The sequence below is a fragment of the Nocardia puris genome, from assembly GCF_036051655.1.
GTDB classification, from domain to species: domain Bacteria; phylum Actinomycetota; class Actinomycetes; order Mycobacteriales; family Mycobacteriaceae; genus Nocardia; species Nocardia puris.
This window is the reverse complement of the sequence record NZ_CP107943.1, coordinates 4,231,637-4,461,011: the sequence shown is the minus strand read 5'-3', so window position 1 is coordinate 4,461,011 and position 229,375 is coordinate 4,231,637. Positions and strand designations below refer to the sequence as shown.

At 68.4% G+C, this 229,375-nt stretch carries 218 protein-coding genes, 3 tRNA genes and 2 pseudogenes (1 of these 223 only partly in view); 80 read left to right on the top strand and 143 right to left on the bottom strand.

Annotated features, from left to right (window positions below; genetic code table 11):
* A protein-coding gene (locus OHB21_RS20585; protein ID WP_195125785.1) for a ribokinase crosses the window boundary here: on the top strand, positions 1-372 show its end. Its footprint begins 501 nt before the window's first position; 372 of the gene's 873 nt are visible here — the last part of the coding sequence; its start codon lies off the left edge, out of view; it ends in the stop codon at positions 370-372.
* A 496-nt stretch (positions 373-868) separates the two neighbouring features.
* Here OHB21_RS20585 and OHB21_RS20580 read toward each other — a convergent pair whose 3' ends face one another.
* Positions 869-1,072 (bottom strand): DUF397 domain-containing protein, encoded by a 204-nt coding sequence (locus OHB21_RS20580; RefSeq protein WP_067511608.1) that lies wholly within the window; start codon positions 1,070-1,072, stop codon positions 869-871.
* Positions 1,072-1,962, bottom strand: coding sequence for a helix-turn-helix domain-containing protein (locus OHB21_RS20575; protein ID WP_195125786.1), 891 nt, complete (start codon positions 1,960-1,962; stop codon positions 1,072-1,074). The genes OHB21_RS20580 and OHB21_RS20575 overlap by 1 nt, the downstream gene beginning before the upstream one ends.
* A 244-nt stretch (positions 1,963-2,206) precedes the next feature.
* On the opposite strand from OHB21_RS20575, the gene OHB21_RS20570 reads away from it, so the two are divergent.
* The 3 genes from OHB21_RS20570 to OHB21_RS20560 all read left to right on the top strand — a co-directional run bounded on the left by OHB21_RS20570 (position 2,207) and on the right by OHB21_RS20560 (position 3,901).
* Positions 2,207-2,662 (top strand): hypothetical protein, encoded by a 456-nt coding sequence (locus OHB21_RS20570; RefSeq protein WP_147265873.1) that lies wholly within the window; start codon positions 2,207-2,209, stop codon positions 2,660-2,662.
* Positions 2,663-2,834: 172 nt separating this feature from the next.
* Positions 2,835-3,260, top strand: coding sequence for a DUF4254 domain-containing protein (locus OHB21_RS20565; RefSeq protein ID WP_067511604.1), 426 nt, complete (start codon positions 2,835-2,837; stop codon positions 3,258-3,260).
* 158 nt (positions 3,261-3,418) lie between these two features.
* Positions 3,419-3,901, top strand: a complete 483-nt coding sequence (locus tag OHB21_RS20560) for a hypothetical protein (RefSeq protein WP_067511602.1) — start codon at positions 3,419-3,421, stop codon at positions 3,899-3,901.
* 43 nt (positions 3,902-3,944) lie between these two features.
* Here the strand turns inward: OHB21_RS20560 and OHB21_RS20555 are convergent, their stop codons facing one another.
* Positions 3,945-5,168 carry an RtcB family protein gene (locus OHB21_RS20555; protein WP_195125787.1) on the bottom strand — a complete coding sequence of 408 codons (1,224 nt, stop codon included), beginning with the start codon at positions 5,166-5,168 and terminating at the stop codon, positions 3,945-3,947.
* A gap of 115 nt (positions 5,169-5,283) precedes the next feature.
* Here OHB21_RS20555 and OHB21_RS20550 point away from each other — a divergent pair, with 115 nt between their 5' ends.
* Both OHB21_RS20550 and ligD read left to right on the top strand, forming a co-directional pair.
* Positions 5,284-7,392, top strand: a complete 2,109-nt coding sequence (locus OHB21_RS20550) for a RecQ family ATP-dependent DNA helicase (protein ID WP_113975250.1) — start codon at positions 5,284-5,286, stop codon at positions 7,390-7,392.
* A gap of 73 nt (positions 7,393-7,465) precedes the next feature.
* Positions 7,466-8,422: a non-homologous end-joining DNA ligase gene (ligD, locus tag OHB21_RS20545; RefSeq protein WP_067511597.1), complete on the top strand. Its 957-nt coding sequence runs from the start codon at positions 7,466-7,468 to the stop codon at positions 8,420-8,422.
* Between the two features lie 139 nt (positions 8,423-8,561).
* Here ligD and OHB21_RS20540 read toward each other — a convergent pair whose 3' ends face one another.
* Positions 8,562-9,458 (bottom strand): D-isomer specific 2-hydroxyacid dehydrogenase family protein, encoded by an 897-nt coding sequence (locus OHB21_RS20540; protein ID WP_067511676.1) that lies wholly within the window; start codon positions 9,456-9,458, stop codon positions 8,562-8,564.
* Between the two features lie 420 nt (positions 9,459-9,878).
* Between OHB21_RS20540 and OHB21_RS20535 the strand changes: the two genes are divergently transcribed.
* From OHB21_RS20535 to OHB21_RS20520, 4 genes are all read left to right on the top strand, one after another.
* Entirely contained in the window at positions 9,879-10,781 is a 903-nt protein-coding gene (locus tag OHB21_RS20535) for an SDR family NAD(P)-dependent oxidoreductase (RefSeq protein ID WP_067511596.1), read from the top strand.
* A gap of 10 nt (positions 10,782-10,791) precedes the next feature.
* Positions 10,792-11,712, top strand: a complete 921-nt coding sequence (locus tag OHB21_RS20530; protein WP_067511674.1) for a ferritin family protein — start codon at positions 10,792-10,794, stop codon at positions 11,710-11,712.
* 11 nt (positions 11,713-11,723) lie between these two features.
* Entirely contained in the window at positions 11,724-13,208 is a 1,485-nt protein-coding gene (locus OHB21_RS20525) for a flavin-containing monooxygenase (RefSeq protein ID WP_067511593.1), read from the top strand.
* Between the two features lie 68 nt (positions 13,209-13,276).
* Positions 13,277-14,050, top strand: coding sequence for a MerR family transcriptional regulator (locus tag OHB21_RS20520; protein WP_232331841.1), 774 nt, complete (start codon positions 13,277-13,279; stop codon positions 14,048-14,050).
* Between the two features lie 5 nt (positions 14,051-14,055).
* Here OHB21_RS20520 and OHB21_RS20515 read toward each other — a convergent pair whose 3' ends face one another.
* A complete protein-coding gene (locus OHB21_RS20515; protein ID WP_232331840.1) occupies positions 14,056-14,790 on the bottom strand; it encodes an ABC transporter permease in 735 nt (244 codons plus the stop codon).
* A gap of 190 nt (positions 14,791-14,980) precedes the next feature.
* Entirely contained in the window at positions 14,981-16,261 is a 1,281-nt protein-coding gene (locus OHB21_RS20510; RefSeq protein ID WP_067511589.1) for a glycosyltransferase, read from the bottom strand.
* Between the two features lie 65 nt (positions 16,262-16,326).
* Between OHB21_RS20510 and OHB21_RS20505 the strand changes: the two genes are divergently transcribed.
* Together OHB21_RS20505 and OHB21_RS20500 are read left to right on the top strand one after the other, a co-directional pair.
* Positions 16,327-18,954, top strand: a complete 2,628-nt coding sequence (locus OHB21_RS20505) for a cytochrome P450 (RefSeq protein WP_195125789.1) — start codon at positions 16,327-16,329, stop codon at positions 18,952-18,954.
* Between the two features lie 100 nt (positions 18,955-19,054).
* Entirely contained in the window at positions 19,055-20,149 is a 1,095-nt protein-coding gene (locus OHB21_RS20500; protein ID WP_067511668.1) for a methyltransferase, read from the top strand.
* Between the two features lie 10 nt (positions 20,150-20,159).
* On the opposite strand, the gene OHB21_RS20495 is transcribed toward OHB21_RS20500, so the two are convergent.
* The 8 genes from OHB21_RS20495 to OHB21_RS20460 form a co-directional block, all read right to left on the bottom strand.
* Positions 20,160-21,089, bottom strand: coding sequence for a UbiA prenyltransferase family protein (locus OHB21_RS20495; protein ID WP_067511586.1), 930 nt, complete (start codon positions 21,087-21,089; stop codon positions 20,160-20,162).
* Positions 21,086-21,700, bottom strand: a complete 615-nt coding sequence (locus tag OHB21_RS20490; protein WP_067511584.1) for a nitroreductase family protein — start codon at positions 21,698-21,700, stop codon at positions 21,086-21,088. Before OHB21_RS20490 ends, OHB21_RS20495 begins: the two co-directional genes overlap by 4 nt.
* On the bottom strand, positions 21,697-22,683 hold the full coding sequence (locus tag OHB21_RS20485) for a ScbA/BarX family gamma-butyrolactone biosynthesis protein (protein WP_232331839.1): 987 nt from the start codon (positions 22,681-22,683) through the stop codon (positions 21,697-21,699). The genes OHB21_RS20490 and OHB21_RS20485 overlap by 4 nt, the downstream gene beginning before the upstream one ends.
* Positions 22,680-23,600, bottom strand: coding sequence for a nucleoside-diphosphate kinase (locus OHB21_RS20480; RefSeq protein WP_195125791.1), 921 nt, complete (start codon positions 23,598-23,600; stop codon positions 22,680-22,682). Before OHB21_RS20480 ends, OHB21_RS20485 begins: the two co-directional genes overlap by 4 nt.
* A complete protein-coding gene (locus OHB21_RS20475; protein ID WP_067511579.1) occupies positions 23,597-24,688 on the bottom strand; it encodes an SDR family oxidoreductase in 1,092 nt (363 codons plus the stop codon). The genes OHB21_RS20480 and OHB21_RS20475 overlap by 4 nt, the downstream gene beginning before the upstream one ends.
* A 196-nt stretch (positions 24,689-24,884) precedes the next feature.
* Complete coding sequence (locus tag OHB21_RS20470) at positions 24,885-25,154, bottom strand: acyl carrier protein (protein WP_067511577.1); 270 nt, start codon at positions 25,152-25,154, stop codon at positions 24,885-24,887.
* Positions 25,151-28,885 carry an AMP-binding protein gene (locus OHB21_RS20465; RefSeq protein ID WP_228791328.1) on the bottom strand — a complete coding sequence of 1,245 codons (3,735 nt, stop codon included), beginning with the start codon at positions 28,883-28,885 and terminating at the stop codon, positions 25,151-25,153. The genes OHB21_RS20470 and OHB21_RS20465 overlap by 4 nt, the downstream gene beginning before the upstream one ends.
* Positions 28,875-31,592 carry a phosphoenolpyruvate synthase gene (locus OHB21_RS20460; RefSeq protein WP_195125792.1) on the bottom strand — a complete coding sequence of 906 codons (2,718 nt, stop codon included), beginning with the start codon at positions 31,590-31,592 and terminating at the stop codon, positions 28,875-28,877. Before OHB21_RS20460 ends, OHB21_RS20465 begins: the two co-directional genes overlap by 11 nt.
* Before the next feature lie 205 nt (positions 31,593-31,797).
* Here OHB21_RS20460 and OHB21_RS20455 point away from each other — a divergent pair, with 205 nt between their 5' ends.
* Complete coding sequence (locus OHB21_RS20455) at positions 31,798-32,505, top strand: ESX secretion-associated protein EspG (RefSeq protein ID WP_067511576.1); 708 nt, start codon at positions 31,798-31,800, stop codon at positions 32,503-32,505.
* Positions 32,506-32,664: 159 nt separating this feature from the next.
* Positions 32,665-33,696 carry a polyprenyl synthetase family protein gene (locus OHB21_RS20450; RefSeq protein WP_084537946.1) on the top strand — a complete coding sequence of 344 codons (1,032 nt, stop codon included), beginning with the start codon at positions 32,665-32,667 and terminating at the stop codon, positions 33,694-33,696.
* Between the two features lie 13 nt (positions 33,697-33,709).
* Here OHB21_RS20450 and OHB21_RS20445 read toward each other — a convergent pair whose 3' ends face one another.
* The 3 genes from OHB21_RS20445 to OHB21_RS20435 are packed head-to-tail and all read right to left on the bottom strand — an operon-like array spanning position 33,710 to position 36,834.
* Positions 33,710-34,564 (bottom strand): prolipoprotein diacylglyceryl transferase family protein, encoded by an 855-nt coding sequence (locus OHB21_RS20445; RefSeq protein ID WP_170160785.1) that lies wholly within the window; start codon positions 34,562-34,564, stop codon positions 33,710-33,712.
* Positions 34,530-35,507, bottom strand: a complete 978-nt coding sequence (locus OHB21_RS20440; RefSeq protein ID WP_067511573.1) for a 1-aminocyclopropane-1-carboxylate deaminase/D-cysteine desulfhydrase — start codon at positions 35,505-35,507, stop codon at positions 34,530-34,532. The genes OHB21_RS20445 and OHB21_RS20440 overlap by 35 nt, the downstream gene beginning before the upstream one ends.
* Complete coding sequence (locus OHB21_RS20435) at positions 35,500-36,834, bottom strand: FAD-dependent oxidoreductase (RefSeq protein WP_324192041.1); 1,335 nt, start codon at positions 36,832-36,834, stop codon at positions 35,500-35,502. The genes OHB21_RS20440 and OHB21_RS20435 overlap by 8 nt, the downstream gene beginning before the upstream one ends.
* A gap of 517 nt (positions 36,835-37,351) precedes the next feature.
* On the opposite strand from OHB21_RS20435, the gene OHB21_RS20430 reads away from it, so the two are divergent.
* Together OHB21_RS20430 and OHB21_RS20425 are read left to right on the top strand one after the other, a co-directional pair.
* Positions 37,352-37,726, top strand: a complete 375-nt coding sequence (locus OHB21_RS20430) for a hypothetical protein (protein ID WP_067511571.1) — start codon at positions 37,352-37,354, stop codon at positions 37,724-37,726.
* Positions 37,723-38,982, top strand: coding sequence for a hypothetical protein (locus OHB21_RS20425; RefSeq protein WP_195125796.1), 1,260 nt, complete (start codon positions 37,723-37,725; stop codon positions 38,980-38,982). The genes OHB21_RS20430 and OHB21_RS20425 overlap by 4 nt, the downstream gene beginning before the upstream one ends.
* Before the next feature lie 347 nt (positions 38,983-39,329).
* Here the strand turns inward: OHB21_RS20425 and proB are convergent, their stop codons facing one another.
* From proB to OHB21_RS20375, 10 genes are all read right to left on the bottom strand, one after another.
* Positions 39,330-40,430, bottom strand: coding sequence for a glutamate 5-kinase (gene proB, locus OHB21_RS20420; protein WP_067511664.1), 1,101 nt, complete (start codon positions 40,428-40,430; stop codon positions 39,330-39,332).
* An 88-nt stretch (positions 40,431-40,518) separates the two neighbouring features.
* A complete protein-coding gene (gene obgE / locus OHB21_RS20415; protein WP_067511663.1) occupies positions 40,519-41,976 on the bottom strand; it encodes a GTPase ObgE in 1,458 nt (485 codons plus the stop codon).
* A gap of 124 nt (positions 41,977-42,100) precedes the next feature.
* Positions 42,101-42,364: a 50S ribosomal protein L27 gene (rpmA, locus tag OHB21_RS20410; RefSeq protein WP_067511569.1), complete on the bottom strand. Its 264-nt coding sequence runs from the start codon at positions 42,362-42,364 to the stop codon at positions 42,101-42,103.
* Positions 42,365-42,386: 22 nt separating this feature from the next.
* Positions 42,387-42,698, bottom strand: a complete 312-nt coding sequence (rplU, locus tag OHB21_RS20405; protein ID WP_067511568.1) for a 50S ribosomal protein L21 — start codon at positions 42,696-42,698, stop codon at positions 42,387-42,389.
* A 297-nt stretch (positions 42,699-42,995) separates the two neighbouring features.
* Entirely contained in the window at positions 42,996-46,157 is a 3,162-nt protein-coding gene (locus OHB21_RS20400) for a translation initiation factor IF-2 N-terminal domain-containing protein (protein WP_195125797.1), read from the bottom strand.
* Between the two features lie 519 nt (positions 46,158-46,676).
* On the bottom strand, positions 46,677-47,093 hold the full coding sequence (ndk, locus tag OHB21_RS20395) for a nucleoside-diphosphate kinase (RefSeq protein WP_067512376.1): 417 nt from the start codon (positions 47,091-47,093) through the stop codon (positions 46,677-46,679).
* A 57-nt stretch (positions 47,094-47,150) separates the two neighbouring features.
* Positions 47,151-48,035, bottom strand: a complete 885-nt coding sequence (locus OHB21_RS20390) for an N-acetyltransferase (RefSeq protein ID WP_195125798.1) — start codon at positions 48,033-48,035, stop codon at positions 47,151-47,153.
* 91 nt (positions 48,036-48,126) lie between these two features.
* Positions 48,127-48,525, bottom strand: a complete 399-nt coding sequence (locus OHB21_RS20385) for a DUF4233 domain-containing protein (RefSeq protein ID WP_067512380.1) — start codon at positions 48,523-48,525, stop codon at positions 48,127-48,129.
* 9 nt (positions 48,526-48,534) lie between these two features.
* Positions 48,535-50,016, bottom strand: coding sequence for a bifunctional tetrahydrofolate synthase/dihydrofolate synthase (folC, locus tag OHB21_RS20380; RefSeq protein ID WP_407674986.1), 1,482 nt, complete (start codon positions 50,014-50,016; stop codon positions 48,535-48,537).
* On the bottom strand, positions 50,013-52,691 hold the full coding sequence (locus OHB21_RS20375; protein ID WP_195125799.1) for a valine--tRNA ligase: 2,679 nt from the start codon (positions 52,689-52,691) through the stop codon (positions 50,013-50,015). The genes folC and OHB21_RS20375 overlap by 4 nt, the downstream gene beginning before the upstream one ends.
* A gap of 316 nt (positions 52,692-53,007) precedes the next feature.
* Here OHB21_RS20375 and OHB21_RS20370 point away from each other — a divergent pair, with 316 nt between their 5' ends.
* Entirely contained in the window at positions 53,008-53,721 is a 714-nt protein-coding gene (locus OHB21_RS20370; RefSeq protein WP_232331856.1) for an ATP-binding protein, read from the top strand.
* 151 nt (positions 53,722-53,872) lie between these two features.
* Here OHB21_RS20370 and OHB21_RS20365 read toward each other — a convergent pair whose 3' ends face one another.
* Both OHB21_RS20365 and OHB21_RS20360 read right to left on the bottom strand, forming a co-directional pair.
* Positions 53,873-54,826 (bottom strand): diacylglycerol kinase family protein, encoded by a 954-nt coding sequence (locus OHB21_RS20365; RefSeq protein ID WP_067512385.1) that lies wholly within the window; start codon positions 54,824-54,826, stop codon positions 53,873-53,875.
* Positions 54,826-56,400, bottom strand: coding sequence for an FAD-binding oxidoreductase (locus OHB21_RS20360; RefSeq protein WP_195126498.1), 1,575 nt, complete (start codon positions 56,398-56,400; stop codon positions 54,826-54,828). The genes OHB21_RS20365 and OHB21_RS20360 overlap by 1 nt, the downstream gene beginning before the upstream one ends.
* A gap of 135 nt (positions 56,401-56,535) precedes the next feature.
* On the opposite strand from OHB21_RS20360, the gene OHB21_RS20355 reads away from it, so the two are divergent.
* Positions 56,536-57,138 carry a TetR/AcrR family transcriptional regulator gene (locus OHB21_RS20355; RefSeq protein ID WP_067512387.1) on the top strand — a complete coding sequence of 201 codons (603 nt, stop codon included), beginning with the start codon at positions 56,536-56,538 and terminating at the stop codon, positions 57,136-57,138.
* A 31-nt stretch (positions 57,139-57,169) separates the two neighbouring features.
* On the top strand, positions 57,170-58,717 hold the full coding sequence (locus tag OHB21_RS20350) for a glycerol-3-phosphate dehydrogenase/oxidase (RefSeq protein ID WP_195125800.1): 1,548 nt from the start codon (positions 57,170-57,172) through the stop codon (positions 58,715-58,717).
* A gap of 45 nt (positions 58,718-58,762) precedes the next feature.
* Here OHB21_RS20350 and OHB21_RS20345 read toward each other — a convergent pair whose 3' ends face one another.
* The gene (locus OHB21_RS20345; protein WP_067512470.1) at positions 58,763-59,137 is read right to left on the bottom strand and encodes a MerR family transcriptional regulator; all 375 of its coding nucleotides are present in this window, start codon (positions 59,135-59,137) and stop codon (positions 58,763-58,765) included.
* A 67-nt stretch (positions 59,138-59,204) separates the two neighbouring features.
* Here OHB21_RS20345 and OHB21_RS20340 point away from each other — a divergent pair, with 67 nt between their 5' ends.
* Positions 59,205-60,275 (top strand): alkene reductase, encoded by a 1,071-nt coding sequence (locus OHB21_RS20340; RefSeq protein WP_067512391.1) that lies wholly within the window; start codon positions 59,205-59,207, stop codon positions 60,273-60,275.
* 142 nt (positions 60,276-60,417) lie between these two features.
* On the opposite strand, the gene OHB21_RS20335 is transcribed toward OHB21_RS20340, so the two are convergent.
* The 3 genes from OHB21_RS20335 to OHB21_RS20325 form a co-directional block, all read right to left on the bottom strand.
* Positions 60,418-60,990: a GNAT family N-acetyltransferase gene (locus OHB21_RS20335; RefSeq protein ID WP_067512393.1), complete on the bottom strand. Its 573-nt coding sequence runs from the start codon at positions 60,988-60,990 to the stop codon at positions 60,418-60,420.
* Positions 60,991-61,037: 47 nt separating this feature from the next.
* Positions 61,038-61,262, bottom strand: a complete 225-nt coding sequence (locus tag OHB21_RS20330; RefSeq protein WP_113975242.1) for a hypothetical protein — start codon at positions 61,260-61,262, stop codon at positions 61,038-61,040.
* Positions 61,263-61,333: 71 nt separating this feature from the next.
* Complete coding sequence (locus OHB21_RS20325) at positions 61,334-61,936, bottom strand: TetR family transcriptional regulator (RefSeq protein ID WP_438944312.1); 603 nt, start codon at positions 61,934-61,936, stop codon at positions 61,334-61,336.
* Positions 61,937-62,118: 182 nt separating this feature from the next.
* Here OHB21_RS20325 and OHB21_RS37570 point away from each other — a divergent pair.
* The 5 genes and pseudogenes from OHB21_RS37570 to OHB21_RS20300 all read left to right on the top strand — a co-directional run.
* A pseudogene (locus OHB21_RS37570) lies at positions 62,119-62,503 on the top strand (sterol desaturase family protein); the annotation flags it as partial.
* A gap of 809 nt (positions 62,504-63,312) precedes the next feature.
* The gene (locus OHB21_RS20315; RefSeq protein WP_228791416.1) at positions 63,313-63,798 is read left to right on the top strand and encodes an FHA domain-containing protein; all 486 of its coding nucleotides are present in this window, start codon (positions 63,313-63,315) and stop codon (positions 63,796-63,798) included.
* Between the two features lie 44 nt (positions 63,799-63,842).
* On the top strand, positions 63,843-66,149 hold the full coding sequence (locus OHB21_RS20310) for an FdhF/YdeP family oxidoreductase (RefSeq protein ID WP_067512401.1): 2,307 nt from the start codon (positions 63,843-63,845) through the stop codon (positions 66,147-66,149).
* Entirely contained in the window at positions 66,146-66,982 is an 837-nt protein-coding gene (gene fdhD / locus OHB21_RS20305; protein ID WP_067512403.1) for a formate dehydrogenase accessory sulfurtransferase FdhD, read from the top strand. The genes OHB21_RS20310 and fdhD overlap by 4 nt, the downstream gene beginning before the upstream one ends.
* A gap of 127 nt (positions 66,983-67,109) precedes the next feature.
* On the top strand, positions 67,110-67,643 hold the full coding sequence (locus OHB21_RS20300; protein ID WP_067512405.1) for a hypothetical protein: 534 nt from the start codon (positions 67,110-67,112) through the stop codon (positions 67,641-67,643).
* 66 nt (positions 67,644-67,709) lie between these two features.
* Here OHB21_RS20300 and mihF read toward each other — a convergent pair whose 3' ends face one another.
* Entirely contained in the window at positions 67,710-68,024 is a 315-nt protein-coding gene (mihF, locus tag OHB21_RS20295) for an integration host factor, actinobacterial type (protein ID WP_067512407.1), read from the bottom strand.
* 183 nt (positions 68,025-68,207) lie between these two features.
* On the opposite strand from mihF, the gene OHB21_RS20290 reads away from it, so the two are divergent.
* Positions 68,208-68,816 carry a dihydrofolate reductase family protein gene (locus tag OHB21_RS20290; protein WP_195125801.1) on the top strand — a complete coding sequence of 203 codons (609 nt, stop codon included), beginning with the start codon at positions 68,208-68,210 and terminating at the stop codon, positions 68,814-68,816.
* Between the two features lie 195 nt (positions 68,817-69,011).
* Complete coding sequence (locus tag OHB21_RS20285; RefSeq protein ID WP_195125802.1) at positions 69,012-69,389, top strand: nuclear transport factor 2 family protein; 378 nt, start codon at positions 69,012-69,014, stop codon at positions 69,387-69,389.
* Between the two features lie 73 nt (positions 69,390-69,462).
* Here OHB21_RS20285 and OHB21_RS20280 read toward each other — a convergent pair whose 3' ends face one another.
* The 6 genes from OHB21_RS20280 to OHB21_RS20255 form a co-directional block, all read right to left on the bottom strand.
* Positions 69,463-69,690, bottom strand: coding sequence for a hypothetical protein (locus OHB21_RS20280; RefSeq protein WP_113975243.1), 228 nt, complete (start codon positions 69,688-69,690; stop codon positions 69,463-69,465).
* A 105-nt stretch (positions 69,691-69,795) separates the two neighbouring features.
* Complete coding sequence (gene clpX / locus OHB21_RS20275; RefSeq protein ID WP_067512414.1) at positions 69,796-71,076, bottom strand: ATP-dependent Clp protease ATP-binding subunit ClpX; 1,281 nt, start codon at positions 71,074-71,076, stop codon at positions 69,796-69,798.
* Positions 71,077-71,516: 440 nt separating this feature from the next.
* A complete protein-coding gene (locus OHB21_RS20270; RefSeq protein WP_067512416.1) occupies positions 71,517-72,185 on the bottom strand; it encodes an ATP-dependent Clp protease proteolytic subunit in 669 nt (222 codons plus the stop codon).
* Between the two features lie 55 nt (positions 72,186-72,240).
* Positions 72,241-72,834, bottom strand: coding sequence for an ATP-dependent Clp protease proteolytic subunit (locus OHB21_RS20265; RefSeq protein WP_067512418.1), 594 nt, complete (start codon positions 72,832-72,834; stop codon positions 72,241-72,243).
* Between the two features lie 250 nt (positions 72,835-73,084).
* A complete protein-coding gene (gene tig / locus OHB21_RS20260) occupies positions 73,085-74,449 on the bottom strand; it encodes a trigger factor (RefSeq protein WP_067512472.1) in 1,365 nt (454 codons plus the stop codon).
* Positions 74,450-74,609: 160 nt separating this feature from the next.
* Positions 74,610-75,167: an FKBP-type peptidyl-prolyl cis-trans isomerase gene (locus OHB21_RS20255; protein ID WP_067512420.1), complete on the bottom strand. Its 558-nt coding sequence runs from the start codon at positions 75,165-75,167 to the stop codon at positions 74,610-74,612.
* A 213-nt stretch (positions 75,168-75,380) separates the two neighbouring features.
* Between OHB21_RS20255 and OHB21_RS20250 the strand changes: the two genes are divergently transcribed.
* Genes OHB21_RS20250 through OHB21_RS20240 form a run of 3 tightly spaced genes read left to right on the top strand, consistent with a single transcriptional unit; the run spans position 75,381 to position 82,165 of the window.
* Positions 75,381-77,849 (top strand): phosphoketolase family protein, encoded by a 2,469-nt coding sequence (locus OHB21_RS20250; RefSeq protein WP_195125803.1) that lies wholly within the window; start codon positions 75,381-75,383, stop codon positions 77,847-77,849.
* A gap of 48 nt (positions 77,850-77,897) precedes the next feature.
* Positions 77,898-79,568, top strand: a complete 1,671-nt coding sequence (locus tag OHB21_RS20245; RefSeq protein ID WP_067512422.1) for a 3' terminal RNA ribose 2'-O-methyltransferase Hen1 — start codon at positions 77,898-77,900, stop codon at positions 79,566-79,568.
* Entirely contained in the window at positions 79,565-82,165 is a 2,601-nt protein-coding gene (locus OHB21_RS20240) for a polynucleotide kinase-phosphatase (protein WP_324192040.1), read from the top strand. Before OHB21_RS20245 ends, OHB21_RS20240 begins: the two co-directional genes overlap by 4 nt.
* Positions 82,166-82,514: 349 nt before the next feature.
* On the opposite strand, the gene OHB21_RS20235 is transcribed toward OHB21_RS20240, so the two are convergent.
* Positions 82,515-82,922: a DUF1801 domain-containing protein gene (locus tag OHB21_RS20235; protein ID WP_195125804.1), complete on the bottom strand. Its 408-nt coding sequence runs from the start codon at positions 82,920-82,922 to the stop codon at positions 82,515-82,517.
* Positions 82,923-83,058: 136 nt separating this feature from the next.
* Here OHB21_RS20235 and OHB21_RS20230 point away from each other — a divergent pair.
* From OHB21_RS20230 to OHB21_RS20220, 3 genes are all read left to right on the top strand, one after another.
* Positions 83,059-83,129, top strand: a tRNA-Gly gene (locus OHB21_RS20230).
* 43 nt (positions 83,130-83,172) lie between these two features.
* Positions 83,173-83,249: transfer RNA gene (locus OHB21_RS20225), tRNA-Pro, on the top strand.
* Positions 83,250-83,556: 307 nt separating this feature from the next.
* Positions 83,557-83,835: a hypothetical protein gene (locus OHB21_RS20220; protein ID WP_147265876.1), complete on the top strand. Its 279-nt coding sequence runs from the start codon at positions 83,557-83,559 to the stop codon at positions 83,833-83,835.
* 24 nt (positions 83,836-83,859) lie between these two features.
* Here the strand turns inward: OHB21_RS20220 and OHB21_RS37565 are convergent.
* From OHB21_RS37565 to OHB21_RS20150, 15 genes and pseudogenes are all read right to left on the bottom strand, one after another.
* Positions 83,860-84,966: pseudogene (locus OHB21_RS37565) on the bottom strand (recombinase family protein); the annotation flags it as partial.
* Positions 84,963-85,415, bottom strand: coding sequence for a recombinase family protein (locus OHB21_RS20215; protein ID WP_084538009.1), 453 nt, complete (start codon positions 85,413-85,415; stop codon positions 84,963-84,965). The gene OHB21_RS20215 and the pseudogene OHB21_RS37565, both read right to left, overlap by 4 nt.
* Positions 85,412-86,062, bottom strand: a complete 651-nt coding sequence (locus OHB21_RS20210) for an ImmA/IrrE family metallo-endopeptidase (protein ID WP_084538010.1) — start codon at positions 86,060-86,062, stop codon at positions 85,412-85,414. The genes OHB21_RS20215 and OHB21_RS20210 overlap by 4 nt, the downstream gene beginning before the upstream one ends.
* A gap of 50 nt (positions 86,063-86,112) precedes the next feature.
* Positions 86,113-86,499 (bottom strand): helix-turn-helix domain-containing protein, encoded by a 387-nt coding sequence (locus tag OHB21_RS20205; RefSeq protein ID WP_084538011.1) that lies wholly within the window; start codon positions 86,497-86,499, stop codon positions 86,113-86,115.
* A 117-nt stretch (positions 86,500-86,616) separates the two neighbouring features.
* Positions 86,617-87,252 (bottom strand): antirestriction protein ArdA, encoded by a 636-nt coding sequence (locus tag OHB21_RS20200; protein ID WP_147265877.1) that lies wholly within the window; start codon positions 87,250-87,252, stop codon positions 86,617-86,619.
* The gene (locus OHB21_RS20195) at positions 87,245-87,682 is read right to left on the bottom strand and encodes a hypothetical protein (RefSeq protein ID WP_147265878.1); all 438 of its coding nucleotides are present in this window, start codon (positions 87,680-87,682) and stop codon (positions 87,245-87,247) included. Before OHB21_RS20195 ends, OHB21_RS20200 begins: the two co-directional genes overlap by 8 nt.
* A 106-nt stretch (positions 87,683-87,788) precedes the next feature.
* Entirely contained in the window at positions 87,789-88,157 is a 369-nt protein-coding gene (locus OHB21_RS20190) for a hypothetical protein (RefSeq protein WP_067512435.1), read from the bottom strand.
* A 113-nt stretch (positions 88,158-88,270) separates the two neighbouring features.
* The gene (locus OHB21_RS20185) at positions 88,271-88,858 is read right to left on the bottom strand and encodes an MT-A70 family methyltransferase (RefSeq protein WP_067512437.1); all 588 of its coding nucleotides are present in this window, start codon (positions 88,856-88,858) and stop codon (positions 88,271-88,273) included.
* Entirely contained in the window at positions 88,848-89,855 is a 1,008-nt protein-coding gene (locus tag OHB21_RS20180; RefSeq protein WP_084538012.1) for a replication-relaxation family protein, read from the bottom strand. Before OHB21_RS20180 ends, OHB21_RS20185 begins: the two co-directional genes overlap by 11 nt.
* Positions 89,852-92,044: a type IV secretory system conjugative DNA transfer family protein gene (locus tag OHB21_RS20175; RefSeq protein ID WP_067512439.1), complete on the bottom strand. Its 2,193-nt coding sequence runs from the start codon at positions 92,042-92,044 to the stop codon at positions 89,852-89,854. Before OHB21_RS20175 ends, OHB21_RS20180 begins: the two co-directional genes overlap by 4 nt.
* Positions 92,041-92,256, bottom strand: coding sequence for a hypothetical protein (locus OHB21_RS20170; protein WP_067512441.1), 216 nt, complete (start codon positions 92,254-92,256; stop codon positions 92,041-92,043). The genes OHB21_RS20175 and OHB21_RS20170 overlap by 4 nt, the downstream gene beginning before the upstream one ends.
* Before the next feature lie 243 nt (positions 92,257-92,499).
* A complete protein-coding gene (locus tag OHB21_RS20165) occupies positions 92,500-92,706 on the bottom strand; it encodes a hypothetical protein (RefSeq protein WP_067512443.1) in 207 nt (68 codons plus the stop codon).
* Positions 92,707-92,708: 2 nt separating this feature from the next.
* Positions 92,709-94,100, bottom strand: coding sequence for a hypothetical protein (locus tag OHB21_RS20160; protein ID WP_067512446.1), 1,392 nt, complete (start codon positions 94,098-94,100; stop codon positions 92,709-92,711).
* A 113-nt stretch (positions 94,101-94,213) separates the two neighbouring features.
* Positions 94,214-95,419: an OmpA family protein gene (locus OHB21_RS20155; RefSeq protein ID WP_170160788.1), complete on the bottom strand. Its 1,206-nt coding sequence runs from the start codon at positions 95,417-95,419 to the stop codon at positions 94,214-94,216.
* Between the two features lie 44 nt (positions 95,420-95,463).
* A complete protein-coding gene (locus OHB21_RS20150) occupies positions 95,464-96,042 on the bottom strand; it encodes a hypothetical protein (RefSeq protein ID WP_147265879.1) in 579 nt (192 codons plus the stop codon).
* A gap of 103 nt (positions 96,043-96,145) precedes the next feature.
* On the opposite strand from OHB21_RS20150, the gene OHB21_RS20145 reads away from it, so the two are divergent.
* Positions 96,146-97,270: a hypothetical protein gene (locus OHB21_RS20145; protein WP_147265880.1), complete on the top strand. Its 1,125-nt coding sequence runs from the start codon at positions 96,146-96,148 to the stop codon at positions 97,268-97,270.
* A 254-nt stretch (positions 97,271-97,524) separates the two neighbouring features.
* Here the strand turns inward: OHB21_RS20145 and OHB21_RS20140 are convergent, their stop codons facing one another.
* The gene (locus tag OHB21_RS20140; protein ID WP_067512452.1) at positions 97,525-97,902 is read right to left on the bottom strand and encodes a phosphotransferase family protein; all 378 of its coding nucleotides are present in this window, start codon (positions 97,900-97,902) and stop codon (positions 97,525-97,527) included.
* 94 nt (positions 97,903-97,996) lie between these two features.
* On the opposite strand from OHB21_RS20140, the gene OHB21_RS20135 reads away from it, so the two are divergent.
* The gene (locus tag OHB21_RS20135) at positions 97,997-98,200 is read left to right on the top strand and encodes a hypothetical protein (RefSeq protein WP_067512454.1); all 204 of its coding nucleotides are present in this window, start codon (positions 97,997-97,999) and stop codon (positions 98,198-98,200) included.
* Between the two features lie 43 nt (positions 98,201-98,243).
* Here OHB21_RS20135 and OHB21_RS37560 read toward each other — a convergent pair whose 3' ends face one another.
* The 9 genes from OHB21_RS37560 to OHB21_RS20090 all read right to left on the bottom strand — a co-directional run bounded on the left by OHB21_RS37560 (position 98,244) and on the right by OHB21_RS20090 (position 107,437).
* Positions 98,244-98,798, bottom strand: a complete 555-nt coding sequence (locus tag OHB21_RS37560; protein WP_407675253.1) for an L-threonylcarbamoyladenylate synthase — start codon at positions 98,796-98,798, stop codon at positions 98,244-98,246.
* 86 nt (positions 98,799-98,884) lie between these two features.
* Positions 98,885-99,874, bottom strand: coding sequence for a hypothetical protein (locus tag OHB21_RS20125; RefSeq protein ID WP_147265881.1), 990 nt, complete (start codon positions 99,872-99,874; stop codon positions 98,885-98,887).
* Positions 99,875-100,039: 165 nt separating this feature from the next.
* The gene (locus tag OHB21_RS20120; RefSeq protein ID WP_084538016.1) at positions 100,040-100,792 is read right to left on the bottom strand and encodes a phytanoyl-CoA dioxygenase family protein; all 753 of its coding nucleotides are present in this window, start codon (positions 100,790-100,792) and stop codon (positions 100,040-100,042) included.
* A gap of 15 nt (positions 100,793-100,807) precedes the next feature.
* A complete protein-coding gene (locus OHB21_RS20115) occupies positions 100,808-101,593 on the bottom strand; it encodes a creatininase family protein (protein ID WP_084538017.1) in 786 nt (261 codons plus the stop codon).
* A complete protein-coding gene (locus OHB21_RS20110) occupies positions 101,590-102,384 on the bottom strand; it encodes a class I SAM-dependent methyltransferase (RefSeq protein WP_067512459.1) in 795 nt (264 codons plus the stop codon). Before OHB21_RS20110 ends, OHB21_RS20115 begins: the two co-directional genes overlap by 4 nt.
* Positions 102,381-103,454 carry an HAD family hydrolase gene (locus tag OHB21_RS20105; protein WP_170160789.1) on the bottom strand — a complete coding sequence of 358 codons (1,074 nt, stop codon included), beginning with the start codon at positions 103,452-103,454 and terminating at the stop codon, positions 102,381-102,383. Before OHB21_RS20105 ends, OHB21_RS20110 begins: the two co-directional genes overlap by 4 nt.
* The gene (locus tag OHB21_RS20100; RefSeq protein WP_170160790.1) at positions 103,435-104,493 is read right to left on the bottom strand and encodes an enolase C-terminal domain-like protein; all 1,059 of its coding nucleotides are present in this window, start codon (positions 104,491-104,493) and stop codon (positions 103,435-103,437) included. Before OHB21_RS20100 ends, OHB21_RS20105 begins: the two co-directional genes overlap by 20 nt.
* The gene (locus tag OHB21_RS20095) at positions 104,490-106,538 is read right to left on the bottom strand and encodes a phosphoketolase family protein (protein ID WP_084538020.1); all 2,049 of its coding nucleotides are present in this window, start codon (positions 106,536-106,538) and stop codon (positions 104,490-104,492) included. Before OHB21_RS20095 ends, OHB21_RS20100 begins: the two co-directional genes overlap by 4 nt.
* Before the next feature lie 2 nt (positions 106,539-106,540).
* Positions 106,541-107,437 carry a radical SAM protein gene (locus tag OHB21_RS20090; RefSeq protein WP_198161853.1) on the bottom strand — a complete coding sequence of 299 codons (897 nt, stop codon included), beginning with the start codon at positions 107,435-107,437 and terminating at the stop codon, positions 106,541-106,543.
* Between the two features lie 659 nt (positions 107,438-108,096).
* On the opposite strand from OHB21_RS20090, the gene OHB21_RS20085 reads away from it, so the two are divergent.
* A complete protein-coding gene (locus tag OHB21_RS20085; protein WP_147265882.1) occupies positions 108,097-108,795 on the top strand; it encodes a hypothetical protein in 699 nt (232 codons plus the stop codon).
* A 145-nt stretch (positions 108,796-108,940) separates the two neighbouring features.
* Here the strand turns inward: OHB21_RS20085 and OHB21_RS20080 are convergent, their stop codons facing one another.
* Both OHB21_RS20080 and OHB21_RS20075 read right to left on the bottom strand, forming a co-directional pair.
* Positions 108,941-109,270: a hypothetical protein gene (locus OHB21_RS20080; RefSeq protein ID WP_157115918.1), complete on the bottom strand. Its 330-nt coding sequence runs from the start codon at positions 109,268-109,270 to the stop codon at positions 108,941-108,943.
* A 95-nt stretch (positions 109,271-109,365) separates the two neighbouring features.
* Positions 109,366-110,508 (bottom strand): hypothetical protein, encoded by a 1,143-nt coding sequence (locus OHB21_RS20075; RefSeq protein WP_067514721.1) that lies wholly within the window; start codon positions 110,506-110,508, stop codon positions 109,366-109,368.
* Between the two features lie 332 nt (positions 110,509-110,840).
* Here OHB21_RS20075 and OHB21_RS20070 point away from each other — a divergent pair, with 332 nt between their 5' ends.
* Positions 110,841-111,116 (top strand): helix-turn-helix domain-containing protein, encoded by a 276-nt coding sequence (locus OHB21_RS20070; RefSeq protein ID WP_067514719.1) that lies wholly within the window; start codon positions 110,841-110,843, stop codon positions 111,114-111,116.
* A gap of 33 nt (positions 111,117-111,149) precedes the next feature.
* On the opposite strand, the gene OHB21_RS20065 is transcribed toward OHB21_RS20070, so the two are convergent.
* Positions 111,150-111,701: a hypothetical protein gene (locus tag OHB21_RS20065; protein WP_067514717.1), complete on the bottom strand. Its 552-nt coding sequence runs from the start codon at positions 111,699-111,701 to the stop codon at positions 111,150-111,152.
* Positions 111,702-111,994: 293 nt separating this feature from the next.
* Positions 111,995-112,852, bottom strand: coding sequence for a PASTA domain-containing protein (locus OHB21_RS20060; RefSeq protein WP_170160859.1), 858 nt, complete (start codon positions 112,850-112,852; stop codon positions 111,995-111,997).
* Between the two features lie 624 nt (positions 112,853-113,476).
* On the opposite strand from OHB21_RS20060, the gene OHB21_RS20055 reads away from it, so the two are divergent.
* A complete protein-coding gene (locus OHB21_RS20055; protein ID WP_067514713.1) occupies positions 113,477-113,863 on the top strand; it encodes a hypothetical protein in 387 nt (128 codons plus the stop codon).
* 79 nt (positions 113,864-113,942) lie between these two features.
* Here the strand turns inward: OHB21_RS20055 and OHB21_RS20050 are convergent, their stop codons facing one another.
* Positions 113,943-114,284 (bottom strand): histone-like nucleoid-structuring protein Lsr2, encoded by a 342-nt coding sequence (locus tag OHB21_RS20050; RefSeq protein ID WP_067514711.1) that lies wholly within the window; start codon positions 114,282-114,284, stop codon positions 113,943-113,945.
* Positions 114,285-114,642: 358 nt separating this feature from the next.
* Here OHB21_RS20050 and OHB21_RS20045 point away from each other — a divergent pair, with 358 nt between their 5' ends.
* From OHB21_RS20045 to OHB21_RS20025, 5 genes are all read left to right on the top strand, one after another.
* Positions 114,643-114,948, top strand: a complete 306-nt coding sequence (locus OHB21_RS20045) for a transposase (RefSeq protein ID WP_040723173.1) — start codon at positions 114,643-114,645, stop codon at positions 114,946-114,948.
* A 2-nt stretch (positions 114,949-114,950) separates the two neighbouring features.
* A complete protein-coding gene (locus OHB21_RS20040) occupies positions 114,951-115,838 on the top strand; it encodes an IS3 family transposase (protein ID WP_067514723.1) in 888 nt (295 codons plus the stop codon).
* A 252-nt stretch (positions 115,839-116,090) separates the two neighbouring features.
* Entirely contained in the window at positions 116,091-117,539 is a 1,449-nt protein-coding gene (locus tag OHB21_RS20035) for a DUF6119 family protein (RefSeq protein WP_170160860.1), read from the top strand.
* A gap of 194 nt (positions 117,540-117,733) precedes the next feature.
* Complete coding sequence (locus OHB21_RS20030; protein WP_147266045.1) at positions 117,734-117,994, top strand: hypothetical protein; 261 nt, start codon at positions 117,734-117,736, stop codon at positions 117,992-117,994.
* A gap of 844 nt (positions 117,995-118,838) precedes the next feature.
* Positions 118,839-120,860: an ATP-binding protein gene (locus OHB21_RS20025; protein ID WP_170160835.1), complete on the top strand. Its 2,022-nt coding sequence runs from the start codon at positions 118,839-118,841 to the stop codon at positions 120,858-120,860.
* 490 nt (positions 120,861-121,350) lie between these two features.
* Here the strand turns inward: OHB21_RS20025 and OHB21_RS20020 are convergent, their stop codons facing one another.
* The 4 genes from OHB21_RS20020 to OHB21_RS20005 form a co-directional block, all read right to left on the bottom strand.
* Positions 121,351-123,543, bottom strand: a complete 2,193-nt coding sequence (locus OHB21_RS20020) for a hypothetical protein (RefSeq protein WP_067511517.1) — start codon at positions 123,541-123,543, stop codon at positions 121,351-121,353.
* Entirely contained in the window at positions 123,540-124,250 is a 711-nt protein-coding gene (locus tag OHB21_RS20015; protein ID WP_147266004.1) for a hypothetical protein, read from the bottom strand. The genes OHB21_RS20020 and OHB21_RS20015 overlap by 4 nt, the downstream gene beginning before the upstream one ends.
* A 10-nt stretch (positions 124,251-124,260) precedes the next feature.
* Positions 124,261-125,139 (bottom strand): hypothetical protein, encoded by an 879-nt coding sequence (locus tag OHB21_RS20010; protein ID WP_067511519.1) that lies wholly within the window; start codon positions 125,137-125,139, stop codon positions 124,261-124,263.
* A 127-nt stretch (positions 125,140-125,266) separates the two neighbouring features.
* Positions 125,267-125,884, bottom strand: coding sequence for a hypothetical protein (locus OHB21_RS20005; RefSeq protein ID WP_147266005.1), 618 nt, complete (start codon positions 125,882-125,884; stop codon positions 125,267-125,269).
* A 205-nt stretch (positions 125,885-126,089) separates the two neighbouring features.
* Here OHB21_RS20005 and OHB21_RS20000 point away from each other — a divergent pair, with 205 nt between their 5' ends.
* Positions 126,090-127,076 carry a restriction endonuclease gene (locus OHB21_RS20000; protein WP_147266006.1) on the top strand — a complete coding sequence of 329 codons (987 nt, stop codon included), beginning with the start codon at positions 126,090-126,092 and terminating at the stop codon, positions 127,074-127,076.
* 770 nt (positions 127,077-127,846) lie between these two features.
* On the top strand, positions 127,847-128,593 hold the full coding sequence (locus OHB21_RS19995; RefSeq protein WP_067511521.1) for a TIGR02391 family protein: 747 nt from the start codon (positions 127,847-127,849) through the stop codon (positions 128,591-128,593).
* Between the two features lie 109 nt (positions 128,594-128,702).
* Here the strand turns inward: OHB21_RS19995 and OHB21_RS19990 are convergent, their stop codons facing one another.
* From OHB21_RS19990 to OHB21_RS19970, 5 genes are all read right to left on the bottom strand, one after another.
* Positions 128,703-130,322: an ADP-ribosylglycohydrolase family protein gene (locus OHB21_RS19990; protein ID WP_084537943.1), complete on the bottom strand. Its 1,620-nt coding sequence runs from the start codon at positions 130,320-130,322 to the stop codon at positions 128,703-128,705.
* A gap of 38 nt (positions 130,323-130,360) precedes the next feature.
* The gene (locus tag OHB21_RS19985; RefSeq protein WP_084537937.1) at positions 130,361-131,002 is read right to left on the bottom strand and encodes a DarT ssDNA thymidine ADP-ribosyltransferase family protein; all 642 of its coding nucleotides are present in this window, start codon (positions 131,000-131,002) and stop codon (positions 130,361-130,363) included.
* Positions 130,999-132,387: a 3'-5' exonuclease gene (locus OHB21_RS19980; protein WP_067511522.1), complete on the bottom strand. Its 1,389-nt coding sequence runs from the start codon at positions 132,385-132,387 to the stop codon at positions 130,999-131,001. Before OHB21_RS19980 ends, OHB21_RS19985 begins: the two co-directional genes overlap by 4 nt.
* 332 nt (positions 132,388-132,719) lie before the next feature.
* Positions 132,720-133,418 (bottom strand): hypothetical protein, encoded by a 699-nt coding sequence (locus tag OHB21_RS19975; RefSeq protein ID WP_328435554.1) that lies wholly within the window; start codon positions 133,416-133,418, stop codon positions 132,720-132,722.
* A 957-nt stretch (positions 133,419-134,375) separates the two neighbouring features.
* Positions 134,376-134,864: an FBP domain-containing protein gene (locus tag OHB21_RS19970; RefSeq protein WP_067511524.1), complete on the bottom strand. Its 489-nt coding sequence runs from the start codon at positions 134,862-134,864 to the stop codon at positions 134,376-134,378.
* Between the two features lie 123 nt (positions 134,865-134,987).
* Here OHB21_RS19970 and OHB21_RS19965 point away from each other — a divergent pair, with 123 nt between their 5' ends.
* Positions 134,988-135,629 carry a peptide deformylase gene (locus OHB21_RS19965; protein WP_228791332.1) on the top strand — a complete coding sequence of 214 codons (642 nt, stop codon included), beginning with the start codon at positions 134,988-134,990 and terminating at the stop codon, positions 135,627-135,629.
* An 83-nt stretch (positions 135,630-135,712) separates the two neighbouring features.
* On the opposite strand, the gene OHB21_RS19960 is transcribed toward OHB21_RS19965, so the two are convergent.
* The 3 genes from OHB21_RS19960 to OHB21_RS19950 are packed head-to-tail and all read right to left on the bottom strand — an operon-like array spanning position 135,713 to position 137,378.
* Positions 135,713-136,429: an ESX secretion-associated protein EspG gene (locus tag OHB21_RS19960; protein ID WP_195125807.1), complete on the bottom strand. Its 717-nt coding sequence runs from the start codon at positions 136,427-136,429 to the stop codon at positions 135,713-135,715.
* Positions 136,426-137,001, bottom strand: coding sequence for a hypothetical protein (locus tag OHB21_RS19955; RefSeq protein WP_067511527.1), 576 nt, complete (start codon positions 136,999-137,001; stop codon positions 136,426-136,428). Before OHB21_RS19955 ends, OHB21_RS19960 begins: the two co-directional genes overlap by 4 nt.
* Entirely contained in the window at positions 136,998-137,378 is a 381-nt protein-coding gene (locus OHB21_RS19950) for a hypothetical protein (RefSeq protein ID WP_067511528.1), read from the bottom strand. Before OHB21_RS19950 ends, OHB21_RS19955 begins: the two co-directional genes overlap by 4 nt.
* A 471-nt stretch (positions 137,379-137,849) precedes the next feature.
* On the opposite strand from OHB21_RS19950, the gene OHB21_RS19945 reads away from it, so the two are divergent.
* On the top strand, positions 137,850-138,806 hold the full coding sequence (locus tag OHB21_RS19945; RefSeq protein ID WP_067511557.1) for a GGDEF domain-containing protein: 957 nt from the start codon (positions 137,850-137,852) through the stop codon (positions 138,804-138,806).
* A gap of 28 nt (positions 138,807-138,834) precedes the next feature.
* Here the strand turns inward: OHB21_RS19945 and OHB21_RS19940 are convergent, their stop codons facing one another.
* On the bottom strand, positions 138,835-139,635 hold the full coding sequence (locus OHB21_RS19940) for an Fpg/Nei family DNA glycosylase (RefSeq protein WP_195125808.1): 801 nt from the start codon (positions 139,633-139,635) through the stop codon (positions 138,835-138,837).
* A gap of 9 nt (positions 139,636-139,644) precedes the next feature.
* Positions 139,645-140,118: a ribose-5-phosphate isomerase gene (locus tag OHB21_RS19935; protein WP_195125809.1), complete on the bottom strand. Its 474-nt coding sequence runs from the start codon at positions 140,116-140,118 to the stop codon at positions 139,645-139,647.
* Positions 140,119-140,391: 273 nt separating this feature from the next.
* On the opposite strand from OHB21_RS19935, the gene OHB21_RS19930 reads away from it, so the two are divergent.
* Positions 140,392-141,291 carry a M48 family metallopeptidase gene (locus OHB21_RS19930; RefSeq protein ID WP_113975375.1) on the top strand — a complete coding sequence of 300 codons (900 nt, stop codon included), beginning with the start codon at positions 140,392-140,394 and terminating at the stop codon, positions 141,289-141,291.
* A gap of 4 nt (positions 141,292-141,295) precedes the next feature.
* Here OHB21_RS19930 and OHB21_RS19925 read toward each other — a convergent pair whose 3' ends face one another.
* A complete protein-coding gene (locus OHB21_RS19925) occupies positions 141,296-141,958 on the bottom strand; it encodes a mycothiol-dependent nitroreductase Rv2466c family protein (protein ID WP_067511531.1) in 663 nt (220 codons plus the stop codon).
* Positions 141,959-142,106: 148 nt separating this feature from the next.
* On the opposite strand from OHB21_RS19925, the gene OHB21_RS19920 reads away from it, so the two are divergent.
* The 4 genes from OHB21_RS19920 to OHB21_RS19905 all read left to right on the top strand — a co-directional run bounded on the left by OHB21_RS19920 (position 142,107) and on the right by OHB21_RS19905 (position 145,533).
* Entirely contained in the window at positions 142,107-143,327 is a 1,221-nt protein-coding gene (locus OHB21_RS19920; RefSeq protein ID WP_067511532.1) for an NAD(P)/FAD-dependent oxidoreductase, read from the top strand.
* Positions 143,328-143,433: 106 nt separating this feature from the next.
* Positions 143,434-143,829 carry a YciI family protein gene (locus OHB21_RS19915; RefSeq protein WP_195125810.1) on the top strand — a complete coding sequence of 132 codons (396 nt, stop codon included), beginning with the start codon at positions 143,434-143,436 and terminating at the stop codon, positions 143,827-143,829.
* Positions 143,826-145,052 carry an RNA polymerase sigma factor gene (locus tag OHB21_RS19910; protein ID WP_198161821.1) on the top strand — a complete coding sequence of 409 codons (1,227 nt, stop codon included), beginning with the start codon at positions 143,826-143,828 and terminating at the stop codon, positions 145,050-145,052. The genes OHB21_RS19915 and OHB21_RS19910 overlap by 4 nt, the downstream gene beginning before the upstream one ends.
* Before the next feature lie 7 nt (positions 145,053-145,059).
* Positions 145,060-145,533: an NUDIX domain-containing protein gene (locus OHB21_RS19905; RefSeq protein WP_067511559.1), complete on the top strand. Its 474-nt coding sequence runs from the start codon at positions 145,060-145,062 to the stop codon at positions 145,531-145,533.
* A gap of 2 nt (positions 145,534-145,535) precedes the next feature.
* Here the strand turns inward: OHB21_RS19905 and OHB21_RS19900 are convergent, their stop codons facing one another.
* Complete coding sequence (locus tag OHB21_RS19900) at positions 145,536-146,363, bottom strand: phosphoribosylaminoimidazolesuccinocarboxamide synthase (protein ID WP_067511533.1); 828 nt, start codon at positions 146,361-146,363, stop codon at positions 145,536-145,538.
* 520 nt (positions 146,364-146,883) lie between these two features.
* On the opposite strand from OHB21_RS19900, the gene pepN reads away from it, so the two are divergent.
* The 3 genes from pepN (at position 146,884) to OHB21_RS19885 (ending at position 150,852) form a co-directional block, all read left to right on the top strand.
* Positions 146,884-149,472, top strand: coding sequence for an aminopeptidase N (pepN, locus tag OHB21_RS19895; RefSeq protein WP_067511534.1), 2,589 nt, complete (start codon positions 146,884-146,886; stop codon positions 149,470-149,472).
* Between the two features lie 151 nt (positions 149,473-149,623).
* Complete coding sequence (locus OHB21_RS19890; RefSeq protein WP_067511535.1) at positions 149,624-150,229, top strand: ClpP family protease; 606 nt, start codon at positions 149,624-149,626, stop codon at positions 150,227-150,229.
* 29 nt (positions 150,230-150,258) lie between these two features.
* Positions 150,259-150,852, top strand: a complete 594-nt coding sequence (locus OHB21_RS19885) for a ClpP family protease (protein ID WP_067511536.1) — start codon at positions 150,259-150,261, stop codon at positions 150,850-150,852.
* A 546-nt stretch (positions 150,853-151,398) separates the two neighbouring features.
* Here the strand turns inward: OHB21_RS19885 and OHB21_RS19880 are convergent.
* The 6 genes from OHB21_RS19880 to ctaJ form a co-directional block, all read right to left on the bottom strand.
* On the bottom strand, positions 151,399-151,779 hold the full coding sequence (locus OHB21_RS19880; protein ID WP_084537938.1) for a helix-turn-helix domain-containing protein: 381 nt from the start codon (positions 151,777-151,779) through the stop codon (positions 151,399-151,401).
* A 61-nt stretch (positions 151,780-151,840) separates the two neighbouring features.
* Positions 151,841-152,041: a DUF6186 family protein gene (locus OHB21_RS19875; RefSeq protein WP_067511537.1), complete on the bottom strand. Its 201-nt coding sequence runs from the start codon at positions 152,039-152,041 to the stop codon at positions 151,841-151,843.
* Positions 152,023-152,625 (bottom strand): hypothetical protein, encoded by a 603-nt coding sequence (locus OHB21_RS19870; protein ID WP_328435542.1) that lies wholly within the window; start codon positions 152,623-152,625, stop codon positions 152,023-152,025. The genes OHB21_RS19875 and OHB21_RS19870 overlap by 19 nt, the downstream gene beginning before the upstream one ends.
* A gap of 179 nt (positions 152,626-152,804) precedes the next feature.
* A complete protein-coding gene (locus tag OHB21_RS19865; RefSeq protein ID WP_195142136.1) occupies positions 152,805-153,608 on the bottom strand; it encodes an NAD(P)H-binding protein in 804 nt (267 codons plus the stop codon).
* A gap of 180 nt (positions 153,609-153,788) precedes the next feature.
* A complete protein-coding gene (locus tag OHB21_RS19860) occupies positions 153,789-154,253 on the bottom strand; it encodes a DUF5130 domain-containing protein (protein WP_067511540.1) in 465 nt (154 codons plus the stop codon).
* Complete coding sequence (gene ctaJ / locus OHB21_RS19855) at positions 154,240-154,515, bottom strand: aa3-type cytochrome oxidase subunit CtaJ (protein WP_067511541.1); 276 nt, start codon at positions 154,513-154,515, stop codon at positions 154,240-154,242. Before ctaJ ends, OHB21_RS19860 begins: the two co-directional genes overlap by 14 nt.
* A 203-nt stretch (positions 154,516-154,718) precedes the next feature.
* On the opposite strand from ctaJ, the gene OHB21_RS19850 reads away from it, so the two are divergent.
* A complete protein-coding gene (locus OHB21_RS19850; RefSeq protein WP_084537940.1) occupies positions 154,719-155,489 on the top strand; it encodes an alpha/beta fold hydrolase in 771 nt (256 codons plus the stop codon).
* An 18-nt stretch (positions 155,490-155,507) separates the two neighbouring features.
* Here the strand turns inward: OHB21_RS19850 and OHB21_RS19845 are convergent, their stop codons facing one another.
* Positions 155,508-157,112 carry a glycoside hydrolase family 13 protein gene (locus OHB21_RS19845; protein WP_067511543.1) on the bottom strand — a complete coding sequence of 535 codons (1,605 nt, stop codon included), beginning with the start codon at positions 157,110-157,112 and terminating at the stop codon, positions 155,508-155,510.
* Between the two features lie 121 nt (positions 157,113-157,233).
* Positions 157,234-157,638 (bottom strand): globin, encoded by a 405-nt coding sequence (locus OHB21_RS19840; protein ID WP_067511544.1) that lies wholly within the window; start codon positions 157,636-157,638, stop codon positions 157,234-157,236.
* A gap of 325 nt (positions 157,639-157,963) precedes the next feature.
* On the opposite strand from OHB21_RS19840, the gene OHB21_RS19835 reads away from it, so the two are divergent.
* Positions 157,964-158,578 (top strand): HNH endonuclease, encoded by a 615-nt coding sequence (locus tag OHB21_RS19835; protein ID WP_407674981.1) that lies wholly within the window; start codon positions 157,964-157,966, stop codon positions 158,576-158,578.
* A gap of 48 nt (positions 158,579-158,626) precedes the next feature.
* On the opposite strand, the gene OHB21_RS19830 is transcribed toward OHB21_RS19835, so the two are convergent.
* Positions 158,627-159,196 carry a helix-turn-helix domain-containing protein gene (locus OHB21_RS19830; protein WP_067511545.1) on the bottom strand — a complete coding sequence of 190 codons (570 nt, stop codon included), beginning with the start codon at positions 159,194-159,196 and terminating at the stop codon, positions 158,627-158,629.
* 81 nt (positions 159,197-159,277) lie between these two features.
* Between OHB21_RS19830 and OHB21_RS19825 the strand changes: the two genes are divergently transcribed.
* Together OHB21_RS19825 and OHB21_RS19820 are read left to right on the top strand one after the other, a co-directional pair.
* Positions 159,278-160,051: an AzlC family ABC transporter permease gene (locus OHB21_RS19825; RefSeq protein WP_067511546.1), complete on the top strand. Its 774-nt coding sequence runs from the start codon at positions 159,278-159,280 to the stop codon at positions 160,049-160,051.
* Entirely contained in the window at positions 160,048-160,359 is a 312-nt protein-coding gene (locus OHB21_RS19820) for an AzlD domain-containing protein (RefSeq protein ID WP_067511547.1), read from the top strand. Before OHB21_RS19825 ends, OHB21_RS19820 begins: the two co-directional genes overlap by 4 nt.
* A 44-nt stretch (positions 160,360-160,403) precedes the next feature.
* Here OHB21_RS19820 and OHB21_RS19815 read toward each other — a convergent pair whose 3' ends face one another.
* The 7 genes from OHB21_RS19815 to OHB21_RS19785 all read right to left on the bottom strand — a co-directional run bounded on the left by OHB21_RS19815 (position 160,404) and on the right by OHB21_RS19785 (position 172,682).
* Positions 160,404-161,072, bottom strand: coding sequence for a hypothetical protein (locus tag OHB21_RS19815; RefSeq protein WP_232331834.1), 669 nt, complete (start codon positions 161,070-161,072; stop codon positions 160,404-160,406).
* Positions 161,073-161,085: 13 nt separating this feature from the next.
* A complete protein-coding gene (locus tag OHB21_RS19810; RefSeq protein WP_067511565.1) occupies positions 161,086-161,544 on the bottom strand; it encodes an acyl-CoA thioesterase in 459 nt (152 codons plus the stop codon).
* A 265-nt stretch (positions 161,545-161,809) separates the two neighbouring features.
* Positions 161,810-166,741 carry an NAD-glutamate dehydrogenase gene (locus OHB21_RS19805; RefSeq protein WP_067511548.1) on the bottom strand — a complete coding sequence of 1,644 codons (4,932 nt, stop codon included), beginning with the start codon at positions 166,739-166,741 and terminating at the stop codon, positions 161,810-161,812.
* Positions 166,742-167,124: 383 nt separating this feature from the next.
* Entirely contained in the window at positions 167,125-168,801 is a 1,677-nt protein-coding gene (gene ettA / locus OHB21_RS19800; protein ID WP_067511549.1) for an energy-dependent translational throttle protein EttA, read from the bottom strand.
* Positions 168,802-168,956: 155 nt separating this feature from the next.
* Positions 168,957-169,472, bottom strand: a complete 516-nt coding sequence (gene ssb / locus OHB21_RS19795) for a single-stranded DNA-binding protein (RefSeq protein WP_195125813.1) — start codon at positions 169,470-169,472, stop codon at positions 168,957-168,959.
* A 185-nt stretch (positions 169,473-169,657) separates the two neighbouring features.
* A complete protein-coding gene (locus tag OHB21_RS19790) occupies positions 169,658-170,626 on the bottom strand; it encodes a serine/threonine dehydratase (RefSeq protein ID WP_084537942.1) in 969 nt (322 codons plus the stop codon).
* A gap of 13 nt (positions 170,627-170,639) precedes the next feature.
* Positions 170,640-172,682 carry a cytochrome c oxidase assembly protein gene (locus tag OHB21_RS19785; protein ID WP_067511551.1) on the bottom strand — a complete coding sequence of 681 codons (2,043 nt, stop codon included), beginning with the start codon at positions 172,680-172,682 and terminating at the stop codon, positions 170,640-170,642.
* 137 nt (positions 172,683-172,819) lie between these two features.
* On the opposite strand from OHB21_RS19785, the gene OHB21_RS19780 reads away from it, so the two are divergent.
* From OHB21_RS19780 to OHB21_RS19770, 3 genes are all read left to right on the top strand, one after another.
* Positions 172,820-173,194, top strand: coding sequence for a DUF4345 family protein (locus tag OHB21_RS19780; RefSeq protein WP_067511552.1), 375 nt, complete (start codon positions 172,820-172,822; stop codon positions 173,192-173,194).
* Positions 173,195-173,299: 105 nt separating this feature from the next.
* Positions 173,300-173,373, top strand: a tRNA-Arg gene (locus tag OHB21_RS19775).
* Positions 173,374-173,471: 98 nt separating this feature from the next.
* Positions 173,472-174,401 (top strand): site-specific integrase, encoded by a 930-nt coding sequence (locus OHB21_RS19770; protein ID WP_328435533.1) that lies wholly within the window; start codon positions 173,472-173,474, stop codon positions 174,399-174,401.
* A gap of 18 nt (positions 174,402-174,419) precedes the next feature.
* Here OHB21_RS19770 and OHB21_RS19765 read toward each other — a convergent pair whose 3' ends face one another.
* The 20 genes from OHB21_RS19765 to OHB21_RS19670 form a co-directional block, all read right to left on the bottom strand.
* Entirely contained in the window at positions 174,420-174,797 is a 378-nt protein-coding gene (locus tag OHB21_RS19765) for a hypothetical protein (RefSeq protein WP_328435531.1), read from the bottom strand.
* Entirely contained in the window at positions 174,794-175,066 is a 273-nt protein-coding gene (locus OHB21_RS19760) for a hypothetical protein (RefSeq protein ID WP_328435529.1), read from the bottom strand. Before OHB21_RS19760 ends, OHB21_RS19765 begins: the two co-directional genes overlap by 4 nt.
* A 641-nt stretch (positions 175,067-175,707) precedes the next feature.
* Positions 175,708-176,064, bottom strand: coding sequence for an ASCH domain-containing protein (locus OHB21_RS19755; RefSeq protein ID WP_328435528.1), 357 nt, complete (start codon positions 176,062-176,064; stop codon positions 175,708-175,710).
* A 27-nt stretch (positions 176,065-176,091) separates the two neighbouring features.
* Entirely contained in the window at positions 176,092-177,432 is a 1,341-nt protein-coding gene (locus OHB21_RS19750) for a DNA cytosine methyltransferase (RefSeq protein WP_328435527.1), read from the bottom strand.
* Between the two features lie 27 nt (positions 177,433-177,459).
* Positions 177,460-178,203: a DUF2637 domain-containing protein gene (locus tag OHB21_RS19745; RefSeq protein ID WP_328435526.1), complete on the bottom strand. Its 744-nt coding sequence runs from the start codon at positions 178,201-178,203 to the stop codon at positions 177,460-177,462.
* A 248-nt stretch (positions 178,204-178,451) separates the two neighbouring features.
* Positions 178,452-178,847 (bottom strand): hypothetical protein, encoded by a 396-nt coding sequence (locus OHB21_RS19740; RefSeq protein WP_328435524.1) that lies wholly within the window; start codon positions 178,845-178,847, stop codon positions 178,452-178,454.
* 42 nt (positions 178,848-178,889) lie between these two features.
* Positions 178,890-179,885, bottom strand: a complete 996-nt coding sequence (locus OHB21_RS19735) for a toprim domain-containing protein (RefSeq protein WP_328435523.1) — start codon at positions 179,883-179,885, stop codon at positions 178,890-178,892.
* A 65-nt stretch (positions 179,886-179,950) separates the two neighbouring features.
* A complete protein-coding gene (locus OHB21_RS19730) occupies positions 179,951-180,412 on the bottom strand; it encodes a hypothetical protein (RefSeq protein ID WP_328435522.1) in 462 nt (153 codons plus the stop codon).
* Between the two features lie 2 nt (positions 180,413-180,414).
* Positions 180,415-181,944, bottom strand: coding sequence for a hypothetical protein (locus OHB21_RS19725; protein WP_328435521.1), 1,530 nt, complete (start codon positions 181,942-181,944; stop codon positions 180,415-180,417).
* Between the two features lie 24 nt (positions 181,945-181,968).
* Positions 181,969-182,385 carry a hypothetical protein gene (locus OHB21_RS19720; protein WP_328435520.1) on the bottom strand — a complete coding sequence of 139 codons (417 nt, stop codon included), beginning with the start codon at positions 182,383-182,385 and terminating at the stop codon, positions 181,969-181,971.
* A 29-nt stretch (positions 182,386-182,414) separates the two neighbouring features.
* A complete protein-coding gene (locus OHB21_RS19715; RefSeq protein WP_328435519.1) occupies positions 182,415-183,029 on the bottom strand; it encodes a hypothetical protein in 615 nt (204 codons plus the stop codon).
* Between the two features lie 21 nt (positions 183,030-183,050).
* Positions 183,051-185,027, bottom strand: coding sequence for a type IV secretory system conjugative DNA transfer family protein (locus OHB21_RS19710; protein WP_328435518.1), 1,977 nt, complete (start codon positions 185,025-185,027; stop codon positions 183,051-183,053).
* The gene (locus OHB21_RS19705; protein ID WP_328435517.1) at positions 185,024-186,061 is read right to left on the bottom strand and encodes a hypothetical protein; all 1,038 of its coding nucleotides are present in this window, start codon (positions 186,059-186,061) and stop codon (positions 185,024-185,026) included. Before OHB21_RS19705 ends, OHB21_RS19710 begins: the two co-directional genes overlap by 4 nt.
* Positions 186,058-186,468 (bottom strand): RRQRL motif-containing zinc-binding protein, encoded by a 411-nt coding sequence (locus OHB21_RS19700; protein WP_328435515.1) that lies wholly within the window; start codon positions 186,466-186,468, stop codon positions 186,058-186,060. Before OHB21_RS19700 ends, OHB21_RS19705 begins: the two co-directional genes overlap by 4 nt.
* On the bottom strand, positions 186,465-186,737 hold the full coding sequence (locus tag OHB21_RS19695; protein WP_328435513.1) for a hypothetical protein: 273 nt from the start codon (positions 186,735-186,737) through the stop codon (positions 186,465-186,467). Before OHB21_RS19695 ends, OHB21_RS19700 begins: the two co-directional genes overlap by 4 nt.
* Entirely contained in the window at positions 186,737-187,039 is a 303-nt protein-coding gene (locus OHB21_RS19690) for a hypothetical protein (RefSeq protein WP_328435512.1), read from the bottom strand. Before OHB21_RS19690 ends, OHB21_RS19695 begins: the two co-directional genes overlap by 1 nt.
* Before the next feature lie 53 nt (positions 187,040-187,092).
* The gene (locus OHB21_RS19685; RefSeq protein WP_328435510.1) at positions 187,093-187,461 is read right to left on the bottom strand and encodes a hypothetical protein; all 369 of its coding nucleotides are present in this window, start codon (positions 187,459-187,461) and stop codon (positions 187,093-187,095) included.
* On the bottom strand, positions 187,458-187,589 hold the full coding sequence (locus OHB21_RS19680) for a hypothetical protein (RefSeq protein ID WP_328435508.1): 132 nt from the start codon (positions 187,587-187,589) through the stop codon (positions 187,458-187,460). The genes OHB21_RS19685 and OHB21_RS19680 overlap by 4 nt, the downstream gene beginning before the upstream one ends.
* 21 nt (positions 187,590-187,610) lie before the next feature.
* A complete protein-coding gene (locus OHB21_RS19675; protein ID WP_328435506.1) occupies positions 187,611-187,883 on the bottom strand; it encodes a hypothetical protein in 273 nt (90 codons plus the stop codon).
* Positions 187,880-188,056, bottom strand: a complete 177-nt coding sequence (locus OHB21_RS19670; RefSeq protein WP_328435505.1) for a helix-turn-helix domain-containing protein — start codon at positions 188,054-188,056, stop codon at positions 187,880-187,882. The genes OHB21_RS19675 and OHB21_RS19670 overlap by 4 nt, the downstream gene beginning before the upstream one ends.
* 187 nt (positions 188,057-188,243) lie before the next feature.
* On the opposite strand from OHB21_RS19670, the gene OHB21_RS19665 reads away from it, so the two are divergent.
* Genes OHB21_RS19665 through OHB21_RS19655 form a run of 3 tightly spaced genes read left to right on the top strand, consistent with a single transcriptional unit; the run spans position 188,244 to position 191,002 of the window.
* Positions 188,244-189,089 carry a GntR family transcriptional regulator gene (locus OHB21_RS19665; RefSeq protein ID WP_328435504.1) on the top strand — a complete coding sequence of 282 codons (846 nt, stop codon included), beginning with the start codon at positions 188,244-188,246 and terminating at the stop codon, positions 189,087-189,089.
* 10 nt (positions 189,090-189,099) lie between these two features.
* Entirely contained in the window at positions 189,100-190,041 is a 942-nt protein-coding gene (locus OHB21_RS19660) for a glycosyltransferase family 2 protein (protein ID WP_328435503.1), read from the top strand.
* Between the two features lies 1 nt (position 190,042).
* Entirely contained in the window at positions 190,043-191,002 is a 960-nt protein-coding gene (locus tag OHB21_RS19655) for an aminoglycoside phosphotransferase family protein (protein WP_328435502.1), read from the top strand.
* An 894-nt stretch (positions 191,003-191,896) separates the two neighbouring features.
* On the opposite strand, the gene OHB21_RS19650 is transcribed toward OHB21_RS19655, so the two are convergent.
* The 6 genes from OHB21_RS19650 to OHB21_RS19625 all read right to left on the bottom strand — a co-directional run bounded on the left by OHB21_RS19650 (position 191,897) and on the right by OHB21_RS19625 (position 195,807).
* Positions 191,897-192,307: an arsenate reductase ArsC gene (locus OHB21_RS19650; protein WP_067514405.1), complete on the bottom strand. Its 411-nt coding sequence runs from the start codon at positions 192,305-192,307 to the stop codon at positions 191,897-191,899.
* 15 nt (positions 192,308-192,322) lie between these two features.
* Entirely contained in the window at positions 192,323-192,991 is a 669-nt protein-coding gene (locus OHB21_RS19645; RefSeq protein WP_113975412.1) for an arsenate reductase ArsC, read from the bottom strand.
* Positions 192,988-193,422: an arsenate-mycothiol transferase ArsC gene (locus OHB21_RS19640; protein ID WP_084538278.1), complete on the bottom strand. Its 435-nt coding sequence runs from the start codon at positions 193,420-193,422 to the stop codon at positions 192,988-192,990. The genes OHB21_RS19645 and OHB21_RS19640 overlap by 4 nt, the downstream gene beginning before the upstream one ends.
* Positions 193,419-194,492 (bottom strand): ACR3 family arsenite efflux transporter, encoded by a 1,074-nt coding sequence (gene arsB / locus OHB21_RS19635; RefSeq protein ID WP_195142198.1) that lies wholly within the window; start codon positions 194,490-194,492, stop codon positions 193,419-193,421. The genes OHB21_RS19640 and arsB overlap by 4 nt, the downstream gene beginning before the upstream one ends.
* Before the next feature lie 29 nt (positions 194,493-194,521).
* Complete coding sequence (locus tag OHB21_RS19630) at positions 194,522-194,899, bottom strand: ArsR/SmtB family transcription factor (protein ID WP_195142135.1); 378 nt, start codon at positions 194,897-194,899, stop codon at positions 194,522-194,524.
* A 68-nt stretch (positions 194,900-194,967) separates the two neighbouring features.
* Positions 194,968-195,807 carry a helix-turn-helix domain-containing GNAT family N-acetyltransferase gene (locus tag OHB21_RS19625; protein WP_228815381.1) on the bottom strand — a complete coding sequence of 280 codons (840 nt, stop codon included), beginning with the start codon at positions 195,805-195,807 and terminating at the stop codon, positions 194,968-194,970.
* Between the two features lie 100 nt (positions 195,808-195,907).
* On the opposite strand from OHB21_RS19625, the gene OHB21_RS19620 reads away from it, so the two are divergent.
* From OHB21_RS19620 to OHB21_RS19605, 4 genes are all read left to right on the top strand, one after another.
* Complete coding sequence (locus OHB21_RS19620) at positions 195,908-197,278, top strand: FAD-dependent oxidoreductase (RefSeq protein WP_195126483.1); 1,371 nt, start codon at positions 195,908-195,910, stop codon at positions 197,276-197,278.
* A 62-nt stretch (positions 197,279-197,340) separates the two neighbouring features.
* Positions 197,341-198,492 carry an MFS transporter gene (locus OHB21_RS19615; protein WP_407674979.1) on the top strand — a complete coding sequence of 384 codons (1,152 nt, stop codon included), beginning with the start codon at positions 197,341-197,343 and terminating at the stop codon, positions 198,490-198,492.
* A gap of 17 nt (positions 198,493-198,509) precedes the next feature.
* The gene (locus OHB21_RS37555) at positions 198,510-198,845 is read left to right on the top strand and encodes an NAD(P)-binding protein (protein ID WP_407674978.1); all 336 of its coding nucleotides are present in this window, start codon (positions 198,510-198,512) and stop codon (positions 198,843-198,845) included.
* Positions 198,846-199,184: 339 nt separating this feature from the next.
* A complete protein-coding gene (locus OHB21_RS19605) occupies positions 199,185-199,421 on the top strand; it encodes a hypothetical protein (RefSeq protein WP_195126481.1) in 237 nt (78 codons plus the stop codon).
* A 257-nt stretch (positions 199,422-199,678) separates the two neighbouring features.
* Here OHB21_RS19605 and OHB21_RS19600 read toward each other — a convergent pair whose 3' ends face one another.
* The 3 genes from OHB21_RS19600 to OHB21_RS19590 are packed head-to-tail and all read right to left on the bottom strand — an operon-like array spanning position 199,679 to position 201,832.
* Complete coding sequence (locus OHB21_RS19600) at positions 199,679-200,296, bottom strand: GntR family transcriptional regulator (RefSeq protein ID WP_195126496.1); 618 nt, start codon at positions 200,294-200,296, stop codon at positions 199,679-199,681.
* A gap of 34 nt (positions 200,297-200,330) precedes the next feature.
* Positions 200,331-201,077: a maleate cis-trans isomerase family protein gene (locus tag OHB21_RS19595; RefSeq protein ID WP_195126480.1), complete on the bottom strand. Its 747-nt coding sequence runs from the start codon at positions 201,075-201,077 to the stop codon at positions 200,331-200,333.
* A 14-nt stretch (positions 201,078-201,091) separates the two neighbouring features.
* Positions 201,092-201,832: a maleate cis-trans isomerase family protein gene (locus OHB21_RS19590; RefSeq protein ID WP_067511235.1), complete on the bottom strand. Its 741-nt coding sequence runs from the start codon at positions 201,830-201,832 to the stop codon at positions 201,092-201,094.
* Between the two features lie 146 nt (positions 201,833-201,978).
* Between OHB21_RS19590 and OHB21_RS19585 the strand changes: the two genes are divergently transcribed.
* Together OHB21_RS19585 and OHB21_RS19580 are read left to right on the top strand one after the other, a co-directional pair.
* Complete coding sequence (locus OHB21_RS19585; RefSeq protein WP_228801592.1) at positions 201,979-202,884, top strand: D-2-hydroxyacid dehydrogenase; 906 nt, start codon at positions 201,979-201,981, stop codon at positions 202,882-202,884.
* A gap of 12 nt (positions 202,885-202,896) precedes the next feature.
* Positions 202,897-204,297: an amidase gene (locus OHB21_RS19580; protein WP_198161797.1), complete on the top strand. Its 1,401-nt coding sequence runs from the start codon at positions 202,897-202,899 to the stop codon at positions 204,295-204,297.
* A 66-nt stretch (positions 204,298-204,363) separates the two neighbouring features.
* Here OHB21_RS19580 and OHB21_RS19575 read toward each other — a convergent pair whose 3' ends face one another.
* Both OHB21_RS19575 and OHB21_RS19570 read right to left on the bottom strand, forming a co-directional pair.
* The gene (locus OHB21_RS19575) at positions 204,364-204,858 is read right to left on the bottom strand and encodes a DUF3830 family protein (RefSeq protein ID WP_067511237.1); all 495 of its coding nucleotides are present in this window, start codon (positions 204,856-204,858) and stop codon (positions 204,364-204,366) included.
* A gap of 31 nt (positions 204,859-204,889) precedes the next feature.
* Positions 204,890-206,131, bottom strand: coding sequence for an aspartate aminotransferase family protein (locus OHB21_RS19570; protein WP_067511238.1), 1,242 nt, complete (start codon positions 206,129-206,131; stop codon positions 204,890-204,892).
* Positions 206,132-206,278: 147 nt separating this feature from the next.
* Here OHB21_RS19570 and OHB21_RS19565 point away from each other — a divergent pair, with 147 nt between their 5' ends.
* Entirely contained in the window at positions 206,279-207,751 is a 1,473-nt protein-coding gene (locus OHB21_RS19565; protein WP_195126478.1) for an NAD-dependent succinate-semialdehyde dehydrogenase, read from the top strand.
* Entirely contained in the window at positions 207,748-208,824 is a 1,077-nt protein-coding gene (locus tag OHB21_RS19560; protein WP_067511240.1) for a tartrate dehydrogenase, read from the top strand. Before OHB21_RS19565 ends, OHB21_RS19560 begins: the two co-directional genes overlap by 4 nt.
* 38 nt (positions 208,825-208,862) lie before the next feature.
* Here the strand turns inward: OHB21_RS19560 and OHB21_RS19555 are convergent, their stop codons facing one another.
* Positions 208,863-209,258: a RidA family protein gene (locus tag OHB21_RS19555; protein WP_067511241.1), complete on the bottom strand. Its 396-nt coding sequence runs from the start codon at positions 209,256-209,258 to the stop codon at positions 208,863-208,865.
* Positions 209,259-209,350: 92 nt separating this feature from the next.
* Between OHB21_RS19555 and OHB21_RS19550 the strand changes: the two genes are divergently transcribed.
* Positions 209,351-211,138: a neutral/alkaline non-lysosomal ceramidase N-terminal domain-containing protein gene (locus tag OHB21_RS19550; RefSeq protein WP_195126477.1), complete on the top strand. Its 1,788-nt coding sequence runs from the start codon at positions 209,351-209,353 to the stop codon at positions 211,136-211,138.
* Positions 211,139-211,142: 4 nt separating this feature from the next.
* On the opposite strand, the gene OHB21_RS19545 is transcribed toward OHB21_RS19550, so the two are convergent.
* Positions 211,143-211,826: a type 1 glutamine amidotransferase domain-containing protein gene (locus OHB21_RS19545; protein WP_067511243.1), complete on the bottom strand. Its 684-nt coding sequence runs from the start codon at positions 211,824-211,826 to the stop codon at positions 211,143-211,145.
* A 162-nt stretch (positions 211,827-211,988) separates the two neighbouring features.
* A complete protein-coding gene (locus tag OHB21_RS19540; RefSeq protein ID WP_195126495.1) occupies positions 211,989-213,011 on the bottom strand; it encodes a fused (3R)-hydroxyacyl-ACP dehydratase subunits HadA/HadB in 1,023 nt (340 codons plus the stop codon).
* Positions 213,012-213,414: 403 nt separating this feature from the next.
* Here OHB21_RS19540 and OHB21_RS19535 point away from each other — a divergent pair, with 403 nt between their 5' ends.
* Positions 213,415-213,585, top strand: a complete 171-nt coding sequence (locus tag OHB21_RS19535; protein ID WP_324192039.1) for a RidA family protein — start codon at positions 213,415-213,417, stop codon at positions 213,583-213,585.
* Between the two features lie 223 nt (positions 213,586-213,808).
* Positions 213,809-215,254 (top strand): metallophosphoesterase, encoded by a 1,446-nt coding sequence (locus OHB21_RS19530; protein WP_232331821.1) that lies wholly within the window; start codon positions 213,809-213,811, stop codon positions 215,252-215,254.
* Between the two features lie 227 nt (positions 215,255-215,481).
* On the opposite strand, the gene OHB21_RS19525 is transcribed toward OHB21_RS19530, so the two are convergent.
* Positions 215,482-216,807, bottom strand: a complete 1,326-nt coding sequence (locus OHB21_RS19525; RefSeq protein ID WP_195126476.1) for an MFS transporter — start codon at positions 216,805-216,807, stop codon at positions 215,482-215,484.
* Positions 216,808-216,837: 30 nt separating this feature from the next.
* Entirely contained in the window at positions 216,838-217,785 is a 948-nt protein-coding gene (locus OHB21_RS19520; RefSeq protein ID WP_195126475.1) for a quinone oxidoreductase family protein, read from the bottom strand.
* Positions 217,786-217,814: 29 nt separating this feature from the next.
* On the opposite strand from OHB21_RS19520, the gene OHB21_RS19515 reads away from it, so the two are divergent.
* Positions 217,815-218,489 (top strand): TetR/AcrR family transcriptional regulator, encoded by a 675-nt coding sequence (locus OHB21_RS19515; protein ID WP_324192038.1) that lies wholly within the window; start codon positions 217,815-217,817, stop codon positions 218,487-218,489.
* A gap of 43 nt (positions 218,490-218,532) precedes the next feature.
* Here the strand turns inward: OHB21_RS19515 and OHB21_RS19510 are convergent, their stop codons facing one another.
* Both OHB21_RS19510 and OHB21_RS19505 read right to left on the bottom strand, forming a co-directional pair.
* Positions 218,533-220,257 carry an ABC transporter ATP-binding protein gene (locus OHB21_RS19510; RefSeq protein ID WP_195126473.1) on the bottom strand — a complete coding sequence of 575 codons (1,725 nt, stop codon included), beginning with the start codon at positions 220,255-220,257 and terminating at the stop codon, positions 218,533-218,535.
* The gene (locus OHB21_RS19505) at positions 220,254-222,011 is read right to left on the bottom strand and encodes an ABC transporter ATP-binding protein (protein ID WP_195126472.1); all 1,758 of its coding nucleotides are present in this window, start codon (positions 222,009-222,011) and stop codon (positions 220,254-220,256) included. Before OHB21_RS19505 ends, OHB21_RS19510 begins: the two co-directional genes overlap by 4 nt.
* 241 nt (positions 222,012-222,252) lie before the next feature.
* Here OHB21_RS19505 and OHB21_RS19500 point away from each other — a divergent pair, with 241 nt between their 5' ends.
* Positions 222,253-222,942, top strand: a complete 690-nt coding sequence (locus OHB21_RS19500) for a TetR/AcrR family transcriptional regulator (RefSeq protein WP_195142131.1) — start codon at positions 222,253-222,255, stop codon at positions 222,940-222,942.
* Here OHB21_RS19500 and OHB21_RS19495 read toward each other — a convergent pair whose 3' ends face one another.
* Positions 222,943-223,338 carry an NUDIX hydrolase gene (locus OHB21_RS19495; protein WP_067511247.1) on the bottom strand — a complete coding sequence of 132 codons (396 nt, stop codon included), beginning with the start codon at positions 223,336-223,338 and terminating at the stop codon, positions 222,943-222,945.
* Between the two features lie 156 nt (positions 223,339-223,494).
* A complete protein-coding gene (locus OHB21_RS19490; RefSeq protein WP_195126471.1) occupies positions 223,495-226,869 on the bottom strand; it encodes a BTAD domain-containing putative transcriptional regulator in 3,375 nt (1,124 codons plus the stop codon).
* A 103-nt stretch (positions 226,870-226,972) separates the two neighbouring features.
* Between OHB21_RS19490 and OHB21_RS19485 the strand changes: the two genes are divergently transcribed.
* Positions 226,973-227,578, top strand: coding sequence for an NADPH-dependent FMN reductase (locus OHB21_RS19485; RefSeq protein WP_067511249.1), 606 nt, complete (start codon positions 226,973-226,975; stop codon positions 227,576-227,578).
* A complete protein-coding gene (locus OHB21_RS19480; protein ID WP_067511250.1) occupies positions 227,575-229,152 on the top strand; it encodes an MFS transporter in 1,578 nt (525 codons plus the stop codon). The genes OHB21_RS19485 and OHB21_RS19480 overlap by 4 nt, the downstream gene beginning before the upstream one ends.
* The last annotated feature ends 223 nt before the right edge of the window (positions 229,153-229,375 follow it).

Below are 229,375 nucleotides of genomic sequence, written 5' to 3'. Positions count from 1 at the left end.
CAGGCGCTGCCCGCGGACCTGGTGGCGAATCTCGATGTCGTCGTGGTCAACTCGACCGAGGCGCTCGCCTACGGGTCGGCCCTCAACCCCGTGCCCCACCTCGTGATCACCCGCGGCGGCTCCGGGGCCACCTGGTTCGGGCCGCGCGAGGCCGAACTCACCGTCCCGGCCTTTCCCGTCGACGTCGTGGACACGACCGGCGCGGGTGACTCCTTCGCCGGCGCGCTGGCCGCCACGTGGCATCTCGGACCAGCCACCGCCCTCCAATGGGCCAGCGCGGCGGGCGCGTTGGCCACCACGAACCTCGGCGCCACCGCCGCGATTCCGGAACGGCCCGCCATTCAAGCGCTGCTCCGCGATCACGGGCTGTAGGGGCCCTTTCTTCGACGGCCGCCATTACCGAGCGGCAAGCAGCAACTCACCCACGGCAATGCGACCCGAGCGTCGATTCGCTCGGCGCGTTCCTTCCGGTCGGCGTGCCCCTGTTCAGCTCATGACGCATCCGCCGGACGCCGTTCTGTTGGGCGATACCTTTCGATAGGTGCGGGGAAACGCGCGAACCGTTCACCGCTCGGAGACAAGTCCCGGCCGACGCGGTTGGCATTCGGTCGCACGACAATTGGCTTTCATTCTGAAAATTGCCCACTGCAAACGGGAATGACATTGTCACCGATCGACCGGAACAACACCGCGACCACGATGAGAACGCCGTGTCCTGCACGCGATCGCCGAGTTCCACACGGCCATTCTCATTTCGAGAATGCCGCGGGAAACGCGATCACGCTCACCACATCGAAGCCCACATCGAAGCCCACGCCGGAACCCCTCGGGTTCCGCGCGGGACACCGATGTCGAAATGTTCTCCCGCTCAGGGATGGAACGTTCCGGCGCGGGCGCCGGAGACGAACGCGTCCCATTCGGCGGGCGCGAAGATCAGCGCCGCACCACCGGGATTCTTGGAGTCGCGCACGCCGACGCTCCCCGCGGCCAAGTGCGCGACCTCCACGCACTCCTTGCCCGCCGAGCTACGGGTGCTCTTGAACCAGTTCGCTTGGGACAGATCGAGATTCATCACCGGAACTCCCTTGCCATGTGCCGGAACATCTGCCTGCTGGTCGCTTCATCGTACGCCGCCGCGCGGATCACCGCGGCCGCTCGGCGATGTGCCCGCACATCGATATCGTCCTCCAGGTACATGTCGCCGGCCAGCGACGACTCGGTGTACACGATCGTCGGGGTGGCGCTGACGCCCCGCGGCTCCGGCGCGAAGTCCAGGACGGTGAACGGACCGACCTGCGCGCCGGTCGGAAATCCCGCGCTGTAGGGCAGGATTCGCAGACGAACGTTGGGCAGCGTGCTCACGTCGGCGAGGTGTCGCATCTCGCCCTCCATGGTCGCCGCGCCGCCCACCACCGTGCGCAGGGCGCTCTCGTGGAACACGGCGTCCACGGTGACCTGGCGCAACTTCGTGGTGAGTATCGCCTGCCGCTGCAGCCGCACCTGCACGCGCCCCGCCCGCCCCTCCTCGGATTCGTCCGGGAAGTAGATATCGTCCAGCGCGCGTGCGTAATCCGGCGTCTGGAACAGCCCGGAGACGATGTCCGGGCGGAAGATCTCGAGCCGGCACGCTTCGTTCTCCAAACTGATGTAGACGTTGAAGCCCGCCGGGATCAGGTGCCCGCATCGATTCCACCAACTCTTCTGTGCCACTTGACGAGCCAGGTCGATCAGCACGTCGGTCTTCTCCCGGCTCAGGCCGAGGATGCTGGCGAGCAGTTCGAGGTCGCGGTCGTACAGCTTTCCGGTGTGCCCCTGTTCGAGGCGGCAGATCTTGCTCACGCTCCACTGCATCTTCTCGGCGACGTCGGTCTGGCGGAGGTTCGCGGCGAGCCTGGCGTCACGGACGTAGTGACCGAGCAGGCGGTGTGGGAGCGGAATGTGTTGTGGATAGGCAGTGTTCACCAATGCTCCTGGAGTTCTCAGGACGTGTCGGGCGTTTTCAAACGAAAAATCGCTCTGGGGGTTTGCAGCACTTTTGGCGAATCCGCGGATCGATGACACCGAATCGCGCGAATCGTGGTGTGCTACTGAAGCGCCCGGCAAGGAGATCGCCAGATATCTCCACCCCGGTTCCGTGTCCCCACACGCACTGCCCCGACCGGGGGCCGGGCGCTTCCGAATCCAGAGGCTACCAGGGGGTTTCGAAATGTCCACATCGGTTGTACCCGCCGAAATACTCGGTGGTTGCCATTACCTCCGCACGGTTGGGAACCTGCCGGTGCATATCGATCGCCAAAACCGTCTCGCGGTGGCGATCGGCGGAAGTATTCGTGCGATCTCGATGCCGGAGCATTGGGGGTACAGGACCAAGGAAGAGCTTCGGAAGTTCAGTATCACGGGGCCGATCGTGTGGCACCCGTTCCATAGGCTCACATTCCTGACCCGGGCGCTCGACCCCCGTGACCGGGACGTGAACGCCGAATACGTTCTGCGATACACCGACTCGGTAATCATCGAACCGGGGCGTTCGGTGGTCCTGCCGACCCCCGGTCTCTCGGGGCGGGGTTGGGACACACCTATCCGCGATCACTTCCGCCCCGCGATGTCCAGTGTGCTGGCCGCGCTCATCGGGTGCGCCGATGCCGAACGCGGGGTGAAGTGACCGCCACTGCCTATGCAGATGACGAACCGCACCGGCGCTGCTACCCCGTCGCCCGGTTCCGTGATCGCACAGACCATTACATGCACGGGCCCCGGATTGTTTGTCCCATAGAACTGTCCGGCCCGTCCGAGTCAGATGACATAGGGATGCGCCCGTGGAATGCAGGCAACCTATGACCGCACCGCTGCCCACTCGCGACCAACTGTTACGTGCCTGCCGGGGCGAGGACACCGCCACACACCCGCTCGCCCCGCACGCCCGTGAACTCGCCGATCTCCACAAAAGCAGGCTCACCGCGGAAAGGGAGGCCGTACCGGACATCGACGCGCACCGCACCCGCCTGGTCCGGGACATCGATCGGTGGACGGCGACGCACCTGCCGAGCGCACCCGGCGGCGCGTACCTGCACACCGAGGGGCTCGGCGCGATCGTCGACCGGCTGGCGCAGCTGACCGCGCTCGCCTACAACGCGCTGGCCACGGTCGACGGCTGGGACCTCTGGAACGCGTGGGAACGGCTCGCCGAGCTGTCCCTCGCCTACGAGGACCTCGCCGGCGAACTCACCGCCGGCCGTCGGCGACTCCCCACACCCGACTGAGCCGCCCGCCGACCCCCGCCTCCGAGAACCCCCCGTCGCGCCGATCCGCCACCGGAAGGACGCGCACGCGAGATCATCGTGAGACCGCATGGTCGCGCGAAACGCTTGCGGCCGGGCGACAATGGAGTTCCACGGCGGGATCGCGCAGGAGGCGAACGATGTCCTACCAGTACCAGCCGCCCCCGGACTGGACGCCGCCCGGCGCGCAGTTCCGCTCGGGCGGCACCCTGGGCCGCACCGCGATCGGTGTGCTGATCGGACTGGTGGTCACGCCGATCGGTCTCGCGCTCGCCGCGCACGGCGCCGCCACCACCCGCCAGTGGGTGATCATGGGCGACGCCGCGAACCGCTGGGGCTCCACCTTCCAGATCATCGCGGGCGCGGCGCTGCTGCTGTTGGTGGCGGCGCTCGCGGCGTATTCGCCCGCGGGCACGATCCTCGCGGGCATGGTGTGGGGGATCTTCCCGGGGATCGTCTACTTCCTGTTCCCCGACGACACGTTCCGCCTCATCGACGACCTCCCGCTGTTGTCCGACGAGACCCGGCTCGCCGTGCACGCGTGGGTGATCAACGGCAGCGTGTTCCTCGCGGGCGTGCTGCTGGTGGGCGCGGGGGTCGCGGCCACGTTGCGCAGGCGCTGATCGCGGCGCGGCGGTCGAACGGACCGCCGCGCCGTGCTCGGGTTCACCCCTTCACGCACAGCACCTGACGCAAGGTGGCGACGACGTCGACCAGGTCGCGCTGCGCCTCGATGACCTCGTCGATGTCCTTGTACGCGGCCGGGATCTCGTCCACCACGCCGGCGTCCTTGCGGGACTCGACGCCCTCGGTCTGGGCGACGAGATCGGCGACGGTGAACTGCTTCTTGGCCTTGGTGCGGCTCATCCGGCGGCCCGCGCCGTGCGACGCGGACTGGAACGAGGCCGGATTTCCCTTGCCCCGCACCACGTACGAGCGCGTGCCCATCGACCCGGGGATCAGCGCGAGGTCGCCCTCGCCCGCCCGGACCGCGCCCTTGCGGGTGATGAGCATAGGCATGCCGTCCACCATCTCCTCCGCCACATAGTTGTGGTGGCAGGAGATCGGCGTCTCGAAAAGCACCTCGCGCCCGGCGAATTCGTCACGCACCGCCCGGCACACCAGCGAGAGCATCACCGCGCGGTTGCGCGCGGCGTACTCCTGCGCCCAGGTGAGGTCGCGGCGGTAGGCGTCCATTTCCGGTGTGCCGGAGAGGAACACGGCCAGATCACGGTCGGGCAGGTCGCGGTTGTGCGGCAGGGTCCGCGCGACGGCCATGTGCCGCTCGGCGAGTTCCTTGCCGATATTGCGGCTGCCCGAGTGCAGCAGGATCCACACGCGCTCGTGCTCGTCCAGGCACACCTCGATGAAGTGGTTACCCCCGCCGAGGGACCCCATCTGCTTGTGCGCCTTGCTCTCCAGCGCCCCCACGCCGGGGTCCAGGTCACCGAAGGCGCCCCAGAAGCGGTCCCAGCCGCGCGCCTTCCGCGCCGCGTCCCCGTGCGAGCCCGCGAACTCCGCACCAAGCCGCGCGACGTTCACCGCCTCCTTGTGCGCCTGGAACCCGACCGGCACCGCGGCCTCGATGCGGGCACGCAGCCCGCGCAGATCGTCGGGCAGGTCGGCGGCGGTGAGGTCGGTGCGCACGCTCTCCATCCCGCAGCCGATGTCGACGCCGACCGCGGCCGGGGCGACGGCGTCGCGCATGGCGATGACCGAGCCGACCGTCGCGCCCTTGCCGAGGTGCACGTCGGGCATGACGCGCACCCCGTACACCCATTCCAGTTGCGCGATGTTTCGCAGCTGCCGCACGGCGGCGGGCTCGATCTCGTGCTCGTGGGCCCACAGGAGCGTCTGCGCCTTGGTGCCGCGCAGCTCGACGGGAAACATCGGACTCACCTTTCGTGGATTACTCGACTCCTCTCACCGTAAAGAGCCGTTGACCGGGGCGCACTCGAATTACGCCGCGACCGCACTGCGCGGACTGTCGGTGGGGTGGGGCACCATGGAGCGCGTGACCACCGCCGCGATCGACCTCGCCGCGCCCGACCTTCGCGATCGGGCCGAGGAACTGCTGCGTGACCTGGCCGGGCCCGGCGCCCGGCTCCGCGAGGACCAGTGGACGGCCATCGAGGCGCTGGCCGTGCACCGCCGCCGCGCGCTGGTCGTGCAGCGCACCGGGTGGGGCAAGTCGGCCGTGTACTTCATCGCCGCCAAGCTGCTGCGCCGCGCCGGGCGCGGGCCCACGGTGATCGTGTCGCCGCTGCTGGCGCTGATGCGCAACCAGGTGGCCGCCGCCGAGCGCGCGGGCGTGGTCGCGGCGACGATCAACTCCGGCAATGTCACCGAATGGGACGAGATCCACGAGCGGGTGGCGCGCGGCGAGGTCGACGTGCTGCTGGTGAGCCCGGAACGGTTGAACAACCCCGACTTTCGCGATCAGGTGCTGCCGAAGCTGGCGGCCGACGCCGGACTGGTCGTGGTGGACGAAGCGCACTGCGTATCGGACTGGGGGCACGATTTCCGCCCCGACTACCGCCGCATCCGCACCCTCATCGCCGATCTCGGCGCCGACGTGCCGGTGCTGGCCACCACCGCCACCGCGAACGACCGGGTGGTCACCGACGTCGCCACCCAGATCGGCACCGACACCCTGGTGCTGCGCGGCACCCTGGACCGCGAGTCGCTGCACCTGTCGGTGGTCCGGTTCGACGACGCGGTGCAGCGCACCGCCTGGCTGAGCGAACACCTGCACCGGCTGCCCGGCTCGGGCATCGTCTACACGCTCACCGTCGCCGCCGCGCACGACCTGGCCGACGTGCTGTCCACGCACGGGCACCGCGTCGCCGCCTACACCGGACAGACCGATCCGGCCGAGCGGGAGGCGCTGGAGGCGGCGCTGCTCGGCAACGAGGTGAAGGCGCTGATCGCCACCTCCGCGCTCGGCATGGGATTCGACAAGCCGGATCTCGGGTTCGTCGTGCACGTGGGCGCGCCGTCCTCCCCGATCGCCTACTACCAGCAGGTGGGTCGCGCGGGGCGCGGGACCGATCGCGCCGAAGTGATCCTGCTGCCCGGTCCGGAGGACACGCGGATCTGGACCTACTTCGCCTCGGTGGCCTTCCCGCGCGAGCACATCGTGCGCACGGTGCTGGCCGAGCTGGACGCCGAGCGGCCGCTGTCGACGGCGGCGCTGGAACCGCTGGTGGAACTGAACCGCTCGCGCCTGGAGATGGTGCTGAAGGTACTGGACGTGGACGGCGCGGTGCGGCGGGTGCGCGGCGGCTGGATCTCCACCGGACAGCCGTGGGTGTACGACACCGAACGCTACGAGCGCTTGGCGGCGGCCCGCGAGGTGGAACAGCAGGCGATGCTGGATTACCAAACCACCTCCGGCTGCCGGATGACGTTCCTGCGCGCCCAGCTCGACGACCCTGGACTCGCGGGCGCCCCCGACTGCGGGCGCTGCGACAACTGCACCGGCACACGTCCGGATGTCAGCGTCGCGGCCGACGCGGTGGCCGCGACTCGCGCCCGGCTGGACCGTCCCGGTCTGGACCTCGCACCCCGCAAGCAGTGGCCGACCGGAATGGCGAAACTGGGAATTCCGTTGTCCGGCAAGATCACCGAGGGCGCGGAGACCGGGCGGGCGCTCGGACGGCTCACCGACCTCGGCTGGGGTCAACGGCTGCGCGCGCTGTTGGACGCCCCCGACGATCCGGTGCCCGACGCCGTGTTCGACGCGTGCATCGCGGTGCTGCGCGAATGGGATTGGGAACGCAGGCCGACGTCGGTGATGGCGCTGGCGCCACCGCGCCATCCGGTGCTCACCGCCACGCTGGCCGCGCGCCTGGCCGAGGTGGGCCGCCTGCGGGATCTCGGCACGCTGCCGGTGCGGCCCGACCGGCCGCCGGTGTCGGCCGCCAACTCGGCGCACCGCGTCGCCGGGCTGCACGACTCGTGGGAGGTGCCCGACCTGTCCGGCCTCGACGGTCCGGTCCTGCTGGTCGACGCCCTCACCGACACCGGGTGGACCCTCACCCTCGCCGCCCACGCCCTGCGCCGCGCGGGGGCCCCGGCCGTCCTCCCCTTCGCCCTGGCCACGGTGAGCTGAGCGGGCGGGCCGGCGCCGCGACCCGCTGGGGCGATGGTCGGCGGGAGTCGCCCACGCCGGGTTAGGGTCGGGTGTGGCCAGCAAGTCGGTGGGGGACGCCGTCGAACTCGACGTCGGGGAACGGCGGGTCCGGGTGTCGAGCCCGGACCGGGTGTACTTCCCCGACCTCGGGCTCACCAAGCTCGACCTGGTGCAGTACTACCTGAGCGTCGGCGACGGGATCGTCAACGCGCTGCGGGACCGGCCCTGCATGCTGCACCGGTTCCCGAAAGGGTTGCCGGGCGGCAAGGTGCACCAGAAGCGGCTGCCCGCCGGTGCGCCGGACTGGATTCCGACGGTGCGCGTGTACTTCCCGCGCTACGGCCGCCACGCCGACGAACTGTGCGTGCGCGAACTCGCGGACGTCGTATGGGCCGTGCAGATGTCCACCGTGGAGTTCCATCCGTGGAACTCGCGGCGCGCCGACACCGAACGCCCCGACGAATGGCGTATCGACCTGGACCCGATGCCCGATTGCCCGTGGTCGCGAGTGCAGCGGGTGGCGGGGGTCGTGCGCGAGGTGCTGGACGAACTCGGGGCCGTCGGATGGCCGAAGACCTCCGGCGGCAAAGGTCTGCACGTGTACGTCCGAATCGCACCGGAGTGGGGCTTCACCGAAGTACGCCGCGCCGCATTGGCTTTCGCGCACGAGGTCGAGCGCCGCGCCCCCGACGACGTCACCACGACCTGGTGGCGAAAAGACCGCGATCCGAAGCTGCTTTTCGTCGACTACAACCAGAACGCCCGCGACCACACCATCGCCGCCGCCTACTCGGTGCGCGGCAATGCGCAGGCCACGGTCTCCGCTCCCGTCGGCTGGGACGAGATCCCCGATATCGATCCGCGCGACTTCACCGTCCGCACCGTGCCCGCCCGCTACGCCGAACTGGGCGACCTGCACGCCGGGATCGACGACGCCGTGTTCCGCATCGAGGAACTGCTCGCCTGGGCCGACCGCGACCAGCTCGAGGACCCGCCCGACGAGGAGTAGATCCTCACTCGGACTCCGGCCGGAGAGAACCGTGCTTCAGATCGTCGCCCGGCAAAGCCGAGGAGGAACCGATCCCGGACTGTCTCGGTGAGGACGACAACGCGGCGATCCGAGCCGCAGAGGGACACAGAGCCCGTGCTCAGTACCCCCGCTGCGGATCGATCGGAGCGAGGAGTTCGCGCCCCGCCACGAACCGGACGACGTTCGCCGCCACGTGGTCGGCGAAGGCCGCGAACCGCAACTGCGGCGGATTCGAATCATGCGGCGTCACAATGGCGTTCGGCAGCACCCAGAGCGGGTGGCCGTCGGGCAGCGGTTCCGGGTCGGTCACGTCGAGCCCCGCGCCGCCGATCGCGCCGGAGGCCAGCGCCGAGACCAGGGCGTCGGTGTGGATCAGGCTGCCGCGCGCCACGTTGATCACCCAGGACGAGGGCTTGAGGCGGGCCAGCACGTCGGCGTCGATCAGGTGCCGGGTGTCGGGCGTGGCGGGCGCGGCGACCACCACGTGGTCGGTGCGCTGCCACACCTTGCCCAGTTGATCGGCGGGCACCGTCTCCACGTCGTCGGGGATGCCGGGCCCGGTGACCGGGCGGCCGGAGCGGTTCACCGCGACGACGTGCGCGCCCAGCGGCGTGAGCATCGGAATGAGCGCGCGGCCGATGCCGCCCGCGCCGACGATGGTGACGGTCTTGCCGCGCAGCGTGCCGACGTGCGGGAAAAAATCCTGCTGACGCCAACTGCCCGCGCGCAGGTGCTCGGGGAGGTAACGCACGCCGGCGAGCAGCATCATCAGGGCGTGTTCGGCGACGCTGGCGGAGAAAGCGCCCGCGGCGGAGGTGAACCGGACCTGCGGATGGCGCGCGATGATCCCGGCGTTGAACCAGTCCTCGACGCCGGCGGCGGGCAGCTGGACCCATTCGACGGAGTCGGGCAGTTGTTCCGGGAATTCGCCGGGGCCGCCGTTCCAGATCAGCGCCCGCGCGCCGGCCAGCTCGCTGAGCACCGCACCGCCCTCGGCGACGGCCTTCGCGAGCATGGTCGGCACGGGTGTGGTGGGGCCGATCGCCACGGGAACCGCCGTCTCGCTCACCCGCGAACCTCCTTCGGACGTACCGGCCGCGGCCCACCGCGGACCGCACGCTTCGCCTCCGCGACGGTAGCACCACGCGGCCCGAACGGCCGTCTACCAGCCGCGACCACCCCGAGACGCGGCTGCAACAAATGAGCCATTGACAACTGGCACATTGAAGGATGATTCTGAATGACATGACAGGGTCAACGACGACCTCGGTCCCCCGCGTTCCGGCCGCACCCCGTGTGCGCTCCGGGACAACGGCCGCCGAGCACCGACGGCGGTCGCGCCCGCGCGTCGCCGAATCCGACACCCGGCCCGTGGTGAGCCACGTAGCGGCCGATTCCCACGCGCACAGTCGCGATCAGAAGTGGGTGAGCTGACATGTTCGGACTGGAGAACCTGATCCCCCTGAGCCTGCGCAACCGGCGCAGCCACCACGCCCGCGCCGTCGTGACGGGCGCGGGCAGCGGCATCGGGCGGGCGTTCGCCCTCGAAATCGCCGCGCGCGGTGGACGAGTCGTGTGCGCCGACATCGATGAGGCGCGCGCCGACGAGACGGTCGCGCTCATCGAACGCGCCCATCCCGGCGCGGCCCACGCGTTCCGCTGCGACGTGTCGCGCCGGGAGGACGTGGAGGTGCTGGCCCGGTTCGCCGAGACCGTCTTCGACGCTCCCGTCTCGCTCGTGATCAATAACGCGGGCGTGGGCATCGGCGGAAAACACGTGGGCGACATAGGTTTCGCCGACTGGGAGTGGGCGCTCGGGATCAACCTGTGGGGCGTGGTGCACGGCTGCGAGATCTTCACGCCGCTGCTGCGCGCCGGCGGTGGCGGCGGCATCGTGAACGTGGCCTCGGCCGCCGGCTTCGCCGCGGCGCCCTCCATGGCGGTGTACAACACGTCCAAGGCGGCGGTGCTCTCGCTGTCGGAGACCATGTCCGCCGAACTCTCCGGCACCGGGATCGCGGTCACCGTGCTGTGCCCGACCTTCGTCAAGACCAACGTCGCGCGCGACGGGCGCATCACCGACGGCTCGCAGCGGCTGGCCGAAACCCTCATGCGCTGGACCGGTTTCACGCCCGAGCGGGTCGCGCGCACCACCCTCGACGCCAACGATCGCGGCCGCCTCTACGTGCTGCCGCAGCTGGACGCGCACCTCGTCTGGCGGCTCAAGCGCTACTTCCCCACCCAGTACACCCAGGTGCTCGGCCTGCTGGACCGGCTGCTGCCGCAGGACGCCCCGAGCACCGACCGCCCCGCGGTCACCGACCGGACAGGAGTCTGAGATGGCCGGCATCACTATGGATTTCGACGACATGCTGCGCAAGATCAAGGATCGCCAGTGGGCGCTGGCCGATATCGACTGGGACGCACCGGGAGCCGAGACCATCTCCCCCGAATTGCACGCCAAACTCAAGCCTTTCATGGCCGACCTGATGTGGATCGAGAACGTGGGCGCGCGCGGGTTCGCGGCGATGGCCAAGAAGGCGCCCACCGAGACGCTGCGCGAGATCTACCGGTACTTCCACGCCGAGGAGCAGAAACACGCCAACGCCGAACTGGCGCTCATGCGGCGCTGGGGCATGCTCGACGGTGACGAGATCCCGCAGCCGAACGTGAACGTCAAGCTCGTGATCGACTTCCTGGACAAGTACTCCGACGACATGTCGCTGTCGTTCCTGGGCACGGTGATCCCGATGCTGGAGGTGGCGCTGGACGGGGCGCTGGTCAAGTTCATCATGGACGAGATCGAGGACCCGGTGTGCCAGGAGGCGTTCCGGCGCATCAACGCCGACGAATCCCGCCATCTGGCCGTCGATTTCGCGGTCATGGACCTGCTGGGCCACGCGGAGATGCGCAAGCTGCTGATCGAGTTGGTGGGCGGCTGGGTCAAGCCCACGTTCCTGATCGGCGTGCTCAGCTACGTGCCGCTGCTGAACAAGATGCGCGACAACATCGTCGAGATGGGCGTGGACGAGCAGAAGCTCTACACCGCGCTCAAGCGCTACGCCAATGTCGGGGAGCGCAGCCGGTTCGCGCGCAGGCTGCCGATGTATCAGATCGTGAAGATGCACGGCGGCTGGGTGATCAACCGCGGTCATCCCTACCACCTGCTGGCCGACGCGCTGGTGAAGATCACCGGGCACCTGCCGAACGCGGTGTTGCGCCGGGATCCGTCCTGGGCCAAGGAAATCACCTACGATCCGGCAGCCTGAGAGGTAGGCGCATGAACATCCTCGACGTGGCCGTGATCGGTGGCGGGTTCGCAGGTCTGGGCACCGCGATCCGCCTGAAACAGCGCGGTATCGACAATTTCGTCATCCTGGAGCGCGACACCGCCCTCGGTGGCACCTGGCGCGACAACACGTATCCCGGTGCGGCATGCGACATTCCGTCGCGGCTGTACTCCTACAGTTTCGCGCCGAATCCGGACTGGTCGCGCACGTACTCGGGCAGCGCCGAGATCCTCGCCTACATCGAGGACATGGTGCGGCGATTCGGGCTGGCCCCGCACGTGCGCTACGGGTACGAGGTCACCGGCCTGGCGTTCGACGAGGACGCGGGCCGGTGGGAGGTGTCGATCGCCGGGCGCGCACCGCTGTTCGCGCGCACGGTGGTGCTGGCCTCGGGCCCGCTGTCCAACGCGAGCCTGCCCGATATCCGAGGCATCGAGACCTTCGAGGGACACAAGATCCACAGTGCCCGGTGGGACCACGACTACGACTTCACCGGCAAGCGCGTCGCGGTGGTCGGCACGGGAGCGAGCGCCGTGCAGATCGTGCCCGAGCTCGTCCGGAAAGCGGCCTCGGTCAAGGTCTTCCAGCGCACGCCGGGGTGGGTGCTGCCGCGCGTGAACCGGCGCACCGGGCCGCTGGCCAAACAGCTCTACCGGCACGTGCCCGGCGCCGAATCGCTGGCCCGCGGCGCCTGGTTCTACGGGCACGAGTCGGTGGCGCTGGGCGTGGTGTGGAACACACCGCTCACCAGGGTGGTCGAGCTGGTCGGGAAGGCGCAGCTGCGCAGGCAGGTGCGCGACCCGTGGCTGCGCCGCCAGCTCACGCCCGATTTCCGGGCCGGCTGCAAGCGACTGCTGATGACCGACGATTTCTACCCGGCGTTGCAGCGGCCGAACTGCAAGCTCATCACCTGGCCGATCGCGCGGATCGCACCGCGGGGCATCCGCACGGCCGAAGGCATTGAGCACCAAGTGGATTGCATCGTCTTCGCGACCGGGTTCGACGTCTCCAAGGCGGGGACGCCGGTCCCGATCACCGGGCGCGGCGGACGGGTGCTGGCCGAGGAGTGGTCGCGCGGGGCGTACGCGTACAAGAGCGTGGCGGTGTCGGGGTACCCGAATCTGTTCGTCACGTTCGGGCCGAATTCCGGGCCGGGGCACAATTCGGCGCTGGTGTACATGGAAGCGCAGATCGACTACCTGGTCGAGGCGATCGGCACCATTCTGGCGCGGGATCTGCGCCTGCTCGACGTGCGCCGCGAGGTGCAGGATCGCTACAACGCGTCCCTGCAGCGCAGGCTGGCCGCCACCACGTGGAATTCCGGCTGCCGCAGCTGGTACCTCACCGACGAGGGGTTCAACGCCACCATGTTCCCCGGTTTCGCGACGCAGTACGTGCACCAGTTGCGCAGGCTCCGGCTGGCGGACTACGAAGCGATCCCCGCCGGGGCCCGGTCCGAGGTGGGGGTCGGGTAGGGGCCGGGCGCGGCTCCGGCACGGCGCCGCGCCCGCATCGCTAGACTCGTTCCCTCCAGGAACGTGACGTGAGGAAGGTGACCGCGGTGCCGGAGTACCGGATCGACGATCTGGCCCGTGCGGCCGGCACCACCACTCGCAACGTGCGCGCCTATCAGGAGCGCGGCCTGCTGCCGCCGCCGATCGGCAAGGACGGGCGCGCCAGCCTGTACGGTGACCGGCACCTGGAACGGCTGCGGCTCATCGACGCGCTGCTCCAGCGCGGCTTCACCACCGCGCACATCGCCGATTTCATCACCAGCTGGGAGACCGGCAAGGACATCACCGAAGTGCTGGGGCTCGAGCGCGCGGTCACCACGCCGTGGTCGCACGCCGAGACCTTCGAGGTCTCGCGGGAGCTGATCGACTCGTTCCTCGGGCCCGAATCCGCCGATCTGGTGGAGCGGCTGACCAGGCTGAAGCTCGCCGAGCTGGACGGTGAGACGGTGGTGTTCACCGACACCCAGCTGCTGGCCGCGTTCGCCGAACTGCACGAGTACGGCATCGAGTTGCGCACGCTCATCGAGATCTACGCCGGAGTGGCCGAGCGGATCGACGAGATCACCCAGATCATGATCAGCGCCGCCAAGCAGCACATCGTGGACGAGCACGGTCCCGGCTGGCTGCCGGAGACCAACGCCGAGATCACCGAGACCACCACGATGCTCACCAAGATGCGCGGGCTGGCCACGGCCTCGGTGCACTCGACGCTGGCGCGGTCGCTCGACCTCACCCTGCGCCGCGAACTGGCCGACTACATCGCCATCGCCGCCGAACGGTCGGACAGCCGCAAGGACTCGTAGACGGTTCAGCGCCGCGCGTAAAGGATTGCGGCGCAGATGTATCCGGCTACAGTCAGGCCGCAGCACCAGAGCACCGCGGCGACCACCTGTCCGCCAGGGCCGATGTCGAGGTACCCGCGGATCGCGCCGACGACCGGCGTGGCGGGCTGACGGTCGGCGAACGGGTGCAGCCACCCGGGCATGGTGTGCACCGGGACGAACGCGCTGCTGATGTAGGGGATGAACATCACCGCGTACGTGAAACCGCCCGCGGCTTCGGGTGATCGGGCGAGCAGGCCCAGCGCGAGGGCGATCCACGTGACGGCGTGGGCGAACAGCACCAGCACACCCAGCGCCGCCAGCCACGCGAGAACGCCCGCGCCCGTGCGGAATCCGAGCGCGAACGCCACCGCGAACACCACGCCACCGGCCGCGAGATTGCGGAGCGTCCCCTCGGCCGCGTGCCCGGCGAGCAGCGCCTGACGGAAGCAGGGCAGCGTGCGGAAGCGCTCGACCGCGCCCGAGCGCACATCCGTCGCGACCGCTGTCGCGGTGATCGAGGCGCCGAAACCCGTGCACAGCAACAGGATTCCGGGAATCACGTAGTCGAGGTAGGGCATGCCGACCTCGATCGCGCCGCCGAACACGTAGACGAACAGCAGCATGATCAGGATCGGCAGCAGCAGCGAGATGACGAGCGTGTCGCGCCCGCGGATCGTTCGGCGCGCGGCGCGCCGGAACATGACCGCGGAGTCGGTCACCGCCGCCACCGCGCGGTTCATGCGTCGCGGAGGACCGCTCGGGGGTGCGCGGCCCGCGGCACCCGTGCGGTGCCGCGACACGGCTCGTCCGAGCCGAGCCCCGGCTCGGAGCCGACGGCACGTTGACCGCCGGTCCGGGCTTCCCGGCCGCACGCGGACCCGCGTGATCGCCTCGCGCGAGCCGCGTCGCTCATTCGGCCGCCCGCTCGACGATGTCGGCGGTGCGCTGGGTGGCGTCCGCGTTCGAATGCAGCTCCGCCGACAGCGTTTTCGCACGCTGCGCGGTCTCGGGAGCCAGCAGCGTGCGCACGCCCTCGGCGAGGCGGTCGGCGTTCAGCTTCTGGAACGGCAGGTGCGCGCCGACGCCGAGGCGCTCGACCTGACCACCCCACATCGGCTGATCGAACGACACCGAGCACACCAGCGTCGGCAGGCCGGCGCGCAGGCTCTCGAACGTGGTGCCGATGCCCCCGTGGTGCACGGCCGCCGCGCACAGCGGGAACACGATGTCGTGCGCGAGCGGGCCGACCACCCGCACCGACGCACCGGTTTCGGCGTTCGCGGCGTCCAGATCGCTCCAGCCCGCGCTCACCAGACCGCGCCTGCCCAGGCGCGCGCACACCTGCTCGACGATGGCCAGCACGGCGTGGGTGTCGCGAATCGGCATGCTGCCGAAGCCGAAATACACCGGCGGCTCGCCCTCGCCGATCCAGGCGAGCACCTCGCCGTGGTCGACGGCCAGCTCGCCGATGGCTTCGCGCGCGGACCGCTCCAGCGGCAGGAAGCCGACCAGCGGCCTGCGCTCGCCCCACTCCTCGGCCAGGCCGGGTACCAGCGCGCGGTCGTAGATCTGCACCTCGGGCACACCGCGCTTGCCGAGCACCGCCGCCGGGCTCGCCGCCGACTTGGGCAGACCGAGTTCGCCGCGCAACTGGTTGAGATAGCGCAGGAACACCACGCGGCGCAGGTTCTCGCCGATCGACCAGGTGGCGCGGTTCACCCAGCCCGGTGGGCGCCAGTGCGGCGGCAGCGTGCCGGGGAAAGGGTACGCGCTGTTCTTGCGGCCGGGGAAGCCGTGCATGGTCACCTGCGGCACGCCCATGGCCTCGGCCACCGACATGGCCCGGTCCTCGGTGAGCAGCGTGGAGACGATCACGTCGGCGTCGCGGCACACCTCGATGACCTCGCGGTTCATCCGGGCGGCGTACTCGGCCATCTGCTTGCCGACCAGCTGCATGAGCCGGAAGCTGCTGCCCGCGGCCAGCGCCCGCTGTCCCTCGTCGGAGGAGTAGAGCTGCTGCACGTCCGGGCCGCAGGGCAGGGCGGTGAGACCGGTGCGGGTGGTGAAGTCGACCAGGTTGGGCGGCGCGCCGACGACCACGTCGTGGCCGCGGCGGCGCAGTTCGAGGCCGAGCGCCACCGCGGGCTGCACATCGCCCCTGGTGCCGGTCAGCGGGATCGCCACCCTCATGCCGCCCCATTCCGCTCGGCGCGTTCTTCCCTCATCGGTCCTCCTGCGTCCGTACGGTGGTGACCATGCACGTTGCGCTGTTCACCGATTTCCACCCGACCACCGTCGGCGGGATCCAGACATCGGTGAACGCCCTGCGGCGGGGCCTGGAACGGGCCGGTCACCAGGTCACGATCTTCGCCGCGCCCACGCGCGAATCTACCGAATACGACCCCGACCTCGTGGTCCTTTCCGCACTCGCGGGCGTTTCGGTGAACGGATTCGCCGCCGTGCTGCCCACCGCCGAGAACAACAAGCGCATCGACGCCGCGTTCGCGGTGCGCGGACCGGTCGACGTGGTGCATCTGCACACCACCTACGGCGTGGCCGTCGCGGGATTGCGGGCCGCGCGCAGGCACGGAATTCCCGTGGTGCAGACCGTGCACAGCCGCGACGACGCGTTCATCCAGCACACCTCCCCCACCCCGTACCTGTCGGCGCTCACCATGCGCGCCCTGCACGGCCGTTTCGTCCCGCACGGCGACCCGCTGCCGCCGCTGCCGGAATCCCGTGCGGCCCATCATGCTTGGCGCACGATGGTCGGTCACGCGCGCAACGCCGACCACGTCGTGGTGCCCACCGAGCACTTCGCCCGCCGCTTCCGCGACCACGGACTGGAGCGCCCGATCACGGTGATCTCCAACGGAATCGACGACGACCTGCTGGACGCGGCGCGCGCGGCGGTGGATTCGGGCGTGGCCGGGTCACCCGCGCAGGTCGCGAATTCCCTGGCCGCCGAGGATCTCACAACGCGAGTAACTACCGGGTCCGACATTGAGCGCACATCCCTGCGTGTCGTGTGGTGCGCGCGGCTGTCCGCCGAGAAGCGGTTGCTCGAGGCGATCGAGGCCGTGCGGCTGGCGCCGGAGTGCACGCTCGACATCTATGGGAGCGGCGATCAGGAGGGGGCCGCGCGGGAGGCCGTCACGGCGGCGGGGATCGAGGAGCGGGTGCGGCTGCACGGGGCGGTGCCGCAGGGCGAGTGCCTGGCGGCGATGGCGCGCCACGATGTGCTGCTGTTCCCGTCGATGGGGTTCGACACGCAAGGGATGGCGCTGCTGGAAGCGGTCGCGATGGGCTTGCCGGTGGTCTACTGCGACCCCGACATGGACGAGACCGTGCCGAAGGGCGGTGGGGCACGCACGGCCGACCCGTCGCCCAGCGCAATCGCGCGGACCCTGCGGGAGCTGGCCGCCGACCCGTCGCGGCTGGAGTCGATGCGGTACGCGCTGGCCGGGCACACCGATTCCACCCGCCAGTCCACGCTCACCGGCGCGATGGTCGCGGTCTATGAGTCCGTGGCGAAAGAGGTTTCCGTTCAGCGCCTTTCGGACGTGCCGACCGCCCCGGGAGGGCTCCCGCTGCTCGGGCACAGCCTGGTCGCGCTGCGCGGCGGGCTCGATTTCGTCACCTCGCTCACCGACCTCGGCCCGATCGTGCGCATCTACCTCGGCCCGCGACCGGCCTACGTGCTCACCACGCCGGAGCTGATCCGCGAGGTCGGCTTCGGCACGGCCGGCGCGTTCCACCGCGAGGAGATGCGCGAGGCCGTGCACGACGTGCTGCGCGGCGCGTCCAACGTGCTCAGCGGCACACCCCACGAACTGCGCCGCCGCATGATCGCGCCCGCGCTGCGACAGCGCAGGCTCGCCGAATACGCCACCGTCGCCGCCGGACTCGCCGACGAGTGGGCGCGCTCGCTGCCCGCCGACCGCCCGCTGAACCTGGTGGCGGAAGCGCACCGGCTGGTGCTCGACGTCATCACCGCCACGCTGTTCACCGCCGATTTCGGCGCCGACGCCAAAAGTGAAGTGCGCCAGAATATTCCGTGGCTGCTGAGCCACGTGGTGCAGCGGGCCGCGCTGCCGCCGCCGGTGCGCAGGATGCGCGTGGTGGCCAATCACCGGTTCAAGACCAAGGCCGCCGCGCTGCGCCGCGAGATCGGCGCCGTGGTGGCCGAATACCGGCGTGCCGACCGGGATTTCCACGATGTGCTCTCCGCGCTGGTGCGCCACACCGACGACGAGACGGGCGCGACGCTGTCCGACGAGGAGATCGTGGACGAGCTGATCCTCATGCTGGCGGCCGGCGTCGGCTCGACCGCCTCGATCATGGCGTGGGTGTGGCACGAGGCCGCGCGCGATCCCGGGATCGGCGACGAGCTGCGGCGCGAGCTCGACGACTTCGTGGGTCGCGAACCGGTGCGGCCCGAGCACGTCACCTCGCTGCCCTACCTGCGGAGCGTGGTGCTGGAGACGCTGCGGTTCTGGGGGCCGTGGGTGAGCACGCAGACCGCCGACGGACCGGTCACGCTCGGCGGCGTCACCCTGCCCGACGGGGCGATGGTGGTGTACAGCCCGTACCTCGTGCACCACACCGAGCGCTACTACCCGGCGCCGGAGACCTTCGACCCGGACCGGTGGTTCCCCGGACGGGTCGAGGAGATCGACAAGAAGGCGATCCTGCCGTTCGGCGTCGGCGCCCGGCACTGCCCCGGCAACACCTTCGCGATCCTCACCGTCACGCTGGCCACGGCGGCGCTGTTCGCCCGCTGGCGGGTCGACCCCGACCCCGGGCACACGGTGCGCGCGAACACCACGGACTTCGTGCCCTCCCCCGACCGGCTGCCGGTGACGCTGCGCCCGCGCTGGTGAAGACCATAGGCACTTCACCTGCGGTTTCCCTCTTCTCGTGGGCACGCGGCGGTAGGCTCGACCCGGCGTGTGCCGACCACCCGAGGGAATGGAATCCGTCATGGCCCCAGGACGCAACACGATGCCACCGCTGCCGCTGGTGCGGGCGGTCGAGCGGTTCCGGGCGGGACTGGTCTTCCTGCACCGCAAGCTCGTGCCGAGCGAGATCGCGGTGCTGGAGATGATGACCGCGGGCTGGCTGGCCCAGGCCATCGCCGCGGCCGCCGAACTGCGCATCGCCGACGAACTCGCCAAGGGGCCCCGCTCCGCCGCCGATCTGGCGACCGCCGTCGGCGCCGATGAGGACGCGTTGCGGCGCCTGCTGCGGCTGCTGATCAGTCACGGCTTCTTCGCCGAGGACCGCGACGGCCGCTACCGGCTCAACAAGACCGCCCAGGTGCTGCGCGGCGACTCGCCCGTGACGCTGCGGGACATGGCGCTGTTCGTCGGATCGAAGCTGCACCGGGAACGCTGGTCGCAGCTCACCGACGCGGTGCGCACCGGACGCCCGATCGCCTCGGGCGGCGCCGAGTTCTTCGAACTCGCGCAGACCGATCGCGAAGTGGGCGAATTGTTCGACAGGGCGATGGCCAGCGTCAACAGCATCGGCCGCGAAGCCCTGCTCAACGCCTACGATTTCAGCCGCTACGGGGTGATCGTGGATGTCGGCGGCGGCACCGGAATGCTGCTCTCCGAGATCCTGCGCCGCACCCCGGGTGCGCGAGGCGTCCTGCTCGATCTGCCGCAGGTGGTGGCCGACGTGCCCGACCGGCTCGCGGAAGACGGCCTCGCGCAGCGGTGCGAGGTGGTGGGCGGCTCGTTCTTCGAGTCGGTGCCCGAGGGTGGTGACGCCTACATCCTCCAGCACATCGTGCACGACTGGCCGGAGGCCGATCTCGCGCGCATTCTCGGGGCCGTGCGCGCGGCGATGAAGTCCCACTCCCGGCTGCTGCTCATCGAGATCGTGCTGCCCGAACACGATCGGCCCCACCCCGGCAAGTACATCGACCTCGAGATGCTGGTGAACGTCGGCGGGCGGGAGCGCACGGTGGCGGAGTACCGGGACCTGCTGGCGCGCAACGGTTTCACGCTGGAACAGGTGGTCCCCACCGTATCGCCGGAGAATATCCTGGTCGCGCGCCAGGCCGACGGGTAGTCCGCCGTTGTCAGGTGGGGGTGAGCACCACCGCTTGCGCGATCAGCGTGAGATACAGGGCGAACACGAAGCCCACGGCGGGCAGGATCGGGTAGTCCGGCTTCGTCCCGCGCCGGAACGCGACCGCGCCCGCCACCGGAATCACCAACAGCGCCAGGGGAATCCACGCGAGCGCGGCCTCCGCTCCGGTGTAGCCCCACGACCGCACCAGCAGGATGTCCACCACCGAGGCCAGCGCGGCGAACACGACGATCGCGACGGTGCCGCCCGTCACCCCGAGGGCATTCGAGTACAGGTGCTCCCCCGCGCGGTGCTCACGAGAGGTCTTGCGGGCGAACTCGAATTGCAGGAACGCGCCCGCGAACAGCACCGCCACGGCGAACAGGCGCGGCGTCGCCGACACCTCACCCGTGTCGATCGCCGAGACGAGCACATACGCCGTGAGCACCAGCTGCACCGGGTAGGTGACCAGCAGGTTGAGCAGGATGCCCTCGCGCACCGCCACCGACCGCCGCTCCACGGCCCACAGGAACAGCCCGTAGCCCAGCGTGGCGGCCATCGCCAGCGCCGAGCCCACCGACAACGCCAGGCTCGCGCCGACGGTGACGACCGCGATCACGGCCATGGCCGCCCGCAACTCCCCCGCGCTCACCGCGCCGGTCACCAGCGGCCGGTCGGGATTGTGGATGCGGTCGTACTCCAGGTCCTTCTGCTCGTCCACCATGCGCAGGTACAGCAGCACCGCGGCGACGACGGCGATCCGCACCACCGTCGCCCAGCCGGGCCGCCACGCCGTATCCGGTTGCGACACAAGGGCGGCCGTGCCCTCCACCGCCAGCACCCAGACGATGCCGTAGAGCAGGTAGTGCGGTTTGTACATGACGGCGGTGAACCGCCAGACGCGCGCGATCGATGCGAGCGCGCCGGGGGCATCGCTCACGCGTTCCACCGATCCCAATAGGTGACCTCGTCGGCTGGCGCGCGGCGCGGCGCGGGCGACGCGGACCCCGGGCGCAGGTGCGCCACCGGCAGCAGCGCCACCTGGGTGACCTCGTCGAACGGGATCGACAGCAGGTCGGCGATCTCGCGCTCGTAGACCAGGTGGGCGGTGGTCATGGTGGCGCCCATGCCCCGATCATGCAGGGCGAGAAGGAAATTCCACACCGCCGGATAGATCGAGCCGTAGAAACTGGCCAGGCGGTGGGCGTTGCCGTCGGCGGGCGGGCGGCCCAGCGAGCAGACCAGGACCAGCGCGGGCACCTCGTGCAGATGGTCGGCGAGGTAGCGGCCGGACTCCAGGTCACCGAGTTGGTCCGGGCGCGGCGTGCGCGCGGAGAGGTAGGCGGAGAACGCCTTTCGATAGTACTCGGCGATGGCCTGACGGGTGTCGGCGTCCTGGACGATCACGAAGCGCCACGGCTGCCGGTTGGTGCCGCTCGGCGCGTGCACCGCGATGTCCAGGCATTCCAATAGATCTCGGCGCGCCACCGGGCGGGTCAGATCCAGCCGCTTGCGGAACGCGCGCGTGGTGCGCAGCAGTTCGGAACTCATGCGCCGTCCACGATCGGTTCGGCGTCCAGCGCGTCCCCGGCGAACTCGACGTCGACGCGCGCCGCCACGGCCCCCGCCTGCCGGATCTCGCCGCGCACCACAGCGGTGCCCGCACCGGATTCGATGATCTCGCCGACGCATTCGGCCGGCAGATCCAGTTCCACGAATCGCTCGAAGGTGCTGGCCACGCTCACCGGGCGCGGCAGCTCCGGCAGCACCAGGCTCAGCCCGATCTGCCGGCACGCCTCGATGAGCAGGCTGCCGGGCACATGGTCGAGCTGGTGGTCGAACAGGAACGGGTGCGACAGGTCCGAGACCAGGTCGGCACGCGCGATATCGCCGTCGCGTTCGGGCGGGCCGATCACCACGTTGCGTTTGCTGCCCCGGCCCACCGACGCCGCGTCGGCCCGCTCCCCGATCGGCGCCGCACCGCGGAAAGGCCCGAGCCCCAAGCTCTTCCGGAATCCGTCGCGCAGGGCGGTCCAGTGGCTCGCGGTGGTCCAGGAGAACGACCCGTCGACGGTGAACATCGGTTCGCCGTCCGCGAAGATCTCCAGCACCATATCCAGGCCGTGCAGCACGTCGCCGCGCCGGTGATGATTCGGCGCCCGCACCCGCATCACCAGATCGCTCGGCGCCACACCGGTTTCCCAGGCGCGGGTGTCGGCGCCGGTGCCGTTGAAGGTGCGCACCACGAACGCGCGGTCGGTGGGCACGCCGTAGAACTCGTGGGTGAGCGCGATGGCCGCCTGCCGCGCCGCCTCCATCACCAGCAGCGGATCATGGCGCAGCCCTTGGGATCCCGCGTGATCGCCGTAGTAGGCGTGCATGCGCGGCAGCTGGGCGCCGACCAGGAAGGAATCCGGGCCGAGGGTGTCGAGGGAGGTGACGAACACCTCCGACACGGCGCACCGGTGCGCCAGCTGCCGTGGGATGGTGCTGATGTGCGTCGCCGCCTTCTCGGCGGCCGCGTGTGTCGTCACGATCGTCCCTCCATCCATTCTCGGGCGGTGACGGGCGGCAGGGTCTGCGACTGCGTTCCGACCCGCATCGGCAGCACGTAGGAACCGAGCACCAGCGTCGACCACGGATCCGGGCGCACCCCGGCCGCCCACGCCGCGTACAGCAGATCCGCGCCGTCGCCCTCGGCGGCGATACCGGCCCTGGCCAGGTCGTCCCGGACGACGCGCAGCGCCTCCTCGCGCTCGAAACTGCGGGCGGGCACGGTGCCGTACAGGTTGGCGGCGGCCGCGGCGGCGTCGGCGGAGCGGTCCGCGCCCGCCAGCGCCTCGGCCAGCACCTCGGCCCTGGTGTCCTCGTCGAAATAGATCGCCAGCTCGCGCAGGACGTCGGCGGGATCGTCGGGCGTGTGCACCAGGTTCAGCAGGAAGTTGTGGCGGCCCAGCGCGTAGCGCAGTTCGCCGGGCTTGCGGCGGCGCGGATCGGTGGGGCCCTTCGCCTCGGTGAGCCGGATCGGCACGGGCAGTTCGCCGTCGGGGGCGCGCACCACCAGAACCAGCACGTCGGAGATGCCGACCAGCAGGTCCGCCAACCGCCTGCGCTCGCGGGAGGCGATGTTCCAGGCGAAATACCACAGCGCGCGCACCAGGTGCGGGTTCACCGTCAGGCGACGCGCGGCGACGACGCGGAAACCGTTGGCGGGCAACCACTCCAGCGTCGGTTCTACGGAGCGGGCAACGATGGCGTCGGGCTTGAGCAGCAGCAGGGAGTGCCGGCGGGCGAAGGCGACCGGGTCGATCTCGAGGCGCTCGAGCTGTTCGGCGGTTTCCCGCACGTAGGTGTCGCCGACGTAGGCCGTGACCTTGTCCGGAGAGGGCGTGAGCCGGGTGAGGACGGCGCGCAGGCGGTCCTCGACGGTGTGCTGCGGTGCGGTGGTCATCGGCCGCTCCCGTCGAATCCGTTGGCGGCCAGGATCGCTTCGATCGAGGGCAGCGGAACCCCCAGGTAGCCGGACTCCAGGCAGTGGTCCAGCAGCAGCCGCAGGTAGTCCTTGCCGGTCGCGGGTGAGGGTCTGCCGAGCAGGATCTCCGCGCGGGTGGTCTCGAAGTCGAGGCGGCGCCGGAAGTACGTGGTGTACAGGGATCCGATGCGGCGGTAGTACTCCCGCTCCACCGGCTCGAGATCGTCTTCGGCGAAGGAGGATTCGGGGACGAACGTGGCCACCTCGAACGAGGGGTACTCGGCCAGCACGTCGGAGACGTCGCGCAGGGAGAGCGTGTCGCGGCCCAGGGCGTGCAGGGTGCGGCCGTGCGCGGAGTCGAAATCCAGCGCGGCGGCGGCGATCACGTCGGCCACGTGATCCACCGGGGCCAGCGAGAGGGTCGCGTCGTAGCGGCCGGGCAAAGTGCGCAGTTTGCCCTCGACCATCAGTTTCACGACGGTGTAGAGGTTCTTGTAGTCGCGGATCTCGCCGCCGCCGGTCGCGCCGGTGACGATGCCGGGGCGCACCACCGCCCACTGCAAGCCCCGCTCCCCCGCCTCTCGCACCAGCTGTTCGGCGCGGAACTTGCTGCGCTCGTAGCCGTTTCCGAAGGTCTGCCCCGCCTCGAGCTCGTCCTCGGTGACGGTGCCGCCGCGCATCCCGCACACGTAGGCGGTGCTCACGTGCACCAGCGGCACGTCCCAGCGCAGCGCGAGGTCGATGGCGTGGCGCGCGCCCCGCACGTTGAGTTCGTCGTAGACGGCCTCGGTGGCGTCGAACGCGGTGGTGGCCGCGCAATGCACCACCAGCCCGACCCGTTCGGCGAGATCGGCCTCGTCGCGCGCGGAGAGCCCCAAACCCGGGCGCCGGATGTCGCCCGCGACGGGCATGCCCGCCTCCAGCAGCGTGCCGTCATTGCGCACGATGTCGGCCGCGCTGTGCAGCACCGCCGCCACCGGCCTGCTCGCCGCCGACAGCCGCGCCACCACCTCGGCACCGACCAGTCCGGTCGCGCCGGTCACCAGGACTGTTTCGCGATCGCTCATGCCTGCCCCTCCCCGACGTAGTAGGCCGCGCTGCGCCGCACGGTCCGGACGGCTCGGGCGGGGCGGGATTCGGCGGTCGCGCGCGGACCGGACGCCGGTCGGGTGGTCGCTCCGGCGGCAGTCCCGCCGCACGCCGACATTGCGCCTTGGGTCCGAGGTGCGCTCCGCCTCAGCTCGGTCAACCGGTGCGCGGGGCTCATGAGGGCACCTCGCTGGTGGGGCGGGCGGCGCTCGCGCGGTCGACCAGGGTGATGACCTGGCCGACGCGCAGGACGCCGGCCAGGTCCTCGGGGCGTTGTCTGGGGAGGTCGAAGGCGCGTTCGAGGACGACCGTGAGTTCCATGAGGCGCAGCGAGTCGAAGCCGAGGTCCTCGATGAGGCGGTGGTCGTCGGCGAGTTCGGCCGGCGGTTCGGGGGCCATGGCCAGGACCAGGCGGCGTACGGCGGTGGCGGTGTCGGCGGTCATGTCGCCTCGCTTTCACGCAGGTGAGGCTGTTGGCCGCCGCTGGTGAGCAGGTCGCGGGCCTCGTCGAGGGGCAGGTCGGTGTTCAGGTAGGAGGCCAGGCGCAGCCAGTCGTAGCCGATGGCCAGGGTGCGCCGCCACTGGTCGCGCGAATCGAACGAGGCCGGGAACACGACGGCGGCGTCGGCCCCGCCCGCCACCCGGCGCACCAGCGCCACGAAATCGTCCAGCGTGGCCAGCGCCGAGGACGTGTCACCACCGGCGGCGAGCAGGTGCGAGAACCGCACGCGCCGTGCCGAATCCAGCAGTGCCAGCACCTCCGCGCGACCGGACGCGTGCGGAGGCAGCAGGCGCGCTACGGTTGCGGCCGGGGACACGTCGGCGGGCAGCGGGTGAATACCGAAGGCGGACAGCAGGACTCGCACCGCCATGGCGACCAGCCGGTGCGCGGAGATGTCGGCGACACCGCCCTGGGCGTCCTTGACCGCGCCCGCCAGATCCTCCCTGGCGTTCTCCAGCACGATATTCGACCACACCAGATTCAGTGCGCACTCGGTGAACCGGCGCGCGGGCAGCGGGCAGAGCGTCGCGACGGCCGCGTCGTCGCGGGCCGCGCCGGTGAGCCCGAGCGCGGGCGCGTACGCGCCGGGGACGGGCGTGCAGGGCGCGGCGACCTTGCACATGGCGAGCGCCGGGCGGATCACTTCCGCACCGCGCCATTGCAGGCCGACCAGGCCCAGACGCACGAATTCGCCCAGGTCGGGCGCGATATCGCGCGGGGCGCGGGCGAGCACGTCGCGCACGGAGTGCTTGAAGACCACCGAGCGCCACGCGGTGACAGCCTCGGCGGAGAGTACGAACACCTCGGCGTCGTCGCGCAGGACGTGCACGCGCCCGCCGATGGTCCACGTCGTCACGCCGGGACGGCGCGCGAACAGCACCCGGTGCGGATCGTCGGCGACGTCGGTGATGCCGAGATCGGCCACCAGCGACCAGAATTCGTCCCAAGTGGTGTTCGCGGCGAGGGCGCGTGCCTTGGCCGCGCCGAGGATGCCGGAACCGCCCTGCGGATCACGGCGGCCGTCGGAACCCTCCTCGCCGTCGCGTCGACCGTCGGAATGCTCCTCGCCGTCGCGCCGGTCGACAGAACCCCCGCCGTCCGCGCGCCGGCCGTCGGAGCTCTCGCCGCCCACGCGTCGGCTGTCGGCGAACCGATCCACACCCGACGGCAGATCACCCAGGTCTCGATCGTCCACCGTCCAGGCGGCCGGGTCGCTCAGGTCCCGGTACCGGTCGGCGAACGGGCCACCGAGCCGATCCAGTTGGCGCGGCAGCCATTTCGTCTCGACATAGGTCTCGCCCTGCCGGGCCGCCCACGCCTTCACCGCCTGGGTGAGTCCGTCGCGGGCCCATTCGATCGCCTCGTCCTCGGCGCGCAGCGCCCGCAGCGCGACGGCGTAGCGCAGGGCCTGGGTGGCGCGCGCCGCCCACCAGTCGGCGACGACATCGCGGAACACCCGGTGCGGCAGGATCTCCCGCAGTCCCGCGAGGTCCACCGCGCCGGATCGGACCACGGTGGCGTGCAGGAAGCGCTGACAGCGGTTGAGCAGGTCCTCGTCCAGCGCGGACGGGTCCGCCTGGGCCGCGCGCTCCAGTTGGCCGCGCAGCTGCGCGAGCGACCGGGTGCGCACCTCCACCCGGCGGCCATCGATGAACAGCACCGTCGGCAGCGTCGGCAACTGCTCGTCGCCGGGGGCCACCACCAGGAAGTCCACGTCGGAGCCCTCGTTGCCGAACCCCTCCGCGAGCGAGCCCTCGAACAGCACGGCCGAATCAGCCGGTACGACAACGCTTTCCAGCGCACCGTCGAGCAGCTGCTCGATCCGCTCGCGCGGCAAGGCGGGGGTGGGCAGGTCGTCGGCGGACCCGGATTCGCTGTGCGCCCCGGCCGCCGTGCCGCCCGGCGCATCGCTGGACACGCCGATCACAATCGAATCTCGTTGTGCCGAGGTGGCTTTCGCGTCTGCCGGATGCGTCAGCGCCGAGGTCCCGTCGGCCTCGTGCACCTCCACACCGGTGAGCCCACCGTCGCGGAACAGCTGCCACAGGTGACGGCGGCGCGGCTTCCCGCTGGACGTGCGGCGGATGGTGCCGCGCGGACCGGTGACGATCGTGATGGCGGCCGCCGGACCGAGCTCGCCGCGAATGATCTTGCGGACCTTGCCGATCCACTCGCCCGAGGGCGCCTCGGCGAACAGCGCGATGCCGGGCGCGCCCACGTCGGTGAGCGCGACGGCCGCCAATTTGCCTTTGGTGATGCCGGTTTCGCGGGCGACGCGCGATTCCACGTCCTCCATGAACACCGAACGGCCGCGCACCTTCAGGCTGGTGCCCATGCGGCCGAGCACGAACACCTCACCGCGGTGCAGGAATCCGGCGTCGCCGGAGTAGAGCCTGCCGTCCGCGAGGCGGGTGGCGGCGGTCGCCGAATCGCCCGTGTAGCCCATCGCCACCGAATCGCCGACGACGACCAGTTCGCCCAGCACACCGTCGGGCAGCTCGCGCCCGTCCTCATCGACGGCGAGCACAGTCGACTCCGGCGTGGAGTAGCCGAGACCGGTGATCCAGCCCGCGCCCTCCACCCGGCGTCGGTCGTCGAGGAATTCCTCGGCCAGCACGCCGACCGGCTCCCCGAAACGCAGAGTGGGCGTGTCCAGCCGCAGGGCGGTGATCGGCCGGTTCCGCGCCGACGAGGTCACCATGAGCGTGGCCTCCGCCAAGCCGTAAGCCAGGGTGTAGGCCGACATCGAGAACCCGCGCGGGCCGGTGAGCGCGGCGAAGGACTGGAGGTCGGCCACCTCGACCGGTTCGGAGCCGACGGCCAGCGTGCGCCAGCCCGACAGGTCCAGTTCCTCGATCTCCTCCGGCCGGACCCGGTGCGCGACGTAGCCGAGCGCGAACGACGGCGAGGGCGAGTGCTGGGCGTGCGCCATGGCGCGCAGCCAGCGCGCCGGGTCGCGGACGAACTGGTCGGGCCGCATCAGGTACAGGTCGCCCTGGTTGGTGACGGTGGTCAGGAACGCGCCCACCAATCCCATGTCGTGGTACAGCGGCAGCCACGACACCATCGCCTCGCCCGGCCGCCAGTCGATGAGGCGGGAGATCATCGCGATGTTATTGGCCAGGTTGTGCCAGCTCACCCGTACGCCGCGCGGCGTGCCCGTGGAGCCGGAGGTGAATTGCAGCAGTGCGCACTCGTCCGGCTCACCGAGCACCCGGTCGGCGGGCGGGTCGGGCAGGTCCGGGCCGATCACCAGCGGTTCGTCGGTGCGTCCCGCCGCCGTCGCCGCACGGCGCACCAGGTCCTCGAACTCCGGCGAGGTGACCACCAGTTGCGGTTCGGCGACCGCCAGGATGGACGCGATGTGCGCGATGATCTGCTCGAGATCGCCGAACATCGGCGGCGCGATCGGGGTGAACACCCCGCCGCACGCCCACACCGCGTAGAACGCGGCGGTACAGGCGAAGCCGGTGGGCATGATGACGCAGGCGCCACCCCCGCTGTCGAGTCCGTGCGCGCGCATGAGCGCGGCGATCGACCACGCCTGGTCCGCCAATTCGGGATAACCGCGGAATGCCCAGCCGTCGGCTTCGTCGGCCAGATGCACACCGGTGTCGGCGGCCGGATGCAGCAACCAATCCCGAACGGCCGCAACGTCTTTGTCAGGTGCCATCGCCGTGATCTCCTTCGGACAGCACAGTAACCGTTCCCGCGGTCCCGTCGACCCGAATCCGCATACTGGTCCGTATCTTTCTCGTGACGTCGCGGACCTGCACGACCGTCGGGACGCCCAGTTCGCGCGCCACGATCGCGACGTGGGTGAGCGGGCTGCCGCGCTCGATCACCAGCGCCGACGCCGAGGGCAGCGCCGCCACCCACCCGGGATCGGTGCGGTAGGCCACCAGGATGCCGCCCGCGACGTCACTCGGCTCGTCCACCACCACCGCCGCGCCCTCCACGACGCCCGCCGCCGAAGGGGTGCCCTCCAGCACGGTGCCCGCGGTCGCGGCCGGGGTGTCGGTGATCGGCACCCAACCCTGCTCGGCCAGTTCGGCCCGGCCGAAGGCGTCGCCGTGGGTGACGAAACGGGCGGGCGCGACCAGTTCGGCGTCCGGACCGCGCCGCGCCTTGCGGGCCGCGACCAGACCGCGCAGCGCGGCGGTGTCCGCGCCCTCGTAGCAGCCGCGCAGTTCGTGCACGGTGAGGTAGAAGACGTCGCCGAACTCGTCGAGCACGTCGCGCGCCACCAGATCGCGGCCCATGGCGCGGATCATCCGCTTGACCATGCCGAACGCCCTGGTGCGGCAGAAGCGCAGCCGTTCGCGGTGGGCGGCGCACCGCGACACCTTGGCGCGCAACCGCTCGTAGACGCGGCGCCGGACGCCGCCCAGGTGCGCGTTCAGGTAGTCCTCGGCGTCGCCGCGCCGGTCGTCGGGCGCGGCCTCGCCCACCCGGCCGAGCGCGCTGCGCAGCATGATGAACAGCCCGGACGGGTCCTCGCGCAGATCGGGGGTCTCGAGCTTGAGTTCGTCCAGGCTGCGGTAGCCGTAGCGATCGAGATAGGCGTCGACCTCGGCGCGGAAGGCGGGATAGTCGTCCAGCTTCGCCCACATCTCGCCGGGCGGGGTGGTGCGCACCAGCTCGGCGAGCGCCGGATCGGCGTGCACCGAGCGGGCCAGCGCGGTCATGGCGCGGGCGGGTTCGGCCGACTCCACGTCGGCGCCCGGACCCACCACCGCGTACAGGAACCACTCCGGGGCCTTGGGCAGGAAGAGCTTGGTGAGGATGTAGAGCGCGCCGGTGCAGGTGAGCAGAATCGCGTCCAGCACCATCAGCGGGCCCCAGCGTCGCACCAGGTCGCGATCCACCTCGCGGTAGGCCGTGTAGGCCCGCTCGCCGGAGAGGTTCGCGTAGTCGAGGGCGTCGTAGCGGTCGTACACGCGGTAGAACTCGTCGAGGAACCGCTCCACCAGCGCGTCGATGCCGAACAGGCGGCGCAGGTAGGTCACCGTGGTCACCGCCCGCGAGCGCGCCTTGGCGATCGGGTTGCGGAAAGTGAAGGGCCGCAACGTCTTCGCGATCTCATCGGGCAGCGGTTCGTCGACGCCGAGCGCCGCCTCGAGCACCTTGCGGTTGAGCGGATAGCCGGGCGCGATGCCGACCATGCGATACCAGTGCAGCAGGTTGTAGTAGACCCGGCCGTGAAAGTAGCCGAGCAGCACGGGAGTCCACGCCTCGGTCTGGCGCACCTGCGCGGGTGGTACCCGCAAAGACTCGGCGTAGCCGCGATATACGCGGCCGTAGATGTCGGCCGCCGTGGTGTAGGTGAGCGGAGACGTGATGCCGCTGAAGCTTTCGATGATGTTGGAGTTGTCCCAGATGCGCATCTCCCCGGGCGCCAGCGTTTCACCCGCGCCGCGCAACAGCGCCGCCGCGCGCCGGGCGGGCGCGAGCGGGGTGGTGATCGGGCGGGACTGGAGCACCCAGACCCCCACGTCGTCGATCGCCCACTCCACGTCCTGCGGTGCGCCGCAGACGATTTCGATCTTACGGCCCAGCTCCACCAGTTCGGCGAGCTCCGCGTCGGTGAGCGCGGCGGCACCGCGCGCGGCGGCGTCGACGTCAGCGATCGCGCAGCCCTGCTCCGCCCCGGGTGTGTAGCTGCGCTCCTTGTCGCCGACCACGGTGTCGAGCACGACGCCCGAATCCTTGTCCACCACCGTGGTGTCCGCGTCGACCGCGCCGGACACCAGACCCTCCCCGAGCCCGTACACCGCGCTGACGACCATCTCGTCGGACGCGCCGGTGCTCGGGTTCGCGGTGAACAACACGCCGCTCACCCGCGCCGACACCAGCCGCTGCACCACCACCGCGGGCGCTCCGCCGCGCGGCAGGTCGCGCGCGAACGCGTAGCGGGTGGACCGTTCCGAGAACGCCGACGCCCAACAGTCACGCACCCGGTCGGCCACCGCGTCGGCGCCGTTCACGTTGAGGAACGAGTCGAACTGTCCCGCGTAGGAGTGGGCGTCGCCGTCCTCGGCCACCGTGGACGAGCGCACCGCCACCGGGCCGCCGCCGAGGTCGGCGTACGCGCGGTCGATCAACTCCCGCAACGCGGCGGGCAGCGGTGCGGCGGTGATCGCGGCACGCAGCTCCGCGGACGCGGCGACCGCGCGGTCCTGGTCCTCGATCCGCGCGAACTCGGCGATCGCGGCGTCCACCCCGCTCTCGGCGGCGAAGGCCGCGAACACGTCGGTGCCGAGCGCCACCCATTCGGGCACCCGGAAACCGCCGTTGTGCACCCTGTGCAGTCCGCGCGCCTTGCCGCCCGCCAGCGGGCCGATCGTCGAGCTGTCGTTCCACGAACCGAGTACCTGCACGCATCTCTCCCGTCGACCCTGCTCAGCGCGCCGGAACGGGATACTCACCGCGCGCGGGAAATCAGGGCTTGTCTGGATATATCCGAGATTTGGCCGTGACGTTAGCCGTCAAACATGTGGTACCAGTTCACAGACAGTTCGTCGCGCGGCGCGCGGCACCGTTATGCTGCGGTCAGTTCGTGGGTTCGGTAAGGAGTGATTCGGCGTGGGTTGGACGTTCACCCCGGACGAGTTCGCCCATGTCTGGCGGGAGACCGAGGTGGATCGCCACCCGTTCCCGCTGCGCATCCTGGAGACGCCGCGCACCGAGCACGACGCCGAGGCCCTGCGCAGGCAGCTCGCCGAGCGACTGCCCCTCGGCGGCGACCCCGACCTGTCCGCGTGCCTGCGCATCCTCGCCGCACCGCACACCAGGATCGTCGTCATCGGCGGCGGGCACACGCCGGGCAGCGAACTGCGACTGCTGGCTTGCGCCGTCTACGACCGCGCCGTGCTGGCCGTGCAGGAACCCGGGAAGCGACCCGATTTCGGCGGGGGCATCCACCTGTCCATCGGGCACGTCGGCAAGCTGGGCCACCGGATCGCCGCGCTGCTGCCCACCGCCCCCGCGGGCCGCGAACCCGCCCGCGCCGCCGACTCGGCCGCCGTGCGCGACACCGAGGCCGTCAGCCGCAACGGCGCCACCTCCATTCGCAGGCTGCTGCTCAAACCGCACACCGCCGAAGGGCACATCCGCATCGAACCGCGGCTGGACCGCGACGAGCCGCCCACGCCCGTCCACTACACCTGGATCGACGTTCGCGACGACGGGCGCTACCTGATCAAGGCGGATGACACCGTGCGCGTGGTGCCCGCCTCACCCGACCAGATCGCCGCTCAGCTGCAGAAACGCATTCCGGCGCAAGCCCGCTGATACCGCGGAGCCGCTCGTCTCCGCCGGACCGAACGCGAATAATTCATCCGAATTGTCGCGTACCTCACGAAATTCCGCCGGACCCCGGTCGCCGCCGTGCGGACCATATGATCCGCCCTTAGACTGCGAATGATTTCGTGCGGATGGTAAGGCGGTATCGTGCAGAATTCTCCGAATCTCGTTTCCGCGGACAGACCGACTGCCGACTCGGTCCTCGGCGAGGCGCGGAGCCTGTTCGAGCCCGTTTACCGCACCGTGGTCGAAACCCTGCCGAGCGCACTGGCGGAAATTGTCGGACAGCACCGCGGATGGCATACGGCCGGCGCCTCGAAAACCGGTGGGCGGGCTATCCGTCCCGCGTTGGTCATCGCCTCCGCGCGCACCGTACCCGGCTGTTCCGGCCACACCGACGCGGTGCTCGCCGCCGCGGTTTCGGTTGAACTCGCTCACGATTTCACGCTCATTCACGACGACGTCATGGACGCCGACGAAATGCGCCGCGGCCGGCCCGCCGTCTGGGCGGAATTCGGGGTAGGCCCGGCGATTCTCGCGGGCGACGCACTGTTCGCGCTCGCGGTCGACCTCCTCGCCGAACGCGCACCAGCGGCCACTTCGACATTGACCCGCGCGCTGCGCACCCTCTGCGAAGGCCAATCCGCCGACCTCACCTTCGAGCAGCAATCGGATGTGGACATCGAAGCGTGCCTGCGCATGGCCGCCGGCAAGACCGGCGCCCTGCTCGAAGCCGCGTGTGCGCTGGGCGGCCGGACCGCGGGCGGCACCGAGCGCCAGGTCGACATCCTGCGCCGGTTCGGCGCCCACGTCGGCCTCGCCTACCAGATCGCCGACGATCTGCGCGGGATCTGGGCGCATCCGGCCGCCACCGGCAAGCGCGCGCACACCGATCTGGTTCGCCGGAAGAAGACCGTGCCGGTGGTGGCGGCGTTGTGCTCCGACACCGCAGCGGGTCGGGAGCTCCGCAGAAGGTACGCGACCCCGTCTGCCGCCTGCATCGAAGAGACCGTGGATCTGGCGGACCTGGTCGAGCGCGCCGGTGGCCGCCGTCACGCCGAGGCGCTGTTGCGCCAGCACTGCGACAGCGCACGCGACCTGCTGGTACGGCTCGGCTCGCCCCCGGACCGACTGGGCGACCTGCGAGCCCTGGTGACCCTGATCGAGCGGTGGCACTGAGCGCCACGTCGCGTCACACGTGAGCGAAGGACCACAGCAGCCCCGCCGAGGCCGCGACCACGGCGAGGCACACCACCTGCGCGTGACTCAGGTATCCGAGCCGCGTCGTGTGCCGGTGCCCGCGATACCGCTCCAGTACGAAGCGCACCGTCGCGTACCCCGACAAGTAGGCGGGCAGCGCCTCAGGAGTGGGCTCCGCGCGCACAACGACCCATGCCGAGATCGCTAGAAGCAGGGCGAGATTGGTGAGAATGTCCCAGACCTGGACGGCGTGCACCGGGGTCGTGGCCGACTCTCCGACGCTCACCTTTCGCCACCATTGGTCGGCCGGTCGCTGCGTCTCCCGCCGATACCGCACAATGAGCGGCCCCCGCCGACCCGGCGCAGGGCGGCCGTAGCAACAGCCGCTCAGCAGGCAGCCAGTGCGCGCGAAGCATGCCGCCAGCGGAAAGCAGAGGCCCAGAAAAGTAACCGCGACACGCCACGGTACGCCGGTGGCGACGACGAGCGCGAGAAAAATCGGCGTGAGCACCACCACCATATCGGTCAAGTAGGACCGCGCCGCCAGCCCCCAATAACGCTCCTTCGCCCAGAGCAGAATCGGGTACACGGGAAAATAGAACACGGCGACCGCGAGAATCGGTAAGCGCCATCGGTGATCATCCAGCCATAACGCACCCATACCGAAGGCGAGCAGCGCGCAGACCGCGGCCCCGATATCGTTGAGCGCGAAATAGGGGTGATATCGGGTACCCGTGATCTCGTGAGCCCGCCGGATGACAGTTTCGAGGCGGTTCTCCGGCTGAGCGGAGGTATCCAGCATCGTCGCTCCCTCAGTCTCCGGGGAAGAACTCGGCGGCACGCGCATCGAAGGTGTTCCAAAAGAGCACATTCGCCTCGCCGGCCAACTCGCGCGCCGCGGCGAACGCTTTGCCCGAGCACACCGGGTCCAACGACACACCGTCATCACCGGCCGCGCGGGCCACGGCGGCCGTCCCCGACGCGGTCGGATGCCCGTATCCCGCTCCCAGCCACTCGTCCCTGAGTTCCACGTGCGGCGTCCCCTCCGGCATTCCGACGCCGTGAGCGCGCAGGAACCGGTGACACTGCACCAGCAACCGGCGAAGCCGCCGCTCGTCACAACGGGGTCGATCGTTGATGATCACGCCCATGACCGTGGCGGACAGCCCGCCCAGGTGCAGGCCGGTCGCCAGGCCCGCGGCGGTGCCGCCGGTTCCGACGGGCAGGACCACGCGGTCCGGGCAGGGCAACGCGCCCGCCCGGACCTGTTCGGCCAGCTCCAACCCCGCTTCGACGTACCCGAGCATTCCCCGGACCGAGGAGCCGCCCGCCGGAATGATCCGTGGCCTGCTCCGGTGCCGGCTCGCCGCCGCCGCGAAGATCGCGGGCGCGGCCAGATACGTCCGGCGCACAGTGCGTGTGTGGTGCACGGTGGCGACGCGCCGGAGTCGCGCCATCTGCTCGTCGACCTCCGGACTCGGCGGCTGGTCCACCACCGCGACGTGGGTGGTGATGCCCACCCGCCGCGCGGCGGCCGCAGTGGCCAAGCCGTGGGCCGCTCCCGCTGCCGACGCCGTGCACAACACCCGCGCACCACCGCGCGCCGCGGCCGGCAGCAGCCATTCGAGCTTGCGCAGCTTGTTTCCACCGTAGTAGCAGCCGTAGACGCCGTCGTCCTTCAGCCATAGACCGTCCCCCGACAGCCGCCGGACCGGCGTAGGACTCCCGGCGTCCGCCCGAACGATTTCCGGGGACAGGCCGCAACGGCTGTGCAAGCGCGAGTCAGTCATCACCGTCGTCCTTCAGGATGCGCGGACGCGGGATCGCGGGAATCCGCCTCGGCAGCGCGCGAAGCACCCGCGGCCCGAACAAGGCGGACGGCGAACCACAGAGCGTGAGCAGATCCAGGGCGGCCGCTTGGGCTCCCGCGTCGACGCGACCGAGGTTCATCACGCGCTGCAGATACCGCCCACGCAAGTCCGGACGGTGCGCGTCGCCGGCCAACAGCCCCTGGTCGACACCCGTCGCGGTGAGCCAGGCGACTTCACCCGCCGAGGTGACCCGGGCCTGTAGGGCGCGCCCGCTGCCCGGGCCGAGCCCAGCGCGCAGGATCATGTCGCGCAGACTCAGCGCTGTCTGCGCCGCGACCGTCATGCCTTGGGCGTATACGGGATTGAAGTGACATGCGGCGTCCCCGACGACAACGAAACCATCCGGCCACACCGGGAGAGCATCGAACTCGAAACGGCGGTTGCCGGTGGGACGGAAGCCTGCCACCTCGATCGGGTCCACTGCTTCGAGCACACGGCCGAGCACAGGGTCGGCCAAGCCCGCACTGAACTCGCGGACGCCCTCGAAGTCGGCGGGCGGGCGATCGCCCAGACATCCGACGACAGTGAGCAACCATTCACCGTTCTCGATCGGAAGCATTTGGCCGCGCCTGCTGGTATGTGGCGCCGATTGCAGAACTATTCCCCGCCAGGGATCGGCCAATGCCAACGGCCCGTGGAACCGGACGCTGGTGTGGCCCGATCCGATGTCGACGACTGTTGATTCCGGCTCCCCGATGCCGAGTTCCTTCAACCAGGTGACGCCGCGGGCGTGCCGGCCGGTGGCATCGACCACCAGGTCCGCCCCGGTGAGCTCGCCGCCGTCGGCGGTGCGGACACCGTGCACTCGCGCGTCCCCCCGGGCGAGCAGACCCGTCACCCGAGTGTGGTATCGGAATTCGACATTCGGCAATGCGGCGACGATTCGACGGATGCGCCATTCCAGCAACGGCCGCGAGCAGGAGAGCAACCTGTGCGCATTGTCGAGGCGGTGGGCCCAGCCGTGATAAGTCCACCAAGCGAGATCGGCGGACATGGACAGTGGCACCACACCGTCCTCGGCGAGGTCGCCGAGGAAGTCACCGAACAACTCGGAGAAGGCGCGCAGTCCGCCCTCCATCAGCGTGTGGGTCAGGGCCGCGTGCGGCACTCCCGGGCGGCGACGAGGGCCTTCGGGCTCGGCGTCACGCTCGACGACGATGACCTCGCCCGCATGCGGAGACATTGCCGCTGCCAGCGACAACCCCGCGATACCGCTCCCGACGACAAAGACTTTTCCGATACGCATCGTCTCTCCGAGCTGACATGCCCCCGGGAGGACGCCCGGGCGGACGGGTGTGTGCTGACAAAATGTCACAGCCGGTCTTCCGCGGCCAGCCGGGTGGGCGATCTATGACCGAGATAACCATCGGCCGACGCAACGCACCACCGACATGAATTGCCCTGCGACACAGCGCGTTACCACTGAACTGTGATCTCGCCGTTAATCGTGGGCAACAGTGTGGCGAACACGCGGAAGTTCCCATCCCGCATATCCGGTTGCCAGGAAGCAACATTCGCGCTATCGGACCTGGCGCTCCAGTCGAGGAGCGCCCGAACACTATGCGAACCAGTGCCTTCGACCACCATGCACCGGCTCACGAGCCTTCATGAGCCAGAGCCCCCTCTTGCTCGGCGAGCGCATGTCGACTGCCGACCCCCGTGAACGCGACGCCCGCCGGACGCAGTGTGGCCGCGACTGCCACCCACCGGTGTCGCCGGCACCGGTTAATCTGGGTCGGACCGACCGAGCCCCGGGGGTGCGCATGACGATCGAGAACAGCCGAGCCGATATCGCGCGGTTCAAGCAGCAAGCGCAGGCAGGCACCGTCACGTTCGATCCCGAGGCGGCGCGGCGCTGCGCCGCGATGTACGAGCATCAGGCCGACCGGCTGATCCATTTGCAGCAGCGGCTGGAATCGGTGTCAGAACTGCGCGGCTTCGGCGGATTCGTCTCCGCCCAGCAGTTGCAGGCCGGGTACGGGCACAAGGCGCGCGACGCCGCCGCCCTGCTCGACCACTACATCGAGGCCGCCTACCGGATGAAGGAGGCGTTCCTGATCAGCGCGGGACTCTACGAGGAGGCCGATGCCGCGAGCGCGGCGGCGCTGCGCGCCGTCGAGGCGAGGTTGCCGCGATGACCGGCACCGATCCCGTCTACATCAACTCGATGGAGCACTTCGAGTCGATGCCGCACGAGGAGATCCACGCCAAGACCCAGCAGATCGACGCCGGCGAGATCCTGCGCGCCTCCACCGCCTGGCTCGAGGTGGCGGCCACGCTGGCCACCTCCATGCCGCTCACCCGCACCAGCGCCGACCGCGTGATGAACGGGATGGCGTGGGAGGGCGCGGCCGCCGAGGCCGCCTACGCCAGCACCCGCAGCTTCGCCGCCGCCGTCGAGGAACTGAGCGCGGTGATGGGCGAGGTGGGCGCGCGGCTCGGCGGTGTGGCCGCCGCCGCGGAGGCGGTGAAACTGGCCGTGGTGCCGCCCGGCGGGTCGGGGCCGATCGGGGCCATCGCCCAGCTGCTGGAGGCGGCGAACGTCATCGACGCGCAGATGGCGCAGGAGGCGCTGCGGCAAGAGGCCGTGCTCGCCATGAACATGATCTACAAACCCGCCTACACCCTGGCGGGGACCGGTGTGCCCGCGCTGCCGGAGCCGCCCGCGGTGGCCGATCTGGGCACCGTGCCGCCGCCGGACTACGCGCCGCAGCCGGAGGCGCCGGATGCGGAATACGTTCCGGTGCCGCAGGATTCGCCGTCGTCGCCCGGTGCGAATGGGCAGACGCCGGAGGCTCCCGGCGAGAACGGTCAAGCGCCCGGTGAGGGCGGGCGGACGCCGGAGGAAGGACAGGCGCCGACTCAGCAAACGCCGCCCTCGTCCGGGGACACGCCGCCCGAGGAGGGAACGCCCGCTCCGCAGGAGAGTCCGGCACCGCCGACGCAGCAGGCTCCCACCGAATCTCCCGCGCCGTCTCCCTCGGAGACACCGGCGCCCACGCAGGAAGCTCCCGCACCGAGCGAGGCACCGGCGCCCACCGAGGAGAGTCCGGCACCGCCCACGCAGGAGGCTCCCGCGCCCACGGAGGAGGCCCCCGTACCAAGCGAGGTACCGGAAACTCCGGCCCCTACGGAGGAGCCCCCGGCACCGCCGACCCAGCAGGCCCCCGCACCCACCGACGCACCGGCACCACCGGAACCTCCGGCACCCACCGAGGAGGCCCCGGCGCCCGAACCCGCCCCACCCCCGGACCAGCAGTCCCCACCGTCGGGCGAAACCCACCCCCTCGACCCGGGCGGCCAACCCGGCGTCACCGGCCCGATCCCCGGCACCGCCGAGGGCTCCTCCCACACCGACCAACCGGGCGTCATCCCACAACCCGGCACGGTGTGACGCACGCGGACGCCCCGGCGTCGTAGCGCGCCGCAGACCGAACCTCTGGGTCGAGAGCGCGAAACGGTCACGGGTGGTCGGACTGCGGCGCGACAATCACGGTGATCGTCGCCTGCGCTGACCGCCGGACAGTTCGTGCGATAGTGCTCGGCGCGCATCTCAGGCCGGTCGAGGCCGACCTCGGTGAGCAGGTCGTCGTCCTTCCTCCGCGCGCGCCGCCAGGCACTGCGCCGATGCACGATCAGCGCCCCGCCGTTGTAGGCGACGCGCGCCAAGGATCGCCTCACCGGGGCGTCGGCCACATCCGCTCCGAGCGGAACCCGTTGCCCGGCAACAGGTTCCGTGCCTCAGACCTTGACGAGGTCGTCGGCGTGGATGACGGGGCGCTGCATGGTGTCGGGGAGTTCGGTGGTGGAGCGGCCGAGCATGGTGGACAGCTCGGTGCTGTCGTACTCGACGACGCCGCGCGCCACCAGGCGGTGGTCGGCGGCGAGCAGATCCACCACGTCGCCGCCGTAGAAGCGGCCCTTGACGCCGATGATGCCCGCCGCGAGCAGCGAGCGGCGGCGGTGGGCGACGGCCTGCACCGCGCCCTCGTCGAGCACCAGCGCGCCCCGGCTGTCGGCGGCGTGGCGGACCCAGAACTTGCGGGCCGACAGGCGGACCGGGCGGGCGGCGAACGCGGTGCCCACCGTGCCCGACGACAGCGCGGTCGCGGCCTGTTCGGCGGCGGCCAGCAGCACCGGCACGCCCGCGTCGGCCGCGAGCCGCGCGGCCGACAGCTTCGACGCCATGCCGCCGGTGCCGAGCGCGCCGCCGCTGCCAGCGATCACACCGTCCAGATCGGCGCTGGTGCGCACCTCGGGAATGAAATTCGCCGCACCCTTGCGGGGGTCGCCGTCGTAGAGCCCCTCCACATCGGAGAGCAGGAACAGCGCGTCCGCGCCCACCAGGTGGGCGACCAGGGCGGCGAGCCGGTCGTTGTCGCCGAAACGGATCTCCTCGGTGGCCACCGTGTCGTTCTCGTTGACCACGGCCACCGCGCCGAGCGATCGCAGCCGGTCCAGGGTGCGCTGGGCGTTGCGGTGGTGCTCGCGGCGCGCGAAATCGTCGGCGCTCAACAGCACCTGGCCGACGGTGCGCCCGTAGCGGGTGAAGGAGGTGCCCCAGGCGTGCGCCAGGGCCAGCTGACCCACGCTGGCCGCAGCCTGCTTTGTCGCCAGGTCCCTTGGCCTGCTGGACAATCCGAGCGGCGCGATCCCGGCGCCGATGGCGCCCGAGGACACCACCACCACGTCCGAACCGGCCCGCATGCGCGCCTCCACGGCGTCGGCCAGCCGGTCCAGGCGCTCGGTGTCCAGACCGCCCTTCAAACTGGTCAGCGCCGACGACCCGATCTTGACCACCACGCGGCGCGCCGCCGCGATCGCCTGGCGCGCCTCGCTCAGCCCCTCGGGCGAAACAGCTCGCGCCAGTGCGGAATCGACCTCCGTCACAACGAAACTCCCCGTAACACCGCGGTTCGCACCGCGTCCTTCACGAATCCCCGTCCTCGGTGACCAGTCCGCGCCGCACCCGCGACGCGTGCTTGCGCTCGGCGGCGCTCACCCGGTCGGTCTGCTCCAGGCGCACGTCGGTGCCGCGGCCGGTGGGCACCATGTCCACACCCGCCGAGATCTGCGGCTCCCAGTCGAACGTGACGTCGCCGATGGTCACCGGCGCACCGGGTTCGGCGCCGAGGCGCACCAGTTCGTCCTCCACGCCGAGGCGGGCCAGGCGGTCGGCGAGGTAGCCGACGGCCTCGTCGTTGTCGAACTGGGTCTGGCGCACCCAGCGTTCGGGCCGGGTGCCGCGCACGATGAAACCGCCCGGCTCGTCGGGATCGGCGATGACACTGAATCCGGTCTCGTCCACCGCGATCGGGCGGATCACCGGACGCTTGGGCGCCGCCTTCGGGTGGGCCTCGCGGTACTCGCGCACCAGATCGGCCAGCGCGAAGGTCAACGGGCGCAACCCGGCCCGGCTCACCGCCGAGATCTCGAACACCGGCCAGCCGCGCTCGGCGAACTCGGGGGTGACCATCTCGGCCAGCTCGGCGGCGTCGGGCACGTCGATCTTGTTGAGGATCACCACGCGCGGGCGGTCGGCCAGATCGCCGAGGCCGGCGTCGGCGGAGAGCGCGGGCTTGTAGGCGGCCAGCTCGGCCTCCAGGGCGTCCACGTCGGACACCGGGTCGCGACCGGGCTCTAGGGTGGCGCAGTCCACCACGTGCGCGAGCACCGCGCAGCGCTCCAGGTGGCGCAGGAAGTCCAGCCCGAGCCCGCGGCCCTCGCTCGCACCCGGAATGAGACCCGGCACGTCGGCGACGGTGAAAGTGGTGTCGCCGCTGGCGACCACGCCCAGGTTCGGCACCAGCGTGGTGAACGGGTAGTCGGCGATCTTCGGCTTGGCCGCCGAGAGCACCGACACCAGCGAGGACTTGCCCGCCGAGGGGAAGCCGACCAGGCCGACATCGGCCACCGACTTGAGTTCGAGGACGAGGTCGCGCTCCTCCCCCTCCTCGCCGAGCAGGGCGAAGCCGGGGGCCTTGCGCGCCTTGGAGGCCAGCGCGGCGTTGCCGAGCCCGCCGCGCCCGCCGCGAGCGGCGATGTACCGGTTGCCCGCACCGACCAGATCGGCCACGATCTCGCCGTCCTGGCCCAGCACGACCGTGCCGTCGGGCACCTTGAGCAGCAGGTCGCCGCCGGTCTTGCCGTCGCGGTTGCCGCCCTCGCCCGGTTTGCCGTTGCCCGCTTTGGCGTGCGGGTGGAAGTGGAAGTCCAGCAGGGTGTGGACGTTCGGGTCCACCTCGAGGATCACATCGCCGCCGTTGCCGCCGTTGCCGCCGTCGGGACCGCCGAGCGGCTTGAACTTCTCGCGGTGCACCGAGGCGCATCCGTGACCGCCCTTTCCGGCACGTACGTGCAACACGACGCGATCGATGAACTTCGACATGGTCGAATCATCCTCCTTCTGGGCTGGTCGTTCGTCGGCGGCGCGCGGCGCCACGAGAACGCGAAAGCGGGTCAGGGCGTCTACCCTGACCCGCTCGGCTGTGTCCGGAGTGGCTACCTGGCGGTCAGGCCACCGGCTCCGGGACGACGATGTTGATGGTCTTGCGACCGCGCTTGCTGCCGAACTGCACCGAGCCCGCCGCCAGGGCGAACAGGGTGTCGTCGCCGCCGCGACCGACGTTCACGCCGGGGTGGAAGTGGGTGCCACGCTGACGGACGAGGATCTCGCCCGCCTTGACGACCTGGCCGCCGAAACGCTTGACGCCGAGTCGCTGGGCGTTGGAGTCACGTCCGTTCCGGGAGCTGGACGCGCCCTTCTTGTGTGCCATAGCTGTTTCTCCTCGGGATGTCTTACTTGATGCCGGTGACCTTCAGGACCGTCAGCGGCTGACGGTGACCCTGGCGCTTGTGGTAGCCGGTCTTGTTCTTGAACTTGTGGATGCGGATCTTCGGGCCCTTGGTCTGCTCGACGAGTTCCGCGGTCACCGAACGCTTGGCCAGCGCGGCCGCGTCGGTGGTCAGTTCGGCGCCGTCCACGACGAGGACGGGCGAGAGCTCGACGGAAGCGCCCGCCTCACCCTCGATCTTCTCGACCTTCACCAGGTCACCGACCGCGACCTTGTACTGCTTTCCGCCGGTCTTGACGATCGCGTACGTTGCCATCGGTCGGCTTCCTCCACTCGAATGTCTACTCGTGCTTACTCACGCCACAGTGGTGTGGCGCGACTGGCTTGGCTGGTTGCTGCACGGGGGCGCTTACCTTGCTGCTCAGCAGCATCGGGCGCATCGCCAGGCAGCGACCGACCAAGGCTACCAGACCCCCGCTCCCCGACCCAATTCGGTCCGGATGCGGTCCCTCCGGGCCACCGGAACGTCCTCCGGCGGGCACGGTGGACCCGCGCGCCGGAAGACGGGTCCGGCCGGTCCCCCGCGGAGACCGGCCGGACCTCGGGAACTTCCTCAGTCCTCGGATTCCGCGGGCGGCGGCCCGGCCGGGCGGCCGACGGCACGACGCCGCGGACGCTCCCGCCTGGGCACCTCCACCGGCTCGAGCGCGGCGAGCTCGGCCACCGGGGTGGCGGGCGGCTCGGAGCCCGAGAGGACGAACACCGCACCGGCGCTGTCGGCGGCGGGAGCCGACGCCGAGCGCGCCACACGGCGGCGACGCGGCGGCGGGGACGCGGAGACACCGTTGGCGGCGTGACCGGCCGCGGCGGGAGCCGGCTCGCTGGGAGCCTGCGTCGCCGGGGCGGGCTCAGCGGGAGCCTGTGCGGGCTCGTCGGGAGCCTGTGTCGCGGCAGCGGACCCGTGCCTGCTTACGGCCGGCTCGTCGACCTTCACCGCACTCGCGGGTTCGGACGCCGCGGCGACCGCGGCCTCGGCGGCCTCCACCTCGGCGCGCACGGGAACGGGTTCGGGCGCGAGCTCGGGGGCGTCGGCCTCGGTGACCGGGACGATCCCGCCGGCGGTCTCCACCGCCACGACGGCCTCGGCACGTTCCTCGGCCCCGTCCGGCGCCGTGGCGACATCCGTCTCGTCCTCGGCGGTGACGACCTCCACACCTTCCTCGTCCTCCGAGTGGTGCGCGGCCATCGCCAGCGCCACCGGATGCGCCCGCTTGACGGCCGCCTCCTCCTCGGGCGACTCCACCGGCTGCGCCGCCGGTGCCGGAGTCGCCGCGGCGGCGGGCGCGGGCGCGGTCTTGTCCTTGCCGCGACGACGGCGCGAACCGCTCTCGCGACGACCGGGCGCGTCCTCGGCGGGCGAGGGCTCCACCGGGTAGGTGTGCACGATGATGCCGCGCCCGTGGCAGTGCTCGCAGGTGCTGGAGAACGCCTCGACCAGGCCCGTGCCCAGCTTCTTGCGCGTCATCTGGACCAGGCCCAGCGAGGTCACCTCGGACACCTGGTGGCGGGTGCGGTCGCGGCCCAGCGCCTCGGTGAGACGGCGCAGCACCAGGTCCCGGTTGGACTCGAGCACCATGTCGATGAAGTCGACGACGATCATGCCGCCGATGTCGCGCAGCCGCATCTGGCGCACGATCTCCTCAGCCGCCTCCAGGTTGTTCCTGGTGACCGTCTCCTCCAGGTTGCTGCCGCCGGAACCGGTGAACTTGCCGGTGTTGACGTCGATGACGGTCATCGCCTCGGTGCGGTCGATCACCAGGGTGCCGCCCGAGGGCAGCCACACCTTGCGGTCCAGCGCCTTGGCCAGCTGCTCGTCGATGCGGTAGGTCTCGAAGACGTCCACGCCGTTGTTCTCGTGCCGCGCGACGCGCGCCAGCAGGTCGGGCGCGACGGTGCGGATGTAGCTCTCGACGGTGTTCCAGGCGCGGTCGCCCTCGATGACCAGCTTGGAGAAGTCCTCGTTGAACAGGTCGCGGATGACCTTGACCAGCAGGTCGGGCTCCTCGTAGAGCGTCTTGGGCGCGCCGCTCTTCTCCTTGGCGGCCTGCTCCTCGATGCTGCGCCAGGTGGCCTGCAACCGTTCCACATCGCGGGCCAGCTCGGCCTCGGCGACGCCCTCGGAGGCGGTGCGGATGATCACACCCGCGTCGGCGGGGACGATCTCGCGCAGGATCTCCTTGAGGCGCTTGCGCTCGGTGTCGGGCAGCTTGCGGCTGATGCCGGTGGAGGTGCCGCCCGGGACGTACACCAGGAAGCGGCCCGCCAGGCTGATCTGCGTGGTGAGCCGGGCGCCCTTGTGCCCGACCGGGTCCTTCGAGACCTGGACCAGCACCTGGTCACCGGGCTTGAGGGCCTGCTCGATCTTGCGCTCCTTGCCGCCCAGACCGGCGGCCTCCCAGTTCACCTCACCCGCGTACAGCACGCCGTTGCGGCCGCGGCCGATGTCGACGAACGCCGCCTCCATGCTGGGCAGCACGTTCTGCACCTTGCCGAGGTACACGTTGCCCACCATGGACGCCTGGCCGGTGTTGGTGACGAAGTGCTCGACGAGGATGTTGTCCTCGAGCACCGCCACCTGGGTGGCGGTCGGGTGGTTGGCGAAGGACTTCTCGCGCACCACCATCACCCGATCCACCGCCTCACGGCGGGCCAGGAACTCCGATTCGGTGAGGATCGGCGGGCGGCGGCGCCCGGCCTCGCGCCCGTCGCGGCGGCGCTGGCGCTTGGCCTCGAGGCGGGTGGAGCCGGTGATGCCCTGCACCTCGTCGGCGTTGGCCCGGCCGCGCGACTTGTTGCGCGGCTCGCGCTCGTGCACGACGGTGTTCGGCGGGTCGTCCTCGGCCGGCGTCTCCTCGGCGCCCTCGCCGCCCACCTTGCGGCGGCGGCGACGGCGGCGACGGCGGCTGGACCCCTCGGGCAGCGCGTCGTCGTCGGATTCGTCGTCGGACTGGTCCCCGGTGTCGGTCGCGGCGGCCTCGGCCGGGGTGGTGTCCTCGGCCTCGGATTCGGCGTCCTCGTCGTCGGTGTCCGACTCGTTGTCGGACTGCTGCTCACCGCGGCCGCGCCCGCGACCCCGGCGGCCGCGCCGCCTGCGCCGCGGCTGACCGTCCTCGCCCTGGGCGTCGCCGGTGTCGGTGTCGTCCTCGGCGGTGGTGTCGGGCTCGTCGTCGGTCTCGGCGACGGGCGGCTCCTCGCGCTTGGGCGCTTCCCGCTCGGCGCGGCGGCGCTTGCGCGTCTGCTCCACGGCGGTGGCGTCGGGCGGGAGGAACAGCGGCGCGGCCACGGCGGGCGCCTCGAAGACCGGCGGGGCCGGCGGCTCGTCCTGCGCGGAGTGGGTGAACAGCTGCGGCGCGGCGGCCGCGGGCGTGTACACCGTCTCCTGCGCGAAGACCGGATCCGGCGCGGAGAACAGCGGCCCGGCGCCCACGGCGGGCGCGGGGGTCTCGGCGGGGGGTTCGGCGGCGGGGGTCTCGGTGGTCGGCGCGTCCGCTTCGGCGGGCTGTTCGGGGGCGGCGAGCGCGTCGCGCACCGATTCCGCGACGGCCCGGTCGACGTTGGATTGCGCGCTGCGTGCGTCGGCGCCCAGTTCGGCGAGCTTGGCCAGAATGCGCTTGCTCGTCACCCCCAGCCGCTTCGCGAGTGCGTGAACTCGGATTCGCTCCGGCAATTGATCGGCATCCTGTGATGTTGTTTCCAGCGGCTCTTGATCGGCCACGAAGTCTCCTCGGGCCCCCGGGCGCGTCCCTGTCGGTAATTCAGTGACGCGGCCAACGCGGGGGCGCTGTCCGTACACCTCGCGCCGTCGACGCGAGGTCCTGTGGTCTCGCACCGCGTGCCCGGTCGGTACCTGTTCGTTCGTCGGTCGGGCTAACTGGTCACGCGGCGCCTGGCTGTTGGCTGAACTCCACGGAACGCACGTTCATCCAGCGTGCCGACGCGGAGCGCCGCGCCCTCGGCAATTCGGGCGTGACTCTCCGTAGCAGCGATGATCGGCATCGAACCGCGGTGTCATCCGGTCGCCCCCGTCACCCACCGTTCGCGTACCTGCGCGAACCGTCGGTATCGATGACGACCACTGTCAGTATCCCACACCGTGTGTGCCCGGCTCGCCATCGGCGCGTGAGCGGCGCGATGCCAGGGGGTTGCTGGGGTGGGTGTGTTGCCGGCACGGGGTGCCGATAGTGCACTCGCCGCGCCGGAACCTTCCGGCGCGGCGAGTGGAGTCGGGGTGCGCTCAGGCGGGGAACTCGGGGAACCAGAGCGCGATCTCACGCTTGGCCGACTCGGGCGAATCCGAGCCGTGGACGAGGTTGTACTGGGTCTCCAGGCCGAAGTCGCCGCGGATGCTGCCCGGGGCGGCCTTCTCGACCGGGTCGGTGCCGCCCGCCAGCTGGCGGAACGCGGCGATGGCGCGCGGGCCCTCGAGCACGGCGGCCACGACCGGTCCGGAGGTGATGAACTCGATCAGCGACCCGAAGAACGGCTTCTCGGCGTGCTCGGCGTAGTGCTCGCGCGCCACCTCGTCGGATACGTTCTTCAGCTCGAGGGCCGCGATCGTCAGGCCCTTGCGCTCGATCCGGGCCAGCACCTCGCCGACCAGTCCGCGCGACACGCCGTCCGGCTTGATGAGTACCAACGTCTGCTCAGTCACGGGCCACAGCGTAACGGCCCCCCGTTACAGACCACGAGCGAGTGCCCTCGACCGGTCTCAGCCCGGGTGCCGCCAGCCGCGCTCGATTCTGGTGAGTTCGGTGAATCCGCACTCGAGCAGCAGCGGGAGACCGGGCTCGCCGGGGTAGCGGTAGTCCAGCAGGCGGTCGATCGCGCCGAGGCGCAACCAGTCGGCGACCCGGCCGAACAACCAGCGCAGCACGTCGGGTTCGCCGTCGGCGTCGCACACGTCGGCCCAGCCGCCGCCGCGCGAGATCCGTTCGGGCGGGGTCAGATCGGTGTCGATCTCGAGCGCGCCGACCCGGGTGTCGCCGCGGCAGGCCGTGAAGACGGTGCCGAGTTCCCCCATCGACCGCCGCACCGTCAGGTCGGTGCGGTCGGGGTGGTGCAGATCGCGGGTGGCGGCCACCAGCACGATCTCGGTGACCGGGTCCTCCACCCGCACCCACCCGGTGCGGTCGAGCAGGGCGCGCAGGTGCGGCCACTGGTCGGGTAACCCGTAGACGGCCGGCGCGGGCAGCTTGCCGTCGTACCAGCGGTGTGCCGAGCGCCAGCGCGCGAACTGGGCGAGGCAGGCGGTCATCACACCGTCGGCCGCGGCTTGTTCGTCGGCGCCGACGGGAGCGAGGAACCATTCGATCGCCGCGGCGTCGCGGTAATCGCCCGAGACGCGGGCGTCATCGCCGTAGCGCAGCAGGTGCGCGGCGGCCACGATCACCCCGCGCTGTTCGGCGACCAAGGTCATCCGTTCGATCACCCACGGGTCGAGGATCGTCTCCTCCGGCCGCCGCTCGATGCGGCTGAGCACGGTGTTGACCGAGACGGAGGCGCCGGGATTCACGGCGGCGATGTGCCGGTCGACCAGGCGGGTGAGGTGATCGCGGTCGTCGCGGCGGAAAGGACGAATCACGAAGTCGGACATGGCGAATCTCCGGAGAAGTCGGCCGAGCACGCTCGGCGCGGGGATCCGCCAGGGGGACGGTACCGCCGGAACTCTAGCAGTACCGTCGCCCTCAGCGGCCCATGCGCTGGCTGGGCAGCATTCCTTTGTCCATGCGGCGTTTCACGTCGGTGCGCAGCACCAGGATGAACGCCCAGACCGCGACGAACAGCAGGCCGATGATGCCGATCGACAGGTGGATGAACGCGCCGAGCAGCAACAGCACTTGCAGGCCGAGATTGAACGACAACGCCCACGGGCGGCGCTGCAGACCGGCGCCGAGGATCATCAGCACCGCCAGCACCACCAGGTAGGTGCCGGAGAACCAGGTGACGCCGCCGCCGACGTCGGCCACCACGGGCAGGGCCAGCAGCACCACGATCGATTCGAGCACCAAGGTGCCCGCCATCACGCCGCGCAGGCCCTTCCAGGGATCGGGCGGGGCGGGCGCCGTGCCCTCGGGCTCACTCATGCTCACACCTCACGCCGGGTCCTTTCCGAACAGGGCGCGCGCCGCGCCCGCCGTCACCACCGAACCGGTGACGATCACACCCGCGCCCGACACCGCCTCGCCCGGATCGCCGACCTCCTCGGCCAGCGCGATCGCGGTCTCCAACGCGTCGGGCAGGGTGTCGGCGGTGACGACGCGCTCGTCTCCGAAGCGCTGCACCGCCAGATTCGCCAGGCCGTCGACATCCAGCGCGCGCGGCGAGCCGTTGGTGGTGACGACGATCTCGTCGAGCACCGGCTCCAGCGCCTCCAGGATGCCGGCGGCGTCCTTGTCGCCGAGCACCGCGACCACGCCGACCAGTTTGCGGAAGTCGAACTCGCCGGTGAGCGTCGCCGCCAGCGCCCGCGCGCCCGCCGGATTGTGGGCGGCGTCGATGAAAATGGTGGGCGCGCTGCGCATCCGCTCCAGCCGGCCGGGGCTGGCGACCGACGCGAAACCGGCGCGCACCGCGTCGATGTCGAGTTGACGTTGCGCGCCCGCGCCGAAGAACGCCTCCACCGCCGCGAGCGCCAGCACCGCGTTGCGCGCCTGGTGTTCGCCGTGCAGCGGCAGGAAGATCTCGTCGTACACACCGCCGAGCCCCTGGAGTTCCAGTTGCTGGCCGCCCACCGCGATGCGGCGGCCGACCACCCGGAACTCCGAACCCTCGCGCGCGACGGCGGCGTCCACTTCCACGGCGCGGCGCAGCAGCACCTCCATGGCCTCGGGCTCCTGCTCCGCGATCACCGCGACGGTGTCGCGCGGGATCAGGCTCTCCGGGGCGCGCTTGATGATCCCGGCCTTCTCCCCCGCGATGGAGGTGAGGTCGGGGCCGAGGTAGTCGGTGTGGTCGAGGCCTATCGGGGTGATCACCGCGACCTGCCCGTCGACGACGTTCGTCGCGTCCCAGGTGCCGCCCAGTCCGGTCTCCACCACCGCCACGTCCACCGGCGCCTCCGCGAACGCCGCGAACGCCATCCCGGTGAGCACCTCGAACTTGCTCATGGCGGGTCCGCCCGCCGCGGCCGACTGCGCATCGATCATCTCGACGTAGGGCTGGACCTCCCGGTAGGTCTCCACGTAGCGGGCCGGGCTGATCGGCGCGTTGTCGATGCTGATGCGCTCGGTGGCCAGTTGCAAGTGCGGGCTGGTGATGCGCCCGGTGCGCCGGTGCAGCGCGGTGAGCAGCGCGTCGATCATCCTGGTCACCGAGGTCTTGCCGTTGGTGCCCGCGATATGGATCGCCGGGTAGCTCTGCTGCGGCGAGCCGAGCAGATCCATCAGGGTGGCGATGCGGGTGAGCGAGGGCTCGATCTTGGTCTCGGGCCAGCGCCGGTCCAGTTCGGCCTCGACCAGAGCCATCTCGGCCAGGTCGACGGGCGAGGGCCCGGCGCCGAGCCGGGTGCCCCCGGAGTCGCCGCGGTATTGGCGCTCCGGCTCCGGGTTCTCGACCCCGTGCTCGTCGTCGGTCACTTGGCGCTCAGCTCCGCGAGGCGGGCCCGGATGCGCTCGACTTCGGCGGCGGCCACATCGCGGCGGGTCCGGATCTTGGCGACCACCGGTTCGGGCGCCTTGGCCAGGAACGCCTCGTTGCCGAGTTTGCCCTCGGTGCCGGTGAGTTCCTTCTCGGCGGCGGCCAGGTCCTTCTCCAGGCGGCGGCGTTCGGCGTCGAGGTCGATCGCGCCGGAGGTGTCGAGTTCGACGGTCACCGTGGCGCCCGACAGGCGCACCTCGACCGACGCCGTGGCGGTGAAATCCGGGCCCGGTTCGGTGAGGCGGGCCAGGTTCGCCACCGACGGGGCGAGCGCGGTGAGATCGGCGGCGTCGATGCCGAGGAGCTTGGCGGCCACCTTCTGCTTGTCGGCCAGGCCCTGGTCGCTGCGGAAGCGGCGGATCTCGGTGATCAGGCGCTGGGCGTCCGCGATGCGTTGCGCGGCGGTCTCGTCCGCAGTCACGCCCGAATCGGTGGGCCACGCCGCGACCACCACCGACTCACCGCCGGTGAGCGCCTGCCACAGCGATTCGGTGACGAACGGCATCGCCGGGTGCAGCAGCCGCAGCACCGCGTCGAGCACGGTGCCGAGCACCACCCTGGTCGAGGCCGCGCGCTCCTCGGCGCCGGAGAACTGCACCTTGGCCAATTCGAGGTACCAGTCGCACAGTTCGTCCCAGGCGAAGTGGTACAGCGCCTCGCACGCCTTGCCGAACTCGTAGCGGTCGAAGGCCGCGTCCACCTCGGCGCGCACCGCGTCGAGCCGGTCCAGGATCCAGCGGTCGGCGTCGGTGAGGGTGTCGCGCGCGGGCAGCTCGCCCGGGGCCGCGCCGTTCAGCAGCGCGAACTTGGTGGCGTTGAACAGCTTGGTGACGAAGTTGCGCGAGGCCTGCACGTGCGGCGGCCCGACGGACAGGTCGCTGCCGGGCTGCGCGCCGCGCGCGAGGGTGAAGCGGGTCGCGTCGGCGCCGTACTCCTCGATCCAGACCAGCGGGTCGACGCCGATGCCCTTGGACTTGGAGTACTTGCGGCCGAACTCGTCGCGGATCAGGCCGTGCAGGAACACGTCGTGGAACGGGACCTGCTTGCGCGCCGGGTTCTTGCCCGCGGTGATCGCCGGGTCCTCCGACACGAACATGCCGAACATCATCATCCGCGCCACCCAGAAGAACAGGATGTCGTAGCCGGTGACGAGAACGCTGGTGGGATAGAACTTCTCGAGCTCGGCCGACGACTCCGGCCAGCCCATGGTGGAGAACGGCCACAGGCCCGAGGAGAACCAGGTGTCGAGGACGTCGGGGTCCTGCACGTAGCCCTCGGGCGCGGTCTCGCCGGGGCCCACGCACACGATCTCGCCCTCGGGGCCGTACCAGATCGGGATGCGGTGGCCCCACCACAGCTGGCGCGAGATGGTCCAGTCGTGCATGTTGTCGACCCATTCGAACCACCGCGGCTCCTGGCTGGCCGGGTGGATCTTCACGTCCCCGTTGCGCACCGCGTCGCCCGCGGCCTTGGCCAGCGATTCGACCTTCACCCACCACTGCATGGACAGGCGGGGTTCGATGGGCTCGCCGGAGCGCTCGGAGTGGCCGACGCTGTGCACGTACGGGCGCTTGTGGGCGACGACGCGCCCCTCCTGCTCGAGCCGCTCGCGGATCGCGACGCGCGCCTCGAACCGGTCCATGCCGTCGAATTCGGTTCCGCTGTCGGCGATCCGGCCGGTCTCGTCCATGATCGTCGGCATCGGCAGATTGTGGCGCAGGCCGATCTCGAAGTCGTTCGGATCGTGGGCGGGCGTGATCTTCACCGCGCCGGAACCGAATTCGGGATCCACGTAGTCGTCGGCCACGATGGGGATCTGACGACCGGTGATCGGGTGGTAGACCGTGGTGCCGATCAGATCCTTGTAGCGCTCATCGTCGGGATGCACCGCGACGGCCGTATCGCCGAGCATCGTCTCGACGCGCGTGGTCGCCACGATCACGTGCGGTTCGTCGTCGCTGAGCGAGCCGTAGCGCAGCGAGACCAGCTCACCTTCCACGTCCTCGTATTTGACCTCGACATCGGAGATCGCGGTCTGGAGCACCGGCGACCAGTTCACCAGGCGCTCGGCCCGATAGATCAGGCCCGCGTCGTAGAGGCGTTTGAAGATGGTCTGCACGGCGTTGGAGAGGCCGTCGTCCATGGTGAAGCGGTCGCGGCTCCAGTCGACGCCGTCGCCGAGACGGCGCATCTGGCCCTGGATCTGGCCGCCGGACTCGCGTTTCCAGTCCCAGACCTTGTCGATGAACAGCGCGCGGCCGAAGTCCTCTTTGGTCTTGCCGTCCACGGCGAGCTGCTTCTCCACCACGGACTGGGTGGCGATGCCCGCGTGATCCATGCCCGGCAGCCACAGCACCTCGTACCCCTGCATGCGCTTGCGGCGGGTGAGCAGGTCCATGAGGGTGTGGTCGTAGGCGTGACCCATGTGCAGGTTGCCGGTGACGTTCGGCGGCGGCAGCACGATCGAGTAGGGCGGCTTGTCGCTGCTCGCGTCGGCGGTGAAGTACCCGGCCGCTACCCAGCGCTCGTACATCTCGGCCTCCACGCTGGGGTCCCAGCTCTTGGGGAGGGCATCGGCACGATTAGGCGAGTTGTCAGGGGCTGCGCTGGTCACTCCGTGATTCTAGGAGGTGGTCCCCGGCACGCCGCCGCCCCCCGCCCGCACGGCGCGGACCGGGGTGCGGACAGAAAAGAAGGCGGAGCCTTCGGTGGATGAGGGACACCGAACACTCCGCCTTACACCTGACAGCTTACCGCCGTTCACCGGCGCGGCCCCGAATCCACAACTAATTCTCAGACTCGGCCGTCTCACTTGTGACACGTCACCGCGCCGTGGCGGCCCCGCACGTGTCATGGGTGGCCGATGATCGCCAGTTCCTCGGGCGCTCAGCGGATTTCAGGGTTTCCCCGGGTTGCCGAAACGGACAAACGTGAGGAATCTGGAAGGGGTGAATCCCCCGCTCGACGCCGCTCCCCTGCGCTCACCGGAGCAACGCGCGCCGCTACCCGGCGCGACGGTGCTGGTCCCGACCGGTGTGCACGACCTACGCGGCCAGGCCGTGGACGAATTGCGCTACCCCGCGAGCGCGGCCGTGATCTTCGCCGGCGTGCCCGGCGCGGGCAAGAGCACCGCGCTGCGCATGTTCTTCGGCGCGACCGCGCAGGCCGAGGCGCCGCCCACCGGTCCGTTCGGCTCGATCGTGCTGGACTCGCACCAGGCGCGGGTGCGCTGGCGGCGGCGCCTGGGCTGGTTGCCCTACCCGCTGTGGCGCCCGCTGGTGCACCTGGCGCACTACGCGGGCATCCGCGCCGCGCTGCGCGACGCGCACGGGCCGGTGGTGATCCACGACTGCGGCACCTTCGGCTGGAGCCGCCGCATGATCGCGCGCTGGGCGGGCGGCCACGACCGCGACCTGCACGTCATCATGCTCGACGTGCCGCCCCCGGTCGCGGTGGCGGGCCAGCACGCGCGCGGGCGCCGCGTCAACGGCTTCTTCTTCACCCTGCACTGCCGCCGATGGGACCGGCTGATCACCGCCCTCCACGCACCCGAGCGGCCGCCGGGGCTCGGTTCGTCGTCGGTGGTGATCGCCGACCGCGACACCGTGAACCGGTTGTCGCGCATCGCGTTCCAGAGTTGGTAAGGGGCGCGCCGCCCGCATCGCGCCTCGGCCGGCGGCTCCCGGGCGATACTGCGCGTTCGGCAATCGACGCCCCAGCACGGCACCTTCGCATCGACCGCCGGTGTGACAGCACCCGCGCCGCGGTCACCGAGTGACAGTGCGCCACAGCGGATCAGGGCACCAGCACCGTCAACGCCGAGGGGACCGCGCGCACGGTGATCGGCAGCGTGCCCGCCGGTTCGCCGTCGGCGGTGGCCGGGGTGTTCGGCGCGCTGAGCGTCACCGCCGACGCGCGGTACCTGGTCACGGCCCGGTGCTCCACCCGTCGTCCCGAGGACAGGGCGGGCAGCAGGCGCAGCATCTCCCGCCGCGACACCGCGCCCACCACGGTCAGATCGAGCAGGCCGTCGTCCATCTCGGCGTCCGGGCACACCAGCATGCCGCCGCCGTAGGTGCGGGTGTTGCCGAGGGCGATCAGCACCGCCCGCGTCTCGATCGGGCCACCGCGCTCCGGATTGTCCTGCACGCCGTGCGGGGCGCCGGACAGCTCGATCCGGTAGGGCACGGTGAAGTTGCCGGTGATCTCGGCGAGCGCGGCGAAGGTGTAGCGCAACCGTCCCTTGGGCCAGCGCATCTCGTTGGCGCGCAAGGTGACTCGCGCGTCGAACCCGGTGCCGGTGATGGTCGCGAAGTACATGGGCTCAGCCCCACGGGACTCGATGCGGCCCAGATCCATCACGCGGGTGCGCCCACCCAGCACCACGCCGACGGCCGCCGCGGTGTCGTCGGTGGGCACGCCGAGCGCCCTGGCCAGATCGTTGCCGGTGCCGCTGGGCACCAGGCCGAGCGGCATTCCGGTGTGAGCGAGGGCGGCCAGCATTACGTTGATCAGTCCGTCGCCGCCCACGCACACCACCGCGTCGGGGCGCAACGCCGGATCGAGCGCGGCCAGCGAATCCCGCACGAGCAGCACGGTTTCCGCGGCCGAGGGCGCGCGGATCTCGGTGACGTCCACCCCGCGCGCGGCGAGTTCGGCGACGGCGGCCGACGCCGTGTCGTGCCCCTTGCCCCCGCCGGAGAGCCGATTGGTCACCACCAGCACGGAACGGATCTCGCGCGACGCCATCAGATCAGCTTCCCGGGATTGAGGATGCCGGCCGGGTCCAGCTCCGCCTTCACCGCGCGCAGCACCCGGATGCCGAGATCGCCGACCTCGGCGGGCAGCCACGGGCGGTGATCGGCGCCCACCGCGTGGTGGTGCGTGATGGTGCCGCCGGCCGCGATGATCGCGTCGCCCACAGCGTTTTTCGCGATACCCCACTGCGTGAGCGGGTCGTCGAGCTGCTTGGCGACGACGGTGAAGTACAGCGACGCGCCGGTCGGGTAGGTGTGCGAGATGTGGCACATCACCAGCGGCGGCGTGCCCTGGGCGCCCAGCGAATCCGTCAGCGCCGCAGTCACTTTCGCCTTGAGTTCGGCGATGTTGGACCAGGTGGTCGCGGTCTCCAGTGTCTCGCACAGCACGCCGGCGTCGAGCAGCGAGTCGCGCAGGTACGGCGCCCCGAAACGGCCGTGTTCCCATTCGCGGGCGGGGTCCTCGCCCAGCGCGGTGCCGCCCGCGGCCGCGAGCAGTTCGTGCGCCTCGGCGCTGCGCGCGGCCACGTGCGCGGCCGTGCCCTCGAAGGTCGTGATGGCCAGGCAGCCGGTGACGGGCGCGCCGCCGATGTCGCCCGCCCGCGCGAGGTTCATCCCGGTCTCCACCTCGTCGGACAGGCGCAGCACCGTCGGGGCCGCCCCGGCCTGCACGACGGCGCGCAAGGCCGCGGCGCCGGTGGCGAAGTCGGGGAACGACCACGCCTGGTAGGCGGTGGTCTCCGGCACCGGGTGCACGCGCACGGTGACCTCGGTGATCACGCCGAGCGTGCCTTCGGACCCGACGAACAGTTCCCGCAGATCCGGCCCGGCCGCCGAGGCGGGCGCGCGGCCCAGGTCGAGGGTGCCGCTCGGAGTGGCCACCTTGAGCCGCTGCACCATGTCGTCGAAGCGGCCGTAGCCGGCCGACGCCTGACCCGAGGAACGGGTCGCCGCGAACCCGCCGATGCTGGCGAACTCGAAGCTCTGCGGGAAGTGCCCCAGCGAAAGACCGTGCGCGGCGAGCAGTTCCTCGGCGCGCGGGCCGGTGAGCCCGGCCCCGAGCGTGGCGGTGCCGCTGACCGGATCGATCTCGGAGACCGTGTCGAGGCGGCGCAGATCGAGCGCGACGACGGCGTCGAACGCGCCGCGCACCGGGTCGACACCCCCCACGACGCTGGTGCCGCCGCCGAACGGCACCACGGCGATGCCGTGCGCGGCACAGTGGGCGAGCACGGCGAGCACCTGCTCGTGATCGGCGGGGAAGACGACGGCGTCGGGGGCGTCCTGCGGCCCCTCGGCGCGGCGGCGCAGCAGATCGGGCGTGCTCTTTCCGCCCGCGTGCCGGAGGCGGTCGCGGTGGTCGGCCGACACGTTGTCCGCGCCGACCACCTCGACCAATCCGTCCCGTTGCGCCGGCGTCAACGCCGACGGCCGCAGTGGCACGTCACCCTCATCGCGGCGCGCCACCGGGTCGCCGGACACCCCGAAAACCTGCGTCAGCAGGCCGCGGATCGTCGCCGACAACGGTTTCTGTCCGGCCGGGACACCCCAGGCGTCCCACACCATACTCGCTGCCCGCTCCGGCGCGTCGGGGTTTGCGGCGGGGATCGGGGCCCCGTCCGTGTGCTTCGTGTCGACCATGCGTTACAGTTTGACATAGACTGTCAAGCAGTAACGAACCCGATCTTCCGGTGGTGACCAGTGACCGACGCCGAGCCCTCGGCCATCGACCTCGCGATCTTCGACGCGGCTCGCGCCTGCGTGCAGGAATTCGGCGTGCGCCGCACGACCCTCACCGAGGTGGCGCGCCGGGCGGGAGTCAGCAGGCCGACGGTGTACCGGCGCTGGCCCGACACCGGCTCGCTGGTGGCCGAGCTGCTGGTGCGCGAACTGCGCGCCATCCTCACCGCCGCCATGCCGACGGCGGGCGCCGCGCGCACCCGGCTGGTCACGGGCGTGGTCACCGGCGCGGAGATGGTGCGCTCGAATCCCTTGTTCGGCAAGATCTTCCGCACCGACACCGACCTGATGCTCACCTACGTGTTCGGCAGGCTCGGCCGCAACCAGCGCACCCTGATCGACCTGTTCGCGGCGGGTATCGCCGAAGGGCAGCGCGACGGGTCGATCCGCGCGGGCGAGCCCGTGCACCTCGCGACAATGCTGCTGCTCATGGTGCAGTCCGCCGTCCAGTCCGCGGGCACGGTCGAGCCGCTGCTGCCCGGCCCGGCACTGGACGCCGAACTGGCCCGCGCCATCGACGGTTACCTCACCCCGGACCTCCCCGCGACGAGGAGGGGGCGGTGAGGTTGCCACCGCACACCCGAAAGGCCCTGCGATGACCTCTGATTCGATCGCGCGCGGCGATTCCGCGCTGAACGCCGCCCGGCGCGACCGCGAACTGCGCGCGCTCGGCGACGCACCCGAGATCGACGTGCTGGTGATCGGCGGCGGCGTCACGGGCGCGGGCGCGGCGCTGGACGCCGCCGCGCGCGGCCTGCGCACGGTGCTGGTGGAACGGCACGACCTCGCATTCGGCACCAGCCGGTGGAGTTCGAAGCTGGTGCACGGCGGATTGCGCTACCTGGCGAGCGGACAGGTCGGCATCGCGCACGAGAGCGCGGTCGAGCGCGGCATCCTGCTGTCCACCACCGCGCCGCACCTGGTGCGGCCGCTGCCCCAGCTGGTGCCGCTGCTGCCGAGTATCGGTGGGGCGCAACGGTCCTTGATCCGCGCCGGCTTCCTGGCCGGGGACGCGCTGCGACGCGGCGCGGGCACCTCGGCGGACCTGCTCCCCCGGTCGCGGCACGTCGCCGCAGCCGAGGCACTGCGCCTCGCGCCGACCGTACGCCGGTCGGGACTGCGCGGGGGTCTGACGGCGTGGGACGGGCAGCTCGTGGACGACGCCCGCCTGGTCGTCGCCATCGCCCGCACCGCGGCCGCCCACGGGGCGAGCGTGCTGACGCGGGTGGAGGCGCTGGATGTCACCGGTGAGTCCGCGACCCTGCGCGACACCCGGACGGGGGAAACACTGTCCGTGCGAGCTCGTTCCGTGGTCAACGCCACCGGCGTGTGGGCCGATCAGGTGGATCCGAGCATCGAGCTGCGGCCGAGTCGCGGTGCGCACCTGGTGTTCTCGGCCGAATCCTTCGGGGGGCTGACCGCCTCGCTGACGGTGCCGGTGCCGGGCAGCACCAGCCGGTTCGTCTTCGCGTTCCCCGCCGCGCACGACCGCGTCTATCTCGGCCTCACCGACGAGGACGCGCCCGGCCCCGTCCCCGACGAGCCGGAGCCCACCGACGCCGAGATCGACTTCCTGCTCGACACCATCAACACCGCCCTGCGGGAACCCTTGACCCGCAACGACATCCGCGGCCGCTTCGCCGGGCTGCGACCCCTGTTGCGCACCGGCGACGGCAGCACCTCCGACATCTCCCGCAAGCACGCTGTGCTGCGCGCCCCCAATGGCGTCCTCACCGTCGTCGGCGGCAAGCTCACCACCTACCGGCGCATGGCCGAGGACGCGATCGACGCGGCGGTCGCCCACGCCGGGCTCGCCGCCGCGCCCTGCCGCACGACCCGCCTTCCGCTGATCGGCGCGGTGGCCGGTTCGGCGCGCGACCGCGTCGCCGCTCCCCCACTGCTGGTGGACCGCTACGGCAGCGAGGCGCGCGCTGTTCTCGCGCTCGCCGAACGCGATCCGGTCCTCGCCGCACCCGTCGCCCCCGGAATCGACGTCACCGCCGCGGAATTCACGTTCGCCCGCACCCACGAAGCCGCCCTGGACCCGAGCGACCTGCTGGACCGCCGCACCCGCATCGGCCTCGTCCCCGAAGACCGGGCCGCCGCCCTGCCCGCGGCGGAGTCTGCCTTCGCCACCGCCTGAGCGGAGTCCGGGCGGCACCGCCCGCGTCGGGTCCCTTCCACCGGCTCAGGCCGAACGTGCGCTTTCCTCGGCGTGGTACCGGCGGTTGATCGCGATCAGCTCGTCGAGCCGGGCCCGGGTGTCGACGAGTTCGGCGATGTGCGCGTCGAGCTTGGCCCGCTCCTCGACCATCCGCTCCCAGGCCGCTTCGGTGGCCTGGGAGCTGGGCGAATCCACGCACGGCAGCACCTCGGCGATGGTGCGGCTGGACAGCCCGGCCGCGAGCATGCGACGCAGGAACTGCACCCGCGACACGTCGCTCTCGGCGTACTGCCGCTGCCCGCTGGCGCTGCGCGAGCTGATCAGCAGCCCCTGCTCCTCGTAGTACCGCAGCGAGCGCACGCTCGCGCCGCTGCGCTGGGAAAGCTCCCCGATCCGCATGTGATCCTCCGAGATCCGCGTCACAACACTTGCCTCTGACGTCAGTGTCAGCTTTTAGCGTAGCGCCATGACGACACTCTTCGACGCGTACACCGCAGGTTCGCTCACCCTGCCGAACCGTATCGTGATGGCCCCGATGACCCGGGTCCGCTCCGACGCCGACGGCCTCGCCAACGCCTCGATGGCCCGCTACTACGCACAGCGCGCCACGGCGGGCCTGCTGATCAGCGAGGGCGTGCAGCCCAGCAAGCTCGGCCAGTCCAACCCGTTCACCCCCGGCCTGCACACCGACGCGCAGGCCGAGTCGTGGCGGCAGGTCACCGACGCGGTCCACATCAACGGCGGCCGCATCTTCGCCCAGATCATGCACGGCGGCCGCATCAGCCATCCGACCACCTCGGGACTCCAGCCGGTCGGCCCGTCGGCGGTCGCCGCCCGCGACGTGCTGGTGTTCGCCCCCGCAGGGCGGCTGCCCGCCCCGGTGCCCCGGGAGCTGACGCTCGCCGAAGTGCCGCAGGAGGCCCACTCGTACGCCGCGGCCGCGGTGCGCGCCAGCGCCGCGGGGTTCGACGGCGTCGAATTGCACGGCGCGAACGGCTATCTCATCGCGCAGTTCCTCTCCAGCAACGCCAACCTGCGCACCGACCGCTACGGCGGCTCGATCGCGGGGCGCATCCGGTTCGCCGTCGAGGCGGCCGAGGCCGCCGCCGACGCCATCGGCGCCGACCGCGTCGGCATCCGCCTGTCCCCGGGCGCCGGCATCTGGGACGCCCACGAGACCGACATCCCCGAGTTGTACGGCGCGCTGCTGGCCGAGCTGGCCCGGCTGGACCTCGCCTACCTCCACCTCGAGGCGTCCACCGACGAGCAAACCCTGGTCGGCCTGCGCCGCGCCTGGCCCGGCACGCTCATCGTCAATCCCACCCACCCGGCGGGCGCCGAAACGGCCGGGCGCAAGCACGCCGACCACTGGCTGGGCCTCGGCGCGGACCTCATCTCGTTCGGCCGCGCCTTCCTCGCCAACCCCGATCTGGTCGAGCGGCTGCGCGCCGACCTGCCCCTGGCCGAGGCCGACGAGGAGACGTACTTCCAGGGCGGCGACAAGGGATACCTGACCTACCCGCACTACCAGCACTGAGCCGGCGGGGCACACGGGCCGACATCGTGATGACCACCGCCCCGGCAGAGCTGACGGACGGTCAGGTTCGACGGAATCGAGTCGTAGCCACCGGAGTTCACGACGTTCGCACCGGTCGCTCGGCGCGAGCCCGCTCGCGTGATCAGGGCTGCGGAGTCGACACCTGCGCATCCGGCTCGGTGCCGTCCGGCTCGAACTCCCACCCGGCGAGATCCGCGCGCATCGCGGCGCGCGGCCAGTGGTCCAGTCCGTGCGCCGATTCGGCCGCGCGCACCGCCAGCAGTTCCGGCGTCTCGTCGGTGGGCAGCACGTAGCGGAAGCCGAGCCGCTCGTAATACGGCCCGTTCCACGGGACTTCGACGAACGTGGTGAGCGTGATCGCGGACAGTCCCTCGGCCCGCGCCCACCGGATCGTGTGGTCGATGAGGCGCTTGCCCAGGCGCCGCCCGGCGTAGGCGGGCAGCACCGAGACCTGGTCGATGTGCGCGTTGCCGTCGACCAGGCCGGCCACCAGGTAGGCGACGGGCTCGTCCGCGGCGTCCGCGTACACCCAGGCCCGTCCGGCGCGCTGGAACTCGCGCAGCGTTTCGAGAGAGGGTGGCTCGTCGTCGGCGACGGTCCGCATTCCGATCTCGGCGAAGGGAGCGCCCGCCGCGCGCTCTATCTCACGCAAGGCGGGCAGGTCGGCCTCGGTGGCCGGGCGCAGGATCAGCATCCCCGCAGTATGGACCCCGCGGGCCGAACCGGTCGCGCGAGTATCCGCTAGGACGACCCGCGCGCCGATCCGGTGAACAGGTTGCTCAGGAAATCGGTGAACGGCACGCACACCGCCGCGCCACCGCTCAGCGACGGCGGAAAGCAGGTCACAGCCGACACTTCCGCGGCCCGCTCCGCCGGCGCGCTCGCCTGCGCGGTGCCGCCGAGGCCCGCCACACCGAGGGCGACGCCGACCGCCGCCGTTCCCAGTATCCGAGATGTGAGTCGCATGACACTGTCCTTTCCGGCATCCTCCCGCGCCGACGGTAACGCCGTGCGCGCGGCTCCGGCGGCCCCGAGTTCTAGGTGCGCACGGCCGCCAGCGCCGCGACCAGGCGGTGGCTGCGGGCGGTCATGTCCTCGGCGCTCTCCTGCGGGTGCCGCAGCCACCAGTTGACCAGCGCCGTCACCGCGCCCATCCACACGTCGGTGAGCGCGGACGCGTCGTCGGGATCGTCCAGTCCCGCGGCCTCCAGCACCGCACGCACCCCGCGCGCGGCCTGGTCGGCGATGCGGTGCCGGGCCCGCTTCACGGCGTCGGCCGCCGGGCCGTCGGCGGGATGGGAGCGGTCGAACAGCACGTTCCAGTCCTGCGGCCGCGGGGCCAGCGCGTGGAACACCGCGCTCAGCACCTCCCGCGCCATATCGATCGAGCCGGGCCCCGCGATCGCCGCCTCGATGGCATCGCCGAGCACCGCGGCCGCCCGCTCCACGCACGCGACGTACAACCCGTCCTTGGTCTGGAAATAGGCGTAGACCAGCGGCTTCGAGACACCCGCCCGCGTCGCGACCTCGGCGATCGACAGTCCCGCGTAGCCCACGCGCCCGATCTCGTCGACCGCGATATCGAGGATCTGCGCCTCGCGCTCGGCGCGCGGCACCCCTTTGGTTCCCGCTGTGCTCACGCTGTTCATCCAACCATTCGCCCGGCACCGCCCTGGCGCGGCTACTTCGCGATCGACACCAGGACCAGCCTGAGCATGGGCGCCGGCGCCCTCGGTTTCATGCTGCTGTTCAAGACGCTCACGCTGGTGCTGTTCGTCTTCCTCTGGGCGGTGGTCGCGCCGTGGCAGCTGCCCACCGACGCCTGGTGGTCCAGTTCTTCGTCCACACCGAGACCGTCGGCACGCTGGCCCGGCCGATCGAGTTCCTGTTCAACACCCCGTCGCACCACCGCGAGCACCACGGCAGCGACCCCGAATACCTGGACAAGAACTACGGCGGCATCCTCATCCTCTGGGACCGCCTGTTCGGGAGGTTTCAGCCGGAGCTGCACCGCCCGACCTACGGGCTCACCGAGCCGGTCGACTCCTACAACCTGCTCCACCTGCAACATCACGAGTACGGCAACATCCTGCGCGACGTGCGCGGCCACCCGCTGGCGCGACAAGCTCGGCTACCTGTTCGGCCCGCCCGGCTGGGAACCGAAACCGGAGCTGTCCGCGGCCCGGATCGCGGAGCCGTCGGTGTAGCCGAAGCCCCACGTCGCCCCGCCCTCCGTCAACCCCCGCGAACACGCCTCGGGAATCCGGCCACGCGTGCGCGAACCGCCTGGCGACGACCGGTGCGGGGCCGCCCACCTCGGCGCGGTCCCGTTCGGACGGGCGCTGCCCGGAACGCGCACCCCTTATGCTGGACGCCGAAAGTGCGCGGGAAGGAGGCGCGGGTGCGCAAGAACCCTGCGACCGTTGGGATCGCGCCGGGTGACGGACTGATCGCCCGATTCGGCGCGGTGGTGGTGTATCTCGCGGGTGAAACCGCGTCCACCGACCGGATTCTGGGGGCGATCGAGGCCGTCGCGTCCGGGGACCATCCGGGTGCGGCGATCGCCCACCGGCTGGCCGCGGTGGTGTTCGGCACCGGGTCCGAGCCGCCGCCCTTCGGCGTGGTCGCACCCACCGGCGACGGCACCGTGATCCTGCTGCGCGGTCCGGTCACCGCCGAGATTCAGGGCGCCGAAGGCGTGCGCAAGCTGTCCGGCGCGCGGGCCTTCACCTGGGTCGACGAGATCGTGCGCGAACCCGTGCGCCGCATCGCCATCAGCGGCAACGACGCTCCGGCGCATCCGCGCAGCGACCTGCGCGGCGGTGTGGTGCCCGGCGGCGGCTTCGAATGGCGCGTGGGCGTGCGCCGCGCCGGCGATGCCGACAAGCCCGCCCGCCCGTCCACCACCGCGACGCCGGTACCGGGGGAGCCGCCCGCCACCGCGCCCGCCGGACTCGAGGCGCTGGCCGACGAGTCCGAGACGCGCCCCGCCGGCGAACCCCGAGGCACCCAGGCCATGCCGCTGGCCTGGTCGCAGACCGGTCTCGACCGCGCCGCCGAACCGATTGCCCTGCAAAAGAATCCGCCCACCCGCGGCGCCCGCATCCCGCCCCCGCGCCGGGCCGAGGGAGCCGAAACCCCCACGGGCGCACTGGTCTACGAGGACTCCGTCTACCCGCTGGACCGCCCCTACGTGATCGGCCGCAACCCCGACGCCGACGACTCGGTGCGCAACGCCATCGCCTCGCCGCTGGCCGTGCCGCGCGACCGGCACGTCTCCCGCGTGCACGCCTACGTCTCCCTCGATCGAGGCAAGGTGTTCGTGCGCGACGCCGCCACTCCCGCGGGCACCTTCATCGCCGCGCCCGGCGTCGAGCAGTGGACGCGGGTCGGCACCGCCCCCGTGGAACTGCCGCCGGGCTGGAGCATCCGCATCGGCGAGAAGGTGCTCACCCACCGCAACGGCGAACGGCACCCGGCGGCGCAGACCCGCCGCGCGTGACACCGGTCACCCCTCGGCCACAGCGCCGGGAGCACAATGGCGGTATGCGTCGCCACGGCCCCACCCAGGACATCGATGAATCCGCGTTGACGGTCACCCCGCCGAAGCGGCAGGCCGCGGGCGTGACGGCGGTCGCGGTGGCCCTGGCGCGCTCGGTGGAGGAGATGGGCGTGGTGCGCACCGCTCGCTCGCTGGCGCGGGTCAACCAGGCGCACGGCTTCGACTGCCCCGGCTGCGCGTGGCCCGAGCCCACCGGCCACCGCCGCCCCGCCGAATTCTGCGAGAACGGCGCGAAGGCCGTCGCGGAGGAGGCCACGCTGCGCACGGTCACCCCGGAGTTCTTCGCCGCGCACTCCGTCGCCGAGCTGGCGGAGAAATCCGGCTACTGGCTCGGGCAGCAGGGCAGGCTCACCCACCCGATGGTGCTGCGCCCCGGCGACACCCACTACTCGCCGATCTCCTGGGACGAGGCCTACCAGCTGATCGCCGGCGAACTGCGCGCCCTGGACTCCCCCGACGAGGCCGTCTTCTACACCTCCGGCCGCACCGCCAACGAAACCGCCTTCCTGTACCAGCTGCTGGTGCGCAGTTTCGGGACCAACAACCTGCCCGACTGCTCGAACATGTGCCACGAGTCCTCGGGCACGGCGCTCACCGGCTCCATCGGCATCGGCAAGGGATCGGTGTCGATCGACGATTTCGCCGAGGCCGATCTGATCATCGTCGCGGGCCAGAACCCCGGCACCAACCACCCGCGCATGCTCAGCGCCCTGGCGGGTGCGAAGGCGGCGGGCGCGCGCGTGGTCGCGGTGAACCCGCTGCCCGAGACCGGTTTGCTCGGCTTCCGCGACCCGCAGACCGTCCGGGGCGTCACCACCGGGGTCCCCATTGCCGACGACTTCCTCCAGATCCGGCTCGGCGGCGATATGGCGCTGTTCCAGGGGCTGGGCAGGCTGCTGTTCGAGGCCGAGGACCGCGCGCCGGGCACGGTGATCGACCGCGCGTTCGTCGACGCGCACTGCGCCGGTTTCGCGGAGTACGAAAAGCAGTGCCGCGACGTCGATCTCGACGTGGTGGAGCGGGCCACCGGACTCACCCGCGCCGAACTGGACCGCACGGCCGATCTGCTGGCCGGCGCGCGCAACGTCATCATCTGCTGGGCGATGGGACTCACCCAGCACACGCACGGCGTCGCCACCATCGAGGAGGCGACCAATCTGCTGTTGCTGCGCGGCATGATCGGCAAACCGGGCGCGGGCGTGTGCCCGGTGCGCGGGCACTCCAACGTGCAGGGCGACCGCACCATGGGCATCTGGGAGAAGATGCCCGACACCTTCCTCGACGCGCTGGACCGCGAGTTCGGCATCACCAGCCCGCGCGCCCACGGCTACGACACCGTCCACGCGATCCGCGCCATGCGCGAGGGCCGGGCGCGCGTATTCTTCGGCATGGGCGGCAATTTCGTCGCCGCGACACCCGACACCGAGGTCACGGAGGCGGCGCTGCGCGGCTGTTCGCTCACCGTGCAGGTGTCCACAAAACTCAACCGCAGCCACCTGGTGCACGGACGCACCGCGCTCATCCTGCCCACCCTGGGCCGCACCGACAAGGATCTGCGCGGCGGGGTGAAACAGCAGGTGTCGGTGGAGGATTCGATGTCGATGGTGCACCTGTCCACCGGGCGTCTGGACCCGGTCAGCGAGCACCTGCGCAGCGAGGTCGCCATCGTGTGTGAGCTGGCGCGGACACTGTTCGGGCCGGAACATCCGGTGCCGTGGGCGCGCTTCGCCGACGACTACGACGCCATCCGCGACGCGATCTCCCGGGTGGTGCCCGGCTGCGCCGACTACAACCGCCGGGTCCGCGCGCGCAACGGTTTCGTACTGCCGCATCCCCCGCGCGACAGCCGGGAGTTCCGAACCACCACGGGCCGAGCGAATTTCGCCGTCAACGAACTCACCTGGCTGCCCGTCCCCGAGGGCAGGCTGATCCTGCAGACACTGCGCAGCCACGACCAGTACAACACCACCATCTACGGCCTCGACGACCGCTACCGAGGCGTGCACGGCGGACGCAAAGTGGTGCTCGTCAATCCCGACGACCTCGCCGAATTCGGTTTCGCGGACGGGGAATTGGTCGACGTGGTGTCGGAATGGACCGACGGCGTCGAGCGGCGCGTGCGCGGATTCCGTCTCGTCGGCTACCCCACACCGCGCGGCAACGCCGCCGCCTACTACCCCGAGACCAACCCCCTGGTACCGCTGGATCACGTTGCCGCGCGGTCGAATACGCCGGTCTCGAAGGCCGTGGTGATCCGGCTGGAACGCCACGAGCACGAGGTGCGCGCATGAGTCGCGTCACCGCCCGCCGCCGCACCGTGCGCCTGTCGGCGTCGGGCGAGACACGCAGGCCCGACACGCTCGCGGTGGAGGAACCCCTGGAGATCCGCCTCGGGGGTCGCTCGCTCACCGTCACCATGCGCACCCCCGGTTCGGACATCGATCTCGTACACGGATTCCTGGTGAGCGAGAACATCATCGGCGCCCCCGGCGACGTCGTGAGCGCCCGGTACTGCGCGGGCACCGACGACGAGGGCCGCAACACCTACAACGTGCTCGACATCGCCCTGCGCAACCCCGGCCCGGTGCCCACCCGCGCCTTCCTCACCACCGGCGCGTGCGGGCTCTGCGGCAAGACCGCGCTCGACGAGGTCCGCACCCGCACCCGCTTTCCCCTGCCGCGCGACTCCTTCACCGTCGACACCGATGTCCTGGCCGGGATGCCGGAAACGTTGCGCGACAAGCAATCCGTGTTCGACGCCACCGGCGGGCTGCACGCGGCGGGGCTGTTCGCGCCCGACGGCACGGTGCTCGCGGTGCGCGAGGACATCGGCAGGCACAACGCCGTGGACAAGGTGATCGGCTGGGCGTTGCGCGAAAACCGGGTCCCCGCACACGATCTGGTGCTCATCGTGAGCGGCCGGGCCTCCTTCGAGCTCGTGCAGAAGGCGCTGATGGCGGGCATCCCGATGCTGGGCGCGGTGTCGGCGCCGAGCTCACTGGCCGTCGATCTGGCCGACGAATCGGGTATGACGCTGGTGGGTTTCCTGCGCGGCGACACCATGAACGTCTACGCGGGCGCGCGACGCCTGCGCCATCGCCCGCTGGCGCGGCCCGCGAGCTGACGGTATTGCCCACGGCGCGGGGCCGTTCTACGGTGACATCACCCGGTCGTCACCCGGAGCGTGCCCGGCGACGCCGTGTCACGGTCTCCGGCCGGACGGACCTGCCTCAGCGCGAACGGAGACCCTCATGCGCTTCTCGGTGGACAACAAACGCGGCGGCGTCCGCGTGCGAATGAACTTCGAACAGCATCGCCACCGCTGGCTCGCCGTCCGAATCATGCTGGGAATCCTGGCTTTTCAGGGCATCGTGATCGGCCTGTGGGCGGTGTTCGCGCCGCACTCCTGGTACACCAGCTTCCCCGGGTTCGGGATGCGGTGGATCTCGGCGGACGGCCCGTTCAACCATCACCTGGCCGGGGATGTCGGCGCGTTCTTCCTCGCGCTCGGCGCGATCAGCGCGTTCGCGCTGTGGCGCGGCGGCAGCGCATTGGCCCAGGCCGCCGGGCTGGGCTGGCTGGTCTTCGCCGTACCGCACTTCATCTATCACGCCTCGCACAAACCCGAGGCGCTGGGCGCGGCGAGCTTCACGATCAGCCTGCTGGCGGCGGCCGCGCTGGTGGCACTGGGCCTGGCCGTCCTGCTGATCACCCCGCGCGGGGCGCAGGTACCCGACCCGAAACCGATCGAGTTCCGTCTCCCGCGCCGCCGCGGCACGCGCTGAGCGCGGACAGGCGCGTTGCGGCGTCGGCCGACGGGCCGACGCCGAGCGCCTCGAAGCAGGCCGCGCTCAGGCGTCGAGCGCCTTGAGCAGCGCCTCGCGCTGACGGGCGCCGAGTCCGCCGATGCGACGGTCCTCCGGGATCTCGGCCTGATCCATGAGCTTGGCCGCCTTGACCGGGCCGACTCCGGGCAGCGCCTTGATGACGGCGGCGACCTTGGTCTTCTTCACCAGATCGTCGGACTCCGCCTTCTTCAGCAGGTCGGCGACCGAGACCTTGCCTTCCTTCACCTTGCCGATCAGCTCCGAGCGCGCCTTGCGCACCGCGGCCGCTTTGGCCAACGCTTCGGTGCGCTGTTCCGCGGTCATCGTGGGCAGTGCCATGTCTCCTCCGCTTTCACTCGTCACTCGAACATCTGGTTGACCGCACCGAGTAAACAGCACGGCACCGTAGACGCTACGCCGACACACCGGTCGGCGTAGCCGATGAGTTTTCCCGCGCATCGCCGTCTGAACGGGTGAGCGACCCGCGTGAACCGGGTCGCAGCGACGAAAGGAAGCATCGCCATGGAACTGTCCCTGACCCAGTTCATCTCCCTCGACGGCGTCTACCAGGCCCCCGGCGGGCCCGAGGAGGATCCCTCGGACGGTTTCACGCAGGGCGGCTGGACGGCCCCGTTCGTCGATGAAGGCTTCGGCTCGTTCGTCGATTCGGCCTTCGCGCGGGCCGACGCGTTCCTGTTCGGCAGGCGCACCTACGACATCTTCGCCTCGTACTGGCCGAAGGTGGGCGACGAAGAGCCGGTCGCCAAGGCGTTCAACGCGCTGCCGAAATACGTCGCCTCCCGCACGCTCGACCGCGCGGACTGGGCCGGCACCGAGATACTGGGCGGCGACGTGGTCGAGCAGGTCGAGGCGCTGAAGCAGCGTCCGGGGCGCGAACTCCAGATGCACGGCAGCGGCGGCCTGGCGCAGACGCTGCTGGCCGCCGGGCTGATCGACACGCTGTACCTGCTCACCTTCCCGGTGGTGCTGGGCAACGGCAGGCGTCTGTTCCCCGCGGGCGCCGCGCCGACCCGATTCCGGCTCGCCGAATCACGGACCACCGGCACCGGAGTCGTGCTCGGCACCTACCGCGCCGACGGCGCACCGGAGTACGGCCTGATCGGCGAGTGACCTGCGTAACACCCGGCCCCACTCCGACGACAGCATGTACGACAGCTTCACCACGGGATCGAGGTTCAACGGCGAACCAGGGGATCAACGGCGCTCCCCGACCCCGCGATCCCGCCGAAGCCGCGACCGGCAGAGCGCACACTGCTACCCTGCGAACTGAAACACGTTACATTTTTCCGTTCACAGAGGTGTGCCATGACACGACAGATCCGGGATGTGGTCGAGCAGTACGTCAAGCTCGTCGGCTCCGGCCCCACCGACGCCATCGTCGAGCTGTACGCGCCCGACGCCACGGTCGAGGACCCGATCGGCACCCCCGTGCGCCACGGCCACGAACCCATCCGCGAGTTCTACGACGTGATCGCGGCCCTGGACCGCTCCACCGCCCTGCACGCCGACACCGTCCGCATCGCGGGCAACCACGCCGCCTTCATGTTCGACATCGTCACCAAGGTCGGCGACCAGACGTTCACGCTGACCCCCATCGACGTCATGGAATTCGACGACGAAGGCCGCATCACCACAATGCGAGCGTATTGGAGTCAGGACGATATGCGTATCGAACCGGCCTGAGAAACTTTCGACGCCGCACCGAATCCGGTGCGGCGTCGCTTGTCTCGTCAGCCGGACCGCACCGACCGGCTCGTCACCCGCGGCGGCGCAGATACGCGTAGAGGACGAAGTTGCCCGGGGTGACATCCATGCTCGAGATGTTCACCAGCTCCCACCCGAAGTGCTCGTCCAACCACTCGACGCAGACGAGCATCGCCGACACCCTGCCTTGGTAGTCGTCATCGAGCAGGGCGGACCCCAACGGGAACGTGGTCTGCGCCGTCGCGCTGACAGCCAGGTACTTGTGCTGATACGTCCGCATGTCGACCAACCGTTGAGGATGGCGACCGCATCCAGGACCCGTTCGGGCCCCACCGGATGCAGCGGTGGGGACGGCTGCACGTGCTATCGATCCCCCGGGCGCGCCTTACGCCGACTTCTCGCGGCGTTCGGTGCGCTGTGCCTTGCGCGGCACGATGGTGGGCAGCACGTTGTCGTTGACGGTGTCGGCGTTCACGACCACCTTGGCGACGTCGTCGCGGCTGGGGATGTCGTACATCACCGGCAGCAGGACCTCTTCCATGATGGCGCGCAGGCCGCGGGCGCCGGTGCCGCGCAGGATGGCCTGGTCGGCGACGGCCTCGAGTGCGTCCTGGGTGAACTCCAGATCCACGCCGTCCATCTCGAACAGCCGGATGTACTGCTTGACCAGCGCGTTCTTCGGCTCCGACAGGATCTTGACCAGCGATTCCTTGTCCAGGTTCGTCACCGACGCCACGACGGGCAGGCGGCCGATGAACTCCGGGATCAGACCGAACTTGATCAGGTCCTCGGGCATGACCTCGGCGAAGTGGTCGGTGGTGTCGATCTCCGCCTTGGAGCGGACCTCGGCGCCGAAGCCGATGCCGCGGTGGCCGGTGCGGTCGGAGATGATCTTCTCCAGGCCGGCGAACGCGCCCGCGACGATGAAAAGCACGTTGGTGGTGTCGATCTGGATGAATTCCTGGTGCGGGTGCTTGCGCCCGCCCTGCGGCGGCACGCTGGCCTGGGTGCCCTCCAGGATCTTCAGCAGCGCCTGCTGCACGCCCTCACCGGAGACGTCGCGGGTGATCGACGGGTTCTCGCTCTTGCGGGCGATCTTGTCGACCTCGTCGATGTAGATGATGCCGGTCTCGGCGCGCTTGACGTCGTAGTCGGCGGCCTGGATCAGCTTGAGCAGAATGTTCTCCACGTCCTCGCCGACGTAGCCCGCCTCGGTGAGCGCGGTGGCGTCGGCGATGGCGAACGGGACGTTGAGCATCTTGGCCAGCGTCTGCGCCAGGTAGGTCTTGCCGCAGCCGGTCGGGCCGAGCATCAGGATGTTCGACTTGTGCAGCTCGACGGTCTCACCGCGGCTGTCGCGGCCCTTGTCACCGGCCTGGATGCGCTTGTAGTGGTTGTACACGGCCACCGCGAGGGTGCGCTTGGCGGTGTCCTGGCCGATGACGTAATTCTCCAGGAAGTCGCGGATCTCGGCCGGCTTGGGCAGCTCGTCGAGCTTCACCTCGCTCGACTCGGCCAGCTCCTCCTCGATGATCTCGTTGCAGAGATCGATGCACTCGTCGCAGATGTACACGCCTGGTCCCGCGATGAGCTTCTTGACCTGCTTCTGGCTCTTTCCGCAGAACGAGCACTTGAGCAGATCGCCGCCGTCTCCGATGCGCGCCATCTCGTGGGTCCCTACTTCCTTGTCCGCGTGCAACCGTCCGTCCAGGTTGCCAGCAATCCGCCGAACTCGGGTGTAATCGCGAACACTTCGAGTTATCGCGGCGGGTCGAGCGTTGCCGTCAACCAAGAGACCAGGTCCCTAGCTTGACCGTACCCGGTGTGCGCGATGGAGGTCGACAACTCGCGCATGTTTCTCGCCGGGCCTGTGCGAGTTATCACGACATCAGAACACGTTCCGCGAGTCGTGCCCCCCGCCGGGGCGGCCGATCGTCCGGCGTGTCCGTTTCCCGCGACGAAATTCGCCGCGTTTGCGGAATGCAATTCACCCCGGTCCGCAGGGCCGGCCGGGCGGCGCGTTCTCGCGCACACCGCACGGCCGAATCCCGGACCGACCGGAGCGATTCGCGAGCGAGGGCCGCCGGAGCCGCCGCCCGCGACCACTCACTTCTTCTGCGCGCTGAGCTTGCGGTAGTCGAACACCTGGTCGATGATCCCGTAGTCCTTGGCCTCCTCGGCCGTCAGGATCTTGTCGCGGTCGGTGTCCTTGCGGATGGTGTCCGCGTCCTTGCCGGTGTGGCGCGCCAGCGTGGTCTCCATCAGGCGGCGCATGCGCTCGATCTCGGCGGCCTGGATCTCCAGGTCCGACACCTGACCCTGGATGCCACCCTCCAGCGCGGGCTGGTGGATGAGCACGCGGGCGTTGGGCAGGCAGGCGCGCTTGCCGGGGGTGCCCGCGGCCAGCAGCACGGCCGCGGCCGAAGCGGCCTGGCCCAGGCAGACGGTCGCGACGTCGGCGCGCACGTACTGCATGGTGTCGTAGATCGCCATCAGCGAGGTGAACGAGCCGCCGGGCGAGTTGATGTACATGGTGATGTCGCGGTCGGGGTCCAGCGACTCCAGCACCAGCAGCTGCGCCATCACGTCGTTGGCCGACGCGTCGTCCACCTGCACGCCGAGGAAGATGATGCGCTCCTCGAACAGCTTGTTGTACGGGTTGGACTCCTTCACGCCGAAGCTGGAGTGCTCGATGAAGGAGGGCAGGATGTAGCGCGACTGCGGTGAGTTCGGCGCGATGCCGGACAGTCCGGCGCGGGGGTCGATCAGAGCCATTTCGTCTCCAAAGTCTGTGTGTTCGACGGCGATTGGGTGCGGCGCTGGCCGCGGCTCACCCGGCCGAGCCGTTGGTGGCGGCGGGGTTCGCGCCCCTGATCACGTGATCGATGAAGCCGTACTCGAGGGCTTCCTGCGCCGTGAACCAGCGGTCGCGATCGGCATCGGCGGCGACCTGCTCCACGGACTGGCCGGTGTGCAGGGCCTGCAACTCGTTGAGTTCCTGCTTCAGACGGACGAACTGCTCGGCCATGATGGCGATATCGGCCGCCGAACCACCGATGCCCGCCGACGGCTGGTGCATCATGATCCGCGCGTGCGGCAGCGCGTGGCGCTTGCCCTTGGTGCCCGCGGTGAGCAGGAACTGGCCCATCGAGGCGGCCAGGCCCAGACCGTAGGTGGCGATATCGCACGCGGCCAGCTGCATGGTGTCGTAGATGGCCATGCCCGCCGACACCGAGCCGCCCGGCGAGTTGATGTAGAGCGCGATGTCCTTGGTGGGATCCTCCGCCGAGAGCAGCAGGATCTGCGCGCACAGCTTGTTCGCGATGTCGTCGTCGACCTGGGTGCCGAGGAAGATGATGCGCTCGCGCAGCAGGCGCTCGTACACCGAGTCACTGAGATTGAGACCAGCAGTCGCGGATGTCATGACCCCTGCCTGGTTGTTCGTCACGGATACCTGCCTTCTCTTCGCACCGGCTTGTCACTGAAAGCTACACAGCGCGCCTCGGCGCGCAGCTCTCAACGGTTCGTTGTCACAAACACTAACGAAGTAGGGCGGCACCGAACTTCCGGTACCGCCCTACTTCTCTCACAGCAGAACTTCGGGCGCGCCCCGGCCGGACGCACCGGCCGTCGCGGCGGCACACGAAAGCCCGTCACGCTGTGGATTCACGGATCTACTCGGCGTTCTCGGCGGCCTCGCCCTTGTCCTCGGCGTCCGCGGGGGCGCCGAACATCTCGGCGGTGTCCACGGCGCTGCCCTCGGAGTCGGTGACCTTGGCCCGGCCCACCACGCCGGCCAGCGCCTTGCCGCGGCGCACGTCGGCGAACACCGCGCCGAGCTGGTTGGCCTGCTGCACCTGCTGGATGAACTGCTCCGGCGACATGCCGTAGCGCTGCGCCTGGAACAGGATGCGCTCGGTGAGCTCCTCCTGGCCGACCTGGGTGTTCTCCGCCTCGGCGATCGCGTCCAGCAGCAGCTGGGTCTTCACCGACTTCTCGGCGGCCTCCTTGGTGTCGGCGTCGAACTCCTCGCGGCTCGAGCCCTGCGCCTCGAGCGCCTCGGCCAGCTTGGCCTCGTCGTGGTCGAAGCCGTGCACGGCGTCGTGCAGCACGGCGTCGATCTCGGCCTGCACGACCTTCTCCGGCAGCGGGATCTCGGTCTGCTCCAGCAGCGCCTCGAGCACCTTGTCGCGGATCTCGCCGGCCTGCTGCACCTTCTTGACGCGCTCGGCGCGGGTGCGCAGATCGGTCTTCAGTTCCTCGAGGGTGTCGAATTCCGAAGCCAGCTGGGCGAATTCGTCGTCGGCCTCGGGCAGCTCGCGCTCCTTCACCGACTGCACGGTGACGGTGATGACCGCTTCCTTGCCCGCGTGCTCACCGGCCACCAGCGTGGAGGTGAACTCCTTGGACTCGCCGGCCGACAGACCCACGATCGCCTCGTCCAGGCCCTCGATGAGCTGGCCGGAGCCGACCTCGTGGGACAGGCCGGTGGTGGACGCCTCGGCGACCTCCTCGCCGTCCACGGTGGCCGAGAGGTCGATGGAGACGAAATCGCCCTCCTGGACCGCGCGCTCGACGCCGGTCAGAGTGCCGAAGCGCTGGCGCAGCGAGGTGAGCTGCTCCTCGATGTCGGCGTCGTCCACGGTGAACGCGTCGACGGTCACCTCGATGTCGCCGAACTCGGGCAGGGTGATCTCGGGGCGCACGTCGACCTCGGCGGTGAACGCGAGCTCCTCGCCGTCCTCGATCTTGGTGATCTCGATGTCGGGCTGGCCGATGACCTTCACCTCGGAGGTGGTGACGGCCTCGCTGTAGCGGCCCGGCAGCACGTCGTTGACGACCTGCTCCAGGATCGCGCCGCGGCCCAGGCGGGCCTCGAGCAGCTTGGCCGGGGCCTTGCCGGGACGGAAGCCGGGGATGCGGACCTGCTTGGCGAGGGCCTTGTAGGCGCGATCGAAGTCCGGCTTCAGTTCCTCGAAGGGCACCTCGACATTGATCCGGACCCGGGTCGGGCTCAGCTGCTCGACGGTGCTCTTCACGGACATGCTCCTTGGTTCGGTGTCAGGTTGGTTCGGTGGTGTTCGGGCAGCGCGTCACGGCGGGTGCGCGCACGCATCCCGACCAGGGTAGTTGACCGGCCGTGGCGGCCTGCACTCGGTCGGGGCACGGCGGCGAGCGCCCACCGTGCCCCGACCGGCGTCAGGCGCCGACGGCGACCGCGTCGGTCACGAAGACCAGCGTCTCGTTGGGCGCGATGCCGTTGCCGCCCTGGCCGTAGCCCAGATCGGGCGGGATGATGAGCAGCCTGCGCGCGCCCTGCTGCACGCCGACCAGGCCCTGGTCCCAGCCCTGGATGACCTCGCCGCCGCCCAGTTCCAGCTCGAACGGGGCGCCGCGGTCGAAGGAGCTGTCCAGCTTCTGCTTGTTCGACCAGGTGACCAGCGAGTAGTTCATGGTGAGCGGCTGGCCGACGGTCGCGCCGGGGCCGCTGCCCTCGACGAGGTCCTTCACGACCAGCTGGGTGGGCGGATCGCAGTCGTCGGGGATGGTGATGGTCGGGTTCTCGCCGAAGCCGCCGGTCACGCCGATGTCGTCGGCGGTGCATTCGCGGCCGTGCTTCTGCTGGGCCGCGGCGGCGGTCGTGGTGGCGGCGGTCGTCGCGGCGGCGCCGCCGTCGTCGTCCGAACCGCAGGCGGTCAGCGCGAACGCGGCCGCGGCGGTGAGCCCGATGCCGAAGATCCTGCCGAGTGTGTGCATGCGGCCGAACCCTAGACGACCGGGCGCCCGCCGTGGGGCGCGCCCCCGCCGGATGCGGCCCGCGCTCACCTTCTTTCGCGGGCGGGCGCGGCCCGCGGTGAGTAGGCTCGGCGGTGATCTCCCGCCCGCCGGAAACGGCGGCGCGCACCGGACCGAACGACGGCGGACCCATCGGGGTACCGCCTCCGCGCCCGACCGTGAGGAGTCCTGCCGATGACCCGGACCGCAGGCGCCGAGGGCGACACCTCGGCCGACAACGTCGGAGCGCACGGCGGCGCTTCGATCGCCCCCACCCCCTACGTCCTGACCGACGCGCCCGGCCCGCTGGCGCACGAGGAACTGGTCGCGCTCGACGCCTTCTGGCGCGCCGCGAACTACCTCGCGGTGGGCCAGATCTATCTGATGGCCAACCCGCTGCTGCGCGAGCCGCTGATTCCCGAGCACATCAAACCGCGGTTGCTCGGCCACTTCGGCACCGTGCCCGGACTGAATCTGGTGTGGACGCACGCCAACCGGGCCATCCGCGCCCGCGATCTGGATGCGGTGTTCGTCGCCGGTCCCGGCCACGGCGGTCCCGGCCCGAACGCGTGCGCGTGGCTGGAGGGCACGTATTCCGAGCTCTACAGCGACATCTCGCGCGACGCGGCGGGGATGGGCGCGCTGTTCGCGCAGTTCTCCTTCCCCGGCGGGGTGCCCAGCCACTGCGCGCCGGAGACGCCCGGTTCCTTCCACGAGGGCGGCGAGCTGGGCTATTCGCTGCTGCACGCGTTCGGCGCCGTGCTCGACAACCCCGATCTGACGGTGTTCTGCGTGGTGGGCGACGGCGAGGCCGAGACCGGTCCGCTCGCGGGCAGCTGGCACGCGAACAAGTTCGTCAACCCCGCGCGCGACGGCGCGGTGCTGCCGATCCTGGCGCTGAACCAGTACAAGATCGCCAACCCGACGCTGTTCGCCCGCATCCCCGAGGACGAGCTGATGTCGCTGCTGCGCGGGTACGGCTACGACCCGGTGCTCGTCGCCGGCGACGATCCGAGCCGCGTGCACCAGGACATGGCCACCGCGCTGGACCGCTGCCTCGACCGGATCGCCGCCGTGCAGCGCGCGGCCCGCGACGGCGCCGACGGCGCGCGCCCGGCCTGGCCGATGATCGTGCTGCGCACCCCGAAGGGCTGGACCTGTCCGCCCGTCGTGGACGGCGACCAGGTGGAGGGCACTTTCCGGGCCCACCAGGTGCCGCTGCCCGCCGCCCGCACCGACGACACGCACCGAGCGGTGCTGGAGCAGTGGTTGCGGTCCTACCGGCCCGACGAGTTGTTCGACGCCGACGGCGCGCCCGTCGCCGCGCTGCTGGACCAGGTGCCGGTCGGCGCGCGCCGGATGAGCGCCAACCCGGTGGCCAACGGCGGCGAGCTGATCCGCGATCTGCGCCTGCCCGACTGGCGCGAATTCGGCGTGGAGGTCGAAGCGCCCGGTGCGATCAAGCGGGAGGCCACCCGGGTGCTCGGCGGGTGGCTGCGCGAGGTCACCCGGCGCAACCCCGACAACTTCCTCACCTTCGCCCCCGACGAACTGGCCAGCAACCGGCTCCAGGACATCCTCGAGGTGACCGGCCGGGACTGGCAGGCCGAGATCGGCGAGTTCGACGTGGACCTCTCGCGCACCGGCCGGGTGATCGAGGTGCTCTCCGAGCACATGTGCGAGGGCCTGCTGGAGGGCTATCTGCTCACCGGCAGGCACGGCGTGTTCACCTGCTACGAGGCGTTCATCCACATCGTCGACGCCATGTTCAACCAGCACGCCAAGTGGCTCGACGCGAGCGCGGCGGTGCCGTGGCGGCGGCCCCTCGCGAGCCTGAACTACCTGCTCTCCTCGCACGTGTGGCGCCAGGACCACAACGGATTCACCCACCAGGACCCGGGATTCCTGGACGTGGTGCTGAACAAGAAGCCCGAGATCGTGCGCGTCTACCTGCCGCCGGACGCCAACACGCTGCTCTCGGTCTACGACCACTGCCTGCGCTCGCGCCACTACGTGAACGTGGTGGTGGCGGGCAAACAACCGCAGGAGGCGTGGCTCTCGGTGCCCGAGGCGGCGGTGCACTGCGCGCGCGGCGTGGGCATCTGGGAGTGGGCGGGCAACGGCGATGTGACCGGCACCGCGCCCGACGTGGTGCTGGCGTGCGCGGGCGACGTGCCCACGCTGGAGACGCTGGCGGCCGCCGCGATCCTGCGGAATCGACTGCCGGACTTGCGCGTTCGCGTGGTGAACGTGGTGGACCTGATGCGGTTGCTGCCCGCCGAGGAGCATCCGCACGGCCTACCCGACAGCGAATTCGACACGTTGTTCACGCGGGACCGTCCGGTGATCTTCGCCTTCCACGGCTACCCGTGGCTGATCCACCGGCTCACCTACCGGCGCACCAACCACGCCGGACTGCACGTGCGCGGCTACAAGGAGAAGGGCACCACCACAACGCCTTTCGACATGGTGATGCTCAACGATCTGGACCGCTACCACCTCGTCATGGACGTGGTGGACCGGGTGCCGGGCCTCGGTGAGCGGGCCGCGGCGCTGCGCCAGGACATGGTGGACGCCCGCTGGCGGGCGCGGGCCTGGACGCGCGAGCACGGCGCCGACATCCCCGCCGTCGCCGACTGGACCTGGCCCGAACCGGGGCTGTAGCACGGAAACCTGGTTGCCGCGCACGCGCCGGTGGGACACGATCGCAGGATGCTCTTGACGATCACCTGCACCCGACCGGACGGCGCCGACTGGCCCGCGACCGACCTGGGCTTCCTGCTGCACAAGAACCCCGCGCGGGTGCAGTCGTTCGAGCAGTCCTACGGCACGGCGCACGTGCTGTACCCCGAGGCGGAGCCACAGCGGTGCAGTGCCGCGCTCGTGCTGGAGGTGGATCCGATCCGGCTGGTGCGCGGACGTTCCCGTGGCACACCGGATTTCAGCCTCGGGCAGTACGTGAACGATCGGCCGTACGCGGCGTCGTCGCTGCTGTCGGTGGCGATCGGGCACGTGTTTCGCACGGCGTTGCAGGGGCGCAGCAAGGATCGGCCCGCGCTGGCCGAGACGCCGCTGCCGCTGCGGGTCGAGCTGCCCGCCGTGCCGTGCCGCGGCGGCGCCGAAGCCGCCGAACGCGTCTTCGCGCCGCTGGGCTGGACCGTCGAAGCGACGCCGATCCCTCTCGATCCGGCGTTCCCGGAGTGGGGCGATTCGCACTACCTGCGCCTGTCGCTCACCGGGACCGTGCGCGTGGGCGAGGCACTGTCACACCTGTACGTGCTGCTGCCCGTCCTGGACGGGGCCAAGCACTACTGGATGGCCGCCGACGAGGTGGACAAGCTGATCCGGGCGGGATCGGGATGGCTCGCGGAACACCCTGAGCGCGGGTGGATCACGCGGCGGTACCTCGCGCGGCGCGAGTCGCTGGTGCGGACGGCCCTGGCCCGGCTCGCCGAGGTGGACGAGGCCGATCCGGACGAGCTGGGCGCGGTCGAGGATCTCGGTGCGGAGGGGGATGAGATGGGCGTGGAGGCCGAGGTGAGGGTGGACGCTACGGGTGCGGCCGACGCGAGTTCGATTGTGAAATCGGCGAATACGGCGGGCGCGACGGATGCGACGACCGCGGCAGGCCCGCCGGACACGGCGACCACGGCGGGCTCGGTGACCACAGCAGACGCCGCAGATGCGACGACTACGGCGACCACCGACGTGCACGGAACGCCCACGGACGCAGCCGAAACCGCCGAGCGCAAGCCGTCTTTGGCGGTCCTGCGCCGCGCCGCCGTGCTCGCCGCGCTGCACGAGACCGGCGCGCGCCGCGTACTCGATCTCGGCTGCGGTGAGGGCGCGCTGCTGCGTCAGCTCATGGCGGACCGGACCTTCGGCGAGATCGTCGGCGTCGATGTGTCGCTGCGGGCGCTGCACATCGCCAAGCGGCGGCTGAAGCTGGACCGGCTGCCCGAGCGGGCCGCGCGGCGGCTCACGCTGATCCAGGGTTCGCTCACCTACACCGACGCGCGGCTGCGCGGGTACGACGCGGCCGTGCTCATGGAGGTGATCGAACACGTCGACCCCCCGCGCCTCGGAGCGCTGGAGCACGCCGTATTCGGCGCCGCCGCACCGGGTTCGGTGATCGTCACCACGCCCAACGCCGAGCACAATGTGCTCTACGACAGTCTGCCCGCGGGCGAGTACCGCCACGACGACCACCGATTCGAGTGGACGCGTGCGGAATTCGCGGACTGGGCCGGCGGGGTCGCCCAACGGCACGGGTACCGGGTCGAGGTGCGTCCCGTCGGACCCGAGCACCCCGACCACGGGGCGGCGACCCAGCTCGCCCTGTTCACCAGGAACACCACCGCCGACGAGAAAGGAGCCGCGTGATTACCGACACGACCGTCGACCTGTCGGTGCCCGAACTGTCCCTCGTCGTGCTGATCGGCAGCACCGGCTCGGGGAAGTCCACGTTCGCGCGAGAACACTTCCCGCACACCGCGATCGTGTCCTCGGACGCGTGCCGCGGCATCGTGAGCGACGACGAGAACGACCAGGCCGCGACGCCCGACGCGTTCGCCCTGGTGCACCACATCGCGGGCATCCGGCTGCGGCGCGGCCTGCGCACCGTGATCGATGCGACCAACGTGCAGCCGCACGCCCGCAAGGAACTGGTGGCGGTGGCCCGCGCGCACGACGTGCTGCCGGTCGCCATCGTGCTCGACGTACCCGACGCGGTGTGCGTGGAGCGCAACAAGTCTCGGCCCGAACGCGCGCACGTGGCGGCGCACGTGGTGCACCGCCAGCAGCGCGAGTTGCGGCGCAGCCTGCGGCACCTGGAACGCGAGGGCTTCCGCGAGGTGTACGTGCTGCGCGGTCTCGAGGAGATCGCGCACGCGCGCATCGTGGACGAGAAGGCGTGGAACGACAAGCGCGATCTCACCGGCCCGTTCGACGTGATCGGTGACGTGCACGGCTGCCGCGCCGAACTGGAAACGCTGCTGGGCGAACTCGGCTACGCGCTGGACCGCGACGAGGCCGGGCGCCCGGTCGGCGCGCGGCACCCGGAGGGTCGCACCGCGGTGTTCGTGGGCGACCTGGTGGACCGCGGCCCGGACACGCCCGGCGTGCTGCGCCTGGTGATGGGCATGGTCGCCGCGGGAACGGCGTTGTGCGTCACCGGGAATCACGAGTTCAAGCTGGTGCGCGCGCTGGACGGCAAGAAGGTGCGGGTGGCGCACGGCCTGGCCGAATCGCTGGCCCAGCTCGAGGCCGAGGACGAGGCATTCCGCAAGGACGCGCTGGAGTTCTGCCGCGGGCTCATCAGCCACTACGTGCTCGACGGCGGCAACCTGGTGGTCGCGCACGCGGGCCTGAAGGAGGAGTACCACGGCCGGGCGTCCGGGCGGGTGCGTTCGTTCGCGATGTACGGCGAATCCACCGGCGAGACCGACGAATACGGCCTGCCGGTGCGCTACCCGTGGGCCGACGACTACCGCGGCCGCGCCACCGTGCTCTACGGGCACACGCCGGTGACGGAGCTGCGGTGGGTGAACAACACCCTGTGCCTGGACACCGGTGTGGTGTTCGGCGGAAAGCTCTCCGCGCTGCGCTACCCCGAGCGCGAGCCGGTTTCCGTTGCAGCCGAACAGGTCTGGTACGAGCCGGTGCGTCCGCTGGCGGCCACCACCGTGGCCACCGGCGACGCCGTGGTGCGCCGCGACCCCGGCGTGCTCGACCTGGACGACGTGCTCGGCAAGCGGGTCGTGCAGACCCGCCACCACGGCCGGATCGGCGTGCAGGAGGAGAACGCGGGCGCCGCGCTGGAGGTGATGAGCCGTTTCGCGGTCGATCCGCGCTGGCTGGTGTACCTGCCGCCGACGATGTCGCCCTGCGCCACCTCGGAATCCGACGGGTACCTGGAGCACCCGGCGGAGGCGTTCGCGTACTACCGCTCCGAGGGCGTACGGCGGGTCGTGTGCGAGGAGAAGCACATGGGGTCACGGGCGGTCGTGGTCGTCACCCGGTCGGCCGAGGCCGCGCTCCGGCGGTTCGGCCTCGAGGGAGACGGTGCGGTCTACACGCGGACCGGCCGTCCGTTCTTCGACGACCCGGCGCGGACTTCGGCACTGCTCACCCGGGTGCGGGCGGCAGCCGAGGCGGCGGGCCTGTTCGAGGAGCTGTCCAGCGACTGGCTGCTGCTCGACACCGAGCTGCTGCCGTGGTCGGCGAAGGCGGTCGGGCTGCTGCGCAATCAGTACGCGGCCGTCGGCGCGGCGGCCGGCGCGGCGCTCGGCGCGGCCGCCGAGGTGCTCGCCGCGGTGGCGGCGCGCGGACTGGACGTGGGCGAGCTCGCCGAGCGCACGGCGCTGCGCCGCGCCGATGCGGCCGCCTTCACCACCGCCTACGGCCGGTACTGCTGGCCGACGGAGGGACTGTCGGGCATCCGGCTCGCGCCGTTCCAGCTGCTGGCCGCCGAGGGCGTCAACCACGCCGTGCGCGACCACGGCTGGCACCTCGAGCGCGCCGACCGCCTGGTCGCCACCGATCCGGAGCTGTTCACGGCCACCGGACGCCGCGTGGTGGACCTGTCCGATCCGGAAGCCGAGGCCGCCGCGACCGCGTGGTGGACGGAGCTCACCGCGGCGGGCGGGGAGGGCATGGTGGTGAAGCCGCACGACTCCCTCGTCCGCGGTGGGAACGGCGACTCGCCCGAAACGACAGGACGTCTCGTGCAGCCGGGCGTGAAATGCCGTGGCCCGGAATATCTCCGGATCATCTACGGCCCGGAGTACCTGCGCGAGGACAACCTTGGCCGCCTGCGCCACCGCGGGCTGGGCCGCAAGCGGTCCATGGCGCTGCGGGAGTACGCCCTGGGCTTGGAAGCCCTCGACCGCCTCGCCGCCGGCGAACCCCTGTGGCGGGTGCACGAAGCGGTGTTCGCGGTGTTGGCGCTGGAGTCGGAGCCCGTCGATCCGCGGTTGTGAGCCGAGACGCGGCCGGTGCCGAGACGCGCCGCAGTGGTGCGCCTTCCAGCGGGGCTTGCTGAGTCGCACCGTGAAGGTCTGCCGGACGGCCCCGGTCGCGACCATCAGCTTGGAAGGCTGAGGTTGCGGCCGGGGTGGTCCGGTCGGCCGGGAAGCGGCCACTCCTCCGGTGCCCCACCCTCCCGCTTCATGCCCGCGATCGCAACCACAACCCCGCTGCCACCACCGCGCGTCCATAGGGGGCCGGCTCGGCCAGTGGGCGACCGCATCCTCGTGCGCGCGGAGGCCGTTTCCGAATCGGCGGGCAGTACGCTGAACGTGTGCGCCGATCATCGACCGAGGACGGCCGCTAACCCGGTGACCGCCCCTCCCCCTTCAGCTTCCGCCAGCCGCCCGCGCGGTTGTCGGCGATGATCTGCCGGAACATCGCCGACAGCGCGGGCGCGTTCACCGTCTCGCCCTCATAGACCGCCACCGTGCGCGCGGTCTTGTTGTCGTGCCCACCGGTGATGATCCCCTCCGGATCGGGCACGATCCCGCCGTCGTACAGGAACACATTGACGTGGTCCTTGGTCGCCAGCAGCGCGCAGATGTTCCCCTCCAGCACGAAATAGGGCCGCACCCGCCGCTTGATCGTCTCCTCGACCTCCGGGTCCGCGCCATGCACCAGCTCGCGCACCTGTTGACACACCGCCCGCTGCCAGGCAGGCAACGCGTCGATGTACTCGTCGACGCGCGGGTCCACCACGTAGGTCATGTCTCGATCGTGACACGCACCACAACCCGCCACCACCCGCCGCGCGCCGACCGGGGCGATTGGCGCAACGCGAACCCGATTCGGTACAGTCGTGGCGCACACGACATCGTGGCGATCCCATCGATGTCGTATGCCCGCGGGTGTAGTTCAATGGTAGAACCTCAGCCTTCCAAGCTGATGGTGCGGGTTCGATTCCCGTCACCCGCTCAAACAGTCATTCCTCGTCGGCGGCCCCACCACCGCGAGGCCACGGGGTGTAGCGCAGCTTGGTAGCGCATCCGCTTTGGGAGCGGAGGGTCGCAGGTTCAAATCCTGTCACCCCGACCATGACAGGTTTACTAGAACCATTGACCGTGAAAACACGGGACAAGGTCGGTAGGTCCGTCTTGGTAGACACAGCAGAAGCCTCCGCGATGCGGGGGCTTCTGCTGTGTGAGGTGACCGTGTCCACGCCCTCGCCCAGATAGGCGCGTTTCGCATCAGCGATCTCTTGGAAGATGGGCGTCTTCTGGTCGCGGGTGACACGGCTGTCATCGAGGTAGATGCGCTCGAAGAAGGTCTGGTTGAGGTGGCGCCGCGCGGCGTTCGAAACGTTGGCATAGAGCTTGCGCGGATCTGAGACGAGATGAAGGGCGTGGCGGAGCGCGTCGGCACCGGTCCCGAGCTCGATGGCAGCTGCCGAGAGCCCGGATTCAGCTCGTTCACGTTCGGACGCAAGTTCAAGCAGCCTGGTGCGGATCTTCGCTTGGGGCATGTCTCCGATAGCCGCGAGCTGAAGGAGACGGTCCTCCTGCTGGTCGATCTCTTTCAGGCGCCGTTTGAGGTTGGCGTGCATCGTGTGCGTCGCAGCTTTTTCGTCGTGCACGACCTGCTCAAGGCGTATCTGGACGGCTTCGGCGAAGTCCTCAGGTAGTTCGAGCGTCTGATAGTGGTCAGCAATAGCCTGCTCCACCAGATCGGCAGGAAGGTGCGGCAAGTCGCACGCTTTCTCCTGTCTGCCTCGGCATAGGAAGTAGTGATACTTCTTCCCAGTTCGGCCCTTGACTTCGACATAGATTAGCCGAGACACGCGCCCATTTTCGTAGCAACGATCGCAGAACAGCGCCCCCTTGAGGTAGTGCATAAGAATGCGATCACGCTGCCCGTAGGCACTGCGAGCGTTGAAAACATCTTGCACTCGTTCAAACAACTCCAGCCCAACGATAGCGGGATGCCGCCCCGGATACTTCTCACCCTTGTACACCACGTAACCAAGATAATATGGGTCGGTGAGCATCTTGTGCAACGTCGACGCTGCAACTGTCCTCGCCGCCGGGTGCCGGGGTGTTCGACGACTTGTCAGCCCCAGGTCCGCCATCGTAGCTTCCAATCGGTCAATACTGTAGTCACCAGTGGCATAAAGCTCGAAAGCGCGCAGCACTAGCGGTGCGCGCTCTTCATCCAGCGCAATTGTATTGACCTGCCGACCCTCAACTTCAACTCGAATATTTCGGTACCCTAGCTTCGCAACGCCGATGGTCCCACCATTGATCGCCTTGTTGCGCATCTTGATACGTATGTCCTCGCCGGACATCTTGTTTTGCATGTCGTTAAAGACATCCGTAATTGCTTCCATAGCCTCCGAGAAGATGCTGTCACCGAAATCCTCACGGGCGGAGACAAGCTTGACATCCAGCTTATCCAGCTCCCGCTTAGTTAGAGCGGCGTCGATGTAGTTCCGGAAAGCGCGGGAGCGCGCGTAGACAATCACGTACTTAACTTCCGGATGTTCGCGCAGGTATCGAATCATGTCCTGGAACTCGCTCCTTTTGTCGATAGTCTGCGCTGACACGCCAGGGTCGAAGAACTCCTCAACAATCCGAGCGCCCAGATTCTCAGCTCGACGATCGACGTGGACGCGCTGCGTCGCGATCGAGTTGCCATCAGGATCAATATCACGGGCGGTGTCGAGCTGTTTCTTACTTGACACCCGAAGATAGGATACAGCCGGGGCCAATTCGGCAGTCGCTAGAGAAAGCCCTGCAGAGAGTGCCGTTCGCGTCATATTATTTCCCCTTTCAGGTCCGCTGCCCGCCGCTTGCCCGACGGCGATGTTGCCAATATGATCCGTACGCCCAGCCGTGAAAAGTGTCCGCGCAACAGTTCAGCGTGATCCGTAGTGCGGGCGAAACGGTGCACACTAGGGAAAATGACATAGCGGATGTCAGGATGGTTCTTGAGATAGGCCAACAGGCGCCGCAGAGCGGGGCGACGACGCAGAGCGGTGGCAGGCGCTCCAATCTCGATGAATTCCTTTACAACGCCAATGCCGTGCTGAAGCGCCGTTCGGTGGCCAGCCTGACGCTGGAGGCCAATCCTGATGGGCTCGCCGCCAGCTGCGATGTCGGCCTGGCTGATCGCGGCGATGGACAGGAACATGACCGCCGGTGGAAAGAGCGGAATACAGGCGTGGTGCGGCCGGGCGAGCCGTTGCAGTACACGGAGCGGTTTCATGCGGCGCCCCCGTCAGGACCAGCAACGTCCGCAGCCCGGTGTCGGCGGGCGCGGCCGGTATCGAGTCCGAGCGGCGTATCCACGAGCCGACGTTCTGTCACGAATTCGGGGACGCTGAAGTGCACGGAAAGCTCGGCGGCCGTGCCGATGTCGTTGCTCCACGCCCGGCGAAGTAGGCGGTCAGGTACAAGAAGGTGATCGGCAAAGTGGTCGGCAGCTTGCTCGGCAAGGTAGCGGCTACTGGTGGCGTCTGTACTGGGATAGAGGTCGTCAGCGTGAGGGTAATCGAGGATGTGCTTGAACTCGCGGGCCAGCGCCCAGCGCTGCTGCTTCCAGCTATCGGCGTACGCAAGTTGGATGACCCACTGCCGAGCGGCGGTATCCCAGAATCCAGCGCTCGGTAGGCGTTGACCGGGAACCCATTCGACGCGAATCCCCCTGAGTTCAGTTATCACCTCCGCTGGAATCATTCCCGTGTCTACTGGATGCGCGTCGAGGAGCATCTCGGCCTGCCGTCGCGCCAGGTGCAGGCTGCGCTCAACAGGAGTAACTCCCACCGCGGCGATCGCCCTAAGCTTTGCCAGCGTTACCCGTGGGGGGTCATTGCCTTCTCTACTTGATTTCAGTGGTGGTACCGCCTGTGACATGTCACATCTCCTTTCTTTACATTTCTTCGCCAACCTCGCCTACTGCACACTTACGCGATAATCCGACGATACGCATGCAGCTCAATCTGATCCCTGGCGGCAATAGCGGCAATAGCTTGCTCAATATCGTCAGCCACACGCCCAGACACCCCTTGGTAGATGACGCGGATTGCGGGCTGGTCTTGCCTAGCTGCAGGTGTCAGCCATCCGGCGATGACATATAGCTCGTCGGCCGCGATGTCGAGGGCATCGGCTATCATGCGCAAGCTGTCTGGCGTCGGTTTGACGAAGACTTCCTGCTCGATTCTGGTTATGGTTGACGGATGCAGCCCCGATCGCTCTGCCAGCTCCGATCGAGTCATGCATAGCTCTTTACGTCGCGTTTTGATGACGTTCGCCAGATTGGCAGCGGAGCCCCTGCTCCTGGATGTACCCATAGTTGTTTCTCCTATTATTGTTACCCAGTCGGAAAATAACTCCTTTCTTGCGCGAAAGCAATTGTTTTTGACAATTTAACATCGCTTTCTCGCAAAAATGCGCCTCCATTTGTCGAACTAGGCTTGAATGCTGAATATCCACACGCCGTTCTCTGCGGGCAGTGGCACGATCACGCCGTCGGCCTCCAATTGAGCAGCCACAGCTTGGTAGTCGACAGCAACGAACGGACGGATCTCCTGGGGCATCGCCCGGTCGAGAATGGCCTCGTACGCCATCGGCCGGAGCTGTTCGCGGATGAAGGCAGCGGCCGACTCGTAGTGCCCCTTGTAGGCGCGGGCGAAGTGGTACAGCGGCTGACGGTCGTCTTCGTTGTATTTGGCCCAAGCGGCGAAAGCGGGGCCGTACTCCTTAATGCCGATGGCGATTTCGGACAGCGTGTCGATGCTGTCGACACCTTCGAGTCCGATCGCGCCGGTGGTGACGTCGAAGGCGCCGTAGTCGCGGTAGTCCCAGATGTACAGCGGATTCCCGGCGTGCTCCTCGTCTGTCAGCGCGCTGTACATTTCGGCCTCGATGTCGCGTGGCGACCGGGCCATATCCAGCCAGAGCCCAGCGGTGAGCTCGGTCCGGAGCGGCAGGCCGCGGGTGACATAGATCCGGGGGTTGAGCTCGCGTGGCTCGGGTTCGTGGCTAACGGCGCGTTCGAGCTGGGGCGGATGTTCGCCGTGTGAATGGGGAAGGCGTTCACTCACGACCACCTCCTTCCCCAGGCGCGGATGCCGTTCGTCCTGGTTCGCCTGAGATTTCGTGGCGGATCAGACGAAGGGCGACAGCTTCGAGCGCCCCTTGCAGGTCGCTGGTCGTGAGTTTGTCGTGCTCACCGGCGAAGCGAACGATCTCGTTGAAGACCTGGTTGGCCACGGCTGCTTCGGCGTGCATGTTCCCCTCACTGGTGGGGTCGAACTGATGCGTGAACCGCACGACTTTGGCGGCGACGCGGGCTGCGGCTGCGTGGTCGCCAGGATGTTTGGCTAGATTGTCCACGGCGGCCAGCAGGGCGTCGCTGATCGTCCACAGCAGTTCCCATTCCTGGTCGCTGTCGTGTTCTGGGAGCGTGGCTGGCATGGCGTCGGGCTCCTGGCGGTGCTCACCTGAATTATGTTGCGGATAGTGCTCTTTCATAGGCTCCTTTCGGGTTACGCTTGTGTGTTCGGCCGGACGGGTGGCAGAGAGCGTGAACGCTCGATCTGTCACCCGCCGGCCGTCACCGGGGGTCGCTGAGTGGGACTCAGCTGTCCGGCTGTCCGCTGTCCTGTTTGCCGGTGCGGCGGGTCCGGGGGCTAGGTTTGCTCTCGGATTCGCCGGTTGCCGTGTCATCCTGGGTGGGCGGCGGTGGCGTGGCGGCGAACAGGTTGGCGATGGCTGCCTGGCGGGCACGCGCTTCTTCTTCGATGGCGGCGCGAGCGGCGTCGGCTTTGGCCATCAGCTCGGAATCGTTCTTGGCGGCGTCGATGTAGGCATCGACGGCTTTGAAGCACTCGGTCTTCAGGTTGCTGCCGCGCAGTTCGGCGATCCAGGTGAGCTGGGCGTGCCGGGCGGTGTCGATCCGGATGGCAAGGGTGACTTCCTTGCCGCCGGACACCTCGGGTGTGGACATCGCTCCTCCTCGGTGCGAGCGGCCGGTAAACGCTTGCTGCGCTTACGGGTACGGCCGCATGACACCGAGGAGCCAAAGCTACGGTCCCGCGCGAGCCAGGCTCGGAACCGTGTTCATCCGGCTTCTCCCTGCCGGAATTTCGAGTCGGACGGCACCGGGTAGCCGGCGATGACAATGTCGGAGTCGATTTCGTTGCCCCAGGCATCCCAGCCAGGCTGCGACCTCCGGGCAAACAGTTCGAGATACGGGCCCTTCGAAACCCGTTCGATGATGGCGTACTGTTCCTCCGGCTTGTGGCTGTGGGACTGGAGCGGCGCGAACACCCAGGTCGGCTGCGCCTTGAAGTTGACCGGAGCGCGACCTCGGGTTCCGAGGATCATGTGTTCGGTGGTGTTTCTCAGGTAGACGCCCAGGCCGAGGCGCGGTTTGACCCAGGTGAGCGGACTGCGCGGAACGAACCCCCATGCCTCCATAACGTCGTAACCGATGCGCAGAGTGGCATTCGTTACCCAGAGCCATAGGTGGGCGTCGTCCTCGGCCAGATCGGCGACGGGGATGGCCTTGATTTGTTCGACGGTCATCAAGGGGTAGTGCTGGTCCGCGCCGCGGCCTCCGGTCTGGTGGATATCCCAGGGCGGGTCGGCCATGATCGTGCGGTAGCGGGTCCTTCGTGTGGGGTGAATGTGATCGCTACTGGTCATATTCGGCTCCTTTCTGCATGGCGAGGATGAGGTCGTGGGGTGCGATGATCTGGAACAGACCGTCCGGGAGGTGGCGGTCCTTGGCGATGGCCTTGCGCAGAGCGGCCCGCCGCCGCTTAGCCTTGGCTTCGGTATCAGCAGTCATCGACCAGACGACGGTCGGGAAGGTGTTGTCGGCGCGCTCCTGTTCGATGCCTTGACGGCGATATGACTCGTAGTCACGGCACTTCTTCAGCAGGGTCGGCAAATGTTCAGTGCCCATGTCGATCTCGATGAAGGCTGCGTCGACGTAGTCGCTCCCCGGCGGTGTCGCGGTCTCGGCGTACAGGTCAGGCTTGAGGGTCAGGCGTGCACCACCGACGCCAACGTACGTCCGCCAGGAGGTGGGCTCGATCTCGCAGCGCAGCAGTTCGAGTTGCCGGGCACGATCGGCTTGGACGAAGGCCACGTGAGCGTCGGCAATGCCCAGCTGGTGGTCAAGGAACCGTTGAGTTGGTTGTTCGAACCTCCGCCTCGCAGTACGTCCGCTGTCCAGGCGCAGCAGCCGGTCGCCAACTTCATCGACGTAGTGGACTGAGGCACTGCTGCCCGCCTGGTGCCCACCGATCCGTTGCGGCAAGCAGCTAAGAACGCGGTGCCGCCGGAGCCGTGCCAACACCCGTTGGGCCGACCGAAGTCCACTGGATTCAGGCTGATCGCCAAAATGCAGCGAACGGATGTGTGCCACGGACAAGAAGCGGTGTTCATCGACAGACCGCAGGATCGACCAGTCCCGCTCACTGAGCTGCTGGGCGAGCCGGGCCAGGTCGCGAACCGGCCGCCGAGCAGGCTGTGTGGTGCCCGAAAAGGCACCATCATTCCCCTCCCGCAAGGCAGGAAACTGCGGGGTCAGAAGGGATTTCGTGGTCAGGCCGGGACGAACAGCGGGACGAATACCGCTCCCAGATGTCGTTGCTTCATCTACGTCACTACTTCCGTACGACTTTTCAGACTTCATGACTGCCTCCTTCGGCGTCCGCCGCGTGGGTTGTCCATGTCGCCCGCCACCTGGTCAAGCAGTTCGGTGAAGCCCTGCTCGACTTCGTCGAGCGGCTGGCCGTAGCGTTCGCGGGACAGGCGCCGGATCTCATTCGGATCCGATGTGGCCGGAGGTGGTGGCAGTGTCACGCCTGACGCCCACGGCTGGACCGTGTTGTCGCGCATGGCGTTGACGTAGACATGGTGGGCAGGCAGCGCGCCGAAGTCCTCGGGGGCGAGGACGGATTGTCCGGTGGCCATGTCCTTGGCGTCGCCGGATTGGAGTTGGAAGGTGATGCGGCTTCTCGCGTTGTTGCGGAAGGCGTCCAGCATCGCGGGCGGCAGCTGCTTCTGGTACTGGTGCGCCAGGTGGAATCCGGCCCGCAGGCTGCGAGCGGTGGCGAGCGCATCGCCCAAATCCGTTGGCAGCTTGAGGTAGTCCTGGACTTCGTCGATGTAGACCATCACCGGCGTCCGAGTGTCTTCCGGCGTCCCGGCGCGCTCGCGGACGGCCTGCCAGAGTTCGGCCAGGATGATGGCCCCGAGCAGGGTTGCCGACTCCGGCCCGATGACGCCCTTCTGGAGCGGTACCAGGAGCACCTTGTTCTCCCGGAGGACTTGCCGGATGTTGAACTTCGGGTTGCGTTGTGCCAGCACCGCTCTCAGCTGCCGGGTCAGCAGGGGCCGGAGTTTGTTGCTGAGCGGGGCGATTTTGGTGTCGACCGCTTCGGGTGACAGCGAGTCGAACCATTGCCAGAACGGCCCGGCGGCGAACGGATCTTCTCGGATCACCCGCTGAGTGAGCGACCGCCGAAACCCCGGGTTGGTCAGCAGCAGCGGCAGCATGGTCAGGCTGGCGTCGTCGCGTTTGGCCAGAACCTCCAACGAGTTTCGGAGGATGTCGGCTGACCGCGGCCCGAGGTCGCCGTGGATGGCGTGGATGGTGCCGAACAGCGAGTCGGCGATCACCTCTGGCGTTCGGCCGTCGCTGTGCGCCAGCGGGTTGATGCCGACCGGCGCGCTGTCGAGCGGGTCGAGCAGCACGATGTCGGCTTTGCGGTGGTCGGGGATGCGCGCCAGGATGTCGGCCACCAAGTCCTTCGGCTCGATCACCACCACCGGCCGGCCCGCCTCAAGGTCCTGGACGATCAGGTTGAGCAGCAGGGTCGACTTGCCGGTTCCGTTGGGCCCGATGACCCAGGTGTGGCGCATGGCGTCGAGCACGTCGTAGCCGATCGTGCCGCTGACCCCAGGCGCGTTGGCGGTCGCGATCACCCGTTTCCCGCTGAGCAGTGCCGGGGTTGGTCGGACCGGGCGCGGATGGATAGGCGGCTGGCCTGGGAACCGGTCGTCGCGGTTGTCCGATACCGGCCAGGCCAAGAGGTGGCTCACTTCGGGGACGCTGAGCGGCTGGGCCGGGGTCAGGATCGACCAGGTGGCCTTGGGCTGATTGACAGCGCCGGGCTTGTCGTTCACCAGCTTCAAATGCGCCCCAGGCGTTTCCACCGTCCCGATGGCGGCAGCCAGTCCGAGCAGCAGGGATTTCCTGCGGTCCGCGGCAGCGGCCTGCACGCCGAGCCGGATAGCGGCAGTGAAGCCATGCTGGCCGAGCTTGCGCAGGAGGGCTTGTTTGGCGTTCGGGCGCCGGTCCGGCACCAAGCCGCTCCATACCTTTGAGGCTGTCGATTGATGGCTGCCGGTGGGCCGTTCGGTCGGGAGCATCGGCTGGCGGCGCGGCCCGAGCACCAGCTGGACGACCAACCGTTCGCCGGGGGCGTTCACCGCGGTAAGTGCGCTCAGGATGGAGCGGCTGGTGGCCACCCGGTCCGAGGGCTCCAACGGCCAGTCGGTCGCCGTCAGTTTCAGCCGACGCGCGGTCGCGATCTCACCTCGTTCGTTGCTGTCGAACGGGGTGACCACCGATCCCGGTACCAGCTGTTCAACCGAGCGCCGTACGCCATGGGCGTGCCGTAGCTGGGTGCCGACCAGGTATTCCACCCCGTCGACAGTCGAACGAGCCTCAAGAATCAGCTGCGGGGCGTGTTTCTGCGCCGCCCAGTCCCGGAGAAGCGCCAGGGCCGATGCCTCGCGAAACGGGCTGGGCCAGAATAGGAATTGCCAGACCAGTGAGTCGGCTGTCAGTTCCGGCGTTGCCGGGATGGTCGTCATTGGCGGTCTCCTTCTCGGACCTCGTCGCCCGGTGCGGCATCGGCGCCCGCGCTGTCGGCATTCGCCTTGGCGGTGTCCGTGTCGGCCAAAGCAATCGCGATGACGGCGCGGCTGAGCTTGTGCAGGTCAGGCGGATTGCGCTTCTCGCTGCGTACCGTGATGGTTCGCTCCGCCCTCGTGGATCCGCTGCGCCGCTTGGCTTCTCGGTCCACGCGGCGATGGTTGGGGCGTCCTGTTTTAGACATAGCTCTCCTCCTTGTCGAATTAGGTTGGTATTTCGATGAACTTGCGCCGAACGCTTGGTCGGCACTGGATTTGCGTACGCGCAAAATCCGTTCTGCGATTTACTATGAATTGCGCGGCTGCGGGGTCAAATCAAGATTGCAAAAACCACCACACCGGCGCGAACACGGCTTGCCGTAGTAGAAAAGGCGACATTATTGGCAGAATTTCGCCTACCAACCGCCACGCATCTTCCGGTAGATCGCGATGCCCGCGACCGGGACGCCGACGAGGGCGGCGATCCCGATTACGAGTACCAATGCGGGCCAAATAATTTCGATGACCGCCACTGCGGCGTAGAGGGCAACAGCGCCGACCAGGAAGGCGACACAGGCGCGCTTGAAGGCTTCGGCCAGGCCCGACGGGGAGTCGCCGCTCATACTCACCACTCCCCGTCAAGTTCGTCGGTATCATCCCCAAGGTCGTCGTCGCCCAAGCTCAGGGCGAACGCTTCGGACGCCGCGGATTTCCGCGCGCTGGCCGTCTTGGTGCTGCCAGCGGTGAACTCATCGAGCTTGTCCATCACCTCGTCGAGGACGGCGTGGTCGATCGTGGTGTTGGGCGCAATCAGGTTGGCGTGCGGGCTGCCGCCATTCGCGCGGATGGTGGCGTCGGCACCACAGCCCTGATGGTAGGCGCGGGCCAGCAGCCGAAGCTGATCGGCGCCCTTGACCGGCTCGCCCATCTTGGTGAGCGTCGCGCCGTAGACCCGCTCGGCCCGCAATCGGATCCGCGCCAGTTCGGGGCCGATGGCGTCGATGCGCCGCTGCATAGCAACCCGACGTTCCTCGATCGGCCCGAGAACCCCGGCCAGCTGGGCGATCTCGTCGGTCTGCAGCGAACCGTCTCGGTAGTGGACGAAGAACACCACCGCGTTCACAGTGATTACCACGATGGCGAAGAAGCCCCCGAGCATCACCGCGCCCATGGTGCCGCCGCCCGCGGCCAAACTCTCGCTGATAATCCGGTAGGCCATCAGGAGCCCCGCGCTGATCGCCAGCGCCACTGACAGCCCGCCGAACAGCAGCGGGATGACCCGCGCTCCCCCGTCCGGCATGGCCAGGTGTCCATGGGCGTCCTTGTAGCCCTTGAGTTCCCGACCGAGGAAACTGAGACCGACCGCCACCGCCAGCGTGCCGAGCAACGCGAACACCATGCTGGTGAGCAACGGCACCAGGCCGCCGCCCCATGCCGTGCCGTCCCCAGCCGTCAGTCCGGCAAGATCGACGTTGAACACCTGCGTGGTGAAGTGAAGCAGCACCGGGAAGTCCACCACTGCGGCCGCGATCGCCACGGCGCGCAGCGGCCGCGACACCAGACGGTGCTTGAGGCTGCCCTCGTCCCGCTCGCCGGTGACGGCGGCGCTGACTGTGCCCATGCGCTCGCGGACAGCTTTGGCCGTGGTGATCTCGCCGTTCGTGCCGGTAACGGACGTGGTGTCGAGCCGGCTGAGTTCGGCGCGCAGGACGGTCTCCTCGCCGGTCAGAGCGGCCGCCTGGTCGAGCAGCTTGGCCAGCTCGTCGGCGCCCCGTTCCCGGGCGTGCTCGGCGGCGGCCATGCCTTTGCTCGCCACGAACGCCTCCATATTCGACAAGCTGTCCGGCTCCCGGGTATACCCGATACGTTGCTGCTCCCTGGCCAGGGCGTCGACCTGAGCGACCCAGTCGCGCGGGATCGGGCGGCCGGTAGCCAGCGACCAGGCCATGTCGGAGGTGGGCACCGCCGGGGAGCGGGACGTGGTCGTGGGCGGGTCGGTGGCTTTGCGCAGCGACACCGGAGCAGATTCGGGCACACGCCCGTTTGTCGCGGTAGGGATAGCAGTCATGGCGAAATCTCCAATCGTGGTGCTGGACAGGGGTTGAGGAGGTGGGAGCTGGGGCACGGGGGTCACCGCCGCGCGAGTAGGAAGGTCATTTCGACGCGCCGGTTCTGCTTGGCTTTCGCTTCGTCGAACACGCCGTTGGTGAAGTTCGGGACGACGGGTTCGTGGGCATCCCGGCCAGCAACCGCACCGAGGACACCGCTCGGAAGGCCCAGGGAGACCAGGCGATCCGCGACGGCACGGGCACGCCGCTGGGCCAAGTTGTCCCTCGCGTCGCCGGTGCCGGTGTCGGCGATATGCCCGGTGATATCTACGCGCCTGATATGGCAGCGGAATACGGCCTCGGCAAGGGGGCGGAGGACATCGTCGGCTGACGCCGGCAGGACCGCGCTGTCCGGGGCGAAGTGCAGTACCGCGTCCGACAGCCGTGTCCACACCGGGCAGCCGGCCTCGGTGTAGGCCTCCGGCACCGGCACCACCGGCACTGGCGCCGTCGCGACCGGTGGCAGGGCTGTTGCTGACGGAGGAGCAACGCGGCAACTGGCGGCCCCCGACCGCTCGCACAGCTGGTGATGCAGGGATTCGATGAACGACCGGGTGAACGGCGGTAGCACCGGCTGCTGCCCGGCCACCACACCCAGCCCATAAAACGTCACGTGACGGCCAGGCAGGCGGGGTATGAGCCCCTGCTTTTCCACGCTGTCGATGACGGCATGCGGGTCGGTGCTCCACCCAATACGGCGCAGATCCACCGGCGCCTCGGTGCTGACGCCGGAGGTGAGGACGTGCAAATCGCCCGGTAACTGGCCAGCCCGATCCAATAGCGGCAGGACGCCGAGGCCCGGCTCGGTGGCCCTCAGCGCCCCCACAGTGGCGGCGAGATCATCGAGGGCAGCACGGATTTGGCGGTCGGCATCAGCCTGGGCGTGCTGGACTTGCCCGTTCGGCCGGAGCGGCGTCAAGTCGTGGGTGACCACCTCGCCGGTGGCGCTCATGACCACGTGGACGGTGGCGTCGCCGGGACGCTTGGCGCGCTTGGCCATGGCCACCAGCCCGCTAGCGAGCGAGTCCGGCAGCGAGGGGCGGGGTTCGGCCGCGGTGGCGGTGGCAACGATGGTGACCGCCGTGGTTGACGGGCTCTCCGACGGGGCGCAGCTGGTGATGCAGAGCGCCGCCAGCGCCAGCACGAGGATGGCGACCAGCGCCATCCTCGACGGCCAGATCGGCGCGAACGGCGCCACCGCGGTGCGCCTGGTACGGGAAGCTGGCATGCGGAAACTCCTTACCGGTGAGATGGATTCGGCAGCCGCGCAGCTCACGACGGCCGCGGCCAGCGCAGAGCCCATTCGGCGAGCAGCCGCTGGTAGCCGGCTGCGAGGTCGTGCACGTGATCGGCGCTGGTGGGCGCCCCGATCTCGCGTGCATTGGCGAAAAGGGTGATGCGGGACCGCAGTTCGCGAATGCCCTGGAAGACGTACGCCGTGATCTCGTGCACGGTCGACGGGTCATCACCCTCAGGGACAGCCAGTCCGGGGCCGGACGGTACCGGCGTGGCGTCAGGCTCATTCGCGGTGACGCCGCCCGAGGTGAGGTCAGAACCGACCTGTGCGGCCGCTGTGGGCCATTGCCGTATCCACTCCAGCAGGCCGGTGCTCAGCGCGCCGGACAGCTCCCAGGCGTAGGCAGCGATCGTTGGCGCGGCAGCGTAGTGGTGGTTCAGGAACTGCCGCAGGCGATCGTCGAACTGGCCGTGCTCCACGAGGACGTAGTTCAGGATGTCCGACGCGGTGGTCAGATCGTCCCCGGGCGGGACCAGTGGGCACAACTCGTCGGCCAGCTGCAAGCGGGAATAGGCGGTAGGCGCTGTCGCATCCATTTGCGCTGTCTCCTCCATTCAGATGAACGTCGCCGGTTCGTCCGGCGTACTTCGAGGAGAACCCCTGGGCTGTCGGCGAATCCGGTGGACGGTCCGGCATGAACTCGGGGAGAATCTGGGCATGTCGGCATCAGGGGGACTTCCAGACCACGCAGCGGTCGCCCGCGAGCTCCGTGCCGTTCGGGAGAAGGGGCTCGGTGCCTTACGGCGTCTGAACCTGCCGGTGCTGCACAACGTCGCCCGCCAGGTCGACCTAACGACCACCGATGTCGAGCCAGAGCCGGCAGCGATCGAAGCGTTGGTACGCCAAGCAGTCGACCACCTCGATGGCGGCGAGTTCCAGGAGGCCGCCGAATACACCTTCGGCCTCATCGGCGGCACCAAGTTCGCGCCCAGCACCGAGCGCCGCCGCCAAGCAGCCAAAGCCGCAAGCATCCAGCCCGAGACGTTCCGAAAGGGCATGGAGAAAGACATCATCGAACAGACCGCCGAAGCTGTGCTTGCTGTCTGCCACGATGCCGCTATGCGTCGGGCCCACCTAGCGATGGAGCGCCGCCACCCCGCAGATAGCCGACTGGCAGTGGCGTGGGTAGAACGGTTCGAGGCCTACTACCGGATCTGGACGCCTGTGTACGCGCTTGGCGCTGACCTCCGCGCAGCGCTCCAGACCTACCAAGAAGAACCCGCCGACCACCTGCCGTGGGACCCGGACAGCGACGAACCATTCGACCCGATCAAGGAAGCGCAAGGGTACGCCCGTAGCGCCCTGCACTGGTACGCCCGGTTCCTGCTGGAGGAGCGGCGGTTCATCGCCAAACACGGTGGCCTGTGGCTACTTTCCGACGCTGACGTCGAAAGTGAGGTCCGGGACGCTGTGTTCCGCGTCGGCTGGCACAACCCGATCAACGAGGAGAACGACTCGTGGCTCCGGCGGACGCTGGCAACGCGACAGCTCGAAGAGCCCGAGCTGTTCTACCGGGCCCTCGAAACCTCCGCCCAAGGTGAGATGATCCACGCCATCTGGCAGAAGTTCGTCCTCGACGGCCACCAGTCCGAAGTCGACGGCGATACCTCAAAAAGCCAGGTACACAGCACCATCCAGGCGTGCGACGACTACACCAGCAAGGTCGACGAGGACTGGATGAAGATCGCGGACTGGTATGCCCCGGGACAGGCGCCGCCGCGCGGCGTGGACGGTGCAGCGCTGTACGACGGGCTATTGTCGAGGAATGACAGTAGAGGCTGAGAATCGTCAGCGCAGGGTAATGTAATCAGTTTCGTGTCATGACGATCGGACGATTGATTGGTTAACGATTGATGTCGTGCGGCGAGCTGTTGGCCTAACGCCATCGAGCTTCCGCTCGGCATCGGTGGTGACGGTTCAGCGGTAGTCGCTTTCAGTACGGCTCCGTGGACCGTGCCGATACACCATGCGTGCCTGTGCCGACGACGAGTGCCGCGACCACAGGGCCATCGCCGTTGCGCAAAACTGGCGCTCAACTACGAAGCCGCGCGCCACAGCGTCCGGCGATCGCCCACTCTCAAAGACCGGACTCGCACCTCCAGCTGCTCAGCTGCGGCCGGCTTGTGCGGCGCCAGCCGAATGTACGACGCGATCGAGTGCAACTCGGCAATGTCCCGAAGTAGCCGCCACCCCGGCCAACTAAGCATGTCGTAGCCGTAGGCGCCGAGGAACCCGCGCCGCTCAGGCTCCGGACGCTGGAAGTGGTCCGGCAACCCGCCAATGAGATCCAGTTCTCGTGGGCCGATGCAGGATTGGTCCCAGTCGATCAGAACGTAAACATTTCCGTTCCAAACGACGTTCTCGGTGTGGGCATCGGCATGGACGACGCCGATACCGAGCGGAAAGTCGGTCACGCGGTATGCCTCGACACCAGCTGAGTTCTGCGGCGCAGGGGGATGGGGCAGAATTCCCGCCGCGGCGGGTGTGGCCGGACGATGCGGGATCGGTATGAGCAGGCCGGAACCGATGCCGGAGCGGGCGTTTGTGCAGGCGAGCGGCAAGCTGGCGGAGTTTATGTGCCAGGTACACCTGATGGAGCTGACGCCCGAACGGGCCCGCGAGCTTCGGTATGTCCACCGGTTTCATCACCCAGACGAGTGCCTCGTGCACCTGGAGGCGGCTTATCTGCTGCTGACCGAGGATGGCGGCTGAGCGATGGCGCCTTTCCTCGTTGCCATCCCCTAGGCAGAATCGGTCATCTTGGGGCGCTGAGCGCTGCGGCTATCGCACGTGCGTGTATCAAACCATGTCGAGAGACGGTAGTTCGAGACCCTGTACAGTCCATTATGGTCAAGTGGTCAGCGATTGGACAGATCCCACCGTCAACGCAGACAGCGACCTCAAGTCCGCTCGTATTCACGAACTCCTGGACCTCAGCGATCGTGATGGACGGACCTGGGCCCACAATTCCCGGGGTACCAGAGATATTCGCCGAGGTGGCTGCGATGGGGACAGGTGAGCGCACTGCCAACTCTCCGAGTAGGCCGACCTCGTTGACGACAAGCGCATTCGGTGATCCGACTGCCGCGTGCCTCTTTCCGTTTCCTGCGTCTCTCCAGGGAAGTATCAGCGCCAGATCACCAGGCCAGAATGCTGCGGCGAGTTGGTGAGCATCGTCACTGAAGACAAAGAGGTCGGCTGCTTCTCCTGGAGACCGGACGACAAGTGCGAGCGGCTTGGCGGCTGGTCGACGCTTACCTTCATAGATACGATCGCAGGCGACTGCGTCGCGCGCATCGGCACAAATCATGTACCACCGATGAGTTGGGATAACTACCAACTTACCGGCCGCCACTGCGTCGACCGCGACATCCAACTGGGTTGGCTCAATAATCTTCATGCACAGTATTCCTCTACATCCGATACCGGAATCAGTCCCTGACTGCGAAAAATCCGAAAGGCGTCGGCGCGACTAATCGGAGTTATGCCGCCATCAAATATCCGAGTTCGCTTCTGCGCTGTCGACCTCAGACTACGCGCCAGATCTTCCAGCGGGTCGGCAAGTTGTTCAGCCGCCTGGTCCCCGCAATCGCGGAGGCACAGGTCTACTGCCGCCAAAGGTGCAGAATCGGGGGCGATTTGGTCCAGCAGGCTGAACCCTGCGCAAACTCTGGGATTAATCTCGTGGATGCGATAGATTCCGTCCTGAATCACGCCGTCTACTCCGAATGCGCCAGCGTAACTGGTGTTTCGATGGAGCCGTCGCCCCAAAGTTTGGATAGCCGAACGGGCGTTTTCCAGCTCGGAGGCAGACAGCTCAAGCGGCCAGACGATACCCGGAGCATGTACTCGCCATGTTCGCTGATCCCAAAATACCAGCGCTTCAACGGGACCGAACTCGACCACCCAATTGCGAGCCAGGAAACCGTAGAAAGTGCATGGAATTCCGGTGTGAAGAGGACGAAGTACTACCGTGTCACAGTCTCGACCGAGTCGGCGTTTCAGTGCGGCGACGTTGTCACTGCTCGCATCCTTGGGGACGATGTAGGTGTGGCTCGATGACATTGCCAGCCCCTGACGCGGGATTCCCTGGATCACTGTTGGAGCCGGGACACCCCAATTGAGTTCGACCGAGCATACCGTGCCACCAACCAGCCGAGCCTGCATGTCTTTTCGTTCCGCGTCGGCCTGAACGGCCGTCCGTGCGCCTAACACCGGCCGACCGTCGACCTCCCTCACCGAGGCGAAGGAGCCAGCGTAGAGAAACGCGGAGCGGTGAGGGTCGATCATCTCAAGTCGGCTGCGTAGATCGGTTGGAGGTGATCTCAGGGTTGCCTCATACGCTGCGAAGCGTCCCTGAGTGTTGTCACCCTGATAGTCGAGCATGACGCTATCGACATGCGCTGCCGATGCCGCTTTGAAGAAGGCTGCCAGTTGCGTGCTGTGAGCTGCCGCGCCAACGAGTAAGACAGTCCGGCCGCGGACCAACGGAGCTACCAACCCAAGGGAGGTTTGCCGCAGGGGCACAGATGAGAGGTTCACAAGGTTCAGCTAGCGCCCTTGCCTAGATGCAACCAATGCAGGAAAGTCCAGCCATGGGTCTTTCAGTGCGGCCAGACGCCTCGACTGGTGGTCGACATGCGAGACGCGGAAGTACACCATAGTCCGCGGCGTGCTCGTTATGTTCGCACCGACCGCATGTGGAACCAGGTGATGCATTAGTAGCACATCACCGGGTTTGCCCAAGAATGGAATGCCCTTTTCCGAGTCGACATCCGGCGGTGTTTGATGAGTCAACCCGAGCGCCCATTCATCACGAAACCACTCCGACATTCGCAGGTGGCCACCAGGCTGGTAGTGGAGGGCGCCACCACTCGGGCTCCCGATATCGGACAACACCACTCCGACAAGAAGCGAGAACGTTCGAAGCTCGTTCGGGTCGAGATGAGGACAAGCCACCCCGTCGACGTGCATCGCCTTGGTCGGCTGCGGTTTGTGTAATTGGTTCTGCGGTAATCGGATCTGAATCTGGGCCGTCTTCACGGGACACGGCTCACCTACCAACTCTCGTACGGCACCGGCAACTTCACGGGTGTAGTACAGGTCGAGAAGAATTGGATGGCTTCCAAGTTCCGGAGCGAACGTCCGTTGGGTATAGCCTGCCAGGTGATTGAGGTCCATACCGGTTACGAGCCAGTCGTTGATCAGCGACCGTGCGGACTCGATCCGGTCGCACGCGATCAAATCTCTCTTAATTAAGACGCCATCAGTAGCGAATGATGCGCGATCCTCGGTCGTAAGCACTGTTTCTTGCCTGCCCTAGGTTGATCTGAATTCTTCTTGTTTCAAGAGTCGTTCCAATACCGGCGGACAGTAATTCAACGCGCTTTCAATGATGGCCTCGCCGATCTCGGACGTGGCACCGCGCGGATCGCTACCCATGATGCCGAGGCTGGAGATCTCGGCATCCCTCGATGTCCATGGCCAGGTGACACCGCGGTCGAGGATGTAGTCGCGGATCGACTCGCGACGCAGATCAGCTTCGGTGAAGGACTCCGGGATGCGATCGATGTGAACGTCCGCTGGCGACAGCGCGAGCATAACGCTGGTCTCGCGCATGCCAGCGTGAATTTCTGGCAACGAGGTTTGGATCTTTGCGGTGGACAGAGAACTCGGGTGCAGAACGCAAGCATTGACCCCGCAGTCTCGACGCAGCTCGTACAGTACGGCTTCTAAGATGCCGCGGTTTCCGCCATGTCCGTTGACGATCAATAGATTCCGTGCCGGTACCGATCGCGTATATGCGGCGACGACTGCCCTCAAGAGTGTGCTAAGGGTGTTAGTTGTCAACGATATCGTGCCAGCAGACCACGAGTGTTCAAGGGACAAACCATATGGCAGAGTTGGCAGTTGCCACAGATCAAAGTCATCGCCGTAACGTTCGACGATCCGCGCCGAAAACTGCTCGGCGATGACAGCGTCAGTATGCAGCGGCAGATGCGGGCCGTGCTGCTCGAACGAGCCTATCGGCAAGCACAAGATAGACTCCGGCGTTAAGCGGGACGTCTCCAGTGCTGTCAGCTGACCGAAGTTGCGTCCCGTCATCGCGGTGGAGTCCTTCGGCCTATGCGGATCACGAACTCATTGTCTTCTGGGAAGCTGTCGTCGCTACTGAATTTCGCGAGCTGTTGCCGAACGGCCTGCTCAAACTCGCTCAGCCGACCACCGAACAAGTGCGGAGCAGCAAACGATGTTGAGTAGAGATATCCGAGAATGCTCTCTGCTGACCATGTCCGGTGAACCGGAACCGTGAACTCCTCAACATGACTGAACGGCGATTCCCTCATGATTTCGCTGTACGGCCGATCATGATGCTTGAACGTGCCGTCACCAGCACGGCGTTCGTCTCCCAGGAAGTCCTTGACCACCGAGCGGACTGCGCTCTTCCAAGGACTGCCGGCTGCCCAGAAGCTACTGTCACCGAAGATGGCGACCGCGCCATCAGGCGCCACCTGGCTGTCCAGGCGCTGGAGCATCACCTCTTGGTCGATCCAGTGGAAGGCCCTACAGATGGTTACGAGATCAGCCTTCCAGTCATCCGGCGGCATGAAGTCTTCGGCTTCGATGGCCGACAGGGCGAGCGTTGTGCCGACTGGCAGTTGGGGCCGCAGCGCCGCTTCAGCAGCGGCCAGCATGTCGGGGTCATTGTCGATGGCAATGATGTCGTCGAATCGCCCCAGGAGAGCCTCGACAACCAGACCAGTACCGGTGCCGACGTCCAACAACCGGCGGGGCTTCCGTTGGGGGACCGCCTGATCGAGCAACACTGCCACAGACTCGGGGATACCTGGCCGGTACTTCCGGTAGTACTCAACGGTTCCCGTGAACATACTCATATACGGCTCCCTACCATGCGTTGGATGAGCGGGACTACCTGGCGAAGATCAGTGGCGACCATCACAGTACCGTCCTCCATCTCCTCCGGCATCGGTCGACCGCGAGAAATCCAGATTGGACGGGCCCCAGCCGCCAAAGCGCCTTTGACATCACATTGCCAACTGTCCCCGACGTGGATCATTGCCTCTACAGAAGCACCCACAGCATTGCAAGCGAAGTCAAAAGCGCGCCTATCCGGCTTTACGCATCCCGTGCGACACGAGGGAAAGAAATCCGTCACCCAAGGTTCGAACAATAAGCGGAGTTGCTTCATGTCTAAATCAACGGCGGAAACATTCGATATTGTAATCACCGTTCCATAATAACTAAGTTCTCGAACAACGTCGATAGCATGCCGATCCGGAACGAATTCATCTTCTCCGCGATCAATCGACAGAGCCGATTCAATTCCCAGCATTTCGCAAATTTCCGCCATTGTTGCACTTGAGACTTCAGGCAGCGCATATAGCTGCTCCCGTATAATATCTCGAGTCTCGTCGGGCGAGCGTTGGGAAGCTGATCGAAGCCGAGATGGCACACTCGGCGCCGAGCTTGACCCCAACGTTCCCCCGACGTCGAAACTGATGACGATGGGGCTTCTTCCATCTATCTGCGGCACAGGCGGCAACGCGCTGACTATAGCATCCACACGAGCTTCTCGGATTTCCGGTTTCACCGCCTCGGAAAGAAACGTGAGTGCATATTGGAGCTCCGCATCGTCGAGGACTGTCAAATCCCGTCGACGAGCCGACGCCGCTGCTTGCAGCTCAAAAGCTATCTGACGAGAACGTAGGCCATGTGGAATATGTAGGATTCCGGATTCATGGGCCCCGTCGGACAAGGCGCGACCCTCTGCCACTCTGAGCACGGTGATATCATCAAACGTTAGGATACGGACTGATCGTTTAATACCGTTGATCTCCAGCACTCCAGAAAGAAATGTATCATATCCGACGAGCCGCTCCGACAGGATGAAGTGATCGCCTTTAAATCGACCGGCGACAGGCAGGCTAATGGCAATTGCGGGCATCAGGCCTCCTTGGTGTCGTCCCCAATCCGCTCGTCGAAGGCACATGGAGCTCACCGTGCATAGGGAGGCATCCCTCGGCATACAGGCGCTGCCGTCGCGGCTCCCACTGCAGCTGGTATTCAACTGACTGGAAGACGTCACTATATGCGGCGGCCAGATGAATTGCAGGCATTAGTGAGCGACCATGCGGTGAGATCATTACCCCCAGCTGACGTGCCAGCAGCATGAGGCCTAGCACGCACGTGATCCCACCAAAGCCCACAACGTCGATAGTTAGGGCACGCAATTGTGCGATATCGAACTGATCGATCCTTTTATCGTCAATGGTGAAATACTCCCCAACGCTAAGCGGGACACCGCATTCAGCAATTCGCCTGTAGCTCGTGATGCATTCGTATGGGAGAGGGTCCTCAATCCAGACTATCGGTAGCCGACGGACCAAATGACAAAACTCCATTGCAAGGTCCAGGTCCCACGTTTGTAGCGCGTCGAAGGCGACTTGATTCACTGCGGACTGCGATACCTGAATTGCCAGCTTCGCGAGCCGGGCCGCGTCGCCCAGTTCGCTTCTTAATCCCCATTTAGTGAACGCCCATCCGTCCGCAGAGACCGCCTCGACTGTCGATAACGCGTCCGCTGAGGCGAGATCGAATCGAAGCCAAGATCCATAAGCTGGTACGACGGTGATTCGGTGGCTTGTAAGCAGGTCTACGACCGGCATACTCAGCAATTTCCCATGCAGATCCCATATTGCGCAGTCGAGCGTTCCTATGGCCCAGGAGCGACAGCGTTGGTCTACAACCGGACTCGGATGTCCGCGAAGGACTTCAACCGCCTTCTGGTGCTCGAATGGTGAGCAGCCGATCAGCCGATGCATGAGATACCGTTCGATGTAGCTGACGTGGTCGGCGTGGACCGGCCCATACCAGCCAGAGTGCCCAGCGGCATACACTCCGACAAAGAAGCCGGCATCGCCGTCCTCGACCTCGTCACTAAGGTCCAGTACCTCGATTTTCTCAATCGTGACGGTCGCCGTCATGCGGTTCTTTCCCGCTCTCTTGCAAGCTCGATAACCGCCTGCACAATGCCAGACGCATCTAGGCCAGCAGCGATGGCTAATCTTTGTTGCGATATCGGCGCCGGTGGTTCGCGCCATCCGATCACCCGGACGGGCTGGCGAATGCGTCCCGCCAGCAGGCCCCATATCGCAGCCGGATGTCCTAGAGTCACTACCAGCACCGCGGCGCTCCGGCCGACGTATTCGCCCCATTCATCAGGGCGCAGTCCGCGCGGCCAGTCGGCTGGGTCACCAAGCACTGTCAGATCGGCGACACCCACAACCCGAACACTGCCGACGCGCTTCCGCCTGAGCAGCGGGATTGCCGCGCCGACAGCGGTAGCGGGGATATCTCCGGCGCAGAGGATGGTCACGTCTGGTTCAGACGAGTCACTGAGATGCTCCCAGACGGACAGGCCACGTGACAGCTCCGATATCATGGACTGCGAGGGAAGCGTTGCCCGTGAATGCTTGCCCGCCACAATGACATTCACCCGGTTCGTAGAATCAAGGCTCTGCTCGAGAACAGCTCCCAGTCGCATCGGGTCGGCGGGCACGTACATGCGCACAGCCGGATCTGCTATACCCACCAGCGTCGTGATCAGGGAGGGGTCACCATGGGTGTATACGTTGTGCCATCCATATGACGTCAGCAATAGATTCAAGCTCGGGAGCTCCGATGTACGGAGGCGGCGTTGCTTCAAATGCGAAACCAGCCCGGCTGTCAGCAGAGTCGAGAATGCCTCGTAGGAGACCAGCAGACCGCGCCTGCCACTTGAGGTCCAGCCCGCCAGCCATCCGAAAAGGACTTCCTCGGCCAACACCTCGGACACCCATGAGGCACCGGCCAGCTGCCCGAGCCGGTTCGATTGCATCTCGTCGGGGCTGAAGACGCGGAAGTCGCCGCGCGCGCCGTGGGCTCCGAGCACGGAGGTGACGACATCGGTGAAATCCGAACTGGCACGTTTTGGACCAAGTGGCTCTCTCGCAAAGCTTCGATCCCGCGGCGGGGCAGAGCTATTGTCGATCCGTATCAGCTCCAGCGCAGCCTTGAGAGCGCCAGTCGGGCAACCGTGCTCATCAAATAGCAAGCGCGGCCGGTACGAGAACAACCACTCCTGCAGCTGGGCACGCTGGTCGGCCGACGTCGCCGCGGACGTCAACGGCGTCTTGTGCAATTTGGCTGTCCCGAGATACCGCACCCCATCCACGACGACGGGTCCACCCCAACCTTTCTCACACCGCAACACCAGGCAGCAACGTTGGCCACCTACAGTTTCGGCCGTTGCTCTTCGGAGAAGGTGATGGAACGCATCGTGCTCAGAGCCATCGGCAGCGTGAACGGTGAATATCCGACAACCCCAGCCCAGCGCCTCGAAATACCGCCTGACCTCGTCATTGCTCATTCTTCCCAGGATCGAACGGCTTCCCATTCGAAACTCATTGAGATGGATGATCGGTAGCACTTTCGCGTTTTCTAACTCGCGTGCCGCCAACCAGGACGCCGCCATGGTCGGTGTCTCGCATTCTCCATCACCGATGATTGGCACGATCACCTGATCGTTGTGGAGTGCAGCTCCACATGCGAATGCCAACGCACCGCCGAGGCAACCGCCGAGAAAGTCACCAGCTGGAAGGTCCGGATGGACTTCGGAACCAAAACGCGGGACATTGGGGAATGATTGAGCAAGCGCGGCCAGCCCCTTCTCATTGAGGCTATAGTCGGGGATATGTCGCCTCAAGTCGCCGGTCAGCCAACTCAATGCCAACTGGGCTACCCCGGTGTGCCCGGCACCGAGTAGGGGCACGAGGCGTACGGAAGAATCCTCCCCGGCGTGCAATCCGATATGCGCCAACAGCCACGCGGTACCTGGCACGGTGCCCCAGTGACCTGTGGGCCAAGTCTTGATGTCACCCGACCGCAGCGGACGCGTCAATAATACGTTGTCATTCAAATGTAGCTGAACGACGGAGACATACACGATCGCCCGCCACAGGGCATCAGCACAGTCTCTCAAGTCAACCATCTCTAAGGTACCAGCCGTTCACCGCCGAATGAGAAATACCACAACGGGCGGTAGCCTTCCCACGCTTGAGGTCGCAAGTTTGTGTCTCCAAATATCCGCTCGATCTCCATCCGCGCCTGCAGGTAGTATTCGATCTCGGATGCGGCCGGCGCCCGAAGTCCGGCCATGATGGCGTTATGCGCTTGGTAAACTTGGAAGTTGGGGAATTCTGTGACGTACTGGGCGAGGGGTGCAAGTCCTAACCGCAGATCGGTCAGGTGATCCAAACCGCAGATGTATGTAAACGATGTGTCCAGGCCATGCCCCTGAGCGCGACACAGGACATCCGGTATCTCGGCTGGCGTGAGGTCTGCCTTGCTAGCCTTCAGCAAGAGGTTGCGCCGAGTGAAGCACTCGATCGTCAGCCGCAGAACGAACGGCGCGACGTCAGTAGCCAATTTCCGAAACGAGTTATCGCTTCTAAGCACGGATGTCAGCAGACCGATCCGAGCGCCGATGCCATGATCCGACAGGGCACGACGGAGCCTCTCCAAGTGCGACAATGCCGCGGACTCGTGCTCAAAGCACCCAGTCGAGACAGTCACCTCCTGAAGCTCGGAAAGATCGCCCCGCGGGTGCTGTTCGCGCATCGCGTCCAGCAGTTCGGAAAGTTGGCGTTCTTCAGAAAGCCGTGGATCAGCTGCGGCCTCAAGCGTGTTAGGACAGAATGCACATCCCGTACAGCGACTACGTGCATTCGGATTCAATGTCGCCGCCTTGCCGCCATTACGAAAATAACCGCCAACTGCCTCGTCGGCATCTATCCGATGGACGGTACCCACGACCTCCGCACCGAGACGTAACTCGTTATCCACCATTATGAACGGTGATCCTGTGGCATTGAGCGGAACAATCACCATCCACGGTACTTCCATTTTGGTAGTCAGTCGGACGGTCACCCGAGCCCGATGTCGTGGCTGGTCTGAGGATATTCCGTACAGGTTTAATGCTATGAGTAGCGCATCCTCAGCTGGCACTTCATATTTGGCGGACAGTTGCTCAAGCTCATCAAGGAGCAGCGGATGGACCCGCGAGCCTACTACCATGCTTCACCCCGCAAAGAGTCCATTTTTGGGCGCCGAGACAGGCCGGATACTCCCCCGCACGTTCGACGAACGCACACCGCATCGTTCGATCACAGTTCCAGCCCTTCCACAGCGAAATAGACTGAGCCAGTAGTCCGGACCCCGTAGTCGGACGTTTGAGAGATCATCCCCAGTCCACGGCAGCTTACCGCACGTTTGTATGAGTCGCCGCCCTATGAACCAACGACGTCGACACAGCAGAGAAGTCCCAGCTCACCCTGCCGACTGCCGCAAATATTCCGGTTGATTCTACGGAGGAGCAGACGATACCTTGTCGTACGTTCACTTGATATTGCATCGGCAAGTGCATTTGCAAAGGACACTCGATGCGGTGCACAGCTCCACCCGCACCTCAACCATGCCGTATAGCTCAACTTTGTCGGCGCCCACGGCCCAGCTGAAGTCCTCATGGAGGTGCGACCTTGGTCGGACGAATGGAGCTTGCACTCAAGATCACCGAGGAGTGTGCCCGACTACCGGAACCACTCGGACGGGCGGCCGTCGTGGCCCTGGCGCTTGACAGGGAGAGCAATCAGACCGATCGCCGGTTCTTGCGCCAGCGGGTTGAGGAGCTTGCGGCAAGTCTCGATCGTGAGTCACGCACCGCCGTCCGCCGGATCGACCAAGCGTTCTTCATGTTGGCCGAGTCGATGGCAGAGACGGCAGGCACGGAAGCTCAAGGTGCGCAGGCACCGTCAGATGACGGTTGGTACACCGACTCGCTGACTGCCACCCTCCACCTGGATGAAGATCCAGTCCGTCTGATCGAAACGCGACGAATTGTGGCTACTGCAGATGAGCTCGATGAGATCGTATTCTCGTGGAGCGTTTCCGCATCCTCGGTCGAGCCGCGTCAATTGTCCGCCGAGGTCACATCCGGCGGAAAAATTCTCGAGAAGCGCACGGTCGGACGATCGCACGTTGATTTCCGAATGCGTCTACCGGAACCGATAAGCTTGAGTCAGCATCACGACTACACCGCTATTATCATCGCAGGCCCACGGCGGTCGATCCGTCCGTACTATATTGTTACACCGTGGCGCACATGTAAATTCTTCCGTCTGCGTATCTGTTTTGGGCCCAGGACTCCCGCGGAGATTTGGCGAATTCGCGGCCTCCCCTCGCGGCAGTAGTCGATCTTGAGCCCGACAGATGACATGATTCAGCACGACAGCATCGGTGAATTGCAGGTGGACTTCGACAGCCTTAGACTGGGGCGTAGTTATGGTGTGGGCTGGCGGTATTGAGGTCTATGGGCGAAAGTCGGGATGGAGCCCACTACCACTCCCACTCAAACCCAACCACCGTATGCTCCGCATAAGGTAGAAATCGATGCAGCTCGCGCGGTGGCGTGAAATCAACAGCAATTTTCTCCACCGCATTGCCGCCGTCGTAGCTGTCCCACACGCACCACCATGTTCGCCCGGGGAACGTGTCGTGGAAGATCACCCGCATATCGAAGTCATTAATACGGTTCCGCGCTGCTCGCCGAACCTGGGTGCAGGGCTCCAACATTTCCCGATGGGTAGTGAAATACTGGAGCGAGGTATGTTGCCCCATCCGAAGCGTTCGGCTCAATTTCAGCTCTACGCCGGTGAATCCGGGCACGCTGCGGCGATACCCACCGAAGCTGCCACCCGCCACGACATGTACGGCCGTGAGCGTGTCCTTGGGGCTGTAGCCGAAAGTATCGACGCCATCCTCTAGACCAACCGAGTATCGCCACCAGCGTCAAGCTCATCCTTCATCACCCACACAAACGCCACCCCGCTCCGCGGCATGACCCAGCCGTCGAACTGGAGCCCGATCATCTTGCCGGGCACCGTGTCTGGGCTTCGTATCGCCGTGCTCTTCTGGCTGCTCGCGATGAAGTCGATCATGTTGACGTAGGCAATGTCGGTGTCGCTGTAGTCGAGCTCGATGTCGACGCCGCGGGATGGTTGGTCAATGTCGAAGTGCAGCAGCCTGTTGTGCGCCGCGGGCACGAGCCGGTAGGTGTACGAGATAGTCCGCTCCTGGTCGCGCTCATCCTCGGGGATGCCGAGGTTGACGCTGTAGGTCTGGGCACCCTTGCGGGCGGTACGCCGGATCGGACGTTCGTCGCCATCGACCGTGAACTGCACCAGTTCGAAGGCCTCCGTGGTGCCGGCGTCGACGCCATTGCCGGGCCGGTAGTACCAGGCGAACGTCGAGGCGGGATCTTGCGTGAGATCGCGGTATTCGTCGATGTCCGACAGTGAAACGAAGCGGCGCACGTTGCTGGACGGCACCGTGGTGTGTTCGTGCCGGATGGTGACAACCAGCCTCGACGGGTCGGCTGCGGTGGTGGGCGAAGCGCCTTCGGCGCTTCGCTTAAGCATGCTTAAGCGGACAGATATTTTGACGTCGTGCCAGCGTTCGACCGAGCGGACGGCCTGGTCGCGGATGTCGGTGTACAGCTCGCGGGCGAACTCCCGGTTGCCCAGGCGCATGGCCAGGCTGTTGGTGATGATGTCGTCGAGCAGTTCAGGCGTGGCAACGCGGCGCAAGTCCTTGTCCTCGAAGGCAAATCCCTTGAGCACCGCGTCCTTGATCGTGGGCGCATGCTTGGTCAGCATCCGATCCAACCGTTCGTCGTCGGCCGCTTGCTTCTCGCGCTCGAAGTAGCTGTCGAGCCAAATACCAAGCAGGCCGGCGCCGACCAGGAGCACGCCCAGCTCGTTCCACGGCACGATCGCCAGCCATCCCAACTCTCGCACTGTCGGGATAATCTGGCCGAAGGTCATGAGCGACGCGCCCACCATGAACAGCACCAGACCGGCGAGGATCTTCTTGGTTCGGATGAGTCGGTGCAGCGTGTCGTCCATAAGCTTTGTTGCCCCCATTGTACCAAGTCATAGCAGTTTGGCATAGACGCACCAAAACGGCGGGTACCCATCGGATACCCGCCGTTTGCCGTGTCTTGGCCCGGGGTTGCCCAGGCGCCGCCGACTAGCCGTTGCCGCCGCTCATGGGGCCACCTCCTCCCGTGCCGCCCGTTCGCCCGCCAGCGGGCCGTGTAGCGGCCCGTTTCGGGGCGAAACCGGCCGTTTCCGGCCGTGCAAACCCTGAACATAAGGTACAAAACGCTTGGGGTCAATACGGTTGGGTACGTACCGCTCTGGCCGTTTGTGCACGGGCCGTATGAAGTTGGGGAACCATGCCCAACCACACCTCGCCCGACGACGCCAAGCCTCCGCTCAACGCGACGACGCGTGAGTTCGGTGCGCGGGTTCGTGACCGGCGGTTGACGATCGGCCTCAGCCAGGAAGCCGCGGCCGTGAAGTGCGGTGTCCACTGGACACAGCTCGGCAAGGTCGAACGGGGGCAGCGCAGCCTGCGGCTGGAGACCCTCATCAAGATCGCGGACGGGCTGGAGATCGACGCTGGGCTGTTGGTGAGCGGGCTGCCGGTGCCGGAGTCCACCGCGGACTAGCCTGCTGCGTCCCGGCGGCCGGACAGAGGCCAGCTACTCGAAGCCTGGTGCGGGCAGGGCGAACTCGTCCTTGTAGAGGCGGAACGGGCGAGGCGGTTCCGCCTCGGGAATCGCCAGCAGCGGGTAGGCAGAGGTCCGAAGTTGCCGCGGCCGGTAGCTGCCTTCGAACAAGATCATCACCGATCCGCCGACTCCGTTGTGTCCGCGGGTCGGGTTGAACTCTCGGCCGGCATTGAGCAAGCGCCCAAACTCCCTGCCGTCGTTGCCGACCGAGATGCTGCCGTCGTGGAAGAACTGGACGAACGTTCCGTTGTCGGCGCAGATCGTGGCCGCTTCCTCGCGGCCGCGCTCAGGCTCCGTCGGTATCAGGATGTCGGGCTTGTGCTGCTTGCCCGTTGGTCCCGCCACATCCAACCGGTCGCCGACGCCAATATGGACGGTCTCACCCAGCGCGTTGTGCGCCTCCCGACCGACGATCGTCCACAGATGAGTTGTTGACCAGACCTTGACGCGGCCGTCGAAGAACAACGACACGCGGTCACCCTGTCTGTTGCCGATCAGGTGCTTTTCCGGGTTCGCACTCATCCCGCTCCTTCAGGCCCACCGCAGCGATCTCGCGGCCAAGCGTACCCATCCGACTCGCTCGCTGCGGGCGGTCCGGCAGCTTTGCAGCACTCCCCCGGATCGCACGGAATTTTCGCCCGGCGCCGTATTTCAATGCGGCCTGGAGGCCCGGTTCGACGACGCACACGACGAACCTTCCACTACGCCGAAAGGAGGTATGTCGTTCCCCTGTGCGGCTGCCGTTCCGACGGTGACGACCGGCCCGGGCCCGCACCCCGTGCGGTCCCCTGCCATCGTCGTTTCGATGTCAGTCGCTACCAACGGCCGCTGGCGATCAGGCTGTCGGCATGCTCAACGATCTGGTCGATGAGCCGGTTGAGGGTGTCGAACGGATGGCGGGACGGCAAACCGGGTACTTCCGGATCCGAGTTGATCTCCAGCAGCACCGAGTGCACCCCATTCGACCAACTCACGCGGGAGATCCCAAGTTCCGTCGAGATGAGCTTCGCGCCTCCTCGGGAGCCGTCGAACGGCAGCCGCACGCCGCTCTTGAACGGGTTGTACGGATCGTCGGATATCTGGGTCGCATAGTCAGCGTCGCTTCGCGCCGACTGCGGTTCCGGATGCACGTCGACGTGGATGGTGACTTCGTCGAGGTCATTGGCGCACGCATGCGTGTCCACGTCGTTCGCGCTCGTCCGCCACGCTGTCCGCGCGTCTTGCAGCTGCGGTGACATCTGCGCAGCCTGGAGCGCCGACGCATCGAGCAGAAGGCACGCGTTCCGCAGCGGGGAAGGTGTGGACGGTGGAGGCTGGGGTGCCGGCTCGGCTGGAGGTGCAGCCGATGGCGGCGCTGCCGAAGTCGGCTGCGGCTCCGGGGTCTGCGGGGTCTCACCGTGTTTCACCACGCCGATCGTCACGTCGGTTGTGGTGCCAAGCGGGGTGTCAGTGGGAATCTCCTGTCGAGTGACCGTCCAGTTGCTGTCCACCCACACATTCCTGTTCGCGCCCGTATCGTCCTGCACCTGGACATCGAGATCGAGTCGTCCAAGTGTCTTGCGGGCCTCGTCCAGCTGCATCCCAACAACGTTGGGCATCGTGGCGTTGGCATCCCTGTCGAGTTCGGTCAGGGCTTCGCAGCCAGTCGCCAGCACCGCGGCGGCTGCGAGCATTCCTACAGGACCCCAATAGCGCGCCCGAGCAACACGATTCCCGCTGTGACGAGTTCGCCTGGAGATCCTTGGTTGCCCCGCCTTTCGGCGGATCCGTGCAAAGTGCGTAACCCGCACCGTCTGGATCGTGGCAGTCGGCAGAACCGCGGATCGGCCGGCCCCGCGGCGCCAGAACCGACCGCAGCCGAACCCGCCCACGAAGACGGCCAGCAGCCACAACCGCCACAGCGGGATCGCGTCAACCGATCCACTCGGCCGCCCGAGAATCGCACCAAACACTGGCGAACTGTAGCAGGCATTCATCCGGATCCCGGGGACACGACAACGACACAGAATCCCCACCCGGCCAGGCAGTTTGTACGCGGCCGGCATCCCTGCGACGTTCGCGATCGATACCACCAAGAGTCCGCCCAACCGCCGTGCAGCCCAAAACAACTCGCGCCCCATCGGTACAGTGGCAGGCGGCATCGACACACAGGGTGGCGGGTCGATGCCGATGGTCCGGCGCCGAACGACGATGAACGGCGGGCGCCAGTTCGACTGCGGCCAAGCGGTTCCCCCCAAAAGCCGGGACTGCACAACTACCCCGGTCGGACGATCACCAACCAGCAAGGGGGAACGAACATGACCGAGGAACCCTGGCGCGGTCACGCCCGCGTCATCCTCGACGAGGCGATTGAAAACCCGGCCAGTGTCGGCGCCACGTTGGCCCGCGTGGCCCTCGACGATTCGATCAGCGGTGATGAACTCGTCCAGATGGCGTTCTACTGGATCGACCAGCTGGCCCAGGCCGACCCAGGGACGCTCCACCTGATGGCAGCAAGCCGGCTGTCCCAACTCCAGCGATGGTCACTGGAATTGATCACCGCCCGGATCAGCGGCGACACAATCGAGACCGAACGGCTAACCCGGAAGCTGTTGGCCCGTCACTTCAACGAGTCGCTGGAGTATCTGGCGGTACTGGTGACCTTCGTGGGGATCAGCCTCCGCGAGGACATCCCTGGGGAGTGAGCCGGAACGTCGCGGCAGGGCCAAGGAAGACCCCAGGGTCGAGCCGCTCCGCTGCCGCGACACCACCCCGCAGCTGGACCTACGCGGTGGCCTTCTTGTACGCCTCGACAATCTCGGACGAAACCCGGCCGCGGCTCGATACCTCGAACCCGTTTTGACGCGCCCAGTCCCGAATCGCCTGGGTCTGCTCACGATCCGCCGCGGTACGCGCCGCCGTCACAGTGACAGTTCCCTTCTTGACGCGACCAGCCTTGCGGGCGTGGGGAATCCACTTCTCCAGGCTGTCCCGCAGCTTGCGCGCGTTCTTGGCGGACAGGTCGATCTCGTACAGGACCCCATCCAAGGAGAACGACACCGTCTCCTCAGCCTTCGACGTGCCGTCGAAGTCGTCGACCAGCTCGACAATGACCTTGCGCGCCATGCTCTTCCCTCCGTCTTCGAATGGTGCCCCCACAGTAGACCCGGGCGCTCTGCACTTCCCAATCGGATCATTGTGGCGTCCGCTCTTGTTATGCACTACGCGTAGCGCGTTGCGTACCTGGGCTCGCACGTGTCGGTCATGCGCGAGAGGCAGCGCGCCGATACGTTCGCCAGGGCTTATCGTTTGCCTGGCAGCACCAAAAGTCCGAGCAGACAATACGGAGAAACTACCAATAGCTCCCGCCTCGGGGTCGGCCGACGCGGTGCGGTAACTCGGACCCTACTATCTCGGGTCTGAGGTTCCCCCGCTTTCTCGGAGGGCTCTGACTGTGGTCCGATAGGACCGGAAGGAGTCATTCGTGGCAGCACCGAAGAAGTACCCGGACGAGTTGAAGGCGCGGGCAGTACGGCTGTATCGGGAGTCCGATCCGAAGCCGACGATACGGAAACTGGCCGCCCAGCTCGGTGTGCATCACGAAGCATTGCGGCTGTGGATCCGCCAAGCCGAGGCCGATGCCGGCGAGCGAGACGACAAGCCGACGACCGACATGCTGGCCGAGAACCGGGCCCTGAAGAAGCGGGTCGCGGAGCTGGAGCGAGTCAACGCCGTATTACGTGATGCGAGTGCGTATTTCGCCTCGGAGCTCGGCCAGACCCGGCGGTGATCGTGGCGTTCGTCAGCGAACACCCGCAGCACCCGGTCGAGCTCGTATTACGGGTTCTGGGGATCGCGTCCTCGACCTATTACGGCTGGTTGCGGCAGGCGCAGACGCCGTCTCAGCGACGTTTGGCCGACCAAGAGCTGCTGGCCGAGATCGTCGATATCCATACCAGCTCCGGCGGGACTTACGGGTCGCCGCGGGTTCACGCGATGCTGGCCCGGCGTGGTTTCTCGGTCGGCCGCAAACGCGTCGAGCGGTTGATGCGGGATGCGGGTTTGCAGGGCGCGTTCCTGCGTAAGAAGTGGCGGGTGGGTTCGACCCGGCAGGATCGGCGTGCCACCCCAGCCCCGGACCTGGTCAACCGCGACTTCACGGCTGGCGAGCCGGACCGGTTGTGGGTTGCCGATGCCACCCGCATCGTCTGCGGCGAGGGCGTGTTCTGGCTGGCCGCGGTCCGGGACGCGTTCTCGAATCGGATCGTGGGCTGGAAGTGCTCGGACCGATGTGACACCGAGCTGGTCCTCGGTGCTCTCGAGTACGCGGTCTGGACCCGCGATGTTCGTGACGGGCAGCTGGTTCATCATTCCGACCGCGGGTCGACCTACACGGCGATCCGCTTCGCTAACCGGTTGGCCGACAACGGGATAGCGCAGTCGATGGGGTCGGTCGGTGGCAGCTACGACAACGCGCCCATGGAGAATTTCTTCTCCACCCTGAAGACCGAGTTGGTATATCGAAACAGTTGGCGGACAAGGGAAGACGCCGAGAACGCCTTGTTCGCCTACATCGACGGCTGGTACAACACCCAACGGATCCAGAAGAAGCTTGGCTGGCGATCACCCGACGAATACGAAGCCAGCTACCATCATCAGGTTCCCGCTGGAACCAGATAATCCGCTCTCCTGATTAGCGGGGGAACCTCAGGTCTCAGTTCGCTGACCAGAAGATGTTGCCATAGGTGACAGCTATTTTAGGTGGTGACAGGCCGGAGAGTTGGTGCTAGCTTCGGTAGCTGTCGACGGGGGTGCCGCTGTCGGCCATATGCGTGTTTTCTGGGGTGAGGCGGGACTGGCATGAGGCTGAACATCTTTCGGATACCACCGACAGAGGCAGGTTTGCTACGCGGGCACATGGAGACGTTGAGGATGTCGGTCGCCCACCGAGACAACGCGGATGGGTGGCGCACCGAGCTGTGGCTGCACAAGGTTCCACACAAACCTGTCCCGTGGACCTTGTTCTATCGCCCGCTCCTCGGAGATGACGTGCCAACAGCTCCAGGGCTCTCAGGCGTGTACATGCTCCAGTCGGACGAGACGTGCTATGCAATAACCCACGGTAGTGCGCATTTTTTCGTGAGACCGTTCTGCGACTACGACTTCGGGATTGATGTTGCCAAGCGGATTGCGAACGAAGGCGACGTGACACAGACTGCGTCGAAACGCTTCCAGGGAATTCGGAGAAAGGAAATACGAAGCTACGCCGCCAACTCGCGACTAAGCGTGCAGGGCGGAGAATCGGTCGACTTCGTGCAGGCTAAGATCATGCCCGACTATCAGGCGCTGTTCGGCCGGTCAGGCAAGTTTGGAACCTCAGCCCAGCTGTCTCCCAAGTTGACAGTTTTTGATGTCGGACATTTTCTCAGTTCGCTGAGCGTGGAGATGAGGAAGCCGGAGCGATTCCGGGTTCCTCGGACGCTCGTCATCAAAGAGCCTGCGGAGGTCGAGCGTTTCGACCGGATACTGGTGGACGGTATTCGGTCGCCCGGCAGCACAACCGCGTTCGCAAGCGATAGCTTTGAGCTCTCCGGCGTTGAGTTCATCTTTGGAGGAAGCGGCGACATCTCGATCAAGGCGCCGCGAAAGCCGTCAGTAACGCTGGATTCTCCCTCGATAGAGGAGCTGCGCACCTACATTAATGAGCATAACCTGACTGACGACCAGATACTTCGAATCAACGTCACGCATATCGGCGACGACGGCTCATACCGGACTGAAAAACTGAAGGAATCGCTCGACTTTACTGTCGATGCTCAACGTGTCGTTCTCACCGGCGGCAAGTGGATGCAATTCAACCAGGACTATCTCGACTACCTGGACGAAGTCGTGCGCGGAATCGACACAGAAGAGACTGAAAGCTCGTTCAAGTCGATTTCTATGACTGAGACCGGATTCAACGCTTCACAGGCCGTCCGAGACGCGGGCTACATAAATGCCGACAAGGATTTCAGTATCTTCAAAACGAAGTCCTCGACCTCGATCGAGGCATGGGATCTCCAACGCGGCGATACCGTTTACGCTCTGAAGTTCGGTACCGCCCAGAAACTGGGTTACGTATGCGACCAAGCTTCGAATCTGCTACACCTGCTTTCGAATAAGGCCGGCGTGAAGCGGATACCCCAGTTCCAGCGCTACTGCCTGTGGCTAGGATACGAAGCGCAGACTGCACCCAAGAACATCGCCGATACAAACTCGATCATCCTCAAGCAGAAGATTGAGGCATGGGCACGGCTTTGTACCGACTTGGGCATCACGCCCGTAATCAAGATCAGCAAGAAGGTCAGCCGCCGGACGTCGCCATTCCCCAAGCGGAGGTAAGCCTTGCGCTCTTTCAGGTCCGGCGGACCCGGTTTGACTGGTGCGACGACGATGCGGATCCCTACCGCCCGCCTGCGCACGCAGCGTCCACCGAATGCACGACTGCAGTGGCGAACGCACCCAAACATCCCCATTTGTCTCGCGCACTAGGAAGCGTTGCATTCTATTGCGATTGTTCATACAATAGAATGCATATGGACAAGAAGGAATTCGAGCGGCAATTCGCGAAACTATACAGTCACATCGATACCCGACTTGATTCTATGGAAAAATCCCTAGCGTCAGACATTGACGACCTGCGAGAGGAAGTTCGAACAGGATTCGATCAGATCGCGTCGAAGCTCGATGACGATGAAGTTGAACGAGCCGCCATGAGCGCGCAGCTCGCTCGGCATGAACGCTGGCACCAGAAGGAGGCCAGCCACCTGGGCATCACCCTTCAGCCCGACGCTTGAGTACGCAAACCTCAGCGCACTCCAACGTCGACGATGAATAAACTACATCGATCCAACCTTGCATTTCCTAGCCGGCGGAGTTATATCTGATGTAGTGGGATGAACAGATAAAGATATGCAACAGATTCAAGATAGTATGCAAGGATGCAGAAGCCAAGTTTCACCAATTGATGTCAAGTACCGGGACGTAGAAGAACTACTGTCCAAGCGCGGGTTCTCGGCTAGACTCTGCGATACCGGCGGTGGCTGCTATGCACTCGTCGTAGAAGCAACTATTGGTCGGACAGTTCTCGTCACCGATCGCCTCGGCCCGCTCACCGACAACCGGCGGGAACAATCCGGATGGGGAATCGGCGTATATACCGATGAGTCATGCGACGAGCTTGTCTTATTTCGAGAGGTGGCCGAGCCAACAGGCGAGGCGCTCATCGCAACTCTTCAGACAATGCCCGAACTACATCGCCGCATGTCAGACAAGGTCACTACAGGCGATGCTCGCGAATAGGATTGAACCTTGCCATCGATTATGCGTGCCACATACGCGCGACGTGGATAAATTCGACACGATTGGACGTAGATCGAACGTTGATACTGTTCCATTGAAAGGCGATCCGCAGATACACTTTAGCGAGATCACCTCGCGGCGAGCCAGCCTTGCGAGGAGCTACGTCCGCGCCAAACTCGATGTGGAACCATGTCAATGAGCAAGAACCCTACGCCGAGCTCCGACGGCCGGACACCCCCAGGTCCGTCGATCCATAACGCCGTGGCTGGGTCCGTGTCAGGGCACGTCGTGCAGGTCGGCGCCCTCTCTGGCGATGTCCACCTATACGGTGGGGTTCCGGTGTCCGTACCGGTTCCGCGACAACTTCCCTCGGCGCCGGGATCGTTCGTTGGTCGGCGTCACGAGTTCACGCAGCTCGACGCGGTGCTGGACGCCCCAGGCTCAATGGTTGTGGTGTCTGCGGTCACCGGAGCTGGCGGTATCGGGAAGACCTGGCTCGTACTGCACTGGGCCCATCAGCATCTCGACCGGTTCCCAGACGGACAGCTGTTTGTCGACCTGCGTGGTTTCAGCCCTGCGGAGAGACCAATGTCGGTCGGGACCGCGGTTCGAGGGTTCCTGGATGCGTTCGGCGTTGAGTCCAGCAGGATTCCTGTAGATGTGGACACTCAGATCGGGCTCTACCGGAGTCTCGTCGCGCAGAAGTCGATGTTGATCGTGTTCGACAACGCCCGTGATGCCACCCAAGTGGCTTCACTCCTTCCAGGCACACCAGCGTGCACGGTGCTGGTCACGAGTCGCCACCAGCTATCGGGACTTCTTACGACACAGGACACGCGGCGACTGAACTTGGATGTCCTCGACGCGACCGAATCGCGCGAACTTCTCGCCGCACGACTCGGGCAGAGAAGGGTCGATGCAGAACCTGGCCCGGTCACTGAATTGCTCAACTACTGTGCGGGTCTCCCCCTCGCCCTGAGCATCGTCGCCAGCCGAGCCGCTGCCCACCCAACCTTCGCGTTGGCGGAGCTAGCGCGAGAACTCCAAAGTGCCGCCGCGCGGCTGGACGCTCTCGACGATGGCGATGCGGCTAGTATCACGACGGTGCTGTCATGGTCGTTTGCCGCATTACCTCCGGAGCAGGCCGAAGCCTTCGAAATGCTGGGAATTGCACCCGGACCGGACATCTCGCTACCGGCCGCAGGCGCGCTGCTCGGACTGTCGGAAGCGAAAGCCAGCACCGTACTGAGAGCCCTGGAGCGTGAGTCGTTGCTCCACCAGCACACTCCCGGCCGGTGGCAGATGCACGACCTGGTGCGCCTCTACGCTGTGCAGCAAGCTGAGCGTCTTCAGCCTGAGGACAAGCGACAGGTGTCACTCCACCGGCTGCTTGAGTTCTATCTCCACACAGCTCACGTTGCCGATCGGATCATCAACCCCCGCCGGCCTCCGATTGAAATCGATATTTCGATCACCTCCAGCAACTGGTCTCTGCCGTCGAGCCAGGATGCTGCTTGGGAATGGTTTGACGCCGAGTTTGCCTGCCTGGAGGCGAGTGAACGCCTCGCCGGCGATCAATGGCATCGTCTCGCTTGGCAATTGACCTGGGCGCTGGACACGTTTCGCTATCGACGGGGTCTCCTGAATGAGCGAATTTCCGCCTGGCACGCTGGATTAACCGCCGCTCGCCGCGACAGCGATCCAGATGCCCTGTTTATTGCGCATCGCCTGTTGGGCCATGCATACGTCCGGGTTGGCAGACACGATGACGCTCTTGAGAATCTGAGTCATGCGCTGGAAGTGGCCAAACGTACAGGAAATCTTCTGAACCAGGCGCATACCCACACGTTCCTTGTGAAAGCACAGGAGGTAATGGGAAACGAACAAAAGGCGCTCGCCCATGCCGCCGAGGCTCGTCGACTGTTCCAATCACTGGGTCATCCGGTATGGGAAGCGCAGGCTCTGACATCAATGGGTCAATACGCGGCTCGACTCGGCCAACACGATAACGCACGGCGGTACTGCGAGGCTGCACTGTCGATGTGCCGGAGTAATGGTGACAACCAAGGCGAGACCGAAGTACTGAATAACCTCGGATACTTGGCTCAGCTGGTTGGCAATCATCATACGGCGTTGAGCTACTATGAGCGATCGCTGGAACGCTATCGCGACCTCGGGCACACATACTACGAAGCCGACGTCCTCGATCGTGTTGGGCAGACCTACCAGGCACTCCGGATGGTCAGTCGCGCCCGCGCCGCTTGGTCCGAGGCCTTGGAACTCTACCAAGACCAACACCGCCGGGTAGACGCCGAACGCGTTCAACAGCTCCTCGCCGATCTCGGTGAGCCGTCGCGCTAACGGGCGGGCGGTCGATACCCGAAGTATGGTGGGCGATCAGCGCAGATCGGTATCGCCCTCGATAGAATCCGCCTGTACTACGTGGCCATGTACGGTGCCAGTAATCGTATTACCTCCGTGCTTCGGAGGTTGTGGTGGAGGTGCTGGAGGCGGCGCGGGCTTCGGCACCAGGGCTACAAGGGCGATTGTCACTGCTATCAGTCCACAGAACGCACTGATAACACTCGCTACCTTGTTGGCCTCATCAAGTCCGATCCTGGCCAGATAGACACCAAGTCCTACAAGAAGAGCTGCGCCGACCAGACCGGCGATGACTCCGACAAGCTTACGCTGGCTTGACATACGTCACAGTATGCACCCATCGTGCCGACTCGGAGTACGAATCCCGCTCCCAGAGAGAGCGATTGAGAGTTCGATCTGTCGCTAGACCACCCGCAGGCCCGACGTCGGGACACCGTGCTTCCCGCAGCTTTCAAATCGGGGCGACGCCCTAGTAGATTTCGAACGAGTCGCGCTCGATCCGAAACCCGCGCGAGGAATTCGCCTCGCGGCACGTCACCCCGGAGTGATAGTCGATCGAGCACCGGAACGGCCCGTAGGTCCTCGTCGTGTTGTATTCGAGGACCGGCAGAGACGGGTCGATCAGGGAGTCGGTGGCGCACGCGAAAGCCGCCCCGTGCCCCTCGGTAAGGACGACCGTTCGGCCGAAATGCTCTGGGGCGCAATTGGGCGGTGGCGGTGGCGGCTGGTACAGGACCTGCCCGGCGTCGCACCGGACCGAAGCCGGCGATTCGAAAACAACCAGACAGGAAAGGTTTGAGCTGGCCGATTGGAACCGGATGGGCGCCGGTGGCGGCGCCGACGAGTCGAACGTGGCGACACAGCCGCGAGCTGTCAACCCGAGCATCACGACCCAGATGGCACCGATCGCGAGCAGGAATGCTGTCGGCACCCGGCGGTGGCGCTTTCGGCGAGGTGGCTGCGCCCACTGTGGTGGGTAACTCGGTGGATACCGAGGCGGAGGCGGCGGGTACGACACCGGTGGCACGGTCGGACGGGCTTCGGTGCGCGTCGGCACCGGCCTCGCTGTCGCTGGCCCTGGGGTCGGCCGCGGAGGGGGCGGCGTCTCCGGCTTCGGTGCCTCGCGCTTCGGTTTCGGTGCTTTAGGCGGCGCTGCGGGCGATGGTGGTGGCGGTGATACCGGGAACCGGGCGGACATCGTGCTCAACAGGTCGTTGATCCCGGTCGGGCTGGCTGCCGGGCGCGCCTGCGGTTTCGGCTTGGGGGGCGGCGCGGCCGAAGCGGTTGCGGCCGTGTCGGTTCGACTCGACGCCCGGGGGATGGTCGGCGGTGTGCGTACTTTGGTCGTTCCGGATGCTGCGCTCATCATCGTGGCGTAGGCGGCCGCGTCCAGAGTCTTGAGCTGGGCGGCACGCGACAGGACCATCTGGGGAGTCAGGTTCGTTGCACGCTTGGCCTGATACAGCGTGACCAGCCCGGTCAGTGTGACAGTCTGGCCTTTCAGCTTGTAGAGGCCTTTGCCGTAGAGACGTTCGAGTGCACTCGCAACTGGGCCAAAGGCGACGACCGTAAAGTCGCCTTTTACGTAGGAGCCGAAGTTGATCAGGGCTACGGCGCCACTCCAATGAGGTTTGTATAGCCACTTCGTGGAGTCGACGGTGCCGACGATGGTGACCTGATCGCCTTGTCTGCGGCGGAGCGCGGCAGCATTCGAGGCCAGCATGACGGTAGGGGTTGGCGCTGCCGTCGCAGTGGCCGTCCGCGACTGGGTCGGCTTGCCGCTCAGCGCGTCCTCGATCTGTTCGTAGCTGGTGATGCACGCTTGCTTGAGCACCCTGGCCCGCGGCGCGAGCGGGCTTGCCAGAAGCGCGTCGAACACTTTCGACGTACCTGGGTCGGCGTAGTCGCTGGCGCTAAACAGAAGGTTTTGCCCGCCACCGCCGAACTTGTCCCAGAGATCGGGGTCTTGGGCGATCGCGGCCAGCGACAGATCGATCACGTAGGCCGAGAACAGGTCGAGATTCTCATCGAACCGGCTCCCGCGGTCAGGGTGTTGGTAGTTCGGGTGCCCACGCTCGGCAGCCCCGTACGGTTCCAGTTCGCGAAGGTACATGCCGTCGTAGTCGATCAGGGTGACGGCATAGTCGTCGCCAACCATGACATTGCCGTGCTGCAAGTCTCCGTGTGCCACATGGACGGCGCGCAGCCGACGCACGGCGTCCGCAAGGTTGCGCCGAACGGCCTCGATCGCGTCCGGCTCGTCGAAATGGTCGTCGACCCAGTCGCCGAGCGGATCGCCCGTGATCCACGGCATCCGCACCATCGGGTGCGAGGAACCGCCCACGACAACACCGTTCGTGTCGTAGCGGACGTCCACAAGGAAATCCAGCTGAGGGTTGCTGGTGACGAACTGGGCGATCTGGGCGTAGCGCTGCGCCAGCGTCGCGTCAGTAGTCAGCTTGTGGAAGCACCGCACAGCGTAGCTCCGGCCGCTGCCGGGGCTGTGGATTCGGAACGTGGCGGCAAATCCGCCCGACGCCACCGCGGCTGTGCCCAGAGGGGTCATCGCGGCCTTCCCGGCGCGCAGTTCCGGGTCGCGCGGGAAGGCGATCTCTGGGTGCAGGACAGCCTGCTGGTAATCAAGCAGGCTGGGCAAGCTCATAGCCACACCACGCAGATCGTCGTATCGTCGGGCGCCATGCCGCGTTCGGCGCGCGCGAAGTCGACCCAGGCTTCGAACTCGTCGTGCCGGACCATCACGTCAGTGCTGACCAGCTCTTGGTACAGCTCGCTGGGTCCACCCAGGAGGTAGGCCGCGGCGGCGTCGGTCGCGAGGATAAGCGCATCGCCGGGGCGAGCGATTGCCTCGTGGTGCCAGACGTGATCGAGAAACCCGTTCTCGCCTGGGCGCGTCGATACCAGCGACGGACGCGAACTGAAGTCCTGCGCCCGCTGCAGCGGACCTGCGCTCAGAACGTCGCCATCGCGGATATGAAGCAGGCAGGTGTCGCCAACACCGTTTGCCCAGTACTGCCCGTCAGCGTCGGGCAGCCGCAGTCCGAGGAATGTGGCGGCACCGCCTTCAGCCAGCTTGGCCGTTGCGTACCACGGCAGTTCAGGTTCGGAAACCTGGGCCATCCACTTATCCCTCAGCACGGCCAGGTGCATAGGATCGAGAGGGTCGAGCCCGTCATACACGAACGCCGTTACCAGCAGCTCGGCCCAGACCTCGGGACGTGCGGACCTGGAGGCACCGTCAGACAGGGCGACCCGATCGCCGGCGTGTGCGATCTGGTCTTCGTTGTCCTCGTCGGTGTCCTCGGGTTTCGGCACGCTGCATGCGGCGATCCGTGGCTCCGAAATGGCCATTGTGCCGGATTCAGCTGCCCAGGGCGGGCTGGCCGCTTGTCAGCTCCTTCAGCCCGGTCGGCGTCACCGCGCGAGTCCCGAGGTCCAGGAACTCGAATACGCTGCTCGCGTCGGCGTTATAGATGAACCCGCGGGCACCCGGTTCGAGCTGCTTGCCTGCGCAGCGGGCCGCTTCGTACAACGACGGCGGCAACTGGCTGGACATCCCGAACAGCAGATCCGCGTTCGCGTCGGGCATGCCAGCCCGGGAACTCGGGTACGCGAACGGCTGTTCCGCAGCATTCGAAAGATGGACGTTGAAGATCAACGACGAGCCGTCGTCGGTACTAATCGCCGCCACCCGCTGCGCTGCCGCCGTCGGATCCCCATCAGTGCTTTCACCGTCGGTGATATTGACAACGATGGGCGGAAAGCTCGACGCATGGTCGCTGCACCAAGCGGCCACGATGGGCTCGACCGTACGGAAGGCCGCGGTCATCGGCGTCATGCCGCCAAACACTGGGTCAATCCAGACAGGGAACGGCGATTCCACTGTCACTGGTCTCCCCGCGTGGTTCACCTCCTGGCGCTGGCGCATCTCGATGTGCTTTGGCGCCCGCGCCAACTCACTGATCGGCAGCACTGGCCGATAGGCATCGGTGCCAGACAGCTGGAGCTGCACATCAGCGCCGTACCCGAGCACGCAAATCTCGAAGTAGTCGTAAATGCGCGCAGTTCCCTTGCTGCACAACCCAATCGCGTTGTTCAGCGTCACGTTGACCGCCTGCGCCAGTGCCTGCGCCTTGCTGGCACCGGTTCCCGCCCACGGATCACTCATCGATGTCGACTGGTCGATGAGTAGCACCAGCAACGCCGGCCGCTTCCGGTTGATCTCCGCCGAGTACGCCACAACACCCTCCCTGTTCAGTGAGCCTTCTGCGCAGAACCCGCCCCTGACCACAACCCCTCAGCAGACGGCCAGCCCCACAGTACCGAGCCGCGCGCCCGCGCGCAGGCGACCAGTTGGTCGGATTCGATCACGCCACTTCGTACTTGGCGAGCCGCTCCGCTGCTTTGTCGTCACCGCGCAGCGACATGGCCAGCACACGCCGGCCTCCCGTGATGGCGACGTAGATCTGGGCGGGCCATTGGCCCCACAGCGAACGCGGCGTTGTCTCCTCCCCGGTGCTGGGGTCCATGAGCAGCACCTGCGTTTGCTCGCCGCGGGGGCTGGCGTGCTGGACCCACACGATCCGGGCGCCGTCATCAGCAGCGGCCCGGTGCAAGCTCAGCCACCGCACGCGGCCTTGCTTCTGCCGTCGGAACCACCGGTAGACCTCTCCCCCAAGGACGGGGAACAGCAGAAGCGCCACCACCAGAACCGTTCCAACGTCCGGCCGCATCCATAGCCACAGCAGCCCGAACAGGCACGCGATGACCTCGACTACCTTGGCCTTGCCCGCCGGACCATCGGCGACGGCCCGTACGACCGCAGCTCCTGGAACAAGCGTGACTACGAGGAGGTCGATGATCCCCGGCTGGTTGGCCAGAGCCGTCGCGATCATCACGACGCTGCACACGATGCCGCCGGCAACGGCGACTATGACCGGAATCGGCGTGCGGACCGCTGGAAAATCCGAAGCGTCATAGACCACGAGCCACCCCCTCCTGTCGTCAACCCCTTGACGGCACCCGCCGAACCACACGAGCCTGTCCGGCCGCCGTTCTCGCGTCACGAGGGTAGCGGACTGTGCGCCGCTTGGCAGCGGGCCGCCTCACCGACGTCGGTATCCTGTGAAGGCTCGGATCCAAATCGTCAGTGCGCGAAGGCGCAGCAGGTGGTCAAAGGGGTTTGTCAGGGTGGGCCGGGATGATCAGGCGCGACTCGGCGTGTATGGCGAGCGGAAGGTGACGCTGACTCGCCGGCACACACGCATCTCCGCCCAGGCGTACCAGGCCCTCCGCAAGGCGCTCCCCGCCATCGTCTGGTACAAGGCACGAACGCTGAAGCCCTTCCTGAAGGCCGCGTTCCGGGAGCACCCCGAGCTGCTCGACGGCGTCGACTTCAAGACGCCGACGAAGTGGGAGATCACCGATACGGTCGTCGACCGGTTGCTGGCCGGCGAGTCGCGGTACCGGGACACAACGCTTCACCTCATGCTCGAAGTCGCAAACATGACGCGGTTCCCGGATCTCGAAGACCTGGAGGACTCCGAACAGCGGATCAGCATCGCCCGAAAAGCTGTTGCCGAGATGAGGCGCCACACTGAGGGATACGAGATCCTCCAGGACGAGCGGGAGCGCCTCGCTGCTGAACATGCGGTACTCGAACAGCAGCTCGCGTCCCGCCGTGCGTTCGAGAACACACTGCAGACGATGCACCAGGACTTCCTCCGCCTGCACCAGCTCGACAACCCGCATTCCCGCGGCAAGGCGTTCGAGCTATTCCTGCTGCACCTATTCGGCCTGTTTGACCTGAACCCCAGAGGGGCGTACGAGCTTGAGCGTGAGCAGATCGACGGCGCCTTCACCCTCGACAGCGACGACTACATCCTCGAAGCGCGCTGGCGAAAGGAGAAGGTCACCCGAGAGCAGGCCGATGCCTTCGCGAGGAAGGTAGAGCGCAAGCACAAGAACGCTTCCGGGCTGATCGTCAGCGTCACCGGCTTCACGAAGGACGCAATCAACGAGTACGCCTCCGCGACACCGTTTCTGACCATGGATGGCACGGACCTCTTCTACGTCTTGGACAACCGCGTCCGGCTCGACGAGCTGCTGGCACGGAAGAAGCGCCACGCCAGCGAGACCGGGGAGTGCTACTTCCCGGTCAGCATGATGCTTACCTGAGGCCAGCGCGCACAGGCGGATCGAGGGCCACTTGGCAATTCATTAGCAAAACTAGGCTTCGACCGTGCCCCGGCCACAGAGATGCTGCCGGAAGGCCTGCCGATCTTGTTGCCGCGCAGCAGAAGTCCGCCGGCCACCTGCATGTTCATTGGATGTGGCCGACATCACGTTTGAAGCGTCAAGGACGCCGAGAATTGGCTTTCGCCGGGAATCCCACGGCTGTAAGATCGGACGTTGGTACACAGCAAACCCCAGGCCAAATGCCGAGGGGCTCTGGACCTGGGGCTTACGTGTCTACTTGGCGGTAGGGCGCTGAAGCTACCAGGAGGCTGTACCGCTGTCAGTGACAGCGGACACATCGTGACCAGAGCTTTACCCGCTGTTGCCTGGTCCGTGACGGATGTTGCGGGCCATCAGTGGAAGGTTGGCTCGATATGAGTCCGATCGGAACCATCGCCCGCACAGGCGAGCGTTGCCCGCAGAGTGGCGTTTGGGAGGTAGTCGGCACGCCGTCGACCACGGCACCCATCGCCAAGGGGAACGTTATGCCTCCGTACGGCGGCAAGGCCGTGAGCTGGAAGCTCGTTCAGCTGGCGTAGGGTCTATCGAACTACCGAGCCGGTCCTACAAATTGTAGGACCGGCTCGGTAGTTCCGAAGCTATAGGAAACTGTGGCGACGAGTGCCCTTCAGCCTATTCAGGCTCCACACTTCTATCGCATCGCCTAGCGGCGCAGCCAGGATTTTCATTCGAATGTAGGATAAATTACGGTGACATCCCTAAATACAAGATGGGCGATAGCTCGGCTTGAAGCATTCGTCGAAGCTGTAGAGCAATATAACTCTCTTGCGCCAACCATTCCCCCGACTGCTGAAAACAACGAAAAAAAGAGAAAGATGGAGTCAGCGTCAGTAGCCGCTGAGAAAATTCTTGATCGTATCATTCCCACATGGCGAACCGAACTGAAGACCGGCATGATGGACAATGTCTGGAGCCAACGTAAGGAATTCTGCGTCCGCGCCATCGAGGAAATACAGATGCAGAATGAGTTTGACGCGAATCTCGGCGACAACGCACCATCACTAAACGCCAACCAGCTGCATGACTGGGTATGGGAAGCCGCGAAGCCCCTCTGGATGAGCGGCCACTTTTCTGAGGCGGTCCGCGCTGCAAGTGTTGTCGTTAACGCACGAACCCAAGATAAGGTGGGCCGACGGGAAGTATCTGAGTCCGACCTGTTCGCGCAGGCATTTACGTTGGATGCTCCGAAGACGGGAGCACCCCGTCTTCGCATCATGGAGAATGACGGCAGCAAAACATACCAAAGTATTCACCAAGGCGCCGCAGCCTTCGCTCGCGGGTGCTACGCAGCCATTAGAAACCCTATAAGTCATACCGTGCATGAACAAATCAGCGAGCACGAAGCCCTTGAACATCTAGCGGCATTCAGCATTCTTGCGAAATGGGTCAGTCGCGCGATTGTAGAAATAGCACCGTCGAACGACGCTACCAAGTGAGGAAGACCATCGTCCGTCCGAAGCACCGGACAACTGCCTCACCTACCCCAATTACCGGCGTTAACGAACTATGCTGGCCACAAGTTGCGGACACTCAACTAATCACTGGCTAGTGCTTAGTATCTCCCGCATCGCGCCGGATAGCCCGCTGAACCTCTTTGGTAAACTCAGCCAGTTGGGAAGACGTTCCTCGTTCGATTACACGGCGAAACGCGTACCCCAGATCCTTATCGCTATAGCCTCGACCATCGAGCCAATCTAGTATAAGTCGAATGTTTAAACGCCTACCTTCCTCCTGATAGAGATGACGGGGCTCCGATTCGGATTCATCCTCGAACAACGACGACTGGGCAGAGGTTCTTGGATTACCCCGACTACTCGCCACATCCACACCCACTGTAGGCGCCACAGGCCAATTTCCTAGTGGAAGATCTGGAATGTGAACCCTATGTTTAAGCAGAAGCGTTGGACCAAAGGAAGTTGTCATCCATTGCCAATTACCAAGCTTTGAAACGTACACGTCACCAAACGGATGCACCCATCCAAGACCCGATACAGCTAGTTTCGAATCTGCAACTCCCAAGCTGTCCAGTGCAGATTTCGGTGCAGTCCATTTCAGCAAGTCCGGATAGGGGAATGCCGCAGTTTCCTCACCAAAGGAAATTGCCGCCAATCGTCGCGCTTCCGTAGTGATGTGCCCGATGTCGAGAAGCGGCGACGGAAGTTTAGCCGGACTTAACGCACCGACGATCGCCGCAGCCATCGTCGCTATTGTGTCCGTGTCAGTGTTGAGACGAGCGGCAGACAGTTGCGCAGACTGAGCAGGGTGATCAGGAAGCGCCCCGGCAAGTACTATCGCGGCAATCGAGGTCGTTAGACCATTTCCAACTGTACGGGCGTCATCGAGACTAAGCACTCGCACGAGTAACTCGTATGCGGCGCCTGCCATGACTCTATCGTTCCGAGAAGCGTGCAGCGCATCATACGCATCAACTGACTCGTAGAGCAGCCGTTTAGCGTGGTCCACCGTATTATGCCACTCTATATCGAATCGTCGTCCTGTGACCGATTCCCAACGAGGACGCCAGTATGCTGCGAGTTCCGCACAGTGATTGAAGATTTCGAATGACTCGTGGGCAACCTCAATAATCCTATTCCAGTTATCCGGACCAGGAGGACGTTGCTCCGCCATCGCAACTGTGAGTGCCGCTGCATGCAAAACGGCTCCGACTAACGCATTAGGATGGCCATGAGTGACGATCGAATTCTTAATTACGTCGTCAATATGACCGTACGACTGAAGGTCCGGCGAGGCGTAGACATGAGGCTGGATCCGCATGGCAGCGCCATTACCCCCGGACTTTTCCCATCCGGAGTAAAAGTTCGCTGCCCAATTCGCAGTCTGTTTCGCCATTGATGCCGAGGCCGCCTTGGTAGATCGGCCGCCGCCGAGCGCATAAGACTGCCAAACCGGCAGCTCCACTCGGGAGAACGCTTCGACATCGAACCCTGCAGACGAAATCGCTCTAGCCGTAGCCAGCCTTAGCTGTGTATCGTCCGAGTAACACCCTGCTGGCAGTTTGACTCGAGGCCCAGACCGTCCACCGATATTGCGCTCCCAAGCGAACGGCTCAGTGAGAGCACGCCCTTGAGTACGTCGCCGAAAGTTCTCCGCAGTGGTGAGCTCAGAAATCCAGCCCAAGGCATCCGCCCATGCCGCCCACAGCATAGAGGATACGGTTTGTTCTGCCCGATATCCGAAATTAGTCACTGAAATACCTCTGGACGGCAGGACACTGGCACATGCGGCACTTTGGGGAAGGTAGCAATTAGACCTTCGATGTAGTCCATGTGCTCCTCCTCCGGTACATATATCGCTCGTAGTCGAGCCAGCGACAGTTCCCCCGGATAAAGTACTTCTGCCTGATCATTTGTCGGCCGGTCGCTGGCAAGCCCAGCCTGACGCGTGCTCCGGTGGCCATACCAACCCCATGGCACCGATTCACTATACATGTCCTGAAGACCGGCGAGACCCTGCCCTCGACGAACAGTAGTCGTATACGTGTTGTTGGTGGTTGTAAACCATACGCCTTTATCAGCCAGTATATCGGGCTCAAAAGATAGCACAGCCCACCATACGCTATCTGTCTGATGCCAGTTCTGGGATGTTCCAAGCATGCGACGGTTGACCACGGATATCGACATGTTGACGTAGTCTGTCCACTCCGGGTCTTTGCGAACCTCGCAATTCGCCAGCCTGATATTCTCCAAATATTCGTCAACATCCAGCCTGTCTCGACTTCTTACAACACCAGAGGCGAATATTCCGACAAGTCCATGATTGGTTGTGAAGTGAACGACTTCGGAGATATTGCGTTCACGTAGGAACTTCAAGATCTCGTTATTCACAGTTCAATCTTTCGGTATGTCGAAGGGTTCAGGATACCAATTAATGTCGAGGCGGAGCCCTGCTTGAATCCGACGGTAACGGACTTTCGCGCTCTTCCTATGCCCATGGCCAGTAGCCGGCGCAAGTTCTCCAGTCCAGCGTCTCCCGCACCATCTCCATGGGGAGTGACTTCTTGGTTAAGACCAAGGATTATCACGTGATCGAACTCTAGACCTTTTGCCGAATGAATCGTGCACAGCGCCACAGTCTCCTGGCCGCCAGGCCACTTGCTCGATCGGGCGAGTTGGACATATGGAATACTGTAACGCTCAAGTTGTTCCTTGACGTAGCGGAACCATCCGCCGCCAAGAGGGTGCAGAAACACCACAGACTCGTCCGCAAGGCTTGCAATAGATACAACATTCGATATCGACCATTTCATCTGGTCAGAAAATTTTCCCACTAGCACGGTTGGGAGAGGTCCAGAATTATTCGCCGCACGCAGATCCGGCAGTGCACCGTCATCTCCAATTGCCATGCCTTCTACCAGGCCCCGGGCAAAAGCAGCTATCTGTTTTGTATTTCGGTAGTTTTTCTTCAGAGACCGACTCCGCGGCTGGATGACGCCAGCTTCCTTCCAAGTGAAGGAACGAGGGTATATTCTTTGCGCAGTGTCGACTACAAATGTAATCGAGTGATCGTCGGCAACATGCTTCAAGATTGCCCTCACTTGGTTCGCAGAAAAGTCCTGAGCTTCATCCACGATTACCACGTCCCACGGCATTCCGGAGGACTTCCCCGCCTCTAGTGCAATATCATTCCAGTCCCGGAGATGGCGGGTTTTCTTTTTGTCTAGGTATGGATATACGACGCGATCCAGGAGGCGGCGCCTAGTCGTTGTCTCCATTCTCGGGGAGAGCCCTCTACCGTCGCGCTGAGTCGTCAGATACTCGTTGATTCGATGTGGCTCAAACCGACCAAGTAGATACTGGATTTCATCACGAAGAAACGACTCGGGCATTCCAAAGGGTTCAATAAGCTCGCCCAGTATTTGTTCCGTCTCGACGACATCCGGCGTTGTTCCGACCAAATCGGTGGCAAATTTACCAAACGTTGTTACTGTCAGATGCAAATTCACATTCTCCTGCACCTGATGATGCGCCAGCTCTGATACATATCCCTCAAGGGTTCGATTATAGGTTAGAACCAGAACCCGAACCGGATCTTGAAGGCGCAACCGATTTCGACGTGCTAACCAAAATCCACAGAGGTGTTTCAGACGAAGTAATGCTGTCGTCGTCTTTCCGCTTCCGGCGGCGCCTCGAATAACCAATACGCCAGGACTAGGGTCGAGTAGAATTGTCAACTGCTCGGGTGTCGGACTGACGTCGGGCAATATGCGCATAGCCGCCTCCAGCAGGTTGGGGCCCAGTGTGCCAGGCTCACATGGCCAGGATGGTACGCCACGCGACGTCCTGTTGTGCACACCACACGCAGTGTCTCCTCCCCTTGAGGCTCATCCGTCGTTTCGCCGTTGGATGCACGCTGGCCACTGACGGTGGAATGGAGGTGTGCGTGGACGCGGGACTTCTAATCATGTCGTCCTTGCGCCGAGTAGTGCGTTTCGCGCCTGGCTCGAAGCAAGCTGCTTACACTTCGGCATCGGCCAGAGTGGCAGCTGCCCAAGGTCACATAGCGCAGCATCTTGACCTACACGTCGCCCTCGTGAATCCGCTCCTACTTCCTTGCCGGACGCATCGTCACCCCGTGAGCGATGAGGGCTTCACGGATGGTGCTGAAGGAGCTGCCGAGTTGGCGGGCGATGGTGCGGAGGGAATTGCCGTCGGTGTAGAGCTGGACGGCTTGGGTGATCTGGTCATTGGTGAGGGGTTGGCGGCGCATGGTGACGCCGTTGTCGGACAGGAGCTTGAGCAGGCTGCCCTTGGATAGTCCGTAGCGCTGGCAGAGTTCGGGCGTCGTGCTGCCGGCTTGGTAGGCAGCAACGATGGCCGTGATGGTATCGGGAGACAGGCGACGGGCGATGCGGTAGGGCGTGGGCGGTGTTTGCACTGGTCGGCGGCGGGGTGCGGACTCGACGAGGGCAATGATCCGGGCGAGGTCCTGGGCTGACCACTGTTTTGAATAGCGGGCGAGGAGGCCGACCAATACAGACTTACCGGAACCATCGACCAGGCAGATTCCGTCGGCAGGGTCCATCGCGATGACTACCGCGCAGATGGCCGTCCCGAATCGGGGATCGGTTTCCGAACGGTGTCCACAGTGCAGCCGACCGGGAACGGCGGGTCCCGCAGTACCGTTCACCCTCCCCTCGAACGAGCACAGCTTCCAGCGATCGCGGGTGGTCGTCGTGGTGTACGTCGCACGGCGAATCGCGGTGTCGCTGTGGTTTTCCGGTGACGGCCGTTCGTGTCGCACAATCACCGTCGCGGTGGCGTCGCGTGGAAGAAGGGATCATCCGGACGGTCAGGGTCCACCCATTCGACAGCACCGAGGCTCGCCAGTCGGCTTGTGCCGCGAGCGGCAGCGTTCGCGCAGGCGGTCTCTCCCTGAACGCGACGTCGGACTCGTAGGTGGTCGGAGGCAATTGGGTGTTGAGCGCTCCACAGGTGATGGCGGACAGGCTCGCCTTGTCGCCGGAGTCCCAGGCGGACAGCGCGAGCGCGGTAACCGTACGCCGTTGTTGTTCGGCGCCGAGGATAATGTCCCGACCGGAATCGTCGGCGGCCGCGCACGGCGAGGCGGACTTCACGACGGACTCTCGGGCGCCGGCCGGATAGGCGTCGACGGTGAAGCCGCGGTTGTCGGTGTAGCGGCGTCCGCGGGTGGCGGATTCACGAGTGAAGCCCCGCTCGGTCAGCGTGTCGACCCGGCCCAGCGTGGCCTCGATCGTTTCGTGGGTGACGTTCTGGAATGGGTGATCGACAGTGAACTTCCACGGCGACCCGGTCAGCGTCCGGGAAGCGTCGTAGCGGCACCTTCTTGCTTGGTCGTGCCATGGATGACCCTTCGCCCGGCCTCGGTGCGACGGAGACGAGATTGTCGAGAGCAATGGCTGCGGCGCCTTCGAGCGTCAACCGGTCGAGTCGAGAATGCCCTGATCAGTGGGGCCTTCGTCGGACAGATCCAGCCCACACCCAGCCGCGACGGCCACCACGACGAGTGCCACCAGACCACGGAGGCTCCACCCGGCGTGGCCTGAATGGTTCGAAGCGACTCCTCCCCGGATGAAACGGTCCGGTGGGGCCGGGCGGTCTCAACCGGGGAGGTGTCGGCGGCACCCCGAGTTCGGGTGCGGAACTCGGGGTGCGTGGTCGTGGGTATCGAGTGTCGGCGCATGGCATCCGACTCCTTTCATTCGCGGGGGCGGGTGGGTCAGGCGTGGAGCCTGGTGAGGAAGGCGTCCATGTTCTCGCGGACGCGGGCGATCTTCTCCTCGACCGTCAGGTCCTCGCGGTAGCGGCTGCCGAGCGCGGGGCGCTTCTTGCCGCGCGCGTAGAGCGAGCAAGCCAGATCGGTGCACATGTAGGTGCCGATGGAGTTGCCGCGACGGCCGGACTCGCCCGCCTTGTTCGCGGTCATGAGACGCACGCCGCCACCGGTGTGGGTGGTGAGGCAGATCGCGCACATCTGCGCCTTGCCGGAGCCACCGGTCTCGTGGCGCAGCGCCACGCCCACCAGGCGGTCCTCGCGCGGCACCACGACGTAGCAGCGCCCGGCCAGCGACGGGTCGCCCCAGCCGAGGAAATCCAAGTCCTCCCAGGGATATTCGACCAGATCGCGCGGCACCGACAGGCGTTTGGCGTCGCCCTTGGAGCAGTTGACGAACGACGACCTGATGTCGCGTTCGGTGACGGGTTCCATGACGGATCCTTTCCGTTCGGTAGTGACAAACCGCGGCGACGTTACGGATCGCCGCCCGCGACGGCAACGCAATTTCCGATCCCGCGCTTCGCGTGCCGCCACCGGATTGCCATGCTGGCATCCATGGCCTCCCACGACCGCCCGCTGCTCGACCTGGTGTCGGAGCTGCTCGCGACCGACGGCCCGCTGCCGATCGTGCAGGCGGGCGACCCGGTGCTGCGCCGCCCCGCCGCGCACTTCGACGGGCAACTCGACGACGCCCTGCTCGCCCGGCTGATCACCGCGATGCGCGAGACCATGCACGCCGCACCGGGCGTCGGCCTGGCCGCGCCGCAGGTCGGCATTCCGCTACGGGTGGCGGTGCTCGAGGACGCGGCACAGGTCTCCGAGGAGGTCCGCGCCGCGCGGGCCCGCGAGCCGCTGCCGTTCCGCGTCCTCGTCAATCCGGTCTACTCCCCCGCCTCCGCCGAACGCGCCGCGTTCTTCGAGGGCTGCCTCAGCGTGAGCGGATGGCAAGCCGTGGTGACGCGCCCCGCCGACATCCACCTCACCGCCCTCGACGAAACCGGCCACCGCGTGGACGAATTCGTGCACGGCTGGCCCGCCCGCATCGTCCAGCACGAGACCGACCACCTCGACGGCACCCTCTACCTCGACCGCGCCGACCTCCGCTCCCTGTCCACCAACGACGCCGTCACCACCCGCTGGCACCACCCCACCCCCCACGAAGCCGCCATCGCCCTCCTCTTCCCCCTCCCCCACTGACCCACCCGAAGCCCACTCCCCTGCGACATTTCCGGCGCGCGCCGCGCGGCAGATCCATGCGAATGGACTCGGCTCGGCGGCCGTCAGCGGATCGCGGCGAGGTGGCGGAGGTGGGTCGTCAGGGAGGTGTCGGTGACCGGGGCCAGGGTGAGGTGGGTGGCGGTGGTGAGCAGGTAGCGTCCATCGCCGGTGAAGTCGAGCCAGGTGCGGTGGCGGGTCGGCGGCGACATCGGGTCTTCCGGGGAGACGGTGACGGTGATGAAGCCGCGCGCGTCGATGGGGCGGTGCAGGGTTTCGCGGAAGACGGCGGCGCGGTCGGCGGCTTCGGTGCGGTCCCAGCGGTTCGGGTCGTCGTAGAGCACGGCCTCGCGCGGTTCGCGCATGGTGGCCAGGCGTCCGGGCGGCGTGTGCCCCATCGCGTCCACCAGGTGCCGTGGCACGGTGCGCGCGTGGCAGGCGATGACGGTGACGTCGCACGGCCCGGCGATCAGCACCGTCCCCCACACCAGATGCGCCGCCCCGAACGCGAGGATCGGTTCCTCGGCGCGCCCGTCGGCGCCGTAGCGGTCGCCCGAGACGGTGATGGTGGTGACGTCCGAGCGCGCGCACAGGGTGAGCGCGCCGGTGAGGTCGGGATCGGCGTTGCGGGGGAAGCGTTCGGCGAGATCGAGCTTCTCCCGGTCGTTCTCGCTGCGCACGGTGCCGCGATGGGCCATGTTGATCGGATACGGGCGGCGGTCGCGGCCGGTCTCCACCGACCACACGTAGGTGAACTCGTCGGGAGTGAACACCCATCTCACGGCGCGTCCTCCCCTCCCGGGCCGGGCCCGCCGAACGAGGGAACGGCGTCGCCGGAGGCCACCAGGGTCGTGTTGTAGTGAAAGGTCAAGGTGTCCTGGGCGGCGGCCAGGGCTTCGGCGGCGGCGATGTCGTACGCCATCTTGCGCGGCCCGCCGTCCACCGCCTCCACCACCGGATCCGGGTGCGGCGTATACGGTTCCGGCGGCGGCGGGATCGCGTCCCGGATCGCCTGCGCGGCCGCCGAATTCGCCTCCATCCGCCGGTACATATCGGCGCACACGTCGCGCACGGCGGCGCCTAGCAGGATGAACTGCTCGGTGGAGGCGCGCGCCGCGTCGGCGGCCTGTCCCTGCCAGTCGGCCAGCTCCTGGTGCACGGCCGCGGCGAAGGCGCCGAACAATTCGTCGAGTTCGTCGGCCCCGGCCTCCCAGCCGTCGGCCAGGCGGCCGAGTTCGACCGGGCGCAGCGCCTCGTGCACCAGCTCCCAGATCTCGCGGTGGGTGTAGGCGTCGAAGGACTCCCGGTCGGTGACGTACGGCGGGTCGGTCGCCGCGTCCGCGCCGTGGTTCACGCGCCGCCGTCCAGACGGTCGGCGGCCAGGTCGAGGGCGGCCCTGTTGGCGGCGTCGGCCTCGGCGACCAGGCGCCCGGCGGCGAGGAATCCGGCCTTGTAGCGCAGCGCGGCCTCCCGCAGGTCGGCCACGACCTCGGTGAACTGCGTGCCCTTCCCGGCGAACCCCTTGGTGAGCGCCACGCCCGAGGGCAGCTCCGGGAATCCGGTCACGTGGGCGAGTCCGGCGCTGGAGTTCCGCAGCGCGCCGAGTCCGTCGATCAGCGCGTCGCACGCGGCCGCCAGCCGTTGCGCGGTCTGCTCCGGCATCCGGAAATCCCCGGCCGCGGCGGCGTCGTAGAGACCGCTCCCGGCGTCGCGCGCCTGATCAGGTCGCACGGATCCACCCCCTCGCTCTCGATCGGCGCCACGGTCGTAGAGCAAGGCAGCCTATCAGCGCCGGTGCGCGCGGGGGCAGGGCCGCGGGGCGGTGTTCGTACATCTCACAAATCGCCGCCGGGCGCGCACGCCGGGAACCATCCTGACCAGTCGGTTCAGCACACCTTCGGCTGCCCCGAAAGCTAATGTTCAGCTAATGAAAAGTGGGGTGTAACACTTCGGCCCGGACGGCGATGTCATACCCGATCGCCATTCGCGAGGCAGCGAAAACTCGTTGTAAAACGCCGTTTTTCGCCGCCGGGTGGCTTGCTAGGATCCTTTTTGCCGGACGGGGGTATCTGGAAAGGGGGCGGTGAGCGTGCGCCGAGCGTGGTGGGCACAACCGCATAGCAGTAACGAACGGGGTGAGACCGGCATCTGTGCGCGCACAGGCCACCCGGGTACCGACCTGACCAGCGGCCGGTGATCGACATGGCGACCGATCCCGAACCGCGGGTGCGCGAGATGTGTCGCGACTGGGCGCGCGCCGTGTGCGCCGAACCGGGCTCGCACACGACGCCCGCGCAGCTGGAACCTGTTCTCATCGAGCTGGTGCAGCGGCTGCTGTATCTGGCCAAGCACGAGCCCTTCCCGGTGCCCGAGGCGCGGATGCTGGGCGCTCGCCTGGCCGACCCGCCGTTCGAGCGAACCCGGATGCTGGCCCAGGCGAGCCGCTGGCTACTCGGATTCCCCTCCGGGCGTCCCGGCTCGCTGGTGGCCACGCGCTGGCCGTTCGTGGCCAGCCAGGCCATCGACAGCTACGCCCAGGCCCTCCAGGAGCGCGCGCTGGCACAGCAGGAGCAGAACCTCTCGGCGAAGGTGTCGCTGCGCGTGCAGGAGATCGCCGCGCTCCAGCACCGGCTGCGCCACGAGGCCACCCACGACGCGCTCACCGATCTGGCCAACCGCACCCTGCTGCAGGACCGGGTGCGCCGCATGGCGACCGATCCCACCAGCTGCGTCGGCCTGCTGCTCATCGACCTGGACCGCTTCAAGCAGATCAACGACGGCTACGGCCACGCCGTCGGCGACGAGGTCCTCGTGGAGCTGGCCAACCGCCTGCGCGAGGTGTGCCCGCCCGACACGGTCATCTGCCGGTACGGCGGCGACGAATTCGTCGTCGCGCTGAACCGGGACGGCCAGACATTGACCGATATCGCCAATCGCATCGTGGTCGCGCTGCGCGATCCGGTGTGGACGGCGGCGGGCCCGGTGCCGGTGTCGGCGAGCGTGGGCACGGCCTTCAACCCGCCCGGCGCGCCGTGTGACTTCATCGATCTGCTGCGCCGCGCCGACCGGGCCATGTACACCGCGAAGACCGCTGGTGGGCGCCGTTTCCACTATTCCGACACCGACGAACCGGAGATCGGCGCGGCCGTCGCGGGCTGACGAGGGGGCCGCGCGCCGGCGCGCGGCCTCATTTCGGCTGGCAGGTCGGGCACCAGAAGAGATTGCGGCCGTCCAGCACCGCGTGGGCAACCGGTGACGCACACACCCGGCATCCGGCGCCGGGTCTGCGGTAGACGTAGGTGCGCGGGCGATCGGGGGCGTAGGACGGCTCGCCGTGATCGTGTTCGGGCCGCACCACGTGCATCCGCCCCGTCGCGACACCCACCGGCATCAGCTCGACCAGATCGTCCCAGAGCGCGGCCCACTCGTCGGCGCCGAGTTCCACGCCGGGACGGTAGGGCGAGATGCCGTGCCGGAACAGCACTTCGGCGCGGTAGACGTTGCCGACGCCGGCGAGCACGCTCTGGTCCATCAGCAGCGTGCCGATCGGCCTGCGGGAACGGGTGATCCGCCGCCACGCCCGCTCCGGCTCGGCGTCGGGGCGCAGCGGATCGGGTCCGAGGCGCTGGGTGAGCGCGTCCACTTCCGGCGGCAGCAGTATCTCGCAGGCGGCCGGTCCGCGCAGGTCGGTGCCGAAACCGGACGAGCCGGCCATCCGCATCCGCACCTGGCCGACCGGCTCCCCCATCGGCAGCTCGGCGTCGTAGAACTTGCCGTACAGACCCAGGTGCACGTGCACCGTGAGCCCGGATTCGTAGTGGTGCAGCAGGTGTTTCCCGTAGGCCTCGGCCCGCTCGAGCCGTTGACCGTCGACGCGCGCGGCGTCGGCGGCGAACCGGCCCTGCGGACTCGACACCCGCACCACGCCGCCCGCGAACCGCCGGTGATGCCGGTCCGCGAGGCGGTGCAGCGTGTGCCCCTCCGGCACGAGACGAACTCAGTACGCGGGAACGGCGGGCGCTTCCCCGGACTTCTCGTACTCGGCCAGGATATCGATGCGGCGCTGGTGGCGCTCCTCACCCGACCAGGGCGTGCTCACGAACGCGTCGACGATGGCCAGCGCCTCCTCGGTGGAGTGCATACGGCCGCCGATGCCGATGAGCTGCGCGTTATTGTGCTCGCGGGCCAGCTTGGCGGTCTCCACGCTCCAGGCCAGCGCGCAGCGGGCGCCGGGCACCTTGTTCGCGGCGATCTGCTCGCCGTTGCCGCTGCCGCCGAACACCAGGCCGAGGCTGCCCGGATCGGCGACCGTGCGGCGGGCCGCCTCGATGCAGAACGCGGGGTAGTCGTCGAGTGCGTCGTATTCGAGGGCGCCGCAGTCGACGACCTCGTGCCTCGCCTGCTCGAGGTGGGCCTTGACGTGATTCTTCAGTTCGAAACCGGCATGGTCGGCACCCAGGTATACGCGCATGGCTGCGATTGTGTCAGGCCCGTCCGGGCCGGTTCCGCGCGGGATCGTCCCCCTCGGGCGGGTCGCGCGCCGACGCGCCGACCGGCACGGCCGGCGATGAATAGAGTGCACATCATGCAGCCGCACGAACCGAATCCGCCGGGCCCGCAAGACCGGCCCGCGGACCAGTACGCGCCGCCGACCGGGTGGGAAGTCCAGCAACCGCCGTATCCGACCGCGCACACCGGCGGGTACCCGACCTACGGCGCGCCCCCGCCGCCGACGCCGCATCGGATGCCGCGCGGGCTCTCCCCGTTCGGCATGCCCGCCCGGCACAGCTGGGAGATCCCGCTGCTGGTGGCGGTCGTGGTGCTCACCGCGATCGCGTATCTGATCGCGGTGCTCGTGCTGATCGGCGCGCTGCTCGACGGCGCCGCGCCGAGCGATCTCGTCCTGCTGCTGGCGCTCGCGCCGGTGATCGTGTGGGCCGCGCGCGGTATGAATTTCGCGACGCAGCGGGTGAACGGCGTGAAGATGTCGCCGACGCAGTTCCCGGAGGGGTACCGGATGGTGGCCGAGGCGGCGGCCAGGTTCGGAATGGCCAAGGCGCCCGACGCCTACGTGGTGCTCGGCAACGGCCAGATCAACGCGTTCGCCTCCGGCCACGGCTTCCGCCGGTTCGTGGTGGTGTACAGCGACCTGTTCGAAATCGGCGGTCAGGCCCGCGAACCCGACGCGCTCGCCTTCATCATCGGCCACGAGGTCGGCCACATCGCCGCGGGCCACACCTCCTATTGGCGCCAGCTCGGCATGTTCCTGGTGCCGTTCCTGCCCATCCTGGGCAATTCGCTGATCCGCTCCCAGGAGTACACGGCCGACAACCACGGCTACTGCAACCGGCACACCGGCGCGGCCGCCGCGATGGGCACGCTCGCGGCGGGCAAGTACATGAACACCCTGGTCGGGTTCGACGAGATGGCCGACCGCGCCGCCACCGAGAAGGGCGGATTCGTCTGGCTGGTCAACGCCATGTCCACCCACCCGGTGCTGACCTGGCGGATGTGGGCGCTACGCGACCGCAGCAGGCACGGCAAGATGTTCTGGCGGCCGAGCCCGCGCCCCGGTTTCGGCGGCCCGCCGCCGCCCGCGCCCTACGGCGAGGTGCCGAGCCTGCCGCCGAAACCGGTGCCGTAGCGGCTCAGTCGAAGGCCGGTTCCTCGTGCCTGGTGCGCTTGAGCTCGAAGAAGTGCGGGTAGGAGGCGAGCGCGACGACGCCGTCCCACACCTTGCCCGCGTCCTCGCCGCGCGGGATACGGGACAGGACCGGACCGAAGAACGCGACGCCGTTGACGTGGATGGTCGGGGTGCCGACGTCGTCGCCGACCTTGTCCATGCCCGCGTGGTGGCTCTTGCGCAGCGCCTCGTCGTAGTCGGTGCTGTCGGCGGCCAGCGCCAGTTCGGCGGGCAGCCCCACCTCGGCGAGCGCGTCGGCGATCACCTGCTTGCGCTGTTCGGCGGTGGTCGGACGGCCGTAGGCGGTGTTGCCGTCGTGGAAACGGGTGCCGAGGGCGGTGTAGAGCGGGGCGAGCACCTTCTCCCCGTGCTGCTGTTCGGCGGCGATGGCCACGCGCACCGGACCCCACGCGGTCTCGAGCAGTTCGCGGTACTCGGCGGGCAGGTCGCGTCCCTCGTTGAGCACCGCGAGGCTCATGACGTGGAAGCGCACTTCGATATCGCGGACCTTCTCGACCTCCAGAATCCAGCGGGAGGTGATCCAGCACCACGGGCACAGCGGGTCGAACCAGAATTCGGCGACATCCTTCTCAACCGTGTCGGTCACGGGTGGTCCTCTCGATCGCATGCTCGAATACGCGACGCCCCGGCGCCGCTACTCCGAACCAACCACGGCGCCGCGCGATTCGTTCCCGGGCGGCGTCGCGATATCGCGTTGCCGGTGTCCGCGTGACAGTAGGCTCGAGGACACGAGTTCCCCCCGAGAGGAGTCCACGATGACCTCGGATCGGCATTTCGTGATCGTCGGCGGCGGCCTGGCCGGCGCCAAAGTGGCCGAAGCGCTGCGCGACAACGATTTCGACGGCAAGGTCACCCTGATCGGCGCCGAGGAACATCTGCCCTACGAGCGACCACCGCTGTCCAAGGAGCATCTACTCGGCAAGAAGGGCCTCGCCGAATTCACCGTCGACGCCGCGCAGTGGTACCGCGACCACCACGTCGAACTGCTGCTCGGCACCACCGTCATGGCGATCGACGCGGGCGCGAAAACCGTCACGCTGCCCGACGATTCGACCCTCACCTACGACAAGCTGGCTCTGGCCACCGGCTCCACCCCGCGCACGCTGCCCCTGCCGGGCGCCGACGCGGCGAACGTCTACACGCTGCGCACCATCGACGACTCGGACACGCTGATCGAACTGTTCGCCCAGGACCGGCGGCTGGCGATCATCGGGGCGGGCTGGATCGGGCTGGAGGTCGCGGCCGCGGCCCGCACCAAGGGCGTCACGGTGAGCGTGATCGAGTCCGCGGAGCAGCCCTTGCTCGGCGCGCTCGGCCCCGAGATGGGTGCGGTGTTCGCCGACCTGCACCGCGCGCACGGCGTGGATCTGCGGCTGGGCGCAAGCGTCGAGGAGATCGTCACCCGCGAGGGCGTCGCCACCGGCGTACGCCTGGGCGACGGGACCGAGGTGCCCGCCGACGCGGTGCTCGTCGCGGTGGGCGCGGCCCCCAACACCGGGCTGGCCGAGGCCGCCGGGCTCGCCGTCGACAACGGTGTGCTGGTGGACGCGAGCCTGGTCACCAGCGATCCCGACATCGTCGCGGTCGGCGATATCGCGGCCGAGGAACACCCGCACTACGGTCGCCGGATCCGGGTCGAGCACTGGGCGAACGCGCTGAACCAGCCCGCCGTGGCGGCGGCCACCCTGCTCGGCAAACCCGCCACCTACGATCGACTGCCCTACTTCTTCACCGACCAGTACGACCTCGGGATGGAGTACACCGGCTACGCCGCACCCGGCGCCTACGAGCGCGTGGTGATCCGCGGGGATCTGGACGCGCGCGAGTTCGTGGCGTTCTGGCTGGATGCGCGGAATCGCGTGCTGGCGGGGATGAACGTCAACGTGTGGGACGTGACCGACCGGATCAAGGAGCTCATCACCGCGGGCGAACCGGTCGATCCCGATCGGCTGGCCGACCCCTCGACGCCCCTGTGAGAACCGGCCGGAAGAATTCCCGAGCGGATACGTCGAAACCCGCTGTCCCGCGCCGACCTTCTCATGAGAGCGCCACCGGGGCGCGTCGACCGGCAAGGAGCCGACCGTGAAATACATGCTGATCAAATCCTACGGACCCCCCGCCAACTGCGACATCCCGATCTCGGAGTGGGCGCCCGAGGACATCGCGGCCCACATCGATTTCCAGCGCGCCCTCGGCGAGGAACTGGCCAAGTCCGGTGAGCTGGTGGACGGGCAGGGGCTGGCCGGTCCCGACGAGGCGCGCATCGTCAGTTCCGATGGGCGCTCCGCGCCGGTGGTGACCGACGGCCCTTTCCCTGAGACGAAGGAATTCCTGGCGGGGTACTGGATCGTCGATGTGGACAGCCCCGAGCGCGCGGTGGAGATCGCCGCGAAGGCGTCGGCGGCGCCGGGCCCCGGCGGAAAGCCGATCGGCGAGCACATCGAGGTCCGCGCGGTGATGAGCGCACCGCCGCGGTGATTCCGGCACGCACCGAGGACCTGCTGCGCGAGCTGGCGCCGCAGGTCCTCGGCCTGTTGGTGCGCCGGTTCGGCGATTTCGACGCCGCCGAGGACGCCGTCCAGGAGGCGTTGCTCGCGGCGGCGACGCAGTGGCCCGAGGAGGGCGTGCCGGAGAATCCGCGCGGCTGGCTGATCCAGGTGGCCCAGCGCAGGATGACCGACGCGGTGCGCGCGGAGGTGGCGCGCAGGCGCCGCGAGGTCACGGTGTTCGAGCGGGAGGTGCCCGACGGCGACGCCGCGGATCGCGACGACACCCTCGACATGTTCTTCCTGTGCTGTCATCCCGCGCTCTCGCAGGCCAGCGCCATCGCGCTGACCTTGCGAGCGGTCGGCGGACTCACCACCGAGGAAATCGCGCACGCCTTCCTGCTGCCGGAAGCCACGATGGGCCAGCGCATCTCGCGCGCGAAGAAGCGGCTGGCCGCGCTGGACCGGCCGTTCGCCCGTCCGGGTGACGCGCAGTGGCGCGACCGGCTCGGCGCGGTGCTGCACGTGCTGTACCTGATCTTCAGCGAGGGGCACACCAGCACCTCGGGGGCGCAGCTGCGGCGCGCGGACCTCTCGGCCGAAGCGATCCGCCTCGCTCGCGCCGTGCACGAACTCCTCCCCGACGACAGCGAAGTCACCGGCCTGCTCGCCCTCATGCTGCTCACCGATTCCCGCCGCGCCGCGCGGACCGGAGCGCACGGCGAGCTGATCCCCTTGCACGAACAGCAGCGCGGACTCTGGGACCGGACGATGATCGTGGAAGGCGTGCGACTGGTGACGAGCACGCTGTCCGGCGGGCTCACCGGCACCTACCAGGTGCAGGCCGCCATCGCGGCGCTGCACGGGCAGGCGCTGCGCGCCGAGGACACCGACTGGTCGCGCATCCTCGGCCTCTACGACGTGCTCGAACGGCTGGCGCCCAATCCGATGGTGACGCTGAACCGGGCGGTCGCCGTCGCCATGGTGCACGGACCCCCGGCCGGACTGGAGCTGGCGGAGACGGTGGCGGATCAGTTGGGGCGCGGCCATCGGCTCGACGCGGTGCGCGGGCACCTCTACGAGATGGCCGGTGATCGTCCCGCGGCGATCGCGCACTACACCGCCGCCGCGGCGCGCACCACCAGCGTGCCCGAACGCGACTATCTGATGTTGCGCGCCGCCCGGGTGCGCAGCGCCGCCGACTCCGACTCCTGAGGTGATCATGAAGTACAGCGCGGGCGTGCTGCTGTTCCGGCGCGGCGAACGGGCCGAGGTGCTGCTCGGGCACATGGGCGGACCGTTCTGGGCGCGCAAGGACGCGGGGGCCTGGTCGATTCCCAAGGGCGAGTACGAGTTCGGTGCGGAGGAACCTGCCGTCGCGGCGCGGCGCGAGTTCACCGAAGAGCTCGGCCTGCCCGTGCCCGACGGCGACTGGGCGTCCCTGGGCGAGGTGCAGTACGGCAGCGGGCGCGGGCGCAAGCACCTCACGGTGTGGGCGGTCGACGGCGACCTCGACCCGTCCGCAGTGACGCCGGGGACGTTCCAGATGGAATGGCCGCCGCGCTCGGGCACGCTCGCCGAGTTCCCCGAGGTCGACCGCGCCGAATGGTTCGACCTGGACACCGCCCGCGACAAACTCACCGCGGGTCAGCGGCCCTACCTGGACCGGCTGGCCGAATTGCTCGGCGAGAGCTGAACTCAGAGCTCCCAGGGGCGGCCGGTGATCAGCTCGTACGCCTCCTGGTACTTGCGGCGGGTGGCCTCCACGATGTCGGCGGGGATCTCCGGGCCGGGCGGTTCCTTGTCCCAGCCGGTGGAGGTGGACCAATCGCGCACGAACTGCTTGTCGAACGAGGGCTGCGCGCGGCCCGGCTCCCACTGGTCGGCGGGCCAGAAGCGGGAGGAGTCCGAGGTGAGCACCTCGTCGCCGAGGGTGAGAACGTCGCCGTCCCAGCCGAATTCGACCTTGGTGTCGGCGATGATCACGCCGCGGCCCGCCGCGTGCTCGGCCCCGCGCCGGTACACGTCCAGGGTGCGGTCGCGCAGCAGGTCGGCGACCTCGCGGCCCTCCTGGTGCACCACGTCGTCGAAGGTGATCGGCTCGTCGTGGCCCTCGGACGCCTTGCTGGTGGGGGTGAAGATCGGCTCGGGCAGCTTGTCGCCGTCGCGCAGGCCGGGCGGCAGCGCCACACCCGACACGGTGCCGGTGCGCTGGTACTCCTTCAGGCCCGACCCGGTGAGGTATCCGCGCGCGATGCACTCCACGGACACCATCTTCAGCGGCTTCACCCGGACCGCCCGCCCGGCGAACTCGGCGGGCACGTCGGTGGTGGAGACGACGTGGTTGGGGATATCGGTGAAGAACTCGAACCACCAGTTGGAGAGCTGGGTCAGCAGCGCGCCTTTACCGGGAATCGGCGTCGGCAGCACCACGTCGTAGACCGAGACCCGGTCCGAGGCGACCAGCAGCAAGGTGTCGCCGTCCTCGTACAGGTCGCGCACCTTTCCGGCGTGCACATGCTTCAACGTCGGGCCTCCGATTCCGGGAGTGGGTCAGGTGTGCGCCCGTGCGCACGGTCGCGGTATGCGTCGCGCCGGCCCAGCGTTCGAGGCGTACCCGAGTATGCGGTGAACGCGAGGTCGGACATACGAACCTTATCGTCACCGGCGCTCGAACCCTCCGGACCGGGTGGGTGGCCGACGGGTCGTTCCTCGCCGTGGCGAGCGCCACTTTCACGAGCCGGCCGGAGCGACAGCGAAATCCGCGCCGGAGGATCTACCTGCGGTTTCGTCCAGGCTCCGCGACCGGAGTCGAGGCCGGATACCGCCCCGGGCGGCCCTCGGCGCGAAATCGGTTATCCACATGTGGACAACTTTCGCCGCGGGCCAGGTCGCGCGGCGATCGGCCCGGCACGTCCGTCCGCTCGGCCGTTAGGGTTGGCGGGACGGCTCCGCGAGCGCGGTCCCGCCGGGTGGCGACGCCTGCGGGCGAGCACCCGTCGCGAGCTCGTACCGTGCCGTGTTCGTCCCCGAGCGAAGGAGTTCCATGTCCGCCCCGAATCTCACCCGCGACCAGGCGATCGAGCGCGCCGCCACCGTGGGCGTCGAGAACTACCGCATCGAACTCGACCTCACCGGGCAGCCCACCTCCGCCGACGCGCCGGTCTCCGACATCTTCGGTTCCAAGACCACCGTCACCTTCACCGCCACCCCCGGCGCGAGCACCTTCATCGACCTGGTCGCCGCGGGCGTGCGCTCGGCCACGCTCAACGGCGAGCCGCTCGACGTCACCGGCTACGACGAATCGCAGGGCATCGCGCTGACCGGCCTGGCCGAGCGCAACGAACTGGTCGTCGAGGCCGACTGCGTGTACTCGCACACCGGCGAGGGCCTGCACCGTTTCGTCGATCCCACCGACGACAAGGTCTACCTGTACTCGCAGTTCGAAACCGCCGACGCCAAGCGCATGTTCGCGTGCTTCGACCAGCCCGATCTCAAGGCCACCTTCGACATCGTCGCCACCGCCCCCGCCGACTGGGAGGTCATCTCCAACGGCTCGGGCAGCCGCAAGCAGGTCGGCGCGGTGGCCGTGCACACCTTCGCCACCACGCCGCGGATGAGCACCTACCTGGTCGCCATGATCGCGGGCCCGTACGCCAAATGGACCGACTCCTATGCCGACGAGCACGGGGAGATCCCGCTCGGCATCTTCTGCCGCGCCTCGCTCGCCGAACACATGGACGCCGAGCGCCTGTTCACCGAGACCAAACAGGGTTTCGGCTTCTACCACCGCAACTTCGGTGTGCCCTACGCCTTCGGCAAGTACGACCAGCTGTTCGTGCCGGAGTTCAACGCGGGCGCGATGGAGAACGCGGGCGCGGTGACGTTCCTGGAGGACTACGTCTTCCGCTCCAAGGTCACCCGCGCCTCCTACGAGCGCCGCGCCGAGACCGTGCTGCACGAGATGGCGCACATGTGGTTCGGTGACCTGGTCACCATGAAGTGGTGGGACGACCTGTGGCTCAACGAGTCGTTCGCCACCTTCGCCTCGGTGCTGTGCCAGTCGGAGGCCACCGAGTACACCAACGCGTGGACCACCTTCGCCAACGTGGAGAAGTCCTGGGCCTACCGGCAGGACCAGCTGCCCTCCACCCACCCCATCGCCGCCGACATCCCCGACCTGCACGCGGTGGAGGTGAACTTCGACGGCATCACCTACGCCAAGGGCGCGAGCGTGCTCAAGCAGCTCGTCGCCTACGTCGGGCTGGAGCCGTTCCTCACCGGCCTGCGCGCGTACTTCGCCGAACACGCCTACGGCAACGCCACTTTCGACGATCTGCTGGCAGCGCTGGAGAAGGCGTCGGGCCGCGACCTGTCCACCTGGGGCGCGCAGTGGCTCAAGACCACCGGCCTGAACATCCTTCGCCCCGAGTTCGAGGTCGACGCCGAGGGCAAGTTCCGCTCGTTCGCGGTGGTGCAGGAAGGTGCCGAACCGGGCGCCGGTGAGCGCCGCGTGCACCGGCTGGCCATCGGCGTGTACGACGACGTGGACGGCAAACTGGTGCGCACGCACCGCGTCGAACTGGATCTGGACACCGCCGAGCGCACCGACGTGCCGGAGCTGGTCGGTGTGCCGCGCGGGCGCTTCGTGCTGGTGAACGACGACGACCTGACCTACTGCTCGGTGCGGTTGGACGCCGATTCGCTGGACGTGCTGGTCAACCGGATCGCCGATATCGCCGAACCGCTCCCCCGCACGCTGGCCTGGTCGGCGGCGTGGGAGATGACCAGGCAGGCCGAATTCCGCGCCCGCGATTTCGTCGCGCTGGTGCAGCGCGGTGTGGGCGCCGAGTCCGAGATCGGCGTGGTGCAGCGGCTGCTCGTGCAGGCCGCCACCGCCATCGGCAGCTACGCCGACCCGGCGTGGGCCGCCGAGGTGGGCTGGCCCGAATTCGCCGACCGGCTGCTCGAGCTGGCGCGCGAGGCCGAGGCGGGATCGGACCACCAGCTGGCGTTCGTCAACGCCCTCACCGGCGCGCGCCTGGCCGAACGGCACACCGAGGTGCTGCGCGAACTCCTCGACGGCGAGCCCTCGGCGCTGGGGCTCGACGGCCTGGTTGTGGACACCGATCTGCGCTGGCGACTGGTCACCGCGCTGGCGGCCTCGGGGGAGATCGACGCCGACGGCACGGCCACCCCCACCATCGATCGGGAACTCGACAACGACCCCACGGCGGCGGGCAAGCGCCACGCGGCGGCCGCCGCCACCGCCCGCCCGATCGCCGAGGTGAAGGAACAGGCGTGGGCCACGGTGATGGGCGACGATTCCGTCCCCAACATCACCGCCCGCGCCATCGTCGGCGGCTTCGCCCCGGCCGGCCAGGGTGAACTGCTCAGCGGCTTCGTCGAGCGCTACTTCGCCGACATCCCCTCGGTGTGGGAGCGCCGCTCCAGCGAGGTCGCCCAAACGGTCGTCATCGGCCTCTACCCGTCCTGGGAGATCACCGAGGAAGCCGTCGCCACCGCCGACAAGTTCCTCGCCGCCGACCACCCCCCGGCCCTGCACCGCCTCGTCTCGGAAGGAAAAGCAGGCATCGAACGCTCCCTCCGCGCCCGAGCCTTCGACGCACAGTAGGCCGCTCCGGTGCGGGGCTCGATACGGGCCCCGCACCCCACGCTAGCTGCGGTGCGGATGGTCCCCCCGCTTCACACATTCTCTGCTGTGGGCGGATCTGCTGACGGCAGCGAACCGGTGGGGTGGGGATTTTCTGGGGCACGGTGGGGGCATGACTCAGGACGGGAAGACACCGCTGTTCGATCGGCATGCGCGGGAACAACTGTTGAGCAGGCGCATTCTGGTGCTGGACGGCGGGCTGGACGACGACAACGGCACCCTGCTCACGACGCAACTGCTCACGCTGGCCGCCGAGGACTCCGAGGCCGGGATCTCGCTGTGGATCCACTCCCCCGGCGGTTCGGTGCCCGCGATGCTCGCCATTCGCGACGTGATCCGGTTGATTCCGTGCAGCGTGTCCACGCTGGCGCTCGGATTGGCGTGCAGCGCGGGGCAATTCCTGCTGTCGGCGGGCACGCCGGGACGGCGGTTCGCGCTGCCGCACGCCCGGATCCTCATGCACCAGGGTTCGGCGGGCATCGGGGGCAGCGCGGTGGAGGTCGAGGCGCAGGCCGACGATCTGCGGCACACCGTGGAAACGGTGCTCGGCATCATCGCCGCCGACACGGGCCAGCCCTACGACCGCGTGTACGAGGACTCGCTGCACGACCGCTGGTTCACCGCGCCGCAAGCGCTCGAGTACGGGTTCATCGACCACATCGTCGAATCGTTCGACCAGATCGTCCCCCAGCGCAGGCGCTTCGGCATCTCGGCGTGAGCCGCCACCTACACCAGGAGCGAAAGACCATGTCCACGTACACGATTCCCAACGTCATCGCGCGGCATCCGGGCGGCGGCGAGCGCATCACCGACATCTACTCCCACCTGCTGGCCGAGCGCATCGTCTACCTCGGCACCCCCATCGACGCCGGCGTCGCCAACGCGCTCATCGCGCAACTGCTGCACCTGGAGTCGGAGAGCCCCGGCCAGGAGATCAACATGTACATCAACTGCGAGGGCGGCGACCTGCCCGCCATGCTCGCGGTCTACGACACCATGCGCTACATCCAGGCTCCGGTGCACACCACCTGCGTCGGCCAGGCCATCGCCGTGGGCGCGGTCCTGCTGGCGGGCGGCGCGAAAGGCAAGCGCGCCATGCTCCCCCACGCCCGCGTGGTCCTGCATCAGCCCGCCGCCCGCGGCCAGGGCGCCATCCCCGACCTGATCATCCAGGCCGACGAACTGGTCCGCATGCGCAGCGCGATCGAGTCGATCCTCTCCGAACACACCGGCCAGACCGTCGAGACCCTCCGCCACGACACCGACCGCGACCGCGTCTTCACCGCCGCCGCCGCCGTCGAATACGGCCTCGCCGACCGTGTCCTGGACCCGCGAGGCTGAGCCGGCACCGCTGTGTAGCGGGGGGTCATGTTCACCGAGTACGCCGTCCATGCACTCGCGATCGGTCGCGCACCTCCGACATACACCCGATTGCGTGGCACCCGTCCGCCCGCCGTATCTCCTCCCTGCGCGACAGGGGCATACCGGCGCATCTGGCGAGGCCGACGTTCGGTGTCGCGGCTGCCAGGGACTCTATGCGTCCGCGCATGCCGAACGGCATCGGCGGTGTGCGCCACACAAGTACCGGCGTTCAGCCGTAGTCGCGGGAGCTGTTCGCGCCCAACGCATGTCGACCGAACCAGCCGGTGAGGTTCCCCGCGAACGGGGCGAGACGCACGCGCGGCGCCGGCGGGTGACGCGCCCCTGCCGATGGCCCGCCGGTCTCGCGCGGGTCACTCCGGTGGACGGAACCGGGCCGGGTGCCGAGTTTCAGGCGGCCAGGGTGGTGGGGTGCGCAACGCGGAAACCCGGTGGCGCGCGGGCGAAGCTTGCGCGTCAGCCCGCGCGCGACGAGTACTACCCGGCGTAGCGGCTGAACCCTCGAGCTCAGGCGGCCAGGAGGGTGGGGCCGTGGGTCGAGCGGCGCAGGGCAGGGCGCAGGAGGGACAGGGCGCGGTCGCGGCGGATCTCGGCGGCGACCTGTTCGGCGAGTTCGCCGAGGGACGTGCCGAGGGCGCCCGCCATGGCGGCGATCATCTCGCTGGAGGGCTCCTTGCGGCCGCGTTCGACCTCGGACAGGTACTGCGGGGAGATACCCGCGCGGCGCGCGGTCTCGGACAGGGTCTCCCCCTGGTCGCGGCGGATCTCGCGGAGCCGTTCGCCGAGCACCTCGCGCCACAGCGGTTCGCCCGCCGCGGACCGCTCGGTGTCGCGCTCGGCGTCCTCGCCCCCACCCGGAATCGCGTGCAACCTCGCCTGCTCGCTCATGAGCCGACGATACGACACCACGGCGTCCCCCCGGCCGCACTTACGCTCAGGGCGTAATGGGTCAGCGCGCGAGGAAATGCCAGCCGAGCCAGATCCACCCCGCCACCGCCACCAGCCGCATGGCGCGCCCGCGCAAGGCCGCGCCGACCACCACGCCCAGCGGAGCCAGCAGGTCGCGGCGCAGGTGGGCCAGCACGGTGGCGGCGAGCACCAGGGTGAGCAGTACCGCGAAACCGGCGATTATCAGCGTTCGCTCGTCCATCGCGTCACCACCCACCAGCCGAGCGCCAACCACACCAACCACCCGAGGAACCGCACCGGCCCCTCCTCCAGCACCGGGTCGAGCAGGATCGACAGGGTCGGGTGCTCCGGATCGGCGCGCAGCCAATCCGGTTGCCGCACATACGCGAACGCCTCGAGCACCACCAATGCCCCGATCAACACCGACCACACCACCACGCCGCGCCGGAACGCGACGCGCGACACCGCCCCGGACGCCGACCTGTCCCGCCGAGACGCGCCACCTCGGTCACCCAACGCTGACCGGCGAGAGCTGGACACCGGGCGGCGGATTGTCGCCGACCCCGCGCATTCCGCCGGCGAACCCACGTCGTCCGCCGACGGGCGCGGACCGTCTCCGGGCACCGCCCCCACCGACCTCCGCACGACGAGCCCCGCACCCACCCGCGGCCACGCCACCAGCACGACCGCTCCCACTCCGAAAACCAAAACCATTGCGGTAGAAGCGAAGTGGAACGGCCGCGTGAACGCCCCGACCCCCGCGATCAAGCACAGCACCGCCGCACCCCACGGCAGGCGCGCGATCGGGACCGGCAACTTTGCCACTCTTGCAGGATATGACTTCCCGGCTCGACCTCAACCGCGTCGCAGGATCCCGCCGAGCGCATCGACCACAGGGGTCCAGGGAATGCGAGCGCGTCGGCGGCCATCACCCTCGTCGCCGAGAGGCACCGGCGCGTCGGGTATCGCGCGCCCCTCGGCGAGCCATCGGGGAGTTCAGCACCTCAGCGGAACGCGTCGACGTTGTCGCGGGCCCACTGCGCGAAACTGGTGGCGGGCTCCCCGGTCACGTCGGCGACGGTGGTGGTCGCGCGCTGCGGGTGGTCGACCATCGACTGCATCCCGTCCAGGTACCACTCCGCGTACTCGCCCATCATCGGTTGCAGGATGGCCACCGCCTCTTCCCGCGACACGTGCTCGACGGTGAGGTCGCGCCCCAGCGCCGCGCCGATCTGGCGGATCTTGCCGGCCCTGGTGATGGTCTCCGGGCCGGTCAGCTCGTAGATCTTGTGCGAATGCCCCTCGGAGAGCAGGACATTCGCCGCGACGCGGGCGATGTCGTCCATGGTGATCGGCGCGTTCCCCGCCTCGGGGTACCCCTCGCGGATCACGTCGGACGCCTTGATCTGCTCGGCCCAGATGGTCGCGTTCTCGGCGAACTCGCGCGTGTACAGGTGTGTCCAGTCCGCCCCCGACCCCTCCACGGCTTTCGCGATCGGCTGCCAGTCGGTGCTCTCGTCGCCGGAGAGGTCCACGATGTGGCGCACGCCCGCCTCCCGCGCCAGCGCGACCACCTCGTCCACCGTCTCGAGCAGCGGGGCGAGATACATGCGCTCGACGCCCTCGAACGCGGCGGGCAGCGAGGAGACCCGCCCGAGGTAGCCGCGCGCGACCTCGACGCCCTCGGGCAGCGCGGCCTTGGCCGGATTGGTGGTGAGCGCCCGCACCCGGGTGGCTCCGCCCGCGAGCAGGTGATCGACGACCTTGCGTCCGATGTTTCCGGTGGCGCCGGTGACGAGAATTGTCATGCCTCCAACCTGCTCGGCCGCGCCCCTCCCCGACAACCCCCACTTTCTGCGCCTGGCACTCGCGCGGGGATTCGTATCTGGGCGCGAACGCCCTCCCCGAAACTCTGGACCCCCGAAACGCCGACGGCGCGCCCACCGCAGGGGTGGGCGCGCCGTGAGCACGCTGGTGAACGTGGGGCGTCAGCGACCGATGGCGGCGGCCATCACGCGGACGGCGGAGACGAGCCCGTCGATGAGCTGTCCCTGCCGGATCGAGCTCAGCGCGGCGGTGACGCCGAGCTGGCAGACGCGGTCGTTCGCGCGGTCGGCGACCTCGTGGCCCGATCGGACCTCGACGGCCTTCTCGTTGGGCGAGACGGCGATGAGCACCGAGCGCGCCGCCTCGGGAGTGGTGGGGAACAGCGCGTCGGCGCCGGCGGCGGTGTCCGCGCCGAGGTCGCCGATGTAGACGTTGAAGCGCACCTTGGTCGCGCGGGTCGCTTCGGTGAGCGCGTTGTCCATGGCGAGCCGCTCGTCATCGCTGAACGGGGCTTCCTTGAACACGTCGCCGGCCTCGTGCACACCGGACACGCGTCCGCTGCTGGTGAGGGCGTATCCGTGCGGGAGGTCGGCCTCGACCACCGCGGGCCACTTAGAACTTGCCACTTGCCCGGCCTCCGATCGGCTCACCCTGGGCGGATTCGATAGCCGCATGGTTTCCGTGCGGCGCGGCGTCGTGGTGCCCGTGACCGGTCACCTCGTCGGTGGCACTCCACAGCACCGGCGGCTGGGTCCACTTCTGTCCGAGTTCGAAGTGGACCGGCTTCTCGCCGGGCAGCGGCTTACCGAGGTACGACAATCCGGCGATCGCCGCGTAGATCACCAGCGGGATGCCGACGAAGATCAGCACTGTCTCGAGAATGCTCACGGATCAACGGTAGACGATGGCGTGTAGTAGACGCTCGACCGGTCGCCGGCCGGCACCGTGTCGCGAGTGTCAGGACGGCCGAGCCGGCGGATCGCAGCCTTCGGTCGCCGTGGCTTTCGGCCAGCGGGACAAGGCGTTTCACCGTTCGGCCAGGCCGCCCGCGTTCGACCTTCACACCGATGTCAAGGCCTACTGTCGCCGACATGCCCCTTCCCGCGCTCACCGGCCGCGTCCTCGGCGCCTGCCCCGCCCTGCTGCTCGCCCACGGCGCGAGCAGCGATATCGACGACAGTTTCGGCCCGATCCTCGACAGCCTCGCCGCCCACCACACCGTGCCGGCCCCGGACTTCCCGGGCTCGGGCGCCACGCCCCGCGCGAACGCCCCACTGGACCCGGACGAACTCGCCGACGCCTTGGTCGATTTCGCGCACGCGGCCGCACACGAACGCTTCGCCCTCCTCGGATTCTCGACGGGCTCACCGGTCGCGATCCGCGTCGCGGCCCGCCACCCGGCCGAGGCCACGGCGCTCGTCCTGTCGGCCGGGTTCGCCAAGGCCAACCCGCGCCTGCGCCTGCTGGTGCGCACCTGGCGGGAGCTGGCCGCCACGGATCGCCGCGCGCTCGCCGCCTACCTGGTGCTGCTCGGGTGGAGCGCCGAATGGCTGGATCGGCGCACCGAACGGGACCTCACCGACCTGGTCGACAGCATCGCCCCCGCGCTGCCCGCCGGCGCCGACGACCAACTCCGGCTCCTCACCGAGATCGACGTGCGCGCCGACCTGCCCGCGCTCTCCCTCCCGACGCTGATCATCGACGCGCGCGACGACCGCGTGGTGTCGGCGGCGCACACCGAGGAACTCGCCACCATCCCCGCGGCGCGCAGGATCACCCTCGACGGCGGACACGCGATAGCGGCCGAACAGCCCGAAGCCTGGGCGACTGCCGTGGAGCAGTTCCTCGCGAGCGCCGGCTGACTCGGGCCCCTACCGCCCTCACACCAACCAGGCGGCGGCGTCCGGCGGCAGCTTCCCGTCGGCCAACGGCGCGCTGACCAGCAGCGGTTCGCCTGGCGGCAGGGCGATCGGCCGGCTGCCCGCGTTGAGCACGCAGGTCAGCCCGCCCGGCCGCCGGAACGCCAGGCACCCCTCGGGGCTGCCGTACCACTCGACCCGCGAACCGGCGAACTCCTCGCGCCGACCGCGCAATTCGATCGCCATCCGGTACAGCGAGAGCGTGGAGCCGAGCTGTTCGAGCTGCGCCTCCACGGTGAGCCCGGACCAGTCCGGCGGGATCGGCAACCACGATGTCTCGCCCTCGGTGAACCCGAACGGCGGCCGGTCGCCCTCCCACGGGATCGGTACCCGGCAGCCGTCGCGGCCGCGGTCGGTGTGACCCGACCGCTCCCACACCGGGTCCTGGAGCACGTCCTCGGGCAGGTCGTCGACGTTCGGCAGGCCCAGTTCGGCGCCGTTGTAGAGGAACACCGAGCCCGGCAGCGCCAACTCCACCAGGACCATCGCCCTGGCGCGGGCGACACCGCGCTCCCCGCCGCCGTAGCGGGTGACCTCGCGGGCGATGTCGTGGTTGGACAGCGTCCAGGTGGGCGACGCGCCGACCGGTTCGACGGCGGCGAGCGAGTTCTCGATGGCGTCGCGCACGGACTCGGCGGTGAACTCGGCCTCGGCGAGCCGGAAGTTGAAGGCCAGGTGCAGTTCGTCGGGGCGGACGTATTCGCCGAAGCGGGTGTTGTCGTCCACCCACACCTCGCCGATGGTCACCGCGTGCGGGTACTCGCCGACCACCTTGCGGATGCGGCGGTGGATCTCGTGCACGCCGGGGTTGTTGAAACGCGGGTCGTCATCGTCGTGGATCAGCATCTTGGTGGAGACCTCGCGCATGTCCGGCAGGCCTTCCGGTTTGGCCATGCCGTGGGCGACGTCGATGCGGAAACCGTCGACACCGCGGTCCAGCCAGAAGCGCAGCGTCTGCTCGAAATCGGCGACGACCTCGGGGTTCTCCCAGTTCAGGTCGGGCTGTTCGGGCGCGAAGATGTGCAGGTACCACTGGCCGGGCGTGCCGTCGGGTTCGGTGATCCTGGTCCAGGCGGGCCCGCCGAAGATGCTCGGCCAGTTGTTCGGAGGTTCGGCGCCGTCGGGCCCGCGACCGTCGCGGAAGAGGTAGCGGGCGCGTTCGGGACTGCCCGGCGCGGCGGCCAGCGCCGCGGTGAACCAGGGGTGGGCGTCGCTGGTGTGGTTCGGCACCAGGTCCATGGTGACCTTGATGCCGCGGTCGTGCGCCTCGGCGATCAGGGCCTCCATCGCCGCCAGGCCGCCGAAGAGCGGGTCGATATCGCGCGGATCGGAGACGTCGTAACCACCGTCGGCCATGGGCGAGCGCATCACCGGGCAGATCCACAGCGCGTCGACGCCGAGGAGTTCCAGATAACCCAGCCGCTCGCGTAGCCCGCCCAGATCACCGACGCCGTCGCCGTTCGAATCGGCGAACGAGCGCGGATACACCTGGTAGAAGACGGCGGATCGCCACCACGGTCGGTCGTCGCGCGACTCGGGCGCGGACTCGTCAGGTGTTGCTGTCACGCCGCTATAGTGCCAAAGACCGCCGACGTATTCCTCTCGGCGAGGCCGGTTTCCCACAATCTGGCAACTCTTCAGCGAATCGTAACGTCGCGGCGTCGCCGACCGGAACCGCCCGAGGATTTCACATCGGCGAGTTCACCAGCGAATACGCGGCCATCTCCATGTAGTCGAGCAGCTGTTTGCGGTGCGCGTCGTCGAGCATGTCGGGTTCGATCTCGGCGATGGCGATGCGCATACAGCGCAGCCACGCGTCCCGCTCGATCGGCCCGATCGTGAACGGCATGTGCCGCATCCGCAGGCGCGGATGCCCGCGCTCGTCGGAGTAGGTGCGCGGGCCGCCCCAGTACTGCTCGAGGAACATCCGCAGCCTGCGCTCGGCCGGACCGAGGTCCTCCTCGGGGTAGAGCGGGCGCAGCACCTCGTCGGCGGCCACTTCGCGGTAGAACGCCGCCACGATCCGCCGGAACGTGTCCGCACCGCCGACCGCCTGGTAGAACGACGTCGCCGTCTGCTCGCCCGAAGTCATCAGGTCCTCTCGATCGTGGATAGCGCCCACTCCATTGTGCCCGCACCCCGGCGGGCGGGCAGCGCGCGGCCGACACGGATAGCGGAGCGGCGGCACTTCAGCGGCAGTTAACCCAACATTGTGCGAAATCACCGTGCAAATGGCCGAGTTCCATGGTCATATTGGTGGCAGTCTCGCCGAGAGATAGCACATGATCTTGAACCGGACGAAATCGGGGTCACCCATGAAGCAGCGGCACGGCCGTCCACACGAGGCCAGGACTCACCGACAACTGAAGCCCGCCGACGTCCACAATCGTGGGTCGGGGGCTACTCCGCTGCACATCGTGTCCGACAATTATCCGGGGTCACACCGCTCCGGTGACGATCGATCCCGTGCCGACCACGGCCACCACCTCACGCCGGTCCGCACCGAATCCACCAGCTGGTCGAAGCGCCGGGTGCTGCTTCTCAACGCCACCTACGAGCCGCTCACCGCACTGTCCGCACGGCGCGCCGTCGTTCTGCTCATCTGCGACAAGGCCGACGCCGTCCACCACAATCCCGAAGGCCCGGTCGTGCACTCTGCGGGCGCCGAGGTGGCCCTGCCCTCCGTCATCCGGCTGCGCACCTACGTCCGCGTCCCCTACCGCGCCCGCGTCCCGATGACCAGGGCCGCCCTCATGCATCGCGACCGCTACCGCTGCGGCTACTGCGGCGGCAAGGCCGAGACCATCGACCACGTGATCCCGCGCAGCCGCGGCGGCGAGCACTCCTGGGAGAACTGCGTGGCCAGCTGCGCGCCGTGCAACCACCGCAAGGCCGACAAACTGCTCAGCGAACTCGGCTGGACGTTGCGCGCCCCGCTCGTCTCCCCCAAGGGCCCGCACTGGCGGCTGCTCTCCACCACCGCCGAACTCGACCCGGTGTGGTTGCAGTATCTGGGCGAGGGCGCGGCCTGATCCTCGGCGATCCGATGCACGATGCCGGACGGGCTTCGAGACGGCGGCCTACGTGTATTCGATGACCAGCGTCGCCCAGGTGCCGGGCTCCAGCGCTTCGAAGACGTGGGGCGCGTCGCCGGGGTAGGCGATGTAGTCGCCGGGGCTCAGTTCGGCTGGGGCACCGGTCGGGCCCACCAGGGCGCGGCCCGCACCGAGCAGGACGTGTTCGATCACGCCGGGGATGTGCGGATCGGATTCGCGCGCGTGACCGGGTTCGGCGGTGATGCGGAACAGATCGCGGCGCGTGTTCGCCGGACCGGCCGCCAGCAGCGTGGCCTGGTACTCCGCGCGCTCGGCCGCCACCACCGGCCCCTCGCCGGCGCGGATGATCTGGACCGTGGGGCGCGGCGGTTCCAGCAGGCTCGAGAACGGCATGTCCAGCGCGACGCACAGCGCCCACAGGGTTTCCAGGCTGGGGTTTCCGCTGCCCGATTCCAGTTGGGACAGCGTCGATTTCGCGATGCCCGCGCGCCCGGCGACCTCGCTCAGCGAGAGCCCGGCCCTGGCCCGCTCGCGGCGCAACGAGGCCGCGATGGCCGCCTGCGGTGTCGCCGCCGTGGTGTCCTCTCGCGTCATCTCCGCTCCCGTCGTGCGCCGTGAACCGCCCCACAGCGAACCACATTGACTTACCCGCCCGCCATGTTCACTATAAACAACATGCGTTCGATATGGCGAACACTGGATCGGGAGACGTTCACCGGCATCGCGGCGGTCTGCCTGGCGGTCGGCGTGATCGGCGTGTCCTACGGGACCACCGCCGTCGCGTCGGGCTTCCCGGTGTGGCTGCCGGTGCTGTTGAGTACCGTCGTGCTGGCCGGCGGCGCCGAATTCCTGTTCCTCGGCATCGTCGCGGCGGGCGGCAGTCCGATCGCCGCGGTGCTGGCGGGCTTGCTGGTCAACGCCAGGCACCTGCCCTACGGATTGTCGGTGCCCGACGTGGTGGGCACCGGCTGGCGGCGGCTGATCGGCGTGCACGTCATGAACGACGAGGCCGTCGCGATGGCGCTCGCCGAATCCGAGCCCGCCCGCAAGCGCGCGGTGTACTGGGCCTGCGGCCTCGGCGTGCTGCTGGCCTGGCCGACGGGTGCCGTGCTGGGCGCGCTGATCGGCACCGTGGTGCCCGATACCGCCGCGTTCGGTTTGGATGCCGTCTTCCCGGCGGTCCTGCTCGCCCTGGTGATCCCGGCGCTGCGCGACCGGACGACGTTCGGCGCCGTGGCGGTGGGCGCGGGAGTCGCGGTGCTGAGCGCGCCGTTCCTGCCCGCGGGGATGCCGGTGTTGCTGGCGCTGTCGGGGGTGTTGTTCGCCGCCTTGCGATTACGGCGGTCGGAGCGAGCCGGTGCGGAACGGAACGCCACCCCGGGTGAGTGCGCGTCGCCGGCAGATCGCACATGCGCTGCCGACGGCACGGGCCGGGGTGAGGATCGATGATGCTCGTCGCCGGAGTTCTCAGCCTGGCCGTCGGCACCTACGCGTTCCGGTGGGCCGGACCCGCCCTGCGCGACCGCATCCGGTTCCCCGAACGCGCGCGGCAGTTGCTCGAGATCGGCGCGGTGGTGTTGCTGGCCGCACTGGTCGCGGTCACGACATTGCCGTTCGGCACAGGTCATCTGGGTGCCGCGCTGCCCGCCGGGGTCGCCGTGGGCGGTGTGCTCGCGTGGCGGCGCAGCCCGCTGCTGGTGGTGGTGCTGGCAGCGGCAGCGACAACGGCTTTGCTGCGGTTGGCCGGGGTGCCGTAGCCCGGCGCGCAGAACCGGACGACCTGATGCGTGCTCCGCGCGAATCAGTTGGGCAGCAACGGGATACTGCCCGAGCGGCGGCGCGCGACGGACCCGTAGCGGGCGTCGATGCGCAGCCAGGTGGCGGTGGCGCGCACGCGGACGATCTCGGTGGGCGGGATGCGGCGGGCCTCGGCCTTGTCCCCCGAGTGCGGGATGAAATCCATGGCGGTGAGGGCGAAGACGACGCGCATCGGCACCCGCACCTCGGTGTCGTCGGCCGACACCGTGAGCACGGTCTGGTCGAGCAGGGAGGCGGGCGGGCCGTGCTGGCTGCCGTGCTCCTTCGCCAATTGCGCTCCGCGCTCGGCCAATTCGACCAAGGTGCGGGCGGGCACGTCGTCCACGTGGACGAACCCGTCGGCGGGCGGCAGCGCCCCGCGCCACGCGGAGTCCATCGAGTAGCCGAGGTCGATCGGGCTGCCGGTGCCGAGCCCGGCCAGCACCAGGTCCGCGCCGACGGTGACGTCGTCCACGCCCAGTTCGGCGACCACCGTGCGCACCGCCAGCGCCTCGAAACCCGTTGCCACCCACCCGGACACGAAGCGCTCACCGCGGCGGCGCAACCGGATCACGGCGGCCGGGTCCAGCCGCACCGCCCGGCTCAGGAAGGTGGCCAGGTTCTCGCGCTCGGCGGGGTCGGCGACGTGCAGCACCCGCTGCTCCCCGATCACGACCGCGCCGTCGTCACTTGTCGAGCCACTGCGCGAGATAGTCGCGCTCCTCCGGGGTGAACCGGCGCAGGCGCTGGGTCTCGATGTCGAAGGCCGCCAGCTGCGTGGAGGCGATCACGGCGGGCGGCGAGTCGGGGGCGGCGCCGTTCGGGCGGACCTCGTAGCCCACGGTGAAATCGACCGCCCGCAACCGCTGCACCCACATGGCGATATCGAGCGGGGTGTCCTCGTGCCGCAGCTGCGCGCGGTAGCGCACGTGCAGGTCGGTGAGCACACACCCCTTGCCGAGGGCCGACGTCGGGCGGTCACCCTCGAACAGCCACGGGATGCGCGCCTCCTCCAGCAGGGTCACCATGCGGGCGTGGTTGACGTGCTGGAACACGTCCATATCCGACCAGCGGATCTCCACCTGGGTGTGGAATCGCCTGGGCAGCAGGACCGTATCGGTGTGCGCCTGCCCGTTTCCGTTCAACGTGCTCGTCACAGTGGTACCTCCGGTGGGCACCCGGCCACTCGCCAGACTCCCACGCTGCGACTCCGCAACAGGCGACGAGGCGAGATCGCGGGTGCGACAGACTCCGATTCTCGACATTCAGATCCGGGCCGCATCGCTCGGATCGAGCCGATCCTGAGCGTCCAGTATCGCAAGCCGGGCCCGCCCGGTCGCGCCGGGGGCGAGACCCGCCGAGAAACCCGAGGTCGGGCGGGCACCGACCGGCGGCACCCGCCCGCGGTTCCTACCTCGGCACCTCCGACTGCGCGCCGACGCCGCTGACCATGCTGCGCACCTGTCGCGCCGCCACCGAGAGCGTCGCCAGATCGTGCGCGCCCGATTCGAACAGCTCCGACAGCGCGGCCCGCGCGCGACCCAGCCGGGACTGGTTCTTCGACTCCCAGTACGCGATCTTCTCGTCGGCGGTCTCCTCGGGTTCACCGCCGGACAGCACGTCGAGGGTGAGCGAGCGCAGCGACCCGTACATGTCGTCGCGCAGGGCCAGCCGGGCCAGCGCGTGCCAACGGTCGCCGCGTTCGAGGTGGCTCACCGCCTGGAGCAACCAGTCGATCTTGAGGTGCTCGTTGAGCGCGTAGTACAGCGCGCCCACCTCCTCGCCGTCGCGCTCGGTGATGTCGGCGATGTCGATCACGTCCAGCAGCGGGAACAGGTTGAGCAGGCCGAACACCTCGGTCGCGAGGTCGGTGGGCGCACCGCGCGCGATGAGTTCGGCGGACTGGTCGGTGAGCGTGGCCACGTGGTGACCGCGCAACCACTCCGGCACCTTCGAGGCCAGCTCCCGCACGCCCCTGGTGTAGCGGTTCACCTCCGCGCCCGCCGCGATGGGCTGCGGGCGGTTGCTCAGCAGCCACCGGGAAGCGCGGTCGAGGATGCGTTTGGTCTCGAGCTCGAGTTCGTCGCGCACCGAGATCGGCACATCGGCCGCGCGGATGCGCGCCCAGACCGTGTGCAGGTCGAAGATCCCGGCGGCCGCGGCGAAGGCGCGCACGGCGTCGGTGGTGGTGGCGCCCACTTCCTCGTTGAGCCGGAACGCGTAGGTGATGCCGCCGTAATCGACCATCTCGTTGACGATCATGGTGGTGACGATCTCGCGGCGCAGCCGGTGCTTCTTGATGGCCGCGCCGAACCGCTCCCGCAGCGGCGTCGGGAAGTACTCCGGCAGCCGTGCCGCGAAGTAGGTCATATCGGGCAGGTCGGACTCGAGCAGATCGGCCTTCAGCGAAAGCTTCACGTGCGCGAGCAGATTCGCCAGTTCCGGCGAGACCAGCCCCACACCGTCCTCGTGGCGGCGCTTCATCTCGGCGTCCGAGGGCAGCGCCTCCAGCTCGCGGTCGAGCCCGCGCCGCTGTTCGAGATCGGCGATGAGCCGCATGTTGACGTTCATCATGCGCGGCGCCTCGAAGCGCGCGATGCCCATCAGGAAGTTCTGGGACACGTTGTCCTGCAACACCATATCGGCGACCTCGTCGGTCATCGAGGCGAGCAGCGGGTTGCGTTCGGCCTCCGGCAGCGCGCCGGAGCTCACCACGCCGTCGAGCAGGACCTTGATATTGACCTCGTGGTCGGAGCAGTCGACGCCCGCGGAGTTGTCCAGCGCGTCGGTGTTCATCTTGCCGCCGTTGCGGCAGAACTCGATGCGGCCCAGCGCGGTCGCGCCGAGGTTGCCGCCCTCGCCGATCACCCGCACCCGCAACTCGTTGCCGTTGACGCGCACCGCGTCGTTGGACTTGTCGCCCACCTCGGCGTTGGATTCGGTGCTCGCCTTGATGTAGGTGCCGATGCCGCCGTTCCACAGCAACTGCGCGGGCGAGAGCAGGATGGCACGCACCAGTTCCGGCGGGGAGAGCGATTCGACGTCGTCGGGCAGGCCCAGCGCCACCCGCGCCTGCGGGCTGATGGGCACCGACTTCACCGTGCGATCCCACACACCGCCGCCCGCGCTGATCAGCGAGGTGTCGTAGTCGGCCCAGGAGGAGCGCGGCAGTTCGAACATCCGGCGCCGCTCCGCGTAGGAACTCGCGGCATCGGGATTCGGGTCGAGGAAGATGTGGCGGTGGTCGAAGGCGGCGACCAGCCGGATGTGCTCGGAGAGCAGCATCCCGTTGCCGAACACGTCGCCGCTCATGTCACCGATGCCGACGACGGTGAAATCCTCGGTCTGGGTGTCGATATCCATCTCGCGGAAGTGCCGTTTGACGCTCTCCCACGCGCCGCGCGCCGTGATGCCCATGGCCTTGTGGTCGTAGCCTGCCGACCCGCCGGAGGCGAAGGCGTCGCCCAGCCAGAAGCCGTAGCTCAGCGCGACGTCGTTGGCGATATCGGAGAACGTGGCGGTGCCCTTGTCGGCGGCGACCACCAGGTAGGTGTCGTCACCGTCGCGCCGGATCACCCGCGCGGGCGGCAGCACCGCGCCGGTGGTCAGGTCGACGTTGTCGGTGAGATCGAGCAAGCCGGAGATGAAGGTGCGGTAGCATTCGACGCCCTCCGCCCCCAGCGCCTGCCGGTCGGCCACCGGGTCGCCGGTGGGCGTGGGCGGCTGCTTGACCACGAAGCCACCCTTGGCGCCGACGGGCACGATCACCGCGTTCTTCACCGCCTGCGCCTTCACCAGGCCGAGAATCTCCGTGCGGAAGTCCTCCAGCCGGTCCGACCATCTCAGGCCGCCGCGCGCCACCGGCCCGAACCGCAGGTGCACGCCCTCCACCCGCGGCGAGTACACGAAGATCTCGAATTGCGGTTTGGGCTTGGGCAATTCGGCGATCTCGCGCGGCTCCACCTTCATGGCGACGAAATCGCGCGAGCGGCCCTCGGCGTCGGTGACGTAGTAGTTGGTGCGCAATGTCGCCTTGATCAACCCGAGGATGGCGCGCAGGATGCGGTCGGCGTCCAGGCTCACCACCTGGTCGATGCGGGCGCGCAGCTGGGTCTCCAGATCGGCGGCGTGGTCGGCCGATACGGTGTCGGGATCGAACCGCGCGGCGAACAGGTCCACGAACAGCCGCGCCACGTCGGGGTAGGTGAGCAGCACCCTGGCGATATTGGCCTGGCTGTACGGAAAACCGGCCTGCTGCAAATATTTCGCGTACGTGCGCAGGATCGACACCGACCGCCACGACAGCCGTGCGCGCAACACCAGTTCGTTGAGCCCGTCGGCCTCGGCACGGCCGTACCAGACCGCTTCGAACGCCTCGGTGAACCGCTCGCGCAGACCGGCCACCTCGTCCTCCAGCGCCTCGGCGCGGGCGGGCGGCTCGAGCAGTTCGGCGTCCAGATCCGAATCCAGTGCGCTGCGCAGCAGTTCGGGCCGAGCCAGCAGGCCGAAGTCGTAGATCCAGCGCTCGCCGTCGGCGTCGGCGCCGTCCGGGCGCACCCGGTACGGCCGCTCGTCGAGCACTTCCACGCCGAGGCTCTGCAGCACGGGCAGCACCTGGCTCAGGGAGACGCCGGTGCCCCCGATGTAGAGGGTGAAGCGCCAGGCGCCGGGTGCGGCGTCGGCGCTGCGGTACAGGTGCTGATCGATGACGCCTTCGGACAGCCGCTCCAACCTGCCGATGTCGCCGAGGGCGCGAGCCGCGCTGAAGTCCTGCTTGTACGCCTCGGGGAAGGCGCCGGCGTAGCGCTGCACCACGGCCGGATCGAGCACCGTGGAGTTGCTCACCGCGTCACCGAGGCGGTCGTCCCAGGTGTGGCTGGCCTCGTTCAGCAGGCCCTGGATGCGCAGGCGGTTGACCTCGGAGGTGTCGGCCACCTGATCGGCGTCACGCGGGACCGGGGAACCCTCGTCGGCTAGCCGGACCGTGAAATACACGCTGGCGAGCTCACTTTCGCTCACCCGCGCGGAGTAGTCGATGGAGACGCCGCCCAGTTCGCGGACCAGGATCTCCTGCATCTCGAGCCGGACCCGGGTGGTGTAGCGGTCGCGCGGCAGGTACACCATGCAGGCGACGAAGCGGCCGTAGGAGTCCGAGCGCATGAACAGCCGCACCTGCCTGCGCAGGCTCACGTTCAGCACCGCGGCGGCGGTGCGGCGCATGGTCTCGGTGTCGGAGGAGAACAGTTCGGTGCGCGGGAAGGACTGGATTACCTCGAGCATCGCCTGACCGGAGAAGGAGTCCAGGTCGAAGCCGTTCTCCTCGATCACCGAGCGCACCCGCCGCCCGATCACCGGGATGTCGAGCACGTTCTCGTGCACCGCGGTCACCGTGAATACCCCGATGAACAGGTGCTCGCCCCGAATCTCGCCCCGCTCGTCGAAATCGGCGACGCCGATGAAGTACGGGTACACCGACCGGTGCACGGTGGCGGGCACCAGACCCTGGGTGAGCATGAGCAGCGGCCGGTCGCCGCCGTTGATCGGGACGCGGAAATCGGTGCCGACATCGGGACGCAGCACGCCGAGGCAGGTGCCGGGCACCGGGCTCGAGGTGGTCTGCTCACCCTCGACGCCGAGGCGGTAGCGGGCGTAGCCGAGCACGGTGAAATTGCCCTCGGCGAGCCAGCGCAGCAGGTTCGCGCAGTCGACCAGATCGGTCGCGTCGAACGGCGCGGTCGGCCGGGCGGCGGCATTCTCCAACTCGTCGGCCAGCGCGCTCTGGACGTCGCGGATGGCCTCGGTGTCCCCGATGACCTGGCGCACGTCGTCGATGACGTCGGGCATGGACTTCTCGATGCGATCCAGGACGGCGCGACTCGTCGCGGGGTGCAGTTGCAGGTGCATCCAGGATTCGCGCAGGCCGGTGGCGCCGTTGCCGTCCACCTCGTGCGGGGCGGCGTCGAGCAGGTGGCCTTCCGCGTCGCGCTCCACCTCGAAGATCGGGTGGATCACCTCGCTGACGCTCACGCCCAGCCTGCTCAGCGAGGAGGTGATGGATTCGACCAGCAGCGGCATATCGTCGGTGACCACCTGCACCGCCGCGCCCAGTCCCGACCCGTCGTCGGGGTGGTAGACGCGCACCAGCGCGCGCTCGGGCCTGCGCGCCATCGCCAGGTGCAGGTGGCGGCGGAAGATCTGGGTGATGCCCGTGATCGCACAGTCCACATCGCCCGCGTCGACGTGGCGGAAGTACGCCTCCTCGAGCGCCGCGAGATCAGCGCGCAGCGATTGCGGCATACCCGCGGCCCACGCCGCACCGGACAACTCGGACGAGACCGTCATTTTTTCGCCAACTCCCTCGGATTTCGGTTCCGGAACAAAGTGACGCCGGTCCGAGAGTAGCTGTGCGGTGTGGACGCCCGACCGCCTAGGCACAGCACCCGATCGGACCCACGACATCACCCAGGGGCGGTCGCGGCGGGAAGGACCCGATGACCCGACTGCGCCTGCGCATGCACGCAGTCCACCCTAGTGCTCGGTGCGGGTCACGCGCGTCGGAATCGCCACCGATCGGAAATAATCCCGGAGGGTTTGCTCCGCCGGAGCCCGGGGGAGCGGCCACCGGCCGGAATTCGCCCGATCGCTACCGACGATCGAGGGTCTTTCCGGCCGGTCACCGTGGAGAAGCGCACCGCGGCGGAGCGTCGCCCCGCTGCGGCGGATACTCAGTCGCGGGTGAGCTTGCGGTGCGTCACCCGGTGCGGGCGGGCCGCCTCGACGCCGAGGCGCTCGATCTTGTTCGCCTCGTACGCCTCGAAGTTGCCCTCGAACCAGAACCACTTGGCCTCGTTGTCCGAGTCGCCCTCCCACGCGAGGATGTGGGTGCAGGTGCGGTCGAGGAACCAGCGGTCGTGGGAGATGACCACGGCGCAGCCGGGGAACTGTTCGAGCGCGTTCTCCAGCGAACCCAGGGTCTCCACGTCGAGGTCGTTGGTCGGCTCGTCGAGCAGGATCAGGTTGCCGCCCTGCTTGAGGGTCAGCGCCAGGTTCAGGCGGTTGCGCTCACCACCGGAGAGCACACCCGCCGGCTTCTGCTGGTCCGGGCCCTTGAAGCCGAACGCGCTCACGTACGCGCGCGAGGGCATCTCCTGCTGGCCGACCTCGATGTAGTCGAGCCCGTCCGAAACGACCTGCCACACCGTCTTTTTCGGGTCGATGCCGGCGCGGCTCTGGTCGACGTAGCTCAGCTTGACCGTCTCACCGACGCGCACCGTGCCGCTGTCGGGCTGCTCCAGGCCGACGATGGTCTTGAACAGCGTGGTCTTGCCGACACCGTTGGGACCGATGACGCCGACGATACCGTTGCGCGGCAAGGTGAACGACAGGTCCTTGATGAGCTGGCGATCGCCGAATCCCTTGTCCAGATGCTCGACCTCGACCACCACGCTGCCCAGGCGCGGGCCCGCGGGGATCTGGATCTCCTCGAAGTCCAGCTTCCTGGTCTTCTCGGCCTCGGCGGCCATCTCCTCGTAGCGATCCAGGCGTGCCTTGTTCTTGGCCTGCCTGGCCTTCGCACCGGAACGGACCCAGGCGAGTTCTTCCTTGAGCCGCTTCTGCAGCTTCTGGTCCTTCTTTCCCTGGACCGCCAGTCGTTCGGCCTTCTTCTCCAGGTAGGTGGAGTAGTTGCCCTCGTAGCCGATGGCACGGCCGCGGTCGAGCTCGAGGATCCAGCCCGCGACGTTGTCCAGGAAGTACCGGTCGTGGGTGACCGCGAGGACGGCGCCCGCGTACTGCGCGAGGTGCTGTTCGAGCCAGAGCACCGACTCGGCGTCGAGGTGGTTGGTCGGCTCGTCGAGCAGCAGCAGATCGGGCTTGCTCAGCAGCAGCTTGCACAGCGCGACGCGGCGGCGCTCACCACCGGAGAGGTTGGTGACCGGCTCGTCCGGCGGCGGGCAGCGCAGCGCGTCCATGGCCTGCTCCAGCTGGGAGTCGATGTCCCACGCGTCGGCGTGGTCCAGATCCTCCTGGAGCTTGCCCATCTCCTCCATCAGTTCGTCGGAGTAGTCGGTGGCCATGAGTTCGGCGATCTCGTTGAAGCGATCCAGCTTCACCTTGATCTCGCCGAGGCCTTCCTCCACGTTGCCGCGGACCGTCTTCTCCTCGTTGAGGGGCGGCTCCTGCAGCAGGATGCCGACCGTCGCGCCCGGCGCGAGGAACGCGTCGCCGTTGTTCGGCTGGTCCAGTCCGGCCATGATCTTCAGCACGCTGGATTTACCGGCGCCGTTGGGGCCGACGACGCCGATCTTGGCGCCGGGAAGGAAGTTCAAGGTGACGTCGTCCAGCACGACTTTGTCGCCGTGCGCCTTGCGAACCTTCTTCATTTGGTAGATGAACTCAGCCATGCGGTCAACCCTAATCGTCTCGAGCCGTGCGGCCGCATCCGGGCCGAAGCATCGGTCCAGCTACACAGCGGTTTTCGGTCGGAATCCCCCGGTGGCGGCGAATCGCGGGACCGGGCCCACGCCACCACCGGTGCGCCCCAGGTGCGCTCGTGCGATCAAGCGCTGACGGTTTCCGGTGCGACACTCCTGACAGGAACGCTACCCGTGGCCTCGACGGCGGCCACCACCCCCTCGCCCCCGCGCACGGGTTGTGCAGCGCCGAGCACACCGCCGTTATTCCGGACCTCGGCGTTCCCGGCCGGTTGCTCGCCACCGCGCCTGCGGACCTCCGTGGTGCACCGGGTGAGGTCGGGCCCCACCGCGCTGGCGCGCATCTCCAGATCGCGCCGGTCGACCCCCTCCTTCGTGCGGTACTCGTGCGTGCGCAACTGGCCGTAGACGAGCACCGGATCGCCGCGCCGCAGGGAAGCGTCGACACCGCCCACCAACCTCCGCCAGCAGGTGACCGTGAGGAACAGGGTCCCGTTGTCGACCCAGTCGCCGGTCGCGATATCGAACCTGCGCGAGTTGCTGGCCATCCGGAACGTGAGCACGCGTTCGCCGTTGCTCAGATCCCGGGTGACCGGGTTGGTGACCAACGTGCCCACCACTGTCGCCATCGCTTCGTACATGATTCCGCCCCTTCACATTCGGACCCGACCACCGGGCCGCCCCTCTCGGCGAGGGCACTTCCAGCGTCGCGCCACGAGGTGACCGGCGGTACCCCCGATCCGCGGATTGTGGATGAGCTCGATCCTGTGGACAACCGCGGCCGAACACCCGGAGAATCACCGAATTATGCTGTGCGGCACCTGTTTCACAGCGCCGTCAGGTCGGTGTTCGCCCCGCACAACACCACCACCGGCCGCTCCCCCGGCTCGGGAATGTAGGCCCCGCTCTGGATCGCGGCCAGCGCGCTCGCCCCCGCCGACTCCACGACGATGCGGAACTCCCGCCACAGATACTCCCGGCTCGCGGCGACGGCCTCCTCGGTGACCAGCAGCGACGGCACGTCGTAGCGGCGCGCGACGTCCAGCGCCAGTTCCCCGATCCGGGTGGCCCCCAGCGCGTCGGCGCCCAGACCACCCCGGCCGACCTCCACCGGCTCCCCGGCGATCAGCGCCGCGTGCAGCGCGGGCAGTTCCACCGGCTCCACGCCGATCACCCGTTGCCGCCGTCCCAGCGCGGCGCCGATCCCGGCGACCAGCCCGCCGCCGCCCACGGTGACCAGCACCGGCGGCTTCCCGCGCACCTGCTCCTCCAGTTCGAGGCCGACCACCCCGGCGCCCGCCGCCACGTCGGGCAGGTCGAAGGCGTGCAGCGAGAAGGCGCCGCGCTCCTCGGCCAGTTCGGCGGCGTGGCGCACCGCCTCGCCGTAAGTCGTGCCGTGCCAGAGCACTTCGGCGCCGTGCGACCACATCGCCGCGACCTTGGTGTGCGGCGCGGATTCCGGCACGACCACCGTGCACGCCTTGCCCAGCCACGACGCGGCCAGCGCCGCCGCGATCCCGGCGTTGCCCGCCGAGGCGATCACCACCTGGTCGGTCCGCGCGCTCGAGGCGAGCAGCGCGTTGAGGCTGCCGCGCACCTTGAAGGTGCCGCCGTGCTGGAGGTATTCGAGTTTCAGCGTCACGGGCACCGGGCCGTCGGGCCCGGCCACCGAGGTGTGGAACACCGGGGTCTTGCGGATCCGGCCGGTCATGCGGCGGCGCGCCGCGCGCACGTCGGCGCGATCCACCCGCCCGGCCGGGCGATGCGCCGTCACGGCGCCACAGCGGTCGGTCACGGCGCGAATCGTCTCACTTGCGTACCCCGTGGTCACGTTTGGCCAGTTCGGCGAACATCGCGTTGTGGGCGGCGAGTTCGGCGTCGTTGTCCCGGTCGGCGGCCCGGTCCAGCCGCTTGGCCATCCGTTCGTCGCTGCGCGACCACTGGATCAGCAGCGCCAGCATCACCACCACCAGCGGGACCTCGCCGCTCGCCCACGCCAGGCTACCGCCGGTGCGCTGATCGCCGAGCAGATCGTCGTTCCAGCCGAGCCCGAGCGAGCGGAAGAACCAGCCGCCCAGCACGGTGGTCATGCTCATCAGGGCGACGCCGAAGAACGCGTGGAACGGCAGCGAGCCGAAGACCATGCCGAGTTTGGTGAGCGAATGCACTTCGCGCGGTTTGGGATCGATGCCGATGACCACCCAGTAGAAGAGGTAGCCGCTGATCAGGAAGTGCAGGATCATCGCCAGGTGCGCGGCGTGCGAGTCGACGAACGAGTCGTAGATGCCGCCCATGTAGAGGGCGTAGAACCCGGCCACGAAGATCACCGACGCCACCACCGGCTGGGTCAGGAACCGCGACACCGGATTGTGCACCGCGAGCAGAATCCACTCGCGCGGCCCCGGCACGCCGCCGCGACCGGCCGGCGGCAGCGCCCGCAGCGCCAGCGTCACCACGCCGCCCAGCGCCAACAGGATCGGTGCCATCATCGACAGGGCCATGTGCTGCATCATGTGCACGCTGAACACCGCGGGCGCGTAGCGGCCCACGCCCGACGAGGTCGCGAACAGCAGCAGCGCGCAGCCCGACAGCCAGGCGATGGTGCGCCCGACGGGCCAGGCGTCACCGCGCTTGCGCAGTCGCCGCACGCCGAGCAGATAGACCACGGCCAGCACGATCGCGAGCGTGCCGAAGATCAGATCGAACCGCCAGTCGAACAGCAGTCGCAGGGTGGTCGGCGGACCGTCCAGGTTGTAGCCGAGCTCGACCTCGGCGGGCGTGGGCACCGACGTGGGCGGCGGGGGCGGCGTGCGGCCGAGCCCCACCGCCAGGCCCATGGTGGCCGCGAAGATCAGCGCCTCGACGCCGCCGAACCGCAGCAGGGCGGCGCGATCGCGCGGGTTCTCGGCGAGCGCGGGCAGGGCGGCCTTGCGCTGGAACCAGCCGATCACGCCGAGCACCGCCAGCGCGGCCACCTTGGCCAGCACCAGGCGGCCGTAGGTGGTGGTGAACAGGTCGCCGAACGGGACCCGCACCCACGAGTTGATCACGCCGCTCACGCCGATCACCACGAACGCGAAGGTGGCGACGAGGGAGAAGCGGCGAGCCGCGACATCGGTGTGCGCGCCGCCGCGCAGGGCGTGCGCGAGCACGGCGAACAGCCCGCCCACCCAGACCGCGGCGGAGATCAGGTGCAGGATCAGGCTGTTGGTGGCGATGTCGTGCGAGCCGCCCGAGGAGGAATGCCCGGTCAGCGCCAGCGGCATCATGGTCAGGACCGATCCGGCCAGCAGCAGCGGCGTCCACGCCCAGCGCAGCGCCAGCCTGCTGCCGACGGCGACGATCAGCGCGAACAGCACCGTGGTCCGCCACGCCCCGGCCAGTTCGACCTGGTCGATCGCCCGCCACAGCTGTTCGGGACGCCAGATGTCGGCGAACGGCTGCCCCGTGGTGTCGGAGATGGTCAGCGGCACCAGCAGCGCGGCGCAGCAGGCCCACGCGATCGCGAACACCGACGCGCGACGCAGCGCCCGGTACCCGCCCACGTCGAGCAGACCGTTCTCCTGCGGCGGCACGAAGAACGCCGCGAACAACAGCGAGCCCACCGTCAGCGCCGCGAACAGATCCGACAGCGCGCGCACGGCGGGCAGCCCGTAGGTGGTGAGCGCGCCCGGATCCGGAATGCCGAGCAGGGTCAGCGCCTGCGACGCCGACAGCCCGACCACCATCGCCGCGACCACCGCCGCCACCGCGCCCGCGAACACCGCCAGCGCGCCGAACGTCCCCGCGGGCCGCGCCGCCCCGGCGTCCGGCTCAGCTGGTGCGAGGGGCGGGTCCTGCGGTGACGACATACGACCCAGCGTAGTTCCAGCGGCGCGACGGGCTCCCGGCGGCCGGGCGTACCTCCGCCGAGGCCACGACGCGGCGTTTCGGCCGGGCGCCGCCCGACTGTGTCCACTAGGGTTGGGCGCAATCACGGGAGGGTGCGATGCCGGTCGTTCTGATCGCGGTGGTCGCGGTGTTCTTCGCCGCCATGGGCGGCTACGGGTTACTGCGACCGCGTCAACTGGCGGAGGTGGTGGGTCTGCTTGCCGACCGCGCCGACGCCGATGCCGAGGTACGCGCCGTCTACGGCGGGTTCGGCCTCGCGATCGCCGTCGTCCTCGGACTCGCGGCTGCCGACATCGGCGAACTCAGACCCGGCGTGTGCGTGACGGTCGCCGCAGCGCTCGGTGGAATGGCCTTCGGCCGGATCTGGTCCGCATTCAGCGAACGCCCCTCCGCCTTCTTCCCGGTGTGGTTCTTCCTGCTCGTGGAGCTGATCTTGGCCGGCCTCCTCGGCACCGCCGTCGCCCTCGGCTGACCCACCTCAAAAGGTTGCTGACGCTAAACATCAACTCATTTGGACGATCGCTATACTTTCCCGTGCTGGACACCACGGCCGATCTCGGCCATGGTGGAAACCGCTGCCTCCGTAGCTCAGTTGGATAGAGCAAGGGCCTTCTAATCCCTAGGTCGCAGGTTCGATTCCTGCCGGGGGCACTTTACCGCTCTGACCAGCACTTATAGCTGGTCAGAGCGGAAACCGGCCGAAGCACAAAGCTTCTACACCTAGAAACTTTGCGCAGTAGAATGCGTGCATGGGGCACGATCTGGACGACATCCTGGAACTCCGCGAGGACTTCCTCACCGAGCTGCGGCAGCAGAACAAGTCCCAGGGCACGATCGACGCGTACGGGCGCGACATCATCTACTTCCGGGATTTCCTTGTCGGCCGTGGGCTCGAGCCGACCTCGGAGTCGTTCACCAAGGCCAACATCGGCGCGTACATCGAAGACACGCTCACCCGGAAGAACCGGCGGACGGGCAAGGCTCTAACGCCGGAGTACGCCAACCGCCAGTACCGGAGCCTTCAGCAGTTCAGCAAGTATCTCGTCCGAGAGGAACTGCTCGCCGCGGATCCATTCGTGAACATGAGCCCACCAGCGGTCCCAGAGAAGCCGGTGCCGGTCCCTCCAGTCGACCAGCTACGCCAGCTGCTCGCCACGTGCGAAGGACCTGGCTTCGAGGAACGCCGAGATACCGCCATCATCCGGCTGTTCACGGATTCCGGTATCCGGATCGGCGAGATGGCACCGCTGGATGTCGAAAGCCTCGACTTCACCGAGAACACAGTCCTCGTCCTCGGGAAGGGACGGCGCCCTCGGAGCGCACCGTTCGGAGACAAGACTCGGACGGCTCTGCGTAGGTACCTCCGCGTGCGCTCCGGCCATACGTTCGCCAAGGGCAACCCCGCGCTCTGGCTTGGCCGGCGCGGTCGGATGACCGGATCTGGCATCCAACAGGCCATAGAGCGACGTGCCGAGCAAGCAGGAATCGACCACATTCATCCACACCAGCTGCGGCACTTCTTCGCGCACAATTGGCTAGCCAGTGGAGGGCAGGAGCAGGACCTGATGCGCCTCGCGGGCTGGCGGTCGCGTCAGATGATCGGCCGGTACGGTGCGTCGGTCGCCGATGAGCGCGCACGTGAGGCGCACCGGCGGGCACGCCTGGGTGACCAGCTGTAGGGGCGATCTCCGCCCCGATCAGATCACTTCCAGGTCGATCGGGACGGTCACCGCGGCGTACTGATCGGGGTTGTCGGTGAGCACCGGATAGCCGGTGACCTGGGCCTCCCACACGACTTGCGCGGTGTCGGCGCCGATCGGCGCGTGCGCGGTCTGGGCGACCAGCGCGACGCCGGGCACGATCGGTTGGCTGAGCGGCACGACGGTGAAGCCGTCCGCGTCGAAGTCCTCCGGGTCCGCGCCGGCGAGAACGGCGGTGTAGAGGCTGGTCGCCGGTATGACCAGGGGGCGCCGCTCGCGCACGCTGAACGAGAGCACGGTTTGCGCGAAGATGCTGCGCGGCAACGCAATCAGCGCGGAGGAGTCGAGGATGGTTCCGGCGGCAGTGGGCCTCACGCGGCGCCGTCGCCACGCTGGCGTTCGTCGGCCCGGTTGAACAGTGCACGCACGCGCGCTTCGGCCGCGGCGACCTCGGCCGCGGCGGGCGCGCCGGCGGAAGTGCGCCACCGGGCGATCACTTCGTCGACCGTGGTGCGGGCCTCGCCCGAACCGGCGGCGGCGGCGATGTAGGCGCTGACCGAGCGAGCCTGACCGGCGCGCACAGCCTTCTCCGCGCGCACCACCAGTTCCTCGGGAAGGCTGAGACTCACCTTTCGCGTGCCCATCCTGCGATCGTACCTTTATCGCACCCGAGTCGGCGAAACTTCGGCACTCTCCCCACCTCCTTCTTGTGGTCGATCCGGAGTGCGTGCGGAAACTGTCACCGCCCAGCTCCGGCGGAACTGCGCTGGCAGGGCGTGCACGACCGCCGCCGCGCTCCCTCGAAAGACCAGCCCGCCGAACGTGCGTGTACGACCGTCACCGTCCCCCACCGACGCAACCACGATGCCAAGTACGTCGAGAACGCAACGGGCGCTCCCCAACGCAACCACTCTCCCAAGCCAGCCTCTTCTTTTGTGGTCCTCTCTTGTGGTCCCTCCCTCTCCCCTTACTTACTCACTCTCCCCTCCCCTTGTTTGGTGTTGATCCTCCCCCCTCGGCTTCCCAACTCTCTTCGAACAGCGAAGCGGAAGAGAGTTGGGAAGCCGAGGGGGGAGGGGCAGCGCCAAACACCCCAGCTCAGCTGGGGTTTCGGGACCGGTACGCCGGGACTATGCCGGGACCACACAAGTCCCGGCATAGTCCCGGCTTTGTCCCGGCATAGTCCCGGTCAAGTCCCGGCTGAAATCTCTTGCACAGCACACGAAAACGCCCGCCAGGCGTGCGCCTGGCGGGCGTTGGGTGCGGTCGGTGGGCGGCGGCTGGTTCAGTCGTCGTGCGGCGTGAGGTAGCGCCATTCGATGCGGGTGACGGTGGTGTCGGGTCGGCATCCTCGGTGGGTGGCGCAGAAGAACTCGATGAACTCGGGGATGCTCATGTCGGGGAATCCCTCGGCGGTGAGGTCGGTGTGGGTGATCGCGGCGAGCGGTTCGCGGCGGGTACTGAGGATCTCGACATCGGTGAGGCGGATCAGAGGTTCGCCGTGGCGGCGGCCCATGACTTTGCGGCACAGGGTGATTCGTTCGCCGGGCTGGAGCATGGTCCAGCCGAGTCGGCGTGTGACGGTCTTGGTGCGGGCGCGGACTTGGGGTTCGGTCAGGGAGACCGACATCAGGCGGGGCATCGGCGGTGTCCTTCTTTCTCGTTGTGGTCAGGCGGCGGTGCTGGCGTGGTGTCCGAGGGCTTCGGCGACGGCGCCGACGAGGTCGCGGGCGGCGGGTGGGGTGACGGCGTTTCCGGCGAGGCGGACTTGTTCGCGGCGGGTGCCGAGCATCAGGTAGTCGCGGTCGAAGGCCATGGCCTGTTTGATCTCGTAGGGTTCGAGCATCCGGAATTCGCAGTCCTCGACCCGCGCGGCGGGGATGGTGAGGCCGTGGTGGTTGCCCGCGGCGGCGATGGTGTCGAGTGGTTCGTGCACCGATTTCGCCGTGTTGTGGTTACGCAAGGGCACGACCATGGCCCACCGGTCGCGGGTGGTCATGGTGCCGTGCGCGGCGCTGGTGGCGCGTGGTGTGCCGTTGCCGTAATACGGGACGAGTACGGCGGTTTCGGAGCGGGCCGTCCTCGTGCGCATCGGCGCGCGGGTCGGCTGCGCGGTCTTGCCGTCGCGGCCTTCGACCGGAACGAGCAGCGATCCGGCGAATTTGGCGAGGCCGGCTTCGATGCGGGCGATCGTCTTGGGCGCCAACGGTTTGGTGCGGTCGCCGATGCGTTGACCGCGCAGGTTCCAGTCGATCGCGGTCGCGGCGGGCAGCCAGTCGGGTTCGACGATGGTGTTGCGGCAGCGCGTCGACGGGCACCGCCACAGGTATTGGGCGCGGTAGCGGCCCCACGCCCGGGCCGGGTTCTTCCACGCCTGCACCGCGGACACGGTGCGATCGCACGTCGGGCACCAGACGGTCGGACGAGTCCAGCGGTCCAGGTCGGGGGTGTGGTCGCCGCGGCGCCAGAACACGACGTAGAGACGGTCGCGGGACTGGGGTGCGGGGTCGCCGCCAGCGCGGGCGTGCATGGAGTTGAGGTAGACGGTGCGGTACTGGTAGCCGAGTGCGGTCATGGCCGACAGCCAGGCCGGGAACAGGATCCAGCGGGCGGCATCGACGACGTTCTCGACGATGATCGCGCGGTAGCGGTGGTGCTCGGTGAAACGGACGACGTCCCACATGGTCGCTCGCGAGCGGTCGGCGGCCTCGTCGGGCAGGATCTCGCCGAACAGGTCGGGCGTGGCGTCGACGTCGCGGCGCCGACCACGCGCGACCGAATGGTTGGTGCATTCCGGGCTCGCCCACAACAGATCGGTGGTCGGGTAGCGGCGCGGGTCGACCTGGGACAGGTCCGCGCAGTCGTGGTCGGTGTTCGGGTGGTTGCTGCTGTGAGTCTCCACCGCCAGCGGCCAGTGATTCGCCGCGAGACGAACCACAACTCCGGGAGTTTGGACGGCGCCGCTGCTGGAGCCGCCCGCGCCAGCGAACAGGTCGGTCATGGTGAGCATGGTTATCCTTCGGCTATCTCGTTGTGGTCAGGGTCGGCCCGCGATGAGGCGGAGTCCGGGGTCGGTGTCGCCGGGGTTGTCGCTGGTGCGGTGGCGGGCGATGATCTTGGCGACGGTGGCGTGGTGCAGGCCGACTTCGGCGCCGATCTCGCGGGTGGAGTGGCCTTGGTCGGCGAGGGCGAGGATGCGGGTGTCGCGGTCGACCGGTGGTGTGGTGTCGCCTGCTGTCGCCGGACTGTTGGGCGGTGTCGCGTGGGTGTCGCCTGCTGTCGCTTCGCTGCCGCCTGCCGTCGCCTCGGTGTCGCCGGGTGTTGCCGAGCTATCGGCGTTCGTCTCCGTAATCCTGCCGACCTGGGTGGGGAGGGTGGTGTGGGTCGGGTCGGGTTGGCTGGGGACTTCCAGCAGTGCGGTGAGTCCGTGGGTCGCGGCCAGGCCGGCGACGGGGGCGGCGCCGGCGACGCAGGCGGCGATCATGGCGGGCAGCACGCGTTGCCCGGATTCGGCTGCGTGCAGGCCGTTTCCGATGATGGACACCAGTTCGGCGAGGATGACTTGTGCCCAGAAGAACACGGTGGTCGCGGTCGGGACGGTGACGCCGGACTTGCGGCGGCGCTGGAGCGAGACCAGGGCGACCGTCGCCTGGATGATCGCGCCGTCGACGATGACCGGGCCGATCCAGGCGAGTCGGGGCGTGATTCCGGCCATGACCGATAGATCGGAGAGCGCGGCGAAGCTCCAGGCGAACGCTCCGGCGCCGATTACGACTGTCATGAGCAGTGCGGTGATTTCGGCAGGGTCGAACCGGCGATGCGACGCCGGGGCGACAGTGGTGTCGCCCGCTGTCGCCGGACCGGTGGGCGGTGTCGCGTGGGTGTCGCCTGCTGTCGCTGGGGGCGACGGAGGTGTCGCGGGCATCGGGTGGGTCCTCTCGGATCGGTCCTGTCGGACGGTGGATTCGAGGGGCCGAAGACACGCGCTTGCGGGGTGTCTCCGGCCGTCTCGGGTCGGTCGCACGAAGTTCAGGCGACGGGCGTGGGGGTGTAGCTGGCGGTGAACGCGCGGGCCTTCGGGTAGTCGGGGTCGGGTCCGGTGAAGGTCACGGCGAGCTGTGCGCCGACTTCGAACTCGGCGTCTCCGGCGGCTTCGAGGGCCGCGCCGATGGCCTGTTCCATCCGCCAGGACACGAACAGCAGCCGCGGCCCGCGCGTGGTGTCGAGGGTGATGACGAGCTGGGTGACGGGCTGGCCGTTGTCGTCGAGTTCGACCTCGCCGGGCGCGCCGCCGTACTTGAGTTTGGGCTCTTCGGTGATCGCGACGATGCGGCCGGTGACGGTGGTGCCGGGCGGGGTCGACTTGGTGAACGCGGCCGGCGGGCGAGTCGCGCGACGGAACCGGTCGGTAAGCGTGTTGGTCATGAGTATCTCCTTCTCAGGGTTTGGGGTGAATCATGTTGTGGTTCAGCGGGTTCGGGTGCGGTCGGGTCGAAACGACCGCTCCTGCTGCTGGTGGTGGGGTGAGAGCTGGCGGTAGTGGCGGTCCAGGAACGGCACCGGTTCCAGGTCGCTCAGCTCGTAGCCGGCGTCGAAGTGGTCGGACAGGTCCTTGCCGCCGCGGGCCTGGAGCACGCGGACCTCGCCGACCCTGTCGGCCAGGGAGGCGGCGACCTTGTCGGCGTGGCGGTATCCGGGCTGGTCAAGGTCGGCGACCACGATCACGCGGGCGGCGCCGCGCAGCCACTTCGCGTGCTCGGGGGTCCATTTCCCGGCGCCCATCGCGTTGCACGTCGCGATCAACCCGGTCCGGTTGGCGCGCCGCACGTCCTTCTCGCCCTCGACCACGAAGATCTCGCGGCCGGTGTCGAGGGCTTCCCGGATGTCGGCGAGCTTCCACGGCAGCGGGGCGAAACCGCCGCGCTCCCACTTGGTTCCGGTCCATCGGGCTTGCCAGAATCCCTTGGCGTGCCCGTGCTCGTGCGGGGTGTGCACGCGGTGCACCGCGCCCTCGATGCGGCCGTCGGGCCACCGGTAGATGTAGGAGTCCTCCGTGCGCGAGGGCCCGGTCTGGGCTCCCAGATAGCGCTTGTGCGGCATGGGGAACCGGGCGGCCAGAATGGCCCGTTCGACCGGTGAGGCGACCTGCCCCGGCGTGCGGCCAGCGGGGCGGGCGGGCCGCCCGCCAGCGGTGTGCTGGCGGGCGAACCCGTTGCTACCGCGTTCGGGCAGCCGGTCGAACATGTCCCGCACCCTCAACCCGACCCGCGCCAGGACATCGGCGTCGTCGCACCGCGTTCCGGAGAAGCAGCGCACGATCGTCTTGGCCTGTTTCGGGTCGTAACGCACCCCCAGCGACGGGGTGTGCGGTCGGCCGTCGCCCTCGTGGACCGGGCACAGGTACCGCTGCCAGGACTCCGGGACACCGTTGCCCTTGCCGGGACCGTAACCACCACGCTCCAACGCGTCGATGATCGTTTCCCAGCTCCGGCCTGACCGGTGTTGGTGCTGCGAGTGCGGGTCCATGACTACCGCTCCCGCGTCACCTGCGACCGCGGCGTCAACGCCTCAACGCCGTCCGGTCGCGCCGATGCCGGGTACTCGCGCCCGGTCGTGCGGCCGTCGAACACCACCGTTCCGTCCCATTCGACGTAGCCGGCCGAGATTTGGCGCAGCCGGGGGTCGCGCTGGAACGCCAACTCGGTCGCCTGCTCACGGCTGCGGTCTTCGACCGTGCTCGGATAGTCCGGGTAGGAGCGCTGTTCGTCACGCGCGGCCAGCGCATCAGACGGCCAACGCCGGTACTGGATGTCGAACTCGACCAGCTCGTCCCATTCCTGGCGGAACGGCCCCGAGCGCCACCGCGAGGCCACCTCCGCACCGCGCTTGCGTGCTTGGGCGTGCTCGTCCGCCGGAGAGATCGGGGTGTCGACTGTCGCCGCGTACTCGCGGAAGTCGGCGCGCATAGCGTCTTCGTGTTCGCGTTCCATGGTTATCGGCTCCTCTCGTATCCGTTGCGGCCGTTGTTGTTTCGGGTCGCGGTCTCGGTGGTGCGGTCGGCGGTGTCGTGGGGTCGGGGCCAGGGCTGGGTGTGCTCGCCCTCGGTGCGCTGCGACCTCGTGGGGGTACTGGTGTCGGGCGGCTGGTCCCCGCCGCGGTGCTGGTCGGCCTGGCGTTCGCGCGAGCCGTAGCGGTCGGCGGGGTGGGTGCGCTCGGCGAGCTTGGCGACGGCCTGGTCGCGTTCGCGCTTGTACCGGTCGCGGTCGTCGATGGCCTCGAACAACTTGTCCAGGGTTTGCTGCTGGTCGGGGCGCTGGTCGAGTTCGGCGGCCAGGCGCAGGTTGCGGTTCTTTAGCCGGTCCTCACGCGCCTGGGCTTCGGTGAGCTGCTCGCGCAACGCGTCCCGGTCGGTGGTGACCGCGTCCAGACCGCGTTGCAGCACGGCGACCTTGCGCTCCAGCGCGGCCAGCCGGTCGGTATCCGGCGCGCCCTCGGCACGCCCGGACTCCGACGCCACTGCGGATTCCGGCCTGCTGGTGCGCTCCTGGTCGGGTCCCGGACGGTCTGGCTGCGGTGCGGCGTCCTTGACCACCCGCAGCCGCGGCTCGCCCTCCGGCGGCTCACGATCCGGCCGCGTCTCGCCGGCCTTGCGGACGGTGGTTTCGCGGGCGATGCGCAGCGACTGCTCGACCTGGTCGCGGACCTGGTCCGGGGTCCCGGCCCGCTGGTAGGCCCAGCGGCCGTTCCGGTCCTGGATCTCGGCGGTCAGGGTCGCGCTCGGGCTCCACTCGGAACGTCCGATGCTGCCCCGCACCCACTCCAGCGCCGCGTCCTGGGAGGCGAACCGGTCGGTCGTGATCGCCTTGACGCCCTCGTGGGTGCGCCAGGTCAGCCACGCCTCGTACGGGCGGTCGGCCGTGCGCGTCGGCTGGGTGCGCACCTGTTCGGCGAGCGCCTGCGTCCGCGGCTGGTGGTAGCTGTAGCCGTGACGGACCGCGTCGCGGTCGATGCCCAGGTCGCGGGCGGTGCGGGCGAGGTGTGCCCGGTACTGCAACGCGTCGATGCCTTTCACCTTGTGGGCGCGGGCGAACAGCTGGCCGGGCTCGTAGTCGGGCCAGGTGGTGGCGGCGTCGATCCCGTCCAGCGCGATACCGCGCTCGACCTCGGTCAGCCGGCCGTTGGTGACGAAACGGGCGCGCAGGTCGTCGGCGTGCTCGGCGAGCGCGTGGGCGTCGCGGGCGCGGCGGGTGTGGTCGACGGTCGGGTCGTTCGCGCGCTGCGCGACGGCCAGCGAGTGGGCCCGGTAGCGGTCGATCGACTGCTGGGTCCAGGTCAGCTGGTTGGCGCGGTCGGCGTCCTGGCGGCGCAGCTCCTCGCGCCAGGACCGCTTGATCAGCTTGCGCACCCGGCGCCGCTCCAGCCAAGTGGTGGCCTGGGCGTGGTGGGACAGGGCGGCCCGCATCGCGTGCAGGAATTTGCGGCCCTCGTCGGCGAGTTCGTCCTCGACACTTCGTTCGGACATGAATAGTTCCTTCCTTGTGGCGGTTCAGCGGTCGCGAGTGATCTCGCGCCGCGGGGACATCGGGGCTTGGCCGGCGTCGGTGCGGCCGAGCAGCTGGTCACGCTGGTTGGCGGCCGGGCCGGTGAGCATCAGCCGCGACGCCGGGTCCAGGGCCTGATCGATCTCGCGGCGCGCCCGGTCCATCTGCTCGGCCGCCGCCCGCACGTGGGCGGTGACCTGCGCGAGCGCGTCGTCGGGGCGGATCGGGGCGCCGAAGTGATCGGTCGTCGCGGTCGCGGGGTCGACGCGCTGGTAGCGCTCCAGCGCCGCCTGCGTCGCGGCGGTCACCTCGTCGATCCGTCCCGCCAGCAGGTGCAGCCGGTGATAGCTGTCCTTCAAGCTCGGCGGGATCTCGTGGTATCCCTCCTCGCCACTGGCGGAGTGGATGTCGTTGTGGTTCATGGTGTTTCGGTGTTCCTTCTCAACGGGGGTTATTGGGTTGCGGTGCGGGTGGTTTCGGTGCGCTGCCGAGCGCGGTCGAGGCGGGTGACGACGCTGCGGGTGGCGCGGACGGTGCCGCCGATGACGGTGGCAACGGCGCGGGCGAGTAGCGAGGCGGTGGCGGCGGCCAGGTGGGCGAGCGGGGGCCGGTAGGCGGCGTGCCAGGCCAGGAACGCGACCCATCCGGCGGCGTAGACGGCGAGCGGGGCGGCCACTATGCCCGGCTGGCCGTTGGTCAGCGCGACGGCGGCGATGACCACAAGCAGGGAGCCGGGCAGCGCGGTCCGCGCCCACCGCGGCACGCGCCGCCGGCGCGGCGCGGTGACGGTCACGGCCTGCGGGCGCAGCGCGGGCACCAGGTGCTCGTCCTCGACCGGCACCGCCGGCGCGGTGTCCTTGACCAGGCGCAGCCGCGGCCGGGACGGTTCCCGCTGCGCGACCGGCTCCACGGGTGCGGTGTTGTCGGGGGTGTGGGGGTGGGCGGCGGCCAGGCCGGCGAGGAAGTCCTCGGCCTCGTCGATCAGCTGTTCGGCGGCCTGGTCGACGGGGTCGCGGCGGGGGTCGGGCTCGTCGGGGTCGTTGTCGAAGTTGCGGGCGATACGCATGCGGGTTGTTCTCCAGTTCTGTTACGCGGCAGCCGTTTTCACGGTCGCCGTGGTCGTGGCGGTGTTGGTGGTGGCGGGTGTGGTGCCCGGCAGGGGACGCAGCTGGGTGCGGTCGACGGGCACGACGCGCCCGTAGAAGGCGTGGCCGGCCTTGGCGTAGACGACTTCGCCGGTGGCGAGCTGGCGCACCCGGTCGGGGTCGACGAGCCACTGCTCGCCGAAGCTGATCTGGCCCTCGTCGCCGTGGCGCTGCCCCTTGATCAGGTGACGGCTCGGCAGTGCGCGGCGCACGCTGCCGAAGTGCTTGCACAGCTCGCCGGCGTTCTCGCTGTAGCCGATGACCACACCGCCCGCGCACGCCTTCAGCAGCCGGTTGAGCGACCACTGATCCCGCGCCAGTCCTTCGGCGGACTGGGCGGCGAAGGTGACTGAAACGCCCTGCGAGCGTCCACGTTCGGCGACCTGCTCCAGCCCGAGCGAACCCTGCGCGGTCGCCACGGCTGAGGCCTCGTCGATGATCACCGTGACCGAGCGGCGGTCGTCGGCGGTGGTGCGGCCCGCGCGCTGCATGACCATGCGGATGATCGCGGCGACCTGGGCGCGGCCGGCGTCGGCGTCCATGCCGGGCACGGTCGCGAACAACACGTCCATCTCGTCGAGATCGCGGCCGCCGTCGAACACCATCGCTCCGTTGTGGTCGCGGAGCTGGTCGAACAAGTTCGACATTTTGATCAGGGCGTCGTCGAGCTGGGGGACCTTCTCGGCCTGCAAGGCCCGTACCTGGCGGATCACGTCCGGCGCCCCGCCCCACGCGTCGATCAGCACCTGCTCGTTGAGCCGGGCCAGGAACTCCCCGGAACTGCGCGGCGGCCCGGACGGGGCGTCGATCACCAGCGAGACGATCCGCTTGCGCATCTCGTCGAAGTGCTGGCCCTCCGAGGTGGTGGACTCCCCGGCGACCATCAGGTCGGTCAGCACCGCGCGCAGGTCGCGGGCGGGCATGTCCCACACGTTCAGGCGGTCCCCGCCGGGCACGACCATCCCGATCCGCTCCCGGGCGATCCCGAGCGCGAGCGCGTCGTCGCGCAGGACCTCGCCGAGCTTGCGGTCGTCCTCGCCGCCCTTGCACGCGATCATGACCAGCAGCGGGCGCGGGTGACGCGCGCGCATCTTCGGCACGTCGCGCCAGCGCTGCCACGCCTCCCACTCGCTGGTCAGGATCGCCAGCGCGTGCCGCTCCAACATCGTGGTCTTGCCCGCGCCGGTGGTGGCGACGATGGCCATGTGGCGGCGCACCTCGGTGTGCGGGATCGTCAGCCACTGCTGGTAGCGGGCGGTCAGCGACCGCCACACACCCAGCGGCGCCGCCGAGACGTGCTCGGCCAGCACCCCCAGCACGACATCGCTGCCCGAGGTGAAGGGGGCGCCGGCCTTCGCCGCCCGCGCCGCCGCACGCCCGCGGCGGGCGACCATCGCGGCCTTGGACCGCTCGGTGCGCGCCAACGACTTCTGACCCACCGAGTTGTTCTTGATCAGGAAGTTGGCCCACCACCAGGCGGCGAGCAGCATGCCCGCGGGCATCGCCACCACCAGCATCGGCGCCAGACCCGACCAGTCCCCCGCGGCCAGAGTGTCCGCGCCCGACCACAGCAGCGACAACGGCGTCGACCACTCTCCGGTCGTCATCGCCGAGGTGACCGGCAGCACGAACGCGGCCATCGCGAAGTTCCGCAACCGGGCCGGGTCCAGCGGCCGGGCCGCGGCGACCGCGACAGTCATGATCAGGATCGCGATCGTCGCGGTCGCGATGATCGCCGAGTTCCCCGCGATCGCGGTCAACCCGGCCGCATCGGGCAGGTTCCACTGCTCGACCGGCGGCGGGGCGGGCAGCTCCGGGAAACCGGGCGGCGCCTCCGGCGTGACCGTCGGCACCGCCTCCGGCGCGGCGGTCGCGGTCGGACCGCAATCGGACGGAGTGAGAATCGGTGCGCAGCTCATGATGCTTCCCTGGTGACGTGCAGCCCGCGGCGCGCGGCACGCGCGGCGGCCTTCTTCGAGTTCTTCTCGGCCAGCCACTTCGACCACTGGTCGTCGAAGTCCTGAACAACCAAATCCATTGCCAGCGCCGAGAATTCGGTCGGCAGCCGTTCCGCGGCGGCGTGCACGCCGTCGATCACCGCCGCCGAGCGGCACAGGTAGAGCAGCCCGACACACGGGTCCGGTTCGGCGTCCCGCGCCGCCCGGATCGCGCCCCGCAACGCGACATCCATCGCCTCGCCGCCCTTGCGGGTCAGCTCCACCTCCAACGCCCACCACTGGCGGCCCTCACGGGTGTGGCGCAGGAACCGGCCATCATGCACGTGCGGGCGATCCGCCGCCGGCGCGCGGCCGGTGCTGACCTGCCCGTCCCGCACCGCCAGCTCGGCGTCATGACGCAGACGCCGCTCCGAAATCCAGCGCTGCGGGTCCGCGCCGACCAGCATGATCCGCGCCTGCGCCACCGACCGATAGTGATTGGCATACATCAGCGGCGGCGTCCAGTCCTTCGGCCGCCACCCCAGATACCGCGCCGCCGTATCCCGCGTCGGCACAACCCATTTCGCGCCCGGCTGCACCTGCTCCAACGGCCGCACCAACCGCGCCCGCTCCAACTCCGCCACCAACACATACGTGTGATTGCGAGCCGTACCCAGAAAATGAGCCAACACGTCGAGCTGCATCCCGTGCATCTCCACCAACGCCGCCACCGCCGCACTCCGCCGACCCGTCAACGAGGCGGCGCGCTTCGGCTCACGCAGCATGTCCTGCACGGTGGAACGGGGCAGCCCGAGGATTCGGCCGGTCTCCGCGTGGCTGTGCCCGTTGGCGCGCAGGGCGGCGGCCTCGCCGAGGATGGCTTCGACCTTGCGGGCGGAGATCCCGAGTGTCGTGGCGATGTCGCGGTAGGACATGCCCCGGTCCCGCAGTCCGCCGACCAGTTCGGCGCGGTGCGCCAACTCCAGCTCGGCGTACTTCTTCTTGTTGTGGTTCATCGACTTCGCTCCCTTCCCTGCCGCTCCTGGGTCGGCCGGTCGCGCTGAGCGCGCCGCGCCGCCAGATCACGGCGGGCCTGTTCGATCAGCTCGCGCATATCGGTGGCGTCGATCCCGCGGCGCTCGGTCGCCTCCGCCGACCGCGTCCACCGCGCGATCCGCAACGCCTCCAACTGCGCCGGGCTCGGCTCCCGCTTGGGCACCGCCGACTCCGAGTCGTAGAGGTAGGCGCGCATCGGGCCACGCGACCCGCCCCGCGCCCGCAACACCTGCGCCTCGTACTCCCCACCCGGCCGCAAACCCTTCTCGGCCAACTGATTCCGAGTCCGCAGATGCGCCGGGGCCATCCGCCACGGCCACGTCGGCAACCCGAACCGCGTCCCCTCCGGATCCAGAAACCGGCTCATCGCGACCGCTCGATCCCCCGCGACGCGCGCCCCTTCACGGCAGCCAAGTACCGCGCCAGCGCCGCGTCGGTCTCCGCGCGCACCGTGGTCCGGTCGGCCTTGATCGCAGCCAACTTCGACAGCTCGGCCGAGGAGTCCGCGAAGTCGCGGCGCTCCATCGACGCCCACGCCGCGGCGTTGATGTCATCGAGCAAGTCCTCGACCGTCGCCAGACGCTTGTACTCCGCCCAGCTCTCCCGCCACGGCAGGCGTTCCACGCTCTCGGCCATCACCGCACCTCCTGCGGCAACTGCTCACGCGGAACGCACGAACCCGGACGCTCGGCCGGCACACCCGCATCCGCCGAACGGCAGACATTCGGGCTCGGCACGTAGTCCTGGTAGTCCACCCACGCGACCGAGCACCCCACCATCGCGACCGCCAGCAACAGACCCATCACCACGGCCTGCACACCCAACGGCAGCGCCCTCAGCGGCGCATACACCGCCCACGGCGACGTGAACTCCGGCCCCGCAAGCGAATCCAGCGTGTGATGACCAACATTGCGATCCGCCCGATCCAGCCGGTCCACGCGAGTGACCGCGTACCCCCGCGGCAACCGATCCGGCAACTGATCCCGACGCATCACCGCGACCGCCTCCGATCCAGACGATCGGACTCGACCTGCGCGACCTGCTCGGCCGGCGGGTACTCGCGGACCTTGACCGCCGACGCGCGCGCCAGCTCCAGCCAGCCCGACACGGTCTGCGTCCATCCAGCAGCGGTATCGAGACGGTTGGTCGTCGACTCCACGTTGACTTCGCCGAACTCGTCCGGCAGGAACTTGTACCCGCTGGGCTTGTCGTAGCGGCCCTCGTTCGCCGCCGACTGCAACGCGCGGTAGCGGGCCTGCAAGGCGACCATCCGCAACCGCAGCATCTCCTGCGCGCGGATGATGTCGTCGAGCTCGTCGTTCAGCTCGACCGGATCATGGAACGGCTCGGGCGCGTTCATCGCCGTACCCCCATCCGGCGCGGGCGCATCCGCCACAGCGCAACCGCGCCGAGCAGCATCACCACGAAACCGACCACATCCGGCGCCGTCAGCAGCAGATAACCCACCGCCACCGCACCGATCGCCATGAAGAACGTCCGCGGCCGCATTTACTGTTCACCGCCCTTGCGCCGGCCGCCGCGCTCGCGGCGCGCCTTGGCCGACTTCAACGCCAGCCGCGTGTAGTGCGCGCGGCGCGCGTGCTCGGCCCGGTAGGCGCGGTCCTCGGGGCTCAACAGCCCGTCCGGATCGACCAACCGCTCGAACTTGGTGGTCAGCGCCTCACGCGCCTTCGCGGTCCGCGCCGCACGGTCCGCCGTACGCGCCCACGACTCGTACGCGGCGATCCGCGCCTGCAACGTCCGCTCGGTCGGCGTGCTCATGCCGCACCACCGGTGGTCTTGCGGACGGGCTTGACCAGTGCCAAGACCTCGTTCTGGTCAACGCGGATGGCGAAGTCACCGACGCGGTAGGCCGGCACCTTCTCCTCATCGATCCAGCGTCGGAGCGTCTTGGGCGAGACCCCGATCAGGCCGGCCGCGTACGTCACGGTCACGAGGTTTTCCCTCGGTTGGGTCGAGTGCTGACTGTGCATACCGATGTCCTCCTTGAGACTCCCCCGTGGCTCCCTGTGTGACCACGGTTACCTATGCAGGTCTATAGTGACCCAACCTCCCTAGGCACGTCAATAGATCTGGTGGGTTGCTCATGGAAGCGAGATGGCGGGCCTCTAGGCTGGACAAATGACCGCGATTGATCCAGAGGACCCGAGGCCAGCGCGGCGACAGCTGGCCGACATGCTGCGGGCGGCGATCCTTACCGGAAAACTCAAGCCCGGCGAGAAACTCCCATCTGGCCCACAGCTGGTTAGGCAGTACGGGGTCGCCAAGGCGACCGCAGAACAAGCTATCCGCATCCTGAAGGACGAAGATCTTGTTGTCTCACGGACTGGAAGCGGCGTGTTCGTCCGGCAGCGCACAGAGAAGCCAGTGGGCCTACGCCCTCATCTGGAGAGAGCATTCGCAGAGCCGAACGTCACGATCGACTTTGCAGGATTCTCGGGCGAAACTCTGCACGGTGCTATATCAGAGCCCCTAGACAAAATTAGAGACGGCAGATTCCGCCCGGACTCGATCACTGTCCGAATCCTGGTACCTGACCCGGATATTCCATGGTCCCTGCCATCGCGCGCAGATGACCTTTCCGACAGTCCAGCCTTCCGCAAGCGGATGGCGCGAATAATGGAGCGGCACACGTTCGGAATTCTCGACGAAGTCAAGGAGCTGCACGACCTCGGCCTTGTCGAGTCTGCAACGGCGCAGGCACGCGTATACCCAGCTGTCTCGCTGTTCAAGATATACGTAATAAACACAACGGACCTGTTCTACGGATACTATCCGATCGAGAGGCATGATCTAGTCCTAGAGGGCGAGCCGACAACGATGCTGGATCTGACTGGCAAGAATACAGTCCTATTCCATATGGAACGCGATTCTGTCGACCCGGAGTCGTTCAAATCGCAGTTCATAGCACAATCACAGCAGTGGTTCGATAGCGCATGGAGTATTGGCCGCGAAATTCAACCTTAGGATGCATCTTATGCAAGGTCCACTGAGCCACCTCGGAATTGTTATTGTCACCTACAATAACGAGTCAGATTTGCCGCGATGCCTAGATTCCCTGCGCCAGTACGCGCCGGGCGCCCACATCGTGGTACGCGATTGCAGATCCACGGACAGCACCGTTGACCTAGCGAAGCAGCACCCGGCGGTCTCTCAGGTTCTTACGGGAGATAACGTCGGATTCGGCACTGCATGCAATGATGCTGCGCGGTCGATAGACCAGACTATCGAGTTTCTGCTGATCCTCAACCCGGATACTGAGATCGTGTTCGACCTGAGTGATCTCATCAGCCATGCTGCGGAGCTCGGCGACTTCGGATGCGTCGGGATTCAGCAGCGCTCGGCGTCCTCGCACGAGATCGTGTGGTCGTGGGATGAGTTCCCGTCGGTGGCGCTCGAATGGGACAAAGCCCGCGGGCGAAAAATACTCCAGCGCTCCCCGGAGGGGTACACCGACGACCGAGTCGTAGATTGGAACATGGGTGCCTTCATGCTATTTCGTCGCGAGTCCTTCGATGCAGTAGGCGGATTCGACGAACGATTCTTTATGTTCTGCGAAGAGATCGACCTCTGCATGAGGCTTTCCCTGACTGGGCGGAAGTCCTATTACGTCAATAACTTCCACTTCCTGCACGACCGGAGCGACAAGGCGTCGCTGTGGCGTGAGGTTCTGCGCCTGAATTCTCGACGGAAGTACGATGAGAAGTGGCTGTCTCGGTCTGCCACTCTAGCGTGCCAGACAGCACACACCTACCGGTGGATGCGGGACATGCTCTCACCGGGAAGCCCTCGCGACAGAAGACTTGCGGTTCCCCGGATACTAGCGACGTGGAATTTGGTGCGTGCGATAGTTCCGCCCGATCCCGCACAGTTCGACATCGACTCATGGCATGCAGTGGCACCCTTCTGGAGAAGCTGACGTGCTGATCTCCGACACGGATGCCGAGGAACTGCTTGCCGAGACGCGCGAGCGAGACCCCGACTTCGTCGGCCATTACATGGAGAACTATAAGGTCACGACGTCAACCGGAGAGCCTGTATTGCTGCGGTACGCTCGCCGAGACGTATTCCATGGGTACGACGCGAGAATGCTCACCGAGGCTGACGCCCTCGGCGCCGCCATGGCGCGCGGCGTTCAAGTGCCGGAATTGCTCTACCGAGGGGAAGATTTCCTAATCGAGCGATACATTCCCGGGTTGCAACCGGAGGTCAACTCGGCCGACCAATTGACCTGGGTACCCATGTTACTGACCGAGGTAGAGAAGGCCCAGAAACGCCCTGCGTACTATTCGAATCTGCGCAGTGTCTATGACTGGCAGCAGTGGCTACGAGCGTTCCTCGCCAACCTCTACTCGACATTGCCCGCCACCCACATGGAACGGGTAGCACTGCTGGGTATCCCGCCGTTGGATCGCGTCTGGAAGCCGGACTCGGCGCAATCGAATCGCGCTCTGACTCTCGTCCATTCCGACTTACACCCGTCCAACCTGCTCGTCAATTCGACTGGCGTCTGGATACTCGACTGGGAGCTGGCGATGATCGCGGATCCGCTGTGGGACGCTGCTGTAGCTCTCCACCGCACGCCCTGGCCGACCGCGGACGCCGAGAGGTGGGCTGCCGAACTCTGGCTGGCGATGCACCGCGCCGACGACAGGGATGTCGAACGGCTGGCGGAGTACCGGAAGCTTGAGGTATGGAAGTCACTGTTGGTCGACTCAGCGCGCTATCCCGCAGCAGTAGCGGAAGATCCAGAATGCCTATCGCACCGAGCGCGTCGCCTTCACGCGCTCCTGGAGGCCGGCGCCGACGCGTTCGGCTGCGAGTCCCTCCCCTTGGCCAGGGTCCGCGAGTTGCTGTCACAGTGGGCAATCGTCACGTGACGAATCGATTGGGGGCCGACTTCCGTGGGACACCGGGTCTGGCAGGGTCACGAGAGCCTGCCAGTGACGTTCGCTACACCTAGGGATTTTACTGCTATGCTTGTTCATAATCAGCAAAAGCGCAGGTCAGCACAGTGTTTTGGGGTCAGGAACTTCTAATCCCTAGGTCGCAGGTTCGATTCCTGCCGGGGGCGCCGCAGGACGCCGCATAGCGCGCTGAACAGCGCGTACGCGGTGTTGCCGCTGGAGTATCCAGGGAACGCGGTGCGTAAACCCGTCTCGCGGGAGTGCGTAGCGCCGAGGGTCTTCCCGCTGTGTGAGTCCGGCTGTGTGCGGAATGACTCGGCGGTGGTGATCCCGCCGACTCCGCCCGGCGCGCGCAACAGCGTCGCGTCGCCGTGGACGGGCAGCGGTTCCCTGGGGACGCCGGGGGCCGGAATGCGCCGCTTCGCGCCCGCGTTCGGCGGTCTCGGGGTGCGTGGGATCGGGCCGCCGTCGCAGTCGGTGGTCCACGAGCCCTCGAGGCCGGCGCCGGGCGATCCGGCAGCCGAACAGCATTGGAACCTCCTGCGGGACTGGGTCGCTCACGCCGGGCGACCGAGTAGCAGTGCCCGGCGGTTCGGCTCGCCCAGTGTGAGAGAGTGTTCGCGTTGCGCAGCCGCAACCACTCCACGACGCCCGGATCACCGGCTCTGCGTAAGGTTCGTCACCCTGAGGAACCGCGGGCAACTACGGAAAGATCCAGGAAGACCGTTCTTTCTCATGATCTGGGCTGACCGCGCTGGTGAATTCTGACGTCGTTACCGCGCGTTTCCTCGCTGAAGGGTCGAAACCTCGCGCCCTGGTTGCCGTTGGCGCGAGGCTCGTTTGCGTCGCCCCGCGTGCTGCGCTTTGTCAAGCGTGTGTCGGCAGCAGCTCGGCGACGAGGGCTTCGACGCGGGTCTTGATCTCGTCGCGGATCGGGCGCACCGATTCGACTCCCTTGCCTGCGGGGTCTTCCAAGACCCAGTCACGGTAGCTGACACCGGGAAAGGACGGGCAGGTGTCGCCACAACCCATGGTGATCACGACATCGGAGGTTTCCACGGCATCGTAGGTGAGAATCTTCGGTTTCTGGTCGGAGATGTCGATGCCGAGTTCAGCCATCGCCTCGACGGCCGACGGGTTGATCGTCTCGGCGGGCGCACTCCCGGCCGAGCGCACCTCGATCGCGTCACCGGCGAGGTGGGTGAGGAATCCGGCGGCCATCTGGGAACGTCCGGCGTTGTGGACACAGACGAACAACACACTGGGCTTGGTGGTCATGTACGGCGATGCCTTTCAGTTGGCCGACAGGTCGAGTTCGGTGAGCAGCAGACGGACGCGGGTTTCGATCTCGTCGCGGATCGGGCGGATCGCGGCGATGTCGAGGTCGGCAGGGTCGTCGAGGTCCCATTCCTCGTAGCGGCGTCCGGGATAGAGGGGACAGGCGTCGCCGCAGCCCATGGTGATGACGACGTCGGCGGCCTGGATGATCTCCTCGGTCCACGGTTTGGGGAACTCTGCGGTGATGTCGATGCCGACCTCGGCCATCGCGGCGATCGCGGCGGGGTTGATCTCGTCGCCGGGTTCGCTGCCGCCGGACCAGGCCACCGCCCGATCACCGGCGAGCTGGGTGAAGAACCCGAGGGCCATCTGGGAGCGTCCGGCGTTGTGGGTGCACAGGAACAACACGGTCGGGGTGCCGGTGTGGGCTTTGCCTTCGACGCGGGCCAGGGCGTGCAGGCGTTGGCGAGCGAAGCGTTCGGCCAGCAGCGGCAGGTAGTTGATCACGGTGGCGCGTCCGGCGAACTGGTCGTAGGAGGAGTGCAGGAACCGTTCGATCGTTTCGACGCCGAAGGTGCCGTCGAACTCGCGCTGCAATTGCGTGGCGGCGGTTTTCAGGGCGAGCTGCTGGTCGATGGTCAGGTCGTGGCGGGTGTTGGTGGGCGCGAGGGGGCTGTCGCTCATGATGTGGTCCGTTGCTCGGAGGGTGTGGTGAGTTCGGTGAGCAGGTTCTCGACCTGGGCGGCGATATCGTCGCGGACCAAGCGCATGCGCTCGATACCGTCGATGCCGCGTTCGGACGGTTCATCGATGTCCCAGTTGACGATCCGTACGCCCTCGACGGGTTCGATGTGTGCCTCGCGACCGAGGGTCACTACCAGATCGACCGTTCGGAGCAGTGCCGGGTCGATGGATCTGGGCGTCTCGCCGGTGATGTCGATGCCGAGTTCGCGCAGCGACTGCGCGGACAGGGCGTTGACAGCGGTGCCGGGCACGGTTCCGGCGGAATGGATCTCGACGCGTCCACCGGCGAGGGCTCGCATCAGCCCGGCCGCCATTTGCGATTTGCCGCCGTTCTTCACACACACGAACAGCACGGATGGGATGGCGCTCACCGCGATATCACCTCATCGGTCGTCGAGGTACCGGTTCGTGCGCTGGGCTGGAATCGCTTACGCAGAGCGAGCGACACATAGACCAGGGCCACCAGGACGGGGACCTCGATGAGCGGTCCGACGACTCCGGCCAGGGCTTGGCCGGAGGTGGCGCCGTACGTGGCGATCGCGACGGCGATGGCGAGTTCGAAGTTGTTGCCCGCCGCGGTGAACGCGAGGGTGGTGGTGCGTTCGTAGCCGAGGCCGAGGGCTGCTCCCATCGCATAGCCGCCGCCCCACATGATCGCGAAGTAGGCCAGCAGCGGGATGGCGATGCGGACGACGTCGAGTGGGTGAGAGGTGATTTGTTCGCCTTGCAGGGCGAACAGGATCACGATGGTGAACAGCAGCCCGTAGAGCGCCCACGGCCCGATCTTGGGCAGGAAGCTGGATTCGTACCATTCGCGGCCCTTGGCGCGCTCGCCGAAGCGGCGGGTGAGGTATCCGGCCAGCAGCGGGATACCGAGGAAGATCAGCACCGATTTGGCGATCTGCCACGGTGAGGCGTCGATGGTGGTCCGCTCGAGGCCGAGCCAGCCCGGCAGCACGGAGAGATAGAACCAGCCCAGCACGGCGAACATGATCACCTGGAACACCGAGTTCAGGGCGACCAGCACGGCGGCGGCTTCGCGATCGCCGCAGGCCAAATCGTTCCAGATGATCACCATCGCGATGCAGCGGGCCAGCCCGACGATGATCAGCCCGGTCCGGTACTCGGGCAGATCCGGCAGCAACAGCCAGGCCAGCGCGAACATCAAGGCGGGGCCGAGGATCCAGTTCAGCACCAGGGAGCTGATGAGGAGTTTGCGGTCGCCGGTGACGGTGTCGAGTCGGTCGTAGCGGACCTTGGCCAGTACGGGGTACATCATGATCAGCAGGCCGATGGCGATCGGCAGCGAGATGCCGTCGATCTCCACGGTCGAGAGGGCGTCGCCGAGACCGGGGATCATCCGGCCCAGCAGCAGTCCGGCGACCATGGCGACGCCGATCCAAACCGGGAGGAACCGGTCGAGAGTCGACAGCTTGCCCATGACGGCGGGGTGGTCGGAGGTGCTCACGCTCACGCGGAGACTCCCCTCGCGGTGCCGCTCTCGACGAGCAGAACTTCTGAGAGTCGTTGCAGGGCTTCGGGAACGACCCGGTAGTACACCCAGGAGGCACGGCGTTCGCTGTCGAGCAGCCCGGCTTCGCGCAGCACCTTGAGGTGATGGGAGATCGTGGGCTGGGTCAGGTCGATCCCGGCCGACAGATCGCACACGCAGGCTTCCTGGCTCTCACGGGAGGCGATCGTGCTCAGCAGGCGCAGCCGGACCGGATCCGACAGTGCTTTGAACACGCCCGCGAGTTCGGCGGCGTGGGGCTCGGACAGCGGCTCGCGCACCAGTGGCGCGGCGGAGCACGCCTGCACAGGCGTCACCACCACCTTTGACTTCGACATACGCCAATATTGACCGACATCAATACGACGACGCAAGCAAACAGCCGGTGAACGCCAGTCGGCGGGCGCTACCGCACCGGCGAGCGGCGTTCGAGCAGAACGGTGTCGCGCCAGACGCCGTCACGCCGCGCGATACGTTCGCGCACCCCGACGGTGCGATATCCGGCGCTGTGATGCAGGGCCAGAGACGCGCGATTGTCGGTGAAGATCGAGGTCTGCAACGTCCACAACCCGTCGTCGTCCGCGGCGACGACCTGCTTGTGCAGCAGGGCCTTGCCCACGCCGCGTCCACGGTGGGAATCGGCGACATAGAGCGAGGTCTCGGCGACACCGGCGTAGCAGTCGCGGCTCGATACCGGGGCGGCGGCGGTCCAGCCGACGACCCGGCCGTCGACCTCGGCGACCCACCGGTGGGCGGGCAACCACTGCTTGTCGAGGTGGGCGCGGGTGGGGACCTCGGTCTCGAAGGTCGCGATTCCGGTGGCGACGCCCTCACCGTAGATGCGCCGCACATCAGCCCAATCCCCGGCTTCCAGGGCGCGGACGGTGACATCGACGGGCAGGTCGGCGGGGCAGCACGGGCGCGGCCCGAGCAGGCCCATCACCGCATCGGCGGCGTGCGGCAGTCCGGCGCAGCATGCCTCGTTGACGGTGACGATGGTCGCGGCACCTTTCTTGTGCACGCGCACGAATCCCACGTCTGCGAGCTTGCGGACGTGATGGGACGTCGTGGACTGACTCGTGCCCAGGATCTCGGTCAACGTGCCGACCGTGACGCCCTTCGGGGTCGTCGCCACCGCGTGCAACAGCCGCACGCGCACCGGTTCGGCCAGGCAGGCGAACCACTCGGCATAGGTGGCGGCCTCGCCGATCGGCAGGACCTGCGCTCGGGGCAGTGCAACGGGCATGGGGCCAGTATATCGACGTAGATCGATGGTTGCATTCATCGATGCCGGTCGATACTCTCAGGCTCAGTCAATCGATCTGCATCGATGAAAGAAGGTCGTCATGAACTCCCTGCCCGTTGTTGTCATCGGAGCTGGACCCGTCGGTCTCGCCGCCGCCGCCGAGCTGGCCCGCCGCGGGCTGCCGTTCCTGCTGCTCGAACGCGGCCAGCACGCCGGTGCTGCTGTCGCGCAGTGGCATCACGTGCGCGTGTTCTCGCGCTGGGCCGAACTGATCGCCCCGGCCGCACGGCCCCTGCTCGACGCTCACGGCTGGACCGAACCCGACCTCGAGGGCTACCCGACCGGCGCGGAGTGGGTGGAAGGCTACCTGCGCCCGCTCGGTGAAGCGCTCGGCGAAGCGGCCCGGTTCGACACCGAAGTGACCGGTGTGGCGCGCCGCGGCCGCGACCGAGTCGTCGACGCGGGGCGCGACAGCGAACCGTTGACCGTGCACTTGCGCACCGCCGACGGCCACGAGGAGCGCCTCACCGCCCGCGCGGTCATCGACGCCTCCGGTACCTGGACGACACCGAATCCACTCGGCGGAGACGGGCTGCCCGCCGTCGGCGAAGCCGCGGCCGCACACCGCATCTCCTACCGCGTTCCCGACCTCACCTACCCCGACATCGCGGCCCGCCACGCCGCCCGCCACGTGGTCGTCGCCGGAAGCGGGCACTCCGCGCTCACCGCGTTGGTCGTGCTGGCCGAACTGGCCGGCGAGCACCCGGGGACTCGCATCACGTGGCTGCTGCGCCGAGGCACGATCGGATCCACCTTCGGTGGCGGACACTCCGACGAACTGCCCGCTCGCGGTGCACTCGGGTTGCGCGCTCAGGCGGCGGTCGAGGCCGGCCACATCAACGTGGTCACCGGATTCCGCACCGAGGCCGTCGAACGCACCGACCACGGTCAACTCACGCTCATCCCCGCCGACGGCGATCCCGTCACCGACATCGACGAAGTGATCGTGCTGACCGGGTTCCGCCCGGACCTGTCCTGGCTCTCGGAAATCCGCCTCGATCTCGATGCGACTTTGCAGGCACCGGCGAAGCTGGCACCTCTCATCGACCCGAACGCACACTCCTGCGGCACCGTCTACCCGCACGGCGTCAAGGAACTCACCCATCCCGAACCCGGGGTGTTCCTGGTCGGCATGAAGAGTTACGGGCGCGCACCGACCTTCCTGGCGATGACGGGCTACGAACAGGTTCGCTCGATCGTCGCCGCCCTCGCCGGTGACCACGAAGCCGCGCAACGAGTCGAACTCAGCCTTCCCGACACCGGTGTCTGCGGCGGATCCGGCCTCTTCGACGCCCCGGCCGATGAATCAGCGGGCGGGTGTTGCGCGGCCCCGGCTGCGGCGCAGGAGTCGACCCTCGGTGTACCGAGCGCGGTCACCGAACTGCCTCTGACCTCGATGCCCGCGCGCTGATCTCCACCGCGATGCAGGTTGTTTCGACACCGACCGCACCTGCCGCGACAGTGTTGCGGCAGGTGCTGGCGGTTTTGTGCATCACCGAGATCACCAGCTGGGGAATTCTGTTCTACGCCTTCCCGGTACTTCTCGGATCCATCGCCACCGACACCGGTTGGTCGGCCACCGCGCTGACAGCGGCGTTCTCGGCCGGACAACTACTCACCGCGCTCACCGGCGTACTCGTCGGCCGACGCCTGGACCGCCACGGACCCCGCACGGTGATGACCGCGGGCTCGGCGCTCGCGGTCACGGCGCTGATCATCGTCGCCACCGCGCAAACCCTGACAGCGTTTCTTCTGGGCTGGGCGCTGGCCGGGATCTCGATGGGCGCGGTGCTGTATCCCCCGGCCTTCGCGGCGCTAACCCGCTGGTACGGGCCTGACCGGGTGCGGGCCCTGACCGTGCTGACCCTCGCAGGTGGGCTGGCCTCCACCGTCTTCGCACCCTTGACCGCAGCCCTGGCAACCAGGTTCGACTGGCGCGCAACCTATCTGATCCTCGCCGCGATCCTCGCGGTCGTGACGATTCCCGGTCACTGGTTCGGATTGCGATCGGCCTGGCCGCCCCGGCCAGAGGAGAACGCCGAACACGCCCACCTGGACAACCCCGGCAGCATCGCGCGCAGCCGGGCATTCATCTGCCTGGCGATCGCGTTGAGCGTCGCCGGCTTCGCCTCCTTCGCGGTCGTGGTCACCCTCGTACCGCTGATGACCGAACGCGGGATCTCCACCACCACCGCGGCGGTCGCCCTCGGACTGGGCGGACTCGGGCAGGTCGTGAGCCGGATCGGCTACCGCGCGTTCGCCGACCGCACGAGTGTGCGCACCCGCACGGCGGTGATCCTGGTCGCGATCGCCGCCACCACGATGCTGCTCGGAATCTTCACCACCGCGGCAGCACTGACCGTCGCGGCGATCCTGTCGGGCATGGCACGCGGGGTGTTCACCCTGCTGCAAGCCACCGCCATCACCGACCGGTGGGGCTCGGCCCACTACGGGCGACTCACCGGACTCGTCTCCGCGCCGATGACCATCACCGTGGCCTCAGCACCGTTCGTAGCCACCGCCCTGGCCGCGAACCTGGGCGGCTATCCCGCCACGTTCCTGATCCTGGGCACAGCCGCTGCCCTCGCCGCGGCACTATCGCTGACCACCATCCCGAAATACTGAGCAAAAGAACGTCATTCGTGATCGACGCGATCGTCATCGGCGCGGGGCAATCCGGACTCACCGCCGCCCGCACCCTCGCCGACCACCACCTGACCCCGGTGGTGCTCGAAGCCGGGCCCGACCCCGTCGAGTCCTGGCCGCACTGCTACGACAGTCTCACCCTGTACTCCCCCGCCCAAATCGGCGCGGAAAGGTCCGGTCCGGATGTCGCGGAGTCTCAGCCGGCCCGGCGCGACCGACGCGCAGATGCGGGCCGCCGCCACCGCGGCCGGTCCGGACGAGGTGATCGAGCGTCTTTTCGACGGGTGGAACGCGCTGGTCGGCGAAGGCGACGCACACCTGCCGGGCGTTGAGCGCCAACGGGTTTCCCTCGCACGGGCGCTGTTGAAGGGTGCGCCCATCGTGATCCGGACCTGTTCAAGAACTCGATTCGGCGGACACGCTTCTGTGGTGCGGCGCTCGGTGTCCCGGCGCAGGGACACCGAGCGCGGGCGGGCCGATGCGCCGGGGCGAACATCCACGTGCGTGTGGGTGAGGGGGCGTGATCGCGGCGGCATTCGACGACCACTCGGACGGGCGCGCCACAGCCGGCGTGCCGAACGTCCAGGAACCAGCCCTCCGGGTCGGCGGTGTACTTGTCTCCCCATTGCATCAGGGAAACGACGACGGGCCATAGGTCCCAGCCCTTCTCGGTGAGCCGCCCGGCGCACGCGACGATCGCCCGGCAAGATGCTCCGATCGCGGCCGGTATTCTGTTGCAAGCCAAGGACTTTCACGACCACGGCGGCTGGCTGCTCGACTCGCAGTTCGACGCCGAGATGCCCTGTCTGCTGGCGCACGGACTCGGGGTGCCGGTGGCCGACGCCCGCGCGACGATCGAGATCCCTCGATCGGGCGCCCATCACCTCTGGGTCCGCACCAAGGCCTGAGTGCCCTCGCACCACCCGGGGCGCTTCACCGTCACCAACGGCGGACACACCCTCGGCCGCCCGGCTGGGCTTGCGCGTCGCGCTTCTCCGCAATCGCCCCGCGGGGGCAACGCCAGCGTCGACGGTGGCCTCGTCCGGAGTCGAATACTGTGGTCGGACAACGCCGGTCAGCGTGATCCCGCCGTCGAGGACCATCGACTCACCGGTGCTCCGGGCTGCCGTGGCGCGCGAGCGGGGACGTCGCGAAACCGTCGACGTCAGACGGTTGTACGTTCCCGCAACCTCCGCACCGCGTCGTCCATGTGTTCCACCAGCAGCGCTCGCGCCCGGCGCGGCGGTCCCGAGGCGATCGCCTCGCGCAGTTCGACGTGTTCGCGCGCCTGCTCGCGCAGATCGGGATAGGTGGTTTGCAGGGCGCCCAGGCACATTCGCGTCTCGATCAGCAGGGTGCGCGCGGCCCGGACCAGGCGCGGGCTGCCCGCGCTCTCCACCAGGGCCTCGTGGAACTCCTGGTCGGCGTCGGAGACCGCGACGGCGTCGCCGCTCTCGGCGGCCTCGATCATGCGCGCGAGGCTGGGGCCGAGCGCGGCCTCGGCGTGCTCGCGCCGACCGTCGAGGACGAGTTCGAGCGCGCCGCCTTCGATCGCGGTGCGGGCCCGGTAGATGTCGGCCACGTCGTCGTCGGTCAGCTCGATGACGAAGATGCCGCGATTGCGGACGCTGTAGAGCAGGCCCTCGGACACCAACCTCTGCATCGCTTCCCGGATCGGCCCGCGCGAGACCGCGAATCGGGTGGCCAGGTCTGCCTCCCCGAGCTGGACTCCCGGCGCGAGGGAGCCGCGCATGATCGCCTCGCGGAGACGGTCGGCGATCATCTCGGCGGTCGACCGCCGGTTCACGGGCTCGAAATCAAGGAGCGACACGGGCGTGCCTTTCCGCGAAGAGGGCGCCGAGCGCGGGGCAGTCCGCGTGCAGACCGGCAAGCCGCAACCCGGCCCAGACGGTCACCTGGTTGGCGGTGAGGACCGGTTTGCCCAGTGCGGCTTCGAGTTCCGGGAGAACGGCCAGGGTGTGCATGGCGGTGTCGGGGATCAAGACGGCCCGCGCGTCGGGGTGGTCGTTGGACAGGGCCAGCTCCCGCACCCGCGCCGCGTCCAGCGTGCCCACTTCGGCGGCGGTGTCGATGCCCGCGCTCGCCATGTGGACCACCTCCACCCCCGCGTCGGCGAGGAAGTCCACGAACAGGCGGGCCACGTCGTCGGGGTAGCTGGCGGCGACCGCGACCGTGCCGACGCCGAGCGCGCGGGCCGCGTCGGCGAAGGCGATGCCGGTGCTCGTCGCCGGCACACCCGCCGCGGCGGCGAGGCCGGCGGCCTGCTCGCGGGCGCCGCGCGGGCCGTAGACGAAACTGCCGGACGTGCAGGCCCACACCACGGCGGCCGGGCGGCGCGGGGCGAGCAGTTCCACGCCGTGGCGGAGCTTGTCGGGGCTGCCCAGGTCCAGCAATTCGGGGACGGCGTGCAGGTCGGTGCCGTAGATGTGCGCGACCTCGAGCTCCACCTCGAGCCCGGAGCCGGCCAGGATCGACGCCGCCAGGGGGTAGTCGTCCTCGGCCGCGTGGTCGGGGTAGATGAAGCCGATGGTGGGTGCGCGCATGGAGTGGTTTCCGTTCAGAAGACGTTGAGCAGCCATTTACCCGGCCCCATCATCGGGAGTTTCATGCGCCCGAGGCAAGCCCACATGGTGAGCTGATTGGCGGTGAGGACGGGTTTTCCGAGCGCGCGTTCCAGCGGCTCGATGACGTCGTAGGTGGGCAGGTTGGTACAGCTGACGAAAATCGCTTCCGCGTCGGGATGATCGGCCCCGACGATCCGCTCGGCGATGGTGCGGTAGTTGACTTTCCAGATGCCGCCGCCGAGCCCGAGATGGTCCGAGCGCACCACCTCACAGCCCGCCTCGTGGAGGAAGTCGTGCAGTTTGTTGGTGAGGATCTCGTCGTAGGGGGTGATCACGGAGATCTTGCCGATGCCCAGGTGACCGATCGCCTCGACCAGCGCGCCCGAGGTGGTGACGGCATCGCGGGCGCCGGCTCGGCAGATGGTGTCGCGCAAGGATCGTTCGTAAGCGAGTCCGTTGATGAAACTGCCCGAGGTGCACAGGTAGGCCACCACCTCGGGCTCCACGTGCAAGACGTTGCGGGTCGCGGCGGTCAGATGCGCCGGATCGGAAACAAGTTGGGCCATCTCCAGCGACACCGGCACGGGCTCGTACGGCGTGCGGGCCAGGTGCAGACTGACGTCGAGGGGCGCCCACCGCCAGAGTTCGCGTTCCAGCGCGAGGTCGAAGGGGGCGATGATCCCGATGCCCCGCTGCGCGACGGGGCCCTCTATGTCGGGAAAACTGGGTTCCACTGCGGCCCCTCTCGCGCTCAGCCGGGTAGACCTCCGAACACGATCGGATTGTTGACAATCATACGATGTGATTCTACCGTGTCAATGTGGACCAGGGCACGATCATCACCGTCCTGCACGACGACGCCGTGCCCGACGCCGATCTCATGGCCCCGATCGCGGACCGGGCCGAACTCCGCTACACCGACGCGTCGGGACTCGCCGACGCGTTGCGCGGCGCGCAGATCCTGTTCGTCTACGACTTCCTCACCAGCGCGCTCCCCGGAGCATGGCACGCGGCCGACCGGTTGCGCTGGGTGCACATGGGGTCCACCGGCGTCGATCCGGTCCTGTTCCCCGAGGCATTGGCCAGCGATGTCGTCATCACCAACACCCGGGGCGTCTTCGACACCGCCATCGCCGAATACGTCCTCGGGCAGATCCTGTCCTTCGCCAAAGACCTGCCCGGCTCGCTGCGGTTGCAGCAGCGCGGCACCTGGCAGCACCGCGATTCCGAGCGGATCGCGGGCGCCACGGCGCTGATCGTCGGCACCGGTCCGATCGGGCGCGCCATCGCCCGGCTGCTGCGCGCGGCCGGGATGTCGGTGCGCGGCGTCGGCAGGCGCGCCCGCGACCACGACCCCGACTTCGGCTCCGTCGGCGACGACCTGTTCGCCGAGCTGCCCGGGGCCGACTACGTCATCGCCATCGCACCGCTCACGCCCGACACCCGGAAGATGTTCGACGCCAAGGCCTTCGCCGCGATGAAGCCGCACGCCAGGTTTGTCAACGTGGGCCGCGGGGAACTCGTGGTGACCGACGACCTCGTGGCCGCGCTGGCCGGCGGGGCGATCGCCGGGGCGGCGCTGGATGTGGTGGACCCGGAACCACTGCCGCCCGAGCACCCGCTGTGGCAGCTGCCCAACGTCCTGATCACCCCGCACAATTCGGGGGATGTGGCCGGGTGGCGCGACGAGGTGGTGCGCGCGTTCCGCGCGAACTTCGACAACTGGATCGCCGCCCGGCCAATGGAGAATGTGGTCGACAAGGAGCTGGGGTACGTGCCCGGCTGAAGGAGCCCTGCTATGAGCCACCCCGGAAACGATCTGCCCGCCGACCCGCTCGCGATGACCGCCGCCGAACTCGTCTCGGCCTACACGGCGGGCGTCCTGTCCCCCGTCGAGGTGACCGAGGCGGCGCTCGACGCGATCGCGGCCCGCGACGGCGCGCTGCACGCGTTCTGCCTCGTCGACCCCGACCGGGCCCTCGTGCAGGCCAAGAACTCCGAGGCGCGCTGGCATTCCGGTCACGCGCGCGGGCTGCTCGACGGCGTGCCGATTTCCATCAAGGACGTCTTCCTCACCGAGGGCTGGCCGACGCGGCGCGGGTCCACCGCGATCGACCCGGCCGGGCCGTGGCCGGTGGACAGCCCGGTCGCGGCGCGCCTGCGCGCCGACGGCATGGTCTTCCTCGGCAAGACGACCACGCCGGAGATCGCGTGGAAGGCGGTCACCGACAGCCCGCTGACCGGTGTCACCCGCAACCCCGTCGACCCGTCGAAGACACCGGGCGGGTCCTCCGGCGGCAGTGCGGCGGCGGTCGCGGCGGGCCTGGGGCCGGTCTCGGTCGGCACCGACGGCGGCGGCAGCATCCGCATCCCCGCCTCCTTCTGCGGGATCGTGGGGTTCAAGCCGACGCACGGCCGGGTTCCGCTGTTCCCGGCCAGCCCGTTCGGCCCGCTCGCGCACGCGGGGCCGATGACCAGGACGGTCGACGACGCCGCGCTGCTGATGGACATCCTCTCGCTGCCCGATCCGCGCGACCCCACGGCGCTGGCGCCCACGATCACCACGTTCCGCGGGCAGATCACCCGCGACGTGCGGGGCATCACCGTGGCCTACTCCCCCACCCTCGGGTACGCCGAGGTCGATCCCGAGGTGGCCGCCGTGGTCGACGCGGCCGTGCACCGGCTGGCCGACGCCGAACTGCGGGTAACCGTGGCCGATCCCGGCTTCACCGACCCCTGCGCGGCGTTCGAACTGCTGTGGGCGGCAGGGGCGGCGGCCATGCTTGCGAAGTTCCCCGAAGGATCGCGCGAGCGGGTGGACCCCGGGCTGCGCGCGGTGTGGGAGCGCGGCGAGCGCGTCTCGGCGATCGACTACCTCACCGCCCGAGACGAGGCGGCCCAGCTCGGGATCACCATGGGCGCGTTCCACACCGCCTTCGACGTGCTGGTGACGCCGACCGTGCCGATCACCGCCTTCGAGGCGGGCCACGACGTGCCGCCGGGCAGCGGCATGGACAGCTGGGCGCGCTGGACGCCGTTCACCTACCCGTTCAACATGACCCAGCAGCCCGCGATCAGCATTCCGGCGGGGACCACCGCCACCGGCATGCCGGTCGGCTTGCAGATCGTCGGCCCCCGCCACTCCGACGACCTGGTGCTGGCGGTGGCCCGCTACGCGGAGCACGTGCTGTCGTCGTGAGCGGGCGGCTCGGCAGCATCGCCAGGCGGCCGAGGGACCAGACCGGCGGTCCGCTCGCGAACCCACTCACGCGCGCGCGAAAGCCAGTGTCTCGCCGTACACCCCGTGGATCCACAGGTCGTTGCAGGCGGCGGCGATGTCGGCCAGCCCCTCCTCGATAGTGGCGAAGACATTGCCGGGCACCCAGCCCAGATCGCCGTTGATCAGCAGGTTGTTGCGGCCGTAGAAGAGTGCGAGGTCGGTCGCGCCGAGTTCGTGATGCGCGGCCGACCCCGGTTCGTAGCCGTAGGCGGGGTTGCCGATCTCCCAGGGTTCGAAATCGAACAGGCAGACGTCGCCGGGGATCGGGGTGACGGTGGGGTTCTCCCGGCGCGGTGCGGCCGTGATGCGCGGCACGAGGGTGTACACCTCGTTGCGGGCGTATTTGGCGTGGAAGGCGGCGCCCTCGTGCGGCAGCGTGTCCCACACCGCCGCGCAGGTGGCCGGCGCTTCGTCGTCCAGCAGTCGCGCGCGGCAGCTGACGGCGGCCTTGGTGAGGGTGATGCTGATGTAGCGGGCCATGAAACCTGCTTCCGGGAGTCGGTGCGGGCGATCAGAGTTCGGCGAGGACGTCGGACCAGACGGCGAGCGCGTCCTCGATCTGGGATTCGGTGACGACGAGCGGCGGGATCATCCGCACCACGTTCATGTGCGCGCCGCAGGTGAGCAGCAGCAATCCCTTCTCGACGGCCAGGCGTTGCGCGGCCGAGGCGGTCTCGGTGTCGGGTTCGCCTGTCGCCGTGGTGAATTCGGCGCCCACCAGCAATCCGAGGCCGCGCACGTCACCGATGGCCTTGGTGGCGCCTGCGCGCAGACCGGCCAGCAGTTGCGCACCGCGCGCGGCGGCGTTGTCGACCAGGCCCTCCGCTTCGATCACCTCGAGGGTGGCGACGGCGGCGGCGCAGGCCACCGCGTTGCCGCCGTAGGTGCCGCCCTGCGAACCGGGCCAGGCCCGCGCCATGAGCTCGCGCGGGGCGGCGATCCCCGAGAGCGGGAACCCGCTGGCGAGGCCCTTGGCGATGGTGATCACATCCGGGCGCACGCCGAAGTGCTGGTGGCCGAAGAACCTTCCGGTCCGGCCGAACCCGGTCTGGATCTCGTCGAACACCAGCAGGATGCCGTGCCGGTCGGCGCGTTCGCGCAAGCCGCGGAAGAAGGTGGCGTTGCCGGGGATGTAGCCGCCCTCGCCGAGCATCGGCTCCACGATGAACGCGGCGGTCTCCGCGGGCGAGGTGAGCGTGGCGAACAGGTAATCCAGCTCGCGCAAGGCGAACTCGGTGGCCTCGGCCTCCGACCAGCCGTAGCGGAACGCGGTGGGGAACGGCGCCACGTGCACGCCGGACATCAGCGGGCTGAACCCCGCCGAGAACCGGGTGCCGGAGGTGGTCATGGTCGCCGCGGCCACGGTCCTGCCGTGGAAACCGCCGTGGAAGACGATGACGTTCGGGCGTCCGGTGGCCTGCCGCGCCAGCCGCAGCGCCGCCTCGATCGCCTCGCTGCCGGAGTTGGCGAAGAACAGCGCGTCCAGTCCCTCGGGCAGCACGGCGCCCAGGCGTTCGGTGAGTTCCAGCAGCGGCCGGTGCATGACGGTCGTGTACTGCCCGTGGATCAGCTTCCCCACCTGCGCCTGGGCCGCCGCGACGACGTGCGGATGGCAGTGCCCGGTGCTCGTGACGCCGATCCCGGCGGTGAAATCGAGATAGCGCCTGCCGTCGGTGCCGTAGAGGTAGCACCCCTCGCCGTGGTCGACGGTCACCGGGGTGGCCTGCTTGAGGACTGGCGATAGTTCGGTCATGGTGGTCCGCCTCCCGGCGCGCGGAGCGTGGCCCGCGCGCGGTCGTCGATATCGACTGTCATATTGTCGGATTGTTGACAATATGCATAACATGGCCGGAGGGTTCGCGGCAACGACCGCCGCGGCGGAACGGAAGGAGCGCGACCGATGCTCGCCGACACCACGCTCGCCGCGACGGAACGCGAGGCACTGGCCACCGTGCCCACCGGCCTCTACCTCGGCGGGCGGTGGCGCGAGACGGCGGCGCGGCTACCCGTCACGGACCCGGCCACGGGCGCGCTGCTGCGAGAGGTCTCCGACGCCTCCCCCGCCGACGGTCTCGACGCCCTCACCGCCGCCGCCGACGCGCAGGCGGACTGGGCGCGCACCCCGCCCCGCGACCGCAGCGATCTGCTCATGAGCGCCCACCGCGCACTGCTCGCCGACACCGAACGCCTCGCGGTGATCATGACCTTGGAGATGGGCAAACCGCTGGCCGAGGCGCGCGGCGAGATCGCCTACGCCGCCGAGTTCCTCCGCTGGTTCGCCGAGGAGGCGGTGCGCATGGACGGCGGCTACCTCCCCGCCCCCGGCGGCGGCTCCCGGTTCCTGGTCACCAAGCAGCCGGTCGGTCCCAGCCTGCTCATCACCCCGTGGAACTTTCCGCTGGCCATGGGCACCCGCAAGATCGGGCCGGCGCTCGCGGCGGGCTGCACCTGCGTGGTGAAACCCGCCGAGCAGACCCCGCTCTCGATGCTCGCGCTGGCCGACATCCTCGACCGCGCCGGGGTGCCCGCCGGGGTCGTCAACGTGCTCACCACCTCCGATCCCGGCGCCGTGATGACGCCGTTGATCCTGGACGACCGCTCGCGCAAGCTGTCGTTCACCGGGTCGACGGAGGTCGGCAAACGCCTGCTCGAACAGTGCGCCCGCACCGTCATGCGCACGTCGATGGAACTCGGCGGCAACGCGCCGTTTCTCGTGTTCGAGGACGCGGACCTGGACGCGGCCGTGGAGGGGGCGGTGGCGGCGAAGATGCGCAATATCGGGCAGGCGTGCACCGCCGCGAACCGGATCTTCGTGCAGCGCTCCGTCGCCGAGGAGTTCGCCGGGCGGCTCGCGCAGCGGTTGGCGGCGCTGCCGATGGGGCGCGGCACCGAGCCCGGCGTCGTGGTCGGACCGCTCATCGACGGCGCGGCGGTGGCGAAGGTCGAACGGCTCGTCGCGGACGCCGTCCGGCGCGGCGCGACCGTGCGCACCGGCGGCACCGCCCTCGACGGCCCCGGGCACTTCTACCCCGCCACCGTGCTCACCGATGTCCCCGACGACGCCGAGCTGTGCCACACCGAGATCTTCGGACCGGTCGCGGCCATCGCCCCGTTCGACACCGAGGACGAGGTGATCGCCCGCGCCAACGCCACACCGTACGGCCTGGTGAGCTACGTGTTCACCGAGAACCTGCGGCGCGGTCTGCGCGTGTGCGAGGCGATGGAGACAGGCATGGTGGGGCTGAACCAGGGCGTCGTGTCGAATCCGGCGGCGCCGTTCGGCGGCGTGAAAGAGTCCGGACTGGGCCGCGAGGGCGGCCTGACCGGCATCGACGAATTCCTCGAGACCAAATACATCGGAGTGCGACTGTGAGCTATCGAATCGCGACCATCCCCGGCGACGGGATCGGCGTCGACGTGACCGCCGCGGCCATCACCGTGCTCGACGCCGTGCAGCCGGGGATCGAGTGGACGGAATTCGACTGGTCCTGCGCCCAATACCTGCGCACCGGCGCGATGATGCCCGCCGACGGGCCGGACCTGCTGGCCGGGTTCGACGCGATCCTGCTCGGCGCCGTCGGCTTTCCCGGTGTGCCCGACCATGTTTCGCTGTGGGGCCTGCTGATCCCGCTGCGCCGGGCGTTCGGCCAGTACGTCAACCTGCGCCCGGTGCGGCTGCTCCCCGGCACGGAATCGGCGCTGCGCGGCCGCACGGCCGACGACCTCGACATCCTGATCGTGCGCGAGAACTCCGAGGGTGAGTACTCCGAGATCGGCGGCATCCACAATCCGGGGCGGCCCGAGGAATTCGTCCTCCAGGAATCGGTGTTCAGCCGGGTGGGGTGCGAACGCATCATGCGCTACGCGTTCGAGCGGGCCGCCGAACGCGACGGCTCGGTGTGCTCGGCCACGAAATCCAATGGGCTGATCCACTCGATGCCGTACTGGGACAGCGTGTTCGCCGACGTCGCCGCCGACTACCCCGATATCACGACGCGCACCGTGCACGTGGACGCCTTGGCGGCCGAGATCGTGCTGCGTCCGGATCGGCTCGACGTGATTGTGGCGTCCAACCTGTTCGGCGACATCCTGTCCGATCTCGCCGCCGCCGTCACCGGCGGGCTGGGCCTCGCGCCTTCCGGCAATATCAACCCCGACCGGAGCGCGCCGTCGATGTTCGAGGCGGTCCACGGCAGCGCCCCCGACATCGCCGGTCAGGGCATCGCCAACCCCGTCGCCCAAATCCTCGCGGGCGCAATGATGCTCGACCACCTCGGGGCGCACGCCCCGGCCGCCGCCATCCACCGCGCCGTCGACGAAGTCCTCGCGGAGGGGAACGTCCGCACTCCCGACCTGGACGGCACCTCTACCACCGACGAACTGGCCACCGCCATCGCCACCCGCGCGGCGGCGTCGGTGACCGACGCCGCCGCGCACCCGGGCTGATTCGGGGTGGCCGCACCGGCCGACGCAGATTCGGCCCCTTACCCCCGGACCGCGACGGCGTCCACCTCGAACAGCATTCCCGGCAAGGCCAGCGATGCGACGCCGAGCAAGGTCTGGACCGGTGGTGTATCGCCCCAGATCTCGGCGATCTTCGCGCCGAGCACCCCCAGCTTGTCCACATCGTGGTCCACGATGAACGTGCGCAACTGAGCGACATCACCGTAGCCGAGCCCGGCCGACCGCAACGCCGTCCCCAGATTGACGAACGCCCGCTCGACCTGCCCACCGAAATCCTCTCTGGTGACGTGCCCTTCGGCATCGGAGTCATACTGCCCGGCGATCAACACGAGCTCCCCACTCACCCGCGCCACATGGCTGTAGCCGAAGCCGGTCGGATCGTGCAGTTCGGACGGGTTGCTGATGGTCAGCGCCATGGAACTCTCCTGTTACTCGCGAATGGTCCACCCAGGAGACGAAGCACGAACGGGGAGTGTGACATGGGGTCACCTCACTACCATCACCTCGTATGACCGACGCATGGGCTATCGGGCGGGGTGTCGCCGACGTGACCGGGGAGCCTTGGGGCGTGGCGATGATGGGGTATGGGATGCCTGATCAGCGCACGTGCGGGATTCTGTCGCGGCAGTATGCGCGGGCGTTCGTGTTCGAGGGTGGGCGGGGGCGGGTCGCGTTCGTGGTGGCCGATATCGGGATGTTCTTTCAGGCGGCTGTCGAGGCGATTCACAAGCGGTTGGGTGAGCGGTTCGGGACGCGGTACACGGCCGCGAATGTTGTTCTGACAGCGACGCATACGCATTGCGGGCCGGGTGGGCACGGGCACGATGTGCTCTACAACCTCACGACAGCCGGGTTTCACGGGCGCACGTTCGAGCGTCTGGTGTCCGGTGTGGTGGAGGCGATCGCGGCGGCCGACGCCGATGTCGCGCCCGCGCGGGCGGTGCTCGCCAGTGAGCGGCTCACCGACGCGAGCGCCAATCGGGCCCGTGCGGCGTTCGAGCGCAACCCGTCCGAGGACCGGGAAGCGTTCCCCGAGGGCATTGATCCGCGCGGCCTGCTGTTGCGGGTCGAGCGCGACGGCGAACTGGTGGGCGTCGTCCACTGGTTCCCGGTGCACAACACGTCGATGACCAATCGCAACCGGCTCATCAGCGCCGACAACAAAGGGTGGGCGGCGACGCGGTGGGAGTCCGAGGCGCCCGGTCTCGTCGCGGCGTTCGCGCAGACCAACGCGGGCGACCTCTCCCCGAATCTCGACCTGGAGCCCGGCACCGGCCCGACCGGCGACGAACGCGAGAACACCCGGCTCATCGGCGAACGCCAGCTCGCCGCGGCCCGCCGCGCCGCCGCCTCCCCCGGCGACGAGCTCGCGCCCGGCCTCGACACCCGGCACCGCTACGTCCGCTTCCCCGCGCGGGCGATCCTCGGCGCGAGCTTCGCCTCGGGCAAGATGACCGACGGTCCGGGCTCGCCGTGGTTCCACGAGGGTAAACGCAACCCCCGGCTCGAACGGCTGAGCCGGCGCCTCTACGCCCGCTTCCCCCGTCTCGCGGCGGCGCACGCGCCGAAGGACCTTTTCCTGCCGGTCGGGCAACTGCGCTGGGTCCAGGAGACCTACCTGGTGCAGCTGGTCCGGCTCGGGCAGCTCCACCTGCTGTGCCTGCCGTTCGAGGTGACCGTGGTCGCCGGTCTGCGCCTGCGGCGCGCCGTGGCCGACGCGTTGGACATCGACCTCGAACACGTTGTGCTGCAAGGCTATGCCAACGGTTACGGCCACTACGTGACGACGCCCGAGGAGTACGACGAGCAACTCTACGAGGGCGGCGCGACGATCTTCGGGCGGCACCAGTTGGTGACCTTGATCGACGCGGCGACCTCACTGGCGGCCGCGATGCGCGACGGACACCCGGTGGAGCCGGGCACTCCCCCGCCGCCGCGCCGATTCCGGCTTCCCGAGAGTCCCGTCGGCTCGCCGCGCTGGGAACGGCGCGGGCCGGTCCGGGCGCGCCGGGCAGCCACGTCGGCGCGCCCGGGCGGAACCGTCACGGCCACGTTCGACGCCGACCATCCGAACGCCGCACTGCGCCCGACCTACCTGCGCGTCGAACGCCGCACCGACAACGGGTGGACCACCGTGGCCGACGACGCCGCCCCCGACACCACGATCGTCTGGCGCCGCGACCGGAAACTGCGGTTCACCGCCGACATCACCTGGACCGCAGGCGATCCGGGCACCTATCGGATCATCTACGTGGGGCGTACCGAGGCCGCCACGGCGCCGTTCTCCGTGGAATAGGCGCTCACAGCGCGGCGACGACCGCCTTGGCCGTCGCCTTGGCCGACTGCGGGTTCTGGCCGGTCACCAGCTTGCCGTCGACGACGACCTTCGGCGTGAACGGAATCAACCCCTTCTCGTACCGGGCGCCGCGCTTCTTCATCTCCTCTTCGGCGTTGTACGGCACCAGCTTGTCGACCCTGGCCAGCACCTCCTCCTGCCAGGCGAAGCCGGTGAGTTTGCGTCCGGCGACGAGCAGCGTGCCGTCGGACAGTTCGGTGTTGAGCAGCCCGCAGTAGCCGTGGCACACCGACGACACGATCCCGCCGCGCTCCCATATCTCCCGGGTGATCCGCTGCAAGCCCTCGCTGTCGGGGAAATCCCACATCACGGCGTGGCCGCCGGTGAAGTAGATCGCGTCGAAGTCGGCCGAGTCGATGTCGTCCGGGGCGGCGGTGTTCGCCAGCAGCGCCATCCGCTCCGCGCTGGCCCGCCACGCCTTCGCGGTCTTGTCGTAGTTCGGGAACGAGAGCGACCGGGGCTCCAGCGGGGACAGCCCGCCCTGCGGACTGACGATCCGCTGCTCATACCCCTGCTCCTCGAAGATGTGATAGGCGTGCGTCAGCTCCGAGAGCCACAACCCGGTCGGCTCGGACGGGTCGTCGTAATGGGCGACATTCGTGACAACGTGCAGAATCCGCTTGGTCATCGGTACAGCCTTCTCGATCCCGCCACCGATAGCTTCCAGCAGAAACGCTAGTCCGGCACCGCTCCACAGTGAACCGATTCCGGCCCGAACTATCGGATCACCGACGCCAGAGCCGAGCGCGCCGAGCGCCGGTCCGCGGGTGCGGACCGGCGAGGGCCGGGCTCAGCGGAACTTGACGTTGGTGGTCGCGAGGCCGAAGATCTTGCGGCCCAGCGACTTCGCGACGATGGCGATGACCGCGGTGCGGGTGTTCGGGTCGAGGGACTTCACGCGGCCGGTGTATTCGATCCGCCCGCCGGACTCGGCGCTCACGACGGTGTAGTTGGAGAGGCGGACGCCGTAGCGGGCGGCGGCGCCGGGGTCGCCCGACCAGGCCGAGACGAATCCCGCGCCCAGGCCCATGGTGAGCATGCCGTGAGCGATCACGTCGGGCAGGCCCGCGAGGCGGGCGATCCTGGCGTCCCAGTGGATCGGGTTGCTGTCGCCGGAGACGCCCGCGTAGTTGACGAGGTCGCCGCGGGAGACGGTGGCCTCGCGCAGCGGAAGCTCGAGGCCGACGGTCAGGTCGTCGAACGAGAGCGTGGTCGCCGGGGTGCGCGCGGCGCCCTCCAGGGAGTACCGGACCTCGCCTTGCGGGCGGCGCGGCATCGGCTCGTCGCTCGACACGACCTCGTCCCTGGGCGTGAACACGGTGATGCCGTGCATCATGACGCCGGCCACCGCACCCGTCAGCGCGGGATCCACGCCCTCGCCGGTGACGCCGACGACCGTCGTGTGCATGGCGTGCACGACCTCGCCCAGCGGATCGGTGAAGGTGTTGGTGACGGTGATCAGATCCTTGCCCGCGATCTGGCGCACCGAGGACAGTTCGACGTCGGTGACGAGCCGGTCCCCGGCCACGATCGGCTTGTACTGCTCGAAGACCTGCTCGGTCTGCACGAACGTGTCGTAGCCGCGCACGACCTCCTCGAACAGCCGCCGGTTGGCCGCCATCGCGGGAATCGAGACGAAGGTCAGCGGCGCCACCAGACCGGAGTAGCCGAGGTCGGCCGCGGCGCCCTCGTCCCAGTGGGCCGGGTGGAAGTCCTGCACCGCGCGCGCGTATTCGCGGATCTTCTCGCGCCCGACTTCGAACGTGCCCTCCGCCTGGTAGTAGTACCCCACTTGCGACGCGACGTCGGGCATTTGCACTGCCGAGCTCACGGTGACCCCATCCTTGGTCGAGGAACGAAACTCCCGGCACGATAGCCGAAACCCGGGCCCGGAAGTGGCGGACCGCGCACTTCGGTACACACCACGAGCACGGGTACCCCCGCACTGGCACACTCCACAAGGCACCGACGCGGGGTTGCCCGATATTCGCCGTTCGGCCACGAAACGGCTGTGACGGCGGACAATGGACGGATGACGCCGGAGCAGCGCCGCACCGACGCCGCACCGAGCTGGGCTTGGTACTCCCACCCGAGCCGCGCCTGCCGCCGCACGTGTCCGTCCCCTTCCGGTGGGTGCGTGTCGTCGGCGGCCAGTGCTTCGTCAGCGGACACGGCGCGCTCGACGGGTCGGGGCGCCCGCGCCGCCGTTCGGCCGCGTGCCCTCCGAGGTGTCGCTCGAGGACGCGCAGTCCTCGGCGCGCTCGGCCGCGCTCGCGATGTTCGCCGCGCTCCGGCGCGAACTCGGGAGCCTGGACGCGATCCGGGCGTGGGCGCGGGTCGACGGCTTCGTCAACGCCGACGCGGGCTACCGCAGACGACCGCCGTGATCAACCCGTTCTCCGAACTCGTGCTCGAGGTGTTCGGAGAGACGTCGGCGCGCACGCCCGCACGGCGATCGGGGTCACGGCGCTGCCGATGAATCTGCCCGTGGTGGTGTCGGCTCAGCTCGTCGTCTGACGGGGGCCGCCGACCTGCGCCCGAGCGCAACTACGGCCTGAACGCGTAGATTCGGCGGGGTCGGGAGTTTCGGGAGTTCCGGAAGGTATTCGCGTGGGAACGGTTCTTGCGGTGCTGGTGGGTGTCGTGATGCTCGGCATCGTCGCCGGGATGCACTGGTATGTGTGGCGGCGGTTGGTGCGAGACAGCACGGCGACCGGGTCGCTGGGCAGGCGGCTCGGGACCGGGGTGATCGTGTTCGGCGGGCTGTCCCTGGGCGCCATGCTGGCGACCCGGATCGGCGATGTGCCGTTCGCGCTCGTCCGGGTGGTGTCGACGGTCGGGTTCCTGTGGGCGGCGGTGCTGATCTACCTGTTGCTCGGCGTGCTGGTGGGGGAAGTGGTGCGGCCGCTGCTGGCGCGGTTGCCGTTCCGGTCGAAGGACGGTCGGGCGACGAGCACGGCGAGAGACCTTGCAGCCGTGGGAGATTCGGCCGAATCCAAGGGTGCCGCTCGGGCACCGAGCGATCGTGAAACGCCTGCGCTCACCACCGGATCCGCGTCCTCCGCGACGGACACACCCGAGCGCGCCCACGCCGGAACCGCCACGACCGAGCGAACTTCGTCCGAATCACGAACCGCCGGAACGGCTCCCGCGTCGAACGAAACCGTGGCGGTCACCCCCGCCTCGCCCGCCACGGAGCAAGCCGAAACCACAACACAACCCACTCCCCTCTCCCGCCGGGTGTTCGTCAGCAGGGCGCTCGCCGGTGTCACCGCGGTGGCGGCCGTCGCGACCGTGGGCGGCGGCACCTACGGCGTACTCAAGGGCCCGGCCGTCAACTATGTCACCGTGCCGCTGCGCCGATTGCCCGCCGACGCAACGGGATTCCGCATCACGCTGGTCAGCGACCTGCACCTCGGCCCGGTCCTGGGCCGCGACTTCACGCGGACGGTGGTCGACGCCGTCAACGGCACCCGTCCGGATCTGATCGCGATCGCGGGCGACCTCGTGGACGCGTCGGTCGCCGATCTCCGAGACGCCACCGCGCCACTGGCCGACCTGCGCGCCCCGCACGGCGTGTTCTTCGGCATGGGCAACCACGAGTACTACTCCGGCCCGGACGAATGGATCGAATACCTGCCCTCACTCGGCATGCGGGTCCTGCTGAACAGCCGTGTCTCGCTGGCGAGTTTCGATATCGCGGGCGTGGACGACGTGGAAGGCGAGGCCTACGGCCGCGGTCCCGATATGGCGGCGACCCTGCGCGGCCGAGACACCACGCGCCCGTGCGTGCTGCTCGCCCACCAACCGGTCCTGGTGCACGACGCCGTCGACCACGGCGTCGACCTGCAACTGTCCGGCCACACCCACGGCGGCCAGCTCTTCCCCGGCAACCTCCTCGCCGGCCTGGCCAACCCGACCGTCGCGGGCCTGGAACGCTACGGCGACACCCAGCTCTACGTCACCCGCGGCGCAGGCGCCTGGGGCCCGCCCACCCGCGTCGCCGCCCCCTCCGACATCACGGTGCTCGAACTCGTGCCGGACACGTCGGTGTAGCACCGTGAGCCGCTGATCATCAGTGGAACAACGCATTCGGCGAGCGCACCGGAATCGGATCGCCGGCAGCGTCCGACACCGCGACCCGGCCGGTGCGCCGTGTCAGGACTCCTTCGCCGGTACCGGCGCCTCGACCGCCGTTCGGCACTTCCGCAGCGCGGCGGGCACGGACGCGGCTACTCGAGGAGAGGCGGCAGCGGTTTTTCGACCGCGACTGTCTGCGCGCGTCAATCCAGCTCAACCGCGGCCGGATGATCGACCGGGGTGCCATTGCCCACGCGTGCCGGGTCGAAGCGATACCGCAGGGTGATCGGGATGAGAAGCGCCACAAGGATTGCCGCGATGACGACCAGGACGCCGCCACCGGAGACAGCGAGGGTGGTGCCGACCGAGGCCGCCGTGACGCCGTGGGCGAGGTCGCCGAGACGCTGGCCGCCTGCGACAGAGACGTTGAACAGCCCCTGGAGGCGGCCGCGCATGTCGTCGGTGGTGAGTTGCTGAATCATGGTGGAGCGGAAGATGACCGAGATCAGGTCGCCCACGCCCGCCAGGACGAGGAAGAGGAGCGCGGGGATCAGGCCGCCGCTGCCCAGCAGGGCGCTCAGCCCGAAACCGGTGATGCCCACGCCCCAGATGACGACGCCGACCACCACCGCCGCGCCGTGGCGGCGCACCCGCGACACCCAGCCGGAGAAGGCGCCGCCGAGCACCGAGCCGATCGCCAGCGCGGCGAACAGGACGCCGACGACCATTTCACCGTCCCCGCCCGCGGCGAAATGGTCGTCGGCCAGTTCCGGGAACAACACCCGGGGCAGTCCCGCCACCATCGCGACGAGATCGAGGAGGAACACGGCCGCGAGCAGCCGCCGCGAGGAGAGGTAGACCAGGCCGGACCAGATCTCACGAACCCCGGACGCGGTGACCCGTCCGCTCGGCGGTAACGCGGGCAGGCGGTAGGCCGCCCACACCGTCGCGAGCATCGCCACCGAATCGAGCAGGTAGGCGTAGGCGGGGCCGCCACCGGCGAGAAGGACTCCCGCACACAGGCTTCCGGCGATTCCGCCGATCTGGATGACCGTCATCTCCAGCGTGTTCGCCGCCGCGAGCCGATCGGCGGGCAGAATGCGCGGGAAGATGGCGTTGCGGGTCGGCTGGTTCACCGCGATGCACGCCTGCTGGAACACCAGGACGGCGTAGAGCAGCCAGACGTTGTCCAGCCGCAGGAAGGCCTGCGCGGCCAGCAGCGCCGTCGCCACGACCATCCCGGCCGAACTGGCGAGCAACAGGGTGCGCCGGTCGAGCACATCGGCCAGTGCCCCGCCCCACAGCCCGAACACCACCAGCGGCGCGAGCACGAACACGCCCGCCAGTCCCACGTAGGCCGACGATCCGGTGATCGCGTAGATCTGGAACGGCACCGCGATCACGGTCAGCTGCGCACCGGAGACCGACACGATCCCACTCAGCCACAATCGCCGGAACTCCGGGTGGGACAACGGTTTCCGGTCGATGAGCACCGCGCCGAGCCGGATGTCGCCCATCGTCTCCCCCATCTTCGCTTGCGCGGCGGTCGTTCACCGGGTTCACGGCACCAGGACGATCTTGTGCCGCACCCGAGCCGACCGCTCCCATGCCCGCGCCACCTCGGCCAGCGGGACGCGCTCGCAGTCGACCCGCAGCTCGCCCCGATCGGCCCATTCCGCCAGTTGCCGGTACGAGCGCGTCATGGCCTCGGGCCCGTGGTGGACCGGCATGAACCCGACGACCGTCGCGCCGAGCGAGCGCAGCACCTGCGCGGGCAGCGACGCAGAAGCCCCCGCGCGGTCGCCCACCTGCACCAACCGGACGCCCGGATTGCCCGCGGCCAGCGCGGCGACGGCCGGATCGCCCCAGGTGTAGTCGACCACGATGTCGACCCCGCCGCCCGAGGCCCGCCGGATCGCCTCGGTCAGACCCGCGATGTCCGACCCCCCTGCGGTCGACACCGTCGCGGTCGCGCCGAGTTCGATCGTGTCGGCCAGGGCTTCGGGGTCGCGGCCGACGACGGTGATGGTGCCCGCGCCGAGCAACCGTGCCGCCTGCACCGCGAGCCTGCCGACCACCCCACTGCCACCCAGCAGCGCGACGTGCTCCCCCGGGCGCATCCGCGCGGCATCGGTGAGCGGCATGAGGGCGGCCATCCCGCTGTTGCCGAGGGTGGCCGCGACCGGGAAGTCGACACCGTCGGGTATCGGTATCGCGAAACCCGGTGGTACCACGGTGTATTCGGCCATCGCACCGAAGGGCGCGAGCGGCCTGCCGAAATAGACGCGCCGGTTGTCGGCGGTGACGCCGGCGCCCTCGATCCCGGTGATCACCGGGAAGGACTCCGGGCTCAGGTAGTGCTCCCCCGCGGCGGTGATCCGGTCGATGGCGTTGATCGTCGCGGCGGCCACCTCGATCGCGGTGGCGCCGGGAAACGCGGCCGGATCGGGGGCGTCGAACTCCCCGTACTCCGGTGCGCCGAAACGACGCAGAATCGCGGCCTTCATGCCGCCCCCATTCGATGAATCAACATTCAGTGAATTACGATTCATCACAGTACACTGCCCGGGAACGCTGTCAAGGAGGGATCGACATCGCCACATCGGCCGGGCCGACGCGCAGGCAGTTGCAGGCGGCGCGCACGACCAGCGAGCTCAAGTCCGCGGCGCGGGCGGTCTTCGCGCGCCAGGGGTACCTCAACACCAAGATCTCCGACATCACGGCGGAGGCGGGGCGGGCGGCGGGCTCGTTCTACAACCACTTCCAGAGCAAAGAGGACATCCTCGCCGCGCTGGCCGACGACATCGGCGCCGACGCCGACGTGCGGGCCGAGCGCACACCGGCCACCCGCACCGGCGACGACCCGGCCGCCGCGCTGCGCCGGACCACCCGCGCCCACCTCTCGATCTTCTGGCACACTTTCGCGGCGAACCGGGACGTGATCGCGGCGATGGATCAAGCCGCGCTGGCCGCGCCCGCCTTCGCCGAGCGGATGCGCGCCTTCCGCGCCGAACAGCTGCGTCCGTGGGTGGCGTGGCTGGGCGAACTGGCCGCGGCGGGCGTCCGGCTGCCCGCCGACCCCGAGGTGACGGCGGGCATGATCGCCGCGGCGGCGGAGTCGATGGTCCGGTCCTGGACGGGCGATCCGGAGCGCGGGATCGACAGTCTGGTCGCCTTTTTTGTCGATGGGCTCAGGGCGGGGCGCGGGTAGAGGAGCGCTGCGATGCGGACGGGTCCGCGCACAAGCCCCTACCTCACACCGTGATTCGCCACCCCCGCGCACGCTCGCGTTCCCGCCAGAAGTCGCGGTAGCGCCCGGGCGCGGCGAGGAGTTCGGCGTGCGTGCCCACCGCCGTGAGTTCGCCGCCGTCGAGGACGAGGATCTGGTCGGCGCCCGCGATGGTGTGCAGGCGGTGCGCCACCACCAGCACGGTGCGGTCGGCGGCGAGGGTGCGCAGGGCGTCGGTGACGGCCGCTTCGTTACCGGGGTCGAGGGCGGCGGTCGCCTCGTCGAGCAGCACGATCGGGGCGTCCTTGACCAGCGCGCGGGCGATCGAAATACGTTGGCGCTCACCGCCGGAGAGGTTCGCGCCGCCCTCGCCGACGCGCGTGTCCCACCCGTCGGGCAGCCGGTCCACGATCTCGTCCACGCGCGCCCGCCGCGCGGCCTCCCGGATCTCGGCGGTGGTGGCGCCCGGCCTGCCGACGCCGATATTGGCTTCGATGGTGTCGTCGAACAGGTAGACATCCTGGAACACCAGCGCGATCTGGTCGAACAGGGCGTCGGCGGCGTACTCGCGCACGTCGACACCGCCCACCGTCACGGTGCCCGCGTCGGCGTCCCAGAAACGCGCCACCAGGCGCAGGATCGTGGTCTTCCCCGCGCCGGACGGCCCGACGATCGCGGTGACCGTGCCGGGGCTGGCTTCGAAGCTGATGTCCCGCAGCACTTTCCGGTCTCCATACCCGAAGGTGACGCGATCGAAGTACACCGTGCCCGGTGTCGTGGCACGCAGCGCCTCACCTTCCGGCAGCGGCGGGACGCGGAGCACTTCATCGATCCGGTCGAGGTCTTCCGCGGCCATCCGCAGCGCCGCCGCGTGATCCACGATCTCGACCAGCGGACCGAGGAACCGCGTGACGAGCACCAGCAGCGCGACGAGTTCGGCCGCGTCCAGCGACCCGCCGAACGCCAGCAGCACCCCGGCCACGATCAGCGCGAGAAACGCGATCTGCACCGCCACCGAGAACAGCACCAGCGCCGACACCGCGCCGCGATTCATCTCCCCGTAGGCGCGGCGCTGCCCGGTGAGCGCGTCGTCCAGCAGCCGGTGCCCCTCACCCGTGCGGCCGAAGGCGCGCAGAACCGGTTGGCGCTGCGCGAATTCCACCACGCGGCTCGCGGCCTCCACGGCGGTCGCGTCGATGGCGTCGAAACCGCGGGCGATCGCGGACTGCGCGGCGCGGTGCGTGCCCAGCAGCGCCACGCCCGCCACGACCAGCGCGAGGCCGAGCACCGGGTCGAACGCGATCATGCCCACGGCCACCACGGCGGGCGTGACCGCCGCGCTCACCACCGGCTGCATCAGGTGCGCCGGCACGCCGATGATATTGGTGGTGCCCTGCGAGACGGAGTGCGTGAGACGGCCGGTGCGGTCGGTGTCGAACCAGCCGAGCGGAAGCTTCGCCAGGTGGTCGCCGATGCGGTGGTGCAGGCCGAGCAGCAGCAGGTCGGCGACGCGCTGACCTTCGATCGACTGCACGTAGAACGCAACGCCCGACGCCGCTGCGGCCACTGCCAGCCCGGCCAGCCAGGGCATCGCGGCGTCGCGGTCGCCGTCGAGCAGCGGGCGCAGCACCGGGACCACGAGCAGCACGCACAGGCCTTGCAGCACCGAGAACAGCACGATCAAGCCGATCCAGCGCGCGAACAGCGGCCGGTCACCGGGATCGACGAGGCGGAAGAGCTTGGCGATCATCGTGATTCCTCCCAGGCGGGGGTCTGGGCGCGCCACAGGCGCGCGTATTCGCCGTCGCGGGCGAGCAATTCGTCGTGGGCGCCCGATTCGACGACGCGGCCGCGCGCGAGGACCACAATGCGGGCGGCGTCGCGAATCGTGTTCAGGCGGTGCGCGATCACCAGCAGTGTCCGGCCGGCCACCAGGCGTGACAGCGCGTCCTGCACGGCCGCTTCGGATTCGGGGTCGGCGAAGGCGGTGGCCTCGTCCAGCACCAGGACGGGCGCGTCGGCGAGCAGCGCGCGGGCGATCGAAACCCGTTGTGCTTCACCGCCGGAGAGGTGGGCGTCATCGCCGACCACGCTGTCGTAGCCGCGCGGCAGGGCCGTGACGCGGTCGTGGATCTGGGCGGCGCGTGCGGCCCGTTCGACCTCGGCGAGCGTGGCGTCCGGCCGGGCCAGGGCGATATTGTCGCGAATGCTGGTGCGCAGCAACGACGTTTCCTGGAAGACGAAGCCGATCTGCCGGTAGAGGTCGCGTTCGGCGATCTCGCGGACATCGACGCCGCCCATGCGCACGGCGCCGTCGGTAACATCCCAGAAGCGCGGAAGCAGCCGTGCCAGTGTCGATTTGCCGGAGCCGGACGGCCCGACCAGGGCGGTCACCGTTCCTGGTTCGAGGGTGAGGTCGACGCCGTCGAGCACGTCGGTGCGTCCGTCGTAGGAGAAGCGCACGCCGTCGAACTCGACGCGCGCCCCGTCCGGCGACTTCGGCGCCGTGGCGGGCGGCAGCTCCGGCGTGCGCAGCAAGGCGGCCAGGCGCCCCGCCGCAGCGGTCGCCGCTTGCAGCGACAGCGCGCCGAAACCGAGGGCGGTGATCGGCGCGCCGAGGCCCACGGTCAGCATGGCGAAGGCGACGATGTCGACGGGGTCGGAGCCGAGCCACACGCCGCCCGCCAACGCGGTGACGAGGAGGACGGGCGGTGAGATCACGGTGGCCGCCAGCGCCTCCAGGCCGCGCAACGGGACGAGCCATTCGCCGAGGAATCGGGCGAGATCGTCGCCGGCCCTGCGGTATCGGTCCTGCGCGCTGCCCGCGCCGCCGAACGCCTTCACCACCGCGATCCCGTCCACGAATTCCACGACGGCGGCGCCCAGCCGGTCCAGTTCGGCGCTCCACCTCCGCTGGCGCTCGGCCTCGCCGCGCGTCATCAGCGCCACCGCCGCACCCCACAGCAGGAACGGCACGAGGCTCAGCCCGGCCAGGCGCCAGTCGAGCCAGAACAGGTAACCGAGCGCGGCCAGCGGGGTGACCACCGCCGCGACCAGGTCGTTGAACGCGTGCGCGACCACGTGGTGCACGGCGCCCACGTCGTCGGTGAGCGCCCGCTTGACCCGGCCGGAACCGCGGTCGGCGAACCAGCCGAGCGGCACGCGGCCGAGGTGCGCGGCCATTTCGCGACGCAGCCGCAGGCCCAGGTCGGCGTCGGCGGCGTGGCTGAGGGTGTAGGCGGCCGCGCTGCCGAAGGTGCGCACGGCGAACGCCGCGACCGCGACGGCCACCCACGCCCAGACCGCGCCGCGATCCGTGGGGCCGTCACGGAGGAATTCGCGGGCGATCTCGACCACGGCGACGAAGGGGGCGAGTCCGGCGAGGGAGGCGGCGGCTTGGAGTGCGGCCGCCGCGATCAATCTGCCGCGCACCGGGCCGAGGACGACCCCGAGGCCTCCTTCTGGCTGGTTCGCCTCGTCCGGTGTCGGGCTCGGCGCGGTCATGCCCGCACCTCGCCCGGTCGGTGGGCAGCGCGCCGGATGCGGTTGCTCATGGGTCCCCGTTCCAAATTAGATCAGTGTTCTAATTTGGAGTGTACCGATGGGCGGAGCGGGCGCAAGGGGTGCGCGGGCGTCCAACCGGACCGAGCGAGGTTCGGTGCGAGTGCACGGCCGGCAGCCGCACCGGACCGGTGCGATTCGGCGGCGATCAGGGCCGCCCGACGTGCCCGCTAGGGTGGCGGGCATGCCCAGCGGTACCAGGCGCGCCTATCGGACCGGCCTCTCGCGCGACGCGATCGTGGCGGCCGCGGCCGCGCTCACGGCCGAACGCGGGCTCGACGGGTGGAGCATGCGGGAGCTCACCGCCCGGCTCGACACGTCGCTGTCGGTGATCTACCACCACGTGGGCGACCGGGAGAAGGTGTGCGCGGCGGTGGTCGACAAGGTCTACGCGGAGATGAATCTCCCGACGGACGACGAGGATTGGCGCGCGCTGCTGCGAAACATGCTGTACCCCATGATCGATCGGCTCGCCGAGTATCCGGACGTGGCGTCGTGGTTGCTGCGCAACGGGCCTCGCACCGAGCAGCTGGTGCCGGTGATGGACGCCGGGGTGTCGCGCATGCTGGAGGCGGGCTGGGGCGAGGAGGCGGTGACCGCCTACACGGTGGCGTTCAACACCTGCCTTGGCCTGATCGCCTTGGGCGACACTCGTTTTCCCGACGGCAACGACCCCGGCCTGACCGCGCTGCTGGACTCCCTGGACGCCCACCCCGGCCCCGGCGCCGAGCAGATGCGGCGCATGGCCGCGCGTTTCGCCTCCGGTGCGGCCGAGCGCGCCGCCGCCCACGCCGAATACTGCCGCTACGCCCTGGATCGGGTACTCGACGGACTCGAAGCCCGGCTGACCCTCATCCAGGGTGACCGCGCCTGATCAGTCGATGAGGCCGAGCGACTGCAAGTGGCGGAAGACCAGCATCGAGCCGGGGGCGACGTGGGTCATGGCGGCGTACTCGGCCACGGTGAAGTAGCGGAGTTCGGCGATCTCGCCGCTCGGGTGCGGGTCGCCGTCGAGGTCGGCGGTGAAGCAGGTCATGTGCAGGCGGGTGCCCGGCGCGTGCCCGTACGCCTCGGCCTCGAAATCCCCCAGGTGCGCGTAGGCGGCCACCCCGACCCCCAACTCCTCCCGGATCTCCCGGTGCAGCGCCGCCACCGGCGTCTCCCCCGCGTCGATCTTCCCGCCCGCCATGTAGAAGACGTCCTTACCGGTGGACCGCGCCTGCAACAGGCGGCGGTCCCGAACGTGCGCCAACGCAGCCGTGCGAATCATCTCCCCACAGTAGAACGGGCGTCGCCCGCGGCGAGCGGAGGGCCGGTCGCCGACGATCCGGCGCGCCGAGCGGATTGTCGCGGCTGGGCCGATGGCGTGACGCCCCGACGTGGCCGGTCCGCCTCCACAGTGGGCACCTCACCGTGGAGCGGCACCTCACCGTGGAGCGGCGCCTTGCCGTGGCCGATCAGCCTCACCTACACGAGGTGGAGACGTGGCACCTTCGGCGAAGGCGGCATCGAAGCCGTCCGCTCCCAAGGATTTTCGGGCCGCACCGGTGATGCGGTCGACGTCGAAGCGTTCGGCGGACGGGAGCGGGGCGCCCACCGAGCGGCGGGCGGCGTCGGCGGCGCCGAGCAGGCGGGCGGCCGAATCCGGGTCGCCCAGCAGCGTTTTCGCGCCAGCCATGCCTTCCAGCGCGAGGGCCAGGGCGCGGGGGCCGCCGCCGGTGGCCAGCGCCATGCGGTAGCCCTGTTCGTGCAGGCCGAGGGCCGTCGCGCCGTCGCCGCGGAGTTCGGCGATGAAGCCGAGTTCGGCCAGCGGGGTGAGGGCGGCGAAGGTGTCGGACGCCCGTTCGCCGGTCACCCAGGGGGTCAGCAGCCGTTCGGCGGTGGTCAGGTCGCCCCGCCTGCGCGCGACGAGCGCCATGCCGAACTCGGCGTAGCCGATCAGCCCCGCGTTGCCCTGGTTCACGGCCAGCGCCCGGGCTCGCTCGTGGTGGGCGTAGGCGGTGTCGAGGTCGCCGGTCAGCATGATGACCCGGCCCAGAGCGGACAAACGTCCGGCGATCTCCGGATCGAAGGACAGGTCCTCCGCGATCCGCAGGCCGGTCGACTGCAATCGGATCGCCTCGGCGTAGTCACCGAGGATCTCGGAGGTCCCGGCCAGGGTGTCGAGCGCTTGCAGTCGCCCCCAGCGGTCGCCGAGGGCGGCGAACAGTTCCTCCGCGCGCCGGGCGTCGCGGCGTGCCGTGGCGATGTCGTCGCGCAGCGACGCATAGCTCGCCAGGGTGGAAAGCGCGGCGGCGCAACCCCATTCGTCGCCCGCCGCCCGGCACGCGGCCAATGCGACCTCCGCCCAACGCGTCGCGACACCCATATCGCCGAAACCCCAGCGCGCGAAGGAGAGAAACCAGTGCGCCCGCGCCCGGCGCGGATTGTCGGGACCGAGCAGGTCCAGTGCCGCCTGCCCCTCGTCCTCGACCGCGGCACCGGGTCGCGACCACAGCGCCAATCCCGTGCGCCACACCGTGACCCCGGCCCGCACGTCGTCGTCCCCGCCGGGCAACGCCAGCGCGGCGTCGGCCGCGTCGAGCGCGACCCCGGGCCTGCCGCGCAGGAACCAGTACCAGGCGAGCGCGTCCACCAACCGCAGACGCCGGTCCACCGGTGAACGTGCCAGCGCCGCTTGCATATTCGCCTCTTCGGCGTCCAAGGCGCGCAGCCACGTGCCCTGCTCGCGCCCCCGCAGTCCGGGCTCCGCGCACTCGGCGAACCCCAGGAAGTACTCCGCGTGCCGCTCGCCGAACCGCTCGTCCTCCCCCGCCTCGGCCAATCGCTTGCCCGCGTACTCGCGCACCGACTCGAGCAGGCGATACCGGTCGCCGTCGGCCCGGACCAGCAGCGACCTGTCGACCAGTCGGGCCATCACCCCGGCCACATCGGCCACGGCGATCCCGGCTCCGCTCTCCGCCCCGCCGCCGACTCGCGCGCCACCCTCGTGCCCGAAACCCTCCGGCCCACGAACGCTCGGCCCGGAACCCGATACGCCACCGTCACCGCCGGAAGCCGGTACCCCTTCCCTCTTCGCGGCGGTCGAATCACCTTCGGCCGCAATCGCATTCCCCTCCGCGCAGGGGGACTCCACCGACGCGCGCGATCGCTCTGCGCACACCTCCTCCGCCGCCTCGAGCGCGCACCCGCCCGCGAAGACCGACAACCGGCGCAACACAACCTGTTCGGGTTCGGTGAGCAGCGACCAGCTCCAGTCGATCATCGACCACAGCGTGCGCTGGCGTTCGGGGACGCCGGGGCGGGGCGCGGACAGGGTGCGGAACCGGTCGCACAGCCGCACGGTCAGTTCGCCGAGACCGAGCCCGGGGAGACGGGCGGCGGCGAGTTCCAGAGCGAGAGGGATGCCGTCGAGACTTTCGCAGATCGCGAGGACCTGCGGCTCGGTGTGCTCGTCGAGGACGAAGCCCGGGTCGGCGTCGGCGGCGCGTTCGGCGAACAGGAGCGCCGCGCCGCTCGGAGGCAGCGGCGCCACCGGGAACAGCGCCTCGCCCGCCAGCCCCAACGGTTCCCGGCTGGTCGCCAGCACCACCAGGCCCGGCGCGGCGGCGAGCACGCGGCCCGCCACCTCGGCGGCCGCGCCGGTCAGATGTTCGCAGTTGTCCAGCACGAGCAGGCCGCGCACGTCGCCGATCACCGAGATCAGCTGCGCCAGCGCGTCGGCGGACCCCGCCCCGGCGCCCACGCTGGTGCCCGCCTTCGCCCCGAGCGCCGTGCCGATCACACCCGCTACGGCCGCGACGGATTCGCCCGCGCCCAGCCCGGCGAGTTCGGCGAACCGCACCCCGTCCGACAGCCGCTCCGCCCACCGCGCCGCCGCGGCCAGCGCCAGCCGGGTCTTACCGACACCGCCGAATCCGGTCAGCGTGACCAACCGCGCACCCGCCAGCCGCGCCACGACGCGCTCGACGTCCTCGTCGCGCCCGATCAACCGGGTCAGCGGCGCGGGCAGCGGCGGCGGCCGGTACCCCGCCGACGGCACGGGCGCCGAACGCAGGGAGGGGCTGTGCCGCAACATCTCCCGGTGTAGTTCGACCAGCTCCGGTGACGGGTCGGCACCCAGTTCGTCACGCAGCCCGGTGCGCAACTCCTCGAAGACGACCAGCGCCTCGTGCCCCCGCCCCGACCGGTACAGCGCACGCATCTGCGCGGCGCGCATCCGTTCCCGCAGCGGGTGCCGGGCCGCCACCTCGGCCAATTCGTCGGCCAGCAGTACGTGTTCGCCGAGTGCCAGCAGCGTCTCGGCGCGCTCCTCGACGGCCGCGATCCGCTGGTCGTGCAACCGGGCCACCACCGGCTGCGCGGTGAGCGCGTCGCCCAGATCGGCGAAAGCCGGTCCGCGCCAGAGGTTCAGCGCGTCGTCGAGCAGTGCCGCCCGCGCGCGGGCATCGCCCTCGGCGCGCGCCCGCTCCACCAGTTCGAGAAACCGTCCGGCGTCGACGGCCGTGCCGGGCACGCGCAACCGGTAGCCCGCCGCGTCGAACACCACCAGGTCGCGCCCGCCCGGCTCGGCGTCGTCCAGAACGCGCCGCAGCTGGGACACCTTCGCCTGCACCGCGCCCTTGGGATCGGCGGGCGGGCGCGCACCCCACAACTCCTCGATCAACCGGTCCACCGGCACGGGCTCGCCCGACCGCAGCAGCAGATGGCCCAGCAGCAGCCGGACCTTCAGTTCCGGGACCCGCACCGGCTCATCGCGCTCGGTGCGCACCTCGAGTTGGCCGAGCACACCGAAACGCACGCCGCCGACGTTACCGGACCTCGGACGCACCCGAAGCGCGTCCGAAGCGAACCCGAACCGCCCGGCCGCACCCTCGGGACGGATTCCGAACGAGGAGGACGCAATGCCCGACGACACCGCACCGATCCGGTTGGCCGTGCTGATCGCGAGCACCCGCACCGGACGTTTCGGCCCGACCGTGGCCGAGTGGTTCGCCGCCCGCGCGCGGGCCCGCGCGGACCTGAAGGTCGACGTGATCGACCTGGCCACGGCCTGGCTGCCCGAGGTCCTGGCCGGCGACGACGTCACCGAACCGCCCGCGCCGGTGCGCGAGCTGTCCGGCTGGCTCGACGCCGCCGACGCGTTCGCGGTGGTCACGCCGGAGTACAACCACAGCTTCCCGGCCGCCCTCAAGACCGCCATCGACTGGTTCTCCGACGAATGGCAGGCCAAACCCGTCGGCTATGTCAGCTACGGCGGGATCAGCGGCGGGCTGCGCGCCGTGGAGCAGTTGCGGCTGGTGTTCAACGAGGTGCACGCCATGTCGGTGCGCACCAGCGTGGCGTTCCCGAACTACCCCGAGCTGTTCGGCGACGACGGTGAACCCGTGGACGCGCCGCGCTACGACCGCTACGCCGACGGCATGCTGGACGAATTGGTCTGGTGGGCAGAGGGTTTGCGCCGCCAGCGCGCCCACCGTCCGCTGCGGGTGACCGGAGGCGGGCAGTGACCGCGCAGGAGATCCCCGCGAAGGCGGGCCGGCGGGAATGGCTGGGCCTGGGCCTGCTCGCCGCACCGCTGCTGGTGCTCGCGCTGGATGTGAGCGTGCTGTTCCTCGCGACCCCGCACCTGTCGGCCGAACTGCGCCCGAGCGCCACCCAGCAGCTGTGGATCCTCGACATCTACGGCTTCCTCATCGCGGGTTTCCTCATCACGATGGGCGGCATCGGCGATCGGATCGGCAGGCGCAGGCTGCTGCTCCTCGGCGGCGCGGCGTTCGCCGTGGCGTCGGTGATCGCGGCCTACGCGCCCAGCGCGGAACTGCTGATCGCCGCGCGGGCGCTACTGGGTGTCGCCGGCGCGACGCTGATGCCCTCGACGCTGGGGCTGATCTCCACGATGTTCCGCGATCCGCACCAGCGCACCTTCGCCATCGCGATCTGGATGACGGTGTTCTCGGCGGGCGTCGCGATCGGCCCCGTGGTGGGCGGTGTCGTGCTCGAATTCTTCTGGTGGGGTGCGGTTTTCCTGATCGGCGTGCCGGTGATGCTGGTACTGCTGGTCTTCGGACCCGCGCTGCTGCCCGAACACCGGCAGGCCGACGGGGCCAAGCGGATCGACCCGCTCAGCGTCGGATTGTCCTTGGCGACCATGCTGCCCGTGGCCTACGGCGTGAAAGAGATGGCGGCGCGCGGTGTTTCGGTGGACGCGGTGCTCGTGCTCGTGGCCGGGATCGTGGCGGGTGTGCTGTTCGTGCGCCGTCAGCTGCGGTCGCCGGACCCGCTGCTGGACGTGCGGCTGTTCACCCGGCGCGCCTTCGCGGGCGCGGTGGCGCTGATGATGCTCGGCACGCTCACCGTGAACGGCATCTACTACCTCACGCCGCAGTACCTGCAACTCGTCCGCGACATCTCGCCCCTCGGCGCGGGCCTGTGGCTGGTGCCGGTCGCGCTGGTCTCGGTGGTCGCTTCGCTGCTCACGCCGCGTTTCGCCCGGCGCTACGGCCGCCGGGCCGTGCTGGCCTGCGCCGCCCTCATCGCGGCGGGCGCGTGCGTGGGCATCCTGTTCATCGGGACCGGCACCGCGTTGCCCCTGGTCCTCGCGTGCGTGGCGCTCGCGACGTTCGGCGCGACCCCCACCGGCGTCATCGGCACCGACCTGGTGGTCGGCTCGGTGCCGCCGGAACGCGCCGGGTCGGCGGCGGCTGTGTCGGAGACCGCCGGGGAACTCGGCGTGGCCCTCGGCATCGCCACCACGGGCAGCCTGCTGGCCGCGACGTATCGCTCGCGGCTCCCGGAAGCCGCGCCCGACGGCCTGCCTGACGGTGTACTGGACAACGCGCGGGAAGGTGTCGCGTCGGCGCTCGACATCGCTGCGGGACTCCCCGGCGAGCTGGGAGCGGCACTCGCCGAGGCCGCCCGCTCGGCGTTCACGGCCGGGTTCGCGCTGGCGGGCGCGTTCGGCGCGGTGCTGCTGCTCGGGGTGGTGGTGCTCGCGAGGACGGTGGTCCCGGCGGAGACGCCGGACCCGGAAGAGGCTGAAGCGCAGGACGATTCGGCCACTGCCGGGGTCCCGCCCGCTTGATCCCGGAACCGGCCGGCCCATCGAATGCGCCTCGCGCTTTCGGTGGGCCGGCCACCTCGGAACCGGAGGGGCATCCGCAGCGGAACTCGTCATCCGAGCGCGGCGCCAACTCCGCCCGACGCATCCGGTTCCGAGATCACCTCGCCCGGCGTCGGCCCTCGCAGAGATATTTGAACGATAGTTCTATTTGTACTATCGTTCAAATATCTCATCCCGAGGAGGA

Coding starts and splice junctions, on each gene's coding strand:
- OHB21_RS20580 (WP_067511608.1), bottom strand. CDS start 1,072: ATGAATCTCGATCTGTCCCAAGCGAACTGGTTCAAGAGCACCCGTAGC.
- OHB21_RS20570 (WP_147265873.1), top strand. CDS start 2,207: ATGTCCACATCGGTTGTACCCGCCGAAATACTCGGTGGTTGCCATTAC.
- OHB21_RS20565 (WP_067511604.1), top strand. CDS start 2,835: ATGACCGCACCGCTGCCCACTCGCGACCAACTGTTACGTGCCTGCCGG.
- OHB21_RS20560 (WP_067511602.1), top strand. CDS start 3,419: ATGTCCTACCAGTACCAGCCGCCCCCGGACTGGACGCCGCCCGGCGCG.
- OHB21_RS20555 (WP_195125787.1), bottom strand. CDS start 5,168: ATGTTTCCCGTCGAGCTGCGCGGCACCAAGGCGCAGACGCTCCTGTGG.
- OHB21_RS20550 (WP_113975250.1), top strand. CDS start 5,284: ATGGAGCGCGTGACCACCGCCGCGATCGACCTCGCCGCGCCCGACCTT.
- OHB21_RS20540 (WP_067511676.1), bottom strand. CDS start 9,458: ATGCTCGCGAAGGCCGTCGCCGAGGGCGGTGCGGTGCTCAGCGAGCTG.
- OHB21_RS20535 (WP_067511596.1), top strand. CDS start 9,879: ATGTTCGGACTGGAGAACCTGATCCCCCTGAGCCTGCGCAACCGGCGC.
- OHB21_RS20525 (WP_067511593.1), top strand. CDS start 11,724: ATGAACATCCTCGACGTGGCCGTGATCGGTGGCGGGTTCGCAGGTCTG.
- OHB21_RS20510 (WP_067511589.1), bottom strand. CDS start 16,261: ATGAGGGTGGCGATCCCGCTGACCGGCACCAGGGGCGATGTGCAGCCC.
- OHB21_RS20505 (WP_195125789.1), top strand. CDS start 16,327: ATGCACGTTGCGCTGTTCACCGATTTCCACCCGACCACCGTCGGCGGG.
- OHB21_RS20500 (WP_067511668.1), top strand. CDS start 19,055: ATGGCCCCAGGACGCAACACGATGCCACCGCTGCCGCTGGTGCGGGCG.
- OHB21_RS20490 (WP_067511584.1), bottom strand. CDS start 21,700: ATGAGTTCCGAACTGCTGCGCACCACGCGCGCGTTCCGCAAGCGGCTG.
- OHB21_RS20480 (WP_195125791.1), bottom strand. CDS start 23,600: ATGACCACCGCACCGCAGCACACCGTCGAGGACCGCCTGCGCGCCGTC.
- OHB21_RS20475 (WP_067511579.1), bottom strand. CDS start 24,688: ATGAGCGATCGCGAAACAGTCCTGGTGACCGGCGCGACCGGACTGGTC.
- OHB21_RS20470 (WP_067511577.1), bottom strand. CDS start 25,154: ATGACCGCCGACACCGCCACCGCCGTACGCCGCCTGGTCCTGGCCATG.
- OHB21_RS20465 (WP_228791328.1), bottom strand. CDS start 28,885: ATGGCACCTGACAAAGACGTTGCGGCCGTTCGGGATTGGTTGCTGCAT.
- OHB21_RS20445 (WP_170160785.1), bottom strand. CDS start 34,564: ATGCGCGTGCCGCCGAGTTCTTCCCCGGAGACTGAGGGAGCGACGATG.
- OHB21_RS20440 (WP_067511573.1), bottom strand. CDS start 35,507: ATGACTGACTCGCGCTTGCACAGCCGTTGCGGCCTGTCCCCGGAAATC.
- OHB21_RS20435 (WP_324192041.1), bottom strand. CDS start 36,834: ATGCGTATCGGAAAAGTCTTTGTCGTCGGGAGCGGTATCGCGGGGTTG.
- OHB21_RS20430 (WP_067511571.1), top strand. CDS start 37,352: ATGACGATCGAGAACAGCCGAGCCGATATCGCGCGGTTCAAGCAGCAA.
- OHB21_RS20425 (WP_195125796.1), top strand. CDS start 37,723: ATGACCGGCACCGATCCCGTCTACATCAACTCGATGGAGCACTTCGAG.
- obgE (WP_067511663.1), bottom strand. CDS start 41,976: ATGTCGAAGTTCATCGATCGCGTCGTGTTGCACGTACGTGCCGGAAAG.
- rpmA (WP_067511569.1), bottom strand. CDS start 42,364: ATGGCACACAAGAAGGGCGCGTCCAGCTCCCGGAACGGACGTGACTCC.
- rplU (WP_067511568.1), bottom strand. CDS start 42,698: ATGGCAACGTACGCGATCGTCAAGACCGGCGGAAAGCAGTACAAGGTC.
- OHB21_RS20390 (WP_195125798.1), bottom strand. CDS start 48,035: ATGTCCGACTTCGTGATTCGTCCTTTCCGCCGCGACGACCGCGATCAC.
- OHB21_RS20385 (WP_067512380.1), bottom strand. CDS start 48,525: ATGAGTGAGCCCGAGGGCACGGCGCCCGCCCCGCCCGATCCCTGGAAG.
- OHB21_RS20365 (WP_067512385.1), bottom strand. CDS start 54,826: ATGGCGTCGCGCGAGATCCGTTCCGTGCTGGTGGTGACCAATCGGCTC.
- OHB21_RS20360 (WP_195126498.1), bottom strand. CDS start 56,400: ATGGTGTGGGACGCCTGGGGTGTCCCGGCCGGACAGAAACCGTTGTCG.
- OHB21_RS20350 (WP_195125800.1), top strand. CDS start 57,170: ATGACCTCTGATTCGATCGCGCGCGGCGATTCCGCGCTGAACGCCGCC.
- OHB21_RS20345 (WP_067512470.1), bottom strand. CDS start 59,137: ATGCGGATCGGGGAGCTTTCCCAGCGCAGCGGCGCGAGCGTGCGCTCG.
- OHB21_RS20340 (WP_067512391.1), top strand. CDS start 59,205: ATGACGACACTCTTCGACGCGTACACCGCAGGTTCGCTCACCCTGCCG.
- OHB21_RS20335 (WP_067512393.1), bottom strand. CDS start 60,990: ATGCTGATCCTGCGCCCGGCCACCGAGGCCGACCTGCCCGCCTTGCGT.
- OHB21_RS20330 (WP_113975242.1), bottom strand. CDS start 61,262: ATGCGACTCACATCTCGGATACTGGGAACGGCGGCGGTCGGCGTCGCC.
- OHB21_RS20315 (WP_228791416.1), top strand. CDS start 63,313: ATGCCGCTGGCCTGGTCGCAGACCGGTCTCGACCGCGCCGCCGAACCG.
- OHB21_RS20310 (WP_067512401.1), top strand. CDS start 63,843: ATGCGTCGCCACGGCCCCACCCAGGACATCGATGAATCCGCGTTGACG.
- fdhD (WP_067512403.1), top strand. CDS start 66,146: ATGAGTCGCGTCACCGCCCGCCGCCGCACCGTGCGCCTGTCGGCGTCG.
- OHB21_RS20300 (WP_067512405.1), top strand. CDS start 67,110: ATGCGCTTCTCGGTGGACAACAAACGCGGCGGCGTCCGCGTGCGAATG.
- mihF (WP_067512407.1), bottom strand. CDS start 68,024: ATGGCACTGCCCACGATGACCGCGGAACAGCGCACCGAAGCGTTGGCC.
- OHB21_RS20290 (WP_195125801.1), top strand. CDS start 68,208: ATGGAACTGTCCCTGACCCAGTTCATCTCCCTCGACGGCGTCTACCAG.
- OHB21_RS20285 (WP_195125802.1), top strand. CDS start 69,012: ATGACACGACAGATCCGGGATGTGGTCGAGCAGTACGTCAAGCTCGTC.
- OHB21_RS20280 (WP_113975243.1), bottom strand. CDS start 69,690: ATGCGGACGTATCAGCACAAGTACCTGGCTGTCAGCGCGACGGCGCAG.
- clpX (WP_067512414.1), bottom strand. CDS start 71,076: ATGGCGCGCATCGGAGACGGCGGCGATCTGCTCAAGTGCTCGTTCTGC.
- OHB21_RS20270 (WP_067512416.1), bottom strand. CDS start 72,185: ATGGCTCTGATCGACCCCCGCGCCGGACTGTCCGGCATCGCGCCGAAC.
- OHB21_RS20265 (WP_067512418.1), bottom strand. CDS start 72,834: ATGACATCCGCGACTGCTGGTCTCAATCTCAGTGACTCGGTGTACGAG.
- OHB21_RS20255 (WP_067512420.1), bottom strand. CDS start 75,167: ATGCACACACTCGGCAGGATCTTCGGCATCGGGCTCACCGCCGCGGCC.
- OHB21_RS20250 (WP_195125803.1), top strand. CDS start 75,381: ATGACCCGGACCGCAGGCGCCGAGGGCGACACCTCGGCCGACAACGTC.
- OHB21_RS20245 (WP_067512422.1), top strand. CDS start 77,898: ATGCTCTTGACGATCACCTGCACCCGACCGGACGGCGCCGACTGGCCC.
- OHB21_RS20235 (WP_195125804.1), bottom strand. CDS start 82,922: ATGACCTACGTGGTGGACCCGCGCGTCGACGAGTACATCGACGCGTTG.
- OHB21_RS20215 (WP_084538009.1), bottom strand. CDS start 85,415: ATGAAACCGCTCCGTGTACTGCAACGGCTCGCCCGGCCGCACCACGCC.
- OHB21_RS20210 (WP_084538010.1), bottom strand. CDS start 86,062: ATGTCACAGGCGGTACCACCACTGAAATCAAGTAGAGAAGGCAATGAC.
- OHB21_RS20205 (WP_084538011.1), bottom strand. CDS start 86,499: ATGGGTACATCCAGGAGCAGGGGCTCCGCTGCCAATCTGGCGAACGTC.
- OHB21_RS20195 (WP_147265878.1), bottom strand. CDS start 87,682: ATGAAAGAGCACTATCCGCAACATAATTCAGGTGAGCACCGCCAGGAG.
- OHB21_RS20190 (WP_067512435.1), bottom strand. CDS start 88,157: ATGTCCACACCCGAGGTGTCCGGCGGCAAGGAAGTCACCCTTGCCATC.
- OHB21_RS20185 (WP_067512437.1), bottom strand. CDS start 88,858: ATGACCAGTAGCGATCACATTCACCCCACACGAAGGACCCGCTACCGC.
- OHB21_RS20180 (WP_084538012.1), bottom strand. CDS start 89,855: ATGAAGTCTGAAAAGTCGTACGGAAGTAGTGACGTAGATGAAGCAACG.
- OHB21_RS20175 (WP_067512439.1), bottom strand. CDS start 92,044: ATGACGACCATCCCGGCAACGCCGGAACTGACAGCCGACTCACTGGTC.
- OHB21_RS20165 (WP_067512443.1), bottom strand. CDS start 92,706: ATGAGCGGCGACTCCCCGTCGGGCCTGGCCGAAGCCTTCAAGCGCGCC.
- OHB21_RS20155 (WP_170160788.1), bottom strand. CDS start 95,419: ATGCCAGCTTCCCGTACCAGGCGCACCGCGGTGGCGCCGTTCGCGCCG.
- OHB21_RS20150 (WP_147265879.1), bottom strand. CDS start 96,042: ATGGAGGAGACAGCGCAAATGGATGCGACAGCGCCTACCGCCTATTCC.
- OHB21_RS20145 (WP_147265880.1), top strand. CDS start 96,146: ATGTCGGCATCAGGGGGACTTCCAGACCACGCAGCGGTCGCCCGCGAG.
- OHB21_RS20135 (WP_067512454.1), top strand. CDS start 97,997: ATGAGCAGGCCGGAACCGATGCCGGAGCGGGCGTTTGTGCAGGCGAGC.
- OHB21_RS37560 (WP_407675253.1), bottom strand. CDS start 98,798: ATGATTTGTGCCGATGCGCGCGACGCAGTCGCCTGCGATCGTATCTAT.
- OHB21_RS20125 (WP_147265881.1), bottom strand. CDS start 99,874: ATGCTCGACTATCAGGGTGACAACACTCAGGGACGCTTCGCAGCGTAT.
- OHB21_RS20115 (WP_084538017.1), bottom strand. CDS start 101,593: ATGACGGGACGCAACTTCGGTCAGCTGACAGCACTGGAGACGTCCCGC.
- OHB21_RS20110 (WP_067512459.1), bottom strand. CDS start 102,384: ATGAGTATGTTCACGGGAACCGTTGAGTACTACCGGAAGTACCGGCCA.
- OHB21_RS20105 (WP_170160789.1), bottom strand. CDS start 103,454: ATGCCCGCAATTGCCATTAGCCTGCCTGTCGCCGGTCGATTTAAAGGC.
- OHB21_RS20100 (WP_170160790.1), bottom strand. CDS start 104,493: ATGACGGCGACCGTCACGATTGAGAAAATCGAGGTACTGGACCTTAGT.
- OHB21_RS20095 (WP_084538020.1), bottom strand. CDS start 106,538: ATGGTTGACTTGAGAGACTGTGCTGATGCCCTGTGGCGGGCGATCGTG.
- OHB21_RS20090 (WP_198161853.1), bottom strand. CDS start 107,437: ATGGTGATTGTTCCGCTCAATGCCACAGGATCACCGTTCATAATGGTG.
- OHB21_RS20085 (WP_147265882.1), top strand. CDS start 108,097: ATGGAGCTTGCACTCAAGATCACCGAGGAGTGTGCCCGACTACCGGAA.
- OHB21_RS20075 (WP_067514721.1), bottom strand. CDS start 110,508: ATGGACGACACGCTGCACCGACTCATCCGAACCAAGAAGATCCTCGCC.
- OHB21_RS20070 (WP_067514719.1), top strand. CDS start 110,841: ATGCCCAACCACACCTCGCCCGACGACGCCAAGCCTCCGCTCAACGCG.
- OHB21_RS20065 (WP_067514717.1), bottom strand. CDS start 111,701: ATGAGTGCGAACCCGGAAAAGCACCTGATCGGCAACAGACAGGGTGAC.
- OHB21_RS20060 (WP_170160859.1), bottom strand. CDS start 112,852: ATGCTCGCAGCCGCCGCGGTGCTGGCGACTGGCTGCGAAGCCCTGACC.
- OHB21_RS20055 (WP_067514713.1), top strand. CDS start 113,477: ATGACCGAGGAACCCTGGCGCGGTCACGCCCGCGTCATCCTCGACGAG.
- OHB21_RS20050 (WP_067514711.1), bottom strand. CDS start 114,284: ATGGCGCGCAAGGTCATTGTCGAGCTGGTCGACGACTTCGACGGCACG.
- OHB21_RS20035 (WP_170160860.1), top strand. CDS start 116,091: ATGTCGGTCGCCCACCGAGACAACGCGGATGGGTGGCGCACCGAGCTG.
- OHB21_RS20030 (WP_147266045.1), top strand. CDS start 117,734: ATGGACAAGAAGGAATTCGAGCGGCAATTCGCGAAACTATACAGTCAC.
- OHB21_RS20020 (WP_067511517.1), bottom strand. CDS start 123,543: ATGAGCTTGCCCAGCCTGCTTGATTACCAGCAGGCTGTCCTGCACCCA.
- OHB21_RS20015 (WP_147266004.1), bottom strand. CDS start 124,250: ATGGCCATTTCGGAGCCACGGATCGCCGCATGCAGCGTGCCGAAACCC.
- OHB21_RS19990 (WP_084537943.1), bottom strand. CDS start 130,322: ATGCTGTGGGCGGCATGGGCGGATGCCTTGGGCTGGATTTCTGAGCTC.
- OHB21_RS19980 (WP_067511522.1), bottom strand. CDS start 132,387: ATGCGCATATTGCCCGACGTCAGTCCGACACCCGAGCAGTTGACAATT.
- OHB21_RS19970 (WP_067511524.1), bottom strand. CDS start 134,864: ATGGAACCCGTCACCGAACGCGACATCAGGTCGTCGTTCGTCAACTGC.
- OHB21_RS19965 (WP_228791332.1), top strand. CDS start 134,988: ATGGCCTCCCACGACCGCCCGCTGCTCGACCTGGTGTCGGAGCTGCTC.
- OHB21_RS19945 (WP_067511557.1), top strand. CDS start 137,850: ATGGCGACCGATCCCGAACCGCGGGTGCGCGAGATGTGTCGCGACTGG.
- OHB21_RS19935 (WP_195125809.1), bottom strand. CDS start 140,118: ATGCGCGTATACCTGGGTGCCGACCATGCCGGTTTCGAACTGAAGAAT.
- OHB21_RS19930 (WP_113975375.1), top strand. CDS start 140,392: ATGCCGCGCGGGCTCTCCCCGTTCGGCATGCCCGCCCGGCACAGCTGG.
- OHB21_RS19925 (WP_067511531.1), bottom strand. CDS start 141,958: ATGCGATCGAGAGGACCACCCGTGACCGACACGGTTGAGAAGGATGTC.
- OHB21_RS19920 (WP_067511532.1), top strand. CDS start 142,107: ATGACCTCGGATCGGCATTTCGTGATCGTCGGCGGCGGCCTGGCCGGC.
- OHB21_RS19905 (WP_067511559.1), top strand. CDS start 145,060: ATGAAGTACAGCGCGGGCGTGCTGCTGTTCCGGCGCGGCGAACGGGCC.
- pepN (WP_067511534.1), top strand. CDS start 146,884: ATGTCCGCCCCGAATCTCACCCGCGACCAGGCGATCGAGCGCGCCGCC.
- OHB21_RS19890 (WP_067511535.1), top strand. CDS start 149,624: ATGACTCAGGACGGGAAGACACCGCTGTTCGATCGGCATGCGCGGGAA.
- OHB21_RS19885 (WP_067511536.1), top strand. CDS start 150,259: ATGTCCACGTACACGATTCCCAACGTCATCGCGCGGCATCCGGGCGGC.
- OHB21_RS19880 (WP_084537938.1), bottom strand. CDS start 151,779: ATGAGCGAGCAGGCGAGGTTGCACGCGATTCCGGGTGGGGGCGAGGAC.
- OHB21_RS19875 (WP_067511537.1), bottom strand. CDS start 152,041: ATGGACGAGCGAACGCTGATAATCGCCGGTTTCGCGGTACTGCTCACC.
- OHB21_RS19865 (WP_195142136.1), bottom strand. CDS start 153,608: ATGACAATTCTCGTCACCGGCGCCACCGGAAACATCGGACGCAAGGTC.
- OHB21_RS19850 (WP_084537940.1), top strand. CDS start 154,719: ATGCCCCTTCCCGCGCTCACCGGCCGCGTCCTCGGCGCCTGCCCCGCC.
- OHB21_RS19840 (WP_067511544.1), bottom strand. CDS start 157,638: ATGACTTCGGGCGAGCAGACGGCGACGTCGTTCTACCAGGCGGTCGGC.
- OHB21_RS19830 (WP_067511545.1), bottom strand. CDS start 159,196: ATGACGCGAGAGGACACCACGGCGGCGACACCGCAGGCGGCCATCGCG.
- OHB21_RS19825 (WP_067511546.1), top strand. CDS start 159,278: ATGCGTTCGATATGGCGAACACTGGATCGGGAGACGTTCACCGGCATC.
- OHB21_RS19820 (WP_067511547.1), top strand. CDS start 160,048: ATGATGCTCGTCGCCGGAGTTCTCAGCCTGGCCGTCGGCACCTACGCG.
- OHB21_RS19805 (WP_067511548.1), bottom strand. CDS start 166,741: ATGACGGTCTCGTCCGAGTTGTCCGGTGCGGCGTGGGCCGCGGGTATG.
- ettA (WP_067511549.1), bottom strand. CDS start 168,801: ATGGCTGAGTTCATCTACCAAATGAAGAAGGTTCGCAAGGCGCACGGC.
- ssb (WP_195125813.1), bottom strand. CDS start 169,472: ATGTACGAAGCGATGGCGACAGTGGTGGGCACGTTGGTCACCAACCCG.
- OHB21_RS19785 (WP_067511551.1), bottom strand. CDS start 172,682: ATGTCGTCACCGCAGGACCCGCCCCTCGCACCAGCTGAGCCGGACGCC.
- OHB21_RS19780 (WP_067511552.1), top strand. CDS start 172,820: ATGCCGGTCGTTCTGATCGCGGTGGTCGCGGTGTTCTTCGCCGCCATG.
- OHB21_RS19770 (WP_328435533.1), top strand. CDS start 173,472: ATGGGGCACGATCTGGACGACATCCTGGAACTCCGCGAGGACTTCCTC.
- OHB21_RS19760 (WP_328435529.1), bottom strand. CDS start 175,066: ATGGGCACGCGAAAGGTGAGTCTCAGCCTTCCCGAGGAACTGGTGGTG.
- OHB21_RS19755 (WP_328435528.1), bottom strand. CDS start 176,064: ATGCCCCGCCTGATGTCGGTCTCCCTGACCGAACCCCAAGTCCGCGCC.
- OHB21_RS19750 (WP_328435527.1), bottom strand. CDS start 177,432: ATGCTCACCATGACCGACCTGTTCGCTGGCGCGGGCGGCTCCAGCAGC.
- OHB21_RS19745 (WP_328435526.1), bottom strand. CDS start 178,203: ATGACAGTCGTAATCGGCGCCGGAGCGTTCGCCTGGAGCTTCGCCGCG.
- OHB21_RS19740 (WP_328435524.1), bottom strand. CDS start 178,847: ATGACCAACACGCTTACCGACCGGTTCCGTCGCGCGACTCGCCCGCCG.
- OHB21_RS19730 (WP_328435522.1), bottom strand. CDS start 180,412: ATGGAACGCGAACACGAAGACGCTATGCGCGCCGACTTCCGCGAGTAC.
- OHB21_RS19725 (WP_328435521.1), bottom strand. CDS start 181,944: ATGTCCGAACGAAGTGTCGAGGACGAACTCGCCGACGAGGGCCGCAAA.
- OHB21_RS19720 (WP_328435520.1), bottom strand. CDS start 182,385: ATGAACCACAACGACATCCACTCCGCCAGTGGCGAGGAGGGATACCAC.
- OHB21_RS19715 (WP_328435519.1), bottom strand. CDS start 183,029: ATGCGTATCGCCCGCAACTTCGACAACGACCCCGACGAGCCCGACCCC.
- OHB21_RS19710 (WP_328435518.1), bottom strand. CDS start 185,027: ATGAGCTGCGCACCGATTCTCACTCCGTCCGATTGCGGTCCGACCGCG.
- OHB21_RS19705 (WP_328435517.1), bottom strand. CDS start 186,061: ATGAACCACAACAAGAAGAAGTACGCCGAGCTGGAGTTGGCGCACCGC.
- OHB21_RS19700 (WP_328435515.1), bottom strand. CDS start 186,468: ATGAGCCGGTTTCTGGATCCGGAGGGGACGCGGTTCGGGTTGCCGACG.
- OHB21_RS19695 (WP_328435513.1), bottom strand. CDS start 186,737: ATGGCCGAGAGCGTGGAACGCCTGCCGTGGCGGGAGAGCTGGGCGGAG.
- OHB21_RS19685 (WP_328435510.1), bottom strand. CDS start 187,461: ATGAACGCGCCCGAGCCGTTCCATGATCCGGTCGAGCTGAACGACGAG.
- OHB21_RS19680 (WP_328435508.1), bottom strand. CDS start 187,589: ATGGCGATCGGTGCGGTGGCGGTGGGTTATCTGCTGCTGACGGCGCCG.
- OHB21_RS19675 (WP_328435506.1), bottom strand. CDS start 187,883: ATGAGCACGCCGACCGAGCGGACGTTGCAGGCGCGGATCGCCGCGTAC.
- OHB21_RS19665 (WP_328435504.1), top strand. CDS start 188,244: ATGACCGCGATTGATCCAGAGGACCCGAGGCCAGCGCGGCGACAGCTG.
- OHB21_RS19660 (WP_328435503.1), top strand. CDS start 189,100: ATGCAAGGTCCACTGAGCCACCTCGGAATTGTTATTGTCACCTACAAT.
- OHB21_RS19650 (WP_067514405.1), bottom strand. CDS start 192,307: ATGACCACCAAGCCCAGTGTGTTGTTCGTCTGTGTCCACAACGCCGGA.
- OHB21_RS19645 (WP_113975412.1), bottom strand. CDS start 192,991: ATGAGCGACAGCCCCCTCGCGCCCACCAACACCCGCCACGACCTGACC.
- arsB (WP_195142198.1), bottom strand. CDS start 194,492: ATGGGCAAGCTGTCGACTCTCGACCGGTTCCTCCCGGTTTGGATCGGC.
- OHB21_RS19630 (WP_195142135.1), bottom strand. CDS start 194,899: ATGTCGAAGTCAAAGGTGGTGGTGACGCCTGTGCAGGCGTGCTCCGCC.
- OHB21_RS19625 (WP_228815381.1), bottom strand. CDS start 195,807: ATGCCCGTTGCACTGCCCCGAGCGCAGGTCCTGCCGATCGGCGAGGCC.
- OHB21_RS19620 (WP_195126483.1), top strand. CDS start 195,908: ATGAACTCCCTGCCCGTTGTTGTCATCGGAGCTGGACCCGTCGGTCTC.
- OHB21_RS19600 (WP_195126496.1), bottom strand. CDS start 200,296: ATGATCGCCGACCGTCTCCGCGAGGCGATCATGCGCGGCTCCCTCGCG.
- OHB21_RS19595 (WP_195126480.1), bottom strand. CDS start 201,077: ATGCGCGCACCCACCATCGGCTTCATCTACCCCGACCACGCGGCCGAG.
- OHB21_RS19585 (WP_228801592.1), top strand. CDS start 201,979: ATGGCCCCGATCGCGGACCGGGCCGAACTCCGCTACACCGACGCGTCG.
- OHB21_RS19580 (WP_198161797.1), top strand. CDS start 202,897: ATGAGCCACCCCGGAAACGATCTGCCCGCCGACCCGCTCGCGATGACC.
- OHB21_RS19575 (WP_067511237.1), bottom strand. CDS start 204,858: ATGGCCCGCTACATCAGCATCACCCTCACCAAGGCCGCCGTCAGCTGC.
- OHB21_RS19570 (WP_067511238.1), bottom strand. CDS start 206,131: ATGACCGAACTATCGCCAGTCCTCAAGCAGGCCACCCCGGTGACCGTC.
- OHB21_RS19565 (WP_195126478.1), top strand. CDS start 206,279: ATGCTCGCCGACACCACGCTCGCCGCGACGGAACGCGAGGCACTGGCC.
- OHB21_RS19555 (WP_067511241.1), bottom strand. CDS start 209,258: ATGGCGCTGACCATCAGCAACCCGTCCGAACTGCACGATCCGACCGGC.
- OHB21_RS19550 (WP_195126477.1), top strand. CDS start 209,351: ATGACCGACGCATGGGCTATCGGGCGGGGTGTCGCCGACGTGACCGGG.
- OHB21_RS19545 (WP_067511243.1), bottom strand. CDS start 211,826: ATGACCAAGCGGATTCTGCACGTTGTCACGAATGTCGCCCATTACGAC.
- OHB21_RS19540 (WP_195126495.1), bottom strand. CDS start 213,011: ATGCCCGACGTCGCGTCGCAAGTGGGGTACTACTACCAGGCGGAGGGC.
- OHB21_RS19525 (WP_195126476.1), bottom strand. CDS start 216,807: ATGGGGGAGACGATGGGCGACATCCGGCTCGGCGCGGTGCTCATCGAC.
- OHB21_RS19520 (WP_195126475.1), bottom strand. CDS start 217,785: ATGAAGGCCGCGATTCTGCGTCGTTTCGGCGCACCGGAGTACGGGGAG.
- OHB21_RS19510 (WP_195126473.1), bottom strand. CDS start 220,257: ATGATCGCCAAGCTCTTCCGCCTCGTCGATCCCGGTGACCGGCCGCTG.
- OHB21_RS19505 (WP_195126472.1), bottom strand. CDS start 222,011: ATGACCGCGCCGAGCCCGACACCGGACGAGGCGAACCAGCCAGAAGGA.
- OHB21_RS19500 (WP_195142131.1), top strand. CDS start 222,253: ATGCCCAGCGGTACCAGGCGCGCCTATCGGACCGGCCTCTCGCGCGAC.
- OHB21_RS19495 (WP_067511247.1), bottom strand. CDS start 223,338: ATGATTCGCACGGCTGCGTTGGCGCACGTTCGGGACCGCCGCCTGTTG.
- OHB21_RS19485 (WP_067511249.1), top strand. CDS start 226,973: ATGCCCGACGACACCGCACCGATCCGGTTGGCCGTGCTGATCGCGAGC.